This is a genomic window from Thermophilibacter sp. ET337, from assembly GCF_024733715.1.
In the GTDB taxonomy this organism is placed as follows: Bacteria; Actinomycetota; Coriobacteriia; order Coriobacteriales; family Atopobiaceae; genus Thermophilibacter.
This window is the reverse complement of record NZ_JANRHO010000004.1, coordinates 56,161-230,336: the sequence shown is the minus strand read 5'-3', so window position 1 is coordinate 230,336 and position 174,176 is coordinate 56,161. Positions and strand designations below refer to the sequence as shown.

Here is a 174,176-nt window from a genome sequence, read left to right as displayed (position 1 = left end):
CGCGCGCGTGGGAGCCTCCGGTCCGTCTGGCGCCGCGGGCCCGTCGTCCCTCTCGCCCATGACGTCGTCCACGCTCGTCACGGCCTCACAGGTGCGACGGTACGCCTCCTCGGCGCTCATCCCCTGGGCCACGTAGTCGTCGTAGCGGGCCACGAGATTGCCGTAGATCTCCTCCTTGAGCTCTATGGTCTCGGCGTCGAGCGTGCGGCCCTCGAAGAGGTGCTCGACGTGCATCCGGATGTCGCTCCTGTCACTCATTTGGTGCCTCCGTCCTGCCTGAGAAGTCGGTCGATGATGTTTCGTGCCCTGACCCAGCGCGCGGTCGCCTCCGTCAGCTCGACGCGGCCCGGGTCGGTGATGTGGTAGTACTTGCGTCGGGCGCCCTGGGACTCGTTGCCCCAGTAGCTCTCCACGAGCCCCTGCCCCTCCAGGCGCTTGAGGCTCGTGTACAGCGAGGGCTCCTTCATCTCGTAGGCCCCTGCGCTCGTCTGCGCGACGTCCTTCAAGATCTCGTAGCCGTAGGAGTCGCCGTCCGAGAGCGTGCACAGGACGATGGCGTCGATGTTGCCGCGGATGAGGTCGCTCTCTGCGTCTCTCGTTGCCATGGTCACCTCCCTCGTGTCGTTCTCTGTGAGAGTAGTGTACTCGATACTACTATGCGTGTCGATATACCTTCGTAGAAATATAACTGTGAGTGGCAGTAATCTGCGGGCGAGAGGCGGGCAGCGCAATGCGCTATCCTTGCCTTGGTCACTCGAGGCGAGGGAGGTGTCATGGGGGAGCGGTCAGACGGCTTTGTCGGGGTCTTTGACTCCGGTCTGGGCGGCATCAGCGTGCTGCGCTCGCTGGTGGCCGAGCTCCCGCACGAGGACTTCCGCTACTTCGGTGACTCCGCCAACGCCCCGTATGGCGAGAAGGCCGAGGCGCAGGTGCTCGAGCTCTCCCAGGGCATCGCCGAGCGCTTCCTCGCGGACGGCGCCAAGGCCATCGTCATCGCCTGCAACACCGCGACCTCGGCCGCGGCAGCGACCCTGCGCGCCGCGCACCCGGACGTCCCGATCGTGGGCATCGAGCCCGCGCTCAAGCCCGCCGCCCGCGCCTTCCCGCGCGGCCGCATCCTCGTGATGGCCACCGAGATGACCCTGCACCTGGACAAGTACCATGAGCTCGCGCGAGCCTGGGGAGGGGAGTGCGAGGTCGTTCCCGTTCCGTGCCCGGGTCTCGCCGCGCGCATCGAGCGCGGGGACCTCGACGCGCCGGACCTTGCCGAGATGGTCGCGGGCCTGGTGGGCGGCTATGCCGGATCGATCGACGCCGTCGTTTTGGGATGCACGCACTACCCCTTCGTGCGCGCGCAGATCGCCCGTGCGCTCGGGCCGGGGGTCGCCTTCTTTGACGGCGGCGCGGGCACGGCGCGCCAGCTGCGCGCCCGTCTCACCGACGAAGGCCTGCTCTCCGAGTGTGACCGCTCTGGGCGCGTGTCGTTTGCCTCGAGCCTCGACACCCCGCACGAGCTGGCCCTTTACCAGAGCTTCTTCTCTATGCCGCTCTAGGCGCCCGTGCAAAAGGCCCGCACTCATGAGTGCGGGCCGGAAGTGCGGGCAGATGTGGACGGGTGGAGGCTCGAGTGCGGGCCGCCGCCCGCTGTTTGCGCTCGAGTGCGGGCATCGAGTGACTGCCAGGCCGCACTCGATGAGCGGGCCGAGAAGTGCGGGCGGCCTACCGGGAAACGCCGAGAAGTGCACGCGGCCTCCAGGGAAACGCCGAGAAGTGCGGGCGCCTCGCCTCGTCGCTCTTCTCGCTAGACGCGCTTCTTGCCCCAGAAGAACAGGGCCACGGTGCCGGGGCCGGTGTGCACGCCGATGGTGGCGCCGATGGGGAAGACCTCGACCTTGCCGTCGAGCTTGGGGAAGCGCTCCTCCACGCGCGCGGCGACCTCGAGGGCGTCGGCCTTGCACTCGGACTGGCTGATGTAGCACTTGCCGGAGTAGTCGAGGCCGTCCTCGGCGAGCTCCTCCATCTTCTCGACCACGCGCTTCTCGGCCTTGGCCTTGGTGCGGATCTTCTCCTTCACGGCGAGCGAGCCGTCGGGCGCCACGTCCATCACGGGGCAGATCTTGAGCATGCCGCCCACGAGGCCGGCGGCCTTGGAGATGCGCCCGCCGCGGATGAAAAACGTCAGGTCGGACGAGAAGAACCAGTGCTGGACCTCGCTCTTGTGCTCCTCGGCCCACGCGGCGAGCTCGGCTGCGCCCATCCCGGAGTCGCGCAGCTCGGCGAGCTTGTCCATGAGCAGGCCGTAGCCCGAGGATGCGGCGAGCGAGTCCACCACAAAGACGCGGCGCCCCGGGTACTTCTCGGCCAGCTGGTCGCGCGCGGCGCAGGCGGAGTTGAAGGTGCCGGAGATGCCGGAGGAGAGCGTCACGTGCACGACGTCCTGCCCGGCGGCGAGGAACGGCTCGAAGTGGGCCATGTAGTCGCCGGCGCTGATCTGGGAGGTCTTGGCGTCGGCGCCGGCGAGCATCTTGGCGTAGAGCTGGGCGGGCGGGTTGGTGGCGCCAAAGTCGTCCTTGCAGACCTTGCCGTCGAGGTAGTAGTTGAAGAAGAGGTACTTGATGTCGCGCGCCTCGAGCCAGTCGCGCGTGACGTCGGCGGTGGAGCAGCAGCTGAGAACGTAGCCGGGCATACAGTCTCCCTCGGACGGGTACAATACCGTCTCGAATCATAGCCGAAACCGCGCGAGCCGGGTTCCGCACGCGCGCCGCGAAAAGGGAGGTTGCCCCCATGACCGAGCCCGTGAAGTTCAAGGACATGCCCTACGAGCGCCCCGACCTCGAGGCCGTGAAGGCGGAGTACGCCCGCCTGGCGCAGGCGCTGGCCGACGCCGAGACCCCCGAGGCCGCCGACGCGGTGTTTCTCGAGAAGGACCAGCTCGACCGTCACACACAGACCGCAGCCGAGCTCGCGATGATCCGCCACGTCATCGACACGCGCGACGAGTTCTACGACGCCGAGGCCTCCTTCTGGGACGAGGCCCAGCCTGAGCTCCAGCAGGCCTCAGACGCCTTCACCGCCGCCCTCCTTGCCTCGCCCTTCCGCCCCCAGCTGGAGGAGAGGTACGGCACGCTGCTCTTTGCCCAGGCCGAGCAGGAGCGCCGTACCATCGACCCGGCCATCGTTGAGGACATGAAGCGCGAGAACGCCCTCGCGCAGGAGTACGTGAAGCTCATCGCCTCCGCGCAGATCCCCTTTGAGGGCGGCACCTACACGCTCTCGCAGCTCACGCCGTTCAAGAAGTCCGCGGACGACGCTCAGCGCCTGGCGGCCTGGAAGGCGGAGGGTGCCTGGTACAAGGAGCACCAGGCGGACTTCGACCGCATCTACGACGAGCTCACCCACGTGCGCGACGCCATGGGCAGGAAGCGCGGCTATAAGAACTACCTGCCGCTCGGCTACGATCGCATGGGCCGGCTCTCCTACGGGCGCGAGGACGTGGAGCGCTTCCGCGAGGCCGTGCGCACCTACGTGGTGCCGCTGGCCGACAAGATCTATCGCGCGCAGGGCTCCCGCCTGGGCGTGGAGTACCCGCTCTCCTTCGCCGACGAGGCGCTCTCCTTCCGCTCCGGCAACCCCGCCCCGCGCGGAGGCGCCGACGACATCCTCGAGGCCGGACGCACCTTCTACCGCGCGCTGAGTCCCGAGACCGGCGAGTTCTTCGACATGATGCTCGACCGCGACCTCATGGACGTGCTCTCCACCGAGGGCAAGGCCGGCGGCGGCTTCATGACGCAGATCCCTGACTACGACGTGCCCTTCATCTTTGCCAACTTCAACGGCACGCAGGGCGACGTCGAGGTGGTCACGCACGAGGCGGGCCACGCGTTCTCCTACTACATGAACACCCACGTGGTGCCCATCACCCTCTCCATGCCCTCGATGGAGGCCTGCGAGGTCCACTCGATGTCCATGGAGTTCATGGCGTGGCCGTGGGCCGAGGAGTTCTTTGGCGACGACGCGCGCAAGTACCGCTACGCGCACCTGGCTGGCGCCATCACCTTCATCCCGTACGGCACGATGGTCGACCACTTCCAGCACGAGGTCTACGAGCACCCCGAGATGACGCCCGCCGAGCGCCACGCCACCTGGAAACGGCTGCTGGGCGTCTACATGCCTTGGATGCGCCTCGACGGCGAGATTCCCTTCTACGCGGACGGCGAGGGCTGGCAGCGCCAGCACCACATCTACGAGAACCCGCTCTACTACATTGACTACTGCCTCGCGCAGACGGTCTCCCTGGAGTTCTGGGCGATGTCGCAGGACGACTTCGCAAACGCCTGGGAGCACTACATGGCCTACACGCGCCAGGGCGGCACGCGCGCCTTCACGGACCTGCTCGCCCACGCGGGCATGACCTCGCCCTTCGACGAGGGCTGCCTCAAGGCCATCTGCGAGCGCGCCACTGCCTGGCTCGACTCCTACGACCTGACCGGCATCGCGTAACAGACGAGAAGGTGCGGCGTGCCGGCTTGACAATGTCGACAGGTTATATTGTCAAGCTGCCCACGCCGCGGCACGGAAAGGCGAGAAGAACGTGAGGAAGAAGGCCCGCGAGCGCCTCAAGGACTTTGGCCCGGACGACAACGGGAAGATGGCCTACCTCGGCGACCACGTGCGCCTGGCTGACGGCCACGACCGTCGCCGCCTGCTCAGGACGCTCTGGGCGGCGTGCGGGGTGGCCGCCGCCGCCGCCGTGGGCGCCTCGCTCGCCAACCCGGCGGGGCTCTCCGGCTGCCCTTACGTGGTGATGCCCTACATGCTGCAGTTCGTGGCGCTCGTATGGGTGCTCTGGGGCATGGGCCGGCTCTCCGTTGCCGGCGAGCGCGTCCGCGCCTACGTGCGCGACGAGACCGTGGGGGCGCTGCCGCTGCGCTGCGTCGTGGCGGCCGCCCTGGGACTTGTGGCGGCGGCGGGGGAGGTCGTCTTCATCGCGACCTCCGGCGCCGTCCCCGTGGCGGCCGACCTCGCGTTTCTCGCCTGCGAGGTCGTGGCGGTGGCGGCGCTCGTGGCCGTGCGCCGCGCCTGTCTCGACACCGCCTGGGAGTCCGCGTGATCGCCGGGGTCGGTGCGCTCGTCCGCCGCGAGCGCCTCGCGCGCGACTGGAGCCTCAAGGGCCTGGCCCACGGCATCTGCGCCGTCTCCTACCTCTCCAAGATCGAGCGCGGCGAGGCCGATCCCAGCCCGGAAGTCACGGACGCCCTGCTTGAGCGCCTGGGCATCGCGTGGCACGACGACGAGGCGTTTCTCGCCCGCGCGCGCGACGTGCTGGACCGCGGCTTCGACGCCGTCCTCTCCTTTGACGAGGCCGCGTTCCCGGCGCTGCGCGACGAGCTCGCGGGCCTTGCCGCCGACCTCGCGACGAGCCCGCTCGTGGCGGAGGCGACGCTGCTCGAGGGGCTTCTCGCCAAGCCCGTCCGTCCGGCCGACCCCGAGCTCGAGGTCCTTCTCGACGGGAGACTGCTCGGCCTGCAGCGGCTCGCCCAGGGTCGCTACGAGGACGCGCTGCGGCTCAATCCCTGTGCGTACGCGTACCTCAAGGCCGGCGCGGCCGCCTACGAGAGCGGCGAGAAGAACTACGCCCCGGCGATCGACCTCCTTCGGCAGGCCTATGAGCTGGCCGCGCGGGAGGGTCGGGCGCGCGTGATGCTCTCGGCCAAGGTCTGTCTGGGCAACTGCTACTGCAATCAGCTCGACTTCGAGAACATGGAGGTCGAGTACCGCGTCGCCGGCCGGCTGGCGCGCACGCTGGGCGAGAAGGACCTGCTGCGGACGATCTCCTACAACACCGCGTCCGCCCACGCCGAGTGCGGGCACTTCGAGCGGGCCTACGCGTTCTTCTCGACGCTCGAGGACCCGAGCGCGCTCGACCTGCACAAGCTCGCGGTGTGCTGCGAGGGGCTGGGCCGGCGCGACGAGGCGCTCGCGGCGCTCGACCGCGTGCCCGAGGCGCGACGCGAGCCGCGCACCGAGGTGGGGGAGGATCTTGCGGGCGAGCTCTGCGACGTGGTGCGCTTTCGCCTGGAGCACCCCGACTACCTGCGACGCCCCGAATACGGCAAGGCGCTGCTCGCCGTCTTTGCGCGCTGCCGGGCGGAGCTGCCCATCGGCTTTGCGGCCTTTCACCTGCCGTGGGTCCTCGAGTGGCACACGGCCAACCGCCAGTACCGCGCCGCCTTCGAGCTCGAGCGCGACTTCCCGCTCAAGCTCCCCGCGGCCGTTGAATATGACGGCGCGAGCGGGGTACAATAGGCTCGACGGCCGCCTACGTTGGCAGACCTAGGCAGTGCCGTTACTTACGTTGCGAGCCGCTGGCGCCTAGCGCTGGCGGCTCTCGTGTTCACCGGACTTCCTACGCACCTCCCGAACGAGCCTTACTATCGCCATGACGAGGCTGACGCACCTCTCTAGAAACGCAACGACCTCAGAGACGTCCATCGGCATCACCTCCCCTCGCGGGAACGGCGCTGCCCTCGGTACGCGGTTTGACCGCCGAGCCGTGTGGGGATTGTACCCAATGCCGCCGGTTTCTCTCACAAATGCCAACTTAGCTTCTATCATCGCCCGTAATCTTGAAACGTTTTCTCAAAACATCGTCGCTCTTCTCGCTTAAGTTGCCGCCATACTAAAAACAGGCAACGAGAAGGACGGTGAGACATGGCAGCGACCACCCTCTGGACGCGTGACTTCACGCTCGTGACCGTGGCCTCCGCGCTCGGGGCGATCGGCAGCATCGCGGGCAGCTTCGCGCTCTCGTTTCTGGTCTTCGACGAGACGGGATCCACGCTCGCCTCGGCGCTCGTCCTGGCCATCCAGCTCGTGCCGTACTTCGTGGTGCCTATCGCGGCCGCGCCGTGGATGGACCGTCTTCCGCGCAAGCCCTTCCTCGTGGCGGGCGACTGCGTGAACGCCGTCCTCTACGCGCTCGCCGGGCTGTATCTGATGCGCTGCAGCTTCTCGTACGTGGGCTACCTCGTCTTCTCGCTGATCATTTCCTCCCTCGGCGCGTTTGACGAGCTGGCGTACAACTCCATGTACCCCAAGCTGATCCCCCAGGGCATGGAGCAGCGCGGCTACACGGTCTCGTCGATGCTCTACCCGGTCATGAACGTCATGATGATGCCGGTGGCGGGCGTGCTCTACGAGACGGTGGGCGTGGGCTGGGTGCTCGTGGCGCAGGGCTGCCTCTCCGCGGCGGCAGCGGCCGTGGAGAGCCGCATCCGCGTGCGCGAGGAGCGGCGCATGGGCGGCGAGCGCGCGTCGCTGGCGCTGTGGTGGGCCGACGTCCGCGAGGCGGCCCGCTACCTGCGAGGCGAGCGCGGGCTCGCCAACATGTACGTCTACCAGGCCGTGACCAACGGCGTCGCGAGCGGTTTCGCGCCGCTGCTCGTGGCGTACTTCTCCACCACGCCGGGGCTCTCGCCCGCGCTCTACGCGCTCTTCTCGGTCGCGGAGTTTGCCGGGCGCAGCTTGGGCGGCGTCGTGCAGTATCGCCTCCGCGTCCCCGACGAGCGCAAGTTCGGCATCTGCTTTGGCGTCTACAACCTCTACGAGCTCATGGACATGGCGCTTTTGTGGCTGCCGTACCCGCTCATGCTGGCCAATCGCGCGATCGTGGGCTTCTGCGGCATCAACAGCGCCACGCTGCGGCAGGCGGCGGTGCAGACCTACCTGCCCGACGAGCTGCGCGCCCGCATGAACGCCTTCGAGGGCGCGATCGTCGTGGCGGGGCGCAGCGCGCTCACGCTGGTGGTGGGGGCGCTGGGGGAGGTGCTGGACGTGCGGGCGTGCATGACGCTCGCGGCGGGCTGCGCGCTCGCCGTGTGCTGGGCCACGGTCTGGCGCGCCCGCGCCGACGTCCGCCGGCTGTTTGTGGCGAGCGGCGTGGCGTAGGGCCAGCGTCTGCCCCCTCTTTGGAGCCCTTTTTGGAGGGTATGTACACCCCGCCCGGAGGGTATGTACGCCTCGCGGTTCTTATCGGTTTGCAAACCCGCTGGTAGACGGACTGCCGAGAAGGACGGGCGGGCTGGGACGGTGTACATACCCTAAAGAGGCGGTGTACATACCCTCCTGTTGGCTCGGGATGGGGCGGCGTATAGTCTCTGGAGCGGGGGACAGATGGGACGAAGGGGAGAGCATGGAGAAGGTCGACGTGTGCTGGGAGCGGGCCGACGGTCACATGCTGCGCCTGGCGCGCGCCGAGGACGTGGACGCGTACTGGGCGGGGTTCAACCGGTTTGACCCGGAGGGCGCGCGGCTCACGGGCAGCAAGGACCATTACGAGAAGGACGAGGTCACGAGCTTCTTCCTGCGCTGCGTGGACGACCCCGACCGTCGCGACCTGCTGCTCCTCTCGCCTGACGGCGCGGTGCTGGGCGAGAGCGTGATCAACGAGATCGACTGGGAGGCGAGAAGCGCCAACTTCCGGATCGCCCTCTTTGGCCCGGAGGCGCGTGACCGGGGCCTGGGCAGCTGGGCTACGGCGCTCACGCGCGACCTTGCCTTCGAGGGGCTGGGCCTTCACCGCCTTGAGCTGGACGTCTTCTCGATCAACCCACGCGCGGAGCGCGTCTACGCCAAGGCGGGGTTCGTCCGCGAGGGGGTGTGCCGCGACGCGGTTTTGCTGCCCGACGGCACCTACTGCGACGACGTCCTCATGGCGATCCTCGAGGACGAGTGGCGTGAGCTGCGGGCCGTGACGAACTTGACAAACTAACCTGACGTGAATGTTAACGTGACGAACTTGACAATCTAACCTGACGTGAATGTCAAACCCGACGCGTCAACCTCTTTGGGAATATGCCGTTTGGCGGATGATATACTACCGTTCATCGGAATCGGAGAAACTGGTTTGTAACCAGTGCGTGAAAGCGCGCGGCGTTCGGGCTGGTTTCAGATTTCAAAAAAGTAAACTGCCTAACGCACGTACCGTGTCGCGCTGGGGAGCGCGTCGCGGTCCTAATCATCCCCGCTTACGGGAGGAAAGGTAGGGAACATGCTCGTTACCAGAAGGAACATGCTCGGCCTGTCCGCGGCCACCATGGGCGCCCTCGCGCTCGCCGCGTGCAACAACACCACCGAGCAGACCGGTGACAACGGTGACGCCAACACCGGCGATCACGCCGGCACGCTCGTCGTCGCCGGCAACGGCCTCGAGGGCAAGTTCTGCCCGCTGTTCACCGCTTCCGCGGCTGACCAGGACGTCGTGAGCTTCAACAACATCGCGCTCCTCATGACCGACCGCATGGCCGAGCCCGTCCTCAACGCCATCGAGGGCGAGACCAAGGAGTACAACGGCACCGAGTACACCTACACCGGTCCCGCTGACATCTCCATGGAGGAGAACGCCGACGGCACCGTCACCTACACGGTGAAGATGCGCGACGACATCAAGTTCCACGACGGCAACCCGGTCACCATCGACGACGCGATCTTCACCTTCTACGCGTACTTCGACCCGACCTACGACGGCTCCGCCACCCTCTACTCCAACGACATCGTCGGTCTGCAGGAGTACCGCTCCGGCATGGCCACGCTGGCCTCCCTCATCGGCAACGCCGGCCGTGACAACACCGACTTCACCTACTGGACCCAGGAGCAGCAGGACGCCTTCTGGGCGGCCGTGGATGACGGCGGCACCAAGTTCGCCCAGGAGATCGTCGACTACATGATGGAGAACGGCGCCACCGACGTCGCCTCCGCCGCCGCCGGCTGGAACTACCCCGACCTGCCCGCCGACGCCACCGCCACCGACTTCTTCGAGGCCATCGGCGCCGCCTACGACTGGAACTTCTCCGCGTGCGAGGCCGAGACCGCCGGCTCCGCCCTCTCCGACCTCATCCCCGAGGACGTCTACGCCATGGGCACCCAGGGCGTTGAGACCGGCGACGCCGCCCCGAACGTCTCCGGCATCGTCAAGGTCGACGACTACACCATGACCGTCACCACCAACGGCGTCGACGCCACGATGATCTACCAGCTCTCCATCGCCCCGTGCTCCTACAAGTACTACGGCGACGAGTCGCTCTACGACTACGAGAACAACTCCTTCGGCTTCACCAAGGGCGACCTCTCCAAGGCCCGCAGCCTCAACGGCCAGCCCATGGGCTCCGGCGCCTTCAAGTTCGACGACTACACCTCGGGCACCGTCCACATGTCCGCCAACGCCGACTACTACAAGGGCGCCCCGAAGGTCTCCAACCTCAACGTCGTTGAGACCCAGGAGGCCGATATGGTGACCGGCGTCCAGGCCGGCACCCTCGACGTCTCCCAGCCGTCCTACTCCATGGAGGTCGAGAGCCAGATCAAGGAGATCAACGGCAACGACGACGTCAACGGTGACGTCCTCTCCACCTTCCTGCACGACTTCCGCGGCTACGGCTACATCGCCGCTGCTGCCGGCAACGTCTGCGTGAACGGCGAGCCCGCCTCCGACGCCTCCAAGGCGCTCCGCAAGGGCATCTTCACCCTCATCGCCGCCTACCGTGACTCCGGCGTCGCCTCCTACTACGGTGACACCGCCTCCGTCCTCAACTACCCGATCTCCACCTCCTCCTGGGCCTCGCCCAACGAGACGGACCCGGGCTACGAGGTCTGCTACTCCACCGACGCCTCCGGCAACCCGCTCTACACCGCTGACATGAGCGAGGAGGACCGCTACGCCGCCGCCCTCCAGGGCGCCCTCAGCTGGTTTGAGGCCGCGGGCTTCACCGTCGCTGACGGCAAGGTCACCGCTGCCCCCGCCGGCGTCAAGCTCAATGCCGAGGGCGTGCCGAGCTTCCAGTGCAACATCGGTGGCGGCGGCCAGGGCGACCACCCCACGTTCATGATCCTGCAGGAGGCCAAGGAGGCCTTCGCCTCGATTGGCATCGACTTCATCGTGAACGACATCGCCAACTCCGCCGACCTCTTCGCGTCCTACCAGTCCGGCGCCGCCGAGATGTGGTGCGCCGCCTGGCAGTCCACGGCTGACCCCGACATGTACCAGCTCTACCACAGCCAGGGCTCCACGAACTACTACCAGATCGACGACGCTGACCTCGACGAGCTCATCGAGGCCGGCCGTCAGAGCCTCGACACCGAGAGCCGCAAGCCCATCTACAAGGAGGCCATGGACATCATTCTCGACTGGGGCGTCGAGCTTCCTGTCTACCAGCGCTCCGAGTGCACGCTCGTCTCCAGCGAGCGCGTGAACGTCGACTCCGTCGTCAAGGACCAGACCCCGTACTGGACCTGGAAGGACGAGATCGAGAAGCTCGAGCTCAAGTAGTTCAGTCTTTCCCAAGCTAAGACGGGTTGGGCGCGGCGGCGATGAGCCGTCGCGCCCCGCCGCTTAGCTGAAGGAGCCTTCCCTGTTGGATTAGAGACCTCCTTCCCGCGCTGGGAGCATAAGGAGCCTGCGCCTTCCAGCGCAGAAAAGGGGTCTCTTCTGCCCGCAAGCGCGGGCATGAGTGAGAGGAGCGTTTGCGACGTGAGAACCTACATCGCCAAGCGCATCGGAATCTCGGTCATCATCTTGTTCTGCGTGACCTTCATCATCTATGGCCTGATGCGCGCGCTGCCGTCCTCCTACGTGGAGACCATGGCCATGCAGCTCTCCCAGGCCCCCGGCGCCAAGCCCTATGACGAGTGGCTCGCCCAGCTCAACGCCCAGTACGGCCTGGACCTGCCGGTCCCCATCGGCTACGTCACCTGGCTCGGCGACTTCCTCACCGGCAACTTCGGCGACTCCTGGAAGTTCAACGTGCCGGTGCTGACCGAGTTCTACAACACGATCGGCATCTCGTTTGCCATGGGCGGCCTCGCCTTCGTGTTCTCTACCGCCATCGCGGTGCCCCTGGGCATCTTCGCCGCCACCCACCAGTACTCCAAGGGCGACTACATCATCTCCGCCGTCGCGCTCGCGGGCATCTCGCTGCCCACGTTCTTCTTCGCGACCCTGCTCAAGCTGGTCTTCTCGGTGGGCCTCGGCTGGTTTGACCTCTACGGCCTCATGGGCCGCGACTTCGCCCAGCTCGACGCCGTCGGCCAGGCGCTCGACATGGTCAACCACATGGTGATGCCCGTCGTGACGCTCACGGTGATCCAGATCGGCTCGCTGATGCGCTACACGCGCACCAACATGCTCGAGGTCCTGAACGCCGACTACATCCGCACGGCGCGCACCAAGGGCCTGCCCGAGCACAAGGTCATCTACAAGCACGCGTTCCGCAACACCCTCATCCCGCTCGTGACCGTCATCGGCGGGTCCCTCCCCGGCCTTTTCTCGGGCGCCCTCATCACCGAGACGCTGTTCATGATCCCGGGAACCGGCTACACGTCCTACCAGGCCATGACGGCCGGAGACATCCCCTACACGATGTTCTTCCTGACCTTCATCGCCGTCATCACGCTGCTCTCCAACCTCCTGACCGACATCCTCTACGCGGTGGTCGACCCCCGCGTTCGCATCTCCTAGGAAGGCGGGTGTAACTCATGAGCGATTCCAAGAACGGCATGCCCGCCGAGAAGAACGATCAGGTCGAGAACAACGACCAGCAGTACTCCCTCAACGATGACCGCCGCGTGAAGGTGCTCTCCCCGGGCGCGCTTATCGCCAAGCGCTTCTTCCGCAACCGCCTGGCCGTCGTGGGTCTCGTCATCCTCGTGGTGATGTTCCTGTTCTCGTTCCTGGGCGGTGTCATCAGCCCCTACGGCCAGGATGAGACCTTCTCCACCACCACCCAGCTCAACACGCAGTACGCCGGCATCACCGAGACCACCACGCGCCGCTACACCGCGGCCGAGGGCGCCGACTTTGGCGCCCTGGTCCAGGCCAACGCCAACAGCGCCATCAACGAGGGCGCCACGTCCTTCGAGCGCGACGGCGTGACCTACACGATCGAGCAGCCCGCCCCCGACCTCTACACCTTCAGCTCGGGCGGCAGCATCGTGGCCTACGCCTCCACCTACGTGGTGAGCGTGCCGGCCGGCATGACGACCCCGTCGTTCGACTTCCAGATCGCCGCGATCACGGCCATCTCCGCCGCAAACGCGACCGACGACGCTCCCGCCGAGGACGCCCCTGAGGTCACCGAGGACGGCACCGTCGTCGTCGAGAGCGACGAGGGCGACGCCGCCGCGGACGCCGCGGAGGCCGAGGCCGCCGGCAACACCTTTACCGCCGACGGCGCCACCTACACCTTCGACGAGTCCGGCAACGTGATGGACGCCTCCGGCGCCACCGTCGCGATGGTGAGCCCGTTTGTCATCTCCTCCTCCGACGGCAACACCGTCATTCCCGATGACCTGCGCGAGGCCCTGCTCACCGCCATCGACGCCGACGCGTCCGAGGTCGTCTATACCGACGAGGCTGGCGCCGAGCACTCCTACTCGATTTCCTACGACGCCTACTCCAAGGTCTACAACGTCACCGAGACCACCGAGAACATGGTCTACGACCGCTACGCGAGCCCCTCGCTCGAGCACTGGCTCGGCACGGACGGCAACGGCATGGACATGCTCACCCGCCTCATGTACGGCGGCCGCGTCTCGCTGATCATCGGCTTCATCGTCGTCTTCATCGCCGCCGGCCTGGGCGTCATCATGGGCGGCATCTCCGGCTACTTCGGCGGCTGGGTCGACAACCTCATCATGCGCATCGTCGACATCTTCTACTGCCTGCCCTCGATGCCGATCATCATCATCCTCGGCTCGGCGATGGACGCCATGCGCCTCGACCCCTGGATCCGCATGATTTACCTCATGCTCATCCTCGGCTTCCTGTCCTGGCCTGGCATCGCCCGCCTCGTGCGCGGCCAGATCCTGTCCCTGCGCGAGCAGGAGTTCATGCTCGCCACCGAGGCCACGGGCATCACGGTCCCGCACCGCATCATCCGTCACCTCATCCCCAACGTCATGCCGCAGCTCATCGTCTCCTGCACCATGAGCCTGGGCTCCACGATCATCACCGAGGCGACGCTCTCGTTCCTCGGCCTGGGCGTCAAGTTCCCGTTTGCCTCCTGGGGCAACATCATCTCCGACGTCAACAACGCCTTCGTCATGACCAACTACTGGTTCATCTGGATTCCCGCCGGCATCTGCCTGCTGCTCGCGGTTCTCGGCTTCAACTTCGTGGGCGACGGCCTGCGTGACGCCTTCGACCCGAAGATGAATCGCTAGGGAGGGGTAGCCAATGTTTGGATCTGATAAGAAGAAGGAGGCGGGCTACCTTTCCGCGAAGGAGTCCCGTCGCATCTCCAAGGAGAACCGCAAGATCACCGAGGGCTACGAGAAGCTGCGCAAGCGCAAGAACGTCGACCCCTCCGAGTACGCGTGCGAGATGAAGAACCCGGCCAACGCCGTCGAGTTCGACGATCTGCACACCTGCTTCTTCACGGACACCGGCGTCGTCAAGTCTGTCGACGGCGTCACCTACGAGGTTCCCGTGGGCAAGACGGTGGGCGTGGTCGGCGAGTCCGGCTGCGGCAAGTCGGTCACGTGCCTCTCGCTCATCCAGCTGCTCCAGCGCCCGCAGGGTCAGGTCACCGGCGGCTCGATCCGCCTTAACCTCGGCGACCACGCCATCGACGTGACCAAGGCCCCCGAGGAGGCCATGCAGAAGATTCGCGGCTCCGAGGTCTCGATGATCTACCAGGAGCCCATGACGTCGCTCAACCCCGTCTTCAAGGTGGGCGAGCAGATCGAGGAGGTCATCGCCCTCCACGACGGCAAGGACTGGAGTGCCGACCAGATCAAGGCCCGCGCGATCGAGATGATCGAGACCGTCGGCATCGCCAACTCCGAGGGCGTCTACGGGATGTATCCGCACGAGCTCTCCGGCGGCATGCGCCAGCGCATCATGATCGCCATCGCGCTCGCCTGCAACCCGCGCATCATCATCGCCGACGAGCCCACCACGGCCCTCGACGTGACGATCCAGGCGCAGATCCTCGACCTGCTCCGCTCTCTCAAGGACAAGATCAACTCCTCGATCATCCTCGTCACCCACGACCTGGGCGTCGTGGCCGAGATGGCCGACTACGTCGTGGTCATGTACGCCGGCCGCATCGTCGAGAAGGGCACCGCGGAGGAGATCTTCGACCATCCGGCCCACCCCTACACCATCGGCCTCATGGCTTCCAAGCCGGTCGTGGGCAAGAAGGTCGAGCGCCTCTACTCGATTCCGGGCAAGGTTCCCAACCCGGTCAACATGCCCAACTACTGCTACTTCAAGGATCGCTGCGAGCTCTGCGTCAAGGCGTGCGACGGCGAGTACCCGCACATGGTGCGCCTGTCGCCCACGCATGAGGTGAGCTGCTACCGCTACTACGACAACGCCACGGCCGAGGCCGCCAGCGAGACCGCCGCTGTTCTCGACGACCTCATCTCCGGCACGGGCGCCGAGGGGGAGGACAAGTAATGGCATCCACGAACGCGACTGTGGACGTCACGTCCACGCAGGCCCCCGGCTCCGAGGACATCATCCTCGAGGTCAACGACCTCAAGAAGTACTTCCCGATCAAGGGCGGCATGTTCAACCGCACCCAGGGTTACGTGAAGGCCGTCGACGGCGTGTCCTTCAAGCTGCGCCGCGGCCACACCATGGGCCTCGTGGGCGAGTCCGGCTGCGGCAAGTCCACCACCGGCCGCACCATCCTGCGCCTCGCCGGCGAGAAGACTGGCGGCGACGTGCTCTTCAACGGGCGCGAGGTCTATAGCCTGGGCGCCAAGGAGCTTCACGACGCCCGTACCAAGATGCAGATCATCTTCCAGGACCCGTACTCGAGCCTCTCGCCGCGCCTCCCGATCTCCGAGATCGTGGGCGAGGCCGTCCGCGAGCACAACCTCGTGCCCAAGGACGAGTTCGACGATTACATCGAGAAGGTCATGGAGGAGTGCGGCCTGCAGGCCTACCACAAGATGCGCTATCCGCACGAGTTCTCCGGCGGCCAGCGCCAGCGCATCTGCATCGCGCGCGCCCTCGCCCTGAACCCCGAGTTCATCGTCTGCGACGAGCCGGTCTCGGCGCTCGACGTGTCCATCCAGGCGCAGATCATCAACCTCCTGCACGACCTGCAGGAGGAGCGCGGGCTCACGTACCTCTTCATCAGCCACGACCTCTCCGTCGTCGAGCACATCTCCGACGCGGTGGGCGTCATGTACCTCGGTGGCATGGTCGAGTACGGCCTCACCGCGGACATCTTCAAGAACCCGCTGCACCCCTACACCAAGGCGCTCTTCTCGGCCATCCCCATCCCGGACCCCAAGGCCAAGCAGAACCGCATCGTGCTCGAGGGCTCCATTCCCTCGCCGGCAAACCCGCCCAAGGGCTGCAAGTTCCACACGCGCTGCCCGTTTGCCAAGGACTGCTGCAAGGAGATCGCGCCCGAGCAGAAGGAGCTTGAGCCGGGTCACTTTGTCTCCTGCCACCTCTACGACGAGTAGGGTCCGTGGCTGCGAGGCGCAGGACAGACGACTTTGAGGACGACGGCCGCATCATCGCCGACATGTCGGCGGTGGAGCGGCCGTCGTTTCTGGGGCACGCCCCGCAGCGGGGGAGCGTGCGGCCCTTCGAGCAGCGTGAGCGCCGCCCGAAGATCGAGCTCACGACCAAGGAGCGGATCTGGCTCGCGCTCGGAGCCCTCAAGGCCGGTCTTACGATCGGCTGTATCTACGTCGTGTTTCTCGGCGTGGTAATCGTGGCGCTCATCACCCTCTGGACCACGCTGTCCGGTACGCATTGACAATGTCGTCAGGTTATATTGTCAACGATTCCTCAGCGGTGGTAACGAAAAGCGGGGTGGACGCTCTGAATTGCGTCCGCCCCGCTTTGATGTGACGTTTTAACCTGACGATATTGTCAAATGGTATCTATGAGCCGTTCCTACAGGCCCATCTCGGCCTTGAGGCGGGCGAGCTCGTCGTCCACGGCGGCGTCGCTCGTGGCGCTCGCGTACTTCTCTGCGAGGGCCTCGGCGTCGTCGACGGCCTCGGCAGAGAGCTCCGCCATGGCGTCTGCGGTGTCGAGCATGCGGTCCGCCTTCTCCTCCATGCGGTTGAACGCCTCGATGGCGCTCTCGGCCTTGTCGGAGCCGGAGGTGTAGCCAGCGACCTTCTCCTGCGTCTTGGCCACGGACATCTTTGCCTTGATCGTCTCGCGGCGGCGCTTGAGGTCCTCGATGTCTCCCACGAGCTTGTCGTGCATCTGGCGCATCTTGTCGGCGTTGGCGCGCGCGGCGTCGGCGGCCTTGGAGAGCTCCGCCCCGGACGCCTCGAGCTTCTGCTTCTTAGCCAGAAAGACGCGGGCGTCGTCCTCGTTTCCGGCCCTGAGGGCTTTCTTGGCGAGGTCCTCCATGCGGGCGACCTCGTCGGCGTTGGCGTCGGCGGCGCGCTTGGTGCGAGCCTCCTCGGCCATGACAGAGGCGGTCTCGCGCTTGACCTCGGCGAGCGACTCGGTGAGATCGACGAGGTACTGGTCGACCATCTTGGCGGGGTCCTCGGCCTTCTCGAGCAGCTCGTTGACGTTGGCCTTCACGATGGTGGTGAAGCGGTCCAGAATGCCCATGCTAGGTTTCCTTTCTAGTCCTTGTCCTCGTACTTGTCGGCGAGATCTTCCACGTCCTGGTCCCCGAACTTCTCGAGCGGGGTGTTGAGGATGTCCTCCATCCTCCGCTGCTCCTCGTCCTGCTTGGCCTTGCGCTGCTTCACGACGTAGGCGATGGCGCCGCCCACGGCGATGACGAGGACCACTCCTCCCACGACGAGCAGGGTGGTCTGGCCGCGCTGCTCGTCCTCGGCCGCGGCCATGATGTGGTCAGCGGTCTCGGAGAAGGCGTCGGAGAACACCTCCTCGTCGGTGGCGGCATTGTTGTAGGCATCGTTGAGCTCGTCGGCGAGCACGTTCAGGGCCTCGGAGTCCATGACGGCGGAGGCGGCGGTCCCCACGGTGTAGCCGCAGTTGAAGGTGCCGTTTCCGTCGTCGCAGAAGACGAGCAGGAAGTGCCCCTCGTCCGAGAAGAGCTCGGGGTAGAGCCGCTCGGCCTCGGCGGTGAGCTCGTTGACCGAGGACGTGGTGCCGTTGGGCAGGATGTAGACGTAGGGCTGAACGCCGGTCTTGTCGAAGAACTCCTCGAGGCCGCGTGTGAGGCGCCCGGCGTCGTGGATCCAGTCGCCGTCAGCGTCGGTGTAGTAGTCGGTCTTGGTGACGGCGTCCGCAGGGAGCTTCTCGCGGACGGTGCCCGACGCGACCGTCGTCTGGCTCTCGGAGTAGGAGGGCCCGAAGGAGGCGACGCCGCAGGTGGAGAGGCTTGAGGTCAGGGCCGCAACGAGCAGGACCGCGAGCAGGATGCCGACGATGCCCCCCAGGCACCCGCAGCCGCCCCCGCCCCCGGCGACCGGAACCCCCACGGAGGCCCGACGGAACCCGCCGAAGAAGGGGACGCCCATGTGAAAGACCGGCCGAGGCGCATAGCCGCCGCGGGGCCCCGGGGGAGGCCCGCCCGCGCCCCGCGCGTCAAAGCCGCCCGAGCGCCCTCCGGAACGGCCTCCTGAGAAGCCGCCCCCCGAGAACCCTCCCGAGCGACGGCCCCCACCGGAGAAGCCGCCGGAGCGACCCCCGCCGGAGAAGCCGCCTCCGCCTCCGCCAGATCTGCCCATGCCGTGTCCTTCTCGTCAGTGTGCCTGCCGTCAAGTATGACTGATTTTGCCGTTGCCCGCGCGGGCTCAACTCGGCACGAAAAAAGCCGAGAAGAACGGTCCCTGAGGTCGTCCTTCTCGGCTGGCGATTGCGCGAGGCTGCTGCTTCGGCGCGTCCCTACACGCCGAGCGCCATCTGCTTGGCGCGATCCATCAGGACGCCCACGGCCTCGTAGGGCTCCCAGACGTTGGTGACGGAGGAGTCCATGGGGCACTGGCCGTTGTTGGCACGGTTCTGGATGTGACGGACGAGCGTGTCATAGCTCGTGGCGATGCCGGAGCACAGAAGGACCGCGCGGCCGGTCCAGGACATGACGGGGGAGAAGACTGCGTCGGGGCCCAGCACGGCGTAGAGCAGCGCGGGCGCCTTGCCCACGACCTTGTCCGCGACGGAGAACCCGCGCAGGCTGCGACCGTCCTTGATCATCTTGAGGAGGGGCTTCACGCCGCGCTCGCGGCAGACGTGGATCTCGTCCCCGCGCACGGCGACGAGGGTCGCGTCCTTCTCGGCGATGAGCAGGGCGCGAGCAAGATCGAGGTCGGTGGCGTCCATGTCTTCAATCCTCCCAGATTCGTGGGTGAATCAAGTCAGCGGGTACTCTACCACAACGGCTTTTGCCGGCAATACCGCTCGCCGAAATCGATATCACAGGTCGGATGTGACAACCCAACCTGTCCTCGCTTGACACTGGCGTCAGGTTATATTGTCAACCCTTCTCTTGCCGCTTTCTGCCGCGCGGCTGCCACGTCTCTATCACGCAGCTATCAGAATACTATTACACAACAAGATAAAAACACATCATAAAACTTGACTATTAGGAGGTTGAGAGGAACTATTCTGCCACCTATCGAAAGGGGGGGGGACAAGGTGGCTGTTGGCGGAAGATCGTTGTCGGAGTCCGGCTACTATCATGTGGTGTCAAGAGGCAACGGGCGGCAGAACATCTTCGAAAGCGACGATGATCGCCGCTCCTTTGTCGAACTCCTGAGCGTCTTTGCCGGGAGAAATGAAGTCGGCGTGATCGCTTGGTGCCTGATGGGCAATCACGTGCACCTGATTTTGCGAGATGACCAAAGTCGCCTGAGCGAAACCATGCAGTGCCTGCTCACGACATACTGTCGCAGGTTCAATCGCAGGGAGCGACATGCGGGACACGTGTTTCAGGCGAGGTTTAGCAGCGCCCCCATCGAGGATGACCGTTATCTGCTCGCCGCCGTGCGGTATGTCCACCTCAATCCCGAGCGCGCCGGGATTTGCCCGGCGTCAGAGTACAAGTGGAGCAGCTACCGAGAGTATGTCGGCACTACAGAGCCAAAGGTCTCGGATACCGCGGTCGTGCTTGACATGCTCGGTGGCCCCGCGGGGTTTGTCGAGCTATGCGCCTCGGCTTCGGCGGGCATGGTCTCGTATTCGCCCCATTCGCTGTGCAGGACGCCCGACGAGGTGGGTGCTCTTGCGCGGTCGCTGCTTAGTGACGCGGGGCTGGCATTGCCATCGGATGTCAAGGCGCTGCCGCGTGCGGAGAGGAACGAGGCGCTGCGGCTCCTGCGAGCAGGCGGTCTCTCGATACGAGAAATCGAGCGGGTGACGGGGGTGGGCAGGGGGACGGTTCATAACGCCGTCCGGGAGACCGAAAGTTGACACTATAACCTGACGATATTGTCAAAATAACGGGCCGCCACCCGGAGGTGGCGGCCCGAGCCAAGACGCTGGCGAGAAGAACTAGCCGTTGAGCGCGGCGTTGACGGCGACGGCGCAGGCGACGGTCGCACCGACCATGGGGTTGTTGCCCATGCCGATGAGGCCCATCATGTCGACGTGCGCGGGCACCGAGGAGGAGCCGGCGAACTGGGCGCTGGAGTGCATGCGGCCCATGGTGTCGGTCATGCCGTAGGAGGCGGGGCCGGCGGCCATGTTGTCCGGGTGCAGGGTGCGGCCGGTGCCGCCGCCGGAGGCGACGGAGAAGTACTTCTTGCCGGCGAGCACGCGCTCCTTGAAGTAGGTGCCGGCAACCGGGTGCTGGAAGCGCGTCGGGTTGGTGGAGTTGCCGGTGATGGAGATGTCGACGTTCTCGTGCCACATGATGGCAACGCCCTCACGGACGTCGTCGGCGCCGTAGCAGTTGACCTCGGCGCGCGGGCCGTCGGAGTACGGGATGGTCTCCACGACCTTGAGCTCGCCGGTGAAGTAGTCGAACTGGGTCTTCACGTAGGTGAAGCCGTTGATGCGGGCGATGATCTGGGCGGCGTCCTTGCCGAGGCCGTTCAGGATGACGCGCAGCGGCTTCTTGCGGGCCTTGTTGGCGTTGAGCGCGATGCCGATGGCGCCCTCGGCGGCCGCGAAGGACTCGTGGCCGGCCAGGAACGCGAAGCACTCGGTGTCGTCACCGAGGAGCATGGCGCCGAGGTCGCCGTGACCCTTGCCGACCTTGCGGTCCTCGGCGACGGAGCCGGGGACGCAGAAGGCCTGGAGGCCCTCGCCGATCATGGCGGCGGCCTCAGAGGCGCTCGTGGCACCCTTCTTGATGGCGATGGCGCAGCCGCAGACGTAGGCCCACTTGGCGTTCTCGAACGCGATGGACTGGACGCCCTCGACGATCTCGCGCGGGTTCACGCCCTTGTCGAGGCAGATCTGCTCGGCCTCCTCGAGGGAGGAGATGCCGTTCTCAGCGAGCACCTTGTTGATCTTGTCGATGCGGCGCTCATAGCCCTCAAACGAAACTGCCATTTGGTTTTCCCTCCCTTTCTACTCGTGAACGGGGAAGACGTTGGCGACCGTGTGGGTCTCCTCGTCCGTGCGCGGATCGATGTACTTGGCGGCGTTCTCCCACTGGCCGTAGTGGCCCATGGCGCCGGCGATGGCGTCCTCGGGGGTCTTGCCGGCCTTGAGGGCCTCGGTGAACTTGCCGAGGTTCAGGAACTCGAAGGCGATGATCTCGTTGTTCTCGTTGAGCGCCATGCGGGTGACGTAGCCCTGGGCGAGCTCGAGGTAGCGGGCGCCCTTGGCCTTGGTGCCGAACATGGTGCCGACCTGGGTGCGCAGGCCCTTGCCGAGGTCGTCGAGGGAGGCGCCGACGGGCAGGCCGTCCTCGGAGAAGGCGGTCTGGGAGCGGCCGTAGACGATCTGGAGGAACAGCTCGCGCATGGCGACGTTGATGGCGTCGCAGACGAGGTCGGTGTTCAGGGCCTCGAGGATGGTCTTGCCCGGGAGGATCTCGGAGGCCATGGCGGCGGAGTGGGTCATGCCGGAGCAGCCGAGGGTCTCGACGAGGCACTCCTCGATGACGCCCTCCTTGATGTTAAGGGTGAGCTTGCAGGCACCCTGCTGGGGCGCGCACCAGCCCACGCCGTGCGTGAGGCCGGAGATGTCCTTGATCTCCTTGGCCTGGACCCACTTGCCCTCCTCGGGGATGGGCGCGGGGCCGTGATATGCGCCCTTGGCGACGGGGCACATATTCTCGACTTCTGCGGAATACTGCATGTAATGCTCCTCTCCGTGGTGTTGAGGTCGGTGCCATGCGACCGGTCCTTGCCAGTCAGGGTCTAGTTTACGGCAAAACGGTCCGCGCATGAGTCCCGACGGCGTCGTTTTTCGGGCGCTCGCTCGCCGGCGTCCCGCGAGTGGGCTGCTATAATCGCGCTCCATGAATGCGGAAATGGACAGAGCGGTTACGAGGGGCGCGCGCCCCGGGCGACGTGCCGTGCCCCAGTGGGCCTGGAAGGTCGCCCTCGCCTTCTCTGCCGCCATCTGGGGCGGCTCGTTCGTCGTGATGAAGGACACGCTCGACGTCATCCCGCCCGCGTGGCTGATGGGCATCCGCTTTCTCGTGTCCGCGCTCATCGTGGGCGCGCTGTTCTGGCGCACCTTGCGTGACAATTTCGACCTGAGCCATCTCGTGATGGGTACCATCCTCGGCGTGGCATCGGGATCTGCCTTCGTGGTGCAAAACATTGGCCTCGACGACACCACCCCTGGTCGCAACGCCTTTCTCACCGCCACGTATTGCGTGATGGTGCCGTTTTTCAACTGGGCCGTCACGCGCCGCAGGCCCGAGGCAAACAACCTCGTCGCGGCGGCGCTCGCCATCGTGGGCGTGGGGCTGGTCGCCCTCGGCGACGACCTCTCGCTGATCATGAGCGGCGGCGACTGGCTCACGCTCGCCGCCGCGGCGCTCTTCGCCGTGCACATCGTGCTCGTGGCGCGCTTCTCCTCTGCTCACGACGTGATGACGCTTACGGTGGTCCAGCTTGCCGTGAGCGCGCTCGTCGCGCTTGGGACGGCGGCTCTCACCGAGACCCCGCCCGACCCGGCCATCTTCTCATCCGCCGACGTGTGGCTCTCGCTGGCCTATCTCGTCTTGCTCTCCTCGTGCGTGTGCATGGTGGTGCAAAACCTCGGGCAGGCTCACGTGCCGCCCGCCCAGGCGTCGCTGCTGCTCTCTCTGGAGAGCGTCTTTGCCGTGGCCTCCAGTGTGATCTTCTACCATGAGCTCGTGACGCCTCGCATTGCCGTGGGCTTTGGAACCATCTTCGTGGCGGTGCTGGTGAGCGAGCTCCTCGTGCGTCGGCGGGACTAGGCCTGGTCGGACGCGCGGGCGCTGCAAAATCGAGTTCCAATCCATATTGCTGATGGCGGCAACGCAAAACCTCGCTTCGATCCATGGAAAAATGGGCTCAAAGCGGGAGCGTGAGGGCGCCGTCAGGACAAAACCGCAGATGGCGATTATTCGTTTTGGCCCGGAGGCGTGAAAACCCATGGATCGAAGCGAGGTTTTGTTTTCGGCGCGAGCTCATTATGGATCGAAGAGCGGTTTTGCATGAAAGCGGCGTCTCCCGCCCATGGATTTCCGAGTCCGGGCCGGCCGTCAAGCGTCATGATGTCAGGCAGCAGCCATTTTCGTGGGACCCACGTTGGGAGGAAGCATGATTCAGGAGGTCGGTCCAGGGCACGTCTATGACAACCGCTTCTCGTCGCTCGAACCGGCGGATGCGGACTATGTCCTGCATTTCACGAGCGACGGCTGTCTCGCGCGGGTCACGCACGTGGGTCGCGCGGACGCCGACGCCGGCGACGCAGGCGAGGAGGTCGAGCTTCCGCGCCTGGGAGACTACACGCGCAGGCCGGGCCGCACGATCTACCTCTTCTCGCTAGGGGAGGACCGATTCTTCCTCGCCCTTGACGACCGGGTTGCCGCGCCTGCGGGCTTTTCGTACGAGTCCGTGAGCTGGCTGCGCCGAGCCGAGCCGCAGCATCTGCTGTTTGCTGCCGCCACGGGCTCCCAGCTCGACCGCTGGTATCGCGGCAATCGCTTCTGCGGCCGTTGCGGCGCGCCGACCGAGCTCGCCCCGGCGAGCCGCGAGATCGTATGCCCGGAGTGCGCCCACATCGTCTACCCCAAGATCTGCCCAGGCATCATCTGCGCCGTGACCAGCTGCGACGGCAATGACGAGAAGATCGTGCTCACGCGCTACGCCGGCCGCACCACGGCGCTCTGGGCGCTCGTCGCCGGCTTCACCGAGATCGGGGAGCCGCTCGAGGACACGGTGCGCCGAGAGGTGATGGAGGAGGTGGGGCTGACCGTCAAGAACCTGCGCTTCTACAAGAGCCAGCCGTGGAGCTTCACGGACACGCTGCTCGTGGGCTTTTGGTGCGAGGTCGACGGCGACCCGACCATCGCGGTGGACCGCACCGAGCTCAAGGAGGCGCGCTGGTTCTCGCGCGCCGACATCCCCCTCGAGCGGACGGGGGACCGGGCGAGCCTCACCGGCGAGATGATCGAGCGCTTCCGCCTCATGGGGCGCGCCGCCTGGGAGTGAGCGCCTCGTCGTGACGAACGAGAGGAGGGGGCGGCGGGATGTCCCGTCGCCCCCTCTCGCGTAGAGCTCGCGTGGGTGAGTCTACTGGTAGTTGCGCTCGCGAATCTCGCCGAGGGACTGCTCGGCGGCGGCCTCCTCGGGCGACAGGTAGTCGATGAGGTCGCCGGGCTTGCAGTTGAGCACCTGGCAGAGGGCCTCGAGCGTCGAGAAGCGCATGCCGCGGATGTGCCCGTTCTTGATGTTCGAGAGATTGACCGTGGAGGTGCCGATCCGCTTGGCAAGCTCCGTCGACGTGATCTTCCTCTCCGCCATTACGCGGTCGAGCCTCATGACAATGGGCACCTCGTCACCTCCGTGAACGTTTTTTACATAGGACTATATTATCTAAACGAAGGCGTCGGAATCCTCCTTAAGAGCGTTTCCATATCGAACGACCATCGCCAGGCAGACGAGAAACACCATCAAGACGGCGCCCTTGAGATCGAGGTCGACGTCGAGGGCGAGCGACTCCAGGGCCCCTGCCGGCGCCGTCCCGGCGACCACAAGCTCGAGCAGCAGATGGCCGAGCAGCAGCACGGAGGTCATGACGAGGCGCGTCGACTGGGCTCCGCCGAAGGGGGAGTCGTCCCTGCAGAAGTGCCTCAGGAACTCCGCGAGCAGGAAGATCGTGCCCAGCGTCATGCACTGGGAGAGGACGAGGGGCACCTCGAAGAGCAGGATGTCCCGGACGTCCGGGAGGCCCTTCCTGACGAGCAGAAGGCAAAACGCGATCTCCGCGATAGTCCCGAGCCCAGCGGCGCCGTGAAGGGCGACGGCGCCAAAGCGCGACCAGCGCCGCGCGACGCGACATTCCCTGTTGAGTGATGAGTCCATGTTCTTCTCCTCATGATTGAAAACAGAATCAAGGTGATAACCGGGGGATGTGTTTCGTGCTGGCGTGTCGTTGCCTGACGGACATCACCTCCCTTAGCAACTTCACCGTGTTCAAATGAGAGTTCTTCAATGATAGTTTTCAAACTGAAAACGTTTTCAGCTATGCCGTCAGCGGTATGAATTAACGGTCAATTGGTTATAGCGCAATGCTAATTCGTATAAACAGAAAGTTTTAATATCAAGCTATTGGAGTTGAAGAATGTGGGCCCATACGCAGAACGCGGGGCAGCGCTGGTCACAACGACGTCGCTACGCTGCGGCGTCGCCCGACGTCTCTTGTCAATTGTGAGCAGGGGGGGGGGGTCGTCCCGGGCGCCCGGCAGGTCACGCGCCGAGCACGAACCGCTCGATCGCCTCGGCGACCCCGCCGGCGTTGTTGTCGTCATCGCAGACGTAGCCTGCGGCGGCCCGGGCCTCCTCGGAGGCGTTGGCGACCGCCACGCCGAGCCCTGCGGCGCGGATCATGGGGACGTCGTTGGAGTTGTCCCCGATGGCCATGGTCTCCCCCGGAGCGATGCCCAGGTGCTCAGCGAGCGCGAGCAGGCCCGCGCCCTTGTTGATGCCGGGCGCGTTGAACTCGAGGTAGCGGTTGGAGGAGTAGACGACGTCGAGGCCCGCGGTGAGCCCGGCGGCGGCGAGCTCGCGCTCGGTGCGGCGCAGCTCGTCCATGTCGAGGCTCATGAAGAGGAGCTTGACGACGACCTCGCCGTTCTTCTCGACAAAGTCGAGCGTGGGCTCGTGGGTCTCGACGATGTTCATGCGGCCTTCGATGTAGGAGCGCTCGACGGGCCAGTAGTTGTAGAGGTAGACGTGGTCGAGCGTGTAGACGTGAACGCAGAGCCCGCGCTCGATGCCCGCCTGGTAGAGGGCCTCGGCCACGTCGGGCGCGAGCGAGCAGGTGGTGAGCGGGCGGGAGGTGTCCGCGTTCTCGGTGAGCACGCCGCCGTTGAAGGAGATGACGTACTCGCCGGCCGCGTCGAGGAGCCCGAGGTCGGCCAGGGTGTCGTTGACCGACTCAAACGGCCTTCCCGTGGCGGGGACGAAGCGCGCCCCGCGTTCGCGCGCCGCGGCGATCGCCCGGCGGACGCGCTCGGGAATGCGGTGCTCGTCGTCGAGCAGGGTCTCGTCGAGGTCGCAGGCGATGAGACGATACATGTGGCTCCTTTCGTCGGCCACGTCACATTGTAGACGCGCCCCTGTTTGTTACGGCGCAGAATCCATCTGCCGCCCACGCCGCCCCGACGCGCACCGTTTTAGGCATAATCGTGCACTAACACTGGGCCACTGCGCCGCAGACGAGAAAGGCCAACACCATGACCAGGAAGATTCACATCTTTGACACCACGCTGCGCGACGGGGAGCAGTCCCCCGGCGCCTCCATGAACACCGAGGAGAAGCTCGTCGTCGCCCAGCAGCTCATTCGCATGGGCGTCGACGTCATCGAGGCGGGTTTTCCCATCTCCTCCCCGGGCGACTTCCGCTCCGTGCAGGAGATCGGCCGTCTCGCGGGCGACTCCTGCGTGGTCTGCGGCCTCACACGCGCCGTCGAGAAGGACATCGACCGCGCGGCCGAGGCGCTCGCGACGGCCAAGCGCCCGCGCATCCACACCGGCATCGGCGTCTCGCCGAGCCACCTGCGCGACAAGCTGCGCATTACCGAGGACGAGTGCGTCGAGCGCGCCGTCCACTGCGTTGAGTACGCCAAGCGCTACGTCGAGGACGTCGAGTTCTACGCCGAGGACGCCGGCCGCGCCGACCAGGCGTTCCTCGAGCGCGTGATCCAGGCCGTCGTCAAGGCCGGCGCCACCGTCGTGAACATCCCCGACACCACGGGCTACCAGCTGCCCGAGGACTTCGGGCGTCGCATCAAGGGCCTCGCGGACAACGTCATCGGCATCGAGGACGTCATCATCTCCGTGCACACGCACAACGACCTCGGCATGGCCACGGCCCTTGCCCTCCAGGGCGTCAAGAACGGCGCCCGCCAGATCGAGTGCACCATCAACGGCCTGGGCGAGCGCGCCGGCAACACCGCGCTCGAGGAGGTCGTCATGGCCATCAAGATGCACGGCGAGGAGCTCGACGCCCACACCGACATCGTGACCCAGGAGCTCACCCGCGCGAGCCACCTCGTCTCCCGCATCACCGGCATGAGCGTCCAGGCCAACAAGGCCATTGTCGGCGCCAACGCCTTCGCGCACTCCTCCGGCATCCACCAGGACGGCGTCCTCAAGGCGCGCGACACCTACGAGATCATCGACCCCGCCGACGTGGGCGCCGCCGGCTCCGAGATCATCCTCTCGGCGCGCTCCGGCCACGCCGCGCTGCGCCACCGCCTCTCCGAGCTCGGCTACACCTTCGCCGACACCGAGTTCGACGAGGTCTACCAGCGCTTCCTCGAGATCGCGGACCAGAAGAAGGAGGTCTACGACGAGGACCTCGAGTCGATGGTCCAGGAGCGCCAGCGCGACGTCGCTGCCGTCTACACGCTCGATGCCCTGCAGGTCTCCTGCGGCGACCCGCTGATCCCCACGGCCACGGCCACGATCACCGACGAGCTCGGCGTGGCGCACGTGGTCGCTGCCACGGGCACCGGTCCGGTCGACGCCGCCTACCAGGCTATCGACAAGGTCGTGGCGGTCCACGGCGACCTCGCGGAGTTCTCCGTCAAGGCCATCACGCGCGGCATCGACGCCATCGGCGAGGTCACGGTGCGCATCACCGCCGAGGACGGCCGCGTCTACACCGGCCGCGGCGCGGACAACGACATCATCGTCTCGAGCGCCAAGGCCTACGTCAACGCGATCAACCGCATGATCCAGACCACGCGTTCCAAGGAAGGGAAGTAGCATGGCACGTCCCCAGACGATGGCCGAGAAGATTCTCGCCGCCCACGCCGGCCTTGAGGAGGTCGTCCCCGGCCAGCTCATAGAGTGCGACCTCGACCTCGTGCTCGCCAACGACATCACGGCGCCCATCGCCATCAAGACGGTGCGCGAGATCGGCGCTGGCATCTTTGACCGCGACAAGGTCTGCCTCGTTCCCGATCACTACGCCCCCAACAAGGACATCAAGAGCGCCGAGCAGACCAAGGTGACCCGCGACTTTGCCCACGAGATGGGGATCACCCACTACTACGAGCAGGGCTGCATGGGCATCGAGCATGCGCTGCTCCCCGAGCGCGGCGTCGTGGTGCCCGGCGACCTCGTCATCGGCGCCGACTCCCACACCTGCACCTACGGCGGCATCGGCGCCTTCTCCACCGGCGTGGGCTCCACGGACGCCGGCGTGGGCATGGCGACCGGTCGCGCCTGGTTCAAGGTGCCCGAGACCATCCGCATCGTCGTCGACGGCGAGCTGCCCGAGGGCGCCTCTGCCAAGGACATCATCCTTTACGTCATCGGCAAGATTGGTGTGGACGGCGCGCTTTACTGCGCTATGGAGTTCGCGGGCTCCACGATCGAGGCGCTCTCGGTGGAGGGACGCCTCACCATTGCCAACATGGCCATCGAGGCCGGCGGCAAGGCGGGCCTGTTCGAGGTCGACGACACGTGCCGCGAGTACGTGAGGCGCCGCACCCAGCGCGCCTTCGTCGAGTATCACCCCGACGAGGACGCCGTCTACAAGCAGGTCATCCACATCGATGCCGCCGACATTGTGCCGTGCGTCTCCTGGCCGCACCTGCCCTCCAACACCCATCCCGTCACCGAGAGCCGCCACATCAAGATCGACCAGGCCGTCATTGGCTCCTGCACCAACGGCCGCATCGAGGACATGCGCGCCGCGGCCGAGGTGCTGTGCGGGCGCACCGTCGCCGACGGCGTGCGCTGCATCGTCATCCCCGCGACCCAGGGCGTCTGGCTCCAGTGCGTCCACGAGGGCCTGATGGACATCTTCATCAACGCCCACTGTGTGGTCTCCACGCCCACCTGCGGCCCGTGCCTGGGCGGCTACATGGGCATCCTCGCGGCGGGGGAGCGCTGCGTCTCCACGACCAACCGCAACTTCGTGGGCCGCATGGGCGACCCCACCTCCGAGGTCTACCTGGCGAGCCCCGCCGTCGCGGCCGCTTCGGCCGTCGCGGGCCACATCGCCCTGCCGTCCGACCTGTAAGGTCTCTGACCTGCCCGGGAGCCCCCGGTCTTTCTCACCAAGCTCAGCGCTCGCTGCGCTCGCTCGCTTCGTGATTCGCTTGGCGAGAAGGACCGGGGGCTCCCTGCTGCCTCGCGTTCTTCTCGCATGCGGCATATGCCTGCAAAATCGATCTTCAGTCCATATTCCTATCCCGCGAAAAACAAAAGTCGCCTCCGATCCATGGAAAAATGCGACTGCGACGGCTTCTCGACGAGGGTCCGAGAGAAAAAGTCCAGTTGAGCAAAAGCACCCGCGTCCTTGAGTCTCCATTTTTCATGGATCGGAGGCGACTTTTGTTTTCGTCGACGACTAAAAATGGATCGAAGGTCGATTTTGCGGCCATGTGCCGCTCGCGCCGGAATCGGGGCCTCTGGCCGCGCCGCGCGCCGCGCCCGCCGGGTTCCCCCTTCCCTGAAATCGATATCCGGGTACTAGAGTCGGCCCCGAGGTCGGCCGCATCGGACGGCCGCGCGAGGGCAGGGAGCAACGATGGAGAAGGTCAAGGTTGTCCAGTACGGGTGCGGAAAGATGTCCAAGTACATCCTGCGCTACCTCTACGAGCACGGCGCGCAGATCGTGGGCGCCATCGACGTGGACCCGGCCGTCGTTGGCCAGGACGTGGGCGATTTCGCCGGCCTCGGCGTCAAGACGGGCATCGTCATCTCCGACGACGCCGACAAGGTCCTCGACGAGTGCGACGCCGACGTGGCCGTCGTGACCCTCTTCAGCTTCATCAGCGACATCTACGACCACGTGGAGAAGTGCGTCTCGCGCGGCATCAACGTGATCACCACCTGCGAGGAGGCCATCTACCCCTGGACCACCGCCGCGGCGCAGATCAACCGCCTCGACGCGCTGGCCAAGGAGACCGGCTGCACCATCACCGGCAGCGGCATGCAGGACATCTACTGGATCAACATGGTGGGCATCGTCGCCGGCGGCATCCACAAGATCGAGAAGATCAAGGGCGCCTACAGCTACAACGTCGACGAGTACGGCCTGGCGCTCGCCAACGCCCACGGCTGCGACCTCACGCCCGAGGAGTTCGAGGCCAAGATCGCGCACCCCGCCGAGTTCGAGCCGTCCTACGCGTGGAACGCCGTCGAGGCCATCTGCAACAAGCTCGGCCTCACGATCAAGTCCATCGAGCAGAAGCACGTCCCGTACGTCGCCGATCAGGACACCTACTCCGAGACCCTCGGCAAGACCATCGAGGCCGGCCGCTGCCTCGGCATGTCCGCGGTGGTCACGGCCGAGACCATGCAGGGCATCACCGTCGAGGAGGAGACCATCGGCAAGGTCTACGGCCCCGACGACGGCGACATGTGCGACTGGTGGATCTCCGGCGAACCCGACACCGAGTTCCACGTGGTCAAGCCCGCCACGGTCGAGCACACCTGCGCCACGATCGTGAACCGCATCCCGCAGCTGCTCGCAGCGCCCTGCGGCTACGTCACGGCCGACCAGCTCGAGCCCAACGCCTACCTCACCTACCCGATGGAGTACTACTGCTAGGAACCGCTCGCCAGAGCCTGACCGCGCCCGGGGCCGACCGCTCGGCCCCGGGCTTTTGCGTCGGCGGCTTTGACGCTATAACCTGACGTCAGCGTCAATTTGACGATGACGTCAGACAACAATGTCAAGTTCAGACGAGGGGGCTGCCATGTACTTCATCGGCGTCGATCTGGGAACGTCCGCCTGCAAGTTCCTGCTCATGGACGAGCACGGCGAGATCCTCAATATCGCGAGCAGGTCCTACGACGTCGAGTACCCGCGCCCCGGCTGGAGCCAGCAGGACCCGGCGGACTGGTGGCGCGCGGTGCGCGAGGGCGTGCCGGAGCTGCTCGCCGGCTTTGACGCCTCCCGGGTGGCGGGCATCGGCTGCGGCGGCCAGATGCACGGCCTGGTTGCGCTGGACTCCGACGACGAGGTCATCCGCCCTGCCATCCTCTGGAACGACGGCCGCACCGTCGAGCAGGTCCGTTACCTCAACGAGGAGGTGGGCACCGCGCGCCTGCTCGAGCTCACCGGCAACATCGCCTACGCTGGCTTCACCGCGCCCAAGCTCCTGTGGATGCGGCAGGAGGAGCCCGAGCTCTTCTCCCGCATCGCGCACGTGCTGCTGCCCAAGGACTACCTGAACCACCTGCTCACGGGCGCGTACGCCACCGACGTCTCCGACGCGTCCGGCACACTGCTCTTTGACGTGGCGCGGCGCACGTGGAGCGACGAGATGCTCGCGCTCTGCGACCTCACCGCGGCGCAGATGCCGCGCGTCCACGAGAGCTACGAGCCCATCGGCACGCTGTGCCCCGAGGTCGCCGAGGAGCTGGGGCTCCCGAGCGGCGTGGTCGTGGCAGCCGGCGCGGGCGACAACGCCGCCGCCGCGGTGGGGACCGGCGCCGTGGGCGCGGGCACGATGAACATCAGCCTCGGCACGTCCGGCACCGTGTTCATCCCCACGGCGAGCTTCTCGGCAGGCGTGGGGGACCGCATCCACTCCTTCTGCCACGCGGACGGGGCCTGGCACCTCATGGGGTGCATCCTCTCGGCGGCGAGCTGCAACGCCTGGTGGGTGAACGACGTGCTCGGCACGGACGACATGGCGGCCGAGCAGGCGGGGATCGACCCCGCGAGCGCGCCGGCAGACCTCCCGTACTTCCTGCCGTACCTCATGGGCGAGCGCACCCCGCTCAACGACGTCAACGCCCGCGGCGCCTTCGCGGGCATGAGCATGTCCACCTCGCGTGCCGACCTCACGCGCGCCGTGCTCGAGGGCGTGGCCTTCGCCGTGCGCGACTCGGTGGAGATCGCGCGCTCGCTCGGCGTCGACGTGGCGTCCTCGACGGTGTGCGGCGGCGGCGCGAAGAGCCGCCTGTGGCTCCAGATGCTCGCCGACATCCTGGGCATCGAGCTCGTCCTGCCCACGACCGAGCAGGGGCCGGGCTACGGCGGTGCCATGCTCGCCGCCGTAGCCGCGGGCGCGTGTGGCTCGGTGGGGGAGTGCGCGCGGGAGCTGGTGAGCGAGCGCGAGCGCATCGCGCCCAACGCAGCCCTGGCGGGGGAGTACGAGCGCCGCTATCAGATCTGGCACGGGCTCTACCCTGCGCTCAGGGAGTCGTTCGCGCGGATGGGGGCGTAGCGGGCGGACGTTCTTCTCGCCAAAACATATAAACGTTTATAAACAACGAGAAGAACGACGACTTGCTCGGAGACTGCCGATACCGACAGAAAAGCTACCGTTCGCAGATTTCTGACGCTACTAAACGTTTTCTAAACGGACCCTAGAGATAGCGCAATTTCAAAGGGGCGCCGCCGTCTGCGGCGTCTCGGGGAGAGGAGATAGACATGGCACTCAAGTCCAGCAACATCCCTGACGTCAAGCTCGGCATCGTCGCGGTCTCACGCGACTGCTTCCCGATCGAGCTCTCCGAGCGCCGTCGCGCCGCCGTTGCGGCCGCCGTCGCCGAGCTCGGCGTCGACGCCGTCGAGGTCAAGAAGACCGTCGAGTCCGAGGCCGACGTCGAGCCCGCGCTCGCCGAGGCCGTCGCCGCCGGCGCCAACGCGCTCGTGGTCTTCCTCGGCAACTTCGGCCCCGAGACCCCCGAGACCCTGCTCGTCCAGAAGTTCGACGGCCCCGCGATGTGCGTCGCGGCCGCCGAGGGCGACGGCGACCTGGTCAACGGCCGCGGCGACGCCTACTGCGGCATGCTCAACTGCAGCTACAACCTCGGCATGCGTCATCTCGCCGCCCACATCCCGGCCTACCCGGTGGGCACCGCCGCCGAGGTCGCCCAGATGATCAAGGACTTCGTGCCCGTGGCCCGCACGATCATCGGCGTGCGCAACCTCAAGATCATCACCTTCGGCCCGCGCCCGCAGGACTTCTTCGCCTGCAACGCCCCGATCAAGGGCCTCTATCAGATCGGCGTGGAGATCGAGGAGAACTCCGAGCTCGATCTGCTCGTCGCCTACAAGGCCCACGCGGGCGACCCGCGCATCGCCGACGTCTGCGCCGACATGGCCGCCGAGATGGGCGAGGGCAACTACTACCCCGACCTCCTCGGGCGCATGGCGCAGTTCGAGCTTACCCTGCTCGACTGGGCTGAGCAGCACAAGGGCGCCCGCAAGTACGTGGCCTTCGCCGACAAGTGCTGGCCGGCCTTCCCGGAGGAGTTTGGCTTCGAGCCGTGCTTCGTGAACTCGCGTCTGGCCACCCGCGGCATCCCCGTGGCCTGCGAGGTCGACATCTATGGCGCCCTCTCCGAGCACATCGGCATGTGCGCCTCCGACGACACGGTGACCCTGCTCGACATCAACAACTCCGTGCCCGCCTCCCTCTACCAGGAGCAGATCGCCGGCAAGTTCGAGCACGACTGGCAGCTCACCGACACCTTCATGGGCTTCCACTGCGGCAACACCCCGAGCTGCAAGCTCTGCGCCGACCGCGCGGTCAAGTTCCAGCTCATCCAGCACCGCCTGCTCGAGCCCGAGGGCTCCGAGCCCGACTTCACCCGCGGCACCCTCGAGGCCGACATCGCCCCGAGCGAGATCACGTTCTACCGCCTGCAGTGCGACTCCGACGGCGTCCTGCGCAGCTACGTCGCCGAGGGCGAGGTCCTGCCGGTCCAGACGTGCTCCTTCGGCGGCCGCGGCGTCTTCGCGATCCCGGAGATGGGCCGCTTCTACCGTCACGTCCTGATTCAGAAGCGCTACCCGCACCACGGCGCGGTGGCCTTTAACCACTGCGGGCGCGCCCTCTTCGACGCCCTGCGCTTCCTCGGCGTTGAGGACATCGCCTACAACCAGCCCAAGAGCCTTCCGTACCCCACGGAGAACCCCTTCGCGTAAGGGCGCTTGCCGCTGACATAGCCTGATCCTCCGGACGGGTTCTGAGAGCAGTTCCGTTAATGCTCGAAGAACCCGTCCCCCTTTTCGTCGGGTCGGGAAAGGCCCCGCGCTACAATCGCCCCACACATCAGCCTACCGGTGGAGGTCCCTCGACGGCGCGAACCGCGGCAAGACGGTCCCTCCCCGGCCGCACGTTCTTCTCGACTCCGAGGGCCGGCGGGCATGTCCCGCGCGCAGTTCTTGCGTAGCAAGCTGTCTGAGCACGGGGCATGCCCGCCGGCCCCCACCTGCGCACAGAAAGGACAACGATGCAGTTCAAAGGGACCGTCTTCCGCTACGGGCGCGACATCGACACCGACGTCATCATTCCGGCGCGCTACCTCAACACGTCTGACCCGGCCGAGCTCGCCAAGCACTGCCTCGAGGACCTCGACCCCACCTTCGTCAGCCGCGTGAAGCCGGGCGACATCGTGGTGGCCGACGAGAACTTTGGCTGCGGCTCGTCCCGCGAGCACGCGCCCGTGGCCATCAAGGCCGCCGGCGTCTCCTGCGTCATCGCCAAGAGCTTCGCGCGCATCTTCTACCGCAACTCGATCAACATGGGCCTGCCCATCCTCGAGTGCCCCGAGGCAGTCGACGCCATCTCCGACGGCGACGTGGTCTCCGTCGACGCCGACACCGGCGCCATCACCGACGAGACCACGGGCGCCGTCTTCCAGGCGCAGCCGTTCCCGCCGTTCATCCAGGAGATCATCACGGGCGGCGGCCTGGTCGCGCGCACCAAGCGCGTCATGGCCCAGAAGGGCGGTCGGTAGCATGGCGAGCAGGACCTATCGCGTTTGCACCCTTCCGGGCGACGGCATCGGCCCCGAGATCATCGCCGAGGGCAAGAAGGTCCTCGCCGCGCTGGGCGAGAAGTACGACGTCGAGTTCGTCTGCGAGGACCAGCTGATCGGCGGCGCCGCGATCGACGCCACCACGGAGGCGGGCGGCCCGGTCTCGGCGCTGCCTCCCGAGACGCTCGAGGCGGCGCGCGCCTCCGACGCCGTCCTGCTCGCCGCGGTGGGCGGGCCCAAGTGGACCGACACCAAGGTGGGGGCCGTGCGTCCGGAGCAGGGCCTTCTTGCCATCCGCAAGGAGCTCGGGCTCTACCTCAACCTGCGCCCGGTGCGCATGTTCGACGCGCTGATCGACGCCTCCTCGCTTAAGCCCGAGGTGCTGCACGGCGTCGACCTCATCATCGTCCGCGAGCTCACGGGCGGCCTATACTTTGGCGGCCACGAGCGCACGATGGGCGTCGAGGGCGCCGGCGTGGGCGGCACGCGCGGCGAGTACGCGCGCGACGTCCTGGAGTACTCCGAGTACGAGGTCGACCGCGTGGTACGCTGGGCCTTTGACGCGGCGCGACGCCGTCGCGGCGTGGTCCACTCCGTCGACAAGGCCAACGTGCTTGACACCTCGCGCATGTGGCGCGAGGTCGCCCACAACATCGCCGCCGAGTACCCCGACGTGACGCTCGAGGACATGTACGTCGACAACGCCGCGATGCAGCTCATCGCCAACCCGGCGCAGTTTGACGTGCTCGTGACCGAGAACACCTTCGGTGACATCCTCTCCGACGAGGCCTCGATGCTCACGGGCTCGCTCGGCATGCTCGCCTCCGCGAGCCTGGGCGACGGCACGGCCCTCTACGAGCCGAGCCACGGCTCGGCGCCCGACATCGCCGGTCAGGGCATCGCCAACCCGATCGCGCAGATCCTCTCCGTGGAGCTGATGCTGCGCTACAGCTTTGGCATGGACGCCGCGGCAGACGAGCTTGCCGCCGCGGTCACGCGCGTGCTCGACGAGGGCTGGCGCACCGTCGACATCGCCGACGAGTCCACTCCCGCAGACAAGGTGCTCGGCACAGCCGCGATGGGTGACAAGATAGTGGAGGCCCTGGGCTAGACGCTCCAGGCTAGGGGGCCCAGGAGATCCGGCGCTCAGACAGCTTGCCGTGAAGGACGCGGCAAGAACTCGCGGCGGACCTCCTGGGCCTCCTTTCTGTCGGTGGACATTCCGGCGGAAGGTGCGTGACGTCCGTGGCTGTCTTCGGCATGGCCCAGACGGGAATCGCAGCTGCAAAAGCTGCCTCCAATCCATATCTCTGGTGCGCCGGGAACAAAAGTCGCCTTCGATCCATGAAGATTGGCGACAAAACCCTGCCAAAAATAAACTTAGATTCTTGATATTCAATCTACCTGCGGATCTTCTTGACCGACGTTTCGGGGACACCTTCTGTCGTGGCCAAACATGTCGAAATAGCATGGATCGAAGACGGGTTTTGCTTTGGCCGGGCGTGGAATATGGACTCAAGGCTCGTTTTGCAGCGACGACGGCCGATTCGCCGCCGCACGGTGCGGAGCCCGATGAGACCGAGTATCCTAACGTGTTGAACTCGCGACGAGAGGACCGCCATGACCTACGACTTCACCACCATCTTGGACCGCGCGGGCCACGATGCGCTCGCCGTCGATGCCATCGGAGCGCCCGGTTCGGGATATCCCGCGCCGGACGCCGGCTTTGACGCCATCCCCATGTGGGTGGCCGACATGAACTTCCCCGTTGCCCCCTCGATCATCCGTGCGATCAAAGATCGCCTGCAGTATCCCACGTTTGGCTACTTCAGCCCGAGCGACGCCTACTACCAGGCCATCATCGACTGGCATCGCGACCGCAAGGGCGTGGGCGAACTGCTTCCGGAGCACATCGGCTACCAGAACGGCGTTCTGGGAGGCGTGGTCTCCGCCCTCACGGCGTTTGCCGCGCCCGGTGACCCGGTGCTCGTGCACAGCCCCACCTACGTGGGCTTCACGCACAGTCTCGAGGACAACGGCTTCAAGATCGTGCACTCGCCGCTCGTGCGCGATGCGGACGGCGTCTGGCGCATGGACTATGAGGACATGGAGCGCCGCCTCGCCGAGGAGCGTATCCACGTGGCCATCTTCTGCTCGCCGCACAACCCCTGCGGCCGCGTCTGGGAGCGCTGGGAGATCGAGCGCGCCATGGAGCTCTACGCCGCCCACGACTGCGTGGTCATCTCCGACGAGATCTGGTCCGACATCGTGCGGCCGGGCGTCACGCACATCCCCACCCAGTCCGTCTCCGACGACGCTCGCCGGCGCACCATCGCGCTCTACGCCCCGTCCAAGACCTTCAACCTCGCCGGCCTCATCGGCAGCTATCACGTCATCTATGATGACTACCTGCGCGACCGCGTGACCACCAAGGCCAAGAAGACGCACTACAACAGCATGAACGTCCTCTCGCAGCACGCGCTCATCGGCGCGTACGGCCCCGAGGGCCGCGTCTGGGCAGACGAGCTCAACCAGGTCATCGCCGGCAACGTCGACTGGGCGTGCGACTTCATCGAGAGCCGCCTGCCCGGCGTGAGCGTCTTCCGTCCCCAGGGCACCTACATGCTCTTCCTCGACTGCACGGAGTGGTGCGCGCGGAGCGGGCGCACGATCGACGAGGTCCTGGGCGCGGGGCACCGCGTGGGCGTCTGCTGGCAGGACGGCCGCGCCTTCCACGGGCCGTGCCACATCCGCATGAACCTCGCGCTGCCGCTCTCGCGCGTGCAGGAGGCCTTTGGTCGTCTGGAGGAGCACGTCTTCTGCTGACGATCGATCGGGGCATCCCAGACGGTGCCCCGATCGGTTCCCCTACAGGAGCAGGCCGCTGGCAAAGCCCCGGTCAACCTCTCTCTGAAAGCGCTCCGTCACGAGGTTCTCGTCGTCGGAGATCCTTCGACCATAGGCTATGAGCTGGCCGGACGCTGCTATGACGGTGCGCTCGGCCAGCTCCTTTGCCTGTTGGGCAATGAGGGGGACGGCCCAGCTTGCCGGTTCCTGGGAGAGGTGGATCGTCATGCCGCTCGTCACGATGCCTCCCTTGAAGGGCAGCAGCGTGAGGAGCATGAGCGAGGGGATGTGGTGCACGTGGCTGTCCGCCGGGTCCTGGCTCGCGCCCACCGTAAAGAGGTGGGTTCGGTTCATGTACAGCACGCTGTCCTCGTTGGCCTGTACGACGGTGAACATGTCGCGCAGCGCCCAGCGCCAGGGACGCGCGCAGTCGAGCTGCTCCTGGCTCAGGTGCAGGGGATTGTCGCGCACGAAGTCGTCAACGAGCCAGCGGTTTCTCCAGAGCATGTCCGCGACCTGCCCGCCGTGCTCGTAGAGCATGCACGGAGCCCCCTTCCGCTCGCGCAGGGCGCCGGGGTCCACGATGCCCAGCCGCTCGTTGGCGTAGACGAGCAGCGCGTTGATGGTGTCGTAGAAAAGACGTGCGTCATCGTCGTCCATGTGGGAGTAGGGGACGTAGACGGCCGTCACGGGGCCGTTTGGCGTCTGCCAGTGCAAGCTCATGGGACCTCCTTCGATCGGGTTCGAAGGAGGCTAGCAGCTTGTGCGTTCCCGCCGTCCGCCTCACGGCAGACGCGGAGCTGCGAGCCGAGGTCGGGAGGGTCGCGCAACGTCGAGCCGGCGCGGGCAATCCGTCAGCGGCGCGCTTTCGGCCGCGGGCGGCCGCTCTCCTCGAGCTTCTCGCGGATGATGCGCCACGCCTCGTCGTTTTTCTCGCCAAACGTCGCCGGCTCTGCGGCAAAGCCAGTCGGCATGGGGCCCACATAGGGAACAAAGCCCAGCTTGAGGTACATGCCGCACGCCGGCCAGCTCTCCGTCTGCGTGGTGAGGTAAAGCGGCGGCTCGCCCGAGGGCACGAGCTCGTCAAAGAGGCGGATGGTCCGGAGCATGAGCGCACGGGCCAGGCCGCGGCGCTGGTGGGCCGGGTCCACGCCCACCCAGTGCACGCGCAGGCGCGGCTCGCCGAAGTGGTCGCCCCGCCACAGCGAGCTCGTGCCGGCAAGCTCGTCCTTCTCGTCCACCACGAGAATCATCTGGCGCTCGAGCGCCTCGGGGTCCGTCTCGTAGGTTTGCTCGAAGTAGGCGAGCCCCTCCTCGAAGGAGGGCAGCTGGCCGAGAAGAACGTGCAGCCGCACCCACGGCTCGCGGAAGCGCGGCTCCCAGGTCGCGAAGCGATAGCCTGCCGGCAGCGCGACGTCGGCGGGCGGCTCGTGGTCCCCGAGCACCATGAGCACGGGGACGTGGGGCACGCTGGTGTCGAGCACGGTCATGGGCATCCTCTCGGGGCGTGACAGTTAGGGGTGACAATTAGGACAGGTTAAATTGTCACACGTTCTGCTGTGTGACAATTTAACCTGTCCTAATTGTCACCCGCCCCAACTGTCACCTGTCCTAATTGTCACGCCTAATCGTCACACAAGGGGGCCTACAGCAGCGTCCCGTTGCGGCGGACGAAGCGCCGGCGGACGACCAGGAGCGCCGCCGCGTAGAGGGCGACGATTGCCGTGAGCAGCGCGAAGTATGAGAGGGGCAGCGGTGCGAGGTCGAGCGCCGCGCCGAGCGGCGTGAACGGCAGCGCCGTCACGAGCGCGACGCCCGCCGCGCCGAGGGCGGCGAGCTGAGCCGACGCCCGGCTCTCAACAAACGGAACGCGCTGCGTTCGGACGAGGTGGACCGCCAGCGTCTGCGTCCACATGCTCTCGACGAGCCAGCCTGCCTGGAACGTCGCCACAAAGAGAGTCCGTCCGGCATCGCCGAGGGCGCCCCAGGGACCGCCCGCGACGCCGGGGCACACCACGAAGAAGAGGGCGGCAAACGTGAGGAGGTCGAAGACGGAGCTCACGGGACCCAGGGCGACCATGAAGCGGCGGATGGAGGCGCTGTCCCACCTGCGCGGGGCGCGAACCAGCTCGTCGTCGACGCTGTCCCAGGGTATCGCGGTGCAGGTGAGGTCGTACACCAGGTTGAGGAGCAGGAGCTGGACCGCGCTCATGGGGAGGAAGGGCAGCAGCAGCGAGGCGGCCAGCACGGAGAAGATGTTGCCAAAGTTGGAGCTCACGGTCATCTTCACGTACTTGGTCATGTTGGCGAGGGTCCGGCGGCCGCAGACGATCCCGTGCTCAAGTACGAGGAGGTCCTTCTCCAACAGGATGAGGTCAGCCGCCTCGCGGGCCACGTCCACGGCGGAGTCGACGGAGATTCCGCAGTCGGAGGCCGCCATCGCCGCGGCGTCGTTCACCCCGTCGCCCATGAAGCCCACGGAGCGCCCCTCGCCCCTGAGGACGCTCACCACCCGCGCCTTCTGGGAGGGCGAGAGCTTGGCGAGGACCGAGACATCCCGCAGGCGGCGGGCGAGCGCCTCGTCGTCAAGAGCCTCGACCTCGGAGCCCGTGAGCACGTCACCCGCGGGGATGCCGATCGCGCCGCACACGTGCGCCGCCACGCGCGGGGAGTCTCCGGTGAGGACCTTGGTCTCGACTCCGTGCTCCGCGAGCGCCGCCACCGCCTCGGCCGCGCTCGCCTTGGGCGGGTCGAGAAACGCGAGAAGCCCAACGAGCGTCATGTTCTTCTCGTCTGCCACGGTGAGCCTGCCGACGCCCTCCGGGCTTTCCCTGAGGGCCACCCCGAGGACGCGCATGCCCTGGGTCGCAAGAACCTCGGCGCGGGCGGTGACGTCGTCCGCCAGCGAGGCGGAGAGGGGCACGGCTCGTCCGTCCAGCTCTGCGAAGGCGCAGGCGTCGAGCACCTCCTCGAGCGCCCCCTTGCAGATCATGAGCGTCTCTCCCGTCCCGTCGCCCACCACGACGCTGAGGCGCCTGCGCTCGAAGTCGAAGGGAAGCTCGTCGACGAGGTCGTACCGCTCGCAGAGCTCCTCCACGGAGGGGTCGAGCTCGAGCGCCCGGCGCAGGATGGCCGAGTCGATGAGGTTCTTGACGCCCGTCCCGAAGAAGCTGTTCACGAAGGCGGCGCGCAGCACGCCCGGGTCCTCCGCGCCCCGCACGTCGAGGTGCCGCTCGAGGGCCACGCGATCCTCGGTGAGCGTCCCCGTCTTGTCGCAGCAGAGCACGTCGATGGCCCCGAGGTCGGAGACGGCGTCGAGCCTCTTCACGATGACCCTGTCGCGCGAGAGGTCGACCGCGCCCTTGCCGAGGCAGCACGTCACGAGTACGGGGAGCATCTCCGGCGTGAGCCCCACGGCCACGGAGAGCGAGAAGAGCACGGCGTCGACCCAGTTGCCCTTGGTGAGGCCGGACACGAGAACCACCGCCGGCACCATGACGAGCATGAGGACCACGAGCAGGCGGCTCGTGCGGGCGACGCCCTCTCCCGAAGCGGTCGTGCGACCGCGCCCTTCCGCGGAGGCGAGGCCCGAGGCGGTCTCGCCGATGAGGGTTGCGGCCCCCGTTGCCACCACCACGCCCGTGGCGGCGCCCGAGATCACGCTGCTGCCCAGGAAGGCGAGGTCATCGAGGTCGGTGACGGAGGCGCTGGAGGCGTCTCCCGCGGAGAGCTCCCGGTGCTTCTCGACGCTCTCGGACTCCCCCGTGAGCGCAGACTGGCTCACAAAGAGGTCGCGCGAGAAGATCAGGCGCAGGTCCGCCGGAACGAGGTCGCCCGAGGAGAGGTGCACGACGTCTCCCACGACGAGCTCGTCGACCGGCAGCTCCACACGGCCGGACTCCGCGCGCTCCACGCAACAGGTGGTCTCGACCATCTCGGCGAGGGCGGAGGCGGCGTCGCTGCTCCGCTCGTCCTGAACGAAGCGCAGCACGCCCGAGACCAGCACCATAACGGCGATGATGGCGGGCGTGGTGAGGTCGCGCGCGCCCGGCCGCGCGAAGACCCAGTCCGTGAGCACGGAGACGACGGCGATGAACACGAGAATGCCGGTGAAGGGGTCGAGGAACGCGGCAAGCACGCGCCGCGGTAGCGACGGGCGCTCGGTGCCTCCGAGGCTGTTCTCTCCCCAGAAGGCGCGCATCTGCGCGACCTCTTCCTCCGTAAGGCCGGAGGCGCGCGTCCCGATCTCCGCGAGGAGCTCGTCGGGCGAGATGCTCGCCACGTGGCGGAGCCAGTCGGCTCCGGGACGGGTCGCGCTCGGGGTGACGTTTGTGCGGCGTGCGAGGGCACGCGAGAGGAGGGTGGCCAGCAGCATGGCGCCACCTCACAATCCCGGGATACGAAAAGGGCCGCTCGTGGCAGCCCGTGGGAGTGCTTCTTGAGCGTGCGCTATGCGCGGCGGCGCCAGCCGTCCCGACCGGCAGGCGTCTCTCCCATGGACCTTGGTGCTACGTGTTTGCGACTGTGACTGTCACTCATGGGAAAACCACCTCCCTCGGGTCCGGGCGCGTGCCCGCCTCTCTGCTCTGGTCAGTATGCCCAATTCTTCCGGGTTCTACAACCTGCCTTCATGTCGTGCCTACATCGTGTGCGTGGAGAAGATCGGCTCGTCCTCCCACCAGACCACGTCGTCGGCCGGCGCCTCGAGCGTGGCGGGCACGTCGATGAGCCGCTGGTTGGAGGAGCCGCGGAAGCGCAGCGTGATGTCATGGAGGTCCTGCACGAAGGGCCCGTCCACGAGCACGTCCAGCGTGTCGAGCAGCCGGTCCGTGACGTCGCCGAGGTTCCACGCGCCGCCGGGCGCCAGCTGGTCCCAGGTGTGCCCCGAGAAGAGCCAGATGGACTTGCTGTCCCCAAAGCGCTCGCGCACCGCCTCGAGAAAGCCCACGAGCCCGGCCTGGTTCTCCGGCTCCATGGGCTCGCCGCCGAGGATGGTGAGGCCGCCCACGTAGGGCACGTCCATCGAGTCCATGATCTTCTCGGCCACCTCTGCCGTGAAGGGCTCGCCGGCCTCGAAGTCCCATGCCTCCTCGTTGAAGCAGTTGGGGCAGTGCAGGCGGCACCCGGAGACGAAGAGCGTGGTGCGCACGCCCGGCCCGTTTGCGATGTCGCAGTACTTGATGTTCGCGTAGTTCATTCCAACTCCAATTTGCTGAGAAGAACCGCAGGGACGCGCCGGGCCAAGGCCCGCGTGCCGCACCCCGATAACAGTGCGCGCGGGACCGGAGGTAAGGTCCCGCGCGCAGTTTCGCAGCGCGAAGCGCGAGAATGTCTGAGCACGGGGCCTTACCTCCGGTCCCGCGGGAGAATGCTACAGGTGCAGCACGCGGTCCTTGATCTCCTCGGTGCGGCCCTGGTTCCAGAACTGGGTGCCGATGTAGCCGCACGTCCTTCTCGCCACGTTCATCTTGGACTGGTCGCGGTTGTGGCAGTGCGGGCACTCCCACACGAGCTTGCCGTCGTCCTCGACGATCTGGATCTCGCCGTCGTAGCCGCAGACCTGGCAGTAGTCGCTCTTGGTGTTGAGCTCGGCGTACATGATGTGGTCGTAGATGTACTGCATGACGGAGATGACGGCCTCGAGGTTGTCCTGCATGTCCGGCACCTCCACGTAGGAGATGGCGCCGCCGGGGGAGAGGCGCTGGAACTCGGACTCAAAGCGGAGCTTGGTGAAGGCGTCGATCGGCTCGGTCACGTGGACGTGGTAGCTGTTGGTGATGTAGCCCTTGTCCGTGATGCCCGGGACGATGCCAAAGCGGCGCTGCAGGCACTTGGCGAACTTGTAGGTGGTGGACTCGATCGGCGTGCCGTAGAGCGAGTAGTCGATGTTCTCGGCGGCCTTCCACTCGGCGCACTTGTCGTTCATGTGCTGCATGACGGCCAGGGCGAACGGCGTGGCCTCCTTGTCAGTGTGGCTGTGGCCGGTCATGGCCTTGACGCACTCGTAGAGGCCGGCGTAGCCGAGGCTGATGGTGGAGTAGCCGCCGTAGAGGAGCTTGTCGATCTTCTCGCCCTTCTTGAGGCGCGCGAGGGCGCCGTACTGCCACAGGATCGGGGCGGCGTCCGAGGTGGTGCCGAGCAGGCGCTCGTGACGGCAGCGCAGGCCGCGGTGGCACAGCTCCAGGCGCTCGTCGAAGATCTCCCAGAACTTGTCCATGTCGCGCCCCGCGGAGAGGGCCACGTCCACGAGGTTGATGGTCACGACGCCCTGGTTGAAGCGGCCGTAGTACTTGGGCTTGCCCGGCTCGTAGTTGCCGGCGTTGGCCACGTTGTCGTAGCCGTTGCCCGAGCGGTCCGGCGTGAGGAAGGAGCGGCAGCCCATGCAGGTGTAGCAGTCGCCGTTGCCCTCGGTCTCGCCCTTGGAGAGCTTGAACTCGCGCATCTTCTTCTCGGAGATGTAGTCGGGGACCATGCGCTTGGCCGTGCACTTGGCGGCGAGCTTGGTGAGGTAGAAGTACGGCGTGCCCTCGCGGACGTTGTCCTCCTCGAGCACGTAGATGAGCTTGGGGAAGGCGGGGGTGATCCAGACGCCGTCCTCGTTCTTGACGCCCTGGTAGCGCTGCTTGAGCATCTCCTCGATGCACAGGGCCAGGTCGGCCTTCTCCTGCTCGCTCTTGGCCTCGTTGAGGTACATGAAGACCGTGATGAACGGCGCCTGGCCGTTGGTCGTCATGAGGGTGACCACCTGGTACTGGATGGTCTGCACGCCGCGGGCGACCTCCTCGCGCAGGCGACCCTCGACGATCTGGGCGATCTTGTCCTCGCCGGGGTGGGCGTCGATGGCGGCCATCTCCGCCTCCACCTGGCGGCGGATCTTCTGACGGGAGACGTCCACGAAGGGCGCGAGGTGCGTGAGGGAGATGGACTGGCCGCCGTACTGGCAGGAGGCCACCTGGGCGATGATCTGCGTGGCGATGTTGCAGGCGGTGGAGAAGCTGTGCGGGCGCTCGATGAGCGTGCCGGAGATCACCGTGCCGTTCTGCAGCATGTCCTCGAGGTTGATGAGGTCGCAGTTGTGCATGTGCTGCGCGAAGTAGTCAGAGTCGTGGAAGTGGATGATGCCCTCGTTGTGAGCCTCCACGATGTCGGCGGGGAGCAGCTCGCGCATGGTGAGGTCCTTGGAGACCTCGCCGGCCATGTAGTCGCGCTGGACGGAGACCACCGTGGGGTTCTTGTTGGAGTTCTCCTGCTTGACCTCCTCGTTGTTGCACTCGATGAGCGCGAGGATCTTGTCGTCGGTCGTGTTCTTGTGGCGCTTCTGGTTCTGCACGTAGCGGTAGATGATGTACTTGCGGGCCACCTCAAAGTGGTCGAGGGCCATGAGCTGGTCCTCGACGAGGTCCTGGACCTCCTCGACGGTGACGGTGTGGCCGGCCTCCATGCACTCGTCGGTGACGTTCAGGGAGGCGAACTTCACCTCGCGCTCCGTGAGGCGCTCGCTCTGGGGCACCTCATTGTTGGCGGCACGGATGGCGTTCTCGATCTTCGAGATGTCGAAGGTGACCTCCGAGCCGTTGCGCTTGATGATCTTCATTGCGGCCTCTTCTCCCCGATGAAAGGGCGCGCCCGCAAGGACGCGCCCGGTCTGACGTATCAAGTGGTAGAAGCTACTATGACACAATTTCTAGTGGGTATGGTCGTGAAAATACACTACATATTGTAAACAACCTGCTGAATGCTGTTGATAAGTCATATCGCGGCAGGTAGCAAATGCACCGCCGCAAAAAGCTTTTTCCTAATGCGGGGTCCACCGAAACTTGACTCCTTTTGAGCCTGCCGCTCGCCGCCCTGTGAACGGTCGGAAACGTGAGCGGGAGGCGCCGTCCCGTGGCGGCGGCGAAGGGGTAGAGTGGACGTGCCGGACGCGACGACGTCCGGCATCACTGGCGCGACCTGCTCACGGGAGGGACCACATGCAGTTCTCAAGGCGGCTCGATCTGTTTGGCGACGAGGTGTTCGCGGCGCTCAACGTGCGGCGGCGCGAGCTGGAGGCCGCCGGTCGGCAGGTCTTCGACCTCTCGGTGGGCACCCCGGACTTCGAGCCCCCCGCCCACGTGGTCGAGGCCCTGCGCGCGAGCGCCGCGGACCCCGCCAACTGGAAGTACTCGCTGCACGACAAGGACGAGCTGCTCGATGCCGTCTGCGGGTACTACGAGAGCCGCTTCGGCGTGACCGGCGTCACGCGCGACATGGTCATGAGCTGCCGCGGGACCCAGGAGGGCCTGGGCCACGTGGTCGCGGCGCTCGCCGACCCCGGCGAGGTGGGCCTGGTGCCCGACCCGTGCTACCCCGTCTTCCAGAACGCGACGCTGCTCGCCGGCGCCCGTCCTTTCTACTACCCGCTCACCGCCGAGCACGACTTCCTGCCGCACCTTGCGGACGTCCCGGCCGAGGTGGCCGACGCCGCCAAGTACCTCATCCTGTCACTTCCCGCCAACCCGGTGGGGTCGGTGGGGACGCCGGCGGTCTACGAGGAGGCCATCGCCTTCGCTCGCGCCCACGACCTCGTGGTCATTCACGACAACGCCTACTCCGACATCGTCTTCGACGGCGAGCCGGGCGGGTCGTTCCTCTCGTATCCGGGCGCGCTCGAGGTGGGCGTGGAGTTCCTCTCGCTCTCCAAGTCCTTCAACGTCACCGGGGCGCGTCTCTCCTTCCTGGTGGGTCGCCCGGACGTGGTGGCCGCCGCGCGCAAGCTCCGCGGCCAGGTCGACTTTGGCATGTTCTACCCCGAGCAGGACGCCGCCATCGCCGCGCTCACGGGTCCGCGCGACTCCGTCGAGCGCCAGCGCCTGCTCTACCAGGAGCGCCGCGACGCCCTCTGCGACGGGCTGGAGGCCATCGGCTGGGAGCGTCCCAACGCCCACGGCTCGATGTTCGTCTGGGCGCGCCTGCCGCACGGCCGCACGGACTCCGTGCCCTTCTCGCTCGAGCTCATGGACCGCGCGGGCGTGATCGTGACGCCGGGGGCGAGCTTTGGCCCCTCGGGCGAGGGCTACGTGCGCATGGCCCTGGTCATGCCGCCCGAGCGCCTGCGCGAGGCCGTGGCCGCCATCGCCGCCTCCGGGCTTTAGGGGGCGCTCATGGACGAGAAGAGCCTCGAGGCCGCGCCGGTCGTGCCCGGCAGCTGGTCCACCCCCGCCAAGGTCCGCGCCGTCCTTCTCGACGTGGACGGCACCACGCTCAGCCTGGGCCAGAACTGTGAGCCCGCCTCCACGCGCGAGGCCATCCGGCGCCTGGCGGAGAACGGCGTCATGCCGCTTCTTGCCACGGGGCGCACGAGCTACCTGCTGGACAAGATCGACCTCACGGACTTTGGCGGCTTTGTCACCTTCAACGGGCAGCTCGTCGAGGTTGGCGGGCGCACCGTCCACTCCAACCCGCTCGACCGCGCGGACGTGCGCGCCGTGGTGGAGCAGGTGCGCTCCGGGCTCTACAGCTGCCTGTTCATGGAGCGCGAGCGCATGTACGTCAACGTCATGGACGATCGCGTGCAGGCCATGATCGAGCTCACGCACAACCACTACGAGCCGGGTGACGTGGCGTGGGCGCTCGAGAACGAGGTCTACCAGCTCAACGCGTTTCTCGCCCCGGGGGAGGAGCACCTGATCCTCAACGGCACGCGCCGCTGCAAGTGCACCCGCTGGAGCGACATCTTCTGCGACGTCATGCCCGTCGAGGGCGGCAAGGACGCCGGCGTTCGCATCCTCATGGACGCGCTGGGGCTGGCGCCCGAGGAGTGCGTGGCGTTTGGCGACGGCGGCAACGACGTCGACATGTTCGGGGCCGTGGGCACCTCGGTGGCCATGGGCAACGGCGGGGCCGAGGCCAAGGCGGCGGCCACCTACGTGACCGACCACATCGACGCCGACGGCTTCTGGAACGCCTGCGTCCGCCTCGGCCTTCTGTAAAAAGGGGACGTGTTTTTTCGTGCAGACGAAAAGGGACAGGTTTGGCTTCCGCGAGGGGAGACCTGTCCCAAACGGTCTGCACGAAAAAACACGTCCCCAATTGGCATAACCAGTGGAGAGGGGAGTCACATGAACGGAATGGAGTTCCAGGACCTGGTGGCGGCGTCGCGCACCTATCGGCGCTTCAGCGACAAGCGCGTGGGGCAGACCGTGCTCTCGGGCCTCGTGGACGCGGCGCGCCTGGCCCCGTGCGGCAACAACATGCAGCTGCTGCGCTTTCGCGTGGTGGGCGAGAAGGACGCGTGCGACGCGGTCTTCCCGCACCTGCGCTGGGCGGCGCTCTACAAGGACTGGGACGGCCCGGCCGAGGGCGAGCGCCCGCACGGCTACGTGGTGATCTGCCTGCCCGCCGAGCTAGCCGACAACCCCATCCGCCTCATCGACGTGGGCATCGCGGCGCAGACCATGGCGCTCGCCGCCTGCGCGCGCGGACTTGGCTGCTGCATGCTGCGCAGCTTCGATGCCGGGCTCGCCGACGAGCTCGCGCTTCCCGAGGGCCTCGTGCCGGCGCTCGTGCTCGCGGTGGGCGGGCGCGGGGAGCGCGTCGTGCTCGAGGGCCCGGACACCGAGCACGGCCTGACCTACTGGCGCGAGGCCGACGGCACCCACTGCGTGCCCAAGCTCAACCTCGAGGACCTGCTCGTCTAGCGCGCGAGCAGCGCTGGTCGCTCTGAGGGTATGTACACCGTCCCAGCCCACCCATTCTTCTCGGCAGACCATCTACCAGCGAATTTGCAAGCCGATAAGAACGGCGGGGTGTACATACCCTAAAGAGACGGTGTACATACCCTCAAAAGGGCTTCGTCCGCAGCCTACGCGAACGCGCGGTGCAGTCGCTCGCGCCCCGCGGCGTCGGTGAAGGCGATGATCTTGTCGCCCGCGACGAAGCGTGTGTCGCCCTTGGGGACGATGATGTCCCCGTCCCTGTCTACGGCCACGAGGATGGTCGATCCGGGCAGCTCGACGTCGCGCAGGGCCTCGCCCACCACGCGCGACCCGGGGCGCACCTCCACGCGCACGACGGCGTGGCCGTCCTTGCCCAGGCGCAGAATCGTGAAGACGTCGCGCAGATCGAGCCCCTCCTGCACGGAGCGGGCCAGAAGCTCGGCCTGGTTGATGCCCACGTCCACGCCCATGCCCTCGTTGAACATCCAGGCGTTGACCGGGTTGTTCACGCGCGCCACCACGCGGCCGACGCTGTACTCCATCTTGGCCAGCGTGGAGACCACGAGGTTGACCTCGTCGGAGCCCGTCGCCGCAACGACGACGTCTGCGTGGAGGATTCCGGCGCGCTCCAGCATGATGGGGTCCGCGCCGTTGCCCAGGATCACGTCGCGCTCGCCAAACTGCGCGCGCAGCCGCGCCACGTGGTCCTTTCGGCTCTCGATGATGCGGATGCGGTAGCCGTCCTCGGCGAGCAGAGACGCGAGGTAGGTGCCGGTCTTGCCGCCGCCAACTATGATGATGTCCATGGTGACCTCCTACTCGCTCTTGCCGATCATATAGCGGAACTTGGCCGAGGCGCTCGATGCCACGGCGGCATAGATCACGTCGCCGTGCTCGAGCACGGTCCCCAGCGTGGGGATGAAGGTCTCGTTGTTGCGCGAGACCGCCACGACCTCGACCTCGCCGATGGCCGTGACCTCCCGCACGGGGCGGCCCTCCAGGAGGGCAGCCACGTCGCTGCGCACGAGCTGCACGTCCCCGGAGCCCACCTCTAGGACCGTGTCCATCTCCTGGTAGGTGAGCAACTCGCAGGCGTGGCGGATGCCCCAGTCGGTGGTCGAGATGGTCTGGATGCCCAGGCGGCGGTAGGCCTCGGCCTTGCTGATGTCGTAGAGGCGGGCGATGACGCGGGGGACGCGGTAGGTGTCGCGCGCCACGCGGGCGATGACGATGTTGGCCTCGTCGGACGAGGTGCAGGCGATGACGGCGCTCGCGCGGTCGATGCCCGCGTCCGCGAGGACGTCGCGGTCAAAGCCGACGCCCGTCACGCGCCTCCCGGCAAAGTCCTCGCCCAGCGCCTCGAGCTCCTCGGGGTCGCGGTCGATGACGGTTACCTCGTGTCCCTGGCGGCAGAGCCTCTCGGCGAGGCCTCGCCCCATGTGACCGGCGCCCACAACGATGACGTTCATGATGACCTACCTTCCCTCGGCGACCGCGCGCGGCGCGCGGCGACGCCTGATCTGACGGAACAGGGCCTTGCGGGCCTCCTCGACTGCCAGCACGAGCGGCGGCAGGCAGCAGAGGAAGACGTAGTCCCAGACCCCGAGCGGGCTGGTGTGGAAGACCGCCTGGAACGGCGGGAAGAGCGTGATGAACACGATAAGGCAGATTTCGAAGACGATGCCCACGTTGATGTGGCGGTTGGAGAAGAGCCCTCGCGAGAAGACCGATGCGGTCTCGGTGCGGCAGTTCAGGACCTGGCCTATCTGGGCAAACACGATGGCCGCGAGGCACATGGTCGTGGCGCGCACGTAGACAGGGTCGAGGTCCGAGCCCACGCCAAACATCTCCAGCCCCGGTGCCCAGCCGGCCTCGATCTGCGCGAAGAGGTAGGCGGCCATGGAGACGATGCCGCCCATGAGGCCGTACCAGAGGAAGGCCTTGCGCATGAGCCTGCCGGTGAGCAGCGGCTCCTTGGGGTCGCGCGGCGGGCGGTCCATGACGTCGTCCTCGGGCGGCTCGCAGCCCAGGCCCAGCGCCGGCAGCATGTCGGTGCCCAGGTCGATCGTGAGGATCTGCATCGTGGTGAGCGGCAGCGGTACGGCGCCCCCCGAGAGCAGGTAGACGGCCGAGGGAACGGCCTCGGGCATGTTGGAGTTCAGGATGTAGAGCATGAACTTGCGGATGTTGGCGTAGACCGCGCGGCCCTCCTCGATGGCGTGCACGATCGAAGCGAAGTTGTCGTCGGTGAGCACCATGTCCGCGGCCTCCTTGGCGACGTCGGTGCCCGTTATGCCCATGGCCACGCCGATGTCGGCCTTCTTGAGGGCGGGGGAGTCGTTCACGCCGTCGCCGGTGACGGCCACGATCTCGCCCATCTGCTGGAGGTTCTCTACCACGCGCAGCTTCTGCTCGGGCGCCATGCGGGCAAAGACCACCTCGCCGCGCAGGGCCTCCTTGAGCTCGTCGTCGCTCGTGCGCTCGAGCTCCACGCCAGAGAACACCCGCGGGTGCTCGCCGCGCACGATGCCGATCTTGCGGGCGATGGAGACCGCGGTGAGGCCGTAGTCGCCCGTGATCATGATTACGCGAATGCCGGCGCGGCGGCACTGCTCCACGGCCGCGGCGACCTCCGGGCGCGGCGGGTCCTGCATGACCTCGAGGCCCACGAACGTGAGGTCGCGCTCGATGGTCTCGGGCGAGTACTCGCTCATGGAGCGCGGCACGCTCGGGTCGTCCGCGGCAAGGGGGCGGTACGCCACGGCAAGCACGCGCAGGCCGTCGGCGGCGTAGGCGTCGTTGGCCGCCATGATCTTGTTTCTGAGCTCGTCGGTCATGGCCTCGGGCTCGCCGTCGACGCGCACGCGGGTTGAGAGGCGCACGACCTCGTTGGGGGCGCCCTTCACAAATGCCACGCGCCGGGCTCCGTCGAGCGGCTCGGAGAGCTGGTGAATCGTCGTCATGCGCTTGCGGCGGCTCTCAAAGGGAAGCTCGCGCACGCGGGGCCACGCCGCCTCCTGCTCGGAGGGCTCGATGCCGGCCTTCTGCGCGGCAACGAGCAGGCACGCCTCGGTTGGGTCGCCCAGCACGGTGTAGCGCCCGCCCTCCTCCTCGGGCGGCAGCAGGCGCGCGTTGGAGCACAGCGCCCCGCCCGTCACGAGCAGCCGCAGGTCGTCGTCGGCATGGGCGTCCACGTCCTTCTCGCCCAGGCGGACGGCGCCCTCGGGCGCGTAGCCCACGCCGGTGACCTCGTACTCGTGGCTCGCGGTCCAGAGGTGGTTCACCGTCATCTCGTTCTGCGTGAGCGTGCCCGTCTTGTCCGTGCAGATGACCGAGCACGAGCCCAGGGTCTCCACGGAGTTGAGCTTCTTCACGAGGGCGTTTCTCCTGCTCATGCGCTGCACCGCCATGGCGAGCGAGAGCGTGACCGTGGGGAGCAGCCCCTCGGGGATGAAGGCCACGATCATGCCCAGGGAGAAGATGAACGCAACGGCGAACTCGCTCTTCACGAACAGGGCATCGAGCAGGAAGAAGCCCACGCCCATGCAGGTCGCGAAGATCGTGATCTGCTTGGTGGTGCGGTTGAGCTGCAGCTGTAGGGGGCTCTCGGCCTCCTGCATGTTCTGCGTGAGGTGGGCGATCTTGCCAAACTCCGTGTCCATGCCGATGCGCGTGACCACGGCGCGCCCGGTGCCCTCGGAGACCGACGTGCCCGCGAAGATGAGGTTGGGCGTCTCGGCCTGGGTGAGGTCCTCCTCCAGCACGGCGTCGGAGGTCTTGCGCACGGGGTTGGACTCCCCGGTGAGCGTGGACTGGTTGACCTGCAGGTCGGAGGCGCGGACCACGCGCGCGTCGGCGGAGATCTTGTCGCCCTCTGCGAGCACCATCACGTCGCCGGGAACGAGGTCCTCCGCGAGGATCCTCTGCTCCTGGCCGTCGCGGACGACGGTCGCGTAGGAGGGCAGCATCTTCTTGAGGGCGTCGGTGGCCTTGCCGGCGCGGTACTCCTGCCAGAAGCTGAAGCAGCCGTTGATGACGTTCACGAGCCACACGGCCACGCCCAGCTCGGGCAGCCCCGCCACAAAGGCGATGGCGCCTGCGGCCCAGAGCAGGATGGCCATCAGGTGCGTGAAGTTCGAGAGAAACGCTAGGACCGGCGAGGCCTTTCGCTCGGTCTGGATGAGGTTCTTGCCCTGCCGTGCCTGGCGGGCCTGCGCCTCCTCCTGCGTGAGGCCAGCCTGCGAGGTCTCGAGCGCCGAGAAGACCCTGTCGGCGGTGAGCCGCTGCACGGCGACCGGCGTCGCCCGGGACGTGTCCTCCATCGTGCCTCCCCTTCCAAGACGTGCGTACAGCGCGAGGGTAGGACGCGCGGGCGGCGGCGGGCGCGAGGTGTCGGCAGTTGGCCAAAATGCCATAGCGCGAGCATAAAGATGCAGTTAAGAGGGGGTGTTGGGACGTTAAGGCCGCATTAACGACGCTGGTTGGCGCGGCGAGGCGGCCGGCGGCCCCCCGGCGCGGCTCGGAGGGTATGTACACCACCCCCTGAGGGTGTGTACACCTCGCCGTTCTTATCGGTTTGCAAACCCGCTGGTAGATCGACTGCCGAGAAGAACGGGCGGGCTGGGGCGGTGTACATACCCTCAAAAGGGACCAGCCCGGCGCTACTCCGCGCGGACCATGCGGTAGCCCACGCCCACGTGCGTCTGGACGAGGTCCGCCCCGATCTTCTTGCGCAGGGACGCCATGATAACGCGCAGCGACGCGAGGTCGCCCACCTGCCCGGGCCCCCAGGCGTGCTCGAGCAGGTACTGGTGAGTGAGGACCTTGTCGACGTTTCTGGCGAGAAGGACGAGCAGCCGGTACTCCATCGGCGTGAGGTGCAGCTCCGCGCCGCCCGCGCGCACGACGCCCGCCGCGTAGTCGATCGTGAGCGCCCCGTTCTCGAAGGTCGTGGTCTCGGCCGGCGCCCCGTGGGCCACGCGCCGCAGGGCCACGCGCACGCGCGCGAGCAGCTCCCCGACCGAGAAGGGCTTCACGAGGTAGTCGTCCGCCCCGGCGTCGAGCGCGCCGATCTTGTCAGTGTCGTCGGCGCGCGCGGAGACGACGATGATGGGCAGGTCGTCCGACCAGGTGCGCACGCGGCGCACGACCTCGATGCCGTCGGCGTCGGGCAGGCCGAGGTCGAGCAGGATCACCTGCGGCGCGAGCTCGGCCGCGGCGGCGATGGCCTCGGCCGCCGTCGTGCAGACGCGGCGGCGCAGGCCGCGGGAGTCGAGCGCGGCGCAGACGAGGCTCGCGATCGGCGCGTCGTCCTCGACCACGAGGACGAGCGGGGCGTCGGGCAGGGCGTCAGACATCGGGGACCTCCTCGGCGGGCAGGGTGAGGGAGAAGACCGCTCCGTGCGGCATGTTGTCGCGCACCGTGATGGTACCCCCGTGGGCCCGCGCGACGGCACGGCAGACCGAGAGGCCCAGGCCGACGCTGCGCGTTCCGTCCGCGAGCGCGCCGCCGGAGGTGTGGAACGCCTCGAAGACGCGGTCCTTCTCGGCATCCGGGATGCCCGGCCCGTCATCGGCCACGATGATGCTCACCTGGGCGCCCTCGCGCGCGGCGTGGACCGTGACGCGGCTGCCCGCAGGCGTGTGCGCGACGGCGTTGTTGACGAGGTTGACGAGCGCCTGGACCGCGAGGGCGGGGTCGACGCGAACGAGCAGGGGCTCCGGCGGCGCCTCGAAGGTCACGACGTGGCCGGCGTCGCCGGCGGCGTGGCGCAGCGCCTCCTCGACGAGGTCGTCCACGAGCTCCGCGTCCGCCTGCGGGCGCACGCCGCCCTCCTCGAGGCGCGTGACGGTGAGGAGGTTCTCAACGGTGGCGCGCAGCCAGGAGGCGTCGTCGCGGATGGTGGCCAGCAGCTGCCGGCGCGTGCCGGCGTCGAGGGCGGCTCCGGCGTCGAGAAGGACGTCGGCATTGCCTGAGATCGAGGTGAGGGGCGTGCGCAGATCGTGGGAGATCGAGCGTAGCAGGTCCGCGCGGGTCCGCTCCTCGCGGATGCGGACGGCGGCCTCCTCGCGGGCCCTGAGCGCCGCCACGCGGTCGAGGGCGAGCGCCGCGAGGCCGCAGACCGAGCGCCAGAGCTTGAGCTGCTCGGGGGAGAGGTCGGCGGCAGGCAGGATGCCCGCCACGCCCCGCGGCGCGGCTGACGGGCCTACGGGCAGGTAGAGGCCCGCGGCGGAGCCGAAGGCCTCCGTCGAGGCGCCGGTCGGGCTCCCGTTGGCGAGCGCCCGCAGGGCGACGGTGCGCTCGTCCGCCACGGTCGCCCCGGTCGGGAAGGGGAAGGCGGCGCGGTCGCCGAGGGAGCGCGCGTCGCCGCGGGCGGGATACCAGACAAACGAGCGGCCGAGCAGCTCCGCCGCGCTTCTCGCCATCGCGGCCACCACGTCGTCGGGGGCGGTGCAGTCCTGGAGCCGCCCGCTCAGGTCCAGGAGGGCCTGCGCCTGGAGGCGGGCGGCCTCGGCGGCGCGGGCCTGGAGGCGCAGCCGCGCGGCGACGTGGCCGGCGAGCAGCGCGACGACGAACATGACCGCGAAGGTCCCCGGCATCGCGGGGTCGAGGGCCGCGAGCGAGAGCGTGGGCGCGGCGAAGAAGAAGTTGAAGGCGAGGACGGAGAGCGCGGCGGCGATCAGGCACCAGGGGCCGCCCGGGGTGGCGAGCGCCACCCCGATGACGGCGAGCACATAGGTGACGACGACCGTGGCCTCCTGAAGGCCCGCGGCGCGCAGCAGCGCGCCCGCGGCCGTGGCGGCTGCGAGCAGTCCCGCGGTCACGAGCAGTGATACGAAGGGACTGTCCCTTCGTATCATCGGACGAGCTCGGTCACGGCGTCGAAGGCCACGTCGCTCGCCTCGACGGCGTCGCGGCCGCCGAAGACGCAGACCCCGCGCGCGGCACGCTCGTCGGCGAGCGCCGCCGCGAGGGCGCGGACGTCGTCGGGGGTCGTGGCGAGCTCCTCGGCGCGCACGGCGTCGCGCCAGCCGGCCGGCTTGCCCCCGAAGCGCGCCACGTCCTGGCGGCGCGCCAGCTGACGGGGCTTGACCGGCGCGTCGTGCGCGGCGACGGTGGCCACGACGTAGCCCTCGAGCTCCTCGGGCGAGCCGTCCCACGCGGCGAGCCACGCCGCCGCGCCGTCGTAGCGCGCGAGCGTCGCGTCCACGGACGGGTCGCGGAAGCTCCAGAAGCCGCTCAGGCCCTCGCTCGTGCGGCGGAACCCGCAGCCGTAGGCGCCGCCCTTCACGCGCACCTCGTTCCAGAGATAGTCGTAGGAGAGGGCGCGCGTGGCGACCTGCCAGCACCCGATGGTCCCGGCGTCCGCCTCGCTGCGACCGTTGCCGCGGACCACGTAGCTCACGTCGGAGGGGATGAGGAAGGCCTCGTTTCTCGGCACGGGCGCGGGCACGACCAGGCGCTGCCCGGCGTCCTCGGAGGGCGCGAGCCCGAGCGTGCCGCCCGTCGCCCAGAAGCGCTCGCGATCCTCGGCGGTTCCGGTGAAGCTCACCGTGACGGCGTCGGCGGTGAAGACGCGCGCCGCGAGCGCGGAGAGCCGCTCCGGCAGCGCGCTGGCCCGCTCCTCCCAACCGTCCAGGAGCTCGCGCAGGAAGAGGTAGTAGTCGAGCCCCGCCATCGCGCTCGATGCCACGGCGGCGGACGAGAAGTACGCGTTTGCCCGTGCGGCAGCCGCGGTGTGGCCCGAGCTCACGAAGTACTGCTCGAGCGCCACCCGGCGCTGCGTGAGGATGTCGCGGACGCGGGCGAGGTCGTCGAAGCGCGTGGTGCCCCAGACCTCCGAGGGCAGCGTGGCGAGCGCGTCGACCTTCTCGGAGAGGGCGGAGGCGCCCACCACGAGCGTGGGGGCGGCGTAGGCGAGGTCGGTGTCGCGGGCGTAGGTCTCGGTGAAGAAGCCGAGCCCGCCGAGGTTGGTCTCGATGGCGGTGTCGAGGTCGGAGGCCGTGTGCCATTCGGTGTCGAGCTTGCCGAGCAGGTCGGTGAGCACGCCCACGTAGGGCAGGTCGTCAAAGTCGAGCCGGCGCAGGTCGAAGTAGTGGTAGACGTAGGCGATGCCGTGGGTGTCGAGCTCGTGGGCGATGCAGGGCAGCGGTGCATCCGTCTCGAGCGCGGCGGGCTCCGGCGCCGGCGGCTCCACGTCGGCCACGCCCAGGCGTGGCAGCGTCGCGAGCGCCTCGGGCGCGTCCGGGGCCTCCTGCTCCTCACGCAGCGCGGCCACCTCGGCGCGCACGGCCTCGACGTCCTGCTCGCTCATGCCCGCGCGCAGGGCCGCGAGCTCGGCCTCCTCCTCGGCGGCGTCGCCCCCCTCGACGGGCGCGATCTCGACCTCGGCGCAGTGCGCGCTCTCGCAGACGAGCTCGCGCAGCAGCCGCTCGAAGTAGCCCTCGTCGAGGCCGCGCTTGAGCTCGGCAAGGGCGTCCTCGTAGCGCAGGTAGTCGAGGGGGCGGTCGTCGTCATAGAGCCAGCCCGACATCGCGAGCATCGAGAGCGCGATGCCGTCGGGGTAGCCGCCCCAGTCGCCCTCGCGCAGGTTGAACTCCGCCTGGGCGAGCGCGGCCTCGAGCTTGGCGCGCGGGATGCCGTCCTCGGCGAGCTCGGCGCACGTGGACTCGACGAGGGCGCGGAACCTCTCGCCGGCCCCGGGGCGCAGGCCCCGCAGGAAGAAGAGGGCCTGGGGCTGGAGCACGCCGTCGGCGAGCATCGCGGAGAAGTCGTCGGCCAGCCCCGCGTCGAGGACGGCGCGCTTGAGCGGCGCCTCGTTGGAGCCGCAGAGGGCGTCGAGCAGCACGTCTGTGGCCAGCACGCGCGTGCGGTCGGCAGCGGTGCCCAGCACGTAGGCGAGGCCGATCGATGAGTTGCTCGGGGCGGTGGCCATGGGCACGACGCGCCGCTCCGCGCGCACGGGAGCCTGGGGCGCGAGGGGGTTGGGCGCCCCGGCCCCACGCTCCGCCGCCCCGCGGAAGCGCTCGTCGATGAAGGCGAGCTCGCGGTCGATGTCGAGGTCGCCGTAGAGGACGGTGTAGCTGTTGGCTAGCGCGTAGTGGCGCGCGTGGCTGTCGAGGAAGGCCTCGTAGGTGAGCGTGGGGATGGCGCGCGGGTTGCCGCCCGACTCGTGGCCGTAGCAGGTGTCCGGGAAGAGCGCCCGACCCAGCTCCTGGTAGAGGACGTCGTCGGGATCGGAGAGGGCGCCCTTCATCTCGTTGAAGACCACGCCGTTGTAGGAGAGCGCGCGGTCGGCGTCCGCCTCGAGGTGCCAGCCCTCCTGCTCGAAGATGCGCGGACGGTCGTAGATCGCGGGGTGCAGCACCGCGTCCAGGTAGACGCCCATGAGGTTCTCGAGGTCGGCCACGTTGGTGGAGGCCACCGGGTACATGGTCTTGTCCGGGAAGGTCATGGCGTTGAGGAAGGTCTGCATGCTCGTCTTGAGCAGGTTGACGAAGGGCTCCTTCACCGGGTAGCGCTCGGAGCCGCAGAGCACCGAGTGCTCGAGGATGTGGAAGACGCCCGTGTCGTCCGCCGGCGGCGTCTTGAACGAGATGGCGAAGGCACGGTTGGTGTCCGCGCAGGCGAGCCACAGCGCCCGGGCGCCGGTGGCGTCGTGGCGCATGAGGTAGGCCTGCCCGGATATCTCGGGCAGCGCCTCCACGCGCGTGACGGTGAAGCCGGCGTGGGTCGTGCCCGTGGCGAGCGCGGGGTCCGGGGCAGCAAAGCGGTTCTTCTGGGACATGAGGGCTCCTTGTGGTCGTGCTTTCTCGCTGCCTAGCATACCCCATGTGACAGACGCCTCGGAGGTTCTGTCACGCATGTGGTAGGCTATCGCGGGCCGTTGCGAGTGGGGGAGGATCTGTGGTCGAGAAGAGCGAGCTTACCGTGGCAGACGCCGAGAAGGGCCAGGCGCCCGGGCATGACGCCGAGCGTCGCCGTCGCATCCGCCGCGGCATCGTGGCCACGCTCGTGGGCGGCACCTTCTGGGGCCTCAACGGGACCGTCTCCAAGTGGCTCATGGACGCCTATGCCATCGACCCCCTCTGGCTCGTCTGCCTGCGCGAGCTCACGGCCTGCTGGCTCTTCCTCGCTGCGGCCGCGGCGACGTCTCGCGGCCGCGAGCAGCTGCGGGGCGTGTGGAGAAGCCCGCGCGACCTGCTCGCCATCCTCGGCGTGAGCCTGGGCGCGATCCTCTTCTCGCAGGTGGCCTACCTCGAGGCCATCGACTGGACCAACTCGGCCACCGCCACGATCATGCAGAGCCTGGGCATGGTGCTCGTTCTCTGCTACGTGTGCGTCAAGATGCGCCGGGGCCCGCGCCGGCGCGAGGCGCTCGGCGTGGTGCTCGCGCTGGCGGGGACCTACCTCGTGGCAACGGGAGGCAATCCCGGGCAGCTCAACCTCCCGCCCCAGGGCCTGTTCTGGGGGCTCGCCTGCGCCGCCGCGGCGGCGTGCCTCTCGATCCTGCCCGCCGCGCCGATGGCGCGCTGGGGCAACTTCACGGTGAACGGCCTGGCGTTTCTGTGCTCGGGCGTCATCCTCTCGGCGATCTACCGGCCCTGGGAGCACATGCCGGCGCTCGACGGCGTGGCGGTGGCGGTGCTCGCCGCGTGCGTGGTGGTGGGGACCTTCGGCGCGTACGCCCTCTACCTGCAGGGCGTGAAGGACGCCGGGTCCATGCGCGCGAGCCTGCTCGGCACCATCGAGCCCGTCACGGCGACGATCGCCACCGTCGCCTGGCTGGGCACGTCCTTCTCGCCCGCAGAGATCGTGGGCTTTGCGCTGATCATCGCCATGGTGTACCTCACGGCGTAGGGCGCTCCCGCCGCCTTGCCCGGGACGCGCGGAGGTGCCCGGCCTTTGCGACGGGCGGCGCCCATTACGCACCGTCGCCGCCCCTCGAGACGAGGAGGCGGCGACGGGAGTCGTGCGTATGACAGGTCTTGCGCGAAACCGAGAGAGAGGCCGGTAACGCTAGATGCTCAGCATGTTGGCGAGGACGCTCGCGTACCAGGCGTCGGCGTTGGGCGGGCAGTACTTCTGCGCGCCGGCGTAGGTGAGCTGGCCGCCGTAGCCCGCGGCGAGGCCGGCGACGTGCGCCCAGATGGCCTCCTCCCAGCTGCTCCAGCTGGAGCTGCCCCAGCCCCAGGCGTTGTGGGGGAGGAAGCACACGCGGCCCGTCGAGCTCTCGACGGTGGAGATGGCGGGGGAGAGGCGCGGGTCGCAGCCGTACTCCCAGGCGGCCTCGGCGAAGGTCGTGCCCTGGCCGGCGAGCGGAGAGCCGGCGAGGTAGGCGTCGATGCGCGCGGACCACTCGGAGACGAAGGCGTCCTTGTCGCTGCCCGGCACCACGATGTCGGGATCGGGCAGGTCGGGGTCGGGCAGGTCGGGGACCTCGACCGTCGCGTCGTTGCCGGACTCGGTGGTGAAGGTCGGCGTCTGCTGCTCGCTTTGGGCCGCGAGCTCCGCGGCGCGCTGGGCGGCCTCGATGGCGGCCTTGCGGGCCGCCGCCTCGGCCGCAGCCTGTGCGGCGATCTTGGCCTTGAGCTGGTCGCGAGCCTCCTCGGCCTCGTCGCGGGCCTCGTCGGCGCGCTGCTTCTCGGCCTCGGCCTCGTCCATCTGGGCGTTGAGGCTCGCCTGGGTGAGAGCCAGCTCGTCGGTCAGCGAGACGAGCTCGCTCACGGCCTCGGAGTTGCGGGACTGGATCACGTCGAGGTACTGGATCGTGGAGACGAGCTCGTAGAAGTTGTCGGCGGAGAGGAGCAGCTCGACGAGGCTCCCGGAGCCCTGCTGCATCTTGTAGAGCGTGCGCAGCGAGTCGGTCGCGCGGTCCTGCGCCTCGGGGAGCTGGGCCTCGATGTCGTCGATGCGGTCCTGGTTGGCCTCGATCTGCGCGTCGAGCTCCTCGACGCGCGCGTCCGCCTGCTCGCAGGCCTGGTTGGCCTCCTGGACCGCCTGCTGGGCGCTCTGGAGCTCGGCGGCGGTGTCTGCCAGGGCCGTCATGGGCAGCGTGGGAACGGTCGCGAGCAGGCCGGCGAGGCCGACGGTCACGAGCGCTCGGGCGCGCCGCCCGCGCGATGTAGTCTCTGACGACAAGAACAAACCTCCACGTTCGCGGTCCCCCGAGGGGGCTGTCAAACATAGCAGCCTTTCCATTTTACGGTTTATGTGACCCAATCACCGTTTCTGCACGACTCGGGCCGGCGCGGCCGCACGAAAGGCGCCCCGCAGCGCGGGGGACGCTGCGGGGCGTGGGGGTCTTGCCGGGTGCGCTGCCCCGGCGTGAGGGGTCGCCGGGCGCTACTTGATGATGAGGGTGTCGCACTCCGTGTTTCGGGTGAGGAAGGTCGAGATGGAGCCCAGGATCGCGTACTTGATCGAGGACAGGCCGCGGGCGCCGCAGATCACGAGGTCCGGCTCGATCACGTCGAGCATCTCGTCCTTGAGGGTCTCGCGGATGCGCCCGGCGCGGACGATCACCTCGACCTTCTTGATGTCGGGGTTGGCCTCGGCGGCCTTGACCTTGGCGTCGATGGAGTCGCGGAAGGTCTTCTCGAGCGAGGGGATGATGTCGACGGGGAAGGTCCCGGCGGCCTCGAGCGCGGTCGAGTCGATGACGTAGCCAATGTAGAGCTCGGCGTTGTCGTTGGCGGCCATGACGATGGCGCGGTCGAGCACCTTGTCCTGCTGGTCGGACCCGTCCAGGGAGACGAAGATCTTGTCGTAGCCGAGGTCTTGATACGAGGTGGTGGTTTCGGCCATGGTGGCTCCCTTCTCGCGTCCCGCGGACGCTGACTCGCGGACTGGCTGAGATATTCCCCGAACGCCCGCGACCTTGCCGCTTCTCTCGCCAAACGGCATAGTTTTTCGGTGGGGGAGCACGCGGGCGGGCAAGGAGCGTCCCGCATGCGCGATGATGGGACGGTTTGTCGCGGGAAAGGAAGGCTGTGGATATCATCGAGCTCGTGAAGGCCGCCGTCTTTGGCCTCGTCGAGGGCATCACCGAGTGGCTGCCCATCTCTTCGACGGGCCACATGCTTCTGCTCAACCAGTTCCTCACCATGAACGTCTCTGAGGACTTTTGGAACATGTTCCTCGTGGTCATCCAGCTCGGCGCGATCCTCGCCGTGTGCGTGATCTTCTTCCGCCGGTTGAATCCCTTCTCGCCGAGCAAGGACAAGGCCGAGAAGCGCGACACCTGGCTGCTCTGGGCCAAGACCGTCATTGCCTGCCTGCCCGCCGCGGTCATCGGCATCCCGCTCGACGACTGGATGGAGGCCAACCTCGGCAGCCCCTTCGTGATCGCCGCGGCGCTGATCGTCTACGGCGTCGCGTTCATCGTCATCGAGACCGTTCGCGAGCGCCGCGCCGATCGCGCGCTGGCCGAGAAGGGCGCCCGGCCCGCCGCCCGGCACTTCTCCGCCGATGTCGCCCTCGAGCCCGCCTCTCGCTCGGAGCTCGCCGACGAGGACGCCCGCGTGCAGAGCCTCGAGGAGCTCGACTGGAAGACGGCCATCGGCATCGGGCTCTTCCAGGTGCTCTCCATCGTTCCGGGCACCTCGCGCTCCGGCTCCACGATCATCGGCGGTCTCATCCTCGGCTGCAGGCGCACCGTGGTGGCCGAGTTCACGTTTTTCCTCGCCATCCCCGTGATGGTGGGCGCGAGCGGCCTGCGCCTCGCGAAGTACCTGCTCGCCGGCAACGTCCCCACCACGATGGAGGCCGCGGTGCTCGGCGTGGGCTGCCTCGTGGCGTTTCTCGTCTCGCTCGGCGTCATCCGCTTCCTCATGGACTTCGTGAGGCGCCACGACTTCAAGCCCTTCGGCTGGTACCGCATCGCCCTCGGCGTCGCCGTCATCGCGTGGTTCGCGCTGCACTAGGGAGGTTCTCACGATGAGACTGCACACGTTCGCCGGTCGCGCCGCCTCCGCCCTTCTCGCCGCCGTCCTCTGCGCCGGCGCGCTGGCGCCGGCCCTTGCGCCGGCCGTCGCGCTCGCCGACGAGGTCGCGGCCGCCCCCAACGACCCCGTCTACTCCGCCGAGCAGCCGCCCGAGGTGTCCTCGCCCGCGGCGATCCTCGTCGAGGCCAACTACGGCACGGTCCTTCTCGACAAGAACGCCGACGAGCGCCGCGAGCCCGCCTCGACGACCAAGGTCATGACGGCGCTCGTGACGCTGGAGCACGTGGGCCTGGACGAGCTGGTGACCGTCGAGGAGGCCGACTTCGACGAGGTCACCCCCGAGAGCTCCGTCGCGGGGCTCGTGGTCGGGGAGACCCTCTCTGTGCGCGACCTGCTCGCGTGCCTGCTGCTGCCCTCCGGAAACGACGCGTCCTACGTGCTCGCCCGCTACGTGGGGGGCGGGGACTGGCACGCCTTCGTGGACCTGATGAACCAGAAGGCGACCGAGCTCGGTTGCACGGGGACGCACTTTGCCAACCCCTGCGGCCTGCCCGACGAAGATCACTACACCACCGCCCGCGACCTCGCGACCATCATGAAGGCGGCGATCGCCTACCCCGAGTTCTGCGAGATCGCGGGCTCCGCGACGTGGGACCTGCCCGCCACGAGCGGCAATCCCGCGCGCACGCTCGAGACCACCGACCAGCTCATCGACCCCGAGAGCCCCGTCTACGTGGGCGAGGGCGTCGTGACGGCGGGCAAGACCGGCTACACCGACAACGCCGGCCGCTGCCTGGTGGTAAGCGCCGATAGGGACGGGATGACCCTCGTGGGCGTCACGCTGGGCGCCTCCGGCGTGCCCGACGACCAGGGCGTCACCGAGAACTTCTACGACATGCGCTCGATGCTCGACTGGGGCTTCGGCGCCTGGCAGGCGGGCGCGCTCGTGAACCCGGGGGACGTGCTGGGCGTGGCGGACGTCATGCTCTCCGACGACGGCGAGACCGTCCAGGCGCTCTCCAGCGGCGGCTTCTCGGCCGTGGTCCCGCGCGGGACGACGTTTGCCGACCTCACCCTCACGCCCACGTGGGAGGGGACCGACCCCGAGACCGGGGCCTTCATGGCGCCCGTCGAGGAGGGCCAGCAGCTCGGCACCGTCGACGTGTCGCTGGACGGCCAGTGGATGGCGTCGTTTACCGTGTCCGCCGCGCAGGCCTTGGAGCTCTCCATCCCCGCCTACGTGATGTGGTGGCTCTCTGACCCGGTGCACGCCGCTATTGCGGTGGCCGCCGTGGTGGCGCTGTTCGTGGTGGTGGGGCTCGTGTCCTGGGCGGTTCGCCGGGGCAAAAGGGGTGACTCCCGCTATCAGATGGCGGTGGGCGAGCGTCCGCGCGTGAAGCCCGGCGCCGGCGGCCAGCGCTTCGACCTGCCCGAGAAGCCGCGCAAGGCGGGCAAGCACGCGGCGCCCGGCAAGCACGCGCGCCGGTAGGGGGAGCCATGACCCGCATCCTGTTCATCTGCCACGGAAACATCTGCCGCTCGACGATGGCGCAGTTCGTGATGGAGGAGCTCGTGCGCCGCGCGGGCCGCGTGGACGAGTTCGTGATCGACTCCGCGGCGACGAGCTCCGAGGAGCTCGGCAACCCGCCGCACTACGGCACCGTGTCCAAGCTGCGCGCGGAGGGCATCCCGGTGGGGCGCCACCGCGCCCGGCGCATGCGGCGCGAGGAGTACGACAGCTGGGACCACATCGTCTACATGGACGCCGAGAACGCCCGCGGCCTCGCACGCATCCTCGGCGGGGACCCGGACGGCAAGGTGAGCCGCCTGCTCGACTGGACCGCGCGCCCGTGCGACGTGGCGGACCCCTGGTACACGGGTGACTTCGACGCCACCTACCGCGACGTGCTCGCCGGCTGCGAGGCCCTGCTCGCGGCACTCTAGCTCGAGCGGGCGCGTGCCCCGCTTTGAGGGTTTGTACGGTTTTCCGCCTCGCCCGTTCTTCTCGGCATGTCTTTTACCTGCGGAAACGCTAATCTCTTAAGAGGGTGAAGTGTACATACCCTAAAATGCCAGTCGGGTGCGGCGAGGGCGGCGGTCGACGACGGAAGGGGGCCTCATGGGCGAGAAGAACGGCCTTCGAGCGCTGGCGCGCGCGTGCGCGGGCCTGGGCGCCGCCGTGGTCGTGGGCAGGCTGCTGCCGGCCGTGCTCGGCCCGCAGCGCGACCTTGGCTCCGAGGAGCTCGGTCCCTACCTGGGCGGAGGCGGGGACGTCCGCGTGCGCGACATGTCCCCGGGGCTCAGCGCCCACGAGGGCGAGGTCATCGAGTGGGACCGCGCCGAGGAGGCGGACCGCACCTGGCGCTGGCTGCACGCGCAGCCCGTGGGCGTCGAGGACGTGTGGGCGACCTCCGACGACGGCACGCGCCTCGCCGGTCATGTGCTCGCGTGTCGCCCGGACTCCCCGCGCTGGCTCGTCTTTGTCCACGGCTACCACGACAACTGGCGCGCCGGCCTCACCTACGCGCGGCGCTACGCTGAGGCTGGCTTCAACCTGCTCTTTGTTGACCTGCGCGCGCATGGCGCGAGCGGGGGCGACTGGGTCGGGTGCGGCTGGCTCGACCGGCGCGACCTCGTGGCCTGGGCCCGCTGGGTCGTGGGCCGGGCGGGGGAGGGCGCGCGCGTGACGCTCATGGGCATCTCGATGGGTGCGGCCTCCTGTCTCATGGCCACGGCCGAGCAGGACCTCCCGCCGCAGGTCCGCGCCTGCGTGGCGGACTCGGGCTACTCCGACTTCTGGCGCACGGCCGAAAACGTGGTGGAGACGGGCTCGCTCGGCACGCCGCCCGTCGCGGCGCACCCGCTGCTCGACGTCGCGCGGCGCCGCCTGATGCGCGCGCCAGGCGGCTACGACCTGCGTCTTGCCCGGCCGGTGGAGGCGCTCGCGCGCACGCGCGTGCCGGTGCTTCTGCTCCACGGCGAGCTCGACCGCGTGGTGCCCGTCGAGATGGCCCGCGAGCTCGCGGGCGCGGGCACCGGCCACGAGCTGCGGTGCTTCTCGGGTGCGGGGCACTGCTGCTCGGTCTTTGCGGACCCGGGCCGCTACTGGGGCGCCGTGCTGGGGTTCCTGGGTCGCTGGACGTAGGGGCGCGGCTGCGGCGGCGTGGCGCGCGGGCTGGGCTGGGCGCGGGGCGTCGCGGAAATCGCGGCCAGGGCGCGCGGCGGCAGCGGGGGAGCGCCTTGCGGCTGGGAGACGTTGCGGATATGCGACCCAGGGCGCGATTCGTCCGCGAGGCGTTGTCGGAATCCCAGCCGTGGCATTCGCCCGGTCCGGATGCCCTCCTCCCGGCGCGCCTCCGGGCACGTTTGACGTGCCCTGACCGCCAAAGCCGCAACGCAGACGAGAAGAACGCGCGTCCCCGGACGCCATGCGGGGCGCGCGATCGCGATATCGCGCCCCCGACCCCGTCTCCCTCGTGCCCTGACTCGCAAAGCCGCAACGGCCTCAGGCCCCTTTCGTGCCCCAGCTGTCAAACCCGCAACGCCCGGCGAACCAACGGTTTCCGCCAGCAAGAGTGATCATGGGGCCAGGCTCCCGGAGCTCTCCCGCGAGCCCTCCACAGGTAGGGGCTGCGGCATTTTTGCGCACAATACGGCAATTACACGGTGGCAGCCATATATTATCTGCCCACTGACGGACAGCTTACTTGACTCTTCTACCAGCAGAGTGATACGTATAGTCTACATATCCGTACTTCGCCACGGCGAAAAAACATGGTAGGGAGTATGTTCTCATGAGTAAGAGAGTTCCGCTTGCGAATGCCAAGACCAACGCGCAGCCGGCCGAGAAGCGCGGCGCGCGCCTCGTCGTCACCGCTGGGCTCGGCCTGGCGCTCGCACTGGGCGCCGCGCCGGTCGTTGCCCTGGCAGAGGGCGAGACGACGGCGCCTGCGGCCAGCACGGTCGAGAGCGCAGGCGAGACCGGCGAGCAGGGCACGACAGGTGTGACCGCGGGGTCGATCACGATCAAGGGCGAAGAGGGCGCAACTTTCGACACCATCGAGGACGCGGTCGAGGCTGCCGATGCCGGGGACACGATCGTCCTCGGCGAGGGGGAGTACACCCTGTCCGACAGGCTCGACAAGGTGGTGAACTTCGAGGGCGCGGGTGCCGGCACGACCATCGTCAAGGGCTCGATTTCCTATTATCAGGATGGCTTGGATACTGTTGACGGTGAGGGGCCAACTAGCATCTCAATCTCCGGTCTTACGGTTGCCTACGACTCCAGCGTTTACAACACCACCATGGGCATCCTCATGCCGAGCGCGGGCGTTGACTCCCTCACGGTAAGCAATGCCGAGATTAGGGGGTTCCAGTACGGCGTCGCCGTGAACTCCGATGCTGCGGGCTGCGAGGTGAGCGTCTCCGAGCTCGTGCTGACCGACACCTGGTGCGGCCTCTCCGTTGCGGAGCGCAACGACAACTCGATTAAGTCTGTTGGGATTTCCAATCCCGGCAACTCGATCTACGCCGTTCAGACCTGGGCCTTTGAGGGTGCGACGGATTCGAAGGGCTATTACTACTCGACGGCTGCCGACTACATGACAGATAAGGACAACAACTCCCTCGGCAGTGGCACAAGTGTGAAGGGCTCTGTTGCCGAGACCAGCAGGCCCGCTGCCGGTACTACCTCCCCCGTCGTTGCCACCGTTAACGGCCGCAACTACGACAACCTCCAGACCGCGCTCGACGCTGCCCCCGAAGGCGCTACCGTCCAGCTTACCTCCGAACCGTTCACGGTTAAGGAGGCGTCTAATAGTGGCGTCAAGAACGTCATCGTTAACAAGCCACTGACCATTCAGGGCGCCGAAGGTGGCTCTACCATCAATGGATCCCTTTGGGTCATGAATCAGATTAACGGCGATGTGAAGATTAGCGGCGTCGATTTCGAGTACATTGACGGTGCGGGCAATCAGGGCGTCTGCTTCAATGGCACTGCCAACTCTGTCACCATCGAGAACTGCTCTTTCGACGGCTTCCTCTACGCTGTCGGTAATGGTGGGTCAAAGGGCGATTTGCATGTCACCAATGCGACCATGACCAACGTGTGGTGCGGAGTGGGCCATCAGGAGAACGGGGGAGCCTTCATCTTCTCACTCTCCAACGATTCCGAGGTTATTTATGCGGTCCAGTCTTTTGGCGGCGGTAAGCTGGAAAACGGCTACTACCCCACGACTGAAGCGTACTATAAAGATAAGGCAACTGGTCAGCTCGGCCAGAACGCCATCGATGGTACTGCCGCCGAGAGCGAGCGGCCCAAGGTAGGCGATCCCATAAACGTCCTAGCCACGGTCGGGGACCGCAACTTTGACAATCTGCAGATGGCGGTCAACTGCGCGGCCGAGAGTCAGACAGCAGTCGAGCTCAAGGATGACGTCAACCTCCAGAAGGCCATCACCGTTCCCGCGGGCAAGGCTGTCGTGATTAACGGCAACAACAATGCCATCAACATCAAGGGCAACGGGGGGCAAGGCGCCTATACCGCCTTCACCAACCTCGACGGTTTCTCTGCCACGATGGAGGGCCTGAAGAGCGACACCTCGCTCACCGTGAACGACGTGCGGTTCAGCGGGCCCAATAAGGGCGATAAGTCCGGACACGCCGTCGTCGTCTCTGGCAATGTCTCCGGCGTCTCCGTGAATCTCACTGGCTGCACGTTCACCGACCTGTATGACGCCGTATACTGCAACTTCGTGAAGGAGGAGCTCGAGACTCCAAATGTCGTATCCATCACCGGCGCCACTTACAATAACGTTGCGCACGCTTACGGCGTCGATGACGCTGCGACCGGCGGCGCTCGCGTCGACGCGCACAGCTTCACGGTTGACGCTAATGCCCCTGAGCCTGAGACTTTCGCTGAGGCCTCGGTTGATGGCGTGGGATATACTGATCTCCAGGAAGCCATCAATACGGCCGGTGATAGCGGCACCGTGATGGTCGAGAAGGACGTCGAGCTCTCCAAGCAGCTTGAGCTTAACAAGGACGGCCTGACGCTTAACCTCAACGGCCACACTATTACCTCGGCTGAAGACTTTGTGAGTACCTATCCCAATGATTCGCACGTGGTAAACGTGACCGCGGACAATGTGACCATCGAGAACGGCACCATCAGGGCAACCGAAGACAACAAGCATGTCGTGAACGTTTTCGAGGCCGATGGAACCACGACGCTTCGGAACGTTGTCCTCGACCATACTGAAGGAAATGCTGGTGCTCCGCTCGTGGTCAACAACTCCGATGTCACGCTCAACGGTACCGTAGAGTTCGTGACTGGCAATAACTCTTGGTATGCCGTCAACGTCGATGACAAGGGCGGTGAGGCGAAGCTGACGCTTGCTGAGGGCGCTACGGCGAACTTCACTGGTGTGAAACCCGTGGGAATCCGCGTCAGCGGAACACAGGACAAGTCCGTCATCGAGTTCGAGCCCAACTCGAATGTGACCACGAACATTGACGGGTTCGTTGCCATCACCTTTGAGGGCAATGTCGAGGCCAGTGACACAAACGTCGTGGACCCCGGCAACGCCGGTCTCGTCCCGGGCGAGAACGGGACCTTCGTGCCCAAGCCCGAGCCCTCCGTCCCGAGCGTCCCCTCCACCCCCTCCGCGCCGACCTACGACGTCGAGGTCCCCGAGTCCGAGGGCGGGAAGGTCACCGTCTCCGACGCCTCCCCCGAGGAGGGCGACGAGGTCACCGTCACGGCGACGCCCGACGAGGGTCAGGAGGTCCGCTCCGTGACGGTCACCGACGCCGAGGGCGAGGCCGTCGAGGTCGAGCCCGGCGACGAGGCCAACACCTGGGTGTTCGAGATGCCGAAGGGCGACGTCACCGTCGAGGTGACCTTCGGATGCGACGGCGGCGAGCTCTGCCCGACGCACTCCTACGCCGACCTCGACCAGGCCGAGTGGTACCACGACGCCGTCGACTGGGCGGTGACCTCCGGCGCCATCCTGGGCTACGGCGACGGGACCTTCGGGCCCGGCAGGTCGCTCACCCGCGCCGAGATGGCGACGATCCTCTGCCGCCTGGCCGGCGAGCCCGAGGCAGACCTGTCCTCGCTCCCGTCCGACGTGCCCGCCTCCGAGTGGTACGCCAACGGCGTGGCCTGGGCTCTCGCCGAGGGCGTGTTCAACGGCAACGGCGACGGGTCCTTCGACCCGGCGGGCGCGATCACGCGCGAGCAGGCGGCGTGCGTGCTCTACAACCGCGCGCAGGTCGCCGGCGAGGACGTCTCCGCCCGCGCCGACCTCTCTGCCTTCGCCGACGCGGACGAGCTCTCCGGCTGGGCCGAGGAGGCCATGAGCTGGGCCGTCGCCGAGGGAGTCTTCAGCGGCGGGGCCGCCGGCCTCGAGCCCGGGCGCGCCCTGACCCGCTCCGAGGGCGCCGCGATCCTCTGGAACTGGGAGACGCGCGCCGAGTAGCGCGACCATATCGTCCTATGTCCTGGGCGCCCGGTCCCGCTCCCGCAAAGGGGTGGGGCCGGGCGCCCTTCTCGTTTTACTCTGAAGAGAGCGCCTCTGTGTGCCATCAAGTAATTGACGATACGTATTGTCTGTAGACCGGTTGTCTGCATTCACGGATATTGCCCAGATAAAGGGGTATCCATGAATGTGACGCATGTCTTCGCCGTGAACGTCCGGACGTATCGGAAGCGCCTGGGGCTCTCCCAAGAGGCGCTGGCCGAGAAGAGCCACCTGCATCGCACCTACATCAGCTCGCTCGAGCTCGAGAAGCGCAACATCTCCCTCAAGAACGTCCAGGCCATCTCCGAGGCGCTCGGCGTCGAGACCTACCGCCTCTTCCTCGATCCGACGGTTGAGTATGACGGGGAGGACAAACGCGAGCCCGCACGGGACGACTCCTAGCCCCGCCGCGTTCTTCTCGGCCGTGCTTTAAAAACTTCGACCGTCGCACGCCGTCAGCTCTCGGCGCTTACGAAAACCCGCCCGTAGTACGCCCGAGGTTCTTCTCGCTTAGAAAATCCCGCTCATCGCGCAGACGGCTGCCGCTCGCTTAACCATCGCCGCCCGTCGCACCCGCGCGCGCCGGAAAAGCTTACGAAACCGCGCGCATCGCAAGGGGGAGGGGAGAGAGCGCCCGTTCTGCAAAGGGCCTCGTGCGACAAGCGCAATTTCGTAAGCGCAATTACCGTTCGCCGCGCGATGGGCGCGATTTCGTAATCACTTCTCCTCACGCTGGCAAGGCGCCCGACAAGTGCCATTCTCCTTCGAGAGCACTATTTGCGCAGCTAGACGCCCATACAGATGCGTTGACGGGGGACAGGGGCCGGTCTGCCGACGCCGCGATAATAGTTGTTCACGCGAAATAGTTGCTACCGTTAACCGACGAATAGTTACCGCTGACAACTATCTGATTGTGCCGTTAATAGTTAATAACGACAATCAATTTCAGCGAGAGTTAAGCTTCGGCAAGCCAGCAAACGAAAGGAACCCCAAGATGAGATACCTGCTTCTCGTTAGCCACGGAACCTTTGCCCCGGGCCTGCACAGCGTGCTCGACATGCTGGTGGGGAAGCGCGACGATATCCTGAGCTGCAGCCTTCGTGACGGCGAGGGAGCCGACCAGTACGTGAGCGAGCTCGAGGAGGTCATCGCCCCCATCACCACGAGCGACCGCGTGATCGTCCTCGGCGACCTCATCGGCGGCTCGCCGCTCACCAACGCGCTCAACACGCTCGCCGCCCATGGGCTTCTCGCCCAGACGCGCGCCTTTGGCGGCGTGAACCTGCCCATGGCGCTCACGGCGGCCTTTGACCTCCAGACCGATGACGAGGACGCCCTCTGCGCCTCCATGGTCTCCGAGGGCCAGGCGGCCCTCTCCGAGATGGCCCTTGACCTCGGCGGCGAGGACGAGAGCGAGGACGAGGACCTCTAGCGGCGGATAAGGGCGGGCGTGCCCGCCATAAGGATAAGAACACGCGTAAGGAGAAGAACATGGCAGTTTCGTTTGTCCGCATCGACGATCGCATGATCCACGGCCAGACCGTCACCCGCTGGGCCCTCGAGTACCCCTGCGACGGCATCATCGCCGTCAACGACGCCGCGGCGTCCAACCCCGTCCTCAAGAGCGCCTACAAGAGCGCCGCTCCCGACAAGAAGACCTTCGTGTGGACGATGGAGCACTTCAAGGAGAAGGCCCAGACCGTCCGCGACTCCAAGACCCGCTACTTCCTCATCACCAAGAACCCCGTTGACATGGCGGAGATCCTCGTGAACTTTGGCTTTGTCCCCGACGACGTCAAGACGGTCATCGTGGGTCCGTGCAACGACCGTCCCGGCACCACCAAGATCGGCAACAACCAGTCGATCACCCAGGAGGAGGCCGAGGCTCTCGAGGCCATCTCCAAGAAGGGCTACACCGTGGACTTCCGCCTGATCCCCGACAAGGAGACCGGCACCTGGGACAAGTTCCGCGGCCAGTTCGGCTTCTAGCATAACGTGACAAAGGGACTGTCCCTTTGTCACGTTATGCGAGCTCGTTGCTTTCGCGGCGGCAACCCGGGAGGCCGCCGCTCCGGCAAGCAATCCGTCCCCACGGGGACACCACTCTAGGAAAGGTGGTACGTATGGTAATCAACGTGTTCCAGGCGGCGCTGCTGGGACTGTTCGCCTGCCTGGCGTCGATGCCCGGCCTCGGCGGCACGTCCATCGGCAACTACACGCTCGGGCGCCCGCTCGTCGCCGGCCTGATCGTCGGCCTCATCCTGGGCGACATGACCCTCGGCATCATCGTGGGCATGGCCATCCAGGTCGTCTACATCGCTCTCGTCACCCCCGGCGGCACCGTCTCCGCCGACGTCCGCGCAGCCTGCTACATCGGCATCCCGCTGGCCATGATGGCCGTCAAGGCCCAGGGCCTCGACCCCAACAGCGCCGACGCCGCCGCCCTCGCCACGACCCTGGGCGCCACCTGCGGCACCCTCGGCGCCATCCTCTTCTACGGCACCGCCACCATCAACCTCGCCTGGCAGGGCATGGGCTGGAAGTGGCTCGAGAAGGGTGACACCCACAAGCTCTACCTCGTGGACATGGTCCTGCCCTGGATCTCCCACATCGTCTGCTCCTTCATCCCCACGTTCGTCATCGTGTACTTTGGCCAGGACATGGTGAGCTTCATCATGAACAGCCTGCCCATGGACGGCCTGCCCATGAAGACGCTGTTCGCCCTCGGCTCCCTGCTTCCCTGCGTCGGTATCGCCATCCTGCTCAAGCAGGTCATCGCCAAGCCCACCGACTTCCTGACCTTCTTCTTCGGCTTCACGCTCGCCGCGGTCATGGGCTGCAACCTCATCGCCGCCTCCGCGATCGCCTGCTTCTTCGCGCTCATCAACTTCCAGATCTCCACGCTCAAGAACCGTCCCGTGGTGGCTGCCGCGTCCGGCGAGCTCACCGCAGCTGACGACGAGGAAGAGGAGGACATCTAATGGCTGACACCACCGCCGCCAAGGGAGGCAGGAAGGTCTCCAAGAAGGCCCTCGCCAAGTCCTTCCGCAACTGGTACTACGGCAACCTCACGTGCTTCTCGCAGGAGCACATGCAGACCTTCGGCTACCTGGTCTCCATGCTGCCGATCGTCGAGGACCTCTACGACAAGAAGGAGGACCAGCAGAAGGCCCTCACCACCTACTCCGCGTTCTTCAACACCGAGCCGCAGATCGGCTCCATGATCGTCGGCGTCACCGTGGGCCTCGAGGAGGCGCGCGCCAACGGCGAGGCCATCGACGACGAGACCATCAACGGCATCCGCGCCGGCCTCATGGGCCCGCTCGCCGGCATCGGCGACTCCCTGATCGTCGGCACGCTCATCCCGATCCTGCTCGGCATCGCGATGGGCCTCTCCGAGGGCGGCAGCCCGCTCGGCGCCATCTTCTACATCGTGGTGTGGAACCTGCTCGCCTACTTCGGCATGCGCCTCGCGTACTATCGCGGCTATGACCTCGGCGGCGCCGCGGTCGAGGCCCTCGTCGGCCCCAACGCCACTGCCCTGCGCGACGCCATCGTGATGGTCGGCACCATGGTCATCGGCGCCGTCTGCGCCACCTGGGTCTCCATCTCCACGTCGCTGCAGCTTCCCGGCGGCGGCACGCTCCAGGGCACGCTCGACGGCATCTACCCCAAGCTGCTTCCGCTCGGCTTCACCATCCTGTGCTGGTGGCTCATGACCAAGAAGAAGGTCAGCCCCATCGTCACGATGCTGATCCTGCTCGTCATCGCCTTCGTCGGCGCTGCCGTGGGCTTCTTCGGCGCCGCCACGATCGCTGCGCCGACCGCGTAAGCCCCGCTCGACGCACCGCACCTTTAGGTTCGCATACCTCCTTCTGCCCGGGCCGCCGTCTCCCCCTGTGCGGCCCGGGCACGCCGCTACCGAGAGGAAGACCATGGCACTCGACACCTCCAACTGGACTCGCGAGGACCTCGTCCGCGAGGCCAAGCTCCAGACCGACGCCATCCAACGCCTCAACGTCTGGCTGCGCCTGGGCTACTCGCTCGTGGCCGCCGGCTTCCTCGTGGGCTACTGGGGCTTCTACGGCGGGGGATCGACGGGCTTTGGCGTGCTCGGCGTCATCGTCTTGGTGGTCGGCGCGGTCATGTCCGTCGTCCTCAAGGTGGGCACGACCAACGCCAAGAAGAACGTGCGGGCGATTCTCGACGCCGCGGGCGTGGACCTGGACGCCGGCGCCAAGAAGGGCGAGCGTGCCGAGAAGAACGGGCGGGGGTGACGCCTCCCCATGGGCTCGTACGACCGCTTCCCCACCGTTCCCGTTCCGGGGCACGAGGTCCTTCTTGGCTATGGCGCCCTGCTGGCCGCACTGGCCCGCCGCGTGGACGAGCTCCGCGCGGCGGGCCCGTCGCGCGTCGTGGTCTCGTGCGAGTGCTACCCGGGCGTGCGGGAGGACGAGCTGCTGGACGCCCTGCGCGGACTGCGGCCGGACGTCCTTCTCGATACGCGGGAGCTCTTCCCTGAGCCGGCGGAGCTCACGCGCCGCATGGCGCCCTTCCTCACGGACGACCGCGTCTTCGGGCGCATGTGCTTCGGCGAGCTCGAGGACTTCATGGACGCCGACGCGCTTGCCACCGCGCGCGAGCGGGTGGCGAGCGCCGAGGGGCTCGTGGTGGTCTGCGGCTTTGGAGCGACGCTCGTCCACCCCGGTGACGTGCTCGTCTACGCGGACGTGACGCGCTGGGAGATTCAGCTCCGCTACCGCGCCGGCATGCCCAACTACGGCTGCGACAACGCGGGCGAGGACGTCCTGCGCAAGGTCAAGCGCGGCTACTTCGTGGAGTGGCGCCTGGCGGACCGCGTGAAGGCCCGCGTGCTGCCCCGGGCGGACTTCGTGGTGGACACCGTGGAGGCGGGCGCGCCCCGCGCCGTCACAGGCGAGGCGCTCCAGGACGCATTGGACGTTGCGGCGAGCCGTCCCTTCCGCACGGTTCCGTACTTCGACCCCGGCGTGTGGGGCGGCCAGTGGATGCGCGAGCGCTTTGGACTGCCGGATGACGCCCCCAACTACGCCTGGTCCTTCGACGGCGTGCCCGAGGAGAACGCGCTCGCCCTGGCCTTTGACAACGCCGTGGTGCGCGTGCCGGCGATGGACCTCACGCTCCTGCGGCCGCTGCCGCTCCTGGGCGAGGGCGTCTACGCGCGCTACGGGGCGGAGTTCCCCATCCGCTTTGACCTCCTGGACACCATGGGCGGGCAGAACCTCTCGCTGCAGGTGCACCCCACCACGGACTACATCCGGCGCGCGTTTGGCATGGCCTACACGCAGGACGAGAGCTACTACATCCTGGACGCGGGCGAGGACGCCTGCGTCTATCTGGGACTTCGCGAGGGCGTGGACCCGGCGGAGGTGATGGGCGCCCTCGAGGAGGCCAACGCGGGCGGCGAGCCCTTCGATGCGTCGCGCTACGTCAACCGCATCCCGGCGCGAAGGCACGACCACTTCCTCATTCCCGCAGGGACCATCCACGGCGCCGGGGCCAACACGATGGTCCTGGAGATCAGCGCCACGCCCTACATCTTCACGTTCAAGCTCTGGGACTGGGGCCGACTTGGCCTGGACGGCCGGCCGCGCCCGGTGCACCTCGAGCACGGGCGCGAGGTCATTCGATGGGACCGCACCACGGGGTGGGTCGAGAAGAGCCTCGTGGACCAGGTGGCGGACGTCGACGAGCCCTGCGGTGCGGCGCGGGTGGAGCGCACCGGGCTCCACGCGCTGGAGCCGCTGGAGACCAGGCGCTACACGGTGGGGCCCGGCGGGCGCGCCCTTCTCGACACGGCGGGCACCGTCAACGTGCTCAACCTGGTGGAGGGCGAGGAGGTCCTCGTGGAGAGCCCCGAGGGCGCCTTCGAGCCGATGAGGGTGCACTACGCGGAGACGTTCGTGGTCCCGGCGGCGACGGGCGCCTTCGCGATAAGAAACGACGGACGATCGACTGCGATGCTGATGCGCGCGCACGTGCGCGGTACGGAGGAGAGATGATGGCTGACGCGCTTTGCGGGGCGTCGGGCGACGGTGCCCTGCCCTCGGTGGTGTTCTCGGACGTTGACGGGACCGTCCTCGATGCGGCGCATCGGGTGAGCCCGCGGACCGCCGCGGCGGCGCGCGAGCTCGCTGCGCGCGGCGTGCCGCTCGTGCTGGTCTCGGCCCGCATGCCGGAGGCGCTGGAGGAGATAAGGCGCGAGCTGGGGTGCTCCGGTCCCACGGTGTGCTACAGCGGGGCCTACGTCATCGATGCCGCCGGCGAGGAGCTTCTGAGCAGGCCCATAGCGCTCGGGTGCGCGCTCGAGGTCCGTGACCACGTTGCCTGCGAGTTCCCCGAGCTCTGCTGCATGGCGTATGGCTACCACACGTGGGTGACGACGGACCGTCGTGACCCGCGCGTGGCGCGCGAGGAGCGGATCGTGGGCGTGGAGTCCGTCGAGGGGACGCTCGAGGAGCACTTCTCGGAGCGCGGGCTCCACAAGTTCCTGCTCGTGGGCGAGCCCGCGGCCATCGAGCGTGCGGAGCGCGAGCTGGGCGCGGCGTTCCCGCAGCTCTCCGTGGTGAGGTCCTCGTCCATTCTCTGCGAGGTCATGGACGGGCGCGCGAGCAAGACGGAGGGCATCGGCGCCGTGTGCGAGCACCTCGGCGTGCCCCTCGAGCGCGCTGCGGCGTTCGGCGACGGCCGCAACGACATCGACATGCTGCGTGCGGTGTCTCAGAGCTGGGCCATGGCCAACGCGCCCGCGGAGGTGCGCACCGCGGCCGCGCGCGTGACCGCGCTCGACAACGACCACGACGGCCTCGCTGAGACGATCTTCTCGCTTCTCGGGGAGTCGTGACGTCCCGACAGGATCGCTTTTCTCGCTTTCACGGGAGGTGTTCTTCATGCAAACTCAGGAAAAAGTTGCTACCATTAACCAACTTGAGTTTGGTGGGGCGACAAGCTCCGTGTGCTCGCTGGAAGGGACGAGTAGCGCGAGGATGGACTACGAGGACGCGGCTAAGAAGCTCATCATGTACTCCCGAGGCGTCGCCAAGGGCTCCATTGGCACGGCCTATGGCATGTCGATGGGCGAGGACCCGGTGCTCGAGTACCTCTCCCGCCAGGACGAGGGGATGAACCCGTCCGACCTTGCCAGCAAGCTCGGCTACACCCGCCCCCGCATGACGCGCATCCTGGACTCGCTGGAGGCCAAGGGCTACGTGAAGCGCGTCCCGGACGAGAACGACCGTCGCCGCGTGATCGTCTACTGCACCGACGAGGGGCGCGCATACGCCCATGACAACAGCTCGGGCGGGGTCTCGGGCCTCGCCGCGACCCTGAGCAAGATGGGCGAGCACGATGCGCGCGAGCTGCTGCGCGGCCTCGAGATTGCCTACAGCCTCACCTACGACAAGGACATCTCGATCGGGGAGTCCAAGAGGCGCAAGTAGCTTCCGCCCAAGGCCCTGTGTTCTTCTCGCTCCTCGGCAGTTTCTGTCCGGTCGGGCCGCTACACTCGTAGGGCATCAGTTGCCGAGAAGAACGTGGGAGCTCCATGACCCAGGACCAGCAGACCCTCTTTCCGCAGGCGGGCGGCTTTGCGGCGCCTGCGCCCGCACCTGCCCCGACCATCGACCTCTCGGGGCTCAACCCCGCCCAGCGGGAGGCCGCCGAGTGCACGCGCGGGCCGCTGCTCGTGCTCGCGGGCGCGGGCTCGGGCAAGACGCGCGTGCTCACGTACCGCATCGCGCACATGATCGCCGACGAGGGCGTGCGCCCCTGGCAGGTCCTTGCCATCACGTTCACCAACAAGGCCGCCGCGGAGATGCGCGAGCGCCTGGAGGCCCTGCTGCCCTACGGCACGCGCGGCATGTGGGTCTGCACCTTCCACGCCATGTGCGTGCGGATGCTGCGCGAGGACCCGGAGCTCGTGGGCTACCGGCCCAACTTCACCATCTACGATGACGACGACTCGAAGCGCCTGGTCAAGTCCATCATGGCCGACCTCGACATCGACCAGAAGCAGTTCCCGATGAACGCCATCCGCTCCAAGATCTCCTCGGCCAAGAACGCGATGGTGGGCCCGGACGAGATGGCGAGCTCGCCCAACCCCGCCGACCGCGCCGCCGCCCGCGTGTACCGCGAGCTCGACCGGCGTCTCGCCAAGGCCAACGCGATGGACTTCGACGACCTGCTCGTCAAGACCTTCGAGCTGCTCTCCCGCCGCCCCGAGGTTCTGGAGCGCTACCAGGATCGCTTCCGCCAGATCAGCGTGGACGAGTACCAGGACACCAACCACGTCCAGTACGCGATCACCAACCTGCTGGCCGCGCGCCACCGCAACCTCATGGTCGTGGGCGACGACGACCAGTCCATCTACAGCTGGCGCGGCGCGGACATCCAGAACATCCTGGACTTTGAGAAGGACTATCCGGACGCCCACGTGGTGCGCCTGGAGCAGAACTACCGCTCCACGGGCCACATCCTCGCCGCGGCCAACGCGGTGGTGGCCAATAACGCTCGCCGCAAGCCCAAGCGCCTGTTCACGGACGCCGGGGACGGCGAGAAGATCCACGTGTTCCAGGCCTCCGACGAGCGCGACGAGGGCCGCTGGATTGGCTCTGAGATCGAGAAGCTCCACGATGGCGGCACGAGCTACGACGACATGGCCGTCTTCTACCGCACCAACGCGCAGTCACGCATCCTCGAGGACATGTTCCTGCGCGCGGGGGTGCCCTACAAGATCGTGGGCGGCACGCGCTTCTTCGACCGCGCCGAGGTGCGCGACGTCATGGCCTACCTCAAGCTCGTGGTGAACCCCGACGATGACGTGGCTGCCCTGCGCGTGGTCAACACGCCGCGCCGCGGCATCGGCACCACCTCCATTAACAAGATTCGCGAGCTCGCGGCCGACGAGGGCATCTCGTTCTTCTCCGCCTGCGAGATGGCGATCGCGGAGACGGGGCTGCTCGGCGCCAAGGTGCGCCAGGCGCTCGCGGAGTTCACGGGCGTGATCGAGGCCGGGCGCCACTTCACCGGCGAGCTGGCCGACGTGGTCGACGCGATCGTGGACCGCTCCGGCCTCATCCGCGCCCTCGAGGCCGAGCACTCCGTGGAGGCGGACGGCCGCATCGAGAACATCAAGGAGTTCATGGGCGTCGCCGCCGAGTTCGACGAGACGCACGACGCCGTGGAGACCCTCGAGTCCCTGGAGCAGCTGCGTGCCGCGGGCGCGATCGAGCCGTCCGGCGCCGAGGCGGCGTCCCCGACGGGCTCAGCGCTCGCTTCGCTCGCTCGCCAAGGCGATTCGCCCGCTGGGGACGCCGCCTCGGCGCCTGTCCCTCTCAGGCCGCCCGTCGCGTCCGAGAAGCTGCCCGCGCTCATCGAGTGGCTGGCGCTGAGGTCTGACCTGGACTCGCTGGCTGGTCAGACCCATGCGGTGACGATGATGACCATTCACTCGGCCAAGGGTTTGGAGTTCCCGGTGGTGTTCGTCGCCGGCATGGAGGAGGGGATCTTCCCGCACGCCTCCTACGACGGCGACCCGGCGGCGGTTGAGGAGGAGCGGCGCCTGGCCTACGTGGCGATCACGCGCGCCCGCAAGAAGCTCTACCTCACGCATGCCGTGACCAGACGCACCTTTGGCTCGGTCCAGGCAAACCCGCCGAGCCGCTTCCTAAACGAGATCCCGTCCGCGGACGTGGAGCGCGTGGGTGTGGGCTCGTCGGGCTTTGCCGGCGTGGGCTGGGAGAAGCGCGGCGACCGCCACGGCACCTTCGGCAGCGGGCGCGGGTCTTCGGTCTACGGCGGCAACGTCTTCGGTTCGCGCACGCGCTCGACCGGCGGGGGATCGCGGCCTGCCGCGGCACCCACGGCCGCGGCTCCGGCACGGCCTGCGGCGAGCGCGTCCTTCTCGCCCGGCGACGCGGTCTCCCACAAGACCTTTGGCCCCGGCAAGGTGCTCTCCGTCTCCGGCGACACCATCGAGGTCAAGTTCACGCGCACGGGCAAGACCAAGAAGCTCCTCAAGGGCTTTGCCCCGCTCGTGAAGATCGAGGGGTAGGCTGCTCATAGAGTTTTATGCGTTCGCATAAATCTCAGGCACGAGACCGTTGATTTATGCGTACGCGTAAGGAGGAGGCGCGACATGGAGCATCTTCTGGGTATCGACGCGGGCGGCTGGCTCGACAAGGGCGTGACGCTCGTCGTGGCGGTGGTCATAGCGTGGCTGATCGAGCGCTTCGTGATACGGCTCATGCACAAGCTGCTCGACGCCTCGAACCTGCCGAGCGCGTCGCTGTTCATCAACATCGCCCGTGCCGTCATCTGGGTGCTTGCGCTGCTCAGCGTCATGAGACCGGTCTTTGGCGTGGACCCGGCGGGCTTTGTCGCCGCCCTCGGCGTGGTCTCCATCGCCGTCTCCCTGGGCATGCAGGACACGATCGCCAACATCATCGGCGGCATCAGCCTCATGCTGAGCAAGGCCGTCCAGCCCGGGGACTACATCTCCGTGGGCGACGTCACCGGCGAGGTGACCGACGTCAACTGGCGCAGCACCACCGTGATGATGCGCGGCGGCGCCCGGGAGGTCATCCCCAACTCGGTGCTCTCCAAGACCGCGCTCACGCGCATCACGCCCTGGAGCGTGGGCTACTGCGGCGTTCCCATCGCGGTGGTGCCGGGCGCGGATCTCAACGCCGTGGCGGACGAGTGCTGCCGCGTTGCGGCGCGCGAGCTCGCCGACCTGCTTGACCCCGCCTTCGAGACCGACGTCATCTTCACGGCCTTCACCGCCTACGGCACGCAGGGCGAGGTGCGCCTGCACGTGCGCCGCGACGTGGTCTGCTCCACGGCGCAGGACCGTCTTGCGCGGGCCCTCTCCGGCAGACCCTGGCTCGCGAGCGCGCTGTAGGGCATCCATAGGAGGTGCCCTTCAACGTTGTAGGCAGTTTTTGAGCAACCCCCTGAGTAGCGAGTTTTTCGCAAGTCCACTACCTGCAGTTTTTCTCTGCGAGTGATGGGCCTACTGGGGCCGCTTTCAAAAAACTGCCTACAACGGCACCGGGTCTACGCAGGAGCGTGGCATCGTGCAGGCTTGCGGACGCTAAACTGAAGCAAAGAACCGTTGAGAAGAGCCTCGTCACAGGGAGCCCCATGGAGAAGATCGCCAGCTTCACCGTCAACCACCTCGCGCTCGAGCCGGGCGTCTACGTGTCCCGCGTGGACGCGGACCCGGCCACCGGAGCCGTGGTAACCACCTTTGACCTGCGGCTCACCGCGCCCAACCGCGAGCCCGTGATGGACACCGCGGCCGTCCACGCCATCGAGCACCTGGGCGCCACCTATCTGCGCAACAGCCCGGAATGGCGCGACCGCGTGGTCTACTTTGGCCCGATGGGCTGCCGCACGGGCTTCTACCTCATCCTCTTTGGCGAGCACACCTCTGTCGAGGTGGCGCCGCTCGTGCGTGAGACCTTCGAGTTCGTCCGCGACTTCGAGGGCGAGATTCCCGGCGCGCGCCCGGAGGAGTGCGGCAACTGGCACGACGCCGATCTCGCGCAGGCCCAGTGGTGGGCGCGCCGCTATGTCGCGGACACGCTGACGGACATCGACGAGGCGCACCTCGTCTACCCGCAGGACTAACGCCCTTCTCGTCAGACCGTCCATCTCCCGCACCTCAGCCGCTGACGTGCGGATTCTGGACGTTTTAGGCGAGAAAACCGTCCATTTCACGCACCTCAATCGTTAGCGTGCGGATTCTGGACACTCTGGGACGAGAAACCGTCCATTTCACGAACGGAAGGGGAGCACATGAAAATCGGGATCATCGGGGCCATGGACGTCGAGGTGGAGCACCTCAAGGCCGAGCTCGCGGACGCGCACGTGGAGCGCGTGGCCGGCACGGACTTCTGCTCGGGGCGCCTGGGCGAGAAGGACGTGGTCGTGGTCAAGTGCGGCGTCGGCAAGGTGAACGCCGGCATCTGCGCCCAGACCCTGGCCGACCACTTCGGCTGCACGCACCTTATCAACACGGGCATCGCCGGATCGCTCGACGCCGCCCGCCTCGACATCGGCGACCTCGTCGTGGCCACGGACTGCGTCCAGCATGACTTCACGGTGGAGGAGCTCGGCTACACCCCGGGTCTCATCCCCGGCCGCGAGCAGGTGGAGTTTGTCGCGGACGCGGCCCTGCGCGAGGCGGCGCTTGCCGCTGCTTCCGCGGCGGCGCCCGAGGTCAACGTGCTCGCCGGCCGCGTGGCGTCGGGCGACCAGTTCGTCTGCCACGAGTCCACCCGTCGTCGCATCGTGGAGCAGTTCGGGGCCCTGTGCTGCGAGATGGAGGGAGCCGCGATTGCCCAGGCGGCCGAGGCCAACGGGGTGCCCTTCGTCATCGTTCGCGCGATTTCCGACAAGCCGGGAACCGAGGGCCAGGCCATGGACTACGCCACCTTCGAGCGCGCCTCCGCCGAGCGCTGCGCCAAGATCGTCGAGCACATGGTCACCGCGCTCTAGCCAACCTGACCGCCGACCCGAGCGCGCCATTGACATCCGGCGCTCGGAAAGTCCTCGCCGCAAAGAGCGTGGCTGCGGAACTCGCGGCGGACGTCAACGGCGCGCTCGGGTCGGCTTATCTGCCTGTGCTTGCGGTCGTCGCGCAACAGGTTGAGCAGCGACGGGCGGGCCAACGTCCGCCGCGAGTTCTTGCCGCGCTCTCTGCGGCAAGCTGTTTGAGCGCCGGATGTTGGCCCGCCCGCTGCGGACAGGTATGGAATGGTAGAGCTACAGCCCCATCACGCCCATGCCCACGAGGGTGGGGCCGGTGTGGACGAGAAGGTCGGCGGAGAGCCCGGTCTGCAGGATCTCGACCGCGTTGCCGATGCGTTCGCGCAGGCGCCCCGCGAGCTCCTCGCGCAGCGCGGGGTCGTACGTGCAGACCGCCAGGCGCACCTGCGGCCAGCGCGCAGCCTGCTCGGCCACCAGCGAAATCTGCGTGTCGAGCGCGCGCTGCCACCCGCGGGCCTTCTTCTCAATGACATACTTGCCCTCGGGGCTGCAGGTGAGGACGGGCTTGATGTTGAGGACGGAGCCCACGCGGTAGACGGCCTCGCTGATGCGGCCGCCCTTGCGCAGGAAGTCGAGCTTCTGGACCGAGAAGAACACGCGCACGCGCTCGCTCACCGCCGTAAGGACGCTGCCCAGGCGGTCGAGCGGCATGCCCGCCTCGATCTGGCGCGCAGCCTCCATCACGACGAAGCCCGCCGCGATGCCGATGCTCTTGGTGTCCACCATGACCACCGGGAAGTCCTCCATCTGGCGCGCCACCATGCCGATGGTCTCGAACGTGGCCGAGAGGCCCGAGGAGATGGTCACCACGACGGCGCCCACGTAGCCGTCACGCCGCGCCCGCTCGAAGGTGTCGCGGATCTTCATGGGGGAGGGCAGCGACGTGGTGGGGATCTCCTCGGCAAAGCGCTCGACGACCTCCTGCGCGGTGATGTCGACGCCGTTCTCGTACGTGGAGCCGTCGGAGTAGTTGATGCGCAGCGGCAGGACGCGAATGTCATGGGCGGCGACGAAGTCCGCCGGGGTGTCCGTGCCCGAGTCCGTGATGATGGCGATGCGCTGCTCGTTCATGACTCTGCTCTCCCTCGCGACGTGACGCTCGGCGCCACGGTGGGTATCATGTTGAACAGACTATAGCCCTTTCATATGGTTTTGAATACTAGATACTCCGCTTTTGAAGATATTACGGGGGTGGGCGGCATGGCAGACAAGACGAAGGCGCTGGTTCCTGTGCGCGTCACCGACGAGCGGCGCCGAGAGCTCGCCGAGCGTCTGGGGTCGGTGCACATCTCGCGCATCCGTGAGATGCCTCGCATCGAGCTCTACCTCGATCAGCTGCTCACGCTCGTCTCCCAGGAGCTCGAGTTCATGCAGCTTCCCGGCGAGACGCTCGTGACGGGATCGATGGTCAACAACTACGTCAAGCAGGGGGTCATTCCGGCGCCGCGCAAGAAGCGCTATACCCGCCGGCACGTTGCGGCTCTGCTGTTTGTCTGCGCCCTCAAGCGCGTGTTCTCAATCGCGCAGGTGAGCCAGCTCGCGGCGCTCATCTGGGCCTCCGACCTCGACCTCGAGGCGCTCTACGATAGCTCCTGCGAGGCCCTCGAGCACGCGCTCGCCGCCTACGTGTCGCCGGGCGAGAAGGACGCGCGCCCCGTGCTCGAGCTGCGCGACCAGTCGGGCGACCCCGCCGCCCCCGAGCTCGCGTGGCTGCTCGGCGCCGCGACCGACGCCCTGGCGTCCAAGGTGGTCGTCGAGCAGACGCTGCTTCTCGGCGAGAAGGGGGAGTGAGCTCCGTGTCACGCCCGGGTGCGATCTTCGACGAGCCGGCAGTCGTGAGGCGCCTGGAGCGCAGGAGCGCGCTCGCGGCGGTGACCGGCAGCTCCACCGTCGCCGCGGCGGTCATGGTGGCCGCGGCACTTCTCGCCCTGGTGGTGGCCAACACCCCGCTCTACGAGGGGGTCGAGCACGTCCTGGGGCTGCCGCTGATCGTGGGCGTGGGCCGGCTCGAGGTCTCGCTCACCGTCGAGCAGTTCGTGAACGACTTCCTCATGGCCGTCTTCTTCCTGCTCGTGGGTATCGAGCTCAAGTACGAGACCACGGTGGGCCAGCTCCGGCGCCCCCGCCAGGCGGCGCTTCCGATGCTCGCGGCGGTGGGCGGCGTCTGCATGCCGGCCCTGATCTACCTGGTCCTCAACTTGGGCGGGGAGGCGCGCGGCTGGGCGGTGCCCATCGCGACCGACATCGCCTTCGCGCTGGGCGTGGTGTCGCTGCTGGGCGACCGCATATCGCCTGCCACCAAGGTCTTCTTCCAGACGCTCGCCATCGCCGACGACATCCTCGCTATCGTGGTGATAGCCCTCTTCTACGGGCAGGTCCCGCAGCTGGGATGGTGCCTCGCGTCGCTCGCCCTCGTGGGCGTGCTCGCCGCGCTCAACCGCGCCCGCGTCTACTCCGTGGCGCCCTACGTGGCCGTGGGCCTGGTGCTCTGGGCGTGCATGTTCAACTCGGGGATTCACGCCACGCTCGCGGGCGTCATCCTCGCCTTCGCCCTTCCGAGCCGCTCCGACGTGCGCCTCTCCGAGCTCGGCGGCTGGCTCGAGCGGCGCGCCCACGACCTCGACGACACCTACGACGACGAGCATCACGTCCTCGGCCAGCACGACTTCACCGAGGGCGCCTGGCGCACCGAGCGCGTGATGCACCATGTCACGCCGCCGCTGCAGCGCATGGAGCGCTACGTCTCGGTCTTCGTGAACTTCCTCGTGCTGCCGCTGTTTGCCTTCGTCAACGCGGAGCTGCACCTGGTGGGGGAGAACTTCGGGGCGCTGCTCGCGAGCCCCGTCGCTCACGGCGTCTACCTCGGCGCCGTGGTGGGCAAGCCCCTGGGTATCATCGGCGTGACCTGGCTGCTCGTGCGCCTGGGTTTTGCGCGCCTGCCGCGCGGCATGGACTGGCCGCAGGTCGTGACCGTCGGCATCATGGGCGGCGTGGGCTTTACGATGTCGATCCTCATCACCGGCCTCGCGTTCTCGAGCCCGGAGGACGCGATCGCCGCCAAGTGCGCCATCCTGCTGGGGTCTGTGAGCTCGGCGCTTCTCGGCATCCTCTTCGCGCGGCTCGCCCTTCGCGCCGGAGAGCGCCCCGAGCGCCCCTCTCGGCGCCGTCGGGGGCGCCCACGCAATTAATGTCCGGTCCTAGGGGTATCCTAGTCCCATGACGTTTTGGGGGACGACGCCCGATTGGAGACTCGCATGAGTGGACTCAAGCGCCTATGCACGGTCGTCTTTGTGCTCGCCTGCGCCTTCGCGCTCGCGGCCTTTGCGCTCACGTGGTTTGGCCCGTGGACGGCCGAGGTCTCGGCGCTGTTCAACCTCGAGCCGTTCGCCCTCGCCGTGGTCGCGTGCCTCGCGGTGAGCGCGCTGGGCCTCCTGGTGCTGCTGGGGCGGGCCCTCTTCTCCCGTCGGACCGTCCGCACCGTCGAGATCGCCACGGTGGACGGCGGCGTCATCTCCGTCACGCGCGACGCCATCGCCGCCCAGGCCTCCCACATCGTCGAGGCGGACGGCACCTGCGACGCCGCGCGCGTCCGCGTGGACGCCAAGGCCCGCGGGCACATCCGCGTGCACGTGCGGGTGCTCCCGCACGAGACGGTGGACGTGGTCGCCAAGGGCGCGGAGCTGCACGAGGAGCTCATGGACGGCCTCGCCGCCGTGTGCGGGGACAAGGTCGAGGACGTGAGCCTGGAGTTTGTGGAGCCCGAGTCCGTGACGCTTGCCGGCGGGGACGAGGACGCCGAGCAGGCGGCCGAGGCTGCCGCCAGGCCGGCGCCCAAGGCCCCAACGCCCGACACAACGAGCGAGATCACGGTGTCCATGGGCGGCTCGCGCGAGCCCGAGAGGGAGGTGTAGGCAATGGCGGACGAGAAGACCCACAAGCCCAAGATTAACGTGGGCGAGAAGGACGCGGAGCGCCAGGAGCCGCCGGCCGCGGAGACCCCCGAGGCCAAGCCCGCCGCGAACGAGGGGCGCAGCGTGGGCGACGCCCTGCGAAACGGCGTGGGCCTCGTCAGCGCCTGGGTGCGGAGAACCTTCCCGGGGCAGGAGAAGGCCTTCTGGGGCGCCATCCTGGGTCTGATCGCGGCGGTCGTGTTTCTCGCCGTGGGACCGTGGCCGCTTTTTGTGGTCGTGGTCTTTGTCTTTGTGGGCGTGGCCGCGGGGCAGGTCCTCGACGGCGATCCCAAGATCGTGAACACGCTGAGGCACCTCTTCAACCGGAACAGCCAGTAGCCATCGACGTCGCCGGGAAGTCCCGGCAGCAAGGAGCGGGACATGAGCAACACGACGAGTGACAAGGTCGAGCAGGTCACCCCGGAGCCGGAGGTCGCCTCCGATCAGACGACTCTTGCCGAGGTGACGGAGACGGGCACGGACATCGAGGCCTTCTCCGACGAGGAGGACCTCGACTCCGAGGACTCCCTAACCTTCTCCAACGGCGTCATCGAGAAGATCGTGGCCATCGCGATGCGCGAGGTCCCGGGCGTCGTGGGCATGAAGGGGACCTGGTTCAACCGCGTCCAGGACGCCTTTGGCGCGAGCGACTCCACCAAGGGCGTGACCGTCGAGGTCACCCCCGAGAGCGCGGTGCGCGTGAACATCTCCGTGCTCATCGAGTACGGCGCCTATGCGCCGCAGGTCTTCGAGGACGTCAAGAAGGCCGTGGTCAAGCAGGTCACGGGCATGACGGGCCTCGAGGTCGCGGGCGTCAACCTGCGCATCGAGGACGTCCTCACCCCCGAGGAGGTCGAGCAGCGCAGCCGTCGCGCCGCGGCCGCCTCCAAGAAGGAGGAGAAGGACGCCGCCGACGACGCCGAGTAGCTCTGGCTAGGGTTCTCTGCCAATTGGGGACGTGTTATTTCGTGCAGACGGAAAGCGTCTGCACGAAATAACACGTCCCCAATTGGCAGAGAACCCTACACCTCGTAGGGGGTGTCCTCGCCGGCGGCGAAGGCGAGCAGCGCCTCGATGTTGCTGCGCACCATGCCCTCGACGTCCTCGACGGTGTAGAACGCCATGTGCGGTGTCACGACCACGTTGGGAAGCGCCATGAGGGCCGCCCGGTCGCGGCCCGCGAGCACGTCACGGCTGCGGTCGAGGTAGTAGAGCCCCGCCTCGTCCTCGATGGTGTCGAGCGCGGCCCCGCCCAGATGCCCGGACTCGAGCGCGTCGAGTAGCGCCGCCGTGTCCACGAGGCTGCCTCGCGCCGCGTTCACGAGCACCGCGCCCTCCCGCATGCGCGCGAGCTCGCCCGCGCCGATCATGTGACGGTTCTCGGGCAGGCCCGGCGCGTGCAGCGTCACCACGTCGGAGGCCGCGAGCAGCTCGGGCAGGCTCACGTATTCGACGAGCCCGGAGAGCTCGTCCTTCTCGACCGGGTCGCACGCGAGGACGCGGCAGCCAAAGCCCTGCAGCTCGCGGACCACGCACGAGCCGATGGCGCCGGTCCCCACCACGCCCACGGTGCAGCTCCCGAGCGACCGGCCGATCTTGCCCTCGAGCGAGAAGTCCTGCGCGGCGGCGCAGCGCTGGACGAACTTGACCCTGCGCAGCGCCATGAGCATCAGCATGATCGCGTAGTCGGCCACGCCCTCGGGCGGGTAGGCGGCGTGCGCGATGCGAATGCCCAGCTTGCGGGCGTGCTCCACGTCGATGTGGTCGTAGCCGATCGAGCGCGTGGCAATCCCGCGGATCCCGAGCGCGTGGTAGCGGTCGAGCAGCTCCGGCGTCATGGGGTTGGTGATGATGCACAGGGCGTCGGCGCCCTCTGCCAGGCCCGCGTTGTCGAGCGTGGGGTAGTCGGGCGTCCAGCCGTACTCAAAGCCCAGCTCATGGCTCAGCGCGTCGAGATAGCCCAGCTCGTCGTAGGGCCGAAGCGCATACGCAAAGATCCTCATGTCCCTCTCCCCGTTCTGTTAATTGGGGACAGTTCCCAATTCACAGGCCCAGTGTAGCAAGTGTGTCAATTGGGGACGTGTTATTTCGTGCAGACGGTTTGGGACAGGTCTCTGTTTGACCTGTCCCAAACCGTCTGCACGAAATAACACGTCCCCAATTGGCTGCTAGAATCGACGTGACTTCGACCAGAGGGGGAGCAATGCGCGACAGCGTGAGCATCGGCGCCGTGGAGGCCGCGGCGCGAGCCAACAACAAGCCCGGGCCGGACCACATGAACTGCGGTGAGTCCGTGATCGCGGCGCTCTGGGACGCCTTCGAGCCGGACTTCCCGCGCTCGGTCGTGGCGATGGGAGCCGGCATGGGCGCGGGCATCGGAGGCTCGGGCTGCGTCTGCGGGGCGCTCGCGGGCGCCGTCGCGTTTCTCGGCCTCATGGTGGGCACCAAGGAGCGCGCCAAGCCGCTCGCTGCCGAGCTGCACGACGCCTTCTGCGCGGGCACGGCAAAGCACGTGACCTGCTGCCGCGTGCTCACGCGTGGGATGGAGTGGTGGGGTGAGGAGCGCGTCTCCCAGTGCCAGTATCACTGCGCACTCGCGGCCGGCGCCGCGGCCCAGATCCTCTGCCGCGAGCTCGGCGTCCGCGCGGAGGCATAGAGCGCGCCGCCCTTGTCCCCTCACAGGGGGCGGGAATCGTGCACTGAGCCCGGCTACAGGGCGAGAAGGACCACGTAGGCAGCCACGGCCAGGCCCGCCACGAGACAGCACGCCTCGACGACGCCGTCCGTGCGGCAAAGACTGAGGCTGAGTCCGCGCCTCGCGGGCCAGAGCAGGCGCAGCCCCCGATGGGTGAGCGCATCGAGCGCGAGGTGGGAGGCCATGCCGGCCGCAACGGGCGCGGCGAGTGGCGGGCAGACGAGCCACGTCGCCGCGGCAAACCCGGCGAGCGCCGCGAGCGAGTGCGAGAAGCCGCGATGCGCCGAGAGCCGCGCCGCGCAGCCAAGGGCCACGAGAGCGATGGCGCCGGCGGCGACCGCGTCGAGCCCCGCCTCCGCCGCCCGACGCGCGAGCGGCCAGCCGGCGGCGGCCTCCGCCCCCAGGGCAAAGACGAGCAGGACAGCGCACCCCACGCGCGCGAGCCGCTCCTGCAGCGGGTGCGCGGTGTTTCTCACGTCGAGGTCGGGGAGCATGCCGCCGAGCGCCCCGCCCGCGGCGGCGCAGGCGAGCGCCGCCGGCGACGCAAGGCCCGGCCCAAGCGCCGACGCCGCGGCCAGCCCCGCCGCGGCCCCGACGATGACGTGCGTCTTCCCGGTCACGAGCGCTCCGTTCTTCTCGGCTTCCCATAAGGCATTGTTACGCATCGCGCGCCGGCCGAGAAGAGCTCGCCGCTGGGTCCGGCCGGCCGTGCTACACTACCAACCGACAACGGGGGGCTGGCGCACGCCGGCTGAGATTGGGCCCAGGAGATCGGACGCGCGTCCGAGAGCGGCCCTGACCCAGGAACCTGATCCGGGTAATGCCGGCGTAGGGAAGAGCTTCGCGCGCAACGAGGCACCTACGAGAGATGGGGTGCCTTGGGGCACCCGGAAGGGAGGGCGCGTGAACTGCTCGGTTGCGATTCAGTTCCTGCCCATGGACGCCACCACGGACGACGCCACGTGCGACGCGGTGGACGCGGTCATCGCCTACATCGACTCCACGGGGATCGACTACTTCGTCGGCCCCTTCGAGACGGCGATCGAGGGCGACTACGAGACCTGCATGGAGATCCTCAAGAACTGCCAGCTCGTGGGTGCCAAGGCGGGGTGCAAGCACATGATGTGCTACGCCAAGATCAACTATCGCCCCGACGGCGACGTCATGTCCACGGACCGCAAGGTCGGCAAGTACCACCCCGGCGACCCCGAGTTCGCCCCCAAGAGCGCGGACGCGGCGGCCTAGCATGGCGCGCTCCGTCGCCCGTCCCGAGCCCAGCCGCGCCCGTCGCGTCCTCACGCCGCTGCTGACCATCGTGGCCCTTCTTGCCCTGTGGCAGGCCGTGGTGGCGGTGGGCCTGGTTCCCAACTTCCTGCTGCCCACGCCGGTGCAGGTGGTCCAGGCCCTCGTCGAGGACGCGGCGCTGCTCGCGAGCCACTGCGTGACCACGCTCGCCGAGGCCGCGGCCGGCCTTGCCGCAGGCGTTGCCCTGGGGTTTGTCTTCGCGGTGCTCATGGACCGGTTCGAGTCCTTCTACCTGGCGTTCGAGCCGCTCATGACCATCTCCCAGACCATCCCGACCGTTGCCATCGCGCCGCTTCTGGTGCTGTGGCTCGGCTACGGCGCCCTGCCCAAGATCGTGCTCGTGATCATCTCGACGTTCTTCCCGATCACGGTCTCGCTGGCCTCGGGCTTTCGCTCGGTGGACCCGGACGTCGTCGACCTCATGCGCACCATGAACGCCTCGCGCTGGCAGATCTTCTGGTACGCCAAGCTGCCCGCCGCGGCCGACCAGTTCTTCAGCGGCCTCAAGATCTCCGCCACCTACGCCATCGTCGGCGCCGTCATCGCCGAGTGGCTCGGCGGCAACGAGGGACTGGGCGTCTACATGACGCGCGTCCGCAAGTCCTTCTCGTACGACCGCATGTTTGCCGCGATCATCGTCATATCCGCCCTGTCGCTGGGCCTCATGAAGCTCGTGGAGCTTGCCCAGCGCGTGCTCATGCCCTGGAAGAGGGCCGAAAGGAACAACAATGAGCGATAAGAACCTCGCCAAGAACCTCAACCGCCGCCAGTTCGTCGCCGTCGCCGGCGCCGCCGCGGCAAGCGTCGCCCTGGCCGCCTGTGACAACAGCTCCGGCGTCGTCGAGGGCCCGGACGGCACGGCCTCCTCGAGCGACAACGCCGACGACGCCGAGAAGACCAAGATCTCCTTTGTCCTGGACTACACGCCTAACACCAACCACACGGGCATCTACGTGGCCCTCGACCAGGGCTACTTTGCCGACGAGGGTCTCGAGGTCGAGATCGTGCAGCCGCCCGCGGACGGCGCCGACGCCCTCATCGGGGCCGGCGGCGCGCAGATGGGCGTCTCCTACCAGGACTACATCGCCAACAACCTGGCCTCCGACCAGCCGATGCCCTACTCGGCCGTGGCCGCGATCATCCAGCACAACACCTCCGGCATCATGAGCCGCGAGGAAGACGGCATCACGCACCCGGCCGCCATGGAGGGCCACACCTACGCCACCTGGAACATGCCCGTCGAGCAGGCCACGGTCAAGCGCTGCGTGGAGGCCGACGGCGGCGACTGGTCCAAGGTCGAGCTCGTGCCGTACGAGGTCGATGACGAGGTCTCCGGCCTGCGTGCCAACATGTTCGACACCGTGTGGGTCTACGAGGCTTGGGCGGTCCAGAACGCCGTGGTGCAGGACTTCCCGTACAACTACTTCAGCTTCATCTCGGTGGACCCGGTCTTTGACTACTACACCCCGGTCATCGCCGCCAACGACGACTTCGCCGCCCAGAACCCCGAGGCCGTGAAGGCCTTCCTGCGCGCGGTCAAGAAGGGCTACGAGTACGCGGTGGACAACCCCGACGGCGCCGCGGACATCCTCTGCGCCCAGGTGCCCGAGCTCGATGCCGACCTCGTCCACCAGAGCCAGACCTTCCTGGCCGACCAGTACACCGCCGAGGCCGAGAGCTGGGGCGTCATCGACCCCGAGCGCTGGGCCGCGTTCTACCAGTGGCTCAACGACAACGACCTCGTGGCCAACAAGCTCGACGTCAACGCCGGCTACGACCTCTCCTTCCTGGAGTAAGCATGGCAGAGGCTGGCGAGAAGCACGTGCGGGCAGTCGACGTGGCGAGCAGCCCCGCCGCGAGTTCCGCAGCCGCGCGTCCTGTGCGTGGCGAGGACTGTCCGAGCGCCGGGGCTGCTCGCCACGTCGACGGAGGGACGGGAACGCCTGCGCTCGAGGCGCGCGACCTGACGCTCTCCTGGGACGGCGAGCACATCGTCGTCCAGGGCGTGTCCGTTGACGTCGCGCCGGGCGAGGTCTGCTGCCTCGTGGGCCGCTCCGGCTGCGGAAAGACCACGATCCTGCACGCGCTCGCCGGCCTCACGACTCCTGTGTCCGGTCACGTCCTCCTGCATGGGGAGGACGTGACCGGACGTCCCGGTCGCGTGAGCTACATGCTCCAGAAGGACCTGCTGCTGCCGAGCCGCCGCATCATCGACAACGTGTGCTTGCCGCTCGTGCTCGCCGGCGCGAAGAAGGCGGAGGCCCGCGCGAAGGCGGCGCCGCTCTTCGAGCGCTTTGGCCTCGCGGGCTGCGAGCTCAAGTGGCCGAGCGAGCTCTCCGGCGGCATGCGCCAGCGCGCGGCGTTTTTGCGCACCTACCTCATGGGCGCGGACGTGACGCTGCTCGACGAGCCCTTCTCGGCGCTCGACGCCCTCACGCGCACGGACGTGCGTCGCTGGTTCGTGGGCGTGGCGGCCGAGCTTGGGCTCTCCGCCCTGGTGATCACGCACGACGTTGACGAGGCGGTCTCCATGGCGAGCCGCATCTACGTGCTCGCGGGCGCGCCGTCGGCGGGGGAGCCCAGTCACGTGGCGGGCGTCGTCGAGGTCAGCCGCGTCGAGAGCGAGCACTTCGAGCTCACCGACGAGTACCTCGCCGCCAAGCGCCAGGTCATGGCCCTGTTGGGGTAGGCCCCCTCGAATCACTGCCCTTTGAGGGTATGTACACCTCCCGACCCCTCGTTCTTCTCGTCCAAGCCTTTGACCTGCGGATATGCGAGAAGGACTTGGGGGTGGCGTGTGCATACCCTATCGGCTCGGCGCGCATGTCCCGGCGCGTGTCCGTGCCGTCCCCTCGGCGGTGTCATCTGCTCGTAAGGCTCCCGTAAGGCTCCCGCAAGGCCCTGCCCCGCAGAAGGGGGAGGGCTCGCCAACGGACGTATCGTGGTGCTACGGATATGTCCGAAGGGAGCAAGGTGGGCTCGAGAGCCAAGACATTGGTGGCAGGCGTGGTCCTCATCCTCGCCGCGGTCGTGGTGGCAGGCGCCATCGCGCTCGGCCCGGGCGCGGAGGCCGGGGGCGAGTCGGCGGCGCATGACGCGTCCGACGCCCAGGGCCAGCAGCTCACCGTGGTCCACGGTGTCATCGGCTCGGAGAAGGAGTCGCTCTTCAGCGACCCCGAGGCCCAGGCGATCTTCAACAGCTACGGTCTTGACGTGCAGGTCACGACCTCGGGATCGTGGGCCATGGCTGAGCGCGCCGGCATCGAGGAGTCCGACTTCGCCTCCCCCTCCTCCGAGATCTCCGCCGCCCACCTCGTCGACGTCCATGGCGGCGCGGTGCTCTCCACCACGCGACCGTTCTACTCGCCGCTCGCCGTCGCGACGGGCGACGCGGTACTCTCGGTCCTCGAGCAAAACGGCATCGCAGAGCGGCGCGACGGCGTCTGGTATCTCGACATGGCTGCCTATCTTGACGCCGTCGCAAACGGCCGTCGTTGGACGGACCTCGCCGGGTCGGACGCCTACCCCTCGAGCCGCAACGTCATGATCACCACCACCGACGTGCGCTCCTCCAACTCGGCCCTCATGTACCTCAGTCTCTCGAGCTACGTGCTCAACGGCTACGCCGTAATCACGAGCGAGGACGCCGCCCGCCAGCAGGCAACCGACTCGCTCGCCAGGCTCTTCCTCGACCAGGGCTACTCGCAGTCGTCCTCGTCGGGCCCGTGGGAGTCCTTCCTCTCCAAGGGCCCCATGAACCAGCCGCTGACCCTCATCTACGAGAGCCAATACCTCGAGGCCCAGATGAACGAGCCCTCGCGCGTGACCTCCTCCATGAGGATCTGCTACCCCGCGCCCACGATCTTCTCGGACCACGTGGTCGTGGCCTTCTCCGAGGCTGGTCAGAAGGTCCAGGACGTGCTCGAGAACGACCCCGACATGGCACGTGTCATAGCGCGTCACGGTTTCCGCGTGAACGGTGCGAACTCCGCCGCGTTCTCCGAGCAGGTGGGCGCAGCCGGTCTCGCCGGCTACGCCGCCGACGGCACCTTCATCGACGCCGCCCAGGCGCCCAGCTACGAGGTGGCAGACGTGATGCTCCAGACCATCGAGGCGCTGTACTAGCGCAGGAGGGGAACCGCCATGACAGCTGTCGTCGCGCACTCGCGCTCTCGCGCGCTCGCCGTTCTTCTCGCCCTGGTCTGCGCGCTCGTCTGCGCCGTGGCGCTGCCCGCGTGCTCGCGCAATGAGGCCGCCGAGCCCGCGCCCGACGACGCCCGGGAGCAGCCGGCGACCAATCCCGATCCCAGCTCCGACCCTGAGGCCGACCCCGACGTCGCCGGCACGACCCTGCGGGTCCTCGCCGGCTCCGAGATCAAGGACATGCTGCCCATCCTCGAGGACGCGCAGGCGGAGCTGGGCATTACCGTGGAGCTCACCTACCAGGGCACGCTCGACGGCACCGAGACGGTCATGGCCGGCGAGGGCGACTTCGACGCAACGTGGTTCCCCTCCAACGCCTACATGACGCTCTTTGACGAGAAGAGCGCGCTGGTCTCGGAGGAGGCCTCGATCATGCGCACGCCGGTGGTCCTCGGCGTCAAGCGCGACCGTGCGGCGGAGTTGGGCTGGGACGAGAAGAGCCCCACCTGGGCGGAGGTCGTGGACGCGGCGGCGTCGGGGGAGTTTGCCTACGGCATGTCGAGTCCGGTGTCGTCAAACAGCGGCTTCTCTGCGCTCGTCGAGCTGGCGACGGCGATCTCGGGCACGGGGGCCGCGATCACGGCCGCCGACGTCGACGTCGTGGCCTCCGACCTCACGCGCTTTGCGCAGGGCCAGGCGCTCACGAGCGGCTCCTCGGGCTGGCTCATGGAGGCCTACGACAAGGACTCCTCCGCGGTCGACGGCGTCTTCAACTATGAATCGCTCATCCTGCAGGATCCCGACCTCGTCGAGGTGATCCCGCAGGACGGCGTCATCACGGCAGACTATCCGCTTACGTTGCTCTCCGGCCGGGGCGAGAAGGTCGAGGCGGCTTACGGCGCGCTGGTGGACTACCTGCGCCGCGATGACGTCCAGCAGCGCATCGCCGAGGAGACGCACCGCCGCACGGATGCCACCACGCCCGACGACGAGCGGATGGTCTTCGAGATTCCCTTCCCCAACCGGCTTGCGACGGTGCGAGCCCTGCTCTCCAGCTGGGTCTCTGAGGTGCGCAAGCCCGCAAACATGGTCTTCCAGATCGACACCTCGGGCTCCATGGGCGGCGAGCGCCTCGATGCCCTCAAGGCAGCCCTGCTCTCGCTCACCGAGACGGGTGCGGACGGCACCGCGGCGCTGCTCACCTTCCAGCCGCGCGAGATGATTCGCTTTGTGGAGTTTGCCTCCGGAATAAAAAGCGAGAAGGACCTCGTGGTGGGGGAGGACGGTAACCTCGCCGGCGTGAGCTCCTACGTGAGCGGCCTCTCCGCGGTCGGGGGGACGGCGCTCTACGGCACACTCCAACACGCGCTCGAGTTGGCAGCCCAGACCCGAGCGGACGACAACGTGACCTCCGTCGTGCTCTTCTCGGACGGCGAGAACACCGACGCCCCGGGCATCGAAGGGTTTGCGCAGTGGTACGAGGCCAACGAGACGGTGCAGGGCATTCCGGTCTACGCGATTCTGTTTGGCGAGGCGAGCGCCGACGAGATGGGCCGCCTCGCCGAGCTCACGAGCGGCCGCGTCTTCGACGCGGGCGACGGCGACCTCACGGCCGCCTTCAAGGAGATTCGCGGCTATCTGTAAAACCGGGACAGGTTTTCTGCACATTGGGGACGTGTTTTTTCGTTCAGACAAAAAGGGACAGGCCATCAGGCTCGAGAGGGGGGCGAATGCAAGGAGACAAGGCACTGGTGACGGGCGTCGCGGTGACGGTCTTTGTTGTCTTTGCTGCCTCCGCGGTCCTTCTCGCCTCGACCCTTGTCGCGCAGCTTGCTCTCGTCGTGGCAGGCGCTGCCATGTCCGCGGGCTCCTGGATGCTGCTGACCTCGCTCAACATGCCAAAGCACGTGGCCGCCATCGACCTCGACGCGCTCGTGGGAGCCGACCCCACGCTCAAGGAATCCGCGCAGGCCGTGAACGACATGGCGGCGCGCATCGAGGCAGCGTGCGAGGCAGACGAGCCGCGTGGCATTTCCGCCGAGGCCGAGCGTCTGCGTACCGTGGTGGGCTCGATGGCCGAGCTCGTGGAGCTGCCCGAGTTCACGACCGCAGGCGCCGAGGAGGACCGCCACCTCGTGCTCTCGCTCGCGACGTCCTGGCTGCCCGGAGCGTGGGAGCAGCTTGTGACCAACGTACGCTACCTCGGCTTTGGCGGGCGCGCCAGCAATCGCGCGCGCAGAAACGTCACGGCTCTCGACGAGCAATGCGCTGACGTCGCCGGAGCGCTCGACCGCATGCGCACGGGCATCGTCGAGGGTGCCTCGACGCAGATAGAGACGGGCTCCGACTACCTGCGGCAGCGCCTGGGGCACCGCCCGAGCGAGCTCTCCCTGGGCGAGCCGGCCGATGAACTGTCGTAATCGACGGAACGATTCGACACAAGGATAGGAGACCACCATGGCACACGATCTTCTCGACGCGCCCGATGACAGCTTCGACCTGGAGGTGACGCCGGCGCCGGAGCCCGTCAAGACCGAGGGCGCCCTCGCGCAGGTGCCCGCGCCGAGCTCCGAGGAGCTGCTGCGCCTGAGCGGCAACGCAAGTTCCTGGGTCTCCCGCGTGGCCGCTCTGCCGCCTCAGAGCCTGGAGTTCAAGCAGGAGGTCGACGCGATCTTTGAGGTTGGTGCCGACGCCTTCCGCGAGACCTCCAGCACGTCGAGCCGCTTTCTCGAGCAGTCCCTGGCCACGTCCAAGAGCGGCGGCACGCAGGAGCAGGTCTCCAAGAGCCTCGTCGACCTGCGCAACGAGGTCGACGAGCTCGCTCCCGGAGAGGACACCTTCGCCGAGCGCCTGCTCGGCGCGCTGCCCTTCGCAAGCCGCGTGAAGCGCTACTTCAAGCGCTACGAGTCCAACCAGAAGCAGCTCAACGCCATCCTCCTCTCGCTCAACAAGGGGCAGGACCTGCTGCGCAGGGACAACGCCGCCCTCAACGTGGAGCGCCGCAGCCTCTGGGGCAACCTGGGCACCCTCAAGCGCGCCTACGAGCTGCTGACCAACATCGACGACGAGCTGGTGGCGCGCATCGACCGCGAGCGCGCGGCGGGCAACGTCGAGCTCGCCTCCTCGCTCGAGAGGGACGCCCTCTTCGCCGTGCGCCAGCGCCGCCAGGACGTGCAGACCCAGGCGGCCGTGACGATTCAGGCCTACCTCTCAATGGGCATCATCCAGCAGAACAACGACCAGCTCGTGCGCGGCGTCGAGCGCGCCAAGACCACCACGGTGACGGCGCTGCGCACCGCCGTGATCGTGGCGCAGTCGCTCGAGAACCAAAAGCTCGTGCTCGACCAGATCGACGCCGTCAACAAGACCACGGACGCCATGATCGACCGCACGAGCAAGCTCCTTCAGGAGAACTCCCTGCGCACGCAGCAGCAGGCCGTCTCGAGCGGCGTCTCCCCCGAGACGCTGCGGCGTGCCTACGACGCGGTCTTCTCCACGCTCGACAGCATCGATAAGTTCCGCGAGCAGGCCAACGAGTCCTTCTCCAAGACGATCGACGTGCTCAACGACCAGCTCGAGCGCGCCCGGACCTACGCCGAGCGCATGAACCGAGACGGCGAGGGCGGCTCGACGGAGTAGCGCGAGAGGGTCAGCCCGCGCAGACGAGCTCGACGCCGGCGGCCTCGAGCTCGGCGCGCGCCTCGTCGCTCACGTGGGCGTCGGTGATCACGGCGAGGTCCTTCTCGCCTAGGGAAAGCGGCACGGTGCCGTGGCGGCTGAACTTCTCGCTCTCCGTGAGCAGGACGACGCGCTCGGCGTGCGAGGCCATGTCGCGCACGGCCTGGGCGCGCATCTGGTCGCTGTTGGTGAAGCCGGTGCGCGGGGAGAAGCCGTCCGTTCCGGCGAAGAGCAGGTCGACGTAGAACCCCTCGACGCACGAGCGCACCATCGGGCCCACCATGACCTGGGAGTCCTTCTGGTAGATGCCGCCGAGCAGCACGGTCTGAACGCTCGCGGCGTCGCGCACGTAGCCCGCTATGAAGGCGCTGTTGGTGACGACCGTGACCTCGCGGCCGGACGCGGCGAGCTCGGCCACGAGCAGCGCGCAGCAGCTTCCGCTCTCCACCATGATGGTGTCGCCGTCGCGCACGAGCTCCGCGGCCCGCCGGGCGATGCGTCGCTTCTCCTCATAGTGGTAGGCGAGGCGACCCTCGACGTTGTCGGCGCTGCGCAGCACCGCGAAGCCGTGCTCGCGGCGGATGAGGCCGCGCCGCTCGAGTTCTGTGAGGTCCTTGCGCATGGTGACCTGCGAGACGCCGAGCTCCTCGGCCAGAGCCGAGACCTCCACGCGCTCGCGCTCGGTCAGGATCTCCAGGATGCGGTTGGTGCGTGCGGGCATGACGGCTCCTTCGATTGACTATTCGAAAGTATAGCCGTCTTTTGTGCTTTCGAACGAAAACCGCAACACACGAGCCAAATGACGCATCTCGCACGACGCCCATTTTGAACCACAAAAAGGTGGTCAAAAACAGGTGTCATGCGAGGTTGCCCTCAAGCCACCCTAGAAGAAAGCGTCGATTCCCGTGTCCTCGTAAGCCTGGCGGAACTCCTCGAGGTCCTCCTCGTGCAGGTTGGTGAGCCCGTGGAGGCGATAGTCGCGGCCCAGGAGGTCGTACTTGCTCTCACCGAGGTTGTGGAAGGGGAGGAGCTGCACGCGCGCGGCGCCCACCTCGCGCAGGCGCCCGGCGAAGCGGCGCGCGTCCTCGACGGAGTCGTTGAAGCCGGGAATGACCGGCGTGCGCACGAGCACGTCGACGCCGCGCTCGATGGCGGCGCGCGTGTTGGCGAGGATGAGATCGTTTCCCACTCCCGTGCCCTCGCGATGCGCGGCCGCGTCCCAGTGCTTCATGTCGATGTAGGCGTGGTCGAGCAGCGCGCACACGCGCTCGAAGTCGCGCGCGGGCACGTGCGCCGTGGTCTCCACGTTGGTGTCCACGCCCGCCTCGCGCAGGCGCCCCAGCAGCTCGACGCAGAAGTCCGGCCAGGTGAGCGGCTCGCCGCCCGAGAGCGTCACTCCGCCCCCGCTCTGCTGGTAGAAGGGCTCGTCCTGCATGCACTCCTCGAAGACGTCCTCCACCGTGCGCGTGCGGCCCGCCACCGTGAGCGCGCGCCCCGGGCAGCCCGCGACCGCGGCCGCCGCCTCGACCGAGCTCGCGTCCACGGCACGCACGTCGACGTGGCGCCTGTCCTCCGGGCCCGCGGCGGCCGCGCCCGGGCACGCGGCGAGGCACGCCCGACAGCCCACGCAGCTCTTCTCGTTCCACTCCAGCTGCGGCGCGCGTGCCTGGCTCTCGGGGTTGGAGCACCAGTAGCAGTGCAGCGGGCAGCCCTTGAGAAAGACCACGGTGCGGATGCCCGGGCCGTCGTCGAGGCTGAACTTCTGGACGTTGAAGACGGTGGCGGACTGCATGGCGGGCTCCTCCTGGGTGGACTGGCGGCAAGCGGCTCTTCTCGGCAGCTCAATGGTAGTAAACTTACGAACGAAAGTAAATACAATTGCGAACGTTGACACACCGCCCGCACGCTGCTATAAGTATGACAAAGCCAGAAGGCGTCCCAGGAGAAGGGGAGTTGCAGATGTCCCAGACCAACAGCAGCCACTTCGGAGAGCTCACGCCCCGCATGCAGGCCTTCCGCGAGGAGATGCTCGACGAGAAGCCCTACGTCGACGCCGAGCGCGCGGTGCTGGCAACGGAGGCCTACAAGGCGTGCCAGAACCAGCCCAACGTCATGAAGCGCGCTCTCATGCTCGAGAAGATCCTCGACAACATGACGGTCTACATCGAGGATAAGACCCTCATCGTGGGCAACCAGGCCACCAAGAACCGCAACGCCCCGGTCTTTCCCGAGTACACGATGGAGTTCGTCCTGAACGAGCTCGACACCTTCGAGAAGCGCGACGGCGACGTCTTCTACATCACCGATCAGACCAAGCAGCAGCTCCGCGACCTCGCGCCCTTCTGGGAGAACAACAACCTGCGCTCCCGCGGCGAGGCCCTGCTGCCCGACGAGGTCAAGGTCTACATGGAGACCGGCCTGTTTGGCATGGAGGGCAAGCTCAACGCCGGCGACGCCCACCTGGCCGTGAACTACGCCCGCGTGCTCTCGGACGGCCTCGCCGGCTACGAGGAGCGCGTCCGCGCGTGCCGCGCCGCCCTCGACCTCACCGACCCCGCCTCCATCGACAAGAACGTCTTCTACAAGGCCGTCCTCGTGGTGATCTCCGCGGTGCGCCGCTTTGCCGCTCGCTACGCCGCGCTCGCCCGCGAGATGGCGGAGACCGAGAAGGACGAGGCGCGCGCCGCCGAGCTGCTCCAGATCGCGAAGACCTGCGAGCGCGTGCCCTACGAGCCCGCCCGCTCCTTCCGCGAGGCTGTGCAGTCCGTCTGGTTCATCCAGCTCATCCTGCAGATCGAGTCCAACGGCCACAGCCTCTCCTACGGACGCTTCGACCAGTACATGTTCCCGTACTACGAGGCCGACGTCGCCTCCGGCGCCATCACGCGCGACGAGGCGCTCGAGCTGCTCACGTGCCTCTGGATCAAGACGCTCTCGGTCAACAAGGTCCGCAGCCAGGCGCACACCTTCTCCTCCGCCGGCAGCCCCATGTACCAAAACGTCACCATCGGCGGCCAGACCACGGACAAGAAGGACGCCGTCAACGACCTCTCCTTCCTCGTGCTGCAGTCCGTGGCGCAGACCCGCCTCACCCAGCCCAACCTCACGGTGCGCTACCATGCGGGGCTCAACAAGGAGTTCTACGACGAGTGCATCGAGGTCATGAAGCTCGGCTTTGGCATGCCCGCCCTCAACAACGACGAGGTCATCATCCCGTCCTTCATCAAGTGGGGCGTGGCCGAGGAGGACGCCTACAACTACTCCGCCATCGGCTGCGTGGAGACGGCCGTCCCGGGCAAGTGGGGCTATCGCTGCACGGGCATGAGCTACGTGAACTTCCCGCGCATGCTGCTCTGCGTGATGAACGACGGCGTGGACATGACCACCGGCAAGCGCTTTGCCAAGGGCTACGGCTCCTTCAAGGACATGAAGAGCTACGACGAGCTCATGGAGGCCTGGGACAAGACCATTCGCGAGATCACCCGCGCGAGCGTCATCGTGGAGAACGCCATCGACCTGGCCTCCGAGCGCGACGTGCCGGACATTCTCTGCTCCGCGCTCACCGACGACTGCATCGGCCGCGGCAAGACCATCAAGGAGGGCGGGGCGGTTTACGACTTCATCTCCGGCCTGCAGGTGGGCATCGCCAACATGGCCGACTCGCTCGCCGCGATCAAGAAGCTCGTCTTTGACGAGAAGCGCATCACGCCGGCCGAGCTCTGGGCCGCGCTCGAGGACGACTTCACCTCGCCGGAGAGCCAGCGCATCCAGTCCATGCTCGTGAACGACGCGCCCAAGTACGGCAACGACGACGACTCCGTGGACCAGCTCGTGGTGGACGCCTACCAGTCCTACATCGACGAGATCGCCAAGTACCCCAACACGCGCCACGGCCGCGGGCCCATCGGCGGCATCCGCTACGCCGGCACCTCCTCGATCAGCGCCAACGTGGGCCAGGGTATGGGCACCATGGCCACGCCCGACGGCCGCCGCGCCCACGAGCCGCTTGCCGAGGGCTGCAGCCCCGCGCACAACGCCGACACCCACGGTCCCACGGCAGTCTTCAAGTCCGTCTCCAAGCTCCCCACCGAGAAGATCACGGGCGGCGTGCTGCTCAACCAGAAGATGGCGCCCACGATGCTCGCCTCCGAGCGCAACAAGCAGAAGCTCGAGCTGCTCATCTCCACGTTCTTCGACCGCCTTCACGGCTACCACGTGCAGTACAACATCGTGAGCCGCGAGACCCTGCTCGACGCGCAGGCCCACCCCGAGAAGCACAAGGACCTGATCGTCCGCGTGGCAGGCTACTCCGCCTTCTTCAACGTGCTCTCCCGCGCCACCCAGGACGACATCATCGCCCGCACCGAGCAGACCCTGTAGGATACGAAGGGACGGTCCCTTTGTCTCATCCGGCAAAGCGAAAGGAAGCATCCATGAAGCTCATCATCGACGACGCCGACGTCAACGCCATCAAGCGCCTGGTGGAGTACTACCCGGTCGACGGCGTGACCACCAACCCCTCGATCCTGGCCGCCTCCGGCCGGGCGCCCTTCGAGGTCCTGCGCGAGATCCGCGACATCATCGGCCCCGACATGGAGCTTCACGCCCAGGTCGTGGCCAGAGACGCCGAGGGCATGGTCGCGGACGGCAAGCGCATCGTCGCCGAGCTCGGCGAGAACACCTTCCCCAAGGTCCCGAGCGTCCCCGAGGGCTTCAAGGCCATCCGCATGCTCGCCGCCGAGGGCATCCGCACCACGGCCACGGCCATCTACACCCCCATGCAGGCGTTCCTCGCGGCCAAGGCCGGCGCCTCCTACGCCGCGCCTTACATCAACCGCATCGACAACATGGGCTATGACGGCGTGGGCGTGGCCATGGAGATCCACGACATCTTCCGTGCCAACGGCCTGCCCTGCGAGGTGCTCGCCGCGAGCTTCAAGAACTCCCAGCAGATCCTCGAGCTCGCGCGCTATGGCGTGGGCGCCGTGACGGCCGCCTCCTCCGTGATCGAGGGCCTGACCAAAAACGCCGCCATCGACGCTGCCGTGGACGCCTTCACGGCCGACTTCGAGGGCCTCGTCGGCACCGGCAAGACCATGGCCGACCTGTAGGAGACAACGCGACAGGCGAGAAGAACGCGCAGTCCGCACCCTTCCGGACAGGCCCAGTAGCGTGCACCCCGCGCGTTCTTCTCGCTGCCAGACAGCCTCGACAGCAAGAGGCCGCCCCCAACATGCTAAGCAGGATCTTCCGCGAAGCGCAGTCCTGCGTGCATGTTGGGGGCGGCCCCGTTACCGGTGAGTCAGTCTGTTACGCCAGCTTGAGGAACGCGCGGTAGCCGCGATACGCCTCGTAGACGTCGGCCTTGCTCGTGGCCTCCCACGGCGCGTGCATCGAGAGCACGGGCACGCCGCAGTCGATGACGTTCATGCCGTAGACGGCGAGGATGTAGGCGATCGTGCCGCCGCCGCCCGCGTCGACCTTGCCGAGCTCGGCGGTCTGCCAGGCGACGCCGCCCTCGTCCATGACGCGGCGGATCGTGGCGATGTACTCGGCGTCGGCGTCGTTGGAGCCGCCCTTGCCGCGCGAGCCGGTGAACTTGTTGAACGTCAGACCGTGGCCGAGGTAGCAGGAGTTCTTGGGCTCGAAGACGCTCGCGAACGCCGGGTCGAAGCCGGCGGAGACGTCGGAGGAGAGCATGTTGGAGTTCGCGAGGCAGCGGCGCAGCGCGAGTGGGCCGCGCTCGCCGGCGAGCTCGAGGATCTCGGCCATGACGTTCTCGAAGAAGTTGCTCGTCATGCCGGTGGCGCCCACCGATCCGATCTCCTCCTTGTCCACGAGCAGGGTCACCGCGGTGCGCGCGGGGGCCTCGCACTCGAGCTGGGCGACGAGGCTCGTGTAGGCGCAGACGCGGTCGTCCTGGCCGTAGCCCAGGATCATCGAGCGATCCAGCCCCAGGTCGCGGGCGGCGCCGGCGGGAACGACCTCGAGCTCGGCGGAGAGCAGGTCCTCCTCCTCGATGCCGAGGGTGTCGCGCAGGATGTTGAGGACGCCGGCCTTGACCGGACTCTTCTCGGCCTCCTCGTCCTTCTCGGCGTCGGCGTCCACCACGATCGGGCGGTTGCCCACGAGCACGTCGAGCATCTCGCCCTCGATGACCTCGGTGGCCTTCTTGGACATCTGCTGCGCGCCGAGGTGGGGGAGCAGGTCGGAGATGCAGAAGACGGGGTCGTCGGCCTTCTCGCCGATGACCACGTTCACGACCGAGCCGTTGGTTTTGGCCACGACGCCGTGGATGGCGAGCGGCATGGCGACCCACTGGTACTTCTTGATGCCGCCGTAGTAGTGGGTGTCGAGCGTGACGAGCTCGTTCCTCTCGTCCACGGGGTCCTGCTTGACGTCGAGGCGCGGCGAGTCGATGTGCGCGCCGAGGATGTTCACGCCCTCGGCCAGCGGCGCGGTGCCCAGCTGGGCGAGCATGAGGCTCTTGCCGCGGTTGATGGCGTAGACCTTGTCGCCGGCCTTGAGCGGCTCGCCGGAGGCGATGCGCTCGTTCAGGTCGACGTAGCCGGCCGCGCGGGCCAGCTCGACGGCGGCCGTGCAGCACTCGCGCTCGGTCTTGTTGTCGGAGATGAAGGACTTGTAGTCCTCGCAGATGCGGTTGAGGTCGGCGAGCTGCTCCTCGCCGTAACCCTTCCAGGCGTTGGGACGCTCCATGGAGTTCCTTTCATTGGGGACAGACGCAACGGCTCGGAATTTTAGCTCAGTCGGGGCGCGCCACCAAACCGGTTGGGCGTTCTCACACCTCCGTCACTTCCGAGTCGGCGGGTTCCGCACGTTGTATGCAGCTTGCGGAAGGACCCCTCCTAGCACCTCATGACAGAACCTTTCTACCTGCGGTTTTGCAGCAAGCAGAAAGGCCGCTTACCGGGGCGCCCTCAAAAAACTGCATACAACGCGAGGGGGCGCCCACAGACGCGAGAGGCGGCGCCACATGGCGCCGGCGCGGCGCTCAACCGGCTGTTCCGGCGTCTGCCTCGGCGCCCGTGTTGGTGCCGGTGCCTGCGTCATCGCCTGCGCCCACCCCCGTGTCGGGGCTGTCGGCGCCGCCGTCCGCCGCATTGCCCGCGTCATCGCCCGAGCTCGGGTCGGCATCGGTTTCGGGCGCGCTCGCGTCATCGTCCGAGCCGGCGTCCGGCTGAGTCGGGGCTTCGTCGCCGCCCTCCGCAGGGTCCGTGCCGTCAGGCGCGCTCGTGGGCTCGTTCGTGTCCGAGGTGCCCTCGGGCTCCTGCTGCGGGGCCTCCTGCTCGGCGGGTGCCTCGGGCGCCGCGGGGCCGTCCTGCTCCTCCACCGTTGCCGGTGCGCTGGGCGCAAGGCTCGGTCCGATGCCCGCGCCGCGCGTGGCGAGGCTCACCACCAGCGCGTAGGCCAGCACCACGACAACGGCGGCGAACGCGGCGAACACGGCTACGCGTCGCGCCAGGCGCGCCCGCTCGCGACTGCGCGCGGCCTCGGAGAGCTCGGGCGGGGCGATGGGGGTGCCCGACGCGGCAGCGCGCGCCCGCGCGGCGTCCGCAGAGGGCATCACGCGCGTCTCGCCCTCGCGCAGGCCCTCCTCGGGACGTGCGGGCTGGTCGGGTCCGAGCGCGCGGAGCTTCTCCGCGGACGCGGAGAGGATGTTGCGGTAGACCTGCGTCGCCACGCTCGAGGCGACGGCGCCAATGACCGCACCGATGATCGAGCCGGCGATGCCGATCTGCGCGGAAAGCGCGAAGGAGGTCGCCGCGGCGAGCCCCGTCGCGATGATCTGGGACACGGAGAAGTCCCCCAGGATGCCTCCCGCGCGCCCGTTCTTCTCGGCCATGTGCCCTCCCTGTGACTGAGCCACCTGACGCCATTGTCATACCCAAGCGACGCGCAATGTGCGTCGTCACGAAGACCTGACAAACCGTTTCCCCAAAATGTGTATGTGAGACCGATTTCCCCGATGCGACGCGGTATCATGGGTCCGTACGGTCCTTCCGGGCTTTCAGACACGTATGGAGGTCAACATGCTCGTCAACGCTACTGCCATGCTTCAGGCCGCGGCCAAGGGTCACTACGCCGTGGGCGCCTTCAACACCAACAACCTCGAGTGGGCGTCCTCGATCCTCGACGCCGCCGAGGAGCTGCAGTCCCCGGTCATCATCCAGTGCACGAGCGGTGCCGCCAAGTGGCAGATCAGCTACAAGGTCGTGGCTGACATCGTGAAGCAGCTCGTCGAGGACAAGAACATCACCGTGCCCGTGGCCCTGCACCTCGACCACGGCACCTACGAGGACGTCTTCAAGTGCATCGAGGCCGGCTTCACCTCCGTCATGTACGACGGCTCCCACGAGGAGACCTTCGACCTCAACCTCAAGCGCACCGAGGAGGTCGTCAAGGCCGCCCACGCCAAGGGCATCTCCGTCGAGGCCGAGGTCGGCGGCATCGGTGGCGTCGAGGACGGCGTCGCCTCCAACGGCGAGCTCGCCGACCCCGAGCAGTGCAAGGCCATCGCCGACCTGGGCGTCGACTTCCTCGCCTGCGGCATCGGCAACATCCACGGCATCTACCCCGAGAACTGGGCCGGCCTGTCCTTCGAGCGCCTCGGTGAGATCAAGGCCCTGACCGGCGACCTGCCGCTCGTCCTTCACGGCGGCACCGGCATCCCCGTGGACCAGATCCAGAAGGCCATCTCGCTCGGCATCTCCAAGATCAACGTCAACACCGACCTCCAGGTCGTCTTCGCCGAGGCCACCCGCGCCTACATCGAGGCCGGCAAGGACCAGCAGGGCAAGGGCTACGACCCGCGCAAGCTCCTCAAGCCCGGCCGCGACGCCATCGTCGACCGCACCAAGGAGCTCATCGTCGAGTTTGGCTCCCAGGGCAAGGGCTGGGCGTAAGTCCAGGTCCCGCGGCGGGCGAGAAGAACCGCGCGCCGCAGACGCCATAGGCAACGCAAGCGCCCGGTCCCGCAGCGTGCGGGGCCGGGCGTTGTCTGAGGCGGTCGTCGTGCCGGGGAGGGACGCGGAGGCGCGTCCTTCTCGCCAGCGCTAGATGGGCTTGGCGGTGCAGGGGCCGGCGTCGTCCGGGCGGATGAGGTCCGCGAGCGTGCGGCTGTCGAGGTAGCTAGAGGTCATGCGGCCGAGGTCGCGCCAGACGTCGACGGTGGTGCAGCTCTCCCGATTGGGGCAGAGCTCGTCGCTTCTGCAGTCGAGGCAGCTCACAGGCGCGAGCGACCCCTCGGCGGCGCGCAGCAGCTCGCCGAGCGTGTAGTCCTCGGGCGCGCGCGTGAGCTTGTAGCCGCCGCCCTTGCCGCGCTGGCTCGTGACGTAGCCGGCCTTGTGCATGAGCGAGATGACCTGCTCGAGGTACTTGCGCGAGATGTTCTGGCGGCGCGAGACGTCACCGAGCGAGACCCAGCCGTCGTGCGCGGCGAGGTCGGCCATCGCGCGCAGCGCGTACATCCCCTTGGTCGAGAACATTCCTGCCATCTCGTCTCCCCTCTGCCAATTGGGGAGAGTCCCCAATTGGCAGAAATGTTTTATGCGAATTGGGGACTGTCCCCACGTTACAGATTCCGGGCCTCGAGCATCTCGTCGAGGGTGCGCCAGGCGAGCTCGGCGCACTTCACACGCGCCGGCATGTGCGCGATGTCGCGCAGCAGCACGCCGTCCTCGAGGGCGTCGAGCGCGGCCTCATCGGTCTCCTCGCCGCGCACCATGCGCATGAACAGGGCGCAGAGCTCGCGCGCCTCCTCGGGCGTCTTGTCAATCATGAGGTCGCTCATGATGTCGGCGCTCGCCTGGGAGATCGCGCAGCCGTGCCCGGTGAAGGCGGCCTCCTCGATGGTGCCGTCGTCGGCAAAGCGCACGGAGAACGTGAGCTCGTCGCCGCAGGAGGGGTTCACGCCCTCGTGGCTGCAGTCGGCGTCTGCCATCTGGTACTTGTAGTCGGGGTGCGAGACGTGGTCCATGAAGGCCGCGTTGTAGAGGTCAGTCACTGCCATTGAAGATCCCCCAGACCTGGCTCAGGCCGTCGACCAGGCGGTCGACGTCGGACTTCTCGTTGTAGAACGCGAGGCTCGCGCGGCAGCAGGCGAGGTTCTCCACGCCGAGCCACGCCAGCAGCGGCTGCGCGCAGTGATGCCCGGCGCGGATGCACACGCCGGAGGCGTCGAGGATGCTCGCCACGTCGTGCGGGTGGACGCCGCGTACGTTGAAGCTGATGACGCCGTGGTGGCGCGCGGGGTCGGCGGGGCCGATGAGCTCGACAAATCCCAAGCCCTCCAGGCGCTCCCACGCATAGGACACAAGCGCCGCCTCGCGCTCGGCCACGGCGTCGATGCCCACGGCCTTTGTGAGGTAGGCGAGCGCGGCACCGGTGGCGTAGATGCCGGCGGCGTCCTGCGTGCCCGCCTCGAACTTCTCGGGCACGGGCGCCCAGGTGGCGTCCTGCTCGCGAACGGAGTCGATCATCTCGCCGCCGGTGAGCATCGGCGGCATCTGCTCGAGGAGTTCGCGCTTGCCCCAGAGCACGCCCACGCCCATCGGGCCGAGCGCCTTGTGGCCGGAGAACGCGAGGAAGTCCGCGCCGAGCTCGTTCACGTCCACGCGCAGGTGCGGGACGGACTGCGCGGCGTCCACGACCATCACGGCGCCCACGGCGTGGGCGGCGTCCGCGAGGTGCCGGATGGGCAGCTCGCAGCCCATGACGTTGGAGACGTGCGCGGCGGAGACGATGCGCGTGCGCGGGCCGATCTTCTCGGCGATCTCCGCGTCGGCGAGCGTGCCGTCCTTCTTTGGATAGAGGTAGACCAGGCGCGCGCCGGCGGCGCGGCAGGCCTCCTGCCACGGGATGAGGTTGGAGTGGTGCTCCATGATCGTGATGGCCACCTCGTCGCCGGGCGTAAGGACGCAGGGCGAGAAGGACTTGGCCACGAGGTTGAGGCTCTCGCTCGTGTTGCGCGTGAAGACCACGTCGCGGGCGTCGGGCGCGCCGATGAGGTCCGCGACCTGCGCGCGCACCGCCGCGATGGCCGCGGTGGCCTCCACCGAGAGGCTGTAGAGTCCGCGCAGCGGGTTGGCGTTCATGGTCTCGTAGAAGCGGCGCTGGGCGTCGAGGACGCAGGCGGGGCGCTGCGCGGTGGCGGCGCTGTCGAGAAACGCGATTTCGGGGTGCGCGGCGAGCAGCGGGAAGTCCGCGCGCCACGGGCTCTTCTCGATGCCCATCGTCACGCCTCCTCGACCTCATCAAAAGTTTCTGTTAATTGGGGGCTGTCCCCAATTAACAGACGGGCCTCGGGGCAGGGGGCGTTCATGAGGGCCTCCTCGTAGAGGGCGCGCACGAAGAGCTGCTCGGCATCCTCGCGGGAGAGTCCGCGGTCGGCGAGGTAGGTCAGCTGCTCGGGACTCACCGAGCCGATGGTGGCGCCGTGGTTGCCGGCGACGTCGTCCTCGTCGCACAGAATCGTGGGCAGCGTCTTGTTGACAACGTCGTCGCCCAGCACGAGCACGGTCTCGGCCTCGTTGCCCTGCGCGCCCTTGGCGCCGTGGACGAGGTCGATCGTGGTGCGAAGGCCCTTTCGGGCGGCGTCCTCGAGGACGCCGGAGTAGGAGAGCTCGGAGCGGGTGTTGCGGCCGCGCTGGCGCACGATCTCGTTGATGTCGAGCACCTCGGAGCTGCCGGCGTGATAGCGGCAGTCGAGGTCGATCCGCGCCCGGGCGTCCGCCAGGTCGCAGGCCAGTCCCAGGGCGACGGTGTCGCCCCCGAGCAGGCGCTGGTGCACGTCGACGCGCGTGTCGCGCCCGGCGGTGATGCCCACGCTCTCGAGATGCTGCTGCCCCGCGCCCACGAGCACGTACTCGTAGAGGTGCACGCGCGCGCCGGCCTCGGCGATCACGCGCAGCAGTGACGCGGAGGTGCCGGCCTCGCCGTCCTTCTCGGCCCCTGCATCGGCCCCTGCGGCCACGACGATGGTGACCTCGGCGCCCTCGCGGACCATGACGCCGGTGTCGGCGACCTCGCCCGCGCCCACGGCGACCACGACCGGCTCCTCGCGGCGCTCGCCGCGCGGGATCTCCACGTAGCGGGCGCCGGCGGCCTGGGACTCGGCCCAGTCGGTGACCTCGCGGCCCATCCCGCACTCCACGCCCTCGAAGAGGCGCGGCAGCGAGAAATACACGTCACCGGCGCGCCCGCGTGCGGGCACGGTGAGCGTGATGTCGTTCGTGCGCAGGCGGTTCCAGGTCGGCGCGGGGGCCACGTTGACGCGCTCGAGGGTGAGCTCGGGCGTGGCGGCGTCCGCGGCGGCCTCCGGCGGGAGGTTCTTCTCGGCCATCATCCGATCGCCCCTTCCATCTCGAGCTTGATGAGGTTGTTCATCTCCACGGCGTACTCCATCGGGAGCTCCTTGGAGACGGGGTTGGCAAAGCCGTTGACCACGAGCGTGCGCGCCTCGGCCTCCGAGCAGCCGCGGCTCATGAGGTAGAGGACCGTGTCGTCGGAGATGCGGCCGATCGTGGCCTCGTGGCCCACCTGCGCGGTGGCGTTGCGCACGTCCATCGCGGGGATGGTGTCGGAGCGGCTGATGTCGTCGAGCATGAGGCTCTGGCAGCTCACCGAGCAGCGCGCGCGGTCGGCATGGCGGCCGATGACCACGGAGCTGCGGAACGTGTTGACGCCGCCGTCCTTGGAGATGGACTTGGTGCTCACGGAGGCGGTGGTGTCCGCGCCGTTCATGATGACCTTGCAGCCGGTGTCGAGGTCCTGCGTGGCGCCGGCGAACGTGATGCCGGTGAACTCGCAGCTGCCGCGGTCGCCCGCCATGATGGTGGTGGGGTAGAGGTAGCTCACGTGGCTGCCAAAGGATCCGGAGACCCACTCCATCTTGGCGTCGGCCCCGATGGTGGCGCGCTTGGTGTTGAGGTTGTACATGTTCTTGGACCAGTTCTCGATCGTGGAGTAGCGCAGGCGCGCGCCGTCCTTCACGAAGAGCTCCACCGCGCCGGCGTGGAGGTTGGCCTCGTAGTACTTGGGCGCGGAGCACCCCTCGATGAAGTGCAGGTCGGCGCCCGGCTCAACGATGATGAGCGTGTGCTCGAACTGGCCCGCGCCGGCGGCGTTGAGGCGGAAGTAGCTCTGCAGCGGGTAGGGCAGCGTCACGCCCGCGGGCACGTAGACAAACGAGCCGCCCGACCACACGGCGTAGTGCAGCGCCGCGAACTTGTGGTCGGTGGGCGGGATCAGCGTGCCGAAGTACTCGTGCACGACGGGCTCCCACTGGGGGTCGTGCAGCGCGTCCTCGATGGTGGTGTAGACGACGCCCTGCTTGGCCACGTCGTCGCGCATGTTGTGGTAGACGATCTCGGAGTCGTACTGGGCGCCCACGCCGGCGAGGCTCTCGCGCTCGGCCTCGGGGATGCCCAGGCGCTCGAAGGTGTCCTTGATGTCGGCGGGCACGTCGTCCCAGCTCTTGGCCTGCTTGGTCTTGGGCGAGACGTACGTGGAGATGTGGTCCAGGTCGAGGCCCGCGATGCTCGGGCCCCAGTTGGGCGCCATCGGGCGCGCGTGATAGAGGTCGAGCGCGCGCAGGCGCATCTCGAGCATCCAGGCGGGCTCGTCCTTCTTCTCGGAGATCGCGCGGACGATCTCGGGCGTCAGGCCGTCGTCGTAGCGCTCGTAGCCCTCCTCGGACTTGGTGAAGTCGTAGAGGGAGCGGTTGACGTCGGCGACCTGCGTGCGACGGCGCTGATCGCTCACTCGGCATCACCGGCCTTGGGGCAGCCCGGACACTCGGCGCACGCCTCGCCCTGCTCGCCCCCGCGCTCGAAGCGCTCGAAGCCGTTGGCGTCGATCTGGGCGATGAGCTCGGCCGGGCCCTCGGCGACCATGCGGCCCTTGACCATGACGTGCGTGCGGTCGACCTCGAGGCGCTCGAGGATGCGCGTGTTGTGCGTGATCACGATGAGCGCGCCGCTCACCTGCTCGCGATAGGCCTGGATGCCGCGGGAGACGATGCCCAGCGCGTCCACGTCCAGGCCCGAGTCGGTCTCGTCGAGGATGGCGAGCTTGGGCTGGAGAAGCAGCAGCTGCAGCATCTCGATCTTCTTCTTCTCGCCGCCGGAGAAGCCCACGTTGAGCTCGCGCATGAGGAAGCTCTGGTCGAGCTCGAGCTGGTCGGCGATCTCTCCCACGCGGGTGCGGAACTTGCGCGCGGTGGTCTTGAGCTCAGGGCGCTTCTGGCAGATCGTGCGCAGGAAGCTGTAGAGCGGCACGCCGGGCACCTCGACGGGGGCCTGGTAGGAGAGGAAGATGCCGGCGAGCGAGCGCTTGTCGGCGGAGAGCTCGGTCACGTCCGCGCCGTCGAACTCGATGCGGCCCCCGGTCACGCGATAGGCGGGGTCGCCCATGATGACGTGCCCGAGCGTGGACTTGCCCGCGCCGTTGGGGCCCATGAGGACGTGGCACTCTCCCGCGCCCACGGCAAGGTCGACGCTGTGCAGGATGGGCTTGTCCTCGGTGCCCGCCGAGAGGGCGCTCACGTTGAGTAGCTGGGATGCCATGGTACGCCTTTCTCCTCGCGGGCCGCGGCGGGTCCGCGCTTGATTCGCTAGCCTAATTCATACTAATGAGTGGGGAATTAAAGGCAAGGGCCGGGCGAGAAAAACCGACGCTCCGCAACAAATCCTACTAGCTTGGAGGCATTTTCAGGCGCGCTCGTTTGCGGGTGCGTTACGGGCGGGCGCGCCGCGTCGGGTGAGAAGTACCATGACGCAGGTTGGCTGGCGACAACGGCGGGAGGTCCCTCGCGGCATGGAGGCGTGGAAGCGGCTCGGCGGCTTCATCGGGAGCCGCATGGCGTTTGTCTCGCCGGCGTGCGTGGTGCTGGGCGTGCTCTTCCCGGACCAGCTCTGCGTCCTCAAGCCCGCCGTGACGGCGCTGTTTGCGTTCATGACGTTTCAGAGCTCGCTCTCCAACACCCTGGGAAACCTCACGCGGGTGGTGCGCAGGCCGGCCCCGATGGCCGTGGCCCTTGCCCTGACGGCAATTGTCATGCCGGTCGCGGCGTGCGCGCTCGGCACGATGCTCTTCGGTGAGAGCCCCAACCTGGTCTGCGGCATCGTGCTCGAGTACAGCGTGCCCGTCGCCGTGATCTCGGCCATGTGGACCAACATGCTCGGCGGCGACCCGGCGCTCACGCTGGCGACGATCCTCGTCTCCACGGTGGCCTCGCCCGTCACCATTCCGCTCACGTTGCACCTGCTGCTCGGGCAGGTCGTCGAGGTGGACGCCGCGCGCATGATGGGGGAGATGGTCGTCTCCATCGCGCTGCCGGCGCTTGCGGGAACGGCTCTCAACGACGTCACGCGCGGCCGTGCGGCTCGCGAGCTCTCGCCGGTCATCGCGCCGGCGGCCAAGATCGCGCTCGTGCTGGTGATCCTCTGCAACGCCACGGGCGTGGCGCCCTACGTGCGCTCGCTCACGCCCCAGCTCGTGTGCGTGGCGGCCTTCATCTGCGCCTTCGCGGCGTGCGGGTACGCGCTCGGCCTCGTGGCTGCCCGGGCGCTGCGCCTTCCCCGCCCGCAGATCGCATCCATGACCTATCTCGTGGGCATGCGCAACATCTCGGCGGGCGCCGTGATCGCGGGGGAGTACTTCCCCGGCGAGGTGATGTTTCCCGTGGTCATCGGGACGCTCTTTCAGCAGGTGCTGGCGGCGGGGTTTGGCTCGGCGCTGCGCCGGATGGGCCGCGAGGACACGCCGCGCGAGGCGTGAGGCGCCCGCGCCCGCCGTCGCCCCGCGACCTTGCTGCAGAATCGAGCTTCGGTCCATAACGCCGCCCCTTAGAAAACAAAACCCGCCTTCGATCCATGTAATAATGGGGCGCAACGGGGCTCTGGGTGGCGGCGGGCTTTCCGTCAACTGGGCAAACGTCGTGGGCGGTCGCTTTGCGACGCCCCCGAGCGCCAAAAAGTCATGGATCGAAGCGGCATTTTGTTTTGGCCGAGCAAAAAATATGGATCGAAGACCTGTTTTGCAGGCACGCAGCCGTGCCGGCGCGCCACGGCGCCCTAGCCGCGGGTCCAGCGGCGGCGCGGCCGCCCGTCGTCCAGGATGACGGCGAGCGCGGCGATCGCCACGACGGCGATGAAGATGATCTTCTTCACGGCAACCTCCCTAATCCTCGTTACCTTGCCCTGCATTCTCGTCGCGCACGCCGCGCGGGGCCATCGACGTGCCTTACCGCCGGCTTTCGCTTTCGTAAGGTTGCGATGTTGCGACAGGGTTCCGCGCGCCGCCAGCCCCTGGCGTAGAATAGGCCGCAGCCAAGATAGGAGGACCCATGCCCCTTACCAGAGAAGACGTCACGGGCATCGCGGACTACGCGCGGATCGCCCTCACGGACGCCGAGCTCGACGAGATGACCGCCTACATGAACGACGCCGTAGCGCTGCTCGATCCCATCCGCCAGTACGACCTCGAGGGCGTGGAGCCCACGTTCCACCCCATCGGGGACCTCTCCAACGTGATGGGGGAGGACGTGCCGGACGACGCGGTGCGTCACCTGCCCGTTGACGTGGCGCTCTCGAACGCCGGCGCGTCCCGCGACCGCAGCTTCCGCGTCCCGTCCATCCTCGGCGACCAGGGGGGTGACCGCTAATGGCGAACTTCGACCAGCTCTCCGCGAGCCAGATCGCCGCGGGCGTCGCGGCCGGCGACTTCACCGCCGTCGAGGTCGCCCGCGCCGCGCTCGATGCCATTGAGGCCCGCGAGCCTGAGGTCAAGGCGTTCCTGCAGGTCTCCGCCGACCTCGCGCTCGCCGCGGCCGAGGCCACCGACCGCGCCCGCGCCGCCGGAGAGAAGCTGGGACCCCTCGCCGGCGTGCCCGTTGCCTTCAAGGACAACATGCACCTCGTGGGCACTCGCACCACCTGCGCCTCGCGCATGCTCGAGAACTACGAGTCCACGTTCACGGCCACCTGCGTCCAGCGCATGCTCGACGCCGGCGCCACGCCCGTGGGCAAGACCAACATGGACGAGTTTGCCTTTGGCTCCTCGACGGAGTCCTCGGCCTTCCATCCCACCGCCAACCCGTGGGACACCGAGCGCGTCCCCGGCGGCTCCTCGGGCGGCTCTGCCGCGGCCGTCGCCGCCGGCGAGGTCACGATCTCCCTGGGCTCCGACACCGGCGGGTCGATCCGCCAGCCGGCGTCCCTGTGCGGCGTCGTAGGCCTCAAGCCCACCTACGGCGCGGTTAGCCGCTACGGCGTCGTGGCCTTTGGCTCCTCGCTCGACCAGGTCGGCCCCTTCGGCCGGCGCGTCGAGGACGTGGCCCTGGCCATGAACGCGCTCACCGCCGGCGGGCGCGACCTGTGGGACTCCACGAGTCAGCCCGTCGCCACGGACTTCCTCGCGCACCTCGATGACTCCATTGAGGGTCGCCGCGTGGGCGTCGTGCCCGCGCTCATGGAGGCGGCAGGCCTCACCGACGAGGTCCGCGACGCCGTCACCGCCGCGGGCCGCGCACTCGCCGACCAGGGCGCCGAGCTCGTCGAGGTGGAGCTGCCCAACATCGCCTCGGCGATCGCGGCCTACTACGTGATCGCGCCGTGCGAGGCCTTCTCCAACCTCGCGCGCTTCGACGGCGTCCGCTACGGCTACCAGGAGCCCGGCCAGGCCACCCTTGCCGAGCAGACCTCGCTCTCCCGCGCGCACGGCTTTGGCGAGGAGGCCAAGCGCCGCCAGATGCTGGGCGCCTATCTGCTCTCGAGCGGCGTCTACGACACGTACTACTACCCGGCGCAGCAGGTCCGCACGCTTATCACGGCCGACTACGCCCGCGCGTACGAGAAGTGCGACGTCATCCTCATGCCGGCCGCGCCGCGCACCGCGTTCAAGTTCGGCGAGCTCTCCGACCCCACGCAGATGTACGCGTCGGACATGTTCACGATCTCCAACAACATCGCCGGCAACGGCGGGGTCTCGGTGCCGCTGGGCCTGGGCGCGGCGACCGGTCTGCCCGTGTCGGCTCAGCTGCAGGGCCCGGCCTTCGCCGACGCGCGGCTGCTCACCTTTGCGCGCGCGATCGAGCGGTCCAACTCGTCCGACGGCGGGGCCCCCGTCGCGCCCGGCTTTGTGGGGAAGGGGGGTGAGCTCGCATGAAGAAGCTCGCCGAGGTCCTCAGGGACTGGGAGGCCGTGATCGGCCTCGAGGTCCACACCGAGCTCACCACGCTCGAGACCAAGATGTTCTGCAACTGCCGCCTCTCCCACGACGACCCGCCCAACACCAACGTCTGCCCCGTGTGCCTGGGCATGCCGGGCGCCCTGCCCGTCCCCAACGAGAAGGCCATCGAGTCGATCGTCATGGCGGGTCTGGCCACCAACTGCGAGATCATGCGCCACTCCATGTTCTACCGGAAGCACTACTTCTACCCAGACATGGCCAAGAACTTCCAGACCACGCAGGGCCCCGTGGCCTTCTGCATGCACGGCCACCTGGACCTCGAGGTCTCCGGCGCCGGCGCCAAGGAGCGCCCGGACGCCACCGTGGAGAAGGACGCCGACGGCGGCTACGTCGCGCCCATCCGGATCCTGCGCATCCACATGGAGGAGGACGCCGCCAAGATGGTGCACGTGGGCGGCGAGGAGGGCCGCATCACCGCGGCGACCGAGTCTCTCATCGACTACAACCGCTGCGGCACCCCGCTCATCGAGCTCGTCACCGAGCCCGACCTGCGCACGCCCGAGGAGGCGCGCCTCTTCATGGAGAAGCTGCGCCAGACCTTCCTCACGCTCGGCATCTCCGACTGCTCGCTCGAGAGCGGCTCGATGCGCTGCGACGGCAACATCTCGCTGCGTCGTCGCGGCACCACGGAGTTTGGCACCAAGACCGAGATGAAGAACATCAACTCGTTCAAGAGCCTGCACGACGCGCTCGAGTACGAGATCTGCCGCCAGGCCGAGGTCCTCGAGGAGGGCGGCATCGTCTACCAGGAGACGCGCCACTGGGAGCCCTCGCGCCGCCGCACCGTGGTCATGCGCGTCAAGGAGACCGCGGACGACTACCGCCTCTTCCCGGACCCGGACCTCGCGCCCTTCGACCTCACCGACGAGTTCATCGACCGCTGCCGCGCTCGCATCCCCGAGCTGCCCGATGCCAAGCGCGACCGCTACGTCGCCGACTACGGCCTCAAGCGCGCCGACGCCGCCCAGCTCGCCGGCGACCCCAAGGTGGCCGCCTTCTTCGAGGAGGCCCTCGAGGGCGTGGGCGAGAAGAACGTGCCCACGCTGGCCAACGTCATGGTCAACCTCGCGCCGAGCTACAACGCCCTCACCGTGGGGCAGGTCCGCGGCGTCGCCGGCCTTCTCGCCGAGGACGCGCTCACGTTCGCCCAGGCGCGCGAGGTGCTCGACGCGATCAACGGCACGGACGAGGACGCGGTCGCCTACGTGGACGCCCACGGCATGCGCCAGTCCACGGACGAGGGCGCGCTCGGCGCGATCGTCGACGAGGTGCTCGGCCGCTGCACCGACCAGGTCCAGCAGTACCGCGATGGCAACAAGAAGGTGCTTGGCTTCCTCGTGGGCCAGTGCATGAAGGCGGCCAAGGGCTCCGGCAACCCCAAGGCCTTCAACAAGATGCTCGCCGAGAGGCTCGAGGGGTAGCGAGAAGGGCCTGCCCCCACAAGATCCGGCGCTCGGACAGCTTGCCGCAAAGGGCGCGGCAAGAACTCGAGGCGGACCTTGCGGGGGCAGGCCCTTCTCGCCTCTCGTTCGTCGCGAGGCCGGGATCACGTTCTGGGGTCCGGGCCGTCGCAAACCTGCTAGACTGCCGTGCTCGAGGTGTTGTTTGATTCCCGAAGGGAGCGCGTGGTGGACGAGCAGATCGAGACGGCGGTCGAGCCGGTCTCGGAGGTCGTGAGCGAGGACGAGGCGCAACGCGCCGAGCGGCTCTCAAAGAAGCGCATGGCCTACAGCTTCCCGCAGTTCTTTGGTCTACTCAACGTGGGCCTCATCCTCACGGCGGTGGCGCTCGTGCTCTTCAAGACGCCCAACCACCTGGCCTTCGGCGGCACCACGGGCTTTGCGATCCTGTTCAACGCGGCGATCCCGGCCCTGCCCGTCTCGGTCTACATGTGGATCATGAACGCCGTGCTCGTGCTCCTGGGCCTTATCTTCCTGGACCGCAAGGCGGTGCTGTGGAGCGCCTTCGCGTCGTTTGCCCTCTCTGGCTACACGTCGCTTTTCGAGTGGCTGTTCCCGGTCACGAGCTCGATCACCGGAGACCTCTGGCTCGACGTCTGCTTTGCCGTGCTGCTGCCGGCCGTTGGCTCGGCCATCGTCTTTGACATCGGCGCGTCAACCGGCGGCACGGACATCCTGGCCATGATCTTGCGCAAGCGCACCGACATCGAGATCGGCAAGGCACTCTTCGCCGTGGACGTGGCCGTCGTGGTGGCCGCGATCGGGATCTTTGGCGCGCGCGTGGGCCTCTACTGCGTGCTCGCGCTCATCGGCAAGACCTTCGTGGTCGACGGCTTCATCGAGTCCATCCGCCAGCGCAAGGTCTGCCAGGTCATCTGCGACCACCCACGCGACGTGGAGGAGTTCATCGTCAAGAAGCTCGGCCGCACCGCCACGCTGCAGTTTGGCTGGGGCGCCTACTCCGGCAAGCGCGTCGTCATCCTCACGAGCGTGCTGTCGCGCCGCGAGGCCATGAAGCTGCGCCTCTTTGTGCGCGCCACCGACCCGGGCGCCTTCATCACCATCACCAGCAGCTCCGAGATCATCGGGCGCGGCTTCCGCGGCGTCAACTAGGGGGCGAGAAGGGCGCGGGGCACCGCCCCCGCCACCGCCCCCGGCGTCTCCCGACTTTTGTACGACCATGAGGTGTGACGCCACAGTATTACACTATGAAACTAGTCTAAGAGAATATGTGCGACTTCAGTGGTCGTACAAAAGTCGTGCGAGAAGGGCGCGCTGGCGAGAAGGAGCTCGGCCCGCGACTCCTCTGACTGTAGCCACAATCTGTTATACTGTGGCTATAGTTAGAGGAGGGCGAGATGTCAACGACGCTCGACGCGGTGGGCGTCCGCGAGGCGAAGAACCGATTCAGCGAGCTGACCGCGCAGGTCAATGAGCTGGGGTCGACGCTTGTGGTGCTCAAGAACAACAAGCCTTGGGTCACCATCCACCCGGCTGATCCCGAGGCGGCCAGCCGTCGCGCGCGGCTCGAGCGCTTTCATTCGCTTACGGCCTCCATCGAGCAGAATGTCTTGCATGAGCCGGCCTGGGCGGCGGACAAGAGCGACCGCGAGCTGCTCGACGAGGAGAGGATGAGGCGCTTTGGCTAGGGTCGTGCTCGACACCAACATCATCCTCGACTACCTCAGCGCGACGCGCGAGAGGCACCGCGATGCCGTTGACCTGCTTGAGGCGCTGCTCTCCTCGGAGGACAAGACGCCCGTGATACTTGCCGCCGGCATCAAGGACGCCTACTACATCCTGTGCCGCCACTATCATGACGAGGCGCTCGTGCGGACGCGGCTGGACGACTTCCGCGCGCTGATGGAGGTGGCGGAGCTGACGGGTCCCGTCCTAGATGGGGCCTTCGCATCGGACGAGCCGGACCTCGAGGACGGCATCGTCCGTGCGACTGCGGAGCTTCTGGGCGCGGAAGCAATCGTCACGCGCGACGCGTCCGCCTACCGTGGTTCGCACGTCCCCAGCATGGATTCCCGCGCGTACTGTGCCTTGCTCGGGTAGCGTCCCGCGGGCGCCTCGAAAGCGCCCGCCGGCCCGCTACTCCTTCGGCCCGTTCTTGGCCTCGTCGAGGTAGCTGTAGAGCGTGTACTTGGAGATGCCGAAGAACTTGCAGACCTTGGGCCCGGACTTCGTGATGAGAAACGCCCCCGTGTCGTTGAGGTAGCGGATCGCGCTGACCTTCTCCTCCTTGGTCATGAGCGCAACGGGGGTCCCCACGAGCTCCACGCTCTGCTCGATGAGGTCGTCGAGAAGGTCGGCGACGCTGCGGACGATGGGCTCGGGCTCGCGCGGCGCGCTGGGACCTGTGCCCACGACCTCGGCGATGGTGTCGCCCATGGCGCGCAGCAGCGTGATGTCGTAGTTGAGCGCGAAGATACCCACGGCGCGCCCGTGCTCGTCTCGGATGAAGACGGTCGAGGACTTGAGGATCTTGCCGTCCGCCGTCTTGGTGAGGTAGGCGAGACGGTCCTCGAGCTTGGCGTCGCCGGCGTGCAGTGCCTCGAGCACCACGTGGCTCGGGCCGTCGCCGAGCTTGCGGCCGGTGACGTGGCCGTTCTCGATAGCCACGATGGAGTGGCTGGGGTCTTTGGTCTCGAGGTCGTGCACGACGACCTCGCAGCCGCTGCCAAACTGCAGGGCGAGGGCGTGGGCGAGCCTCTTGTAGAAGTCGAGCTGCTCCTCGGTCATGGGGCCTCCTCGAAAGCGTTGTGCTTGAAACATGGTAACGGATTTGCTGCGCGTTCTTACTTTTTGTTAGGCACACAAACGGTGCGGGTCCCGCCGTACGGGCGCGCAAAACCGCCCCTGACGTCGCGTTATATCCCGTCGTAGATAACGGAAAAATCTTGGCCCGCTCGCCGTAACCCGACCGCTCACGCCCCGCAACCTACCGTCTAACAGATTTTCATCAAAGCAGACAAATTGTTAGCCACCCCACGCAATACTATCGAAACAGAGTCAGCATCGTGGAGAGGACGATTATGGCGAAAACGCAGACCGCAGAGGCCAAGGAGGCGCACGACTACCTGTTCCAGCGTGAGGGGATGCCGCCCATCGGCGACATGATCCCCTGTGCGCTTCAGCACGTGCTGGCGTCGTTCGCCGGCATCATCACCCCGGCGATCCTCATCGCCGCGACGTTTGACTTCACGACGCAGCAGCGCACCGACATCATCCAGGTCGCGCTCATCCTCTCGGCCATCGACACGGCCCTGCAGGCCTTCGCGCCGTTCCGTCGCATCGGCGGCAACCTGCCCATCGTCATGGGCGTCTCGTTCGCGTTCCTTCCCGCGCTGCAGGCCATGGGCGCCACGTTCTCCTTCGGCGCCCTGCTCGGCGGCGAGATCGTGGGCGGCGTCGCGGCCATCCTGTTTGGCGTCTTCTACGGCAAGCTCAAGCAGTTCTTCCCGCCGGTGGTCACGGGCACGGTGATCTTCACGATCGGCGTGTCGCTGTACCCCACCGCCATCAAGTACATGGCCGGCGGAGAGGGCACAGATCTCTGGGGCACCCCGCAGGCCTGGGCCGTCGCCCTCGTCACGTTTGCCGTGGTCTTTGGCCTCAACAACTTTGCCAAGGGCACCCTCAAGCTCGGCAGCGTCTTCTTTGGCATGATCGCCGGCATCATCGTGTCCGCGCCCTTCGGCATGCTCGACTTCTCCGCCGTGGGCTCCGCCGGCGTCTTCGCCTTCCCCAAGATCATGCCCTACGCGATCGAGTTCCACCCCGAGGTCTGCATCACGCTCGCCGTGGTCTACCCGATGGTCGCCATCCAGGTCATCGGCGACGTCTCGGCCGCGTGCCTGGGCTCCATGGACCGCATGCCCACTGAGCGCGAGCTCTCGGGCGCCATCGTCTCCCAGGGCGCGACGTCGCTCGTCTCCGCCTTCATCGGCGGCCTGCCCACCTCCGCGCTCGGCCAGAACGTGGGCATCATCTGCTCCAACAAGGTCGTCAACAGGTGGGTCTTCGTGATCGTGGCGGCGGTCTTTGCCGCCGCCGGCCTGCTCCCGCAGCTCTCTGCGCTGCTCACGGCCATCCCGCAGCCCGTCATCGGCGGCGCCACCGTGGGCGTGTTCGGCACCATCACCATGAACGGCGTCCGCATGTTCACCAAGGACGGCCTCACGCCGCGCACCACGACCATCGTGGGCACCTCCGTCGTGTTTGGCCTGGGCATCTGGATGGCGACCGGGTGCCTCGCCGGCCCCGGCATGCCCTCCTGGGTGACCACCGTCATCGGCTCCAACGCCATCACCCCGGCCGCCCTCATGGCGATCCTGCTCAACCTCATCCTGCCCGTCGACCCGCCGCACGAGATCCGCACCGCGGCGACCAAGGAGCAGGCCGTCGCCAAGGTCATGCCCGCCAGCAAGGAGTGACGAGGGCGCGGGGATCTCTCGCCCCGCCCGAGCCCCGGCGCCCGACCACACGCAACGTGCCGAGAAGAGCGTTCTTCTCGCCAGATAGAAGGAGGAGCCATGCTGCTCGTCACCAACGGTCGCGTCATCACGCGCGATGCCGGCAACGCCTACCTCGAGGATGGCGCCGTCGCCATCGATGGCGAGAAGATCGCCGAGGTCGGCCCCGCTTCCGAGCTCGCCGAGAAGTACCCGGGCGCCGAGGTCGTGGACGCCCACGGCGGCGTCATCATGCCGGGCCTGGTGAACTGCCACACCCACATCTACTCCGGCCTGGCCCGCGGCCTGTCCATCAAGGGCTGCAACCCCACCAACTTCCTCGAGAACCTCGAGCAGCAGTGGTGGAAGATCGACGACAACCTCACGCTCGACGGCACCCGCGCGAGTGCCTACGCCACCGTGCTGGACAGCCTGCGCGACGGCGTGACCACGATCTTCGACCACCACGCGAGCTTCTGCGAGATCCCGGGCTCCCTGTTTGCCATCAAGGACGTCTGCGAGGAGACGGGCATCCGCGCGTGCCTGTGCTACGAGACCTCCGACCGTCGCGGCGACGAGAAGCGCGACCAGGCCATCGCCGAGAACGCCGAGTTCGCGCAGTGGGCCGCCAAGCAGGACTCCGGCATGATCGCCGCGATGTTCGGCGGGCACGCCACCTTCACGCTCTCCGACGAGACGATGGACAAGATGGCCGAGGCCAATGGCGGACTCACGGGCTTCCACATCCACGTCTGCGAGGGCATGAACGACGTCTGGGACTCCCGTCTCAACCGCGGCGGCATCTCGCCGATCGAGCGCCTGCTGCAGCACGACCTTCTCGGCCCGCGCACGATGCTCGGCCACTGCATCCACGTCACGCCCGCCGAGATGGACATCATCAAGGAGACCGGCACCCACATCGTCAACAACCCCGAGTCCAACATGGGCAACGCCGTGGGCTGCGCGCCGGTGCTCGAGTTCTTCCGCCGCGGCATCCCCGTGCACATGGGCACCGACGCCTACACGCACGACATGCTCGAGAGTCTCAAGGTCTTCCTCATCATCCAGCGCCACAACGCGGCCATGCCCAACGTGGGCTGGGTCGAGGCCATGACGATGCTCTTCCAGAACAACCCCGCGATGGCGAGCGCCTACTTCGGGCGCGAGGTCGGCGTCCTCAAGCCGGGCGCCGCAGCCGACGTCATCGTGATGGACTACCCGGTCTTCACGCCCTTCTCGGACGAGAACATCGACGGCCACATGCTCTTTGGCATGATGGGCAAGAACTGCCGCACCACGATCGTCAACGGCAAGGTGCTCTACAAGGACCGCGAGTTCGTGGCCTTTGACGAGGAGCGCATCAACGCCTGGACCCTCGAGCAGAGCAAGAAGCTCTGGGGCACGCTCAACGAGCGCACGTACTAGGAACCGTTGGCCGGGCGCGAGGGGCGCCCGGCCCCACTCGGCCTCCGCGGGGCCGATCGTCACCTTTCGCCGGCGCGCGGTCTCGCCGGCGGACCACATGAGGCAAGGGGACCGTCCCCTCGCCTCATCGGAGAGGAGCAACAATGAGCGACGTCATGAGGCCGATTCCGTTTGCGCAGGTCATGGACTGGATTCTGACCGAGCACGACACCCAGGCAAGCATCTTCGGCGTGCGCAAGGCCTACGTCCACGAGGGCGGCGCCGAGCCGATCTTTGCCGAGAAGATCGAGACCCCCTTTGGCCCGGCGGCCGGCCCCAACACCCAGCTCGCGCAGAACATCGTGGCCTCCTACGTGGCGGGCTCGCGCTTCTTCGAGCTCAAGACCGTTCAGATCATGGACGGCGAGGAGCTCTCCGCCTGCGTGAACAAGCCCTGTATCGTGGCCGAGGACGAGTGCTACAACTGCGAGTGGTCCACCGAGCTCACGGTGCCCGACGCCTTCGCCGAGTACGTCAAGGCCTGGTGGGCGTGCAAGCTCATCGCCCGCGAGTACGGCCTCGGCGACCCGGACGGCTTCGTTTTCAACATGTCCGTGGGCTACAGCCTCGAGGGCATCCAGAGCCCCAAGGTCGACGCCTACATCGAGGGCATGAAGGACGCCTCCGGGAGCGACGTCTGGGCCGAGTGCCGCGACTGGGCGCTCGCCAACCTCGACCGCTTCGACAACGTCGACGCGGACTTCGTGAACTCCGTCTCCCCGCAGGTCTCCAACTCCGTCACCGAGTCCACGCTCCACGGCTGCCCGCCCGACGAGATCGAGCGCATCGCCACCTACCTCATCACCGAGAAGGGCGTGAACACCTACATCAAGTGCAACCCGACGCTCTTGGGCTATGACTTCGCCCGCGAGCGCCTCAACGAGCTCGGCTTTGACTACATCGTCTTCGATGACACGCACTTCCGCGAGGACCTTCAGTGGGCCGACGCCGTGCCCATGTTCGAGCGCCTCATCAAGCTCTGCGCCGAGAAGGGCCTCGCCTTTGGCGTCAAGCTCACCAACACCTTCCCGGTGGACGTGACCCGCGGCGAGCTGCCCTCCGAGGAGATGTACATGTCGGGCCGCTCGCTCTTCCCGCTCACGATCGAGCTCGCGCGCCGCATCGCCCAGCAGTTCGACGGCCGCCTGCGCATCTCCTACTCGGGAGGTGCCGACGCACGCAACATCCGCGCGCTCTACGCGGCCGGCATCTGGCCGATCACCATGGCGACCAACGTCCTCAAGCCCGGCGGCTACGAGCGCTTCTTCCAGATCGCCGGTCTTCTCGCCGGCGAGAAGCGCGCCGAGGTCGTTGACGTGGACGCCGTGACCGAGCTCGCGGCCCGCGTTGCCTCCGGCAAGGACTACCAGAAGCCCATCAAGCCGGCCAAGCCGCACAAGATCGACGCCGAGCTGCCACTCATGAGCTGCTTCACGGCGCCCTGCCGCACCGGCTGCCCCATCAGCCAGGACATCCCGGCCTACCTCTCCCGCGTCGACGAGGGCAAGTTCGCGGAGGCCCTGCGCATCATCGTCGAGAAGAACGCGCTGCCGCACATCACCGGCAACCTCTGCCCGCACCCCTGCGGCGCCAAGTGCGAGCGCGCCTTCTACGAGCCCGAGGGCGCGCGCATCCGTGACCACAAGCTCGACGCCGCCCGCGGCGGCTTCGACGAGGTCCTGCGCGAGCTCAAGGCCACCCCGGTGGCGCCGGTCCCGGGCGCCGCGGGCAAGAGCGTCGCCGTCATCGGCGGCGGCCCGGCCGGCCTCGCCACGGCGTTCTTCCTCACGCGCGCGGGCGCCGAGGTCACGATCTTCGAGCGCACGAGCGCCCTCGGCGGCGTCGCGCGCCACATCATCCCCGAGTTCCGCATCTCCCACGACGACATCGACCGCGACGTCGAGCTCTGCCTCGCCTTTGGCGCCAAGGCCGTGCTCGATCGCGAGGTCACGAGCGTGCAGGCGCTGCTTGACGAGGGCTTCACCGACGTCGTGGTGGCCACCGGCGCGTGGGCGCCCGGCAAGGTGGGCCTCAAGGCCGGCGAGGAGATCGACGTCCTCGAGTTCCTCGAGACCGCCAAGGCCGGCGAGCCCATGGCGCTGGGCACCGACGTCGTGATCGTGGGCGCCGGCAACACCGCCATGGACGCCGCGCGCGTGGCCAAGCGCGCCGTCGGCGTGCAGAACGTGCGCATCGTCTACCGCCGCACCAAGAAGGAGATGCCGGCGGACGAGGAGGAGCTGCAGCTGGCCCTCGAGGAGGGCGTGGAGCTCTGCGAGCTTCTCGCCCCGCTCGGCGTGACCGATGACGTGCTGGCCTGCGAGGTCATGCGCCTCGGCGAGCCCGACGAGTCCGGCCGCCGTCGCCCCGAGGGCACCGGCGAGACCGTGAAGGTGCCCGCCACCGCCGTGATCTGCGCGGTGGGCGAGCAGATCGAGCGCGGCCTCTACGAGGGCGCGGGCGTGGAGCTCGACCGTCGCGGCCGTCCGGCCGGCACCGCCACCGGCGTGGACCACGTCTGGGCCGCCGGCGACTGCCGCCGCGGGCCGGCAACCTTCGTCGAGGCCATCGCCGACGCGCAGGCCGTGGCGCGCGCCATGGTCGGCGCTACCTTCGAGGCCTTTGAGGAGAAGAACGTCCGCGCCGACAAGCTCGACGCCATCATGGCGCGCAAGGGCGACGTCTGCGTCGACGTGGCCGCCGACCGCACGAGCCGCTGCCTGGGCTGCGCCACCGTCTGCGAGGTCTGCTGCGACGTCTGCCCCAACCGCGCCAACGTGGCGATCAAGGTCCCGGGCCTCGCCCAGCAGCAGGTCGTCCACGTGGACGGCATGTGCAACGAGTGCGGCAACTGCGCCGTCTTCTGCCCGTGGAGCGGCCGTCCCTACAAGGACAAGCTCACGCTCTTCTGGAGCGCCGAGGACATGGACGCGAGCGAGAACCGCGGCTTCCTGCCGCTGTCGGACGGACGCGTCCGCGTGCGCCTCGCCGGCGGCGAGGGCACCTATGACGTGCGCGACGCCGCGTGCGGCCTGCCCGAGGACGTGCGCCTCACCATCTGCGCGGTCTGCGACGACTACGCCTACCTGCTGGCCAAGTAACTTCGTGCGACCCGCGGGCCGAGGTTCTTCTCGCCCGCGGGCCTCGCACGCGACGAGGGGTCAAAAGGGGCCCGTCCCGTTTTGACCGACGAGGGGAGAGACATGGACGACGAGACCAGGCGCATCTGGGTCGCCGACGAGGGCTGCATAGGCTGCCGCCTCTGCGAGCGCGCGTGCCCCGCGGGCGCCATGCACGTCGAGGACAAGCAGGCTCGCATCGACTACAGCCTTTGCATCGCCTGCGGCATGTGCGCGACCAAGTGCCGCAAGGGCGTCATCCACGACACACTGGGCATCTACGCCCCGGCCCAGTAGGGGAGGAGACCATGGCTGCTGGAACCGCCGTCAAGGCACCCGCCGAGTACCGCTTCACCGTCAACGGCGAGGAGCAGGTCGTCACCTGCGACAAGCCGCTTTTGCGCTACCTGCGCGATGACCTCAAGCTCACCTCCGTCAAGGACGGCTGCTCCGAGGGCGCGTGCGGCACCTGCACCGTGCTCGTGGACGACCGCGCCACCAAGGCGTGCGTCCTCACCACGCGCCTGGCCAACGGGCGCGACATCGTGACCGTGGAGGGCCTGCCCCACGAGGAGCAGGAGGCCTTCGTCTACGCCTTCGGCGCCGTGGGCGCCGTCCAGTGCGGCTTCTGCATCCCCGGCATGGTCATGGCGGGCGCGGCCCTCGTCCACAAGGTTCCCGACCCCACCGAGGACCAGGTCAAGGTGGCCATCCGCGGCAACGTCTGCCGCTGCACCGGCTACAAGAAGATCATCGAGGGGATCTTGCTCGCCGCCGCGATCCTGCGGGGCGAGAAGAGCATCGACCCCGAGCTCGAGCGCGGCGACGACTACGGCGTGGGCAAGCGCGCCTTCCGCGTGGACGTGCGCCGCAAGGTCCTCGGGTACGGCAAGTACCCCGACGACATCGACGAGCGCGACTTCCCCGACCTCACCTACGCGAGCGCCGTCCGCTCCAAGTACCCGCGCGCCCGCGTGGTCAAGATCGACGCCGAGAAGGCCCGCGCCATGCCGGGCGTCCTCGCCGTGCTCACGGCCGCCGACGTGCCCGTGAACGCCGTGGGGCACCTGCTCTACGACTGGGACGTCATGACGGCTGAGGGCGACATCACCCACTGCGTCGGCGACGCCATTGCGCTCGTCGTTGCTGAGGACGCGGCCACGCTCGAGAAGGCAAAGAAGGCCGTCAAGGTTGAGTACGAGGTGCTCGAGCCGGTACGCTCGATCGAGGAGGCCCGTGCGGAGGGCTCGCCCGTCCTCCACAAGCCCTATCTCGCCTTCGGCAACTGGGTCACGCCCGAGAACAACATCTGCCAGCAGCGCCACGTGGTCCGCGGAGACGCGGCCGCCGCGCTCGCGGGCGCCGCGCACAAGGTGACGCGCACCTTCAAGACGCCCTTCACCGAGCACGCGTTCCTCGAGCCCGAGTGCGCCGTCGCCTTCCCGTACAAGGACGGCGTGAAGGTCTGCTCGTCCGACCAGGGCGCCTACGACTCCCGCAAGGAGATCGCCCACATGCTGGGCTGGGACGCCACGCCCGAGAAGGTGGTCGTGGAGACCATGCTCGTGGGCGGCGGCTTTGGCGGCAAGGAGGACGTCTCCGTGCAGCACCTCGCCGCGCTCGCCGCGCTCGCCGTGAAGCGTCCGGTCAAGGTGCGCCTCACGCGCCAGGAGTCCATCAACTTCCACCCCAAGCGCCACTACATGGAGGGCACCTTCACCCTCGGCTGCGACGAGGACGGCACCTTCGTGGGCCTGGACTGCGAGATCAACTTCGACACCGGCGCCTACGCGAGCCTGTGCGGCCCGGTCCTTGAGCGCGCCTGCACGCACTCCGTGGGCCCGTACTGCTACCAGAACACGGACATCCGCGGCTATGGCTGGTACACCAACAACCCGCCTGCCGGCGCGTTCCGCGGCTTCGGCGTGTGCCAGAGCGAGTTCGCCCTCGAGAGTCTCATCGACCTTCTCGCCGACGAGGTGGGCATCTCGCCGTGGGAGATCCGCTACAGAAACGCCATCGAGCCGGGCAAGGTCCTGCCCAACGGCCAGATCGCCGACCGCTCCACCGCGCTCAAGGAGACGCTGCTCGCGGTCAAGGACGTCTACGAGGCGCACCCCGGCCACGCCGGCATCGCGTGCGCGATGAAGAACTCCGGCGTGGGCGTGGGCCTGCCCGACGCCGGTCGCTGCAAGATCCGCGTGGAGGACGGCCGCGCGGTGGTCTACTCCGCCACCTCCGACATCGGCCAGGGCTGCAACACGGTCTTCCTGCAGGACGTGGCCGAGGCCACGGGGCTGCCCCTGTCGCACATCGCCAACGGCGAGTGCTCCACCGAGAACGCGCCCGACTCCGGCACCACCTCCGGCTCGCGCCAGACGCTCATCACCGGCGAGGCCGTGCGCGGCGCTGCGTTCCTGCTGCGCGATGCCATGCTCGCGGTGGAGGAGGGCACGGAGACCGGCTCCGAGCCGGTGGTCGCTCACGGCGACGGCTTTGTGGTCGAGTACGCCGACGGCACGCCCTACGTGGGCCCGGGCGCGGGCTACCACGCGAGCGACCCGGTGGCGGCGCTGGCCGAGCTCGAGGGCCGCGAGTTCTCCTACGAGTACCTCGAGAAGACCGACAAGCTCGGCGCGGACGTCCCCAACCCCAAGAGCCACGTGGCCTACGGCTACGCCACCCACGTGGTGATCCTGGACGACGACGGCCGCGTGACCGAGGTCCACGCCGCGCACGACTCCGGCAAGGTGGTGAACCCCATCGCCATCCAGGGTCAGATCGAGGGCGGCGTGCTCATGGGTATGGGCTACGCGCTGACCGAGCGCTTTGACCTCGAGGACTGCGTGCCGCAGGTGAAGTTTGGCACGCTCGGCCTCTTCAGGGCGCCGGACATCCCCGACATCCACGCGATCTACGTCGAGAAGGACGAGCTCTTGGACGTGGCGTACGGCGGCAAGGGCATCGGCGAGATCGCCACGATCCCGACGGCGCCCGCGGTGCAGAACGCCTACCGCGCGCTCACCGGCGAGCTCCAGTGCGAGCTGCCGCTCAAGCACACGTACTACTCGCGCGACTAGGAGCTCCGCTTCGTTGCACATCCCTTTCTGGAGGCCCGCCGGTTCTGCCATGCCCGGCGGGCCTCCGCTTGGCGATGTGCGCACTCCCCGGCGATGTGTACACTCCCAAGCCGGTTGGTCGTACAAATCTCCGCAGCCCCGAACAGCCCAACTGGGAAAACGTCCCGGCATCCTCAAGAATCCCCGACTTTTGTACGACCATAATGGTCATGTGAAGACGAGCGAGCGGAGGGCCATGGGTCTGGACGGCACAGTGCGCTGCAGGTGCTTCGAGGAGGGCGGGCTCCGCCCGGGGCCGGTGCCCCTCGAGGACGTGTACGTTGACGAAGAGGGCTACCTCGCGTCCCGCACGCTCGACGAGGCACGCGAGAGGCTCACGCGCCGCCAGTTCGACGCTCGCTATGCCGACCTGGAGCGTGCGTTCAACGACTGGCTCCGCTCCTGCTGCGAGCACGAGGACGGTGAGCTCTGCACCGAGCACGTGGGCAACTGGTCGGGGTGCGCCGAGTTCCGGGAGCTCGTCAAGCGCGTGGGTGGCGAGAAGAACTACCCGCTGCTCAGCGCACTCTTGCCGGACGGCAACGGCGGAACCTACCCTGCCGAGAAGGCGGCCGCCACGCTGGCCGAGCTCGACCGCTTCGCCAAGTGGGTCGTCGCAAATGCGCCGCAGGCCATCCACGAAGGCAGGTACGGGACGACGGAGCGCCTGCACCACCTGCTCGAGGCCTCGCACGCGTCCGGCAACCCGATAAGGTGGTGCTAGCGATGGCGTGTCGCGTCGTTCCGGACGACCCCTCGGCCGAGGTTCCCCATCTCGGCCCCGAAGACCTCCACGCGCTCAACCGCCTGACGGCGTACAACCGCCCCGAGCTCGAGGGGAGCGACCGTCGCTGTGGCTGCTTCCACTGTGGGAGTGTGTTTCCCGCGCGTGAGGTCATCTCATGGATGGCCGAGAAGGACGGCGCTGACACCGCGCTCTGCCCCCACTGCAGCTGCGACTCCGTCATATTCGAGACGCCGGCGTTCCCGCTGTCGACGGCGCTACTCACGACCCTCTACCTGGGCTGGTTTGGCCCGGAGTACGAGGGACGGAAAAGGGTCGCGACCTACGCCCCGTCCTTCTCGTACTACGATGACTGGCTGCGGCAGGGGGTTCCGTTCCGGATGGGGAGCAGGCCCTCGGACGAGGCTGTAGGCGAGGTGGACCTGTTCCGCGAGTTTGGCTGCGACGACGCCGGCGGCATGGTGCGAATCGTGACGTGCGGTCCTCGTGACCTGGTGCTCGTTGACGAGCGGGGGAGGGCTCTGCCCTACACGATCATGTCCGGGCAGCAGCGTCTTGTCCGCGATCTTGTCGAGAAGTACGGCCCGCGCCTGAGGGGCCTCATCGCCGATCCCAACGACTGGAAGCTGCGCCTCATCGTCGCGCGCACGTGACGCCGGGGCGTTGTGCGCACTCGTCGGCGGTGTGCACACTGCCCCAGAGGTCCTTCTCAACAGAGCCGCAGGTAGACGGGCTGCTGACGAGTGCGCACAACGCTGACGAGTGCGCACACCGCCGAGAAACGTACACATCGCCCGGACGCCGCCAAGGCAAAAGCCCGCGGCTTTACCGCCAACTCTTTACCGCCACTGGCGGTAAAACGGGGCGTCGCGCGCGTGGGCGGCTGGCGGCTCGACAATCAACGCTCCCGTCACGCTGCGGAAACACAGGTAGGGCAAAGTTGACCTTTGTGTAGCTGACGTCGCCCCGCGCGCCAATCGAGAGGCCCCTCATGTTCGACTTCCTCATGTCCGCCATCACCGCGCTGAACGACAACGTGCTGTGGGGCGTCCCCATGGTCGTGCTGATGCTCGGAACCGGCGTGTTCCTGCTCGTCGTCACCAAGGGCGCCGTGTTCACGCGCTTCAACGTGGTCATGCGCTACACCACCAAGACGCTCTTCCAGCGCCGAGACCCGTCCGAGGCAGGGGAGGGCACCATCTCGCCCTTCCAGGCGGTATGCACCGCGCTTGCCGCGACGCTCGGCACCGGCAACATCGTGGGCGTGGCGCTCGCGGTGGCAACGGGCGGCCCGGGGGCGATCTTCTGGCTGTGGCTCTCCGCACTGGCCGGCATGGTCATCAAGTTCTGCGAGGTCACGCTGTCGGTGGCCTATCGCACGCGCAACGAGCGCGGCGAGATCGTGGGCGGCCCCATGTACTACATCTCCCGCGGCCTCGGCAAGACCTGGCTCGCGATGCTGTTCGCCGCCCTCGGCTTCCTCGCGTCCTTCGGCATCGGCGCGAGCGTGCAGGCCAACTCGCTCGCCGGCAGCGTGAATGCCACCTTTGGGGTGCCGCTGCCCGTCATCGGCGTCGTCGTGGCGCTGCTCGCGGGGTTCGTCCTCATCGGCGGCATCACCCGCATCGCGCAGATCACCGAGAGGCTCGTGCCCTTCGCGGCCATCTTCTACCTCGCCGGTGCCGCTGCGGTGCTCGTGGTGAACGCCGCCGAGATTCCCGCGGCGATCGCCCAGATCTTCCGCGACGCCTTCACGGGCACGGCCGCCACGGGCGGCTTTTTGGGCGCCACGGTCATGTACGCGTGCCGCGTGGGCATGTCGCGCGGCGTGTTCACCCACGAGGCGGGCATGGGCTCGGCGCCCATCGCGCACGCCTCCGCCGACACTGACCACCCCGCCCGCCAGGGCCTGTGGGGCACCTTCGAGGTGTTCTTCGACACCATCGTCATGTGTACGATTACGGGCCTCGTGATCATCACCTCGGGACTGTGGCATGCTGACCCCATGATGTCCGAGGGCGCCATGAGCTCGGCGGCCTTTGGGCAGAGCATCCCCGGCGGTCAGTACATCGTGACTGTGGGCCTCATGCTCTTTGCGTTTGCCACGCTCATCGCGTGGTACTACTACGGCGAGAAGTGCGTGGAGTACCTTTTCCGCAAGAGCCGCGCCCAGCGCGCCGCCGTGCGCGTCTACCAGGTTGCCTATGTCGCCATGGTGTTCGCGGGCTGCGTGACCAACCTCGACGTGGTGTGGGAGTTCGCCGACTGCTTCAACGGCCTCATGGCGATCCCGAACCTCATCGCGTTGATCGCGCTCTCGCCCGTGATTCGCCGGCTCGCGGCGGACTTCTTCCGCGACCCCGACCGCCGGCGCCCGCGGGACGCGGACTACAGCGGGATGCTGTCGTTCAGGGACAAGTAGCGGGCCCCTGGCGTTCGTTCTGCGACAATGGAGCCACAATCCCCCTCGCGCGGGAGGTTCCCCATGACGTATGCCACCGCTCCGATTTTGCGCCGCAAGCTCGCCCCGCTCGTTCTTCTCGTCATGGTGACCGTTCTTGCCCTTGTGGGTTGCGGCAACCTGGGGGAGTTCGACGAAGAGGGCGTTGCCAGGCAGGCGGAGCGGTATTACGCCGAGAAGTACGGTGACGACGCCCACGTGGTCGACGTCTGGGAGGACCGGTCGTACGTCCTGTTTGGCTACCAGTCGTCCGGTCGGGCGTTCTGCACCATGAGCGACGGTCAGACGGTGCTCGTGGACTTTGAGGACGGCGTCGTTGGCGACAACCGGCAGCAGGACGAGGTCACGGCAGCCTACGAGCAGCGCTTCCGCGAGGAGCTCGAGGGTTGCTGCGAGCGCCTGGGGGACGCGGGCTGCGACGTTGCATCCGTGACTGTGAACGGCGTCCCGCTTGAGGAGGACGGCTTCTTTGAGGGGTGCATCTCGACGTACTACTGGCCGGAGGATCCAGCTGGCGAGAAGAACGGCGAGCTCGAGACGACCGTGGAGCAGAGCGCCTCGTTCTTCTACGCGCGCTACACGGGCGACGACAGCTTCTTCGAGCAGGAGGCCTCGCGCGTCAGCCTGGGTGTGCCGTACGTTAAGATCGAGCTCTCCGGTGCGGACGCGGACTATGCGGACGGCTTCCCGACAGACGTTCCCGAGACGCCCGCGTGGGTGGCGCCCATCGAGGGGGCGTGCCGCGCGCTGCTTCCCCTGATGGACGGGGAAACGGAGACGCGGGTGGTCGTCTACCAGGCTGGGTGTCGCGATGGGGTGCCCGGTATCACCGACGACGCTGTGGTCACCAGCGACGCGGAGAACGGCAAGCTCGGCGAGCTCAGTCCCTTTGACGATAGTGATACGGGTGCCGATGACATTGGCAGCTGGCTCATCGTGGAGTGGTTCCCCGTGGGCAAGGGCGTTTACGTCACCTCCGACGAGTGCGGCGTGCGTCTGCGCACGGGCGATGTGGAGCTGGAGACCGTGGAGAGTCCCGTCTCGCTGGAGGAACTCCAGGAGAGTGGGAGCCTCGAGCGCTTTGACGAGCGCGAGTTCGCACCGGGGGCCTTTGAGGCCTATAGCCTAGCGGTGGCCCCAGACCTCTTTGCGCGTCTGCCGGAAAGCGTGCGGGACAAAGGTTGGTTTAACATCAGGTTGGCGTATGACAACCAGGACCCGCAGACGGGCCTTGCGGAGCTGGGCGTCACGCCGGGTGGCCTTGCGCCCACGCTCTATCGGGTCGAGAAGAACCCCGCCGCCGAGGACGTTGACAGCGCTCCTCCCTACGAGGTGATTGCGATGCGGACGGAGACGCTGGCGAACGGCTTTCAGTACAGCGAGCCTGAGCTGTTTGCTGACGCGCCCACGCTTCTCGTGCGAATGTAGGTGGTGTATCTGGGCGAGGCGCTCTTCGCTGGCAACTGTACTGGCGGGACTCACGGATGACTAAACATATGGGATTCGGACGCAATATCCTTGGGTATACAATGTACGATAAAGTAGGAGGTTGTAGTAAGGAGTATCCATGGCCACCGCAGCTGCGACCGAGTCCATCTCTGCGAAGCTTCGCAAGGACGAGAAGGACCGCTTCTCCATGATCTGCGACGAGATTGGCACCTCTCCGAGCAACGCAATCCGCATGTTCGTGTCTGCGTTCAACCGTCGCGGGGGCTTCCCGTTTGATCCGTCCAATCCATACGGATTTAGCCAGGAGACACTTGCTGCGATGGACGATGCGGTGGCGGGCAGGAACCTCTCCGGCCCTTATCACACAGTCAAGGAGGCAATGGCCGCGCTCGACGAGGAGTAGGCCATGCTGGAGCTGAGATTTACTGCCAAGTTCAAGAAGGACTACAAGCGCGTGAAGCGACAGGGCAAGGACCTCTCAAAGCTCGAGCGGACCCTTGAGACGCTCGTTCGAGAAGAAGCGCTTCCCGATGCGATGCGCGATCATTCGCTCGGTGGGACATATCGCGGTCACCGCGAGTGCCACATCGAGCCCGACTGGCTGCTTATCTATCGCGTGGATGAAGAGGGGCTTTTGCTCGTTGCTACGCGTACGGGAAGCCATAGCGAGTTGTTGGGGTTGTAAAGGGATATTTCGATTTGGGCTGACTAGTCCCCCGAATTAGGGAGAAGACAATGGGTGAGCTGGTAGAGAAAGTCAAAGACGCTTCACTTGCAATTGTGGAGTCCGGAACGGAGACGGTCCTCGATAATCTGCCAAAGTTATCCGCCGCACTTACTCAGGCTGGTTTGCACGGGGCAGCATCCGTCGTGGCAGATGGCGTTGTTGGAGCAGTTGCACCGGGCGTGTTTGGTGCTGTTATGGGGTACAAGGTTCGTCGTTTCGAGAGGAATGTAATCGAGCTGATTTCCGAGCTATCTGCAAGCATGGACAAGGTGAACGAGCGACTCGATCGACTCGATGAGAATCAGAGAAGAAAGTTCTCGGAGGGGATGTACCGCGATGCCTTTCTCGATAGCATAGTTAATGAAAATGAGCCTGAAAAGGTCGCATATTGCGTGCACGCGTTTATTAATGCAATGGGCGAAGAGGGCGTCAGCGACAGTTTTATGGTGGCCCTGTTCGATGATTTGTCCCGTTTGAGCAGGCTCGATATCAGGGTCTTGAACTTACACGGGGGCAGCTACTTTACTGAGGGCCGGACGGACGATGACTACAATCGGCTAATTTCAGAGGAGGGGATCGATGAAAGTCAATGCCGGTCGATCCGCCAAAAGCTCTGCCGATTTGGTTTGCTTCAGAGCAAGAACGAGGAAAAGCGGGAGCAAAACCTCGAAGAAGTCCAAGAAGCATTGTCCGAACTTATAAAAAATCTAAATTCAAATAAGATAAAAAAGCTGCATGACCCGAAGTATCAGAGAATAACTCGTTCAGACTCTTACGCGATTACTCCTTTAGGACGTAGATATCTAAGGATGATGCGACAAGTCGATGAGCCTGAATAGCAGTGAGGGTATGAGTACGCTATCTACGTCTAAAAAAACAAGACTCGGCTAGGCTGACTTGCCGATGCCCGGCAGGGTAATCTTCTCCCTGTCGATGGCAAGAATCCTTTGGTTGTTCACGGGCGTGTGCGATTCATGCGAAAAGAGCGCGGCGCGACCCTGCTCAGTTGTCTGCACAGTCCGAAATATTGTCCGGTCGTTCAAGCAGCCTTGAACAAAGAGGGGCATCGATTTGGAGGTAGACAATGGGTCTTGATGCCACGGTGCGCTGCCGGTGCTTTGAGGAGGGCAAGCTCAAGCCTGGTCCTGTCCCCTTGGATGACGTGTATGTCGACGAGGAGGGATATCTTTCGTCGCGTAAGCTGGATACAGCTCACGAGAGACTTGCGTACCGTCAGTTTTGCGCCCGGTATGGTGATCTCCAGAGGGAGTTTGAGAACTGGGCGGAGTCTTGTTGCGAACATGAAGGCGGAGACTACTGTTCCGAATGGGTGAGCAACTGGTCCGGGTGTGCTCAGTTTGAGTCCCTTGTTGAGGCTGCTGGCGGTGAAGCTGAGTTTCCCTTGCTTGCAAAGCTGCTTCCGCACGCGAACGGGGGAACGTATCCCGCGGAGATGGCGGCTGACACCCTGGAGGAGCTTGATCGGTTCATCGAGAAGGTCAGTGACGTCGATGAGTGGGTCCTATGTGACGCAGAGTCTGATACGGAGATCTGGACCTCCACGGAGAAGGGGTCGTTTCCGTGGATGATGGGTCCGTTCGACGAGGTGAGGATGACCGGCGGCAAGGTCTGCTTCTTACATGCGGGGCGTCCACCGGTGGAGACGACTCACTTCAAACAGGTTCCGTTCGGCAAGCCAAGCGAGAGTGGCTGTCAGCGGATGGAGATCATCTGTCTGGACACGGGTGCGACGACGGAGACCTTTGACTCCATCGGGCCGGAGGGGGCTCCGAAGGTCGAGCGCGAGTTCTATGTCACCTCAAAGAAGGCTCCTTTCCTCTACGAAGGTAAGTACGGGACTGCGGAACGCATACGAAACCTACTCGTTGCCTCTCTCGAGATGGGCAACCCAATAAGGTGGTGCTAACAATGAGGCGTCACATCGTTCCGGACGAGGCCTCGGTTGAGGTCCCGCATCTCAGCTACAAAGACAGACACGCGCTGAACCGCCTGACGGCATACGGACGTCCCATACTCGAGGGGAGCTTGCTCCGCTGCGGCTGTTTCCACTGTGGGAGCTCGTTTGTGGCGAGCGAGATTACCGACTGGATGCCTGAGGAGGACGGCGCGGACACAGCCCTCTGTCCGTACTGCGGGTGCGACGCCGTACTTTATGACACGAAGGAGTTCCCGCTGTCCACGGCCTTGCTCTCGAGCATGTATATGGAGTGGTTCAAGTCGAAATACCAGGAGCGGGAGACAGTCGCAACGTACGCTCCGTCGTTCTCGGGATATGACGACTACCTGAGGCAGGGCATCGCCTTTCGATTGGAGAAAAGCCCTAGGTACGAGCTGGTAGGGGAGGTCGAGCTCTGGCTGATGGATAACATCAGCGACTGGGATTGGCTTGTGGACAAAGGTTTAGCTGAACTCTATTCAGACAATATGGTTGACATGGGTTCACATGTCGAGGAGGAAGAGGGGCCTAAGGAGGAGCCAGACGAGAAAAACAAGGACGCCGGCGGCCTGTTGAGAATCGTTGCTCATGTCGAGAATGGCGAGCCCGTCGAGTATGAGTTCATCGACGAGCGCGGTCATGTGATCTCTTACCCGCTCTGGCATGAGGAGGATCGTTTCCTGCTTCGCGAGCTTCTGGAAAAGCACGGCTCGCATCTCATGGGCCTGCTCGTTGACCCCTTTGGCTCAAAAGTGCGGCTCGTTGTTGAACATGGAGAAGGAGCTGCAACTCCAGCAGTTGTTTCGAGTGAACGGGAGTGACGGCCAATGACCAAGGCACTGATTCAGCAAAAGCATGGCCGAGCATTCGGGACGAGTGCCTTCTCTGCGCTTCTCGGCTTTGAGGCTGGGACTGTTAGCTCTTTGCCCCTCACGCGCACTGCTCGAAGACGCAGTCGTTGTGGTAGTGGATGAACTCACGGCTCGGCCAGATGAATTCTTCGCCGTGCGGAAGGTGAATCTGCCTGCCAGCGAAGGAGTGGAGCCACTGGTCGTTGGCGGGAGTGTGAGGCACGTGCGAGGAGACTACGACGCGATAGCAGTCATCGAGTGTTATGAGGCCGCGGTCGAAGGCACGGTCGTGCAGCGCGTTGAGCAAGAGCCCGTTCGACGATGCGAGGCGCTCGCTCGGGGTCGCAGCCGACCAGGGCTTGATGTGGCTCGCCGTGAGGAGCGCGGGTACGCTCACCCCCGTGAGGCAGCAGGCGCCACCGTAGTTGGCGAGGAGCACGCTGCGGAAGTAGTCCTGGTTGACACGTTGGCGAACCTGCTCAACGCGCTCCAGCCCGAGCTGCTGCGGCCGATCGGGGCGAGAAGAGCTCGGCGCCTCGATTCTTCCGTCGTAGGAGATCTGGATTCCGGTCTCCTCGAGCTCCCACATCGCCTCGGATATGATCTCGTCAGGTTCGGCGAGGTACTCGGACATGACCCGGGCGTCCATCGTCGCAGCATGGGAAAAGCCGCTTCCTGAGCGATTGGGATCGCACGCCTTGAGGTTACCGATCTTGAGGCAGACGGCGGACTCCGAGCGCCCGATTCTCTCAGCGAGGAGCCGAACTTCCGCATCGTTGTCGTCCCAGTTCTTGCGGGGCAGGGGAGGGCACAGATAGAAGGCGAGCGCCATGAGGGTCTCCCGGCGCGTCCAGTTCCTGCGTGGCATGGCGCCTCCTTCCGTCTGCGTCCAGGATACCAGGTGTCTTCGTTTTTGTTGCTGTTTCGAAGGCTCGGGCAAGCGCCAATGCGTCGAGGGTCTGCTCTGCTAGCTCTCCATTGGCCACGAGCGCGTGGTGCTCAACAGTAACCGGCCGATGATGAGGGCGGGCAGCTGGCGCTGCCTCACGATAGCCACGGGCGAGATCCCCATCGTGGGCACCTCGACGTAGCAGGGCGCGGCCAACCGCACCCTGGAGCTCTGCGCGGAGCCCTTCGGGGACGTGCGCGCCGCGCAGGCGATGCACCACCTGGTGGCCGAGCAGCACGGCATGGTGGGGCGCGCCTCCGTGAGGGCGCTGAGGCGAAACGACGCGGCCTTCTACGCGGGGCAGTTCTCGGCGGTGCGCGACGCGGTGTGCGCGTGCACGGGCGGGCACCCGCAGGCAGACAACGTGGCGCTCCTGGCGCTCGCCGACGCGCTCGCGCGGTTCTACGTGTTCGCGCCGGGAAGCGAGTGGTCTGCGTGGCTGGACGGCGCGATGCGAATGGCGAGCTGGGCGCTCGTGAACGCCATCGGCGCCGACGGCGGCGACACCGACCTGAAGGCGATCCAGTTCGTGGCCGAGTGGCTGGTGAGGAACCGCCTGCACTTCGAGAGCTCGGCGGAGCTGGACCGGCTGGAGCGCTGGGGCGCGGTGGAGGACCGGCGCGACCGCCCCGGCTTCCGCTGGTGGGTCTTCTCGTCGGTGCTCGACCAGGCGCTCGCGGGCGCGAACTTCGACCGGCAGAAGACGCTCCTGCTCATGGCCGACGAGGGCGTGCTCGAGGGGCCTGCGGGGCGCGGCTTCACGCGGCAGAAGCGGTTCGGCGACTCGCGCGTCTACTGCGTCTGCATCGACAACGCGGCACTCGAGGCGCTGCTCGAGCGCTCGGCGGGCGCGCCTCCCTCGGTGGCGCCGTCTCAAGGGGGCGGGCCATGCTGAGACACGGGTCGAGACGCCCCTGGCGGCTGGTGAGGGTGCGCGTCCCCTCCTCCCGTCTCAACGTCTTGACGGGGACGAGACATGGGTGGACGTCGCGCGCGGGCGGGCGCGGGCGCGCGCACGCGCGGGCGGGGACCTCGGGTCCTATTTCCGTCGAGACGTTGAGACGGGCGGCATTCGTGCTGGTGGCGGGGCTGATTGGCGTCTCAGGCGGGCGTGAGACGCGCCCGGGCGGCAGGGTGAGACGCGGCGGGAGGTGCGCGCGGTGAGCTGGTGGACGGAGGAGCAGGACGACGTCCTGCGCGAGGTGAGCTTCCGGGGCGCGGCCTACGCGGCGGCCGAGATCGAGCGGAGGTGCGGCGTCGCCCACTCCGTGCGGGCGGTGGAGATGCGCGCGTCGCGGATCCACTGCTCGCTCGCCGTGCGGACCGTGTGCCCCTCGTGCGGCGCCGTAGGCGTGAACCTGAACCGACAGACAGGAATGTGCCGCAGGTGCAGCGAGGAGTACCACCTGGCCCAGGAGCGCGCCTTCAACGAGCAGCTGGAGCGCGAGCGCGTGGCTGCCGAGGAAACGCCGGCAATCGACGACGTGCGGCGCGAGCGGGACCGGATGCGGCAGCGAAACAGCCGCCTGTGCAGGAGGTACGGGCTCAAGGGGCGAAGAGAGCGCCGTTCTCAGGGAGGTGCCTAGACAAAGTAGGGGCAGCCCTCCCCGAGGCAAGCCGAGTTCTTGCCGGACACCGCGCACGCGGGCTTGTGAGCCGGCGCAGCGAACTCGATTCCCAGGAGGTCGTCGAACCACTGGACGGCGCCGCGCACCGCGATTCGCGAGTCCCGCTTGCAGCACCGGGGCGCGCCAGCGCGGGCGATCTGCCCAAGAAGGTCCGAGACCATCTCCTGTACCTCGCTCCAACCCTCCTTCCTGAGCGGCGCGTTGTCGAGAAGAATCGAGAGCGCCATGCCGCATGACGCTGCGGCGCCGCAGACTCCCCAGCGCGCGCACGCGCCGCCGGGCACGGAGGACGACCGGACAGCGAGCTCCTCGAGCTGGACGCCCAGGTCACCAGACCCGAGCGCGTTGCGCGCTGCTGCGAGGAGGGCCGCCCCAACGAGGAAGTGGTGGGCGGCGCCGAACTCGGGGCACTCGGGCGCCGCCATGAGCTCCTCAAGGACGTCGGCAGGGCAGGTCGAGACACTTCCCTCGCAGATGGCCAAGGCCCAGGAGGGCACGGAGGGTGCTTCTGTCATGGTCGCTCCAATCGTCGTATCGATGACTGTCGATTCATTATACATTGACTATCTTCGATATAATATGGATTGCCAGTGATGGCCCATTCATTTCGAGGAGCGGACATGGGATCAGGGAACGCGGGACGGACGCGCGTCGCCTTCGTCTGCACGCACAACGCGTGCAGGAGCCAGATGGCGGAGGCCATAGCGAAGGAGGTCTCAGGGAATGCGCTCGACCCCTGCTCGGCGGGCACCCACCCCGCCGTCGAGGTCAACGCCGACGCGCTTCTCACGCTGCGGGATGCCTTCGGCGCCGACGTCTCCGGCCTGCGCCCAAAGGGGCTCGGCGAGCTGGGCGAGGTGGACATCGTGGTAACCATGGGCTGCGGCGTGAGCTGCCCCGCGCTGCCCTGCACTCACCGCGAGGACTGGGGGCTCGAGGACCCGACCGGGAGGGGCAGCGATGCCTTCCTTGCGACGGCGCATGAAATCGAGGCGCGCGTCCGTGACCTCGCGGACCGCCTTGAGCGCGGTCTTGTCCCCGGCGTGGACGCCCCCCTTCGCGCCGACGTCTTCAAAGCCCTCGCTGACGAGAGCCGGCTCTCCGTGCTCGCGGCGCTCTCCGAACGGGGCGAGACGTGCGCGTGCGAGCTTCTCGAGGGACTTGGCATCGGGCAGCCCACGCTCTCCCATCACATGAGGCTGCTCTGCGAGTGCGGACTGGTCACCGCGCGCAAGGACGGGCGCTGGCAGCGCTACACCCTCGACCGCGAACGCCTGGCAGCCCTCGGTGAAGCGCTCAGGGGGCTTGCCGGCTAGCCGCGATCTTTTGTGACGCGCCCGGACAATCCACCGTGACGAGGTCTACCGACTTTCACGGGGGTGATTGCATGGCGAGGCGTCCGAAGCTGACGCAGGAGATGGTTGACGAGGCTATTGCGCTCAAGGCGGACGGCCTCTCCAACGGCGACATCATCTGCGCCCTGGGGATCCACGAGTCGACGTTCTACCGCTGGATCGGCGACCCGAAGAACAGGCTGCAGCGCGCGTTAAGCGAGGGACTAAAAAAGGAGGAGTCGGCGTTCAAGCGGACGCTGCTCACCACGATCCGCTCGGCGGCGCTGGCGCGCAACCAGTACTGGACGGCGGCGGCGTGGCTGCTGGAGCGCAAGTACCCGGACGAGTTCGGCAAGGCGGATCGCCAGCGCGACGACGCCAAGGCGGACGCCGCGCCGAAGATCGTGCTCGGCGTGCTCGCGCAGCCGGTGCAGGAGAGGCTGCCCGGCCTCGACGGGGACGGCGCCGATGGTTGACGCCTCCTCGCTCGTCATCCCGTGCTTCCACGACGTGCTGGGCGACGTGATGGCCCACGGTCACACGCACTACTGGCTCCACGGCGGGCGCGGCTCCACGAAGTCGAGCTTCATCAGCGTTTGCATCGTGCTGCTCCTGCTGGCGCACCCGGAGGCGAACGCGGTGGTGGTGCGCAGGTTCTCGAACACGCTGCGCGACTCCGTGTTCTCGCAGATGGCGTGGGCGATCGCGGCGCTGAGGCTCGACGCGTGGTTCCGCGCGCGCATCTCTCCGATGGAGCTCACGTACCTGCCGACGGGGCAGCGAATCGTGTTCCGGGGCGCCGACGACCCGCTCAAGCTCAAGGGCGTGAAGTTCGCGCGGGGCTACGCGGCGGTGGTCTGGTTCGAGGAGCTGGACCAGTTCGACGGCATCGACGCGGTGAGGAGCATCCTGAACTCGCTTCGGCGCGGCGGCGACGACTTCTGGATCTTCTACTCGTACAACCCTCCCCGGACGCTCTGGAGCTGGGTGAACCGCGAGGGGCTGGAGCGGGAGCGGCGCGCGGACACGCTGGTGCGGCAATCGAGCTACCTCGACGTCATCGAGAGCCACCCGGAGTGGCTGGGCGCTCCGTTCATCGAGGAGGCGGAGTACCTGCGCTCGGTGGACGAGCGGGCGTGGCGCTCGGAGTACCTGGGCGAGGTCACGGGGACGGGCGGCTCCGTCTTCAACAACGTCGTGAGCGTGCGCCTGTCCGACGCGGCGTGCCGGGGCTTCTCGCGCACGCGAAGCGGCGTGGACTGGGGCCGGTTCCCCGACCCGTGGCGGTTCGTGCGCTGCGGATGGGAGCCCGGCGAGCGGAGGCTCACCATCTTCGGCGAGCTCTCGGCGAACAGGAAGACGCCTGCCGAGACGGCGGCGATGGTGACCGATGCGCTCACCTACGCGGACGAACCCGGCGAGGACGTCTACCTCCACGACGAGCTCATCTGGTGCGACGACACGCCGGACGGCAAGCAGTCGATGGCCGTGTGGAGGCGCGAGGCGGGGCTTCGGGTGCGGCCGGCGCGGAAGTCGAACATGCGCAGGCTCTCCTACGAGTGGCTGGCGGGGCTGCGAGAGATCTGCATCGACCCGGAGCGGGCGCCGCTGGCCTACGAGGAGTTCCGCTTGAAAGAGTACGACCGCGACCGGGACGGCACGTGGCTGGACGAGATCCCCGACGGCAACGACCACAGCATCGACGCGGTGCGCTACGCGATGATGGACGACGTGCTGAGGGGATAGGCTTGCGGGCGTTCTTCTCGCCCTACTCTGATACGCAAGGCCTTACATCTGCCGCAGCGGTGCTCGGGCGCTCGCTTATAGGCGACCCTCGAGCGCCTCGAGATAGACCTCGGGGTGCCACAGGCTCGCCTCGCCGTGCCGCCAGCCAGGGTGCTCGACAAGCATGCTGCCCGGCATGGCCTCAGCCAGGGCGCGCGCCGAGCGCACCATGATGCGGGGCTCCTTCCCGCCGACAAGGATGGTGGCCCGCGCCCCGCAGCCCGCGAGCTCGGGCCTCAGCCGGTAGGAGCTGTTCGCCCGCATGAAGGCGATCATGTCCCGTTTCGAAATGGCGCAGCTGTCGCGGTAGTAGGGCTCGTAGAGCTCCTCGGGGAGATGGAGGCTCGCAAACTGAGCCCGCGCGAACCAGGGGCGCCGCACGAGCGGGTAGCTCAGGGCGACGACGGGCGCGACGAGGGCGCGGGCGGCGCGCATGGGGAGCACGAGCGCGCTCTCGATGACGGCGTGCTCCGCGATTCGCGGCCGCTGCGCAAGGACCTCGAGGGCTACCTGCGCCCCAAGGGAGACGCCGCCGAGCGCGTCGACGTGCCCGCCGAGCACGCGATCGATAAGGGCCACGAGCTCGGCGGCGTTGTCCTCGATCGAGGTGAACGGGCGGTCCGAGCCGGCGTGCCCGTCGAGCACGGGGAGCACGACGCGGTAGCCGTTGGCGGCGAGCAGGTCGGCGACTGCTCGGTAGTTCCACCACGAGAGGCCGCCCCCGTGCAGGAGCACTGCCGTCCGCGTGCCCGCGCCGAGCGTGTGAGTGACCATCTTAATCCTTTCGACGGGGACATTGCCCGGGCGGCGCCGTTGGAGGCTCCCGCGAGCCTGGGCCGACGCATGGGCGAACGGCTCTTCTCGCCCCGTGCGGACATTATACGGGGCGCATGCGGGAGTTTTCCACATTGGGGCCTCCGGGCGCTCTTCTCGGCGTGAAACGCTTTGGAACGCTGGGCAACGGAACGCGCGGAGCGCCGGGAGGTTATCGACAAGCTCTCGCGGGAATGTGCAAAACCGCTGGTGTAGGTGCGTGCGCGCTCGTTCTTCTCGCCCATGGCGCAATTCAGTTGGCTACTGAATCTCGGGGTCCTTCTCGGCCTTTGTGACGGGCGGGTTCAATGGGCGTGTTCGGACGAGGCGGGAGGTGCGCTGTGCAGGGGCTAGATGACGAGTACTGGGTGCCGGAGCATGTGAGGGAGTGGCTGAGGTCGCTCGGGTTCTCGCTGCCGCTGGAGGCGATGGAGCCGCACATACGCGCATGGCACGAGTGGATGCAGGCGTGCGGGTCGTTCTACGACTACAAGGACACCGACGGCGTTGGGCGCGTCTACGAGGTGCACAGGCGCTCGATCCATCCTGCGATGCGGGTGTGCCGGGAGTGGGGGTCGCTGCTTCTGAACGACAAGACACAGGTGGTGTGCGGGGCGCAGGAGTGTACGGACTGGTTAGAGGGGTTTCTCGCCCGAAGCGGTTTCATGGCGGCGGCGCAGGCGACCGTGGTGAGGGCGTTCGGCATGGGGACGGGAGCGTGGGCGCTGTGGGTAGACGCGGACGCGGGCAGCGTGCGCATCCGGCACTACGACGCGCGCATGGTGATTCCGCTCACGTGGGACGAGGAGAGCGTGACGGAGTGCGCGTTCGTCACGCGGGCGTTCTATAGGGGGCGCGCGGTCGATCAGCTGCAGATGCACCTGAGGGGCGGCAGGACGGGTTTCTCGGCATCCTCATCCCCTGGGAACGGAACAGCGGAGACGGGCAGCTCGTCCTTCTCGCCCCATGCGGACGCGGGAGGCGGCGGGTACCGGATCGTCACGGTGTGCTTCGACGAGCACGGAAACGAGGTGGCGCCCGCGGGCGTGTGCCCCGTGTACGAGACCGGCTCGCCCCATCCCACCTTCGCCATCGTGAGACCCGCCGTGGACAACACGCGCGTGGACATGTCACCGTACGGGCAAAGCGTGTTCGCTGATGCGGTGGACGCGATTCAGGCGGTGGACCTCGCCTTCGACGCGATGATCTCCGAGGTGGACAACGGCAAGATGCGCGTGTTCCTCTCGGACGTGCTGTTCGACCAGGAGGGGGACGGGGGCGGCGGGAAGGTCTCGATACCGTTCGGGCGGCAGGACTGCACCGTGTTCAGAAAGGTCATGAGCACGGAGGACACCATCCAGGAGTTCGCGCCCGCGCTGAGGACCGACGCCCAGGTGCGAGCGTTCAGGACGGCGCTGCAGATGCTCGGCGACCTGACGGGCTTCGGGCTGGGGTACTTCGACTTCGACGGCGCGGGGTACGTGAAGACGGCCACGGAGGTGTCGGCCGACAACTCGGCGCTCATGCGCAACATACGCCGGCACGAGCATGCCCTGGAGGGCGCGATAGCGGGCATCTGCCGTGCGGTCATGGCCGCGTCGCGCCCGCTCGGGGTTGAGCTGCCCGACGAGGGCGAGGTGCGCGTCACGTTCGACGACAGCATCATCACGGACACGAGCGCCGAGAAGCGGCAGGACATGGCGGAGGTGGCCTCGGGCCTCATGGGTGCGTGGGAGTACCGCGCCAAGTGGTACGGCGAAGATGAGGAGACCGCGAGGAGACTTGCGGGCACGGGCGGTTCTGGCGTCGGCCGTCCCCGTGCCGGTGCCTCCGGGACGGACTCGGCGGGCGCAGCCTTGGACGAATAGCGATGGGCGTCGTGGCAGTGGAGCGCCGTCATGCGGGCTCGTACGGCTTCGTATGGGTCGGTGGCGTGCTCGCCGGCCTGGACGCCGTGGCGCTGCTGCGCGGGCGTCCTTGGCCTTCTGAGCGGCGCTTACGGGCAGTCGGCGGAGCCGATCCGCGCTTGCGCGGATGACGGGCATGCGTGAGACTCTCGGAGCCGTTGCGCGTGCGGTCCGGTGGTCTCGCGAGTAGGTACGCTGCCCGCCCTGGACGGCTGACCGGTTGCGTGCGGACAACCCTCATGCGGCAGCAGACCGGACGGCCGTGCGCAGGGTGCGCGCCGCTGGACGGGCGCGACACGCGGCTGACATGGCGCCAGATATCCTTGCATAAGGCCTTGGGCGCATACCGTGCGTGGCTGAACCCGAACATGCGGAGGCAGACCGCGCAGCGGGCTGCCGGAGCCGCGGTGAAGACGCGTGCGGTATGCGCCCAAGGGCGTCCAAGTCGACTTGCACGCGCCATGGCTGACGCGTGGTGCGAACGGCCCGGCAGCGCACCCGGAGCGCGGGCGGCCGGGCTGCGGTCAACCATCGTCAACGTAGCGCGCGGCCGGGCAGGCGGCCAGGACTGGCGGCGTGGAATATCCTGCGGTGGAGATGCTGGGTTGTTGTGATGGCGGCAGTGTGCTGGATGTGGTCGCATTGCTGCGGACTGGGCATCTGTTGACGCTGCGAGCGCACGTTCTTCTCGTTTGCCTCGATTGCTCAGTTGATGCTTAATCCATTGTTTGATGACTTAGGCCGATGCGGGAGATTGCGAGTTGGTGGATTGACGAGCCATGGACCAGGTTCGGTGCATGGTAAAATCTTCTGCTTGCAAGGAAAGGCATCATAACAGACGGTGCAACAGCATTGGGGAGAAAGGGCAGGTCAGCGCGTTGTCTGCGAATCAGGTACAGAGCAAAAGCATCACTGCTGTGGACCTCTTCTCTGGCTGCGGCGGCATGTCCCTCGGCTTCGAGAACGCTGGGTTTAAAGTGCTTGCCGCATTTGACAACTGGACCCCGGCTGTCGAGGTGTATCGCAAGAACTTCGATCATCCCATCTTTAAGCACGATCTCTCCGATATTGATGCTTCCGTCCCTCTCGTCCGAGAGTTTGCCCCTACAGTTATTTTCGGCGGGCCGCCTTGTCAGGATTTCTCGACGGCTGGGCATCAGGACGAGAACGGCGGCCGAGCCATTCTCTCGGTTGCTTTCGCGAAGATCGTTTCCCGAGTAAGACCGCAGTGGTTCGTGATGGAGAACGTCGCGACCATAAGAAACACGCGCTCGTTCAAGCGTGCTTGCGATACCTTTCGAGAGGCGGGGTATGGTCTTACCTGCAAGGTGCTTAATGCCGCATATTGTGGGGTGCCGCAAATCCGTAAACGCATGTTCGTTATCGGGGGCATCGGTGAGTCGGATGACTTTCTTGGCGTCGCGCTTGACAAGGGGCTGAGCGAAAAGCCCCTCACCATTCGCGACTACCTCGGTGACTCGCTCGGGATCGACCACTACTTCCGTGTGCCCACAAACTACAGCCGAAGAGGCGTGTTCAGCATCGACGAGCCGTCTATGACCATACGCGCGGTTGACCGTCCCATACCGCCGGGGTATAAGGGCAACCCCAACGACTCTGCCCCTGTGAGCGAGACGCGCATATTGACTCCGAAGGAGCGCAGCTACATCCAGACTTTCCCAGAGGAGTTCGAGTTCTTCGGGAGCAAATCGGACGTGAACACGATGATCGGCAACGCTGTCCCGGTCAACCTTGCCAATTATGTCGCGAGAACCTTAATGGGCTACATCTCTAGCAAGAACGGTGGTGACGCATGAGGGCCGTCGATATCTTCTCTGGTTGCGGCGGCATGTCCCTCGGCTTCGAGCAGGCTGGATTTGAGGTTGTCGCCGCGTTCGACAACTGGAAGCCAGCAGTGGAGATTTACCGCGCGAACTTCACGCATCCCATCTATGAGAAGGATCTCTGTGACGAGGATTCCGTTGAAACCATCAAGGAGCTGAGGCCCGACTTGATCATGGGAGGGCCTCCCTGTCAGGACTACTCGATTGCGGGCAAGCGCACTGAGGGGGCACGGGCGAACCTTACCATCCGGTTCGCCGAGATTGTCGCGGGCGTATTGCCTGAATGGGTCGTGTTCGAGAACGTCTACAACATCGAGAGGTTCGGCACACTGCCGCGAATGAAGGCGATGCTCAAGGATGCCGGATATGGATTGAGCTCTCGCGTGCTCGATGCGAGCCGCTGTGGGGTGCCCCAGGCAAGAAAGCGCTTCATTCTGGTCGGCAGGCTCGGCGCCGAGGATGGTTTCTTCGACGAGTCGTTCGTCGAGGGCATGGCGGAAAAGCAGATGACCGTGCGGGATTATCTGGGTGACAAGCTCGGCACGCAGTACTATTACATGCACCCGCGCAGCTACAACCGGCGTGCCGTCTTCTCCGTTGACGAGCCCTCCGCGACGATACGTGGAATTAACAGGCCGATACCGGAGAACTACAAGCGACATCATGCCGATGCAGCGGCAATTGAAGACGGCGTTCGTGCTCTCACGACGAAGGAGCGCAGTTACCTGCAGTCCTTTCCCGAGGAGTTCAAGCTTGAGGGCGCAAAGACGAGCGTCGAGCTTGCCATCGGGAATGCCGTTCCTCCGGCATTGGCGAAATACGTTGCCGAACGTGTCTTAAAATATGAGAACGGCGTTGAGCAGTAAGAGGTGAGTGCCTTGTCGTACTTCAAGCAGACCGAGGATTACCGGACCTATCAGGGCGAGGAGTGCGACTTCCATCTTGACTACAACGCGAACAGCGGCGGAGGCCAGGCATTCCTTGGCGGGGCGTTTGCCGGGAAAGATGGCGGAAGAGCCTCGGCCTCGACGCTCGGTGGCCTGACTGCCACTTTTGCGCTTCGCTTCCATAGGGCTGACGGCAGCGTGTGTAAAGTTGACTTGGGGACACAGGAGTCGTATCGCTACCCTGTTTCTCCTCGCGGAGCCGGAAGCCAGCAGATGAAGCTAAGTCTTGGGGGGAAGGTCAGGCCGAGCCTGCTGTTGCCGGCTGTCATGATGCTTCCCGAGACAACGACCATCAACATGGCGGACTCTCTTGAACTCTCGCCGCTTACGAGGGGAAATTACTGGCTGAGGTCTATGTGGCTCGATTGCGAGCTCGAAGATGACGGTTCGGCTTGCTTCATTCCCAAGGACTATGTGTTCAGTGGCGGCCTCTCTAAGCAGGGTAAGTACGCGACGGAAGACGGTAAGCCAACCGGAGAAGCCATGTTCTTCACGCTCGATTTCGAGCGACGGGTGAATGACATCCTCTATGCAGCAGATCACTGCAGCGCTCTTCCGAAGGCTGCGGCCGACGTCCTGCGACACTTTGGCGCTGTCCTTCTCGGCGTCGTACCGTTTGATTGCGAAGATTGCTACAAGAGAACCGCTGAGCTCATGAGCCTGATTGCTCACGAGTGCCCTACGACCTATTCGGGCATCGGCGACCCGCTGCCTGCTGTGATGGATATTGTTGGACGCCCGACTTTTCTCGATCATTCTGTCGTTTCCGTCCCGTCAAGCGTCCCCGAGCCCCGCAACCTCATCTTCTTCGGGGCTCCTGGCACGGGCAAGTCGTACCGGCTCGCACGGCAGGCGGAGAAGTATTTCGACAAGAGGAACGTCAGGCGCGTCACCTTCCACCCCGACTACACCTACGCTCAGTTCGTGGGCTGCTACAAGCCGGTCACGACGATGCGCCCGGTGACCGATGAAGATGGAACCGAGAGCACCCAGAGCGAGATCAGCTACGGTTTCGTTCCGGGGCCGTTCCTGGAGACATACATCGCTGCGGTGCAGAACCCCGGCACGAACTACTTGCTTGTCGTTGAGGAGATCAATCGCGCAAACCCGGCGGCCGCGTTCGGTGACGTGTTCCAGCTGCTTGACCGCGACTCCGACGGTCGCAGCGAGTACGAGATTGCTGCGCCGCGCGAGATGCGCGAGTACCTGCGCGTGTTCCTACCGGAGTACGCCACGACTGCGTATATCCAAGACCCGGAGCGGTTACTCTCCGAGCAGCTGCGTCTCAGGGACGAGGCGGAGCGGCTGTCGCTGCCGCCCAACATGTTCATCTGGGCAACCATGAACAGCGCGGACCAGGGCGTCTTCCCGATGGACACCGCCTTCAAGCGCCGGTGGGACTTCCGCTACATGGACATAAATAAGGGTTCGGGCGAGATTGCCGGCTATGCCGTGCCGGTTGGGACGCCCGTTCGCATGGTGAGCTGGGATGCGCTGAGACGCGGCATCAACCAGGTGCTGATCGAGGCTGGCGTAAACGAGGACAAGCTGCTCGGACCGTTCTTCATCTCGCCCGCGAGGCTCGCCGACCCCGACGGCTTCACACAGGCCTTCAAGGACAAGGTGCTGCTCTATCTCTTTGAGGATGCCGCCAAGACCAAGGCCTCAAAGGTGTTCTCCCACGAGGGGCGTGCGACGTACTCGGATGTTTGCAAGGACTTCGAGAGCCTAGGGGAGCTGGCGTTCAGGGGCATGCGCGAGCTGCCGCCCTTCTCGCCGGCCAGCGCGAGTGTGACTGAGGAGCCTGAGGTCGGCGAGGTTGCGGGCGCTGCGGAGGAGCCTGTTGCCGACGGTGCGGAGTAGCGCCATGCGTACGGTCTACGTTCGTGAGCGTTCTTTCCACACGCCGGTGAGCCTCGCGCGTACGCTTGGCATCGAGGTGGATGACACCGATCGCTATATTGCCCAGTTGTGCGCGCACGGCGTGCTTAGGCTGAGGACGGGTGACGAGCCGAAAGAGTACGACCCGCTCGGGGAGGGCGCGCCGCGCGGCACCTACCAGTTCGTATACGTCGGTCTTGCCCTGGTGGAGGGCATCTGCATCGTTGTGTACCCGAAGTACCTGCCCGTGGTTGACCCTCTATGCCCCGAAGACGCCACGAGGGCATCGATGCGCCAGGTGTTCGGGGTCCTTCGCAAGAGCGGTGGAAGCTACGCCAGCATCGCCGCTGCGACTGAGGACGGCATGAGGGCCAACGACCGTCTGGCGCTCATGCTCTCGCTGCTCGAGATGTACGACGAGTACGGCGTCTACTCGAACTACGTGCACGCCATCGCGGACAACGGGTCGGGCAACATCAGTTGGGAGCGCACCATCGCGGCGAACCTCCCCTTCGTGCGGGACGGGCGTCCCATCTACTTTGACTACAAGACCGTGGAGACTGACGCTGACGCCTCTGACTTCGTGACGCGACTGCACCGTGCGGTGCTTACTGAGTGCTCGCACTTCATGCAGGAGAGCGGGCTGGCTCAGCTGCTGGCGCTCGACGAGGTGTGGCTCAGCGATTCCTCCGTGGCGGACTTTGGAGACGCCGACTTCGTGGCATACCGGCTGGAGCGCGAGCGGGCGGTGCAGTTCGTCACGTGGAAGCAGGACGTAATCGACCTGCTCGTGCGCTATGTGCGCGACGAGGGCGTGTCTGCGACGTCGGACGCGCCGCTGTGCCTGGGGACGTCAAGCTTCCATCACTTGTGGGAGACGGCGTGCAAGGTCGCGTTCGGTGACGTGCTGTCCGTTCGGCTGGATGAGCTTGGGATTGAGCTTGCCCCGCCGTTCACGGGGATGGCGAAAATGCGGCTCATCGATGTCATTCCGAGACCGGAGTGGGCTGCGATGGGCGCTGACGAGGAGCGGGCGTGCGGCGAGGTCGCGACGCTGATCCCGGACATCGTGACGGTGCGGGGTGCTGGCGGGTGTTCCGCCGGAGGCGGGACGTTCGCCATCCTTGACGCTAAGTATTACACGCCACTGCTGGACGAGCGCGTGGGTGGCGTGCCGGGCGTGGAGTCGGTGACCAAGCAGTTCCTGTATCAGGCCGCGTACCGCGACTTCGTGCTCGCGCACGGGTTCTCCAGGGTGGTGAACGCGTTTCTCGTGCCGTCGTGCGGTGACGCCGTGGAGCATCTGGGGCGCGTGCGCTTTCCCGGCGTGATCGCTGCCGAGGAGCCGCCGTTCTCGAACGAGGTGGAGCTGTATGCGCTGCCGGCGGAGGCGGTGTTCGACGCCTATGTGGGCGGGCGGGAGCTGGACGCCGCGTGCCTCGCTGAGGTGATTGGCTAGGCGAGGGCGCGCTCGTCGGCTTTGGTGGCCGCGTCTGCCGATGCGTCCGCGGTGGATTCTTCGCTGTTCTCGTCAACGATGACCCACGTCCATGAGCCGGCTCCTATGGGGTACAGGTGCCGTCCGTCGATGTTTGCGCCGGGGAAAGTCTCGGTGAGGTCAGGATCGTAGGTGGTGCGGAAGGTGTCTGACTTCTCGTCGTAGACGAGCGAATCGTCGAACTCGGGCAGCCACGCAGCCATGCGCTCGACCTCGGCGCGCTCGAAGTAGGGGCACGCCCAGCCGTTCCACTCCTCGGCGGGGTCGAGGTAGGCGCGGTGGACGCACTCGGGGCGGTCTTCGAGGTCGGCTATGGCTACGCGGTGGGGTCGCATGGGCGGCTCCTGGAGACGGTTGGCTTGCGTTCCTATCACTTTACCTGGCTCGTTAGCAGATTACCTTATAGACCAACCATGGCTCTAACTTGGTTTGTTAGACGAATGTTCTGATGCCAGAAGTTGTACTGTTCAAGCTGCTGAGGCACTTCGTTATACAGTTCGGATTGTTTGGTGGGATCGCGGAGTGTAATGATGACGCAGTAGTCTTGGCTGAGCGGTAAACCATTCCTGTCTGCGTTGCGTTCCGTTTGGTGGCGATAGGTTCCCTTCAAGTGCAGGAACCAGAGACGTCCTGTGGCCACTTTCTCCCTGTTGCTTTTCGTAAGATCAGCGAGATCTATTGCATACTTCTTTACCGGTGAATACTTGCCCTTGTATTGAATGAGCATTCGTTCGCGAAGAGCAAAAGCCGTACCGCCCTCCCTGAGTCGTGGCTTGCTATAAAACGTCCGGTTCAGCAGGTTGAGAGAGTCCTTTCGCCCTATAGGGTTGAGAATGCCGTTTTGTGTGGTGTCTCGCTCCTCCTTGAAATCGTACGTTCCGAACGCAATCTCAACATCTGACTGGCAATACTCACCACCTTGGCCGATTGCTCTGATTGGAGATAGCGCGGCAGTGAGAATAACCTGCCCTGTGTAGTATCCATCGCGTATGAGCGAAGGCGGCATCGGGAAGTCCTTGATATCAATGACCTGCCCTCTTGGAAGTTTGCCCCTAAGAATGAGCGTTGAAGAATAGATGTCATCCGACAGAATCGATCTGATGTTGCCCGGTATACCGAAGCCCATCTCCTGCACCCGCTCGTCTGCGGGAATTAATGTATCCCCAGGGAAGGAAGCGGAATGTGTGATAAGGGCTTTTACAAGCAACGGGTCAAAATCTCCGCCTATGGCCTGTTGAAGGTTCGCTGCGAGGGCGGCGACGCGTGGAGTAGAGAAGCTTGTACCCACATTTCCTGCAGGGCCACCATCAACGCCAAACGAGTGAACTTCCGAGCGCGTGATGCCTGAAGGGGTCCATCCCGCATTGCCACCGTAGTGGCAGACCTCAGGCTTGATGATGTATTCGGGGCCTGGTCCCTTGCGAGAAAACGGCGAGGCCTGGCCTATCTCGGCTGCGTCATGGATGTCTTTTTCATGAGCGGCAGACCCAACGGTTAAGGCTCGGATGGAATCGGCACCTACCAGCAGTTTCCCTTTAGCACCGTCGTATGAGAGCTCGCAGTTTCCCGCAGATTTGCAGATGAGCACGCCGTACTCGTCCTGAATGTCATCTAGAGCCATTCCGAACTCGGAATACTCGTGCTCACTAACCTCTTTGTTGAAGCTGAGCGAAAGGTTCCAGACCTTCACCCTCTCATGCATTGCACCGATGATGGTGCGGATGGAGTCGACCATCTCCAACTCATCGACGTCTCCGTCACCGAGCATTACCGCAGCGTCAACAAGGCGAGCGGGCAGTCCGCCAACCCAGTCCTTCTGCTCAAGCCGGTCACCGTATGCCGCAATTCCTGCAACGAACGTCCCATGGGCTTTATCCAAATCGGTGTCGATATAAGGAGACACTCGCTTACCCAGAAGCCATGGGGAAAGATGAGGAATCTCCTCGATCCCGCTGTCAAGTATGCCGATGAGCGGATAGTCCACTCCCGGATTGGGTGACTGTATTCCGGGAATAGCGAGTCCAGACGCGCCGTCAAGCGTGGCAACACATCTTGGCATCGGGCGAATGAAAAACAGCGTCTCGCCTGCCGCTCCGTCTACCACCGCCTTGACCTGATCGGTGCTCGCATGGATGCGATACACCGTCAAACCCTTTGCATACTCCAGCTTCTTGTGCGGGATGCCGAGCTTCCCGAGTTGTTCTTCGAAGATTTCGGCACACGGGGAGCTTTCCTCCTCGAAGTCTAGTAGGCGGACCTTATACACGTCTTTGTCGATTTCCGTTTCGATTGTGGGGTGGAACCTCTCGATTGAGTCGATGCATGACAGCGCCATGTCGTAGCGCTCGTAATCTTCAAGGCGCGTTTGTATCGTCTGCAACTGCTCGTTGCCCCAGGCGCGGACAATGAGGCTCTTGCTTCCGCGCATCCCCATGACGCGGGACGCTCCGTCGGCCCCGTCCACCTCGAACATGTCTGTTATCGCTCTGCGTTTCGACTTGGCGGTATCGCGCTTGTCTAGAGTCACTTCGTAGACGTAGGGCAAGTCGGGATTGTGCTGAGCGTCGGCATAACTTTCAACGAAATCGCTCACGAGGGCGTGCGATTTATTAACAAGGTCGTCTCCTGTAAGGACCCACTTTGGCTTTTCCTTCTGTCCGCGACCCTCAACTCGCTCCTCATCGATAGAGCGCTGACGAAACACCGTTATGGGCAGAAAGTCATCAGGCATTGCTACTCCTCACGTCTTGCTGCTCGAGAAACCGTTTGGATGCGACGCATCGATATTGATGTCCTCTCATGGATTTCTCTCAAGGTGCATCCCGCATCGATGAGATAGCGGATAAAACCCTCCTGGTCATCAAGCCTGTGATGTTTGAGAAGATACGTTTCACGTGCGAGATGGTATGCCGTAAACATGCCGTCTAAACCTTCGAGCGTGGCGCTATAGAATGCGTTCTTGGTTGCCGTGCTGAGATCCGAAAAGCTAAGGCCCCCAAGCGCGCTATAGAGCTTCGGTTTAATTCTCGTAGACATGTAGGGCTGAATGAAACGCTGAGCATATGCTTCAAGCTCGCCATTCGCGGGCATGGGAACCTCTATGACCTTGTTGAACCTACGCCAGACGGCGGGGTCCAGCAGATCCTGATGGTTCGTCGCGGCAATGAGGATGCTCCCCTCACCGAACGAGTCGATATTCTGAAGAAGGCTGTTCACCACCCGCTTAAGCTCCCCAAGCTCGTTTTCGTCATCTCGGCGCTTTGCGACCACGTCAAACTCATCGAGAAACAGCACGCATTCTTGCTTTGCCGCGTAATCGAATACCTTACGAATGTTCTTTGCGGTACTCCCAAGCAGAGAGGATACAAGGCTGTCAAGACGGGCTGTTACGAGCGGGAGACCGGTCTGCGCCGCTATATAGCGAGCTATGCTGGTCTTTCCACATCCAGGTGGGCCATACAGCAGCAAATAGTTCTGCGCGTCCATTCCGTGACGTGCCAGGATGTCTCGCTTGCCGCGCATTGCTACGACGCCGTCAATCTCATTGCGGAGAAAGTCGCTGAGGATGAGATCAACGTCTTCCGGCAAGACAATCTCAACATCGACGATTTCCATGCGGCTTTCTTGGTCTACGGGCTTTGAAGAGAGCCCGTCAAGCGTCGCAACATTGAAACGCTTGCCCGCCAAAGTCGTGCGTATTCGCTTCGCGAAGCGAGGGTCCCCAGACTGCTCCAAGTTGTCCGCCAACGTTCTGGCGTAGTTGAGCACTTTGGTTCTGTCTCCAGTGAGTCCGCCCTCTATAATACGTAGCACTTCAGCTTGCATGGCCCTCTCCATATTCATTGCCAAGCATTCTGTATACAAACAAAGCATGTTGTAAACATCTAGGTAAGATTGTACTCGAATATTGGTCTTCTGTATACAAGAGGAAATTCTTCTGCTCACAGAGTTATTACGCCCGCAGTCATCGAGCTCTTCGGAGAGCGTGCTTGTGACACGCCGATAGCCTGTATCCGTGGAATACCGGGTGCAGGCTTTTTCTTGGCCTGCCCGACGAGAAAGGCGGGCCCATCTATGGACGGTGAGGTCGATGGCAAGACGCGGGAGCTCCAGGAGACGAACAGTCAGGCGGCGCGGGGCGAACCGCAGCAGGCGGCGCAGGAGCCGCTGACGTCCGGTGGCGCCGGCGCAGCGGGAGCGGGTACGGACTACGAGGCTCTTCTCGCCGAGCGTGATGCCAAGATCGCCGAGCTCGAGGGAGCGATCGCGGAGGCGGCGAAGTCCGCCGAGGCGGCGGAGGCCCTGCGCGTTGAGATGGACGAGCTGCGGCGCCAGGGCGAGGAGCAGCGCGTTGAGTTCGAGCTCACGATGGCCGGCGCGCGCAACGTGAGGGCAGCGCGCGTCCTTCTCGATGAGCACGGCGGTGACGTCTCCAAGCTAAAGGAGGCCGAGCCGTGGCTGTTCGACAGCGCGATGCCAAGACAGGGCGGCAAGACCGGCCTTCCCAACGCGGGGGCCGCATCAGACGAGGGCAAGACGATGAAGCGGTGGCGCGAGATCGCAGGCATCGCGGACGAGGAGTAGCAGATGGCCAACAGCATCGCATCTACCAAGAACTACACGACCATCCTTGACGAGGTGTACCAGCGCGCGGCGGTCTCCGCGTGCCTGAACAGCCCGCGCCGCATGGTGCGCGCTGGCCGCAACGCCAAGGAGATTATGGTGCCGAAGATCCAGGTATCCGGCCTTGGCAACTACACACGCAACGTGGGCTACAAGACCGGCAGCATCACCTACGAGTTCGAGACGAAGACGTTTAACTACGACCGTGGTATCCGCCTTCTGGCTGACGTCATGGACGTGGAGGAGGCCGGCGTGCTCGACTGCTTTGTCGAGGCTGGCTCCGAGCTCCAGCGCACGCAGGTGGCGCCGGAGGCCGACGCCTTCACCTTTGCCGAGATCGCCGGCCACGACGGGGTGACGCCTGCGGAGGAGGACTTCGCGGACGCCGAGGCGGCGGACGTCCTCGCCTCGCTGCGCGCGGCGACCAACGAGATGGACGAGCTGGAGGTCTCGACCGGCAGCCGCATCCTCTTCATCACGCCGACGCTCAAGGGCGTGCTGGACGACTTCTCGCTCGCCAACCCCGCGCGCTCGAACCGCGTGCTCGAGCGCTTCAGCCGCATCGTGGAGGTGCCGCAGACGCGGTTCTTCTCGGCCATCGCGCTGAACTCGGGCGAGGGGGACCAGTTCGGGTATAGCCGCGCCGAGGACGGAACGCTTCCTTAAGCTTGGCGTAACGGTCCATTGCCGGGGAATCCGGCCAATGTCCGTTTTGAAATAGGGATGGGCACCCAATCATAGGGGCCTCACTCAAATGAAGCCCCTTGAGATGACCGAGACCTCAAGCGCTCAAAGGCCGAGGTGCCCGTCGGCAACCAGTGTATCCACTATGCAGCTGGAACGAGATAGAGGTTCTCCTCGTCTGCGAGCAAAAACATTTGATGGTTATAGATCCTGCTGACCTCACGGATGTTGTCGACAAAAACGTGTGCATCCGTAGCCTTGACATCGTGAAGCCGAGCCATCAGGTTCTTGGTCGCGTCCTCCTTTGCTTGTTCGAGACCCTTCCCAGCATCGGAAAGTGCCTCGTCAATGGGGGTCAGGTTGCCAAACGGGGTTGACGCGAAGAACCCGCCGAGCGCTTTGCCCGCCTCAGCGATGCCTCCGAGGATGGCGTTGTCAACGGACGAGCGGGAGAGGTTCTCGATGGTGTTATAGCAATGGGTGTAGAGCTTACGATACCGGTTTGCGTGCTCTTCGAGAGCACAAGCAACGGACTCGAGATACCCCTCATCAAAGTTCTCAAGCAGCATGATTTCAAGGAAAGTGGCAAAGGAATATGTATGGAGAGCAAGTTGATACTCTTTGAGTATGTCAATGATCTTGCCCATTTTGTCCTCGGCGCCCCACTGGAAGTGGACGAGGTCGTTGTCCTTGAGCGCGGACTCAGCCTGAGCGCGTAGGTGGATGATACTTTTCTCAGAGCTCTGGCGAATGGCGAGAACTTGAGCATACTTTGTCTTTTTATATATCTCAATGTTCCAGTTGAACTGATAATTATCCAGAATGTCAGAGAGTGCCTCAAGTCCGGCGCGGAGCTCCGCCTTATCACGGTTCTTGAGATACTCGAACATCTCCTCTTGAGTCTCCTGGATGGAGTCGAGCTTCCGATTGATTTCCATAAGGGCTGCCGCCATGAATATAGTGGCGGGATCGACGGGGAGCGCGGTGGTAATCTGGCCGGCTTGAGAGCTCACCTCGTGAAGTCGAATCTGATGGAGGCCACTCCCGTCACTGTATGATCCCATCAATCCGGAAAGATCTTTGAAGCTGAAGAGCTCGCTCGCGGTAACGGCCTTTCCATCACGTGTCGTAGCTAAGAACAAGTTTCCTGCTGCTGGAATGCTGACGCTTTGCGTTACGGTGCGAAACGTCTCGGGAATCGCAGAGAAAGCTGCACCAAGTGCGGCAATTTGAACAAGCGGCATCGTTGTGGCGTGGGCGTAGTCGACCTCAATGTCTGGATAGTCGACAGAGAGCTTTTCGCGAAGCTCTAGCATGGCATGGGTGCTCAGGCTGTCAGACTTCATATCCGTGCGCTGAATGGAGTTGTCGCTCATAGGGACCTTTCGAATCGATGTCAACAGCAATGAATTTTGCGCGAAGCCTATAAGGTGCATGTGTCCGACTGGGAAGATGACAGCCCTAAGCCGCATCAACCCATTTGACGGTGTACTCCTGGCCTGCAAGCTTTCCCACGTTCTTGATATAGGACTCGAGCATGCTCTTTGCCCGCTCCCGAGCCTGGCTCTTGAGCGTGTCGTCCTGTTCGGCTGCTGCGCGCATGTCGTTTTGCGCGTTGCCGAGTACCTCGGTTTTCTCCTCCGTGGTGAATCCCGTCATAAAGCCCGTCTCGATGACGGGGTCGGAGATCGAGCTTTCGTCGACGTCAACGTTTAGGACCTCTGCTGCGGGGAGGGTGACGCTGACGACGTTTGACGAGTCGGGCCCGGAGATGCTCATTCGGGACACATCAATGCCCATCTCGACCACGCCGCTGTACTCGAACCAGATCTGCTTGTACCCATTTTCGAAAAACCAGGCGAACATGCCGTTTGCCTGCTGCTCCGCGCGCGCAACGTTGTGGTAATAGACCTCAAGCGTCGAGAGCTCGCAGACGTATCCTGCGTTCGAGAAGCTCGGAGTTGATTGAGTCTCGTTCGGAAGGCACCCGGAAAGAGAGAGCGTGAGAGCTGCTGAGCAGGCAGCAGCCGCGATGCCCATGCGCGCTATTCCGCTACGCTTCATCAGAAACCCCCTCGGTTGGCTGGCTATCGCTATTCTCGACACTCTCCTCGGCGATTGAAGCATCGTCCGGCCAGATGAGCTCATAGCCAGCGTCCTCAAGGAGGGGAAGCGTCAGCGCTTGAACGGCGCTCTCGAGATTGGCCTTTGCCGTACGGTAGATGTCGCCCTGACTCTCTATTTCCGTGCGAGCATCCGCCTTGCAGATGGTGATGATGTCCCTGAGCTCGAGATTTGGGTTTCTCGGGATGTAGTCGAAGGACGACTCGTCCACGCTCGGATCGTAGATCGTGATTTCGGGAATGATGGGGGTGACGGTCATTGCGTCATTGTCTACGGTGAATGTGACGTCGGCAAGATCGATGCCCGCTCTGACCGTAGACGAGTAGTAGATTCTCTGAGTAACGCTTCCTTCTTCATCCTTGATTTCGGCAATTCCGTTGTACACGTACTCAGCGGTCGAGAGCTTGCTGATGCTGACGACCTTCTCGAGCTCTGAGGCGGAGAGGTAGGTCATCCCCTCTCCGCTTCGGAGCATGCCGGGGATGGAAAGGGCGGAAAAGACGATAAGTGCGACGATGGCGATAGAAATCCCGGCAATGCGCTTGGGGGTTAGCAGCTCGGAGAGCACCTTACCGCGAGCCTTGCGCCTCCGGATTTTCTCAGCGCTCGCCCTGTTCTTGCGCTTCTCGCGTTCAAGACTCGCCGCCGCGGCGTTCGCCTTGCTTTGCGCTTCGTAGATTCTGGCCTCGTCAGGAGTGGCATGGCCATCAGCCCGACTTTGACGGGTCTTGCGTTTGTCGGAGGGCGTCATGCCCTCCGGAATCTGATCGTTGCTCTGCATAGTCGCCTCGCATGCAGCTGTCTTAATTGAACCTTAAGTCAAGACTATAACGCTCATGCTTGGGCTGCTGGCCAATATGTTTTATCGGGACAACCGTGCCCTTTGCGCGCTCAACGAAGAATCGGCGAGCGGTGGGTCACGTGGTCTTCGGGTGACGATGACTATACTCTTCCCAAGCAGCCCCGCGCTCCCGCGCGCCCGGCTGCCCCTGCCGTCCGATGGAGTCGAGCCCTTGTCCTGGAGGAGCCATGGAACTGGTGACGAGCATTGAGGACTGCGTGGGAAAGGACCTCCTCGCGTGGGTCGGCTACTCGCCGAGCGGCCGGGAGACCGCCTGCTTCCCGAGGCCGCAGTTTCGCATGGACGGCGGCTCACTCAGCAGGATTGATTCGTCGATCTTCCCGGACGTCGGCGGAATCGTCGCGCTGCTGACCGATGGGGTCGACTCTGACGCGGTCCGCTCGCGGTTCGGCGAGGTCGTGGTCATGCGGTTCAACAACTATGGACCCGAGAAAAACCCGGCATACAAGGACGGGAACAACCAGAACCAGTTTCGCTCGTACCTGAACGTCCGACTTCCCAGCGGGCGCTCCGATCTCGAGTTCATCGAGCTCAGCAAGCACGGGGCCTCGAAGTCGCTGCTCCAGGTGGTCGAGGTCTCAGGGCTTCCCCAGCTCGCGGGAAGGGCGGGGGAGGGACTGAGCCTAGCCGTCTCCGACGAGATCCTCACGGACCTCGTGATGGTCGTCGACCGCTCGCCCGACAGGGAGCGGCTCTTCGGCCCCTTTGCCCCGCGGGTTCCCGGCGCGGGCGAGCTCGAGCTCGTCGGCTCCCAGGACCATGACTACCGGGTCTACGAGTTCCCCCGTTCCCTTCAGGAGTCGAGGCTCGAGCTTTGCGACCGGGAGGGCGACGCGCGGTTCGGCTTCTTCGAGCTGTCGACGATCGAGTCTGCCATCGACCGCGGCGCCTATGCCAATAGGTTCGACTGGGTGCCGAGGTCGCTGTTGGTGAAGGTGGTCGGACGCGCCCTCTCGCTCTCGGAGGAAACCAAGGATTTGAGCAAGGGCAAGCTGAGGAAGATTCGCAACGAGGTCGGTGCCATCACGGATGTCACGGCGGGTATCAGGCTCGATGACGGGCGCAGGGAGAGGGTCCTCGACCTCATGAGCGACGTCGAGTACTTCGGGACGCTGCCGGACGCCCTGCAGGACGCAGTGTTCGAGCGCATGTCGGACGAGAAGCTCGCCGAGATCGTCCTCGCGCCGCAGAACCTCCCGAGGTTCAAAGAGCAGATCCTCGAGATCCCCGAGATTGCCGAGGAGGTGTCGCAGCAGAGAAGGGCCCTCATGGCGTCCCTCGACAGCCTCCGCGAGGAGGAGGCCGCCGCTCGCAGGCGGCGCGACGAGGCGCTCGAGGAGCTCACTCAGGCCGAGAAGAGCCTTGAGGAGCGTCTCAGGATGGCTGAGCGGGCAAAAAGCGAGGAGCTCGAGCGGCTCGAGGCCGAGTGCGAGCGGCTCAGGGGCGAGGTCGGCTTGCTCGAGGGCCGGCTCGAGCGGCTCAGGGCCGAGGAAGCTGAGGTCAACGAGGGCGTTGCGGGCCTCGTGGCCCTTCTCGACGACAAGGTGCGGCTCTCCGCCGAGGCGCTGAGGGAGAGCGCGCTCAACAAGATCTTGAGCATGGGCGAGATGGACCGTGGCATCGGGTCGTCCCGCGAGGCGTCCCCTTGCGAGGTGGCGGCACCGGCGGTGATCGTGCGCGACGAGGGACAGGACCTCGTCGACCGTCTCGCGGACGTCGTCTGCGAGCGGGCGGGCCGCTCCTACGACCGAAACGAGCTCATCGACTTCTACATCTGCCTCACCCAGGGGTTCATCACGACGTTCGCCGGCATGCCCGGCACCGGCAAGACGAGCCTCTGCAGGCTCCTCGCCCGCGGCCTCGGCATCGAGGGGCGGGGGCTCGGGCGCTTCGTCGAGGTCTCCGTCGAGCGCGGATGGACGTCGTATCGCGACTATATCGGGTACTACAACCCCCTGACCGGCATCGAGGAGCGCTCGAACCCGGAGGTCTTCTCGCTGCTGGAGCGCCTAGGTGCTGGGGACGGCGACGCCGCGTCGGAGGCACCCGGGATCATCCTGCTCGACGAGGCAAACCTCAGCCCCATCGAGCACTACTGGGCCCCCTTCCTCGGGGCGTGCGACTCCTTCCATGACGGGCGCTCCACGCTCTCCCTGGGCGGGAGCCGGTCGCTTCCCATCCCGAGCAGCGTTCGCTTCCTCGCCACGGTGAACTATGACCACACGACCGAAGAGCTCTCGCCGCGCTTCCTCGACAGGAGCTGGGTGGTCATGCTGGGGGCGGACTCCTCCGTGTCCGACGACCTGCCTGAGGAGGACAGGACGGCACCCGAGGGCGTGGTTCCCTACGGGAGCCTGCTCGCCACCTTTGGGAGGAGGCGCGAGACGACGATGGACGCCGCCTCCGAGAGCATCTACTCCGAGGTGCTCCAGGCGTGCGCGGACAACGGCAGGCCCGTCTCCCAGCGGAGCAGGAACATGATGAGGGGCTTCATATCCGCAGCGAGTGAGCTCATGGACACCAAGAAGGTCGGGACGAGGTTCGACCCGGTCGACATGGCGGTCGCCCAGAAGGTTCTCCCCGCCATCTCCGGTCCGCGCGAGACGTACGAGGGGCTCGTCAACGCCCTCGAGAAGGCGTGCACCCAGCTGAGGGTGTCCTCGGCGCTCATCGCCAACATCAAGCGCGCGGGCGAGAGCAGTGGCTACTACCAGTTCTTCGCCTAGCGTGGGCGCCTCACCTCACGGGGGCACCGCCCCCGTCCCGAGCGTCGAGCCCCGTGTGACGCTGGTGCTCACGGGCGAGCGGGGCAACACGATTCGTCTTCTCCTCAGATCCGAGGACGTCTGGCGGGAGAGCCTCGACGTCACTGACGCGCTCTGCGTCAGCGAGGACGCGCACTACGCGTTTGCCGTCGAGGCGGAGGGCGTCGGGCAGGTGTCCGGGGCGACGCTGCTCGTCAACGGGGAGGTCGTCGCCTCGGGTGCACAGGACGGCGGGGACGGGCGCGTCGAGCTCGACGAGTCCGAGGTTTCGAGCCCGTTCCGGCTGATTTTCGGCTACGCCAGAGCGGAAGTGCGCCTGACGTGTGAATCAGGCGACCTGACGTTCTTCTCGCAAGACATCCCCGTCCTCGTCCGCGGGTCGAGGGAGGTCGAGGAGCGCCGCGTCTCCCTCATGTACGAGGACCTGTTCGGCGGGTCGGCGGACCCCGCGCTCGAGATGATGCTGACGGGGGTCCCCTCGGGCAAGAGGCGCTTCTCCATCGTGGAGGGGTCCGCGATCTCTTCCGCGCCGCGTGGGCTCTCGACGTTCGTCCAGATGGCCGAGAAGGTGCTCGCCGGCTTCGAGGGGTGCCTGCCGGCCTTCAGGCTCCACGTTGCGAGCAAGGTCTCCCGCACGCGGCGGCGCGTCCCGCGCAACAGGGTCTCCCACTTGGGGACCTCCGAGGTCCTGTGGATCGCCCGGCATCCCGAGGCGCTCGAGCGCGTTCCCGGACCCTCGCCCCTCTCCGACGGAAGGCGCTGCTTCCTTCCTCGCTACGTGGAGACGGAGCGTCGCGCGCGGACGTTCGACATCCCCGAGAACCGGGTGGTCGTAGCCTTTCTGGGACAGGCGTCCCATAGGCTGCGCGCCCTGTCGCAGATGCTCACAAGTGCCACGTTCGAGGGGGAGGGGCTGACGAGGGCCCTGAATCTCCACGCCTCCGAGGGTTACGTGCTCTCGTCGCTGCTCGTGGCGGACGTCTCCCTCAGGATGCGAAGAAGGGCCGCGAGGGAGCTCGACCGCCTTGCGGAGTGGGCGGGACGCCTCCGGGGCGCCTACCATCGCGCGGCCCCGGGTGTCCAGGCGGTGCCCTTCAAGCCCCCGCGCCGCTCGAAGATATTCCAGGAGATCGATCCGTATGGCAGGCTCTACCAGCTCATGGGCATGTGGTGCTCCTTCGGGGACGTTGACGTGTCCGGCCTGAGCCTCGCCCTGCGGACCGAGCGCATGGACACGTTCTACGAGTACTACGCCCTTCATGCGCTGCTCCGGGCCCTTCACGACGTGGGCCTCGTCCCGGACTCCGACGTTGCTGAGCCCGTCTCGACCGTGCGCTACTCCAGCTCGGGACAGTACGATGCGAGCGGCGCCCAGGTCGCCAACAGGTACTGCCTCAGCCGTCCCGGGATGCGCGCCCAGCTTTTCTACCAGCCGGTCCTCACCGCCTCGGAGCTCGAGGAGAACGGGGTGACGCTCCATCGGCTGACTTCCTCCGGCGCCGAGGCGCCTTACACCCCGGACTTCCTGCTCAGGCTCTCCTGCGACGGTGAGCCGTGGAGGGACGTCGTGCTCGACGCAAAGTACATGACCGTGGGTGCCGTGGGCGACAGGGTGCGTGACTGGCTACCTTCGGGGAGAAGGGCCACGGTTCTGGAGGAGTGCCTGAGGAAGTATAAGCTCGAGTGCCTTGCTTCCGATACGGGGCGCCAGCCCGCGTCGGTGTGGCTCCTCTGCGGAAGGGACCATCTGGTCCGCGAGTTTGACTTCGAGCGCTCCGGATGGGCGCGCGCAAACAGGGACAGGCTCTCCCCCTCGGGCGCAGTCTCACTCTCTCCCCTGGCAAACGGGCTTCCCGGTGTTCTGGCTGCGCTCGGGGTTGTGAGTCCGAGTGGGGAGGGGGAGGCGGCGCCGACGGCTGCGGCGGAGGCAGTCTCGGAGGTGGGGACCGCGCCTGCGACTGCGTCCCACCCTGCTCCCGAGCCGCAAGATGCGAATCGGGCATCGCTTACGCCGGGGCCCGTGGCCACGTCTGAACCGGAGCCTGTCACGGAGCCCGCGAAGTCTACGCATAGGCAGGAGCCGAGCGAGCTCGAGGAGGATATCCATAAGCTTATGGCGCTCATGCCCAAGAAGGGGGCCGACCTCTATAAAGCCGCATGGGCCCAGAGGGTGCTGGACATGAGCGAGCCGCTTCTGAGAAGGAGCGTCTCGGGGAAGCGCGAGGCAAAGCGATATCGCCGCATCACGTTGGACGGCAAGGACGTCTTTCTCTGCAAGGCCATGCTCCTCCCGCAGCTCAACGCGCTCCACAGGTACGCCTCCCTGCTCGAGAGGAGGGCGAGCGACGCCGATAACCCCACGGGGGAGGGCTCCTGATGGAGCGCGCCGGGGTGGTCAAGTCAAGAGGAGTCCTGGGAGGCCAGCTCCATGAGCAAGAAGAAAAAGAAGGGCAAGGGGTACGTCCCGGCACGGGAGATGAAGCTGCGCCCCGTTACTCCCTACGGGCAGGGACGCGCCGGGTCGGGATCGGTGTACCTTCGAGAAGCCCCGAAGATGGAAGAGGCGTCCCTGCCGTTCTCGCGAAGCGTCCTTTCCTCGACGGTGGCCCCGTCGTCTCGCATGTGCGGCTCTCTGCCCGTGGGGTCAAATGGGGGTCCGGGGTCGGTCGTCATAAGGAGATCTTCGTCCAACCCGGTGGTGTTCGATGGCAATGAGTTCACGCTCATCGTTGGCGATGGTACCAAAGCATGCCAGGGGAAAGGGCATCCCATCGAGCGATTGACGGGCATACTTGTATCGCTCTCGAGGAAGCCGGTGAGAGTCACGATTGAGTACTGTCAGAAGTGCAGGAAGTACTTTGTCGGCGACGTAGCGTTCCGGGCCTGTTGCAAGGAGCATGGGCCGCTGCTGGGGAACTACCGGTTTGCACGGACGGGACGTGGGGACGGCGGATGGTTTGAAGAGCTCGCGTCCGAGTCCGTTCCCAGGCTCTATGGGTATACGGTCAACAAGAGTGACGGACTAACCCCCGGCCAGCGCAGGCTCATCCTCGCGAGTCTTATGGATCGACGGATTGTTTCGCAGGCCTATCTCATCAGACTCCTTGAACTTAACATCAAGAATGGCAGGAAACTCAAGTATAAAGAGGCTGCCTGTGCCAAGTGGGAGAGCGACCTTGAGTGGGTGAAGCGTTACTGCATCGACCCTAGGAGGCGCTTCCTCAAGGATACCTATCTCGACTTTAGGGTGTGCTAGCTAAGGCCTCCTCTCCTTGGGCATTGATTAAAATGTGCTCGTCGCCCATCTCGTCCCTCGGAGCCCACCATGAACGCTGGACCACAGTCAATCGTCAGCTTGCTCACCTCCGCCAACCAGCGGATGGTCATCCCGGTCTATCAGCGTGCCTACTCGTGGGATGAGGAGCAGTGCCGACAGCTCTGGGACGACATCGTCGCCGCCGGGCGCCGAAGCTCTGGGAATCACTTCACGGGCTCCGTGGTCATGGTGCTGGGCGGGGAGTTCAGCGCTGCAGGCGTCAACAAGGTCCTCGTCATCGACGGCCAGCAGCGCATCACCACGCTCAGTCTTCTCATCGCCGCGATGGCGGAGTTTGCCCGAGAGCATCCTAACAAGCTGACGCACGTCTCCTACGAGGAGATTATCGACAGCGGCTACCTTGTCCTCAAGTACAAGAAGGGCGAGGATCACTACCGCCTCACCCTCTCCGAGGGTGACGAGAAGACGCTGCGCTCCGTTCTCGACCACCTTGAGAACCCGGATGTCGAGGTTGCGGGAGAGTCTCACCGCATCGTTGACAACCTCGTCCTATTCCGCACGTGGCTCAACAACATCGAAGACCCCAACGTGGTCTGGGATGGCATCCAACGTCTTGAGATCGTGGCAATCACCTTGGCGCAGGGCCAGGACAATCCGCAGCTCATCTTCGAGTCGATGAACTCCACGGGCAAGGACCTCTCCACGGCTGACCTGGTGCGCAACTTCGTGCTCATGGGCCTTCCCATGGACGAGCAGGAGGATCTCTACGCCAACTACTGGCGCAAGATCGAGGAGACGCTCGGCGCGGACAGCTACGACGAGGTCTTCGACGAGTTCCTCCGGAACTGGCTCACGGTCATATACGCGCCGACCTCCATCAACATGCGCGACGTGTACCGCCTGTTCAAGCGTCACGTTTCGGACAACGGTTACGACAAGTCGGGTCAGATGGCGGTCTTGCTCAAGGAGATCAGGCGCTACGCCGGTTACTACGCCCAGATCACGATGGGCGCCGCGAACGACAAGGACCTCCGCATGAGCCTTGCTCGCATCAAGGCACTCGACGTTACCGTTGTGAACCCGCTGCTCATGTCCTTCCTTGATGACTACGATGAAGGTTCCTTCGGTCGTGACGATCTCCTGGAGATGCTTGACGTAACGGAGAACTACCTCCTGCGTCGTTCTGTGTGCGACGTTGCCACGAACAGTCTCAGTAAGTTCTTCTCGTCGGTCATCGCTCGCCTCAATGCTGCCCAGGAGGAGGGGTGCAACTACTTGGAGGCTTACGAGGCTATTCTTCTGGGCGAGGCGGGGACTGCTCGGCGCATGCCGACCGACGCGGACTTCGAGCGAGCGCTCAGGACGCGCGACTGCTATGCGTTCCGTCGCGGCTTCTTCCTGCTCTCAGCCCTTGAGAACAGCTACCATCCCAAGGATCCGCGGGACTTTGCGGGCGGTACCTATACCATCGAGCACATCATGCCCAGAAATGCGCTCGCTCGGGAGGATTGGCGAAAGATGCTCGGCCCGGAATGCGAGCGCGTTCACGACGAGCTGGTCAACGCACTGGGCAACCTCACGCTCACGGCGTACAACTCGGAGCTCTCCGATGCGTCCTTTGCCCAGAAGAAGGCGCGCACAGTTGGGGGCTATGACAAGGAGCTTCTCGTTATTTCCAAGTCGCTCCAGGACACGGATGTCTGGAATGAGAAGACAATCCGCGCTCGTACGGACGCCCTTGCAAAGCGAGCGCTTGAGATATGGCGGATGCCCCATCTGGATCACTCCGTCATTGATTCCTATCGTCCGGCAAAGAAGGCGGCATCATCCGCTATGCGCAAGATTACGTTCCGCATGATCTGTGCATCCGGTCATCTCAAGGCGGGAGATACTCTGGTCTCGTTCGAGGACGGGCGCGAAGTTACGGCAAAGATTACGGAGGATTACGCAATCCGCCTCTCCAACGGTGAGGAAGTCGACAGCCCCTCGCGTGCGGCCATTCGTGTCAAGGAACTCGAGACGGGCAAGCACTACGCTGTAAACGGCTGGCAGTACTGGCGGGTTGGCGTGGATGGCCCGTACCTTGCGGAGCTCAAAACAGCGTATCTCTCCGAAGCGGAAAGAGCAGACGAGCTTGATGCCGCTAGCCTTCGTGCGGCGTTCTGGGACGGCTTCTTTGACTGTTGCTCCGAGCGAGAGGACTTTGTCAGGGTATACGGCGACCAGTCCGAACGGTGGGACAACCGTGGGTGGAGCGTCTCCTTTGGACTGGGCATCCACGGCGCAAGCGTCCTTGCGTATTATTCGCGGCGTGGGTGGGTCGCTGCAAGCATCTGGATGTCGGACCTTGCCCTCTACGACAGTCTCCTTGCCCGTCGCAGCGAAGTTGACGAGGTCCTTTCCTCTCTTGGCGGGAAGATCGCCTGGAACGAGGGGAACGAAAAGTCTCGCGAGCTTCTTGTGCGCTTGGATACCGATGTCACGCCCGAGCATTGGGACGAGCTGTACACGTGGCTCGTTGACGGTCTGCTCAAGATTCGACCGGTGGCCAAGATGCTGGAGGCGGAGTAGGTCGGCTTTGAAAGCTGCGTTCCCGAGTTGGGCGGTCATGTGATTGGAGTGCGTTCGATATGGCTAAGTCCCAGGAGCTGACCTCCATCATCAACGAGCTGTACGCGCTTACTGCCAGGCTCGAGAAGATGTATCCCGGCAGGCACTTCACGCCGGACGGTCATCTGGTGGGGAGTATCGGCGAGGTGTTTGCCGCCGAGAGATACGGCATCAGTTTGTTTACCGCTGGATGCGAGACTCATGACGGCAAAGCCCCCGACGGACGCCTCGTGCAGATTAAGGCGACCCAGCGTCGCTCGGTTGGAATCTATGAAGAACCCGACTATCTTCTGGTGTTTAGCATCGACCGCGAGGGGCGGCTGAGCGAGGTCTACAACGGTCCGGGAAAGCCGGTCTGGCAGCGCTTTGCCGGCAAGAAGCCTGCGAAGACCGGACAGTATCAGATCTCTCTCGCCCGACTGAAGGAGCTCAATAAGGGAGTCTCGCCCAAGGATAGGATTCCAGTCCTCGCATAGAGATGGCGTTTCCATCTACACCCCCGTGTTGGCGTCCTCCGCCCCACCCGCCCGCCGAAAGACGTGCTCCCACTCGCCGCAGCGTTCTTCTCGCCAGCCTCGCCACGCGGTAAGTGAACAGCGCGCGCATCCGGCGCGCGATGGCAGAAGGGAAAAAGCATGCAGCTCGAGAACAAGGTTGCGGTCGTAACCGGAGCGTCATCGGGAATGGGTCACGCCATCGTGGAGCTCTTCGCCCGCGAGGGGGCAAAGGTGGTGGCCGTCGCACGGCGCAAGGAGCGCCTCGAGGAGCTGGCGGACAGTCTGGTGGACGCTCCGGGCGAGGTCGCGGTCTTTCCCGGCGACGTCTCCTCCCGTGAGGTCAACGAGGGCATGATCGAGTTTGCCCAGAAGACCTTCGGCGGCTTTGACGTCCTCGTCAACAACGCGGGCATCATGGACGACATGTCTCCCGTCGGTGACGCCACGGACGAGAAGTACGAGCAGGTCATGGCCGTCAACGTCTATGGGCCGCTCGCGGCCATGCGCGCTGCGGTGAACGCCTTCAAGGCGTCCGGCACCAAGGGCGCGATCATCAACGTGGCGTCCGTCGGCGGCATGCGCAGCTGCGCCGGCGCCATCTACTGCGCCTCCAAGGCCGCGCTCATCTCGCTCACCAAGAACACCGCCTACATGTACATGGCCGACGGCATCCGCACGAACTGCATCGCTCCCGGCGGCATTGCCACGGAGATCGCCACGTCGATGGGCGTGCCCAATCCGGCCGGATACGGCCGCATCAAGCCCGTGCTCGACTGCTCGCCGGCGCCGGGCAGCGCCGAGGAGATTGCCGCCGCTGCACTCTTCCTCGCAAGTGACGCTGCAAGCTACGTCAACGGCGTGGTCCTGCCCGTGGACGGCGGCTGGATGGCAGGCTGAGTCTGCCCGGGACGATGGGGGCGGGGTCGCCGGAGTCGTTTCGGCGACCCTGCTACCATCTCCTCTAGGCCAGCGTAGGAGGTCACCATGCCGTTCTCCATCGTCCGCAACGACATCGCGCACGTACGCGCCGACGTGCTCGTCAATGCCGCCAACGAGCGGCTGATGGCCGGTGGCGGCGTGTGCGGGGCGATCTTCGACGGCGCGGGCCGCAGCGAGATGGCTGCCGCGTGCGCGCAGATCGGGCGCTGCCCCACGGGTTCGGCGGTGGTCACGCCGGGCTTTGGCCTGCCGTGCCGCTGGGTGGTCCATGCGGTGGGCCCCATCTGGCGCGGCGGTGCGCGCGGTGAGAGGGGGCTCCTGCAGAGCTGCTACCGCAGCGTGTTTGCCGAGGTGGCCCGCCTGGGCGCGAGCTCGGTGGCGTTCCCGCTCATCTCTGCCGGCATCTTTGGGTACCCCGTGCGCGAGGCGCTCGACGTGGCGCGCGCGGAGGCGACGGCGTTTCTCGACCACCACCCGGACGTTGAGGTGACGCTCGTCGTCTTCACGCGTGACGTGGTGGCTCAGGGCGTGGCGCTTATGGGCGAGCTGTGCGAGTACGTGGACGATGCGTACGTGGACCAGAGCCCGCACCTGCGCGACCGCGGTGCCGAGCTGCGGGAGCTCTGCGCCTCCGAGGCACGCCCCGTCGCAGCGGCGCCCCGGCGCTCTGCGCCCGTTGCGGCCTATGGCGGCGTGCGGGCGCCCGACGAGCTCGCCGAGCGCCTGGCGCACCTGGACGCGTCCTTCTCGGAGACCTTGCTCGCGCTGATCGACGAGCGGGGGCTCACCGACGCCCAGGTATATCGTCGGGCCAACCTCAGCCGCCAGCTCTTCTCCAAGATTCGCTCCAAGTCCGACTATCGGCCGAGCAAGCCCACGGCGTTGGCGCTCGCGCTTGCGCTCAGCCTCACGCTGTCGCAGACGCAGGAGCTTCTCGCGCGCGTCGGGCTCACGCTCTCGCACAGCAGCAAGTTCGATGTGATCGTCGAGTTCTATCTCGCGCGCGGCGTCCATGACGTCATGACCGTGAACGAGGCGCTCTTCGCCTTTGACCAGCCGCTGCTTGGCTCGCATTAGGCGGTCGGTCCCGCCGGGAAGATGTCGCCCGACGGTTTACCTCTGCGCAGGCTCATCCGCGTAGTCTCTGTGCCGTCAGGTTGGCTGCGACGACGGGAGGCAGCGATGCGCACGGGACTCGATGAGGACGTTAGGGCGAGGAGGGGATGGGTTGGGACGCGACACCGTGCGTGAGAGAAGGGCGATCGGACACTGCGACGGAAGCGGGAGTCGGGCTCACGCACCAGCACTTCGCGACTGCATCTACGGCCAGGCGGTGGCCGATGCCCTGGGCGTGCCGTACGAGTTCCGTCCGCGGGGCTCGTTCCGCTGTGTGGACATGGTCGGCCACGGCAGCCACAACCAGCCGGCGGGCACGTGGAGTGACGACACGTCGATGGCGCTCGCAATCTGCGACAGCTACCGTGAGCTGGGGCGCATTGACGTCGACGACATCCGCGGGCGCTTCGTGCGGTGGTATCGCGAGGGCGCCTACACGATCGACGGGCTCTTCGACATCGGCAACGCCACGCGCGAGGCGCTCGAGCGCGGGCGCGGCCTTGCGGGGGAGTGGGACAACGGCAACGGCTCGCTCATGCGCACGGTCCCGCTTGCGTTCACCGACGCCACCGACGACGAGGTGCGCGCCGTCTCCGCGATCACGCACACGCACCCGACCTCGACGGAGGCGTGCGTCGCCATGGTGCATATCGCGCGGGACCTCATCGCCGGCGCGAGCCCGGCGGACGTGGCGGGCGACGTCGCCGCGCGCCCCGTGGACGAGATCCGTTCCGGTGGCTTCGTGCGCGACACGTTTGACGCCGCGCTCTGGTGTCTGGCCACCACGACAAGCTACGCCGAGTGCGCGCTCGCCGCGGTGAACCTCGGGGACGACACGGACACCACGGCCGCCGTCGCCGGCGCGCTCGCCGGCATCGTCTACGGCAGCGAGGGGATACCGGACGAGTGGCTCGATACGCTACGGGGCACAGACGTCATCGAGGGCTGCCTGTTCTGAGGCGGAGCTTTAGAGGCTCACGTCGGGCGCCTCAAGCCGCAGCGTCCTTCTCGCCGCGCACGGGTACACTTTTCTCATCGCGGTCGCGTCGTCTCGTCGTGCGAAAGGTCTGCCATGGGCTGTCTGAGCGTGCTGTTCAACCTCATCTGGATCCTCACGGGCGGCTGGGTGACGGCGCTCGGCTTTCTCATCGTCGGCGTGATCTGCCACGTCACGATCGTGGGCATCCCCATCGGGCGGCAGGCGTTCAAGATGGCGAGCCTCACCCTGGCGCCGTTTGGCAAGGAGATCGTCTACGGCGGAGGCGCGCCGTCGGTGGCGGCCAACGTCGTCTGGCTGCTCCTGGGCGGCTGGTGGTCAGCCCTGTGCTACCTCAT

General features: G+C 66.5%; 151 protein-coding genes and 1 riboswitch (1 of these 152 running past the window's edge). Of the genes, 104 read left to right on the top strand and 47 right to left on the bottom strand.

The window, feature by feature from the left end; genetic code table 11:
- Positions 1-258 (bottom strand): permease prefix domain 1-containing protein (locus NW198_RS05630; RefSeq protein ID WP_258340359.1); only part of this gene is annotated, 258 nt, incomplete at its 3' end.
- On the bottom strand, positions 255-605 hold the full coding sequence (locus NW198_RS05625; RefSeq protein ID WP_087316871.1) for a PadR family transcriptional regulator: 351 nt from the start codon (positions 603-605) through the stop codon (positions 255-257). The genes NW198_RS05625 and NW198_RS05630, both read right to left, overlap by 4 nt.
- 168 nt (positions 606-773) lie before the next feature.
- Here NW198_RS05625 and murI point away from each other — a divergent pair, with 168 nt between their 5' ends.
- Positions 774-1,553: a glutamate racemase gene (murI, locus tag NW198_RS05620; RefSeq protein ID WP_258340358.1), complete on the top strand. Its 780-nt coding sequence runs from the start codon at positions 774-776 to the stop codon at positions 1,551-1,553.
- Positions 1,554-1,801: 248 nt separating this feature from the next.
- Here the strand turns inward: murI and NW198_RS05615 are convergent, their stop codons facing one another.
- A complete protein-coding gene (locus tag NW198_RS05615; protein ID WP_258340357.1) occupies positions 1,802-2,686 on the bottom strand; it encodes a DegV family protein in 885 nt (294 codons plus the stop codon).
- 98 nt (positions 2,687-2,784) lie between these two features.
- On the opposite strand from NW198_RS05615, the gene NW198_RS05610 reads away from it, so the two are divergent.
- The 11 genes from NW198_RS05610 to NW198_RS05560 all read left to right on the top strand — a co-directional run bounded on the left by NW198_RS05610 (position 2,785) and on the right by NW198_RS05560 (position 16,778).
- Positions 2,785-4,500 carry a M3 family oligoendopeptidase gene (locus NW198_RS05610; protein WP_258340356.1) on the top strand — a complete coding sequence of 572 codons (1,716 nt, stop codon included), beginning with the start codon at positions 2,785-2,787 and terminating at the stop codon, positions 4,498-4,500.
- Between the two features lie 91 nt (positions 4,501-4,591).
- Entirely contained in the window at positions 4,592-5,110 is a 519-nt protein-coding gene (locus NW198_RS05605) for a hypothetical protein (RefSeq protein WP_258340355.1), read from the top strand.
- Positions 5,107-6,306 carry a helix-turn-helix transcriptional regulator gene (locus NW198_RS05600; RefSeq protein WP_258340354.1) on the top strand — a complete coding sequence of 400 codons (1,200 nt, stop codon included), beginning with the start codon at positions 5,107-5,109 and terminating at the stop codon, positions 6,304-6,306. The genes NW198_RS05605 and NW198_RS05600 overlap by 4 nt, the downstream gene beginning before the upstream one ends.
- A 405-nt stretch (positions 6,307-6,711) precedes the next feature.
- A complete protein-coding gene (locus NW198_RS05595) occupies positions 6,712-7,947 on the top strand; it encodes an MFS transporter (RefSeq protein WP_258340353.1) in 1,236 nt (411 codons plus the stop codon).
- A gap of 244 nt (positions 7,948-8,191) precedes the next feature.
- Entirely contained in the window at positions 8,192-8,770 is a 579-nt protein-coding gene (locus tag NW198_RS05590) for a GNAT family N-acetyltransferase (protein WP_258340352.1), read from the top strand.
- Between the two features lie 279 nt (positions 8,771-9,049).
- Positions 9,050-11,323: an ABC transporter substrate-binding protein gene (locus NW198_RS05585; RefSeq protein ID WP_258340351.1), complete on the top strand. Its 2,274-nt coding sequence runs from the start codon at positions 9,050-9,052 to the stop codon at positions 11,321-11,323.
- 201 nt (positions 11,324-11,524) lie between these two features.
- Positions 11,525-12,511 (top strand): ABC transporter permease, encoded by a 987-nt coding sequence (locus tag NW198_RS05580; protein WP_087316897.1) that lies wholly within the window; start codon positions 11,525-11,527, stop codon positions 12,509-12,511.
- Positions 12,512-12,528: 17 nt separating this feature from the next.
- Positions 12,529-14,214, top strand: coding sequence for an ABC transporter permease (locus tag NW198_RS05575; RefSeq protein WP_258340350.1), 1,686 nt, complete (start codon positions 12,529-12,531; stop codon positions 14,212-14,214).
- 13 nt (positions 14,215-14,227) lie between these two features.
- Entirely contained in the window at positions 14,228-15,454 is a 1,227-nt protein-coding gene (locus NW198_RS05570; RefSeq protein ID WP_087316885.1) for an ABC transporter ATP-binding protein, read from the top strand.
- Positions 15,454-16,479: an ABC transporter ATP-binding protein gene (locus tag NW198_RS05565; protein ID WP_087316887.1), complete on the top strand. Its 1,026-nt coding sequence runs from the start codon at positions 15,454-15,456 to the stop codon at positions 16,477-16,479. The genes NW198_RS05570 and NW198_RS05565 overlap by 1 nt, the downstream gene beginning before the upstream one ends.
- A gap of 5 nt (positions 16,480-16,484) precedes the next feature.
- Entirely contained in the window at positions 16,485-16,778 is a 294-nt protein-coding gene (locus NW198_RS05560) for a hypothetical protein (protein WP_258340349.1), read from the top strand.
- A gap of 140 nt (positions 16,779-16,918) precedes the next feature.
- On the opposite strand, the gene NW198_RS05555 is transcribed toward NW198_RS05560, so the two are convergent.
- The 3 genes from NW198_RS05555 to NW198_RS05545 all read right to left on the bottom strand — a co-directional run bounded on the left by NW198_RS05555 (position 16,919) and on the right by NW198_RS05545 (position 19,282).
- Positions 16,919-17,599 (bottom strand): PspA/IM30 family protein, encoded by a 681-nt coding sequence (locus tag NW198_RS05555; RefSeq protein WP_258340347.1) that lies wholly within the window; start codon positions 17,597-17,599, stop codon positions 16,919-16,921.
- Positions 17,600-17,613: 14 nt separating this feature from the next.
- Entirely contained in the window at positions 17,614-18,690 is a 1,077-nt protein-coding gene (locus tag NW198_RS05550; RefSeq protein WP_258340346.1) for a hypothetical protein, read from the bottom strand.
- A 157-nt stretch (positions 18,691-18,847) separates the two neighbouring features.
- Positions 18,848-19,282, bottom strand: a complete 435-nt coding sequence (locus tag NW198_RS05545; protein WP_258340345.1) for a DUF1893 domain-containing protein — start codon at positions 19,280-19,282, stop codon at positions 18,848-18,850.
- Positions 19,283-19,597: 315 nt separating this feature from the next.
- Here NW198_RS05545 and NW198_RS05540 point away from each other — a divergent pair, with 315 nt between their 5' ends.
- Positions 19,598-20,371, top strand: coding sequence for a transposase (locus NW198_RS05540; protein WP_258340344.1), 774 nt, complete (start codon positions 19,598-19,600; stop codon positions 20,369-20,371).
- An 81-nt stretch (positions 20,372-20,452) separates the two neighbouring features.
- Here NW198_RS05540 and NW198_RS05535 read toward each other — a convergent pair whose 3' ends face one another.
- Together NW198_RS05535 and NW198_RS05530 are read right to left on the bottom strand one after the other, a co-directional pair.
- Positions 20,453-21,457 carry a GGGtGRT protein gene (locus tag NW198_RS05535; protein WP_087315672.1) on the bottom strand — a complete coding sequence of 335 codons (1,005 nt, stop codon included), beginning with the start codon at positions 21,455-21,457 and terminating at the stop codon, positions 20,453-20,455.
- Between the two features lie 18 nt (positions 21,458-21,475).
- Positions 21,476-22,210, bottom strand: coding sequence for an iron-sulfur cluster assembly scaffold protein (locus NW198_RS05530; RefSeq protein WP_258340343.1), 735 nt, complete (start codon positions 22,208-22,210; stop codon positions 21,476-21,478).
- 175 nt (positions 22,211-22,385) lie between these two features.
- On the opposite strand from NW198_RS05530, the gene NW198_RS05525 reads away from it, so the two are divergent.
- Both NW198_RS05525 and nudC read left to right on the top strand, forming a co-directional pair.
- Positions 22,386-23,306: a DMT family transporter gene (locus NW198_RS05525; protein WP_258340342.1), complete on the top strand. Its 921-nt coding sequence runs from the start codon at positions 22,386-22,388 to the stop codon at positions 23,304-23,306.
- Positions 23,307-23,652: 346 nt separating this feature from the next.
- Positions 23,653-24,546 carry an NAD(+) diphosphatase gene (nudC, locus tag NW198_RS05520; RefSeq protein WP_258340341.1) on the top strand — a complete coding sequence of 298 codons (894 nt, stop codon included), beginning with the start codon at positions 23,653-23,655 and terminating at the stop codon, positions 24,544-24,546.
- Positions 24,547-24,627: 81 nt separating this feature from the next.
- Here the strand turns inward: nudC and NW198_RS05515 are convergent, their stop codons facing one another.
- The 3 genes from NW198_RS05515 to NW198_RS05505 form a co-directional block, all read right to left on the bottom strand.
- A complete protein-coding gene (locus NW198_RS05515; protein ID WP_258340340.1) occupies positions 24,628-24,888 on the bottom strand; it encodes a helix-turn-helix transcriptional regulator in 261 nt (86 codons plus the stop codon).
- Between the two features lie 42 nt (positions 24,889-24,930).
- Complete coding sequence (locus NW198_RS05510) at positions 24,931-25,419, bottom strand: hypothetical protein (protein WP_087315662.1); 489 nt, start codon at positions 25,417-25,419, stop codon at positions 24,931-24,933.
- 384 nt (positions 25,420-25,803) lie between these two features.
- Entirely contained in the window at positions 25,804-26,634 is an 831-nt protein-coding gene (locus NW198_RS05505) for a Cof-type HAD-IIB family hydrolase (RefSeq protein WP_258340339.1), read from the bottom strand.
- Between the two features lie 158 nt (positions 26,635-26,792).
- Between NW198_RS05505 and NW198_RS05500 the strand changes: the two genes are divergently transcribed.
- From NW198_RS05500 to NW198_RS05465, 8 genes are all read left to right on the top strand, one after another.
- The gene (locus tag NW198_RS05500; RefSeq protein ID WP_087315658.1) at positions 26,793-28,328 is read left to right on the top strand and encodes a 2-isopropylmalate synthase; all 1,536 of its coding nucleotides are present in this window, start codon (positions 26,793-26,795) and stop codon (positions 28,326-28,328) included.
- A gap of 1 nt (position 28,329) precedes the next feature.
- On the top strand, positions 28,330-29,592 hold the full coding sequence (leuC, locus tag NW198_RS05495) for a 3-isopropylmalate dehydratase large subunit (protein ID WP_258340338.1): 1,263 nt from the start codon (positions 28,330-28,332) through the stop codon (positions 29,590-29,592).
- 510 nt (positions 29,593-30,102) lie between these two features.
- Positions 30,103-31,128, top strand: a complete 1,026-nt coding sequence (locus tag NW198_RS05490) for a Gfo/Idh/MocA family oxidoreductase (protein WP_087315654.1) — start codon at positions 30,103-30,105, stop codon at positions 31,126-31,128.
- Positions 31,129-31,276: 148 nt separating this feature from the next.
- Complete coding sequence (gene xylB, locus NW198_RS05485; RefSeq protein WP_258340337.1) at positions 31,277-32,755, top strand: xylulokinase; 1,479 nt, start codon at positions 31,277-31,279, stop codon at positions 32,753-32,755.
- Positions 32,756-32,961: 206 nt separating this feature from the next.
- The gene (locus NW198_RS05480; protein WP_258340336.1) at positions 32,962-34,464 is read left to right on the top strand and encodes an L-fucose/L-arabinose isomerase family protein; all 1,503 of its coding nucleotides are present in this window, start codon (positions 32,962-32,964) and stop codon (positions 34,462-34,464) included.
- 308 nt (positions 34,465-34,772) lie between these two features.
- Entirely contained in the window at positions 34,773-35,279 is a 507-nt protein-coding gene (locus tag NW198_RS05475; protein ID WP_258340335.1) for a 3-isopropylmalate dehydratase small subunit, read from the top strand.
- Between the two features lies 1 nt (position 35,280).
- On the top strand, positions 35,281-36,411 hold the full coding sequence (leuB, locus tag NW198_RS05470) for a 3-isopropylmalate dehydrogenase (RefSeq protein WP_258340334.1): 1,131 nt from the start codon (positions 35,281-35,283) through the stop codon (positions 36,409-36,411).
- A 509-nt stretch (positions 36,412-36,920) separates the two neighbouring features.
- On the top strand, positions 36,921-38,126 hold the full coding sequence (locus NW198_RS05465) for a MalY/PatB family protein (RefSeq protein ID WP_258340333.1): 1,206 nt from the start codon (positions 36,921-36,923) through the stop codon (positions 38,124-38,126).
- A gap of 42 nt (positions 38,127-38,168) precedes the next feature.
- Here NW198_RS05465 and NW198_RS05460 read toward each other — a convergent pair whose 3' ends face one another.
- The 5 genes from NW198_RS05460 to nrdD form a co-directional block, all read right to left on the bottom strand.
- Positions 38,169-38,870: a hypothetical protein gene (locus NW198_RS05460; RefSeq protein ID WP_258340332.1), complete on the bottom strand. Its 702-nt coding sequence runs from the start codon at positions 38,868-38,870 to the stop codon at positions 38,169-38,171.
- A gap of 131 nt (positions 38,871-39,001) precedes the next feature.
- Positions 39,002-39,637, bottom strand: coding sequence for an N-acetyltransferase (locus tag NW198_RS05455; protein WP_258340331.1), 636 nt, complete (start codon positions 39,635-39,637; stop codon positions 39,002-39,004).
- A gap of 155 nt (positions 39,638-39,792) precedes the next feature.
- Entirely contained in the window at positions 39,793-42,522 is a 2,730-nt protein-coding gene (gene mgtA, locus NW198_RS05450) for a magnesium-translocating P-type ATPase (protein WP_258340330.1), read from the bottom strand.
- 264 nt (positions 42,523-42,786) lie between these two features.
- Positions 42,787-43,344, bottom strand: a complete 558-nt coding sequence (gene nrdG, locus NW198_RS05445) for an anaerobic ribonucleoside-triphosphate reductase activating protein (RefSeq protein ID WP_258340329.1) — start codon at positions 43,342-43,344, stop codon at positions 42,787-42,789.
- Positions 43,345-43,518: 174 nt separating this feature from the next.
- A complete protein-coding gene (gene nrdD, locus NW198_RS05440) occupies positions 43,519-45,741 on the bottom strand; it encodes an anaerobic ribonucleoside-triphosphate reductase (RefSeq protein WP_258340328.1) in 2,223 nt (740 codons plus the stop codon).
- A 379-nt stretch (positions 45,742-46,120) separates the two neighbouring features.
- Between nrdD and NW198_RS05435 the strand changes: the two genes are divergently transcribed.
- The 3 genes from NW198_RS05435 (at position 46,121) to NW198_RS05425 (ending at position 48,826) form a co-directional block, all read left to right on the top strand.
- The gene (locus NW198_RS05435; protein WP_087315633.1) at positions 46,121-47,281 is read left to right on the top strand and encodes an aminotransferase class I/II-fold pyridoxal phosphate-dependent enzyme; all 1,161 of its coding nucleotides are present in this window, start codon (positions 46,121-46,123) and stop codon (positions 47,279-47,281) included.
- A gap of 9 nt (positions 47,282-47,290) precedes the next feature.
- Positions 47,291-48,118, top strand: coding sequence for an HAD-IIB family hydrolase (locus NW198_RS05430; protein WP_258340327.1), 828 nt, complete (start codon positions 47,291-47,293; stop codon positions 48,116-48,118).
- 129 nt (positions 48,119-48,247) lie between these two features.
- Entirely contained in the window at positions 48,248-48,826 is a 579-nt protein-coding gene (locus tag NW198_RS05425) for a nitroreductase family protein (RefSeq protein ID WP_087315629.1), read from the top strand.
- A 164-nt stretch (positions 48,827-48,990) separates the two neighbouring features.
- On the opposite strand, the gene NW198_RS05420 is transcribed toward NW198_RS05425, so the two are convergent.
- The 6 genes from NW198_RS05420 to NW198_RS05395 all read right to left on the bottom strand — a co-directional run bounded on the left by NW198_RS05420 (position 48,991) and on the right by NW198_RS05395 (position 58,632).
- Positions 48,991-49,650 (bottom strand): TrkA family potassium uptake protein, encoded by a 660-nt coding sequence (locus NW198_RS05420; protein WP_258340326.1) that lies wholly within the window; start codon positions 49,648-49,650, stop codon positions 48,991-48,993.
- A 9-nt stretch (positions 49,651-49,659) separates the two neighbouring features.
- Positions 49,660-50,313, bottom strand: coding sequence for a TrkA family potassium uptake protein (locus NW198_RS05415; protein ID WP_258340325.1), 654 nt, complete (start codon positions 50,311-50,313; stop codon positions 49,660-49,662).
- 6 nt (positions 50,314-50,319) lie between these two features.
- Complete coding sequence (locus NW198_RS05410; RefSeq protein ID WP_258340324.1) at positions 50,320-53,166, bottom strand: cation-transporting P-type ATPase; 2,847 nt, start codon at positions 53,164-53,166, stop codon at positions 50,320-50,322.
- 339 nt (positions 53,167-53,505) lie between these two features.
- Complete coding sequence (locus NW198_RS05405; protein WP_258340323.1) at positions 53,506-54,201, bottom strand: response regulator; 696 nt, start codon at positions 54,199-54,201, stop codon at positions 53,506-53,508.
- Positions 54,194-55,705, bottom strand: a complete 1,512-nt coding sequence (locus tag NW198_RS05400; RefSeq protein ID WP_258340322.1) for an ATP-binding protein — start codon at positions 55,703-55,705, stop codon at positions 54,194-54,196. Before NW198_RS05400 ends, NW198_RS05405 begins: the two co-directional genes overlap by 8 nt.
- A complete protein-coding gene (locus NW198_RS05395) occupies positions 55,702-58,632 on the bottom strand; it encodes an insulinase family protein (protein ID WP_258340321.1) in 2,931 nt (976 codons plus the stop codon). Before NW198_RS05395 ends, NW198_RS05400 begins: the two co-directional genes overlap by 4 nt.
- Before the next feature lie 119 nt (positions 58,633-58,751).
- Here NW198_RS05395 and NW198_RS05390 point away from each other — a divergent pair, with 119 nt between their 5' ends.
- On the top strand, positions 58,752-59,705 hold the full coding sequence (locus tag NW198_RS05390; protein ID WP_258340320.1) for a DMT family transporter: 954 nt from the start codon (positions 58,752-58,754) through the stop codon (positions 59,703-59,705).
- Positions 59,706-59,864: 159 nt separating this feature from the next.
- Here NW198_RS05390 and NW198_RS05385 read toward each other — a convergent pair whose 3' ends face one another.
- Both NW198_RS05385 and NW198_RS05380 read right to left on the bottom strand, forming a co-directional pair.
- Positions 59,865-60,986, bottom strand: a complete 1,122-nt coding sequence (locus tag NW198_RS05385) for a hypothetical protein (protein ID WP_258340319.1) — start codon at positions 60,984-60,986, stop codon at positions 59,865-59,867.
- Between the two features lie 204 nt (positions 60,987-61,190).
- Positions 61,191-61,652 (bottom strand): universal stress protein, encoded by a 462-nt coding sequence (locus NW198_RS05380; protein WP_087315616.1) that lies wholly within the window; start codon positions 61,650-61,652, stop codon positions 61,191-61,193.
- A gap of 185 nt (positions 61,653-61,837) precedes the next feature.
- Here NW198_RS05380 and NW198_RS05375 point away from each other — a divergent pair, with 185 nt between their 5' ends.
- The 18 genes from NW198_RS05375 to NW198_RS05290 all read left to right on the top strand — a co-directional run bounded on the left by NW198_RS05375 (position 61,838) and on the right by NW198_RS05290 (position 82,854).
- Positions 61,838-62,770, top strand: a complete 933-nt coding sequence (locus NW198_RS05375) for an undecaprenyl-diphosphate phosphatase (protein WP_258340318.1) — start codon at positions 61,838-61,840, stop codon at positions 62,768-62,770.
- 13 nt (positions 62,771-62,783) lie between these two features.
- Positions 62,784-64,280, top strand: coding sequence for a D-alanyl-D-alanine carboxypeptidase family protein (locus NW198_RS05370; protein WP_258340317.1), 1,497 nt, complete (start codon positions 62,784-62,786; stop codon positions 64,278-64,280).
- 8 nt (positions 64,281-64,288) lie between these two features.
- A complete protein-coding gene (locus tag NW198_RS05365; protein WP_258340316.1) occupies positions 64,289-64,735 on the top strand; it encodes a low molecular weight protein-tyrosine-phosphatase in 447 nt (148 codons plus the stop codon).
- A gap of 175 nt (positions 64,736-64,910) precedes the next feature.
- Complete coding sequence (locus NW198_RS05360) at positions 64,911-65,936, top strand: alpha/beta hydrolase (protein WP_258340315.1); 1,026 nt, start codon at positions 64,911-64,913, stop codon at positions 65,934-65,936.
- A gap of 649 nt (positions 65,937-66,585) precedes the next feature.
- The gene (locus NW198_RS05355) at positions 66,586-70,272 is read left to right on the top strand and encodes an S-layer homology domain-containing protein (RefSeq protein WP_258340314.1); all 3,687 of its coding nucleotides are present in this window, start codon (positions 66,586-66,588) and stop codon (positions 70,270-70,272) included.
- 183 nt (positions 70,273-70,455) lie between these two features.
- The gene (locus NW198_RS05350; RefSeq protein WP_258340313.1) at positions 70,456-70,716 is read left to right on the top strand and encodes a helix-turn-helix domain-containing protein; all 261 of its coding nucleotides are present in this window, start codon (positions 70,456-70,458) and stop codon (positions 70,714-70,716) included.
- 592 nt (positions 70,717-71,308) lie between these two features.
- Positions 71,309-71,746: a PTS sugar transporter subunit IIA gene (locus NW198_RS05345; RefSeq protein ID WP_087315606.1), complete on the top strand. Its 438-nt coding sequence runs from the start codon at positions 71,309-71,311 to the stop codon at positions 71,744-71,746.
- Between the two features lie 59 nt (positions 71,747-71,805).
- The gene (locus tag NW198_RS05340) at positions 71,806-72,303 is read left to right on the top strand and encodes a PTS sugar transporter subunit IIB (RefSeq protein ID WP_087315604.1); all 498 of its coding nucleotides are present in this window, start codon (positions 71,806-71,808) and stop codon (positions 72,301-72,303) included.
- Positions 72,304-72,437: 134 nt separating this feature from the next.
- On the top strand, positions 72,438-73,295 hold the full coding sequence (locus NW198_RS05335; protein ID WP_087315602.1) for a PTS sugar transporter subunit IIC: 858 nt from the start codon (positions 72,438-72,440) through the stop codon (positions 73,293-73,295).
- Positions 73,295-74,146, top strand: a complete 852-nt coding sequence (locus NW198_RS05330) for a PTS system mannose/fructose/sorbose family transporter subunit IID (RefSeq protein ID WP_087315600.1) — start codon at positions 73,295-73,297, stop codon at positions 74,144-74,146. The genes NW198_RS05335 and NW198_RS05330 overlap by 1 nt, the downstream gene beginning before the upstream one ends.
- Positions 74,147-74,249: 103 nt before the next feature.
- Entirely contained in the window at positions 74,250-74,591 is a 342-nt protein-coding gene (locus tag NW198_RS05325) for a hypothetical protein (protein WP_258340312.1), read from the top strand.
- A gap of 9 nt (positions 74,592-74,600) precedes the next feature.
- Positions 74,601-76,355 (top strand): class I mannose-6-phosphate isomerase, encoded by a 1,755-nt coding sequence (locus NW198_RS05320; RefSeq protein ID WP_258340311.1) that lies wholly within the window; start codon positions 74,601-74,603, stop codon positions 76,353-76,355.
- The gene (locus tag NW198_RS05315; protein WP_258340310.1) at positions 76,355-77,197 is read left to right on the top strand and encodes a Cof-type HAD-IIB family hydrolase; all 843 of its coding nucleotides are present in this window, start codon (positions 76,355-76,357) and stop codon (positions 77,195-77,197) included. Before NW198_RS05320 ends, NW198_RS05315 begins: the two co-directional genes overlap by 1 nt.
- Positions 77,198-77,339: 142 nt before the next feature.
- On the top strand, positions 77,340-77,792 hold the full coding sequence (locus NW198_RS05310; RefSeq protein ID WP_258340309.1) for a MarR family winged helix-turn-helix transcriptional regulator: 453 nt from the start codon (positions 77,340-77,342) through the stop codon (positions 77,790-77,792).
- Between the two features lie 104 nt (positions 77,793-77,896).
- A complete protein-coding gene (locus NW198_RS05305) occupies positions 77,897-80,404 on the top strand; it encodes an ATP-dependent helicase (protein WP_258340308.1) in 2,508 nt (835 codons plus the stop codon).
- 84 nt (positions 80,405-80,488) lie between these two features.
- Entirely contained in the window at positions 80,489-81,253 is a 765-nt protein-coding gene (locus NW198_RS05300) for a mechanosensitive ion channel family protein (RefSeq protein WP_258340307.1), read from the top strand.
- 242 nt (positions 81,254-81,495) lie between these two features.
- Positions 81,496-81,984 carry an S-ribosylhomocysteine lyase gene (locus tag NW198_RS05295; protein WP_087315586.1) on the top strand — a complete coding sequence of 163 codons (489 nt, stop codon included), beginning with the start codon at positions 81,496-81,498 and terminating at the stop codon, positions 81,982-81,984.
- 168 nt (positions 81,985-82,152) lie between these two features.
- On the top strand, positions 82,153-82,854 hold the full coding sequence (locus NW198_RS05290; RefSeq protein ID WP_258340306.1) for a 5'-methylthioadenosine/adenosylhomocysteine nucleosidase: 702 nt from the start codon (positions 82,153-82,155) through the stop codon (positions 82,852-82,854).
- Between the two features lie 267 nt (positions 82,855-83,121).
- Here the strand turns inward: NW198_RS05290 and NW198_RS05285 are convergent, their stop codons facing one another.
- On the bottom strand, positions 83,122-83,976 hold the full coding sequence (locus tag NW198_RS05285; RefSeq protein ID WP_087315582.1) for a DegV family protein: 855 nt from the start codon (positions 83,974-83,976) through the stop codon (positions 83,122-83,124).
- Positions 83,977-84,105: 129 nt separating this feature from the next.
- Here NW198_RS05285 and NW198_RS05280 point away from each other — a divergent pair, with 129 nt between their 5' ends.
- From NW198_RS05280 to NW198_RS05260, 5 genes are all read left to right on the top strand, one after another.
- Positions 84,106-84,696 (top strand): DUF1836 domain-containing protein, encoded by a 591-nt coding sequence (locus tag NW198_RS05280; RefSeq protein ID WP_158094571.1) that lies wholly within the window; start codon positions 84,106-84,108, stop codon positions 84,694-84,696.
- On the top strand, positions 84,693-86,093 hold the full coding sequence (gene nhaA / locus NW198_RS05275; RefSeq protein WP_258340305.1) for a Na+/H+ antiporter NhaA: 1,401 nt from the start codon (positions 84,693-84,695) through the stop codon (positions 86,091-86,093). Before NW198_RS05280 ends, nhaA begins: the two co-directional genes overlap by 4 nt.
- A 66-nt stretch (positions 86,094-86,159) precedes the next feature.
- Positions 86,160-86,816, top strand: coding sequence for an alkaline shock response membrane anchor protein AmaP (gene amaP, locus NW198_RS05270; RefSeq protein WP_087315578.1), 657 nt, complete (start codon positions 86,160-86,162; stop codon positions 86,814-86,816).
- Between the two features lie 3 nt (positions 86,817-86,819).
- Entirely contained in the window at positions 86,820-87,194 is a 375-nt protein-coding gene (locus tag NW198_RS05265) for a DUF2273 domain-containing protein (RefSeq protein WP_258340304.1), read from the top strand.
- A gap of 42 nt (positions 87,195-87,236) precedes the next feature.
- Positions 87,237-87,782 carry an Asp23/Gls24 family envelope stress response protein gene (locus NW198_RS05260; RefSeq protein WP_087315574.1) on the top strand — a complete coding sequence of 182 codons (546 nt, stop codon included), beginning with the start codon at positions 87,237-87,239 and terminating at the stop codon, positions 87,780-87,782.
- A 95-nt stretch (positions 87,783-87,877) separates the two neighbouring features.
- On the opposite strand, the gene NW198_RS05255 is transcribed toward NW198_RS05260, so the two are convergent.
- A complete protein-coding gene (locus NW198_RS05255) occupies positions 87,878-88,858 on the bottom strand; it encodes a D-isomer specific 2-hydroxyacid dehydrogenase family protein (protein ID WP_258340303.1) in 981 nt (326 codons plus the stop codon).
- A 200-nt stretch (positions 88,859-89,058) separates the two neighbouring features.
- Between NW198_RS05255 and NW198_RS05250 the strand changes: the two genes are divergently transcribed.
- Positions 89,059-89,511 (top strand): C-GCAxxG-C-C family protein, encoded by a 453-nt coding sequence (locus NW198_RS05250; protein ID WP_087315570.1) that lies wholly within the window; start codon positions 89,059-89,061, stop codon positions 89,509-89,511.
- Between the two features lie 53 nt (positions 89,512-89,564).
- Here the strand turns inward: NW198_RS05250 and NW198_RS05245 are convergent, their stop codons facing one another.
- The gene (locus tag NW198_RS05245) at positions 89,565-90,170 is read right to left on the bottom strand and encodes a metal-dependent hydrolase (protein ID WP_258340302.1); all 606 of its coding nucleotides are present in this window, start codon (positions 90,168-90,170) and stop codon (positions 89,565-89,567) included.
- A 101-nt stretch (positions 90,171-90,271) separates the two neighbouring features.
- Positions 90,272-90,402: riboswitch (TPP riboswitch) on the top strand.
- Between the two features lie 51 nt (positions 90,403-90,453).
- Here NW198_RS05245 and NW198_RS05240 point away from each other — a divergent pair.
- The 8 genes from NW198_RS05240 (at position 90,454) to NW198_RS05205 (ending at position 98,637) form a co-directional block, all read left to right on the top strand.
- Positions 90,454-90,795, top strand: a complete 342-nt coding sequence (locus NW198_RS05240; protein ID WP_087315566.1) for a thiamine-binding protein — start codon at positions 90,454-90,456, stop codon at positions 90,793-90,795.
- A 1-nt stretch (position 90,796) separates the two neighbouring features.
- The gene (locus NW198_RS05235; protein WP_258340301.1) at positions 90,797-91,594 is read left to right on the top strand and encodes an ABC transporter permease; all 798 of its coding nucleotides are present in this window, start codon (positions 90,797-90,799) and stop codon (positions 91,592-91,594) included.
- Positions 91,584-92,651, top strand: coding sequence for an ABC transporter substrate-binding protein (locus NW198_RS05230; protein ID WP_258340300.1), 1,068 nt, complete (start codon positions 91,584-91,586; stop codon positions 92,649-92,651). The genes NW198_RS05235 and NW198_RS05230 overlap by 11 nt, the downstream gene beginning before the upstream one ends.
- A gap of 2 nt (positions 92,652-92,653) precedes the next feature.
- Positions 92,654-93,544: an ABC transporter ATP-binding protein gene (locus NW198_RS05225; RefSeq protein WP_087315561.1), complete on the top strand. Its 891-nt coding sequence runs from the start codon at positions 92,654-92,656 to the stop codon at positions 93,542-93,544.
- A 284-nt stretch (positions 93,545-93,828) separates the two neighbouring features.
- The gene (locus tag NW198_RS05220; protein WP_258340299.1) at positions 93,829-94,980 is read left to right on the top strand and encodes a hypothetical protein; all 1,152 of its coding nucleotides are present in this window, start codon (positions 93,829-93,831) and stop codon (positions 94,978-94,980) included.
- An 18-nt stretch (positions 94,981-94,998) separates the two neighbouring features.
- Positions 94,999-96,642 carry a VWA domain-containing protein gene (locus tag NW198_RS05215; protein ID WP_258340298.1) on the top strand — a complete coding sequence of 548 codons (1,644 nt, stop codon included), beginning with the start codon at positions 94,999-95,001 and terminating at the stop codon, positions 96,640-96,642.
- Between the two features lie 86 nt (positions 96,643-96,728).
- The gene (locus NW198_RS05210) at positions 96,729-97,418 is read left to right on the top strand and encodes a hypothetical protein (protein ID WP_258340297.1); all 690 of its coding nucleotides are present in this window, start codon (positions 96,729-96,731) and stop codon (positions 97,416-97,418) included.
- A gap of 37 nt (positions 97,419-97,455) precedes the next feature.
- Positions 97,456-98,637 carry a toxic anion resistance protein gene (locus NW198_RS05205; RefSeq protein WP_258340296.1) on the top strand — a complete coding sequence of 394 codons (1,182 nt, stop codon included), beginning with the start codon at positions 97,456-97,458 and terminating at the stop codon, positions 98,635-98,637.
- A 10-nt stretch (positions 98,638-98,647) separates the two neighbouring features.
- On the opposite strand, the gene NW198_RS05200 is transcribed toward NW198_RS05205, so the two are convergent.
- The gene (locus tag NW198_RS05200; RefSeq protein ID WP_087315551.1) at positions 98,648-99,397 is read right to left on the bottom strand and encodes a DeoR/GlpR family DNA-binding transcription regulator; all 750 of its coding nucleotides are present in this window, start codon (positions 99,395-99,397) and stop codon (positions 98,648-98,650) included.
- Positions 99,398-99,559: 162 nt separating this feature from the next.
- Positions 99,560-100,468 (bottom strand): glycyl-radical enzyme activating protein, encoded by a 909-nt coding sequence (locus NW198_RS05195; protein WP_258340295.1) that lies wholly within the window; start codon positions 100,466-100,468, stop codon positions 99,560-99,562.
- Between the two features lie 167 nt (positions 100,469-100,635).
- Between NW198_RS05195 and NW198_RS05190 the strand changes: the two genes are divergently transcribed.
- Together NW198_RS05190 and NW198_RS05185 are read left to right on the top strand one after the other, a co-directional pair.
- Entirely contained in the window at positions 100,636-103,056 is a 2,421-nt protein-coding gene (locus NW198_RS05190) for a glycyl radical protein (protein ID WP_258340294.1), read from the top strand.
- 53 nt (positions 103,057-103,109) lie between these two features.
- Positions 103,110-103,787 (top strand): transaldolase family protein, encoded by a 678-nt coding sequence (locus tag NW198_RS05185; protein WP_087315546.1) that lies wholly within the window; start codon positions 103,110-103,112, stop codon positions 103,785-103,787.
- A gap of 199 nt (positions 103,788-103,986) precedes the next feature.
- On the opposite strand, the gene NW198_RS05180 is transcribed toward NW198_RS05185, so the two are convergent.
- Both NW198_RS05180 and NW198_RS05175 read right to left on the bottom strand, forming a co-directional pair.
- Positions 103,987-105,393 (bottom strand): aminopeptidase, encoded by a 1,407-nt coding sequence (locus NW198_RS05180; RefSeq protein WP_258340292.1) that lies wholly within the window; start codon positions 105,391-105,393, stop codon positions 103,987-103,989.
- A 295-nt stretch (positions 105,394-105,688) separates the two neighbouring features.
- Positions 105,689-106,540, bottom strand: coding sequence for a hypothetical protein (locus NW198_RS05175; RefSeq protein ID WP_258340291.1), 852 nt, complete (start codon positions 106,538-106,540; stop codon positions 105,689-105,691).
- 187 nt (positions 106,541-106,727) lie between these two features.
- Here NW198_RS05175 and fba point away from each other — a divergent pair, with 187 nt between their 5' ends.
- Positions 106,728-107,600: a class II fructose-1,6-bisphosphate aldolase gene (fba, locus tag NW198_RS05170; RefSeq protein ID WP_258340290.1), complete on the top strand. Its 873-nt coding sequence runs from the start codon at positions 106,728-106,730 to the stop codon at positions 107,598-107,600.
- A 150-nt stretch (positions 107,601-107,750) separates the two neighbouring features.
- On the opposite strand, the gene NW198_RS05165 is transcribed toward fba, so the two are convergent.
- The 6 genes from NW198_RS05165 to sufC form a co-directional block, all read right to left on the bottom strand.
- Positions 107,751-108,191: an Rrf2 family transcriptional regulator gene (locus NW198_RS05165; RefSeq protein ID WP_258340289.1), complete on the bottom strand. Its 441-nt coding sequence runs from the start codon at positions 108,189-108,191 to the stop codon at positions 107,751-107,753.
- Positions 108,192-108,268: 77 nt separating this feature from the next.
- On the bottom strand, positions 108,269-108,706 hold the full coding sequence (gene sufU, locus NW198_RS05160; RefSeq protein WP_087315686.1) for a Fe-S cluster assembly sulfur transfer protein SufU: 438 nt from the start codon (positions 108,704-108,706) through the stop codon (positions 108,269-108,271).
- Positions 108,693-109,928, bottom strand: a complete 1,236-nt coding sequence (locus tag NW198_RS05155) for an aminotransferase class V-fold PLP-dependent enzyme (protein ID WP_258340288.1) — start codon at positions 109,926-109,928, stop codon at positions 108,693-108,695. The genes sufU and NW198_RS05155 overlap by 14 nt, the downstream gene beginning before the upstream one ends.
- Before the next feature lie 2 nt (positions 109,929-109,930).
- Positions 109,931-111,037, bottom strand: a complete 1,107-nt coding sequence (locus tag NW198_RS05150) for a SufD family Fe-S cluster assembly protein (protein ID WP_258340287.1) — start codon at positions 111,035-111,037, stop codon at positions 109,931-109,933.
- Positions 111,037-112,458, bottom strand: a complete 1,422-nt coding sequence (gene sufB / locus NW198_RS05145; protein WP_087315533.1) for a Fe-S cluster assembly protein SufB — start codon at positions 112,456-112,458, stop codon at positions 111,037-111,039. The genes NW198_RS05150 and sufB overlap by 1 nt, the downstream gene beginning before the upstream one ends.
- Positions 112,455-113,261, bottom strand: a complete 807-nt coding sequence (gene sufC, locus NW198_RS05140) for a Fe-S cluster assembly ATPase SufC (protein ID WP_258340286.1) — start codon at positions 113,259-113,261, stop codon at positions 112,455-112,457. Before sufC ends, sufB begins: the two co-directional genes overlap by 4 nt.
- 250 nt (positions 113,262-113,511) lie before the next feature.
- Here sufC and NW198_RS05135 point away from each other — a divergent pair, with 250 nt between their 5' ends.
- From NW198_RS05135 to NW198_RS05105, 7 genes are all read left to right on the top strand, one after another.
- Positions 113,512-114,474 carry a bile acid:sodium symporter family protein gene (locus NW198_RS05135; protein ID WP_258340285.1) on the top strand — a complete coding sequence of 321 codons (963 nt, stop codon included), beginning with the start codon at positions 113,512-113,514 and terminating at the stop codon, positions 114,472-114,474.
- Between the two features lie 568 nt (positions 114,475-115,042).
- Entirely contained in the window at positions 115,043-115,360 is a 318-nt protein-coding gene (gene gatC / locus NW198_RS05130; RefSeq protein ID WP_258340284.1) for an Asp-tRNA(Asn)/Glu-tRNA(Gln) amidotransferase subunit GatC, read from the top strand.
- Positions 115,360-116,862: an Asp-tRNA(Asn)/Glu-tRNA(Gln) amidotransferase subunit GatA gene (gene gatA, locus NW198_RS05125; protein ID WP_258340283.1), complete on the top strand. Its 1,503-nt coding sequence runs from the start codon at positions 115,360-115,362 to the stop codon at positions 116,860-116,862. Before gatC ends, gatA begins: the two co-directional genes overlap by 1 nt.
- Entirely contained in the window at positions 116,859-118,367 is a 1,509-nt protein-coding gene (gene gatB / locus NW198_RS05120; RefSeq protein ID WP_258340282.1) for an Asp-tRNA(Asn)/Glu-tRNA(Gln) amidotransferase subunit GatB, read from the top strand. Before gatA ends, gatB begins: the two co-directional genes overlap by 4 nt.
- Positions 118,368-118,574: 207 nt before the next feature.
- The gene (locus NW198_RS05115) at positions 118,575-119,519 is read left to right on the top strand and encodes a YitT family protein (RefSeq protein ID WP_258340281.1); all 945 of its coding nucleotides are present in this window, start codon (positions 118,575-118,577) and stop codon (positions 119,517-119,519) included.
- A gap of 245 nt (positions 119,520-119,764) precedes the next feature.
- The gene (locus tag NW198_RS05110) at positions 119,765-120,055 is read left to right on the top strand and encodes a type II toxin-antitoxin system Phd/YefM family antitoxin (protein ID WP_087315521.1); all 291 of its coding nucleotides are present in this window, start codon (positions 119,765-119,767) and stop codon (positions 120,053-120,055) included.
- Positions 120,048-120,467 carry a PIN domain-containing protein gene (locus NW198_RS05105; RefSeq protein WP_087315519.1) on the top strand — a complete coding sequence of 140 codons (420 nt, stop codon included), beginning with the start codon at positions 120,048-120,050 and terminating at the stop codon, positions 120,465-120,467. Before NW198_RS05110 ends, NW198_RS05105 begins: the two co-directional genes overlap by 8 nt.
- 36 nt (positions 120,468-120,503) lie before the next feature.
- Here NW198_RS05105 and NW198_RS05100 read toward each other — a convergent pair whose 3' ends face one another.
- On the bottom strand, positions 120,504-121,154 hold the full coding sequence (locus NW198_RS05100; protein ID WP_258340280.1) for a transcriptional regulator: 651 nt from the start codon (positions 121,152-121,154) through the stop codon (positions 120,504-120,506).
- 293 nt (positions 121,155-121,447) lie between these two features.
- On the opposite strand from NW198_RS05100, the gene NW198_RS05095 reads away from it, so the two are divergent.
- From NW198_RS05095 to NW198_RS05030, 14 genes are all read left to right on the top strand, one after another.
- Entirely contained in the window at positions 121,448-122,848 is a 1,401-nt protein-coding gene (locus tag NW198_RS05095; protein ID WP_258340279.1) for a uracil-xanthine permease family protein, read from the top strand.
- 99 nt (positions 122,849-122,947) lie between these two features.
- Positions 122,948-124,291 (top strand): putative aminohydrolase SsnA, encoded by a 1,344-nt coding sequence (ssnA, locus tag NW198_RS05090; protein WP_087315513.1) that lies wholly within the window; start codon positions 122,948-122,950, stop codon positions 124,289-124,291.
- A gap of 143 nt (positions 124,292-124,434) precedes the next feature.
- Positions 124,435-127,431, top strand: a complete 2,997-nt coding sequence (ygfK, locus tag NW198_RS05085; protein WP_258340278.1) for a putative selenate reductase subunit YgfK — start codon at positions 124,435-124,437, stop codon at positions 127,429-127,431.
- Between the two features lie 102 nt (positions 127,432-127,533).
- Entirely contained in the window at positions 127,534-127,746 is a 213-nt protein-coding gene (locus NW198_RS05080; RefSeq protein WP_258340277.1) for a 4Fe-4S binding protein, read from the top strand.
- Between the two features lie 11 nt (positions 127,747-127,757).
- Positions 127,758-130,529 carry a selenium-dependent xanthine dehydrogenase gene (gene xdh / locus NW198_RS05075; RefSeq protein WP_258340276.1) on the top strand — a complete coding sequence of 924 codons (2,772 nt, stop codon included), beginning with the start codon at positions 127,758-127,760 and terminating at the stop codon, positions 130,527-130,529.
- Between the two features lie 235 nt (positions 130,530-130,764).
- A complete protein-coding gene (locus NW198_RS05070; RefSeq protein WP_258340275.1) occupies positions 130,765-131,292 on the top strand; it encodes a hypothetical protein in 528 nt (175 codons plus the stop codon).
- 2 nt (positions 131,293-131,294) lie between these two features.
- Positions 131,295-131,966, top strand: a complete 672-nt coding sequence (locus NW198_RS05065; protein ID WP_258340273.1) for a hypothetical protein — start codon at positions 131,295-131,297, stop codon at positions 131,964-131,966.
- 338 nt (positions 131,967-132,304) lie between these two features.
- Positions 132,305-133,735 carry a sodium:alanine symporter family protein gene (locus tag NW198_RS05060; protein ID WP_258340272.1) on the top strand — a complete coding sequence of 477 codons (1,431 nt, stop codon included), beginning with the start codon at positions 132,305-132,307 and terminating at the stop codon, positions 133,733-133,735.
- 63 nt (positions 133,736-133,798) lie between these two features.
- Positions 133,799-135,202, top strand: a complete 1,404-nt coding sequence (locus NW198_RS05055) for a hypothetical protein (RefSeq protein ID WP_258340271.1) — start codon at positions 133,799-133,801, stop codon at positions 135,200-135,202.
- Positions 135,203-135,341: 139 nt separating this feature from the next.
- A complete protein-coding gene (locus NW198_RS05050) occupies positions 135,342-135,626 on the top strand; it encodes a type II toxin-antitoxin system RelB/DinJ family antitoxin (RefSeq protein ID WP_258340270.1) in 285 nt (94 codons plus the stop codon).
- A gap of 3 nt (positions 135,627-135,629) precedes the next feature.
- Positions 135,630-135,908, top strand: a complete 279-nt coding sequence (locus NW198_RS05045) for a type II toxin-antitoxin system YafQ family toxin (protein WP_258340269.1) — start codon at positions 135,630-135,632, stop codon at positions 135,906-135,908.
- 50 nt (positions 135,909-135,958) lie between these two features.
- Positions 135,959-136,789, top strand: a complete 831-nt coding sequence (locus NW198_RS05040) for a hypothetical protein (RefSeq protein WP_258340268.1) — start codon at positions 135,959-135,961, stop codon at positions 136,787-136,789.
- Positions 136,790-137,034: 245 nt separating this feature from the next.
- The gene (locus tag NW198_RS05035; protein ID WP_258340267.1) at positions 137,035-137,877 is read left to right on the top strand and encodes a hypothetical protein; all 843 of its coding nucleotides are present in this window, start codon (positions 137,035-137,037) and stop codon (positions 137,875-137,877) included.
- A gap of 2 nt (positions 137,878-137,879) precedes the next feature.
- The gene (locus NW198_RS05030) at positions 137,880-138,728 is read left to right on the top strand and encodes a hypothetical protein (RefSeq protein WP_258340266.1); all 849 of its coding nucleotides are present in this window, start codon (positions 137,880-137,882) and stop codon (positions 138,726-138,728) included.
- A gap of 109 nt (positions 138,729-138,837) precedes the next feature.
- Here NW198_RS05030 and NW198_RS05025 read toward each other — a convergent pair whose 3' ends face one another.
- Positions 138,838-139,626, bottom strand: coding sequence for an HNH endonuclease (locus NW198_RS05025; RefSeq protein ID WP_258340265.1), 789 nt, complete (start codon positions 139,624-139,626; stop codon positions 138,838-138,840).
- Positions 139,627-139,900: 274 nt separating this feature from the next.
- Here NW198_RS05025 and NW198_RS05020 point away from each other — a divergent pair, with 274 nt between their 5' ends.
- Both NW198_RS05020 and NW198_RS05015 read left to right on the top strand, forming a co-directional pair.
- Entirely contained in the window at positions 139,901-140,602 is a 702-nt protein-coding gene (locus tag NW198_RS05020) for a hypothetical protein (RefSeq protein ID WP_258340264.1), read from the top strand.
- Positions 140,603-140,867: 265 nt separating this feature from the next.
- On the top strand, positions 140,868-141,293 hold the full coding sequence (locus NW198_RS05015) for a hypothetical protein (RefSeq protein ID WP_258340263.1): 426 nt from the start codon (positions 140,868-140,870) through the stop codon (positions 141,291-141,293).
- Here the strand turns inward: NW198_RS05015 and NW198_RS05010 are convergent.
- Positions 141,290-141,850, bottom strand: coding sequence for a DUF5714 domain-containing protein (locus tag NW198_RS05010; RefSeq protein ID WP_258340262.1), 561 nt, complete (start codon positions 141,848-141,850; stop codon positions 141,290-141,292). The genes NW198_RS05015 and NW198_RS05010 overlap by 4 nt on opposite strands.
- 105 nt (positions 141,851-141,955) lie before the next feature.
- On the opposite strand from NW198_RS05010, the gene NW198_RS05005 reads away from it, so the two are divergent.
- The 3 genes from NW198_RS05005 to NW198_RS04995 all read left to right on the top strand — a co-directional run bounded on the left by NW198_RS05005 (position 141,956) and on the right by NW198_RS04995 (position 144,415).
- The gene (locus tag NW198_RS05005) at positions 141,956-142,651 is read left to right on the top strand and encodes a metalloregulator ArsR/SmtB family transcription factor (protein WP_258340261.1); all 696 of its coding nucleotides are present in this window, start codon (positions 141,956-141,958) and stop codon (positions 142,649-142,651) included.
- Positions 142,652-142,722: 71 nt separating this feature from the next.
- The gene (locus tag NW198_RS05000; protein ID WP_258340260.1) at positions 142,723-143,145 is read left to right on the top strand and encodes a hypothetical protein; all 423 of its coding nucleotides are present in this window, start codon (positions 142,723-142,725) and stop codon (positions 143,143-143,145) included.
- Positions 143,138-144,415, top strand: coding sequence for a PBSX family phage terminase large subunit (locus NW198_RS04995; RefSeq protein ID WP_258340259.1), 1,278 nt, complete (start codon positions 143,138-143,140; stop codon positions 144,413-144,415). The genes NW198_RS05000 and NW198_RS04995 overlap by 8 nt, the downstream gene beginning before the upstream one ends.
- A gap of 75 nt (positions 144,416-144,490) precedes the next feature.
- On the opposite strand, the gene NW198_RS04990 is transcribed toward NW198_RS04995, so the two are convergent.
- A complete protein-coding gene (locus NW198_RS04990; protein WP_258340258.1) occupies positions 144,491-145,228 on the bottom strand; it encodes an alpha/beta fold hydrolase in 738 nt (245 codons plus the stop codon).
- Positions 145,229-145,608: 380 nt separating this feature from the next.
- Between NW198_RS04990 and NW198_RS04985 the strand changes: the two genes are divergently transcribed.
- From NW198_RS04985 to NW198_RS04965, 5 genes are all read left to right on the top strand, one after another.
- Entirely contained in the window at positions 145,609-147,135 is a 1,527-nt protein-coding gene (locus NW198_RS04985) for a hypothetical protein (protein ID WP_258340257.1), read from the top strand.
- 818 nt (positions 147,136-147,953) lie between these two features.
- Positions 147,954-148,991, top strand: a complete 1,038-nt coding sequence (locus tag NW198_RS04980; protein ID WP_258340256.1) for a DNA cytosine methyltransferase — start codon at positions 147,954-147,956, stop codon at positions 148,989-148,991.
- A complete protein-coding gene (locus NW198_RS04975; RefSeq protein ID WP_258340255.1) occupies positions 148,988-149,884 on the top strand; it encodes a DNA cytosine methyltransferase in 897 nt (298 codons plus the stop codon). The genes NW198_RS04980 and NW198_RS04975 overlap by 4 nt, the downstream gene beginning before the upstream one ends.
- Before the next feature lie 12 nt (positions 149,885-149,896).
- A complete protein-coding gene (locus NW198_RS04970; RefSeq protein WP_258340254.1) occupies positions 149,897-151,828 on the top strand; it encodes an McrB family protein in 1,932 nt (643 codons plus the stop codon).
- 121 nt (positions 151,829-151,949) lie between these two features.
- Positions 151,950-153,305 carry an LlaJI family restriction endonuclease gene (locus tag NW198_RS04965; protein ID WP_258340253.1) on the top strand — a complete coding sequence of 452 codons (1,356 nt, stop codon included), beginning with the start codon at positions 151,950-151,952 and terminating at the stop codon, positions 153,303-153,305.
- On the opposite strand, the gene NW198_RS04960 is transcribed toward NW198_RS04965, so the two are convergent.
- The 3 genes from NW198_RS04960 to NW198_RS04950 all read right to left on the bottom strand — a co-directional run bounded on the left by NW198_RS04960 (position 153,302) and on the right by NW198_RS04950 (position 157,169).
- Positions 153,302-153,679 carry a hypothetical protein gene (locus NW198_RS04960; protein ID WP_258340252.1) on the bottom strand — a complete coding sequence of 126 codons (378 nt, stop codon included), beginning with the start codon at positions 153,677-153,679 and terminating at the stop codon, positions 153,302-153,304. The genes NW198_RS04965 and NW198_RS04960 overlap by 4 nt on opposite strands.
- A 65-nt stretch (positions 153,680-153,744) precedes the next feature.
- A complete protein-coding gene (locus NW198_RS04955; protein WP_258340251.1) occupies positions 153,745-156,075 on the bottom strand; it encodes a S8 family peptidase in 2,331 nt (776 codons plus the stop codon).
- Between the two features lie 2 nt (positions 156,076-156,077).
- Positions 156,078-157,169, bottom strand: a complete 1,092-nt coding sequence (locus NW198_RS04950) for an AAA family ATPase (protein ID WP_258340250.1) — start codon at positions 157,167-157,169, stop codon at positions 156,078-156,080.
- Between the two features lie 249 nt (positions 157,170-157,418).
- Here NW198_RS04950 and NW198_RS04945 point away from each other — a divergent pair, with 249 nt between their 5' ends.
- Together NW198_RS04945 and NW198_RS04940 are read left to right on the top strand one after the other, a co-directional pair.
- Positions 157,419-157,928: a hypothetical protein gene (locus tag NW198_RS04945; RefSeq protein ID WP_258340249.1), complete on the top strand. Its 510-nt coding sequence runs from the start codon at positions 157,419-157,421 to the stop codon at positions 157,926-157,928.
- 3 nt (positions 157,929-157,931) lie between these two features.
- Positions 157,932-158,633 carry a hypothetical protein gene (locus NW198_RS04940; protein WP_258340248.1) on the top strand — a complete coding sequence of 234 codons (702 nt, stop codon included), beginning with the start codon at positions 157,932-157,934 and terminating at the stop codon, positions 158,631-158,633.
- Between the two features lie 161 nt (positions 158,634-158,794).
- On the opposite strand, the gene NW198_RS04935 is transcribed toward NW198_RS04940, so the two are convergent.
- The 3 genes from NW198_RS04935 to NW198_RS04925 form a co-directional block, all read right to left on the bottom strand.
- Entirely contained in the window at positions 158,795-160,027 is a 1,233-nt protein-coding gene (locus NW198_RS04935; protein WP_258340246.1) for a hypothetical protein, read from the bottom strand.
- A gap of 85 nt (positions 160,028-160,112) precedes the next feature.
- Positions 160,113-160,715: a DUF4230 domain-containing protein gene (locus NW198_RS04930; RefSeq protein ID WP_258340245.1), complete on the bottom strand. Its 603-nt coding sequence runs from the start codon at positions 160,713-160,715 to the stop codon at positions 160,113-160,115.
- On the bottom strand, positions 160,705-161,556 hold the full coding sequence (locus NW198_RS04925; protein ID WP_258340244.1) for a DUF4230 domain-containing protein: 852 nt from the start codon (positions 161,554-161,556) through the stop codon (positions 160,705-160,707). Before NW198_RS04925 ends, NW198_RS04930 begins: the two co-directional genes overlap by 11 nt.
- A gap of 257 nt (positions 161,557-161,813) precedes the next feature.
- Between NW198_RS04925 and NW198_RS04920 the strand changes: the two genes are divergently transcribed.
- The 9 genes from NW198_RS04920 to NW198_RS04880 all read left to right on the top strand — a co-directional run.
- Positions 161,814-164,363 (top strand): AAA family ATPase, encoded by a 2,550-nt coding sequence (locus tag NW198_RS04920; RefSeq protein WP_258340243.1) that lies wholly within the window; start codon positions 161,814-161,816, stop codon positions 164,361-164,363.
- A 55-nt stretch (positions 164,364-164,418) separates the two neighbouring features.
- A complete protein-coding gene (locus NW198_RS04915) occupies positions 164,419-166,779 on the top strand; it encodes a DUF2357 domain-containing protein (RefSeq protein WP_258340242.1) in 2,361 nt (786 codons plus the stop codon).
- Positions 166,780-166,830: 51 nt separating this feature from the next.
- Entirely contained in the window at positions 166,831-167,658 is an 828-nt protein-coding gene (locus NW198_RS04910) for a hypothetical protein (RefSeq protein WP_258340241.1), read from the top strand.
- Positions 167,659-167,727: 69 nt separating this feature from the next.
- Positions 167,728-170,250, top strand: coding sequence for a DUF262 domain-containing protein (locus NW198_RS04905; RefSeq protein WP_258340240.1), 2,523 nt, complete (start codon positions 167,728-167,730; stop codon positions 170,248-170,250).
- Positions 170,251-170,309: 59 nt separating this feature from the next.
- Positions 170,310-170,765, top strand: coding sequence for a DUF6998 domain-containing protein (locus NW198_RS04900; protein ID WP_258340239.1), 456 nt, complete (start codon positions 170,310-170,312; stop codon positions 170,763-170,765).
- Positions 170,766-170,924: 159 nt separating this feature from the next.
- Entirely contained in the window at positions 170,925-171,683 is a 759-nt protein-coding gene (locus NW198_RS04895; protein ID WP_258340238.1) for a glucose 1-dehydrogenase, read from the top strand.
- Between the two features lie 87 nt (positions 171,684-171,770).
- Positions 171,771-172,802 carry a macro domain-containing protein gene (locus tag NW198_RS04890; RefSeq protein WP_258340237.1) on the top strand — a complete coding sequence of 344 codons (1,032 nt, stop codon included), beginning with the start codon at positions 171,771-171,773 and terminating at the stop codon, positions 172,800-172,802.
- A gap of 151 nt (positions 172,803-172,953) precedes the next feature.
- The gene (locus NW198_RS04885) at positions 172,954-173,799 is read left to right on the top strand and encodes an ADP-ribosylglycohydrolase family protein (RefSeq protein WP_258340236.1); all 846 of its coding nucleotides are present in this window, start codon (positions 172,954-172,956) and stop codon (positions 173,797-173,799) included.
- Between the two features lie 114 nt (positions 173,800-173,913).
- On the top strand, positions 173,914-174,176 hold the 5' portion of the coding sequence (locus tag NW198_RS04880) for a YccF domain-containing protein (RefSeq protein ID WP_258340234.1). 106 nt of this gene lie beyond the right edge of the window; the window shows 263 of its 369 coding nt (coding positions 1-263); it begins with the start codon at positions 173,914-173,916; its stop codon lies beyond the right edge, outside the window.

Coding starts and splice junctions, on each gene's coding strand:
- NW198_RS05625 (WP_087316871.1), bottom strand. CDS start 605: ATGGCAACGAGAGACGCAGAGAGCGACCTCATCCGCGGCAACATCGAC.
- murI (WP_258340358.1), top strand. CDS start 774: ATGGGGGAGCGGTCAGACGGCTTTGTCGGGGTCTTTGACTCCGGTCTG.
- NW198_RS05615 (WP_258340357.1), bottom strand. CDS start 2,686: ATGCCCGGCTACGTTCTCAGCTGCTGCTCCACCGCCGACGTCACGCGC.
- NW198_RS05610 (WP_258340356.1), top strand. CDS start 2,785: ATGACCGAGCCCGTGAAGTTCAAGGACATGCCCTACGAGCGCCCCGAC.
- NW198_RS05595 (WP_258340353.1), top strand. CDS start 6,712: ATGGCAGCGACCACCCTCTGGACGCGTGACTTCACGCTCGTGACCGTG.
- NW198_RS05590 (WP_258340352.1), top strand. CDS start 8,192: ATGGAGAAGGTCGACGTGTGCTGGGAGCGGGCCGACGGTCACATGCTG.
- NW198_RS05585 (WP_258340351.1), top strand. CDS start 9,050: ATGCTCGTTACCAGAAGGAACATGCTCGGCCTGTCCGCGGCCACCATG.
- NW198_RS05575 (WP_258340350.1), top strand. CDS start 12,529: ATGAGCGATTCCAAGAACGGCATGCCCGCCGAGAAGAACGATCAGGTC.
- NW198_RS05570 (WP_087316885.1), top strand. CDS start 14,228: ATGTTTGGATCTGATAAGAAGAAGGAGGCGGGCTACCTTTCCGCGAAG.
- NW198_RS05565 (WP_087316887.1), top strand. CDS start 15,454: ATGGCATCCACGAACGCGACTGTGGACGTCACGTCCACGCAGGCCCCC.
- NW198_RS05555 (WP_258340347.1), bottom strand. CDS start 17,599: ATGGGCATTCTGGACCGCTTCACCACCATCGTGAAGGCCAACGTCAAC.
- NW198_RS05550 (WP_258340346.1), bottom strand. CDS start 18,690: ATGGGCAGATCTGGCGGAGGCGGAGGCGGCTTCTCCGGCGGGGGTCGC.
- NW198_RS05545 (WP_258340345.1), bottom strand. CDS start 19,282: ATGGACGCCACCGACCTCGATCTTGCTCGCGCCCTGCTCATCGCCGAG.
- NW198_RS05535 (WP_087315672.1), bottom strand. CDS start 21,457: ATGGCAGTTTCGTTTGAGGGCTATGAGCGCCGCATCGACAAGATCAAC.
- NW198_RS05530 (WP_258340343.1), bottom strand. CDS start 22,210: ATGCAGTATTCCGCAGAAGTCGAGAATATGTGCCCCGTCGCCAAGGGC.
- NW198_RS05525 (WP_258340342.1), top strand. CDS start 22,386: ATGGACAGAGCGGTTACGAGGGGCGCGCGCCCCGGGCGACGTGCCGTG.
- nudC (WP_258340341.1), top strand. CDS start 23,653: ATGATTCAGGAGGTCGGTCCAGGGCACGTCTATGACAACCGCTTCTCG.
- NW198_RS05510 (WP_087315662.1), bottom strand. CDS start 25,419: ATGGACTCATCACTCAACAGGGAATGTCGCGTCGCGCGGCGCTGGTCG.
- NW198_RS05505 (WP_258340339.1), bottom strand. CDS start 26,634: ATGTATCGTCTCATCGCCTGCGACCTCGACGAGACCCTGCTCGACGAC.
- NW198_RS05500 (WP_087315658.1), top strand. CDS start 26,793: ATGACCAGGAAGATTCACATCTTTGACACCACGCTGCGCGACGGGGAG.
- leuC (WP_258340338.1), top strand. CDS start 28,330: ATGGCACGTCCCCAGACGATGGCCGAGAAGATTCTCGCCGCCCACGCC.
- NW198_RS05490 (WP_087315654.1), top strand. CDS start 30,103: ATGGAGAAGGTCAAGGTTGTCCAGTACGGGTGCGGAAAGATGTCCAAG.
- xylB (WP_258340337.1), top strand. CDS start 31,277: ATGTACTTCATCGGCGTCGATCTGGGAACGTCCGCCTGCAAGTTCCTG.
- NW198_RS05480 (WP_258340336.1), top strand. CDS start 32,962: ATGGCACTCAAGTCCAGCAACATCCCTGACGTCAAGCTCGGCATCGTC.
- NW198_RS05475 (WP_258340335.1), top strand. CDS start 34,773: ATGCAGTTCAAAGGGACCGTCTTCCGCTACGGGCGCGACATCGACACC.
- leuB (WP_258340334.1), top strand. CDS start 35,281: ATGGCGAGCAGGACCTATCGCGTTTGCACCCTTCCGGGCGACGGCATC.
- NW198_RS05465 (WP_258340333.1), top strand. CDS start 36,921: ATGACCTACGACTTCACCACCATCTTGGACCGCGCGGGCCACGATGCG.
- NW198_RS05460 (WP_258340332.1), bottom strand. CDS start 38,870: ATGAGCTTGCACTGGCAGACGCCAAACGGCCCCGTGACGGCCGTCTAC.
- NW198_RS05455 (WP_258340331.1), bottom strand. CDS start 39,637: ATGACCGTGCTCGACACCAGCGTGCCCCACGTCCCCGTGCTCATGGTG.
- mgtA (WP_258340330.1), bottom strand. CDS start 42,522: ATGCTGCTGGCCACCCTCCTCTCGCGTGCCCTCGCACGCCGCACAAAC.
- nrdG (WP_258340329.1), bottom strand. CDS start 43,344: ATGAACTACGCGAACATCAAGTACTGCGACATCGCAAACGGGCCGGGC.
- nrdD (WP_258340328.1), bottom strand. CDS start 45,741: ATGAAGATCATCAAGCGCAACGGCTCGGAGGTCACCTTCGACATCTCG.
- NW198_RS05435 (WP_087315633.1), top strand. CDS start 46,121: ATGCAGTTCTCAAGGCGGCTCGATCTGTTTGGCGACGAGGTGTTCGCG.
- NW198_RS05430 (WP_258340327.1), top strand. CDS start 47,291: ATGGACGAGAAGAGCCTCGAGGCCGCGCCGGTCGTGCCCGGCAGCTGG.
- NW198_RS05425 (WP_087315629.1), top strand. CDS start 48,248: ATGAACGGAATGGAGTTCCAGGACCTGGTGGCGGCGTCGCGCACCTAT.
- NW198_RS05420 (WP_258340326.1), bottom strand. CDS start 49,650: ATGGACATCATCATAGTTGGCGGCGGCAAGACCGGCACCTACCTCGCG.
- NW198_RS05415 (WP_258340325.1), bottom strand. CDS start 50,313: ATGAACGTCATCGTTGTGGGCGCCGGTCACATGGGGCGAGGCCTCGCC.
- NW198_RS05410 (WP_258340324.1), bottom strand. CDS start 53,166: ATGGAGGACACGTCCCGGGCGACGCCGGTCGCCGTGCAGCGGCTCACC.
- NW198_RS05405 (WP_258340323.1), bottom strand. CDS start 54,201: ATGTCTGACGCCCTGCCCGACGCCCCGCTCGTCCTCGTGGTCGAGGAC.
- NW198_RS05400 (WP_258340322.1), bottom strand. CDS start 55,705: ATGATACGAAGGGACAGTCCCTTCGTATCACTGCTCGTGACCGCGGGA.
- NW198_RS05395 (WP_258340321.1), bottom strand. CDS start 58,632: ATGTCCCAGAAGAACCGCTTTGCTGCCCCGGACCCCGCGCTCGCCACG.
- NW198_RS05380 (WP_087315616.1), bottom strand. CDS start 61,652: ATGGCCGAAACCACCACCTCGTATCAAGACCTCGGCTACGACAAGATC.
- NW198_RS05370 (WP_258340317.1), top strand. CDS start 62,784: ATGAGACTGCACACGTTCGCCGGTCGCGCCGCCTCCGCCCTTCTCGCC.
- NW198_RS05365 (WP_258340316.1), top strand. CDS start 64,289: ATGACCCGCATCCTGTTCATCTGCCACGGAAACATCTGCCGCTCGACG.
- NW198_RS05360 (WP_258340315.1), top strand. CDS start 64,911: ATGGGCGAGAAGAACGGCCTTCGAGCGCTGGCGCGCGCGTGCGCGGGC.
- NW198_RS05355 (WP_258340314.1), top strand. CDS start 66,586: ATGAGTAAGAGAGTTCCGCTTGCGAATGCCAAGACCAACGCGCAGCCG.
- NW198_RS05350 (WP_258340313.1), top strand. CDS start 70,456: ATGAATGTGACGCATGTCTTCGCCGTGAACGTCCGGACGTATCGGAAG.
- NW198_RS05345 (WP_087315606.1), top strand. CDS start 71,309: ATGAGATACCTGCTTCTCGTTAGCCACGGAACCTTTGCCCCGGGCCTG.
- NW198_RS05340 (WP_087315604.1), top strand. CDS start 71,806: ATGGCAGTTTCGTTTGTCCGCATCGACGATCGCATGATCCACGGCCAG.
- NW198_RS05335 (WP_087315602.1), top strand. CDS start 72,438: ATGGTAATCAACGTGTTCCAGGCGGCGCTGCTGGGACTGTTCGCCTGC.
- NW198_RS05330 (WP_087315600.1), top strand. CDS start 73,295: ATGGCTGACACCACCGCCGCCAAGGGAGGCAGGAAGGTCTCCAAGAAG.
- NW198_RS05325 (WP_258340312.1), top strand. CDS start 74,250: ATGGCACTCGACACCTCCAACTGGACTCGCGAGGACCTCGTCCGCGAG.
- NW198_RS05320 (WP_258340311.1), top strand. CDS start 74,601: ATGGGCTCGTACGACCGCTTCCCCACCGTTCCCGTTCCGGGGCACGAG.
- NW198_RS05315 (WP_258340310.1), top strand. CDS start 76,355: ATGGCTGACGCGCTTTGCGGGGCGTCGGGCGACGGTGCCCTGCCCTCG.
- NW198_RS05310 (WP_258340309.1), top strand. CDS start 77,340: ATGGACTACGAGGACGCGGCTAAGAAGCTCATCATGTACTCCCGAGGC.
- NW198_RS05305 (WP_258340308.1), top strand. CDS start 77,897: ATGACCCAGGACCAGCAGACCCTCTTTCCGCAGGCGGGCGGCTTTGCG.
- NW198_RS05300 (WP_258340307.1), top strand. CDS start 80,489: ATGGAGCATCTTCTGGGTATCGACGCGGGCGGCTGGCTCGACAAGGGC.
- NW198_RS05295 (WP_087315586.1), top strand. CDS start 81,496: ATGGAGAAGATCGCCAGCTTCACCGTCAACCACCTCGCGCTCGAGCCG.
- NW198_RS05290 (WP_258340306.1), top strand. CDS start 82,153: ATGAAAATCGGGATCATCGGGGCCATGGACGTCGAGGTGGAGCACCTC.
- NW198_RS05285 (WP_087315582.1), bottom strand. CDS start 83,976: ATGAACGAGCAGCGCATCGCCATCATCACGGACTCGGGCACGGACACC.
- NW198_RS05280 (WP_158094571.1), top strand. CDS start 84,106: ATGGCAGACAAGACGAAGGCGCTGGTTCCTGTGCGCGTCACCGACGAG.
- amaP (WP_087315578.1), top strand. CDS start 86,160: ATGAGTGGACTCAAGCGCCTATGCACGGTCGTCTTTGTGCTCGCCTGC.
- NW198_RS05265 (WP_258340304.1), top strand. CDS start 86,820: ATGGCGGACGAGAAGACCCACAAGCCCAAGATTAACGTGGGCGAGAAG.
- NW198_RS05260 (WP_087315574.1), top strand. CDS start 87,237: ATGAGCAACACGACGAGTGACAAGGTCGAGCAGGTCACCCCGGAGCCG.
- NW198_RS05255 (WP_258340303.1), bottom strand. CDS start 88,858: ATGAGGATCTTTGCGTATGCGCTTCGGCCCTACGACGAGCTGGGCTAT.
- NW198_RS05250 (WP_087315570.1), top strand. CDS start 89,059: ATGCGCGACAGCGTGAGCATCGGCGCCGTGGAGGCCGCGGCGCGAGCC.
- NW198_RS05235 (WP_258340301.1), top strand. CDS start 90,797: ATGGCGCGCTCCGTCGCCCGTCCCGAGCCCAGCCGCGCCCGTCGCGTC.
- NW198_RS05230 (WP_258340300.1), top strand. CDS start 91,584: ATGAGCGATAAGAACCTCGCCAAGAACCTCAACCGCCGCCAGTTCGTC.
- NW198_RS05225 (WP_087315561.1), top strand. CDS start 92,654: ATGGCAGAGGCTGGCGAGAAGCACGTGCGGGCAGTCGACGTGGCGAGC.
- NW198_RS05215 (WP_258340298.1), top strand. CDS start 94,999: ATGACAGCTGTCGTCGCGCACTCGCGCTCTCGCGCGCTCGCCGTTCTT.
- NW198_RS05210 (WP_258340297.1), top strand. CDS start 96,729: ATGCAAGGAGACAAGGCACTGGTGACGGGCGTCGCGGTGACGGTCTTT.
- NW198_RS05205 (WP_258340296.1), top strand. CDS start 97,456: ATGGCACACGATCTTCTCGACGCGCCCGATGACAGCTTCGACCTGGAG.
- NW198_RS05200 (WP_087315551.1), bottom strand. CDS start 99,397: ATGCCCGCACGCACCAACCGCATCCTGGAGATCCTGACCGAGCGCGAG.
- NW198_RS05195 (WP_258340295.1), bottom strand. CDS start 100,468: ATGCAGTCCGCCACCGTCTTCAACGTCCAGAAGTTCAGCCTCGACGAC.
- NW198_RS05190 (WP_258340294.1), top strand. CDS start 100,636: ATGTCCCAGACCAACAGCAGCCACTTCGGAGAGCTCACGCCCCGCATG.
- NW198_RS05185 (WP_087315546.1), top strand. CDS start 103,110: ATGAAGCTCATCATCGACGACGCCGACGTCAACGCCATCAAGCGCCTG.
- NW198_RS05180 (WP_258340292.1), bottom strand. CDS start 105,393: ATGGAGCGTCCCAACGCCTGGAAGGGTTACGGCGAGGAGCAGCTCGCC.
- NW198_RS05175 (WP_258340291.1), bottom strand. CDS start 106,540: ATGGCCGAGAAGAACGGGCGCGCGGGAGGCATCCTGGGGGACTTCTCC.
- fba (WP_258340290.1), top strand. CDS start 106,728: ATGCTCGTCAACGCTACTGCCATGCTTCAGGCCGCGGCCAAGGGTCAC.
- NW198_RS05165 (WP_258340289.1), bottom strand. CDS start 108,191: ATGGCAGGAATGTTCTCGACCAAGGGGATGTACGCGCTGCGCGCGATG.
- sufU (WP_087315686.1), bottom strand. CDS start 108,706: ATGGCAGTGACTGACCTCTACAACGCGGCCTTCATGGACCACGTCTCG.
- NW198_RS05155 (WP_258340288.1), bottom strand. CDS start 109,928: ATGGGCATCGAGAAGAGCCCGTGGCGCGCGGACTTCCCGCTGCTCGCC.
- NW198_RS05150 (WP_258340287.1), bottom strand. CDS start 111,037: ATGGCCGAGAAGAACCTCCCGCCGGAGGCCGCCGCGGACGCCGCCACG.
- sufC (WP_258340286.1), bottom strand. CDS start 113,261: ATGGCATCCCAGCTACTCAACGTGAGCGCCCTCTCGGCGGGCACCGAG.
- NW198_RS05135 (WP_258340285.1), top strand. CDS start 113,512: ATGGAGGCGTGGAAGCGGCTCGGCGGCTTCATCGGGAGCCGCATGGCG.
- gatC (WP_258340284.1), top strand. CDS start 115,043: ATGCCCCTTACCAGAGAAGACGTCACGGGCATCGCGGACTACGCGCGG.
- gatA (WP_258340283.1), top strand. CDS start 115,360: ATGGCGAACTTCGACCAGCTCTCCGCGAGCCAGATCGCCGCGGGCGTC.
- gatB (WP_258340282.1), top strand. CDS start 116,859: ATGAAGAAGCTCGCCGAGGTCCTCAGGGACTGGGAGGCCGTGATCGGC.
- NW198_RS05110 (WP_087315521.1), top strand. CDS start 119,765: ATGTCAACGACGCTCGACGCGGTGGGCGTCCGCGAGGCGAAGAACCGA.
- NW198_RS05100 (WP_258340280.1), bottom strand. CDS start 121,154: ATGACCGAGGAGCAGCTCGACTTCTACAAGAGGCTCGCCCACGCCCTC.
- NW198_RS05095 (WP_258340279.1), top strand. CDS start 121,448: ATGGCGAAAACGCAGACCGCAGAGGCCAAGGAGGCGCACGACTACCTG.
- ssnA (WP_087315513.1), top strand. CDS start 122,948: ATGCTGCTCGTCACCAACGGTCGCGTCATCACGCGCGATGCCGGCAAC.
- ygfK (WP_258340278.1), top strand. CDS start 124,435: ATGAGCGACGTCATGAGGCCGATTCCGTTTGCGCAGGTCATGGACTGG.
- NW198_RS05080 (WP_258340277.1), top strand. CDS start 127,534: ATGGACGACGAGACCAGGCGCATCTGGGTCGCCGACGAGGGCTGCATA.
- xdh (WP_258340276.1), top strand. CDS start 127,758: ATGGCTGCTGGAACCGCCGTCAAGGCACCCGCCGAGTACCGCTTCACC.
- NW198_RS05070 (WP_258340275.1), top strand. CDS start 130,765: ATGGGTCTGGACGGCACAGTGCGCTGCAGGTGCTTCGAGGAGGGCGGG.
- NW198_RS05065 (WP_258340273.1), top strand. CDS start 131,295: ATGGCGTGTCGCGTCGTTCCGGACGACCCCTCGGCCGAGGTTCCCCAT.
- NW198_RS05060 (WP_258340272.1), top strand. CDS start 132,305: ATGTTCGACTTCCTCATGTCCGCCATCACCGCGCTGAACGACAACGTG.
- NW198_RS05055 (WP_258340271.1), top strand. CDS start 133,799: ATGACGTATGCCACCGCTCCGATTTTGCGCCGCAAGCTCGCCCCGCTC.
- NW198_RS05050 (WP_258340270.1), top strand. CDS start 135,342: ATGGCCACCGCAGCTGCGACCGAGTCCATCTCTGCGAAGCTTCGCAAG.
- NW198_RS05045 (WP_258340269.1), top strand. CDS start 135,630: ATGCTGGAGCTGAGATTTACTGCCAAGTTCAAGAAGGACTACAAGCGC.
- NW198_RS05040 (WP_258340268.1), top strand. CDS start 135,959: ATGGGTGAGCTGGTAGAGAAAGTCAAAGACGCTTCACTTGCAATTGTG.
- NW198_RS05035 (WP_258340267.1), top strand. CDS start 137,035: ATGGGTCTTGATGCCACGGTGCGCTGCCGGTGCTTTGAGGAGGGCAAG.
- NW198_RS05030 (WP_258340266.1), top strand. CDS start 137,880: ATGAGGCGTCACATCGTTCCGGACGAGGCCTCGGTTGAGGTCCCGCAT.
- NW198_RS05025 (WP_258340265.1), bottom strand. CDS start 139,626: ATGCCACGCAGGAACTGGACGCGCCGGGAGACCCTCATGGCGCTCGCC.
- NW198_RS05010 (WP_258340262.1), bottom strand. CDS start 141,850: ATGACAGAAGCACCCTCCGTGCCCTCCTGGGCCTTGGCCATCTGCGAG.
- NW198_RS05005 (WP_258340261.1), top strand. CDS start 141,956: ATGGGATCAGGGAACGCGGGACGGACGCGCGTCGCCTTCGTCTGCACG.
- NW198_RS05000 (WP_258340260.1), top strand. CDS start 142,723: ATGGCGAGGCGTCCGAAGCTGACGCAGGAGATGGTTGACGAGGCTATT.
- NW198_RS04995 (WP_258340259.1), top strand. CDS start 143,138: ATGGTTGACGCCTCCTCGCTCGTCATCCCGTGCTTCCACGACGTGCTG.
- NW198_RS04990 (WP_258340258.1), bottom strand. CDS start 145,228: ATGGTCACTCACACGCTCGGCGCGGGCACGCGGACGGCAGTGCTCCTG.
- NW198_RS04980 (WP_258340256.1), top strand. CDS start 147,954: ATGGACCAGGTTCGGTGCATGGTAAAATCTTCTGCTTGCAAGGAAAGG.
- NW198_RS04975 (WP_258340255.1), top strand. CDS start 148,988: ATGAGGGCCGTCGATATCTTCTCTGGTTGCGGCGGCATGTCCCTCGGC.
- NW198_RS04960 (WP_258340252.1), bottom strand. CDS start 153,679: ATGCGACCCCACCGCGTAGCCATAGCCGACCTCGAAGACCGCCCCGAG.
- NW198_RS04955 (WP_258340251.1), bottom strand. CDS start 156,075: ATGCCTGATGACTTTCTGCCCATAACGGTGTTTCGTCAGCGCTCTATC.
- NW198_RS04950 (WP_258340250.1), bottom strand. CDS start 157,169: ATGCAAGCTGAAGTGCTACGTATTATAGAGGGCGGACTCACTGGAGAC.
- NW198_RS04945 (WP_258340249.1), top strand. CDS start 157,419: ATGGACGGTGAGGTCGATGGCAAGACGCGGGAGCTCCAGGAGACGAAC.
- NW198_RS04940 (WP_258340248.1), top strand. CDS start 157,932: ATGGCCAACAGCATCGCATCTACCAAGAACTACACGACCATCCTTGAC.
- NW198_RS04935 (WP_258340246.1), bottom strand. CDS start 160,027: ATGAGCGACAACTCCATTCAGCGCACGGATATGAAGTCTGACAGCCTG.
- NW198_RS04930 (WP_258340245.1), bottom strand. CDS start 160,715: ATGAAGCGTAGCGGAATAGCGCGCATGGGCATCGCGGCTGCTGCCTGC.
- NW198_RS04925 (WP_258340244.1), bottom strand. CDS start 161,556: ATGCAGAGCAACGATCAGATTCCGGAGGGCATGACGCCCTCCGACAAA.
- NW198_RS04910 (WP_258340241.1), top strand. CDS start 166,831: ATGAGCAAGAAGAAAAAGAAGGGCAAGGGGTACGTCCCGGCACGGGAG.
- NW198_RS04905 (WP_258340240.1), top strand. CDS start 167,728: ATGAACGCTGGACCACAGTCAATCGTCAGCTTGCTCACCTCCGCCAAC.
- NW198_RS04900 (WP_258340239.1), top strand. CDS start 170,310: ATGGCTAAGTCCCAGGAGCTGACCTCCATCATCAACGAGCTGTACGCG.
- NW198_RS04895 (WP_258340238.1), top strand. CDS start 170,925: ATGCAGCTCGAGAACAAGGTTGCGGTCGTAACCGGAGCGTCATCGGGA.
- NW198_RS04890 (WP_258340237.1), top strand. CDS start 171,771: ATGCCGTTCTCCATCGTCCGCAACGACATCGCGCACGTACGCGCCGAC.